The following is a 170585-nucleotide window of genomic DNA, read 5'->3' on the forward strand; positions in this document are numbered from 1 at the left end:
GACCAAGAGCGCCGAGGCCATCCTCGCGAAAGTCGCGCGTGCAAGAGCGGCCACAGCTGGGTATAAATAATCGTATTAATAAAACACCACACTAGGCTGAATTCCGTGGCGCTGGCCGAACTCAGCGGTAGTCCGGAATCTTTCGCCAGACTCGCACGCGGCCAGACCGCCAGCTTCAATCCCGGCTGCAGGTCGAAAAACGCAACTGCGCCGTCCTCGAATTCTTCACCGATGATGCCCTCGGTCGCCAGCCCCAAGCCATCCCGGTAGAACCGCAGGGACCGTTCCAGGTCATCGACGCCCAGGGTAATGACGGTGACGCGTGGTTTCATGGCTGGCTACCTCGTGGTTGATTCGAATCGATCCCAGTCGAAGGCAGGTCCCGGATCGGTCTTCCGTCCCGGCGCGATATGCTCGTGCCCCCGCACCGCCCGGATCGGATGTCGGGCCCGGATCGCCGCCGCCAGCGCGGCCAGCCGTTCGTACTGCGCATCCGTATAGGCCAGCGTGTCCGTGCCTTCCAGTTCGATCCCGACGGAAAAGTCGTTGCAGCGCTCCCGTCCTTCGAAGGACGACACCCCCGCATGCCAGGCCCGCAGCACCGTGGGCACGAATTGCACGATCGTCCCGTCGCGGCGGATGAGGAAATGGGCGGAGACCCGCATGTCGCGGATGTTTTCGAACCAGGAGTGGGATGAGATGTCCAGGCGGTTCTGGAAGAAATCGATGATGGCGTCGCCCGTGAACACGCCGGGCGGCAGGCTGATGTTGTGGATCACCAGCAGGTAGGGGTCCTCGCCGTCGGGACGCTGGTCGTGGTTGGGGGAGGGGCGGCGTAGGATGCCGGGGGCAACCGTGCGGTGGCCGGTGCTGTCCACAGGCGGTGGATCCATCGCCTCCCCGGCGCTTCCGGTCAGCCAGCCATCCGGCCCGATGGACAGGGACAGTCCCGGCGCGGGCTCGGAGGGCGCGCCCGCCGTCATTTATTTCCCCAGGCCGAGCCGGGCGTGTTCCGCGCAGCACCAGGTCTTGCCCTGGCTCTGGTAGGCCTCGGAGCGGGGCAGGTAGATGCGGCAGTGGGCGCAGCGGACCATGGTTTCGGACGCGGTGCGCGCGTCGTCGGCCTGCCGGCGGGCGGCGGCCTGGCGCGCCTGGGCCTTCTGGTGGCTCAGGACGCGGGAGACGAACAGGACGGCCAGGATGATGACCGCCCAGAGCAGGAATTTACCCAAGTGTGCCTCGTTGCAGGATGACTTCCAGGACGAACCGGCTGCCCGTGTAGGACAGCAGCAGGAAGGCGAAGCCGGCCAGCGTCCAGCGCAGGGCGATGCGGCCGCGCCAGCCCTGGATGTGGCGCCCCGCCAGCAGCACGCCGAAGGTGACCCAGGACAGCAGCGTGAAGACGGTTTTGTGGTCCATGGGCAGGGCGTGGCCGCCCAGGCGCAGGGACACGATGATGCCGGTCAGGACGGTGAGCGTGAGCACGCCGAAGCCGATCCAGATCAGGCGGAACAGCAGTTGTTCCAGGGTCAGCAGCGGCGGCATGGCGCCCATGGCGCGGCCGATGGCGCCCTGTTCGCCGGCGGATTCGATGGGGCGGTGCAGGTGGCGGTCCAGCACGGTCATCAGCATGGCGTGCAGCGCGGCGACGGTGATCAGGCCGTAGGCCGTCATGGCGATCAGCAGGTGCACGCGCAGCCAGTCGTTGCTGGCGTGGGGCACCAGGTAGCCCTGCGGGAACACGGCGGCCAGCAGGCTGACCAATGCCGCGATGGGCAGCAGCAGGAGCAGCAGGCTGTCCAGGCGCAGCAGGAAATTTTCGATCCAGAAGACGATCATGCCCAGCCACATGGCGGTGGACAGGGCCAGCGCCCAGCTGAGATACAGGCCGTCGGACGCCAGCACGGCGGTCGCAAGGCCGACGCCGTGCAGGGCGATGGCGCCCAGCAGGCAGCTGCGGCCGATGGTGCCGGTGGGGCGGACATCGCTCGCCCGCGCGATGGGACGCCACAGGGCCAGGCCCAGCACGGCATAGGCCAGCGCGGCAAGCAAGTGAAATACAATGCTGACTGACATAGTCCTATCGGTGTCCGGCGCGCAGGGCCGCGCCCCAAAAGCATCCATTTTATGCGCTGGCCGACGGATCAACCAGTTTTACGGATACGGCATCATGCTCGATAACCTGACATCCCGCCTGTCGCGCATCGTCAAGACCATGCGCGGCGAGGCCCGCCTGACCGAAGCCAACACCCAGGAGATGCTGCGCGAGGTCCGCATGGCGCTGCTGGAGGCCGACGTGGCGCTGCCGGTGGTGCGCGATTTCGTGGCGCGGGTGAAGGAAGCCGCTCTGGGGCAGGAGGTCGTGGGCAGCCTGAACCCGGGCCAGGCGCTGGTCGGGGTGGTGCACAAGGAACTGACCGCCCTGATGGGGGGCGACCTGGGCGCCGCGGCGGGCGAGCTGTCGCTGGCGGCCCAGCCGCCGGCCGTGATCCTGATGGCCGGCCTGCAGGGCGCGGGCAAGACCACCACCGTCGGCAAGCTGGCCAAGTGGCTGTCCGAGGGCAATCACGTCCAGTACGGCCGCAAGACCGGCCGCAAGAAGGTCCTGGTGGTCAGCGCGGACGTCTACCGTCCGGCCGCCATCGACCAGCTGAAGACCGTGGCCGCCCAGGTGGGCGTCGATTTCCTGCTGACCGAGCCCACGCAGAAGCCGCAGGACATCGCCCGCGACGCCCTGGACCACGCCAGGCGCCATCACTACGACGTGCTGATCGTCGACACGGCGGGGCGCCTGGGCATCGACCAGGCGATGATGGACGAGATCTGCGATTTGCACGCGCTGCTCTCGCCGATCGAGACGCTGTTCGTGGTGGACGCGATGCAGGGTCAGGACGCGGTCAACGTGGCGCGCGCCTTCTCCGATGCGCTGCCGCTCACGGGCGTGGTGATGACCAAGCTGGACGGCGATGCGCGCGGCGGCGCGGCGCTGTCGGTGCGCCAGGTCACCGGCAAGCCGCTGAAGTTCGTCGGCGTGTCGGAAAAGCTCGACGGCCTGGAGCCCTTCCATCCCGAACGCATGGCCCAGCGCATCCTGGGCATGGGCGACATCGTGTCGCTGGTCGAGCAGGCCCAGAAGAACATCGACATCGCCGAGGCGCAGAAGCTCGCCGCCCGCATGAAGTCCGGCGACCGCTTCGACCTGAACGATTTCCGCGACCAGCTGCAGCAGGTGAAGAAGCTGGGCGACATGGGCTCGCTGCTGGAAAAGCTGCCGGCGCAGTTCGCCCAGGCGGCGGCCCAGGTGCAGGGCGGTCAGGCGGAAAAGCAGCTCGCCCGTACGGAAGGCATCCTGAATTCCATGACGCCGCTGGAACGCGCCAAGCCCGAACTCATCAAGGCCTCGCGCAAGCGCCGCATCGCCGCGGGCTCGGGCGTCCCGGTCCAGGAAGTCAACCGCCTGCTCAAGCAGTTCGAGCAGATGCAGGGCATGATGAAGCAGATGAAGAAGGGCGGCATGGCGAAGATGATGCGCGCCATGGGCGGCCTGAAGGGCCTGGGCGGATTCGGCCGGGGCGGCGGTTTCCGCTGACCGGTCCGCTCCGGTTTGCCCGATCCCAGCCGAATCAGGCTGGGCGGACTGGGTCCGGTGGACCGGGCCTGATGGGCCGGGCTGAGGGCCTGGATCGAGGGGTCGGGTTGGCGGATCGGCGGCCTGGCGGATCAGGTCTGCGACTGCAGGTAGTTCTGCAGGCCGATCTTCTCGATCAGGCCGAGCTGCTTTTCCAGCCAGTAGGCGTGGTCGGACTCGGTGTCGTGCAACTGCTGCAGCAGCAGGTCGCGGGTGACGTAGTCCCCGTGGGTCTCGCAGATCGCGATGCCTTCGCGCAGGGACGCGCGCACTTCGTATTCCAGCGCCAGGTCGGCGCGCAGCATGCCGGGCACGTCCGTGCCCGCCGTGAAGGCGTCGGGCCGCATGTCGGGCTCGCCTTCGAGCATCAGCAGGCGCTGCAGCAGGCTGTCGGCGTGCTGGGTTTCTTCCTGCATTTCATGGTCGCTGCGGGCGTGGAGCTTGGTCAGGCCCATGTCCAGGTAGCGGCGCGAATGCAGGAAATACTGGTCGCGCGCCGCGAGCTCGCCGCGCAGCTGTTTCGTGAGGTAGGCGATGACTTCGGGGTGGCCTTGCATGGTGCGCCTTTGGGTGCGTGTTGCTGGTGGTTGAAGTATGCCATGCCTGGGGAGGATCTAGGATTGAGGCATCTCTCCACCTCGCGGCCTGCATGCCGCTCGGATTCGTCTGGCATGGGACAGTCCGCGGGGACTGTCCCATGTCCCGCCTCATCCCCCCCCCACTGCCACGACGATCTCGATCCGGTCGCCCTCGGCCAGCGGGGCCTGGGCGTGCTGGCTGCGGGGCACGATGTCGCCGTTGCGTTCCACCGCGATGCGCTTGCCCTCGTAGCCCAGGCGGACCACCAGGTCGTGGACGGTGCGCACGCCGTCCAGGGCGGTTTCGGTGCCGTTCAGCAGGATGTTCAGGCTCATGGCGTGGTCTCCTCAATCGCCGGCGTAGCGGTCGGTGGCGGCCAGCAGCTGCACCAGGATGCCGGGTTCGTCGAAGGCGTGGCCGGCGTCCGGGATCATGCGGAATTCCGCCCGCGGCCATGCGCGATGCAGGTCCCAGGCCGATTTCGCCGGCGTGCAGGCGTCGTAGCGGCCCTGCACGATCACGCCGGGAATGTCGGCCAGCCTGTGCGCGTCGCGCAGCAGCTGGCCTTCTTCCATGAAACCCCGGTTCACGAAATAGTGATTCTCGATGCGGGCGAAGGCCAGCGCCGCCTGGTCGGCGGCGTGCGCCTGATGGTGCGCCGGATTGGGCAGCAGGCTGATGGTGTGGCTTTCCCACTGGGTCCAGGCGTGCGCGGCCTGCAGCTGTGCCAGGGGATCCTCGCCCGTCAGGCGGCGGTGGTAGGCGGCCATCAGGTCGTCGCGCTCGGCCTCGGGGATCGGGGCCAGGTAGCCTTCCCACAGATCGGGGAACAGCCAGGACGCGCCTTCCTGGTAGAACCAGCGCAACTCCGCCTGGCGCAGCAGGAAGATGCCGCGCACGATCAGGGCGTGCACGCGCTCCGGATGGGTCTCGGCGTAGGCCAGCGCCAGGGTCGAGCCCCAGGAGCCGCCGAACACCACCATCCTGTCCGCGTGCAGGACTTCGACACGCAGGCGCTCGATGTCGGCGACCAGATCCCAGGTGGTGTTGTGCTCGATGTCGGCCGAGGGCGTGGACCGGCCGCAGCCGCGCTGGTCGAACAGCAGGATGTTGTAGCGCTCGGGATCGAAGAGCCGGCGGTGGGCGGGCGAACAGCCCGCGCCCGGCCCGCCGTGCAGGAACACGACCGGCCGGCCCTGGGGATTGCCGCACAGTTCCCAGTAGACGCGGTGGCCGTGGCCGGCGTCCATGAAGCCTTGCGCATAGGGTGCGATCTCGGGGTACATCAGACCGTCTCCGGTGAAGATGCGGCGTCCGCCGGGGCGCGCCGCGTGAACATCAGGTCCCAGACCCCGTGGCCCAGGCGCAGACCGCGGTTCTCGAACTTGGTCAGCGGACGGTAGTCGGGGCGCGGCGCGTAGTCCGCGCAGGTGTTCTGCAGCGACGGCTCCGCCGACAGGACTTCCAGCATCTGCTGGGCGTAGTGTTCCCAGTCCGTGGCGCAGTGCAGGTAGGCGCCGGGCGCCATGCGGCTGCTCAGCAGCGCGACGAATGCCGGCTGGATCAGGCGGCGCTTGTGATGGCGCTTCTTCGGCCAGGGGTCGGGGAAGTAGATGTGCACGCCGGCGAGCGACCCCGGCGCGATCATGTCGCGCAGCACCTCGACCGCGTCGTGCTGGATGATGCGGATGTTGTCCAGTCCGCTTTCGTGGATGCGCTTGAGCAGCGCGCCCACGCCGGCGTTGAAGACTTCAACCCCCAGGAAGTTGTCGCCGGGGCGGGCCTGCGCGATCTTCTGGGTGGTCTCGCCCATGCCGAAGCCGATCTCCAGGATCACCGGCGCCGTCCGCCCGAAGGCCGCCGACAGGTCGATGGGCGTGTCCTGATAGCGGATCGACCAGCGCGGCAGCCACTCGGCGATCGCCTGTTCCTGGCTGGGGGTGATGTGGGCGCGGCGATGGACGAAGCTGCGGATGTGCGTGCTGCCCGACGGAGTCTGGGCCGTGACGATGGGCGGGGGGGATTTGGGCAGGTTCAAAATGCTGGTAAAATGTCGGGCTGCAAGGGACTTGGTGAATCCTCGATTTTACCAACGAATCCTTGCCGTCATCGATCCTCCTCGATGCGGGCGTAGTTTAATGGTAAAACTTGTGCTTCCCAAGCATACGTCGTGGGTTCGATTCCCATCGCCCGCTCCACCGCATCATTCTGTGGACTTCCGCAGAAGTCCAAGAGAGTCTGCAAGTCGTTGCCACACAAGGACTTTTCCTCTCTTTGACGTTCTGCCGCGGTCCACTGCGATCCGCCTACAGCCGGGACTTTTAAGTCCACAAACAAGTCCATTTTTGCGGGCGCGGCTGATTCCGCATTGTTGATGGAGGGGCGAGGTCGACGTGACCAGCATCTGGTTCCTGACTCATGTTCAGGAGCAAGAGCATGGCACTCTCAGACCTGGCCGTTCGACAGGCCAAGGCAACAGGCAAGGCATACACCCTCCCTGACTTGGATGGCCTCTCCCTGGCCGTCACCGCTGCAGGGGGCAGGACTTGGCACTTCCGCTACTACTGGGCGGGCAAGCAGAAGCGGATGTCGCTCGGCACCTACCCGGAGGTGACGCTTCGCGAGGCCCGCAGCCTGCGCGACGAAGCGCGCGCCCTGCTAGCCAAAGGCACCAATCCTCGCGTACACCGCAAGCAGAAGCGCACTGCTGTCCGGCTCGCCGACGAAAACACCTTCGAGGCGGTGTATCGCAAGTGGCTCAAGCATCGCGGGCTCAGCCTCAAGGAAGGCCGGCAGACGACCCTCTCGATACTTCCGCGCATCTTCGACAAGGATGTGCTGCCCACCTTGGGCAAACGGTCGATCTATGAGATCAAGCGTCCCGACCTCTTGGAGGTGATCGCCAAGATCGAGAAGCGCAGGGCGCTCTCCGTCGCCGAGAAAGTCAGGACGTGGTTCAACCAACTGTTCCGCTACGCGCTGGTGATCGTGCCGGGCCTGGAGCAGAACCCTGCCTCCGATCTCGATGTGGTGGCGCTGCCGCTGCCACCCGTCAACCACAACCCGTTCCTGCGCATGGCCGAGCTGCCGAAGCTGTTGCAGAGGCTGCGCAGCTATCGCGGCAGGCGGCAGACCCAGCTCGGGCTGCGGCTATTGCTGCTGACCGGCGTGCGAACCGGCGAGCTGCGACAGGCGACGCCGGATCAATTCGATCTGGACCGCGGGCTGTGGATCATCCCGCCCGACGTCGTGAAGCAACTCCAGGTGGATATGCGCAAGAAGCGGCAGCAGCCGAAGGACATCCCGCCCTACATCGTGCCGCTGTCGATTCAGGCCATGGAGATCGTCCGGCACCTGCTGGATGAGTTCAAGCCGGCCCAGCGCCACCTGTTCCGGCACGACAGCGACTTGAAGAAGCGCATCAGCGAGAACACGCTCAATGGTGCCCTCAAACGCATGGGCTATCAGGAACGCCTGACCGGACACGGCATCCGCGGCACGATGTCCACTGCGCTCAACGAGATCGGCTACCCGAAGGTCTGGGTGGATGCACAGCTCTCGCATGTCGATCCCAACAAGGTCAGCGCGACCTACAACCATGCCGAGTACGTGGAGCAGCGTCGCCGCATGATGCAGGACTGGGCCGATCGGCTCGATCTCTTCGAGCAGAACCAGGTCGAGGCGGCCAGCATGCCGCTCACCGTGCATCTGGAAGGCGTGCCCGCATTCCCGAGTGAGCAAACCGCAAGCGCCCCTTCTACGCCGGTTGCCGCTTCGCCAATCCTGCTCGTGACGAAGCCGGGTGACGCCATGCCGTTGGTTTCTGCCGCCGCACATCGGCTGCCGGCGGTTCCGCCCCCTCGATCGGCAGCGCCGCTGGTGCCTTCGGACATTCAGCGCGAGAGGATGGAACTGTTCGATGTCTTCGAAGCGCCGCACAACCTTCCCGTTGCTGCGTTTGCCAAGATGGCGGGCAAGTCCCGCAGGTGGATCAGCTACGAGATCAAGGCGGGCAACTTGCTGGCGTTGAACGTGGGCAACCGCGGCCAGCGCGTGCCGGATTGGCATCTCGACCCACTCAAACACGAGCTGATCCAGTCCGTCCTGAAGCTGACCAGGGGTGCGGACCCTTGGCAGATCTACCATGCACTGCTGCAACCGCGCTCGATGCTGCGGGGGCATTCGGCACTGGAGGGCGTGACGGCCAGCAATCTCGACAAGCTCGTCATGGCAGTGAGCACAGCCGTGAAGGAAAGCGAATGGACCCCGCTGCGAGTCGGAGTCGCCTAGCAGCAGGAATGCGGGATCGTGGCGAAACCGCGATCCCCGCGCGTCTGTCAGGACACCAAGCGCGCGCGGCGGGCGAATCTTGCCTGGGTGTCCGACAAGGAAGCATCGCGGCGGAGCAGGTAAGCCATCACGATCGTTGGTGCGCCGGCCAGCGGCCGCACGGCGATGCCTCGGCGTAGGTAGCTCGCCAGTCTCGCGGCAGGCGCAATGGCGATCCCGTACCCGGCGGCAACCAACGTCATCGCCACATCGAATGTCTCCACCGCTTGCTCTCGCTCCTGCAGCGCGTTCTCGAACACACGCTGCACGGTCATGCGCCATGGTTCATCGGCCGTGGACTGCGAGCAGATCAAGGGCTGCTTGAGCACTTCACCGCACGGCACTTCACGGTAGGCCAGCAGATGGGAGCGCTTGGCCACGGCGACCGCCAGCGTGTCATGCCACAGCGGTTCGCATACCCAGCCAGGCCACTGCCGGGCAACCGCAGACAAGGCGAAGTCGAAGCCGTCGTCCGGCAGCTCCGCGCGTCGACCGGGATCTGTCCACCCGGCCAGGACGGCATGGGTCTCCGGCTCTTCGGCACGCTGCAGGGCGAGCACGTCGGCGAGCTGGGGAGGCACCCATTCGCCGAGGACTGCCATGCGAATTTCGGCGGTGATGTCACTCGATTCCACGTCCAGCTCCCCCAGGCGGTGAACTCGTGGCAACTGATCTCGAAGCCGTTGTATGAGTTAAGTTTAACGTGGTTTAAATCGTGACCGTGTTCGACGCTCTTGGCAATGCCAAAGCGTTCGATCCAAAGGGGCCGCCCCACCGGCACCACTACCTACGAAGCGGAACCAGCCATCGCGTTTGGGGCTGCCGTGCGGGAAGAAAGAACCAATCAGGGCATCGCTCAGGAAACGCTGGCCCACATGGCCGGCATCGAACGGTCGCACATGGGCAAGATCGAGCGCGGCGAGCATGTCCCCACGCTCCCTCTCATCCTCAAGATTGCCCGTGCGCTGAAATGCAGTTCCGCCCACTTGATGACTCTGACCGAAGCCAAGCTGGCAGAGTCGGCCCCATCCGCGGATTGAAGCCAGCCCGCACAGCGGTCGCATGCCTACGCCTGATCGTCGTCCTTGCCCCCAAGGGCTGAATCTTCGCGCTTTGCGGCCTCGTTGACGAGCCGCAGGTATGGGTTGTCTGGCGGCGTCTCCTGGAACAGCGCATCCGGGCTGGCGAGCAGGTAGCCGTGCAGCCGGCGCGACTTGCGCGGCCCCGTGACTTCGCAGGTCCAGATGTTCAGCCCGCTCGGCTGCTTGCGGTGCTGTCCCAGCTTCTCGAAGCGTTTCTGCACCCACTGCCACCCCTCCAGCTTCTCCTGCTTGGCCAGCGCGGCGACTTGAAGGTACTCCTGCGCGTAGCGCTGGAACACGCCGGGGCTGACGAGATAGGTCGTACCGGCGACGGTATGCACCAGGGCCTTGGCGTCGTTGATGATGAGCTTGCGCGTCTGGACGCTCTGACGCAGCCAGGCCATGAAGTGCGCCCCGGAGGGCTCCGCGCGATCCTGGGAAGGCGCGAGGCTCATCTGCGGCGGGGGCACGGTCGAAGGGGCCGGCTCGGGCTCGGCAACAGGGGAACTCGGGATCTCCGGTGCCGTGGGTGGAGCGGCGTCGCCCAGCAGGTCGAGCAGCGCGGCCACGCCGGTGTCCGTGGCTGCGGATGCGATCGGCGCCGTGCTCGCGGATGCAGCCTCGATGCCTTCCGCGCGCGGCCCATCGGCCACCGCCGGCGGCGTCGGCTCCGCCTGTTCCTCTTCGACCTGCACACGGCCTGCGAACGGCGCCGGCCGGTCAGCGGCATCCCAGATCATCGCCGGCGAGAGTTTCAGGAAGGTGAAGGCGTGCGACCAGCCGGCGTCGCTGGTGACGGTAGCCTTCCAGATCGCCTTGCCATCTGGCGTCGGTTGCACGATGCCGTGATCCTGCAGCACGTTGAACACCGCCGTGTTGCTCGCCGGGATGCCGTCGATGCCCTGCGACAGCAGATGGGCGCGCAGCTTGTCGGAGACGGTCTTGCTCACCAGCCACAAGGCGTCTTGGGTCAGCCAGCCGTCCGCCGGGCCGGCCTGGTTCAACTTGAACGCGTCTTTGAGCAGGTAGCGCAAGCCGTCGAGCAATTTGCGTTGCAACGCATGTTTGGGCGCCGCCAGCGCCTTGCTGGGATCGCCGCCGAGTTCCTAGGCGACCGATGCCTGGTCGGCCTGCACGACCAGCTCGCCGAGCGTGCCGGCGTGCTCGTACTGGCCGGCCAGCACGTACAGCAGCGCGGCCCAGAGGTCGGGATAGCCGCTGAGCCAGTCGAAGATGTCCCGATCGAGAAGGCGCGCGTAGAGCAGCCCGGTGGCGGCGCTGTGCAGGCGGTACTCACGCTCCTTTCGGTAACGGAAGCGGTAGGGCTTTCGCAGCGGGCCGTGCCAGGGATGCCAAACGCTGCCGTCGGCATGCTCGACGTGCAGATCGACCGCAATCTTGCCGATGTCGTGCAGCAGGGCCGCGTAGGCCGTGCCTGCGGTCCAGGCTTCGGCCTGGGCCGCCTGTGCCTCCGGCGTGACGCCCGCAGGCAGCAGGTATGACTGCCGCAGCTTCAGCGCATAGGCGACGATCTCCAGGCCGTGGTCCAGCATGCCCCCCGGATAGGCGTGGTGGTGGTTCTCGGAGGCCGGGAACTGCTGGACCAACTCGGCGTAGCGCTCCAGTGGGGCGAGGTAGAGCGTGGCGAACTGCCGGCGCGAGAGCGATGTGCGCTGCCAGATGTGTTCCAGCAGTTTCTGCCGGCGCGGCGTGGCCAGCAGCGATGCGGCCGACTCCGGCCGCATCGACCCTTTCGGAGTTTCGATGGCGGAGGTGGGCGGCGTGCCGGCGGTGGGTGGCACCCTTTTGCGCTGGAACAGCGAGAGCATGGCGAACCCCGGATGACGGGCTGCTCGGGGGCGCCTTTTGGCCTTTTCAGGATAGGGCCTTTCCCCTTGGCGCCCTTCCTTTGCCCCTTCCCAGCCCTTTGGCCTTTGTCGGAAGCTTTTGGGTATAGGGCCGCTGCTGCGCGGGTGCCACGATGAATGCGGCATGGGGCAATCCCGGCAAGCCGGAAGCTGCGGGATGTTCGTCAGCTCTGGCCCAAGCCGGTGTCGAGGGCGGCGGATTGCGCTGCGAAGTCGTCGGGACGGCGCTTGCGGAAGGTTTCGAGATTGGCGAGCTTCCAGCGCAGTGCCGGCAGTTGCGCGGCGTGCTGGCATTGCACCAGCGACCAGTCCGGTTCTGCGCGCGCCAGCCCGCTCAGAAACTGCTTGTGCGCGGTGCTCAGTCGCTGTGGCAGCTCGCGCCGCATCCTGGCGCGAGCGTCGAGCAGTGTCTCCAGGGAGCAGTCCACTTCGGTCATGCCGACAAAGGCCCGCTCGTACTCGCCGGCGATGTCCTTGTCGTTGCCGAACAGCACTTCGTGGGGCGGCCGGTTGTGGCCCGCCAGATAGATCACGAAGCACTCGACCATGCCGTCGCTGATGTCGCCCGACTCAAAGAGCTGCCACACGTCGAACAGGTCTCGGGGGTGCTGCCGATCCAGCGCGGCCACCAGCTTGCTGGCGTACAGCTCGTCCGGTGCCAGAACCGGCAGCTCGAACTCGACGCCGAACAGATCGCTGGTCTTGGCACTCAGCGGCCGCCGCTCGACGGGCAGCACGCTGCCTCGGAACACGACGTTGACCTCGATCTTCACCTGGCCGGCGTCGTTCTCGACGATCAGCTTGGTGTCCCCCAGGTCCTTGGCGCGGACCAGGCGTGTCTGCACGCCCAGTGGTGCAACGCGCGTGGCGATGGCGGCCAGCTCCTGGTTGATGGCTTGCAGCGCTTCGTCGCGCGGCGTCTGCCACGGGAGGTACACCACGTCGATGTCCACCGACAAGCGTGGCATGTCCTGCACGAAGAGGTTGATGGCCGTGCCACCCTTCATGGCGAAGATGTCGTTGGCGAACACGTCGGGCGCGACGGCCAGCAGCAGGCGAACGGTATCCGCGTAGGTCTTATCCATGAGGTCTCAGGCTCAGCAAGGTGCCGTCATCGAGCCGGCTCATCCAGCGCGTGTTGCTGCCGGTGCGAACCGGGTACTGCTCCAGCAGGGCATCGACATCCACGAGGCTGGTCTCGCGCGCCCAGGTGAGGAACAGGCGCACGGCCTTCACGCTGGCGCAGCAGGACAGCAGTTGCCCGAGCAAGTCCTTGCGGGGGGAACGCAGTCCATCAAAGAGGTTGCGGGCCTCTTCGAGGCTCTGCTTGACGCCGGCTTCGTACAGCATCTCCAGAACGGCACGCTCGGGGGCTGCCACCCGCAGATCCTCGGGCAGGCCAGGCGGCGTGGTCAGGGTCTTGCCGGCCAGCGCCGTGTCCGGCCAGTCGAACAGGCGGGCGTGGACATAGCGGGCCGGAAAGCGCGAAGTGAACCAGGCCGGCAACGCGAAGCGACCGTCGCCCCACAGCACCAGCGTCTCCCGGCTACCCAGGTTGTGCCGCACACCCTGCAGGGCCAGGGCGCTCTTGCCGCCGACGTGCAGGTCGGGCACGCGCTGTTGCAGGAACTTCAGCGCACCGTAGACCCCGAACTCATCGTTCGGGAAGGCATAGACGCCATGGGCCAGGCGCACGAGCCACCCGCCGTCGGCATAGTGGGCGGCGAGCTGGGGCGACACCCCGAACTGGCTCAGGGTGGCAAGGTCGAACGGCGCCCCGCGGGGGAGTCCCGCCTGCAGCCGCTTGATTACCTGGTGCCTAGAATTTCCATCCATGCTATAAAAATAACACGGAATCAAATCAGCCTCTAGAGCTATCGCAAGAACGTGCAGGGAAAGTAGCATAAAGTTTTATTTATAGTGCAGAATCTAATCGACCTGCGACCGCTCTGCCAGCCGCAACCCGGCCTCCTGATCGCGGTCTATGCTGGAGGGCAAGCCCCAACCGGCCGCTCTTGAGGTGAGGCACCACTGAAACCGAGGCACATGAGCATGACCACCAACACGCACAACGGGCGCTGGAGCCACCGGCTGGGCCGGGGGGCTGGCCGTGCCTGGCGTGGATACCTGCGCCGCGAGCAGCGTGTCGCCGGCTGGCTGGTGACGCGCGGGGTGCCCGCAGGCGCGGCGACGGCGGTGCTCTGGATCGTCAAGCTGGCCGTGCTTGGTATGCTGCTGTACTCCGTATCCTGGCTTGTCCTGCTGCTGGCCTTTGCTGTGGTCGCCGCATGGCTCGCGCGGAATGCCGATGAGGACGACGAGAAGCAGCCGGAACTCAGAGACGGACACTCGGGCGTCGGCCTGTACGACAAAGATGACTGGCGGATCGACATGGGCGATCCCGACGAGCCGTAGCTGTCGCATCAACGCGAGAGAGTGCTCCTTACTTCGCCGCACCTTTCGATACGGCCGTCATCGCAAGGCGAGAGCCACTACCTCCGGCCGACTTCGCATCGGACGTGCCAGTGATGAGACCGCCCAGGAAGTTTCCGGCGCGAACGCCTGCCCATCCGAGTGCCATGACCCAGAACGTCGGCAACACGATGAACATCGTTGCCATGACGAAGTTCAGCAGCATGTCACCGAACGCATTGTTCAGGCCGATCAATGGGTCGAAGTTGGCGTGCGGCCTGTCCGCGCCAAACCCCCAGCCGTAGAGCGCGTCCAGGATCGTGCTGTCGATCCAGCGCGCGAGCTGGAACCAGAAGTCCACGAAGAACAGCGCGAACTGGACGCAGCTCACCGTCACCACCGTCTTCAGGTCGTAGGTGCCGATCAGCAGCACCAGCGGGATGCAGATGATGAGCGCCATCTTGAGCATCGTCAGCACCATCGGCAGCGCCTGGCGTACCACGTCCATCGCGGGGAAGAAAGCCAGCGAGCCGACGGTCAGCCCCAGGTCGCCCACGCCGCGCGTGACGACGTTCGGCAGCGTCTTGTCGATCTGGCCGCCGTAGTCGGTGTAGACGGCGCCCTGGTTCATCTTCTGCTGTCGCGGTGAGACCACGGCGCGGATCACCGAGTCATTGACCTCGCTCTGCGACAGGAAGCCCGCCCAGCGCCCGATGCGGGTCAGCAGATCCGGGTCGACCTGTGCCAGCAGCCGGCTGCGCAGTCCCTGGCCGCCATCGGCCCACCACTGTCGGCAGGACGGATAACCGCCACCGCTGTCCACCTGTGCCAGCCCTGCATCGCGGGTCGCGTCGTAGGGCCAGGCCGTGCGTGGGGTCTTGGCGCGATAGGTGTCATAGAAGCCGGGCGTGTCGAGGAAGTAACTCGATCCGATCCAGGTGACGTCGTTCATCTGCTCGTCGGAGAGCGTCGGCCGGTTCATGAACAGCTTGGCGCGCGACGGCCCGTAGCAGTCGTGCGTGAAGTCGGCGACCTCCTGTGCCAGCACCGGATCGTCGATGCGCGTGGCATCCACATCCATGCGAATCTGACGCAGGTCCGTGCCGCAGGGAATCGCCGCCACCGCGGAGCCCGTCACGGCTTTCGACAGCGCGTGCATCAAGAACCACCACACCGGCACCAGCGCGCTCTGGTCGTTGAGCGCCGTGTAGACGTTGGACCAGCCCGTGTCGTTGGGCAGCGGGACACTGACCTGGCATTGCGCGGAGCGCGTGGTGTCGAACCTGATCGTGGCGAGATCCACCGGGATGAACGGGATGCCGGCGAACATGATGACCACGATCGCCACCCACACCCGGTTCTCGATGCGCATCGACGACAGCACGCCCTTGTTGCCTTCGTCCGCACCTTCGCTGCGGGCCTTGAGCCACTCCTGGATCACGATGGCCACGAACGGCAGCGCGAACACGCCGCTGGCCACGAGAATGCTCCAGATGCCGTTGTTGACCACCCAAGCCACCAGGGTCAGGTAATACTCCAGGTAGTCCGTGGTGTAGAGCGTCATGCCTGCCTCCCGGTCTCAGCCGTGCCGCAGCAACTGGCTGGCTTCCAGCGCGACCACGGCGATCACGGCCGCGATCTCCGTGCGCAGCAGGCGCTGATGCGTCTCGCGGGACGGCTCCCGCCGCAACAGGCGCCGACGCATCCACCACCAGCCGTAAGCCGTCGCTCCGTAGAGGCACAGCCGCCACACGAAGAAGTGGCCGGCGTGCGCCTGCAGCCAGTGCTGCCAGCCCTCGACGCCGCCGACCACGTGGATGCCGGCGATGTTCACCGCCACCGCGGCGGCGGCCACCAGCAAGGTCCACAGCAGCGCCACGCCGACGCGGCGGTTGAACAGCCATGGCAGCCGCAGCCAGGCCAGCCGGCTCACTGGACTACCCTCCTGTCGCTGGCGCGACATCCTCCCCTGGGGAGGTTCGCGCGCCCTTCGGGCGGCCGTGCGGGCGCGCTCATGGCGTACCGCTCCGCGGTTTCTGGACTTCCCGCAGACGGTCGCGCGTGGTGTCACCCTCGAAGACGCCGCGCGAGCCGGCAGCGCGGATGCTGTGGCGCTGGATGATCGCCATCGCCGAGTTGCCGGCCAGCGTGCGGCGCAGCTCCAGCTCGGTCTTGAGGTTGTTGATCTCCTGCTCCAGCGCGCTGTTCTCCTGGTCGACCGCCTGCACGGCCAGCTCGTTGGCGGCGACGTTCGGCTCCTTCTTGCCGGTCAGCAACGTGCGTTGCAGCAGCAGGGCCTTCTCCAGCACGCTGGACAGCGCAGCCTCGGACGCGAGGCGCCGGCCCAGCATGTCCTGGTCGGGTTCGTCACGCAGGGCCTCGATCACGCCGCGGGTGATCGGCAGCGAGCTGCTGCCGGCTGCGTCGAGATTGGCCAGCGTCGTCGGCCGGGCGCCCGTCACCAGTTCCTGCAGCGCCTGCAGCTTGGTCTCGTACTCTTCCTGGATCATTGGCGTCAGCCCGACGCCAGGCGTGGTCTGGGTCTTCGTGCAGTTTTCGCAGGTGCGCTGCTCGCGTTCGCCCAACACGCGGGTCGCCCAGTCCGCGGCCGCCTGGGGCGACGACCAGGTTTGGCAGGTCAGGCGGTTGCCGCAGGCGCTGCGCGCGATCGACGAGGTATCGGTGGCGCTGCGCCCGTTGAGCAGGTTGTAGCCCGCGCGCGTCACATCGCCGACCACCTTGATCGAACTCTGACCGGAGCCGCCCGCGTTGCCGCCGCCGACCCAGGGCACGCCGTTGTTCCCTTTGTTGGACTCGGCCTGCTCGATGGCGGAGACGGCATCGGTGCTGCTGACCGCATCCCGCAGCGCCATCCCTTCGGCGAGCTGGTCCCAGCCGGCCTGGCCGCCGGCCATATCCGCCATGCGATTGGCGATGGCACGGCAGGTCATCTTCGAGCGGTCGAAGTCCAGGCGCGCCTGGAGGATGCCGTTGGTCAGCAGGTTGTAGAGCCCCGGGTCGGCGCGCTGGATGATCAGGGCCGGCAGCGAGGCCGCGGCGCTGGTGGCGTTCTGGATCACGTTGCTCATGATCGTCTGGAAGCCGTTGGTGATGCCGTTGAGCTGGTTCTGCAGCGTCGTGGTGATGCTCATGTCGCCGCAGATCAGGTTGCTGTTCCAGCCGATCCCCACGCCGATGCTTTGCATGTTGCCGGCACCACCCATCGACACGGCCCGGCCGCCGCCGATGCTGTAGAGCACGTCGTCGCCGATCACGCTGCCGCTGACGTTCACGCCATTGGGGTCGATGCGGGTCTGCGCCCAGGCGGCGCCGACGGCCAGCGTGATGGCCGCCATGAGCAGCGTGGCCCGCAGGTGCGACTTCGCGCGGCGCAGGAAGTCAGGGAGGGAGGCGTTCATCGTGGGTTCCTCACATGAAATCGACGCTGCCGAGGAAGACCTGGCCACGGCGCCGGCAGCAGGAGTACGGCCGCCACAAGGCCCAGGCGTAGTCGCCCTGCTGGGCCTGCACGCGGGTGCGGCTGTGCGGGAAGACCACGCAACTGTTCGAGAGCGTGGGCGTCAGCTCCTGCCACTTGCCCGTCGAGGCGTCGGTCTCCATCAGCGCGCCGGCCGGCCAGTAGCCGTCGCGGGCGTTGGCCAGCAGGGGCTGATACACGTGAATCTGGTTGCGGCGCGTCACGATGTCGCCCGCGCGCTGCGCGACCACGGCGCCGCTCTTGTGGTCGTCGGTCTGGTGCAGGAAGCCACCGCGGGGATACACGTTGCCCCAGAGGTTCAGGCCAGTGCGCGTACCGATTTCGCGCCGGCCGGGGATGAGCGCTTCGGGATAGAACGCTTCCGGGATGTTGTAGCGCCAGGCGATCGTGTCGAGCGTGCTCAGCAGATACGGCATGAAGGCCGTGCCCGCGCCTTCGCAGGTGTAACCGGAGGCGCTGGCGAACTGGCTGAACACCATCCCGGCCGGATGGCCGATGACATCGGCGTTCTTGAACTTGGCGAGGTTGTTCTCGTTGTCGTGATTGGTCGTGCCGTCACCGCCAGCCTTGGCGCTCGGGTTGGGCATGCTCATCGCCCTGACTTCCAGCCACGGGTTTTCGCCGGTGTTCGAGTAGCTCGACACCACCGCATCGGGGACGTAGTGGCGCACCTTGACGGAGGTGCGCACCGAGCAGCCGAAGGGCGTGCAGTACAGCCAGTAGCAGATTCCGACCACGCGGTATTCGAGGCAGTCGGGGGACAGCGCCGACGAGACGATGGTGGCGGTGTCCAGGGCGAATGTCGACGTGGCCGCGCTCAGCAGCAGCGAGGCGGCGGTGGCGCGCAGGCGCCGGCGTGCCAGCAGGAGGCTCATGGCTGCGTGCTCCGGTAGGCGTTGATGCGCGCGACGGCGCGGGGCACGTCGGGCTCGCCGTAGACCACGTAGCGTCGATCGACCACCACGGCGGGAATCTTGGCGATGCCCAGCCCCCAGGCATCCGCGACACCTTGGTAGGCATGGCCGATGCGGCGCTGCAGGGCCTCGCCGCCGTCATGCAACCCCTGCCGCACCAGGGCCGCGGCCTGTCGCGGGTCGGCCGGCAGGTGCGCGGCGAGTTCGACCTCGATGCGCGTGGCCTGGTCCAGCTCGATGACCCGCACGCCGGCCGGGGCCTGCACCGGATGACGGCTGTCGGTGACGACGAGCACATCGGCGGCCGCCGCGATGGGAGCGAGCAGCGCGGCGCACAGTCCAGCGGCCAGCCTGGCGGCCAGGGAGCGCCGCGAGACGGCAGGAAGGTTGAGGAAATGAGCCGGCATGTCGCGTCTCCGAGGAGTCGATGCAGGCTCGTAGTCGAGCGCAAATGCAGATCAGGGAACGACAAAGAAACCGAAACCGGTCAGCCCCGATTCCCTGCGGACCGGCGAAAAGAAACGGGAGCCAAGGGCTCCCGTGGTGATGAATTGAGTGCGCTACAACAAGCCGGCTTCTGCGAACGAGTACGGACTGCCCTTGCCGACGATGAAGTGGTCCAGCACCCGGGCATCGACGGTGGCCAGGGCGCTCTTCAACCGCTCGGTGATCGCACGATCAGCGGCCGAGGGCTCGGTGTTCCCCGAGGGATGCTGATGCGCCAGGATCAGCGCCGAAGCGTTGAGCGCCAGCGCACGCTGGACCACCACCCTCGGATACACCGAAGTCTGGTCGACCGTGCCCCGGAACAGCGGCTCAAAGGCGAGCACCTGGTGCTGGTTGTCGAGAAACACGACGGCGAAGATTTCGTTTGGCTCCGCGACCAGTTTCAGGCGCAGGTAGTCGCGCACGGCGGCGGGACTGCCCAGCGCCGGACCGGCCTTGAACACGCGGTTCTCCAGCAGGGTGATGGCCTGCCGGATGATCCAGTCTTCGTGCTGGGCGGCGATCAGGGTGAGCGACTCCGGGCGGGAGTCGGCGATGACGAGAGACATGGCGAACCTCCAATGGATGAGATCGGAGGGCGCCTGCCCCTGGAGGGCAAACCCTCCTGGGGACGATGGGGATGGAACAGGTGACGAGCGGGCATCCACCACCGCGGATGCGATGGCTGTTCGCGTCAAGGGATGCGATGCGAACGGGTTTCGATCAACGCGGACGAGCCGCGCCGCAGCCTTGAAGATCGATGGCTACCTGGGCATGTCACCGGCAACGCCGGCGGGCATGTCTGGGGAATGGGCGGGTTCGGCTGCGGTCGTGCTGCCGACGGCGAGCAGGTCGATGGCCGACAGCAAGGCATCGCCTTCGACGGGACCGTGCAGCAGGAGGGTCTTGCCGGACTCGCGGTCGCGCAGTTGCAGGGCCGGCGTGGCCGCGATGCCCTGCTGTGCCGCTTCCGCCGCCTGGGCACGGATGACGGCATCGGGGCGATCGCTGTCGAGACAACCCTGCATGGCTGGCGTGAGGTCGGGATAGCGCAGGCCCTCCGGCAGGCCCTGGCCGTCGCCACGGGTGTGCGCGTAGAGCCACGCCACGGCCTGCCAGAAGGTGGCATGTCCGCCCGTCTCGCCCGCGCACTCGGCCAGGCGTGCCTCGGCAGTCGCGGCCGGCTCGTGCATGGACAGCGGCAGGTGGTGCCACTGCCAGTTCACCTCGGGATGGGCGTCGATCCAGCGCTTGAGCGCGGGGAAGTAGGCCCGGCAGTACGGACACTCCAGGTCGGCGTACCCGACCACCGTGAAGCGCGCATCGGCACGGCCATACAGCCAGGGCGGGCCGGCCGGTTTCGGCGCTTCGGACCCGGCGGCGGCCAGGGGCATCGACTCGGTTGCCGGATGCGGCGCGCGCAGCAGCATCCACGAGGCCATCGCAATCGTCGCCACGATCAGTAGACCGATCCAGGGATGACGGCGGGCGAATGAAGGCAGGCGCATCGTGTCGCTCCCGTCAGGCCAGCGTGTCCAGCGCCAGGGGTTCGATGCCCCTCGCACGGTCGATCTTCTCGGCCACGCGGAAGGCGGCATCCAGCTCGCTGATGCCGTGCTGCTGCATCAACTGGAAGCGTTCGGCCTTCTCCTCGGGCTCGGTCATCGCCATCGCCAGGTAGAGGCTGGGCGGCACGGCGCGGAACAGCACTTCCATCGACTTGGACAGAATGACGCCCTCGCTGAACTTGCCGGCCTCCTTGCGGGCCGAGAGCATCAGCGCCTTCTGCGAAGCGTTGAGTTCGCGGAAGCGCGCGATCTTCTCGACTTCATCGGGCGGCATCGACAGGCAGATCCACCACTCGATCATGTTGAGCATGGGCTCGGCCGCTTTTGGCAGGTCGTCCAGGTTCTGCGTAGCGAGCCAGAACCAGGCGCCGAGCTTGCGCCACATCTTGGTGATCTTGACCACGTAAGGCGCGAGTAGTGGGTTCTTCGTGATGATGTGGCCTTCGTCCGTCACGTTGATGATCGGGCGACCCAGGAACTGGTCGCGCTCGGCGATGTTGTTGACGGTGTTGATGAGCGAGATGTAGGCAATCGAGAGTTGGGCGTTGTAGCCCTCGCGCGCGAAGGTGGCGAGGTCCACGATGGTGATGTCCGCCTCGGGCCACGGCGTGCCGGACCGGTCGAACATCTCGCCGTCCACGCCCTGGCAGAACATATCCATGGCGTCGGCCATCTCCAGCAGCCGTGCGCGCCGCATCTCCGGCAGCGTGGCGTCGCGGGCGCGCTCGCGCAGCGCGTCGCGCACATCGCGCGTGAGCACCGTGCGCTTGTCCGCCACGCAATGCTGGGCCGCATCGAGAATGCACTGACGGATCAGGCTGCGGTCGGCGCGCGTCATGCGCGCCTCCTCCTTGTCCTCGCCGCCGGTAATCATCAGCCGTGCAGTGATCTCCAGCTCGCCGAGCACGTCGCGCTGCTCGTCGCCTTCCACCGCCATGCCGGCATCGGTCTGCTCTTCGTCGAGCGCATCGGCGTCCAGCGTCTGTACCTGGCTCGGCGTATCGACTAGGCGCCAGGCGTCGGCGAACGGCGCCAGACTGACGCCCGCGCCCGGCGCGAGCTTCACCCGATGCACGGTGAGGCCCAAGCGTGCCGCGAAGTCGCCGAACAGGCCGAAGCTGTTGCCCGCCTCGACGATGAACAGGCGCGGCCGATAGATCGCCGTGACTTGGTTCAGGATGTTGTTGAGTGTCGCGCTCTTGCCCGAACCCGTGGGGCCGAACAGGAACAGGTGCGCGTTCATCTGCCGGTCGAGGCGGTTCAACGGATCGAAGGTGATCGGGCCGCCGCCGCGGTTGAAGAACGTGATGCCCGGATGCCCCGTTCCCTGGCTGCGGCCCCAGACCGGCGCCAGGTTCGCCGCATGTTGCGCGAACATGAGCTGGGTGTACCACTGGCGCTTGTCGGCAGCCGGATCGAACACGCACGGCAGCCAGCGCAGATAGCTGTTCAGCGGCGCCACCTCGTCCTCTTCGCGTACCGGTTGCAGGCCGGCGTTGAGCATCACGTTGACGAGCTGCAGGGCGCGCGCATCGAGCTGGGCCAAGTCGCGGCCGCGCAGGTAGAACGCCAGCGCGCCGCGGTAGAGCTTGTGCGCGCTGCCGATCAGGCCGCGCGCCTGCTGCACGTCCTGGCGGGCCTGCTCCGAGGCCAGGGTCTCGCCGACGGCCTTCCTGGCGAGGTGGTTGAGGTGCGCCTCCAGCACGTCCTGGGGCGTGGCGACCAGCGTCAGGCACATCACCGTGTCCTCGGGCATCTGGTCGAACAGCGCGTTCATGGCATCGCCGCCTTTGCGCGTCTCGCCCGTCAGATGGCCCGTCACGGGTGGCGTGCGCAGGCGATCCATCACGATCACCCGATGCGGCATGCCGTCGAAGAACCACAGGCCGTTGGGCACGTCCGAACGGGGCTCGCCGAAGAACAGGCGCTGCGCGAAGTCGGTGCCGCTGGCGAGTTCGATCTCACCCTCCTCCCGCTCTTCCGGGTAGCGGGTCAGCGCGTAGAAGCGTTCCCGGTCTTCGGCAGTGGCGCCGAGCAGGGTCGGATTCGGGTTGAACCAGCGCAGCAGCCAGGCGTGGATGTCCGCCGCGCCGAGACGCCGAGCCTTCACGCCGGCATTCGCCAGCCCGCCGGCGAGGCGGTCGCAGATCGTGGTCAGCGCCTGCTCGGGCGACTGGCCGCGCCGCGGGGCCGGGGCCGCAGACGTGCGCCGGTAGACCACCATGCGCACGCGCCGCACCTGGCCGCGCCACGGCAGGCGCGTCACCGTGGTGTCCTCGAACAGGCCGCCCGGCTTGGCGATGGCCCGCAGGTGATGGGCGAAGAAGCGCAGGTAGAAGTCGCTGAACGCGCTGCCCTGCGCACGCGGCTGCAGATAGTTCGCCAGGGAGCGCAGATAGTTGTCCCAGTCGGCCTCGTCCTGGGCGTAGAGCTGCACCACCCAGGGGTTGTCGTCCAACTCGTCAAAGGAGTCCTGCAGGGCGTTCTCCAGCGCATCGCGCGCCTGCCACAGCCAGGCCATCTCGCGGCCCTCGGTGCCGACCGGCGCCAGTTCGAAGAAGGCCGCCACCGACTGGCCGTCTTCCAGCAACATGCACTTGCTGCCGGGCAGGTACTCAACCCAGGGCAGCAAGTCCGCGAACGACGGCGCGACGCCATAGAGCGCATCGTGGTCGTCCTGGGTGGCCGGCCTGCGCCGGCCCCGGACGAGCGCGCTGCCCGGCTCGGCGACACCCTGTGCCGCCAGCGCCGTCACGTGCCGCGCCCAGGCATCATCGGTCGCATCCGCGGCGTCAACAGGCGATGCGTCGGACTTGCGTGACCACGGCAGCGACCAGGCCATCAGTAGTCCTCCACGCGCTCGCCCGGCATCGCGTACTGCACGCGCTGGTAGAGCGGGAACACCGTGCTGTAGCCGGGCACCGGCACCGGGTCGGTGCCCGCCAGGTGCGGGAATACGTACATCACCAGGTCGGGGTTCGGCAGGCGGTGGAACTGGCGGTGAATCTCGTTCTGCGCGGTACGGGTGTAGCGCGCCTGCACGCCGGGCGCCGCCTGCACATCGGCATCGGCCAGCGGCCGGCGCAGGCCCTGGCGCGCATCGAGCAGTTGCCGCGCGGCCTGGCCGCTGCCCGCGCCGCCGCCGGTCTCCTGATGCCAGATGTCGAGCATGGTGCTGTCGCCGTGCGGCAGCAGCTTCTCCTTGCTGGTGGCGCAGCCGCCGAGCAGAGTGGCCGCCAGCAGCACGGCGGCCGCGTCAATCCAGATCCGAGGCATGGGCTTCTCCGGTGCGGTGGTGGACCCGACGCCCCTTGGCGTCGTAGTCGATGTCGAGCGGCTGCTCCAGATGCACGGCCACCCTGGCGCCCGGCTGCACGTAGACCGCCGCGAAGGCCTGGCCGTAGAGCTTGTTGACCCAATCGGCCATGTCGCGCACGCCGCCCGCGAGGATGCGGCCCATCGCTTCGTTGCCGCTGATGCCGACGGTGCCCAGCGAGCCGTTGCTGTTGGCGACCACGGCCACGCTGCCGTTGTCGGACTTGATGAGCGAAGCGGCGCCCGCGCCGGCCGCGGTGATGAGCGCCTGGCTGCCCAGGTACTGCTGGGCGTTGCTGCGCCGCTCGCCGCTGACGCAGGGAATGCCGTAGGGGTCGCTGATCCAGCCCAGACCGCCCTGGATGCTGGCGCCGTTGTGACCGGAGTTGCCGCCGCTGCTGCCGCCCTTGCTGCTGTCCTCCGGCACCGTGCGGATGGTGCCGTCCTGGAACACGAACGTGACCGAGCGGATTTGCCCGCGCACGCACGAGAGCGTCCAGTCGCCCGAGGCCGTGCCGCTGACCACGGCGCCGGCCACGTCGGGGATGTCGATGCCGTTGGCCGTGAGGTTGTCCGGGCCGATCAGCACCTTGAATGGATAGGGATCGTTGACGGTTCCATCGATCGGCACGCGCCCGATCAGCGCCGTCATGGCAATCGACCCCATGAGCGTCGAGTTCGACGGCACGGTGTAGACAGCCTTCGTGGATGCGCCCACCGCGCGGCTGCCGACGTCGGCGACGGATTCCGCTGCGGCCGACAGGCTTTTCTGGGCCGGCCCGAAGCTCAGGGGAAAGCTCGGCTCCTTGCTGCTGTTCTTGGCGTCGACCTTGGCATCGTCGGGCTCGACCCACTGCGTGCTAGCGACGCCGCGGTTGAAGCGCTGGCCGTCACCCTCTTCGAGCCCCAGCCCGACGGGCAGATCGGACGGGCCACCCTTGCCGGAAAGGCCGTCCAGTTGCCGCTGCAGATCCTGCAGCAGCCCCTGGGTCTGCTGCCTGTCGCTGGCCACCTGATTGCGCTCCTGCTCCAGGCGGTTGCGTTCGCCTTCCAGCGCGCTCTGAATGCGCTGGTCGATCGCGCTTTCCCGCGCACGCAGGCGCTCGGTCTCGGCCTTGTGTTGCTTGTTGTCGCCGAGCGCGCTCTGCAGCTCGGTGCGCAACTGCTTCACCTGGGCCACCAGCGTGGCGACGGTATCGCGCGGCGTGTCGCCAGCGATGCCCAGGGCTTTCATCTCCTCGGGCGTGAGCGTACTGGCCGCGCCCTTGGGAGCGGGCTGGCCGCCGGGGGAGCCGGAGAACAGCTTGATGCCGACGAACACCAGCAGCAGCGCCATCGGGATCAGCAGCCACTTGAGCAGCGGATTACTTTTCATCGCGCGCTCCTTCGGTCGAGCCGGCCGCGGCTGCCGGCGGCAGGTTCACGGTGGCGTCGATCGGGCTCAGCGCCGGCAGCAGCGACTCGGCCAGACCGTGGCCGCGCGTGACCAGGTAGAGCACCGTGGTGTCGGACGGGGTGCCGGCCGGCCCCAGGTTCGGATGCTGGAAGGTCGCCGCCACGAAGTTCCCCTGCAAAGCGCGCGGGTCGAGGTCGAGCCAGCGCGCGGCGGTGTTGGTGAGTCGCACGGCCGTCACCCACTGGTCTTCCAGGCGCCACGCGGCCAGTGCCCGCGCGTGCACCGGCAACGTCGGCAGCAAGGTGTCCAGCGCAAGGCCGCGGCGCAGGTTCACGCGCCCGATGCCGGCGACCGGCTCGACGGTGCGCAGTGGCGCGTACAGGTTCTGTGCGGCATGGCGCGTCAGCACGACCGGTACCGGCGTTTCGCGCCGGGGAAGGGGTTTGTCCGCGGGCGCATCGGCCTGCTCGTCCGCGCCGCTTGCTGCACCGCCGCCGTAGCGCTTCGCGGGGGCTTCCGCTTCCACGATGCGCACCGGCTCCAGCGGCGCCTGGCCGTCCTTCGCCGGCTCGGCGGCGATGTCGAGCAGGATCAGCGCGCCGGATTCCACGTCCTGCAGTTGCAGCCGCGTGGGCGGAATCGGCTCGCTCGCCCGCAGGTAGATCGCGCCGCCCGCACTCTGCACGCGCAGGTGGTCGCCGACGCTGGCCGGCACGCCGACGCGCACATTGCGGTCGATGAAGACCACGCGCTCCTGGCCGACCACCAGCGGCACCGGCAGGGGCAGGCGCTCCCAACGCAGGATTTCCACGGCCTGGCTGGCCGGCACGAAACCGAGGGTCAGCAGGACGCCGGCCAGGGCCGACAAGGCAACGGACTTCATGGGGAGTCTCCCTGCAGATGGCCGGAGGTGTTGGCGGGCGCGCCGGCCTGGGTCGGCGTCGGCGGCGTTTCGATGCGCTGGGGTGCGCTGGCGTAGCAGTCCAGCGCCAGGCCGAAGGGGTTGTGCTCGGGGTCGATGTCCAGCCGGACGACCTTGATGGGGTAGCGCACCAGGGCGCGCTTGACCTGCTCGGAGCCGTAGTATTCGTCCGCGCTCACGTCGAGCGTGACGATCCAATCGCGGTCGGAGAGCACCTTGACGCGCGTGGCCGGATCATCGCCGTAGCCGCGACCGGGAATCTCGTAGATGCCGCGCACGCGCTGACGCAGCTCGCCACTGGCGCGCCGGTACTCGTAGTCCTGTTGCAGGAAGGCCCGGCAGCTCGGCGTGAGGTAGGCCGACAGCGCGCGCAGGTTGCGCGGATAGTCTTCTTCGCCGTTCGTGGGCCAGCGCTGTACCTGCTGCCAGATATAGAACGAGAAGGCATACACGCTCTCGGGCGGCACGTCCCACCACTTGCGCGTGCTGCCCGAGCGCAAGTCCGGCGGCACATGGATGGTCAGACTCTTCGGCGCACTCCACCAGCCGAAGCCGAGCAGCAGCGCCACCGCGAACAACGCGCCGGCCCCCAGACGCAGCGTCTTCACGTGCGCCTGCAGGTGCGCAACCTCGTTCCTGAAACGGCTCATGGCGCACCTCGATTGGCGTTGCGCCGGGTCGTCCAGTAGCCCGAGCGGGTGATGAGGCGCTGCCCGCCCAGGAGCGCTGCCAGCGCCGGGTGCCGCAGGGCCAGCCGCCACTGGAGCTGTCGGTAGAGCCAGGTGTCGGGCCGGCCGCGCTTCTGTGCGCGCAGAAAACCACCGCCGACGAAGACGCCCAGCGCGATGCCGGCGACGATCAGCGTCGGCACCATGGCGATGCTGTGCGTGAGCCAGGCCAGCGGCAGGCCGAGTGCGAATCCGGCTGCGGCCGACAGGCCGGCGCAGATCCACAACTCGTCGGCGGTCAGCCCGCGCACGACCACCGGCTGGCGATTCAGCCGGTGCGGCAGGAAGCTCACCAGCGTGTCTTGCGGGGTCTCCGAGGGGACGGCCATCGCTTGCCGCCCTCACAGCACGCCGGTGGCCTTGGTGAGCAGCCAGATGCCGACCACCAGCAGGATCGCGCCCACGGCGACCGTCAGGCCGAACTGGCCCCAGGTGGCGCGGCCGGTGTGGATCTCCGAGTAGCGCGTGTAGGCGTGATAGCAGACACCGACGAACATCGAGGCGACCACCAGCAGCGCGATCAGCAGCACGATGTCGTAGCCGTAGTTCTGCAAGGTCTGCAGGATGCCGCTGCCCTGGCCGCGCGAAGGGTCCTCCATGGTCGGCAGGCCCTGCGCGAAGGCCGACAGCGGCAGGCCCGCGAGCGCCAGCGGCAGCAGCGGTGCGGCGATGCGGGACGGAATGCGATGGGATGTCGATGACGTGTTCATGGCGTTTGGCCTTTCGTGACGGTCAGGAGAGGAGGAAGAAGGTCAGTACCAGGTAAATCGCCACGAAGCGCACGACGACGGCGAGAAACTGACGCTCGGTGATGCGGTGCTCGGCCCAGCCGACGTAGGCGGTGCGCATGGCCCACACGCCCCACAGCAGCAACACGGCGAACACGAAAGCGAGCACCACGGCAGAGACGGCCGAAGGCGCGAAGCCGCCGTTGGCCTGGAAGGCGGCGACCTGATCGGCAGAGGGCGTCATGGCGATGGCTCCTCGTCGTCGTCGGCGGCGCGGTCACGGCGGACGTAATCGCCGGCCAGCGGGACGGGATCGCGCGGCTGGGCGCGCTGGGGCACGAGGTAGTCCTGCAGGCCGGCGCGAACGCGCTTCAGGTCGGCACGCAGTCGGGCGTAGTCGAAGTGGTAGCGGGCGCGTTCCTGCGGAGCGGTATGGGCAGCGTGCTCGGCGAGGCGGTCGATCAGGTCGAGCTGGCGGGCGAGCGCGGCGAGCTGCTCACGCTCCGAGGCGAGGCTGTCGGCAGCGGCGGCAGGCGGCAGCGCCGAGAACGACACAGCCAACACCACGGCCAGCGCAGGCCATGCGGATGTGCGGCGGTTGGTCTGTCCCATCGTGCCATTCCCCGTTGAAGCGGATGGCCAGATGCTGTGGCGCGCTCTCGCTTTGCGCCGCAGGGAATGGGAACTACGGCATGACCGGATTTGTTGGTCGCGTTGGCCGACATTCGCGCAATGCCTGGTGGATTTCTTGTTGGCTAGCGCCTACCACCCTTTGGTAGAATTGAGCAAACTTGGCAATCCAAAGTCACGAAAGACCAAACCATATGGTTTTCAGATGAGTGAAGTCGAGAGCGAGATCCTCACGCTGGAGGAAGTTGCGGCCTACCTCAAAGCCGGCAAACGGACGGTCTATCGCCTTGCCCAGAAAGGAGAGATTCCGGCGTTCAAGCTTGGGGGAACCTGGCGCTTTCGCCGCTCGGAGCTGGATCGGTGGATCGCCGAAAGCATCAACAAGAAGAAGCCGGAGGCCGAGTGAGCGCGGACCATGCCAGCCGCCGAATCACGCTTGGGGAAGAACAAGGGGAGGATCGCCGTTGACGACACAGCAGCTTCTGACGCCGCACCAGAGCCAGTACTTTGCTTGGCTGCTGACCAGGCGTGCAGCAGGCGACTCGGTGGAGTCGCTGGCTTCGACCTTGGTCGATTCGCAGGTCGATCTGAATCCCCATCAGGTCGAGGCCGCGCTCTTCGCTTGCCGCAACCCCCTCTCACGCGGCGTGATCCTCGCCGACGAGGTTGGTCTGGGCAAGACCATCGAAGCCGGCTTGGTCATCTCCCAACGCTGGGCGGAACGGCGGCGGAAGGTGCTCATCATCGTTCCGGCGAACCTGCGCAAGCAATGGCATCAGGAGCTGCAGGACAAGTTCGGCCTGCAAGGGCTGATCCTCGAAGCCAAAAGCTACAACGCGATCCGCAAGCAGGAGCAGCGGAACCCGTTCCTGTTCGCCTCCGGTCCGATCATCTGTTCCTACCAGTTCGCGAAGGCCAAGGCTGACGATGTCAAGGGCATCGACTGGGACTTGGTCGTCCTCGACGAAGCGCATCGCCTGCGCAACGTCTACAAAACCAGCAACGTCATCGCCAAGACCCTCAAGGAGGCGCTGTCGCGCGTTCACTCCAAGGCGCTCCTGACCGCGACGCCGTTGCAGAACTCGCTGCTCGAACTCTATGGGCTGGTCAGCTTCATCGATGACCGGGTGTTCGGAGACCTTGATAGCTTCCGCTCGCAATTCACTGGCAGAGAGCAATCCTTCAGCAGCCTGCGTGACCGGCTGGCCCCCATCTGCAAGCGCACCCTGCGCAAACAGGTTCAGCCCTACGTGTCGTACACAGCGCGCAAGGCCATCGTCGAGGAGTTCACGCCGTCGAGCGAAGAGCAGGAACTTTCCAGGCTCGTCGCCGATTACCTGCGCCGCCCCAACCTCAAGGCCCTGCCCGAGGGGCAGCGACAACTGATTTCGCTCGTGCTGTGGAAGCTGCTCGCCTCCAGCACGCACGCGATTGCGGGTGCGTTGGAGACGATGGCCAAGCGTCTCCAGGGTGTGCTGAATGAAACTCCCGTGGTTGCCGATCTCGCCGAAGAACTGGACGAGGACTACGAGTCGCTCGACGAGACCGCCGAAGAATGGGAAGACCAGGAGCAGGGAACAAAGGCAGCGAGCCGCGCCGAGCGTGATGCCATCGCGCAGGAGATCGAGGAGCTGCGCCACTTCAGAACGCTGGCAACCAACATCCGCGACAACGCCAAGGGCAAGGCGCTGCTCACCGCGCTGGATCGCGCCTTCGCCGAACTGGATCGGTTGGGCGCGGCCCGGAAGGCCATCATCTTCACCGAGTCCAAGCGCACGCAGGAATACCTCCTCAACTTGCTGGCCGACACGCCATACGGCGACGGCATCGTGCTCTTCAACGGCACCAATAGCGACCAGCGTGCGCAGGCGATCTACAGGGACTGGCTGAAGCGCCACGAAGGCACCGACCGCATCACCGGCTCCAAGACCGCCGACACCCGTGCGGCACTGGTCGAGCACTTCAAGGAGCGTGGCAAGGTCATGATTGCCACCGAGGCTGGAGCCGAAGGCATCAACCTCCAGTTCTGCTCGCTCGTCATCAACTACGACCTGCCGTGGAACCCGCAGCGCATCGAGCAGCGCATCGGGCGCTGCCACCGCTACGGTCAGAAGCACGACGTGGTGGTGGTCAACTTCGTCGACCGCAGCAATGAGGCCGATGCACGGGTGTATGAGCTGCTGTCGCAGAAGTTCCAGCTCTTCGAGGGCGTGTTTGGGGCTAGCGACGAAGTGTTGGGCGCCATCGGTCCTAGCGCAGATTGAAGCGCTGGCGCAGCAGGTCGAGGCCTCCAAGCAGAAGGACCCGGTCGGGTACGTGAAGAAGAACGCCAGCAACCGACTGGCGGCCATCACGAAGCTGGCGTTCGACGTTATTCCGCAAGATCCGACACGGCCGGAGTACCGCCAGGGCGGCACCCTCGGCGACGAGCACAAGCACTGGTTCCGGGCGAAATTCTTTCAGCAGTACCGGCTGTTCTTCCGCTACCACGCGCCGAGCAAGGTGATCGTGTTCGCGTGGGTCAACGACGAGGACACTGATCTTGCCCCCGTAGTTCCGGACACTGTCCAGTCGCTAAGTTAGCCCTGGTGGGCGGGGTGATTCTGCCGTCGTCGAAACTCCCTCGGCGACATCATCTTCAAACCCGAATGGGGATGGATCTCGTTGAAGTGCTCGAACGCCCCAGGCAATTGCGCCAGCACGGTCGGCGCGTCGCGCAGGTCCATGCGGCTCATGTAGTCGCGCTTGAAGGTGTTGACGAAGCTCTCTGCCATGCCGTTGCTCTGCGGACTGCACACCGGTGTGTTGATCGGCTTGAGCCCCAGCGACTTGGCAACGCCGCGCGTCTCGTGCGCGATGTAGGCGCTGCCGTTGTCGGTCAGGAACTCCAGTTCGCACTCCTGGGGCATGGCCTCGACCGAGCCGAAGCGCCGCTCCACGGCCTCCACCAGCATGTCACGCACCGGCTCGCCCGGCAGCCCCTTGCCCTCCCAGGCTCGCCACGCCAGGATCTCCCGGTCGCAGCAGTCCTTGGCGAAGGTGGTGGCACGCTATCTGCTGGTCGAGACACGCAGTTCGCAAGCCGAGTTCGTGATTCCCGACCACCTTGCGCATGCCGACCCGATGGTGGAGCGCTTCGAGTGCTGGGCCAGACGTCGGCTCGCGCAGGGGTTCTCGCTGGCCGAGGCGGCCAGCGCCGCGGGCACAAGCGAGCGCACCTTGGCGCGGCGGCTGCAAAGCGTTTTGGGCAAGACACCGCTGTCGTATTTCCAGGATCTGCGCGTGGAGCATGCCGTCCATCTCTTGCGCACCGGGAACGCCAGCGTCGACCAGGTCGCCGCACAGGTCGGGTACTCGGATGGGGTGACCCTGCGGGCCCTGTTGCGCCGCAAGCTGGGCCGGGGTGTCAGGGAGTTGCGACGCGGTGGATGACCAAAGGCGTTTGGTGCATGTACGGCTGGAGACCGCCGCGAAACTGACGGAAGCAAAGGCTTACCCACTTGCGTATACCACATCGTGCGTTGGGTGCAAAAGCACCAGCCTTGCCAAAATGGTCTTCAGTGACCTTTCAAAGGTCAGAGTATTGGGAATACTGTTAGCTTTACCACTGTTTTCTGTTCACTAATCTGGGTTTTCACCCACATGCTATTCAATCCACTTCAAGTAGGTTCTCTCACCCTGCCCAACCGCATCCTTCTGGCACCACTGACACGCGCCCGTGCCGACGCTGGCCACATGCCCAACGCGCTGATGGCCGAGTACTACAGCCAGCGTGCCACCGGCGGCCTGCTGATTTCCGAATGCACCATGGTGGCGCCCGGTACATCGGCCTTCGTCAATGAGCCTGGCATCTACAACGACGCGCAGATTGCAGCCTGGAGGCAGGTGACCGACGCGGTGCACGCCAAGGGCGGACGCATCTTCATGCAGATCTGGCACGCTGGCCGCGCAGCCTACCCTGGCGCTGCCGATGGCGCCCCCATTGTCTCCAGCAGCGCCACCGCCATTGAGGGTGAGATCCACACGCCCCAAGGCAAGGTGCCGCACGCGGTGCCCCGCGCCCTGACCATCGAAGAGATTCCCGGCATCGTGGCTGCGTTTGCTCAAGGCGCACGCAACGCCATTGCCGCCGGCTTTGATGGTGTGGAAGTACACGGCGCCAACGGCTACCTGATTGACCAGTTTCTGCGCGACACGCCCAACCAGCGCACCGATGCCTACGGCGGATCGCTGGAAAACCGTGCACGTTTGCTGTTCGAGGTACTCACTGCCGTGACCCAGGCGATCGGTTCCGAACGTGTGGGCCTGCGCCTGTCGCCCCTCAACAGCTTCAACAGCATGAAAGACAGCGACCCGCTGGCCCTCATCGGCTTCCTGGCCGATAGGCTCAATGCCTTCAAGCTGGCCTACCTGCACGTGATGCGCGCCGATTTCTTCGGCGTGCAGAAGGCCGATGTCATGCCCGTAGCGCGTGAAAAGTACAAGGGTGTGTTGGTGGCGGTGCGTGTCAAGGTAGTTGTCGCCTGAATCACGCAGCCAGTCGTTCTTTGTTGCCTCCTGGAAGTTCGCCGGCGCAAACGGTCGCTTCGCGCTCGGGGTTGAGGGCCACCACGTCGATGCGACGCCAGTTGCGGGTTTCTCCAGACCAGCGGCCCGGATTGCTTTGCCGCGCCCGAAGGTACAGCTCATGCCGAGCCTGCAGGATGTGGCGGTCAGTGCCGGCGTGGCGCTGCGCCGGCGTCACGTAGCCGATGCCGCTGTGGCGGTGCGCGTGGTTGTACCAACGCACGAACTCGGCCGCCCAGCCGCGAGCATGGTCCAGGTCGACGAAGCCGCCGGCAGGGAACTCGGGCCGGTACTTGGCGGTGCGAAACAGGCTCTCCACATACGGGTTGTCATTGCTCACGCGAGGGCGCGAATACGACGGGTCGATCCCCAGCCAGTGCAGCATCGCCAGCACGGTGGTTGCCTTGAAGGTCGAGCCGTTGTCGCCGTGCAGCACCGGCTTGGCCGCCATCGCGTGGATGCCCTCGGCCAGCGCGGTGCGCTTGACCAGATGGGCCGCATGGTCGGCGTGATCCGTCGCATGCACCTCGAAGCCGACGATCTTGCGGCTGAACACGTCCAGGATCAGGTACAGGTAGAACCAGCGTCCCAGCACCTGCGCGGGCAGGTAGGTCAGGTCCCAGCACCACAGCTGCGCCGGGGCGGTGGCCACGTGGGTGGTGGGTGGCCGGACCTTGCGCGGCGCCTTGGCGCGGCTGCGGTGCCGGTTTTGGCCGGCCTCGCGCAGCACGCGGCTGAAACTCGATTCGCTGGCCAGGTACACGCCCTCATCGGCCAGGGCAGGCACGATGCGCGCCGGCGGCATGTCGGCAAACCTCGGTTCGTTGGCCACCTCCAGCAGCCGCTGGCGCTCCTCGGGCGTCAGGGCATGGCCTGGGGTCCCACGCAGGGCCGTAGGCCTGCCGTCGCCGGTTTGCAGCCCATCCTGGGCCTTCCAGCGCTGAAGCGTCCGCACGCTGATGCCGGCGAACTCGCAGGCTGCGGCGAGCCGGGCGCCCTCGTGGTGCGCCTGCTCGATGTGTTGGGCCATGTTGCGGCGATCTTCCAGGCCGATCATTCGGCCTCGCCCTTTTCCCTGGGGAAGATCGCCTCGAGTTTTTTTGACAGCACCAGCAAGGCGGCCGCCTCGGCCAAGGCCTTTTCCTTGCGCTGCAGCTCGCGCTCGAGCTCCTTGATGCGGCGGCGGTCCTGCTTGGTCTGCTGCGCACTGGCGGGCTGCTCGTGCGGCTGCGCCAGGGCCTGGGTGGCGCTGCCTCGCCACTGCGCAAGCTGCTGCGCGTACACCCCGTTCTTGCGGCACCAGGCGCTGCGCGCCGTCTCGTCCATGGCTGCCGTCGTGATGACCGCCTCCAGCCGGGCCGCAGCCGTCCAGATGCGCTCGCGCGCCGGCTTGGCCAATGCCTCGGAGCGCCAGCGCTCCAGCGTGTCGGCGTTCACGCCGATCTCCCCTGCCACGGCTTCCACCGCGGCGCTTTCGGGCGGCAGCAGCCTGGCCACCGCGCGATCCTTGAATGCTTGTCCGTATCGAGCCAATTCGTCCTCTTCAACGCCCCCGTGCTTCAAAAATCGGTGGGAAGGCGAGGCTGTGGATTTGTGGACGATGCGCTTCGCGCACCGGCCAGCTTGCCGTGGACAACGCTGGTGCGTTGCCCACCGCGCAGGCCTTCGCCCACAAGCTCCACAGCCACCTACCACCAAGGTAAGAGTCTTGAAGTCAGAGACTCAAGAATCTATCGGGGCGACAACTATTCTGACGCGGGGGGCCTTGGCAAAGTACGCCGCGGCCTTTTTTAGGATGTCGCGCTCCTCGGTCAGGCGCTTCACCTCGGCTTGCAGGCGCCTATTCTCCGCCGCCAGGGACGCATCGCCCTGCCGAACCACCGGCACCTTGCGATGCTCACGCACCCAGGCGTACATCGAGTCGATGCTGACTCCAAGCCGGGCCGACACGTCGCGCACTGTCCGGCCATGCTCCAGCACCTGTCGGACTGCCTCGGTCTTGAACTCTTCCGTGTATCGCTTGCTGCTCATGCCCACCTCCTTGATTGCCGTAATGTACGGCTTGGAGATGTCTAGAGAACCCGGGGCGATTCACTCCTATTTGAATGCAACGCCAGAGGCCGCCGGGACACCAGCGCGGTGGACGTGGCGATACGGCGGGTTCCGGCAGAAAACGGGGGTATGAAGCGCCGCGTGTCACGGCCCCCCGTCTCTTGCTTGCCGGTCGGTCGGCCTCAACCGTTGATCGGGATCGACCGCCCCTGCTTCGGCGCACTGGCTTCGCGTTTGTCGATCGTGATCGTGAGCACGCCATTCTTGAAAGCGGCCTTGATCGAGTCCTGATTGGCATCACCGGGAAGGTTCAGGACGCGCTGAAAGCTGCCGTAGGCGCGTTCAATCCGATGGAAGCCACCCTCCTTCTTTTCCTGCTCCTGGCGCTTCTCGCCGCGCACCACCAGCACGTCGTTGTCGAGCGTGATCTGGATGTCCTTTTCCTCGACGCCTGGAACTTCCAAAGCAATCGTGTACTGCTTGTCGGTTTCCTGGATATCCAAAGCCGGCTTCAGCATCCCGGGCAACTCAGACGGCCAGCGCGGCATGGCCAGCGTCGGAAAACCGAAGCCTCGAAAGGCGTCATCGAACAGGCGGTCGATCTCGCGATGCAACTGCATGATCGGACTGGCCGCGCTGCCGGCCACCGGCAGGCCACTGCGCTGTACGGGCAGTGACGCGGCGCTCTGCTGCTCTTCCTGCTCTTTCTTGAACCAATTCCAGGGAGCCCACTTCTTGAGATCGAAATCCATGTCACACCTCCAGAAAAATTGAAGAATCATTCAATCCGGCTGCCTGCTGCGACGGACATTGCGCACAGGCGGCACGGCATGCTCGGCGAATTTGCTATCCACGTTTGCGCACCACCTCCTTCTTGGCCCCAGGCTGCGATTAAGTGTTGATCCACCGATCGATTTCGCTTTGACGAAACCGCCATGTCCCGCCCACCTTGAAAGCCGGAATCTCCCCCTGCGCGGCGAGGCGATAGAGCGTCCGCTTGCCGACCTTTAAATAGGCCGCCAACTCGTCGAGCGCGAAGACGTCTCGCTGGGCGGTTTTCACAGCCCACCGCACACTACCGTTAGTTCGCTGCTCAATCGTTGCAGGTGCTTGGAAACAATTGCGATGTGGTGCCCTGGTGTGTAGATTTCAAGGGGACGCCACAAGTACTCTTGATTAGCAATGTCCCTCAGCCCACCTGATCATCTGCAACGGGCAAGCGCACGTACGCGCCGCTGCGATGATCAGGCGCGGGAGGGTGGTTTTAAGATCGAATCGGCGATTGAAGCAATAAGCCACTTCGGCAGTCGTCGCTGCGGATCGCGTTCCGCGAATCGCTGCCGTCAGAGCCACTCGCCGAACTTTTCCACCTTGTCGTCGCCGGCCTGCGGTCGGTCAGGCAAGACCAAGTGCTCGTATCCCTGCCTGACGGCCTGGTCTCGGATCGCGTGCACCCGGGAAACGGCATCTACGAACTCCTGCTCGGTCAGCTTGTGAATGCGATCTGGTGCCAGTAACTCGCGCAGCTCAGACGACTACTCCTGAAGGCAACGACAGCAGAGCGGCCCGCTCGCGCCCGGTCAGTGCGCGAGCGGGCGCGCCAGCGCCTCACGCCAGGCCAGCACCAGCGGCGACGGCGGACGGCCCTTCAGTTCCACGCGCCACAGGAGCCGGACCAGCTTGGGTGCGCCTGATAGCTTGAGGGCAGCCACTTCACGCAGCGCCAGCAGCTCGCGCACCACGCGCATCGGCAGCAGTGCCACCCCCAGGCCGGCCGCGACGGCGCGGGCGATGCCTTCGTTGCTGCCGATCTCTATGCATCGCTGTGGCCGGATCGCGAGTTCGTGCAGCAGCCGGTCGGCCACGTCGCGGGTGCCGGAGCCCGGCTCGCGCAGCAGCCAGATCTCGCTGCTCAGTGTGGCGGCGGTGAGGCGTCGGCTGCGCGCCAGCGGCGAGTGCACGCCAGCGACGACGCACAGCGGCTCCTCGCGCCACGTGTGCGCTGCAAGACGCGGGTCGTGCACATCGCCCTCGACCAGACCGATGTCGATGCGGCAGTCGAGCAGGGCCTCGCAGACCATCTGCGTGTTGCCCTGAACCACTTGCACATCGACGGCTGGATGGCGATGCACAAAGTCCGCCAGCAGTTGGGGCAGCCAGTAGGCACCCACGGTGGTGCTGGCCCCCACCCGCAGGCGACCGCGCTGCAGCCCCACGCGCGCCTGCACGTCTTCGATCGCGGCCCGCTCCAGCGCAAAGATGCCCCGTGCATGCTCGAACACCGCCGCACCGTCCGGCGTCAGTTGCACGCCCCGGGCGCTCTTGGGGCCGCCCGCGCCACGTTCGAGCAAGGGTAGGCCGATCTGGCATTCCAGCTCGCGCACGGCTTTGGAGACAGCGGGCTGGCTGATGAACAGGGCCTCGGCCGCGCGCGAGAAGCTTCGCAGCTCAGCCACAGTGAAGAACACGCGCAGCAGGTGAAGATTCAGTCGCATAACTTAAAGTTACGTTTTCTTGAAAAGAATGTATTGGACTCATGGTACCAGATGCAGGAAGCTGACGTGCATCGCGGCGCTCATAGCGGTCTCTAAGCGCCAGCCAACGTTTTCCGTGAAGGAGTCCGACCATGTCCACCTCGTTGTCCGCCACGACCTCTGCGCCTCCGACCTGGAGGACGCGTGCCTGGTGGCAAGGCCTGGCGCTGGCGGGGCTACTTGCCGCCGCCGCCATGGTGGCGGCGCAGACGCCTTGGGCGGGGCGCTGGGGCCTGTCGGCGCTGACGCTGGCCATCGTGCTGGGCATCGTGGCCGGCAACACGTTCTTTCCGGCCATCGCCGCGCACACGGCTGCCGGGGTCGATTTCTCCAAGAACCGGCTGCTGCGCGCGGGCATCGTGCTGTACGGTTTTCGCATCACCTTCCAGCAGATCGGCGCCATCGGCTGGGCCGGCGTGGTGATCGATGCGCTGATGGTGGCGCTGACCTTTGTTCTCGCGCTGCAGCTGGGCACGCGCGTGTTCAAGCTGGACCGGCAGACCTCGATGCTGATCGGCGCGGGCAGCGCGATCTGCGGCGCCGCCGCCGTGATGGCCGCCGAGCCGGTGGTGCGCGCGCAGGCGCACAAGGTGTCGGTGGCCGTGGCCACGGTGGTCGTGTTCGGCACGCTGGCGATGTTCGCCTACCCGCTGCTGTACCCGTACCTGCACCTGTCCGAGCAGGCCTATGGCGTGTACGCGGGCTCGACGATCCACGAGGTGGCGCAGGTGGTGGCCGCCGGGCGCAGCGTCAGCGAGCCGGCCGCCGCCACGGCCGTCATCGTCAAGATGCTGCGCGTGATGATGCTTGCGCCGTTCCTGCTGGCGCTGTCAAGGGCCGTCCGGGCCGACGGACAGGGTGGCGCGGCCCGCATCACCATTCCCTGGTTCGCGCTGGTGTTCATCGCCGCCGCCGGCGTGAATTCGCTGGGGTGGCTGCCGCCGCAATGGGTCGCGGCCCTGGTGCAGCTCGACACCGTGCTGCTGGCCATGGCGATGGCCGCGCTCGGGCTGCGTACCCACGTGGGAGCCATCCGCCAAGCGGGCCTTAAGCCCTTGCTGCTGGCGGCCACGCTGTTCGGTTTTCTGATGGTCGGCGGCTATGGTGTGAACCGGGCCGTCAGCCACTGGCTGGGGTGAAGCATGCCGCGATGAGGCGATGAGTTTTGCGCCCAGGCGGGAATAAACCGGCCGACGCTCCCGTATACCTCAATGTCAACCTCATTTCTTCCACCCACGTACTAAGGACTACCGATCATGAAACGACTCACCGCCACCGCCACCGCCACCGCTTTCGCTCTCGCGACCCTGTTCAGCAGCACGGCGTTCGCCGCGCCCGCCGACGATGCCAGGACGCACTTTCAGGCCATCGGCTCGGGCGACCTCGCCGTGCTGATGCGGGGCTACGCCGACAACGCCCAACTCACCTGGGTCGGTGGTCCGCTGGATGGCAGCTACGCGGGCGCTGACGCGATCCGCGGGGTCTGGGAGAAGTTCACCAAGTCGCAAGGGACTCTGAAGGTGTCGATCGACAAGGTGGAGGAATCGGCCAACCCCAAGGGCGCCACCGTGACGGCCAACGTGCAGTTCGAGGGCAAGCAGCCGATCAAGGTGCGCTACGTTCTGACCTATCGCGACGCCAAGATCGTCAACGAAACCTGGCAGATCGATCCGAAACTGTCAGTGGCCAGTTACTGAGCAGCCACGGGCGACGGCAGCGAACGGCGTCGGTGCGCGATGAAGGCCCAGGACGTGGCGTTGACCGAGGCGGGCGCGCTGATGGTGGCGGCCCTGCCGCGCCTGCGGCGCTACGCTCGCGCGCTGGTCGGCGACCACGCCGCTGCCGACGATCTGGTGCAGGACGCTCTGGAGCGGGCCTGGGCGCGCATCGACAGTTGGCGGCCGGACGGCGACATGCGCGCTTGGCTGTTCAGCATTCTGCACAACCTGCATGTGGACCAGCGCCGCCGGCCCGCCGTGGTAGCCGTGCCGCTGGACGAAGAAGCGCTGGCGTCGCCGGTCAGGGCTTCACAGACCGACGGCCTCGAAATGAGAGATCTCGAAATTGCACTGCGGCAGCTCCCGCCCGAGCAGCGCGAGGTGCTGCTGCTGGTGGCGCTGGAGGACATGAGCTACGACGAGATCGCGCGCACGCTCGGTGTGCCGCTGGGCACCGTGATGTCGCGGCTGTCGCGTGGCCGCGCGCGCCTGCGCGGCGTGATGGAGGGACGCATCCAACCCACGGCATTGAAGGTGGTGAAATGAACCCGTTGCCCATCACTGAAGCGGATCTGCATGCCTTTGTCGACGGCCTGTTGCCCGAATCCCGGCGCGCCGAGATCGAAACCTACCTGGCCGAGCGCCCGCAGGAGGCGCAGCGCTTGCAGGCCTACCGGCAAGACAAACAGGCGATCAAGGCGCTGTACGGCGCGGTGCTGGACGAAGCCGTCCCCGACACCTTGCTGCACGCGGCCCGGGCGCCGCGTACGCGCGCCGCTGCACGCCACGCGGGTGCACGCCTGCCGCGCTGGTCGCTCGAACGCGTGGCGGCAGGCTTTGCGTTGGTGTTCTTCGGCGCAGGCGCCGGCTGGGTGGGGCGCGGCGCATGGCAAACCGCGGAGATGCTCGCGCAGTCGTCCCGTGGGCCGGCGGTCATCGTCAACGCGGCGGCCGGCAGCCTGCCGCGGCAAGCGGCCATCGCGCACGTGGTCTACAGCCCCGACGTGCGGCGACCGGTGGAGATCGGCGCCGACCAGGAAGACCAGTTGGTCGCCTGGCTGTCCAAGCGCTTGGGCGCGAAGATCCGCCCCCCGAAGCTGGGTGCACTGGGCTACGAACTGATCGGCGGGCGCCTGTTGCCCGGATCGAGCGGCCCGGTGGCGCAGTTCATGTACCACGACACCACGGGGCAGCGCCTGACGCTGTACGTCACGAACGAGCAAGCATCCAATCAGGATACCGGCTTCCGCTTCGCGCAGGAGGGGCCGGTCAATGTGTTCTATTGGATCGACGGCAAGTTCGGTTACGCCTTATCGGCCGGCATCGACAAAGGCGAGCTGGCGCGCATCGCCACGGCCGTCTACGCCCAACTTCAACCGAGCTGATCCATGCAGCCTCTCGCTTTCAAGATGACATCACCGAGACCCGCCCGCCAGTGGGCGATGGCGGCGCTGGCCATGCTGGCGAGCCTGCCGGCCCTGGCGCAGCATGCTCATTCCCCAGCGGCCGAAGCGCAGACACCGCCCCCGCCGAGCTTCGTGGCCAGCACCGCCAAGTCCTTCGCCCAGTTGATGGACGACGCGATGGCGGTCATGGACCACGGCATGCGTACCGCCCCGATGAACGGCAACCCCGACCACGACTTCGTCACGATGATGATTCCGCACCATCAAGGCGCCATCGACATGGCCAAGGCCGTCCTCCTGCATACCCAGGACCCCGAGCTGCGCAACCTGGCGCTGTCGATCATCACCGAGCAACACAACGAAATCCGGCTGATGCAGGCCTGGCTCGCACGACATGCCGACGGTGCCGCCACCCAGGACGCAGCGGGCAACCCATCCCACTCCACCAGCACAACACAAGGAACCCGGTGATGAAACGACTCTCCCTCACTCTGCCGCTGGCATTGTTCAGCAGCATCGTGCTGGCCGCGCCGGCCCCCGCCGATCGCGTCTACACCGCCGACCAGAACACCAACACGGTGTCGGTGATCGATCCTTCGTCCAACACGCTGCTGGGCCAGATCCGGCTGGGCAACGTGCGGCCGGAGGTGCTGTCGCCGTTGTACAAGGGTGAGCTCAACGTGCACGGCCTGGGCTTCTCGCCTGACCACAAGACCCTGGTCGCGATTTCCAACGGCTCCAATTCGGTCGCCTTCATCGACACCGCCACCAACCAGGTCAAAGGCATCGCCTACATCGGCCGCTCGCCGCACGAAGCCTTCTTCACGCCGGACGGCAAGCAAGTGTGGGCGGTCGTGCGCGGCGAGAACTACGTGTCCGTGATCGATGCCGCGACCTTCAAGGAAGTCGGCCGCATCGAAACCGCGCCCGGGCCGGGCATGGTGCTGTTCCATCCGCAGAAGAACATCGCCTTCGTGGTGCACAGCTTCACGCCGGAGGTGGACGTGATCGACGTGCCCACGCGCAAGGTGATCAAGCGCATCCCGGTGGTCAGCCCGTTCTCGCCCTTCCTGCAGTTAACCCCGGACTTCAAGGAAGTGTGGATGACGCACAAGGACGTGGGCAAGGTGACCCGCATCGACACCGATACGCTTCAGGTCAAGGGCGTGATCGAGACCGGATTCATCACCAACCACCTCGGGTTCGCCAAGACCGCACGCGGCACGCTGGCCTACGTGACCATCGGCGGCGAGAACGTGGTGAAGGTCTACACCACCGACGCCACGCCCAAGCTGCTGGCCACCATCCCGGTGGGCGCGCTACCGCACGGCATCTGGCCATCCGACGATGGCACGCGCATGTACGTGGGGCTGGAAAACGGTGACGCGGTGGACGTGATCGACACCGCCACCGACCGGGTGATCGCTCGCGCACCCGTGGGGCAGGCCCCGCAGGCGCTGGTCTATGTGTCGAACGCCGTGCCCAGCGGCACGGGCACAGCCCACCTCGTGCCCCGCGTCAACGACGAGCCAGTCAACATTACGCTCAAAGCCACGCAGGGAGAGGCCCGCGGCTTCGTCGTGGCGCGCAACCTGGGGCTGGTGGACGCTCTGGAAGTCTTCCTCTTCAAGCTCAAGCCGCAAACGGTGTACAACGTGTATGTGAGCAGCCAGCGTTCGCCGATCGCGAGTTTCAAGACCAACCCCGCCGGGGCGGCCAACGGCACGGTGATCGGCCCGCTGCGAGACGCGGTGACCACCATGTCGTCGAAAACGCCTTCCGTCGCGCAGATTCTCGTGGTCGAAGGTGATGCGGCGGCGCAGGCGTCGAATGCAGTTCTGGTGAGCGCCCGATAGGGCGCGGTTTCCCATCTACTCGAAGAAGGAGACAAACATGGAGCGTGACGACACCCCCCCCTGGCCTGCGCGCCGCCGTGTGCTGAAGACCTTGGGCGCCATCGGCGCCGGTGCCGGCCTGATGGGTCCGACCGCCGAGGCGCTTGCGGCGACTGCGGGTCGCGTCGTGTTGCCGTTCGACAATGGCGAGCGCGAGTTGGTGGCCTTTCCGCAGAAGCGCCCGCTGATCCTGCTGACCAGCCGGCCGCCGCAGCTGGAGACGCCGTTTTCGGTCTTCAACGAAGGCGTCATCACGCCCAACGACGCGTTCTTCGTGCGCTACCACTGGAGCGGCATTCCCACCTCGATCGATCCGCAAAGCTATCGGCTGCGCGTGGGCGGCAAGGTCAACACGCCGCTGGAGCTGTCGCTGGACGACCTGAAGCGTCTGGCCGACCCGGTGGAGCTGGTGGCGGTCAACCAGTGCTCCGGCAACAGCCGCGGGCATTTCACGCCGCGCGCCAACGGCGGCCAGCTGTCCAATGGCGCGATGGGCAACGCACGCTGGACAGGGGTGCCGCTGAAGAAAGTGTTGGAGAAGGCCGGCGTGCAGGCCGGTGCCGTGCAGGTGAGCTTCAATGGCCTGGACCATCCGCCGCTGCAAGGCGAGAGCCCGGACTTCGTCAAGGCGCTCGCGGTCGACCACGCGCTCGACGGCGAGGTGATGCTGGCCTGGGCGATGAATGGCGAGGACCTGCCGATGCTCAACGGCTATCCGGTCCGGCTGATCGTTCCCGGCCATTACGGCACCTACTGGGTCAAGCACCTGTCCGACATTCAAGTGCTGGACAAGGCGTTCGACGGGTTCTGGATGAGTACGGCCTACCGCATTCCCGACAACGCCTGCGCCTGCGTGGAGCCGGGCAAGGCGCCAGCCAAGACCGTGCCTATCAACCGGTTCAACGTGCGCTCGTTCATCACCAGCCTGCGCGACGGCGACAAGGTGCGCGTTGGGCGCGAGACGGTGGTGCGCGGCATTGCCTTCGACGGCGGCTTCGGCATCACCGAAGTCGCCTTCTCCGCCGATGGTGGACACACCTGGACGGAAGCCCGGCTCGGCAAGGATTTGGGCAAGTATTCCTTCCGCGAGTGGAGTGTGGCCTTCAAGCCGAGCAAGCGAGGCGCTCATGAACTGAAGGTGCGCGCGGTCAACCGCATCGGTCAAAGCCAGCCGCTGTCCGCGTTGTGGAACCCGGCCGGCTACATGCGCAACGTCGTCGAGACCACGCGCGTCGTCGCGGCATGAGGAGAACAGGCATGAGCACAAAACAACGTTACTGCCTGCGCGTTCTCGTGGGGATCATATCGGCGACGGCCGCGCTGCCTGCCGCTTTCGCGCTGGACATCACGCTGCCCGCTGAGACGGCCGCATACAAGCCCAGCGAGCTGCCGGGCTACCGGCTGGTGCAGCAGAACTGCATGACCTGTCATTCGGCGCAATATGTGCAGTACCAGCCGTCCACCTCCCCGCGCAGCTACTGGGAAGCCACGGTGAAGAAGATGAAACACCCGTTCGGTGCGCCCTTCTCCGACGAGGACATTCCGGCAATGGTCGACTACCTCGTCAAGACCTACGGCGCCGAGCAGACCACCGCTGCCACACCGGCACCCGCCATGGTGGCCGCCGCGCCGCCCCCGAAGACCGCTGCACCGGCAACCCCCACTACCGCTGCGTCGCTGCAGCCCGAAGCGCTGCTGAAGGCCAACAATTGCACCGCTTGTCACGCCGTCGAGCAGAAGGTCGTGGGCCCTGCGTTCAAGGAGGTCGCGGCGAAATACGCCGGCAAGGCCGATGCGCTGCAGCAGGTGGCCGCCAACATCCGCGCGGGCGGCGCCGGCAAGTGGGGCACGGTGCCGATGCCGCCGTACCCGGGACTGACGCCGGCCGAGCTGGATACGCTGGCGAAGTGGGTGCTGAGCCGCTGACGCCGGTCCGCGTTCCTCATCCCGCCGCCAGGCGTTCGCGCACGCGAGCCAGCCGCGCCGCGGCGTCATCGGCCACCTCGCGCACCTGTGGGTTGCCGCTCAACGCGACCATGGTTCGGGGCGGGCGCAAGCCTGAGCAGCCATTCCCTGCACCGGAGTGTTTCGTGCCGCGCTTCGCCGCGACCGTGTCGCAGCTGCAGGATGCCGTGGCGCACGCAACGTCGCCGGCAGCGCATCTGCCCACGGCTCGCTATGCGCCTCACCGTCCCGAGCGCACGCTGCTGTATTCGCTGGTGCAGGCGCATTGGCCGGACTTTCTCGCGCGCCGTGAGGTAGAAGACCGCCCGCTGCCCGAGTATGTGCGCGAGGAGTTCGAGACCTACCTGCGCTGCGGCGTGCTCGAGCACGGCTTCCTGCGCGTGGTCTGCGAGCACTGTCGTGCCGAGAGGCTGGCGTATTCCTGCAAGAAGCGCGGGCTGTGCCCGAGCTGCGGCGCGCGGCGCATGGCCGAGTCGGCGCGGCATCTGGTGGACGAGGTGTTCGGCCCGCGGCCGGTGCGGCAATGGGTGCTGAGTTTCCCCTACCCGTTGCGCTTCCTGTTCGCCGGCAAACCGGATGCCATCGGGCCGGTGCTGGGTATCGTGCATCGTGTGATCGCCAGCTGGTTAGCCGATCAAGCTGGCGTCGACCGCGCCAGCGCGCAATGCGGCGCGGTGACGCTGATCCAGCGCTTCGGCAGCGCGCTGAACCTGAATGTTCACTTCCACATGCTGTGGCTCGACGGCGTGTACGACGCGAACGTCGAGCCCCCGCGGCGCAAGCCGCGCCTGCGCCGCGCCCATGCCCCCACCTCTGCGCAACTGACGCAGCTCGCCAACACCATCGCGCATCGCGTGTGCCGGCACCTGTCGCGCCGCGGCTGGCTCGAAGGCGAAGACGAATCCGTGTTCCTGTCCGACAGCGCGGGTAGCGACGACGGCATGGATGGGCTGCGGATGAGTTCGATGACCTACCGCATCGCCACCGGCCGCGACGCTGGCCGCAAGGTCGTCACGCTGCAAACGCTGCCCGGTGCCGGTTCGCTGGAGGGCGAAGCCGGCAAGGTCGGCGGCTTCTCACTGCATGCCGGCGTGGCGGCCGAAGCACACGAAAGCCACAAGCTCGAAAAGCTGTGCCGCTACATCACGCGCCCGGCGATCAGCGAGCAGCGGCTGTCGATCTCACCGCAGGGCAGGGTGCGGTATCAGCTCAAGACGCCGTGGCGAAATGGGACCACGCATGTCGAATGGGATGCGGTGGACTTTATCGCCAAGCTGGCGGCACTGGTCCCGCCACCTCGCGCGCATCTCACCCGCTTCCACGGCGTATTCGCCCCGAATGCAAACCTGCGTGCGCAGCTGACGCCCTCGGGGCGCGGCAGGCGGCCTGCGGGCGATGCGGCGCCGGTTGACGCAAGCGCCCACGACGAGCCGCGCAGCCCCGAGCAGAAGCGCCGTGCGATGAGCTGGGCGCAACGGCTCAAGCGGGTCTTTTCCATCGACGTCACCACCTGCGCCCACTGCGGCGGCGCGGTACGGATCGTCGCCAGCATCGAGGAACCCACCGCCATCCGCGCCATCCTCGCCCACTTCGAGAAGCACGGCGCGCTGGAGCAAGCGCACTACCGGCCCGCAGCGCGCGCGCCGCCGCCGGCCGCGTGACGAGGTGCCGGCCACACAGCCGGCAGCCAAGCCAGAGTCCGATCCGATGCGGCCACGACCCCGCAGGGCTGCGCTCGGCCCTGTGCCGGGATTCGGTGAGAAATGGCTACGCACTGAGCCGCTGCGTGGCCCCGCGATGTCGAAAACCCACGCATGAACCCCCGATCTGTGCCCGATCTGTGCCCAAAGCGGCGCTTGCGTGGCCGCTTCCTACCCGCCAGACTCGCCAAAAAGGGCGGTTGAACTTCCTATACGACGCGCTTTCTCATCAACGCGCTCTGGGTGTTGGCAAAGGTGTGCAGCACGTAGCGCCTGGCGCCGGTGAAGGTGCCCATGTAGCTCGGCTCCATCTTGCGCTTGAGCGCGGCGCGGGTTTCGGCGGGCGTGAAGCCGGCGTACACCGGCACCGTCGGTGTTTCCTCGGTGAACAGAATCCAGTCGCGATCCTTCTTCGGCAGGTCCTTCCACGGTCGGTCAACGTCGTAGCCCATGCTGACCAGGATGTCGCGCAGGTTCTGGCCTTGCCAGGCGGGGGGCCAGGAGGCGATCGCCCGCTCGCGGATGCTCAGGGAGGGATTGGGCACCATGATGGCCTCAGTCACCTCGTACACATGGCCCAGGCCGTGGCAGGTCGGGCACGCTCCCTGCGGCGTGTTGGGCGAAAAATCCTCGGCGTACAGCATGGGCTGGTTGGCTGGGTAGGCGCCGGCGCGCGAATACATCATCCGCACCAGGCTGGACAAGGTGGTCACACTGCCCACAGAGGAACGCGCGTTGCTGGAGCCCCGCTGCTGTTGCAGCGCCACCGCCGGCGGCAGGCCGTCGATCGCATCGACGTCCGGCACGCCGGCCTGGTCGATCAGTCGCCGCGCATAGGGGGCCACCGACTCGAAGTAGCGCCGCTGGGCCTCGGCATAGATGGTGCCGAAGGCCAGCGAGGACTTCCCGGAGCCGGAGACGCCGGAGAACACCACCAGCGCATTGCGCGGGATGGAGACGTCCACCTCCTTGAGGTTGTTCTCGCGCGCGCCACGCACCTGCACGAGGCCGCTGGCCGCAGCGGTACAAGAGGATTCACCGAAAGAATTGTTTGCCATGTTCTTATCCTGTAGTTCGTCCCGCTCAGGACGGGACTTCCTGAGTTCGGATGCCGCGGCGGCTGGCTTCGAGCGCTGCGGTGACAGAGCGGGCGTCGTAGCTGCCGCGCAGGCGGCGACCCTCGACGAAGAACGTCGGCGTGGCGTGCGCACCGCTGGCGACCGCACTGGCGAGGTCGCGCTCGACACGCTCGATCACCGCAGGGCTGTCGAGATCGGCGATGAACCGATCGACGTCGAGCCCAAGCTCTGCGGCGTAGCCGATCAGATCCTCGCGCTCCAGCGCGTGCTGACGGGTGAACACGAAGTCCAGCCACGGCCAGAACATCCCCTGATTCGATGCCGCCTCGGACGCACGCGCGGCGATCGGCCCATGCGGGTGGTGCGGCAAGTGGCGCACCACATACCGCAGGTCGTCCCCGAAGTGGGCGCGCAGATCCTCCCAAGAACCGGTAGCGTGCGCACAGTACTCGCACTCGAAGTCCACGTACTCCACCAGCGTGAGCTGCGCGTCCTCTGGCCCGCGAATGTGATCGACCTCGGGATCGACCGGCGGCTCAAGCACCATCGGCAGATCGGCGTTCTCCTCACCCCACCTGCGAGCGGCAACCTTGAAGATGAGCCACCCGAGCAACGTGGCGAGCATCATCGACACGAGCACGCCGACCGTCGCCTGGCGGCCCAGGTCGGAGGTCGTGCCGAACGCGAGCCCGATGATGAGCAGCGACACGGTGAACCCGATCCCGGACAGTGCCGCACCACCGAACACGCTCCCCATTCCGACGCCCTCGGGCAGCCGGCCCAGGCCGAGACGGACGGCGACGAGCGTGGTGAGCCCGATGCCCAGGAGCTTGCCGAGCACGAGCCCCGCGATGACGCCCCAGGTCACGGGCGAGCCGAAGGCCTCAGCGAGCAGCCCACCACGCAGGTCCACCCCGGCGTTCGCCAAGGCGAACACCGGCACGATCAGCAGCGCTGTCGGCAGCCGCAGGAACTCGTGCAGCCGCTCGTTCACCGAGATACCCTGGGACAGCCCGCAGTCCACCGCGCGAGCCGATGCGGCACTCGGAGACTGCCAGAAGTCACGGAACAACTGTCTTGCCGCAACGACCCCGTGACGTTGCGTCGCATAGGCGGGGATCAGCAGCCCCGCGGCCATCCCGGCGAGGGAGGCATGGATGCCGGAATACACGGTTGCGAGCCACAGCACGATCACGATCAGCACATACGGCATTGCCCGCCACTGTCGGGTGCGCCCCAACAACCACAATCCAACGAGGCTGGCGAGGGCGATCAGCAACGGGACGATCCGGATCTCCTCGCTATAGACGATGCCGATGATGGACACTGCGAGGAAGTCATCGACCACGGTCAGGGTGAGCAGGAACACACGCAATTGACCGGACAGCCGCGGACCGACGATCGCCAAGGTGCCCAGCATGAACGCCGTATCGGTGCCGACCACCGCACCCCACCCGTGCAGGCCCTGACCTCCGGCCAGCCCCACGAGCAGGACGTACACCAGAGCGCGAAGCACAACACCCGCGACCCCCGCGATCAGGGCGAGACCGGCACGGCTGCGATCCCGGAGCGATCCGTGGGCGAACTCCTGACGCACCTCCAGGCCGATCAGGAAGAAGAAGACGACCATCAGGCCGTCGTTGACCTAGTGATGCAGGTCCATGTGCAGGCCCAGCGGCCCGAAGTCAAACCCGACGTCCAGGTGCCACAACTCGAAATAGGCATCGGATAGCGGCGAGTTCGCCCACGCCAGCGCCACGACCGTGACGATCACCAGCAGCACCGCAGCGCCAGACTCAGTGCGTAGATAGCGGGCAACTCGTCTCCGTCTGATATTCGCAGAGGATTCACCGAGAGAAGCGTCTGGCATGTTCTTGTCCTGTAGTTCGTGAGGTAGCAATGGGACGATTTCGGGGGGATGTCGGTCAAGCGTCCGGGCTTGGCGGCGTCGCGTCATCGAGCGAGCGCAGCCAAGTAATCCTTTCTCCCAGCCTTCGCTCGACGCCCCTGTCCGTTGGCTGGTACCAACCCGGCCGCGCCACGCCCTCGGGAAAATAGGTTTGCCCAGCAGCATAGCCGTTGGGCCATTCGCGCGTTCTTACAGGTACTTCTTGAACGTCGCCGCCGCAATGCACACCGCCACGCCGAGCAATGCGGCGCTGGGCAGCAGGATCAGCAGCGGGTTCACGCTGACCGGCAGTGCCAGGTAAGTCACCCACGGCAGCACGGCCAGCGGGATCAGGCTGGCCCTGGCGCGGTGATAGATGAACCCCGATTCGCGGCCCGCACCGAAGCGGCGGATGTCCCGGCGCACGAGGCCGTCCACCAGCCCGACGAAGGCGGCCATCAGGAACAGCGGCAGGGTCAGGCACAGCACCAGTAGCCGGACGAGGAAGACCAGCGTCGTGTAGGCCGCCGCGATCAGGTAGCGCTCCAGGTTCACGGAGACCAAGCCGATGTAGTAGCGGAAATCCTTGGTCGGGCGATGGCTGCCGGCGGCGGCCTGCGCCGAGGCGTCGCGTATCCAGTCCAGCAGGCCGCTCTTCACGAACAGCCAGTCGTAGCCCTGCTCGACCAGCCGGTGCGCGGTGCGGCCCGGCTCCTGCACCAACGCGCTGCGGGTGAAGTGAGTGGAGAGCTGATCCAGCTCGTAGTGCAGCATGCCCTGCGCGTGGCGCCAGCCCTGATCGGGCCAGAAGAAGTGCATGCCGACGCACGCGATCAGGATGCACAGCAGCAGCGCGCCGGACAGCACACCGAAGAAGCGGAACGGCAGCGTGACCAAGCTGGCGATCAGGCCTTGCTGTCGTTGCTGCTGGCGCTGGGCCGCGACGGCCGGATCGCTCATGCTTCGGCCTCTTCCGCGGCGGCCATCTGCTTGAAGTCGTCCAGCAGGTCGTCGGGCAGCGCCTTGTCCTGCAGGCCGGGGATGCCTTGGTTCTCCCACCAGTCTCCTGCCTCGACATAGTGCTGCCGCATGTAGCCGGCCAGCTCCTGCAGATCCTTCGGCATGGCTTCGTCGGGGTCGGGTGCCGGCAGCGGCATGCGGACTTTCCAGAGGTTGCCGCCCTCGGTCAGCGCGAAGCACTGCCCCTTGGGCAGCGCCACCACATGCGCCGGCTCGATCAACGGCACGCTGTTGCTGCTGATGCGGTCCTGGGTGTTGGACGTGAACGCGGTATTGCCGTGCGGATCGGAGCTGTCGGTGGCGCCGCTCATCAGCGCCGTGGCGTACACCTCGACCTGGGGCAGTTGTCGCGTCAGCAGCTCGGCGGTGGCGGTCTCGCGCACGCGCAGCATGAACAGGTTGTTGAAGTTGCCGACCACCTGGCCGGCCTTGGCACGGTTGCCGATGCGCGCCTCGATGTCGCTCAAGGTCTGCGTGTAGGCCGTCACCTGCACGCCGGCACCGCCGCCCTTGTTGACCATCGGAATGAACTCGTCGCCCATGAGTTCATTGAATTCGTCGGCATGGACGTTGATCGGAATCTTGGCGCTCACCGCGGCGCCGGGCAGCCCGTCGTCGACGCCGAACTTGTAGATGTGGCCGGCCACCGAGACCAGGTCGCTGAACATCGAGTTGCCCACCGCCGCCGCGACTTCGGCGTCGGACAGCGCATCCAGCCCCACGTAGACCACCGCGCGTTTGCGGATGACCTGCATCCAGTCGAAGATCGGCCGCGGGTCGGACAGGTCGGAATAGTTCGGTGCGAGCAGTTGCGCGATCTTGCCGGTGGTGAGCTTCTCCAGCAGCGGCAGCAGCGAAGCGACGATCTTGTCGAAGTACGTCCGGTCGTAGCGCACGGCGCTGCGCAGACCGTCGAGCACGGGGTCATAGACGCGCACTTGGGACAGGTACTGTTCGAGGGCCACCACGCGCTTCTCGCGCCCGATCATGTTGCGCGGGATGTTCTTCTCGTTCAGCTTCGCTTCGAGCTGGACGATGACCTCCCAGGCCTTCGGCTCGTTCTTTGCGAAGTAGTGCTGGGCGTACTCGATGAACAGCGCGTCGATGTTGATGACGTGGCGCTGGATCAGCAGGTAGTCCGGCCGCTGCCCCAGCTCGACCAGGGCGCGGGCGATGATGTTGACGAAGCGCCAGGCGAATTCGCGGAACGCGGCGCTGTTGCCTTCGCCCGAGAGCTGTCCGGCGATGCGCGTGGCCACCTCGGATATCCGCCCGAACCGGCCCACGGCGTTGTAGCGCGCCGAGATGTCGGGCCAACCCAGATGGAAGACGTAGAACTCGCCTTCGCGCCCGGCGCGCTTGGCCTCGACGTACATGCGCTTCAACAGGTCCGCATCGCCCTTGGGGTCGAAGACGATCACCACCTCGTGCTCGCCGCGGACCTTGCGGCGGATGTCCTGGGTGATGAACAGCTCGGCCAGCCGCGTCTTGCCCACGCGCGTGGTGCCCAGCACCAGGCTGTGGCCGACGCGCTCGCCCAGCGGCAGGGTGACGTCGACCTCGTGCGGCTCGATGCCATGCAGGCGCGGCAGTCCGCCGACCGGCGGCAGCGGCCGCGCGGGGTTGAGCGGGCTGTCCCAGGCCAGCGCGCGCGCCAGCGTCGAGATGGGAAACGGTGCGAACTCAAGCCGCTCCTCCAGCCGCCGGGCGGCCCGGTAGATCGCCGTCGGCTCGACGTAGCGGCGGAACTCCGGCCGGTAGGTCTGCATCAGCCGGTGCGTGTGCCGCTGCTCCCAGCGAAAGCCCCGGCCGACGAACAGCCGTTGCTGACTCACCGGCACGTCGCGGCTGGTCATCACGTAGCGCGGCAGGCGGCGGATGTTGCGGCGATAGCGCAGGATCGCCCAGGCATCGCGCAGGCGAATCGCGCCGAAGGTCAGGAAGGCCAGCGCCGAGCCCAGGCCGAGCAGCGGATTCAGCGCGAGCGACCACGGTGCCACCAGGCACAGAATCGCGGCGCCGGTGCAGACCGCCACGGTATGAAGCTCCACCGCTGGCCGCAGCAGCACCTCGACCGCATGCGGTTGGGCCATTTGCGCACCTACTGCTCGACGCCGGTGGACGTGATGAGCACCGGGTAGTGGCGCAGGCCCAGGCGCTGGGCCAGGTCGTCGCCGGAGGCCGGCGAGAGGGTCAGGCCAGGAGCGAGTCTGCGCAGCGCCGTCAGCGCGGCCATCGAGTCCACGTTGACCACCAGGCCCACGGCCTGCAGCTCGCGCAGCGCCGCCTGCCGCTGCCGCAGCCAGGCGCGCGAACGCTCGTCGTCGCCGATCAGGAACAGCGCCGTCAGGCCCGGCGCCCGGATGACGCGGCGCTGCACGTCGCCCGGCGACAGCTGCGTCGAGCGCACCGGCAGCATGGCGGCTTCGGCGTCGGCCGCGTTGCCCGCGTGAGGGACCGGCATCGGGGCCGGCGGTGTGGCCTGATCCGACGGGGGACTCAGCGGCCGGTAGTACGGCAGCGCGGAGGCGCCGCCGCGGTCTTCGACGACGATCAGCGGCGCGGAGGCGGTCTGGGCGAAGACGGAAGTCGTGGACAGCAGCCCGATGGCGGCGATGAGAACGATGTGGTTCATGGCGTGGTGACCTGAAGGGTTGAAACGGGAACGCCGGGGTCGAGCACGCGGGTCAGGTGCCGATGCACACTGCGCCGGTAGCGCGCCGCAGGTGCCCCGCCGGCGGGCCGGTGGTAGCGGCCGATGGCAAGCAGCCAGTCCTCGCCCGGCGTGTGCTGTTCGCGCAGGATTTCCGCAGCGATGGCGAGGTTGCGGTACGGGTCCAGCAGCTCGCAGGGCTGCGTGTAGCGATGTGTGTGGTAGCCGAGATTGACCTGGCCGAGGCCGGCGTCGATGCGATTGGCCGGCGTGCGGGCGAGCGCCCGGCGCAGCCCCGCGCAGGCCTCGGCGCGGGTGGCGTAGCGCTGCGGCGTGCCGGCGACGTTGAGCGTCCACGGCCAGGGGATCAGGCGCCCGCGCAGCATGGCGCCGCTCTCCTGCAAGGCCACCGCATACAGCACCATCGCCGGCACGTCTGCACGATGCGCCGCCAGTTGATAGGCCGGCGGCGGCACTTCCCGCGCCAGAGCGGCCAACGCCCAGCTGCCGGTGGCGAGCAGCAGCACGGCGCTGGCGCAGCGGACGGCGATGCGGGATGGCCGACGCTCCCGGCCCGGAGTACCTATTGCCGCTGCCATTGGCCGTTCACCTCGCGCACCACGGCCGGCAGCTCGCCGGGCAGGCCGAGCGACAGCCAGCGCCCCGCATCGTGGTTGAGCGTGATGGTGCGGGCGCGCACCCTTGCCGGGTCGATGCCCGCCTGGGTGGCCCACTGCCGGATGCGCGCGTCGTCCTGACGGCTGCCGACCATGTAGAGATCGAAGGCCGTGCCGGCCGCCTGCAACTGCTGCACGCGCTGCGCGCACGGTGCGCAGTCGCCCTTGACGAAGACCGCCAGGCGCCCGGAGCCGGTGTTGCCGGCACCCTGCGCCTTGGCGCCGGGCAGGCTCACGCGCGGCTGGCCGGGAAACAGGCGCTGCCACGCCGCGTCGTAGGCCCGCTGGTAGGCCAGCGTCTTGCCGACGCGCCGGGCCTCGGCCTGCACCTGCAACTCCGCGTAGCGCCTGCGCTCCTCCTCGCTGCGGGCCTCGATGCCCAGCGCCGTGAGCGGATCGAGCTGGGGCGAATAGGCCCCGAGCGGCCCCTGCATCAGTTGCCGGTAACGCGCCCACTCCTCGGAGCGAAGCCCCCATTCCCGCGCCTGCCTCTCGTCGAGCGCGGCATCAGTGCCCGGCTGCACCTGGGCGGGCACCATGCGCGAGTTCGTCACCGGGGCCGGCTGGGCGGATGCGCCGAAGGCGGCGAAAGCGGCGAAAAGGACGACGGCAGCGAGCAACGACCGCAGGTTCATGGCGACCTCCTACGGCACCGCAACGCGCTGCGTCTGGCCGTTCACCTGGAACACGCCCGCCTGCGCCTCGATGGACTGCAGTTGCCAGCCGCCTTCGGCGTCGCCCTCGCGCAGCAGCCGGGCGCCCGCGAGCGAGGCCGCGGCGGTGGAGGTGATCGACAGAAAGCGCTCGCCTCCCCGCAGCTCCACGCCGAGCACCCGGAACGGCGGCTCCGGCACCTTGGGCTTCGTCACAACCGGCGCGCGCGGGCGAGCGGCGGATGCCACCTGCCGGGTTTTCTCCAGGCGGGTTTCGATTGCGTTCACGCGCGCCAGCAGCGTCTGCAGGTCGACGGCCAAGGCCCTCGCCTCATCGGCCTCTTCGAGGCGCGTCATCCGTTCGTCCAGCGCCTGCCGCGCGTTGGCGAATTCGGCCTGGCTGATCGGCACCGGCCGGCGCTTGTCCGCATTGGCCTGGTGTTCGAGATCGGCCACGCGCAGGCCCAGCGCCTTGACCTGCGCATCCTGTGCGCTGCTCTGGGTCTGTTCGGCGAGCCGAGACAGGCCGACGCTGTTGATGAGTGCCACGGCACTGATGAGCAGCAGCCAGAAGGCCGCGGCGATCTTGAGCCAGCGCGTGCGGGAATTGCGCTCGGATGGCGCCTGGGGAAAGGTCATGGCTGCATCTCCTCGGGCCGGTCGGCGTCCGGCACGGGCGTGGCGGTGCCGGGCGGGTTGGCGGAAAGGAAGGTGGGAGTACCGTGCCGGCTGAAGCAGACCTGGCGGGTCAAGTCATCGACCGACAGCTCCCAGGCGGGGCCGGCAAGGGTCAGCAATGCATCGCGCAGCATCAGCGGGCCCAGGCGCAGGTGTGCGGCAGGCAGCGGCAGCGCGTAGAGGGTGGCGGCCTCAGCCGCATCGCAGAGCCGATAGCCGGAGCGCAGCAAGACGTGGCGCATGGCATCGCCCACGCTGGCATCGAGCATGGGCGGAATCGAGACCTCCACCGCCTGTTGCAAGAGATCACGCTGCGCAGGTTCCGACACCAGCTCGACCAGGGTGTAGCGGCCGTAGCGGGCCACCGGAACGAAACCCGGCTCCGGCGCGACGGCGGTTGGCGATGCGGCCGGCACCGCTGGCGCAGACGGCGCAGCGGTCGTGGCGCAGCCGGCGGCCAACAGGCTGCCGGCCAGCAAGCCAGCGACGAGGGCCAGGCGGTGAACAGCGCGGATGGATGGTTGCATGGAGGGCGCTTCCCTGGAACACGGAGCGCTCACCATCGCCGCCGCTTGGCCTGCGGGCAGCAAACAAAACGCACTGGCGCCCGCCCGAATACATGGCGGGGCGGCGCCATGGACTGCCATACGCCCAAGAAAAACGGCCCCGAAGGGCCGTGGAAAGAAGCCGGCGACCCCGAGGGGCCGCCGGCATGGGCACATGGATCAGACCGTGACAAGCTGCCGCGCCAGTGCGACCTCGACGGAATCACCATCCTGGTTCAGAACATCCAGGCCCGACTCGGGTACGTCTCCCGACGTGCTCTGCGACACCATGATCTTCCGGGCCATCAACCCCAGGCAGGTCATCTGCGAGGAGTTGGCGTAGCCGAGGTAGATCACGCGCACCGGCTGCTTCTGGCCGATGCGCCATGAGCGCCGGGCGGCCTGCTGCAACGAATACACGTTGTAGCCGGACTGGAGGAACACGATGGTCGGGAACTCCAGCAAGTCCAGGCCGGTTTTCACCAGCTCGGGATTGGTGATGAGCACGTCGATGCCGCGGTCCAACTGCTCGGCGATCCAGTCTTCGCGGCGGGAGGCATCCACGCTCGCGCGCAGTACCGCCACCTTGAAGCCTTCCTGCTCCAGCAGCACCTTCAAACGCGACGTGGTGTCGCGCGTGCCGGTGTAGACCGAATAGACCAGGGTCTTGCGCCCTTCTGCCTTCTCCTGCTTGCAGATCTCGATCAGCTCGCGTTCCTTGGGCATCACCTCCAGCTCGTTGAACTGAGCCGGAACGAACGCCAAGGTGTTGCGCGTGCGCGGATGCACCACGGTTTCCGACCGGAAGCAGCAGTCCGGCCAGGCCAGCAGCACGTTGAGGACTACACCGAGCAGCGTCGTGTCGCGCTTCGCCAGGGCCTGCTTCAGCTCCTGGGTCAGGCGACCCGCCAGATCGCGGTAGGCCGCGGCTTGCGCCGTGTCCATCGCGACTTCGCGGAACTCCTCGTCGTAGGGCGGCAGCACGTTGCCACCGATGTCCTTCAACTTGAGGAAGACCGTGAACGGCAGGACGCAACGCAGTACGCCCTTGGGACCGAAACCCGGCGCCTTGACCGTGCGCACCGATACCTTGGTGCCCTTGGCCGTCTTGTGCGCCGTGCCGGTGCTCTCGGAGTAGATGTCCTTCAAGACACCGTGATCGCGCATGAACGCCATCGCGGCCGAGGTCATGCTGCCGCTCTTCGTCGGCCGGTAGCCGTCTTCGATCATCCGCCCCGGCAGGGCTCGGAACAGCAGGTGGAACAGGTCGTCGCCGTAGCCGCCCATCAGCGTGCCGGTGAGCAATAGCGTCTTGCGCGCCTTGGCCGCCAACACCCCCATGGCCTGGCCCTGTGCGGAGCCGCCGTTCTTGTACTCGTGCGCCTCGTCGGCGATGAGCAGGTCGAACGTGCCTTGGGGAAGCTGCCTCTTGATGAACTCGGACGGCTGGTAGCCGCCCTCGCCGAAGCCGAACTCCATGTTGGCCATCGCGCGTTCCATCCGGTGGGCTTGCCGGTCCGAGAAGACCAGCTCGCCGTTGCCATCCATCAGGTTGATGAACTCGTGGATGTTGTCCCCGAGCATCGACGCGAGGAAGGCGTCACCGAACTTCTGCATCAGCTTCTGCGCGGTGACTTCGCCAATGGTTGGAATGCGCTTCAGTGCCTTGAGCACGGTCGAGGACTGGTCGCTGGCGGACAGGCCTCTCGGACGGATCAACGACCACAGCGGTGCACGGCAGTGGCTGCACTTGCGGCGGGACTCCTCGGCTTCGAGCGCGACCGGGTTGATCGGCTCGCCGTCGAGGTCGGTGATGACATGCCCGCAATCCGGGCAGGCCCCCACGTCGCCGTGAGGCGTGCGCCGCCGAACGAAGACAGGCTTCCAGTGGAACCCCATCCGCATCCGCACGCGGCCCAGGACGAAGAACTCCTGGCCCTGGGCCGGCACGCCCAACTGCTCGCGCAGTTTCAGCAGCTTGACCAGCGTGTCCGGGCCATTGAGCACCCAGACCTTGGCACCGGCCACCGTCTCCTGGATTTCGCGCCGCCACTTGTAGACCAAGTGGGGTGGCGAGAGCACCAGGGTGCGGCGGTAGCCCTCGGCGTTGAGCACGGCGGCCGTGGCGATGCCGACGGTCGTCTTGCCGCAACCCATCTCGCCATTGACGATCGCGGCGCGTTCGCCGCGGTCGATCAGTAGCTCGGTGACGGCATGGACCACATCGGCTTGCGCCGGGAACAGCTTGCGCTTGAGCGCGGCGAGGATCAGTTGCCGATGCACCCGCACCTGGCCGGTGTAGACCGGCGGATTGGCGCGGTTGAGTGAGTCGAGCAGTTCGTCGCCGAACTCGGACACGAAGTCCTGCAGGCTGAGTGTGAGGGGTGAAGCGGCCGCTTCGAGCAGGTCGCCCTGCACAGCGGTTTCGGGAACGGTTTCGAGATCGAGGGACATGGTGATGCTCCAAGGCAATGGGGCATGCACCTCCCCCTCGGGGCGGTGACATGCCCCTGGGTGGGAAGAAAGAAGCGGCGCGAGACCGCTGGATGCGGATCAGTATTCGCTGGGCAGCAGCAGTGTGGTGACGCTGCGATCCCATTCGGTGATGATCCAGAGCTTCAGGTCGCGCGTGACCTGGTAGGACGAGAACAGACGATCTTCGCCGGACTTCAGCGCGGCGTCGTTCTGCCGTCGATCGCTGTCGCTCAGGTCGCCCCAATCGCCATGAAGATGGCGGCGCAGGTACGGCGTGGGGTTGAGCCGGCCCTGTCGGACCAGCTCGTCGACGCCGGCGGTCATGACCACCTGCCCGGGCGAAAAGCGTGCTTGTGACGCGAGGTTGAGGACTGCGAGTGCCATGGTGGTTTCTCCTTCTGGAAGAAGGGGCCACGGCACCCCCATCGGGGCAACGTGACCCCGGTGGGTGGATGAAAGCGACGGCGAACCGTCAGGGAACAGCGATCAGCGGATGGTCAGCACTTCGCCCCACGTGGGCGAGCCCAGCGTCAAGTCCCATGCACGAATGACCGGCACGAACTTGTCGGTGAGGATGCGCGTCTCGGCCACGGAGCCGTCGTCGCGCTCGGTGTACTCCGTCTGGAGCGTCTTCTCCTTGTGGGTATCACCTTTGACGACGAGCACGCGCCCGGTCCTGGACTTCACCACGCCGGAGATCGCGCCTGCGGCCAAGGCCAGGGCGAGATGCCAGTGCGACAAGGCCCGCGCCGGTGGCCGCAGCGACTGCTGCGCGGCGCCCAGGTGCGTATCGAGCGCCGGCCAGAGTCCTTGCAGCCGGCCGACTTCATCGGCGAACTGCTCGGGCTCCATCGTCACGCGATAGAAGTGCTCCGGCTCGGCCGGGCTGGCAGGGACGGTGTACGGCAGGAACGGCCATTCGAGTGGCAGCTCCTCGGCTTCGGCGTCACCCTGTCCGATCTGCAGCAGCAGACCACGCATGACCTTGGCCGACTCCGACGCCTGGTCGCGCTGGCGAACCCGGCGGCCGAAGATCACTACCTGCTTGAACTGCGTTTCCACCGCACGGTAGATGCGCAGGTCGGCGAAATGGCGCGTCAGCCATCCGACCAGTTCGGCGTCGAGCACGTAGGACGGCACGATGAAGACCAGCACGCCGCTGTACTGCAGCAGCGGCAGCGCGCGCTGATAGAACAGCTTTTCCAGCCGCGCACGGCCCTGGCCCTGATAGCCGATGTTGCCGTTCACGTCCTTGCTCAGGTCGCCATACGGCGGGTTCAGCCACAGCAGCCCGAAGGACTGGCGCGAGATCAGCGTGTCCATCAGGTCACCGTGGATGCAGCGATCGACCAGTTGCCGCGCGTGGCGGGCACGCTCGGCGTCGTACTCGACGGCGAAGGCCTGGACCTGCTCGCGCCCGAGGGCGTGGGCGGCTTCGGCGATCGCCACGCCTTCGCCGGCGCAGGGATCGAGGATGGACATGGAGCCGGGAGACGGCGCCAGTGCGGACAAGGCCCGCTCCAGCGTCGGCTCGTCGGTGGGGAAGTAGCCGTTACGAATGAAATTGCGCGCCAGGCGCGGAAACATGAGTGCCATGGATTTCTCCTGGTGATGGATGAGGTAAGGCGGGCACGCGCGGCGCGCATGCCCGTGGGGATGGCTCACGCCACACGCCGAAGCGGTGCGTTCGCGGCCAGTTCGTACTGCGTGGCGCCAAGGGTGCCGTTGCGGATCAGGTCGCCCAACGCCTTCGTCAGCGCCGGGACATCGAGGGCCAGCCGATGGCCTTCCAGCGGCCCGAGGGCCAAGGGAAGACCGGTCAGCATCCGCCGTGTCTGCAACAGCTCCAGCACGGTGTCGCGCCAGTGGTCTAGCAGTGGCAGCGGGCAGGTGTCCTGCACCAGCGTCCACAGCCGGTCGAGCCGGTGAGCGGAATCCCTGGGCAGAAGCGCCAGCGCGCTGGCGTTGGCCTTGTCTGGCTTCACGCAGCGACGATCGAACAGCCACACATTCGTCAGCGAACCGAACAACGTGCGCCGGTAGGCGCGTGTGATGCGCTTTTCCAGATTCTCGACGTTGCCGACGAAGACCGGGATGGATGCGCCCTGCTCGGTGATGACGTGGAACTGATCCAGCCCCTGTTCATCCCGGACGAGGGTCAGGCGGGCGAGGAACTCCTGAACGGCGGTGTCGCGCGCCCAGATCGAGAGAAAGACGAGATTGCCCTGCGCGTCACCGACGCAACCGTCGGCCATGAGGTCGGGGCATTCGTCGATGCGGTACAGAGGTTTCGCGGAAGAAGGTGCAGGCATGGTGATGTCCTCTTGGAAATGAAGGAGCAACCACAGCCCGCGGGGCCATGCTCGCCCCGGTTGGGTGAAGGAAGATGCGTGCCGCTAGACAGCGCGGCCCGCGTGGAAGAGGTGAACCCGCTCGCGCCAGTCGGGGCTTTGCACTGGCGCCATGTCGAGATAGCGCAGCGGGCACGAGTAGTAGTACGGGTGCACGGACTCATCGAGGGACTTGTAGCCCCAATCGCCGCCCGAGCTTTCCAGCAGATGGCAGCCGATGTAGCAGACGGACTCACCGGCCGCGAGGCCCATGACGCCCGCCTGCCTGGCGGTGACGCGAACCACGGTCCACAGAACGTCGCCGTCCAGCGTGTGGTCGATGACTTCGCAGCAAGCGCGCTCGGATGCCTGCGGAGCGAGCAGCTCGCGGATCAACTGATCGCGCGTCTGACGAACGAAGGTCCAGCCCATGAGGGTCTCCTTGAAGAAAAGGCCGGAGCCCTCCCCGTCGGGGGAGAACCCCGGCGGGTGGCGGAATGCCGCGCAAGGCGGCGGATGGATCAGGCAGCTTTGAGGTGCCAGTCCTGGGACAACGGAGCGAACTCGTAGCCGAGCTTGTCGAGACGGTCGCGCTGCTGACGCAGCACACGACGATCCACGGTCGCATCGAGCTTCACGGTCTCGCCCAGGGGCCACAAGGCACCGAACAGCGCCGCGTCGTCTGCCTCGGCCGAGGCCGCAGCGGACACGGGAGCCGGTTCGCTGCCGAACGGCGTGGTATCGACCAGGGGATCGCGCGGACTGCGCGGCTTCGCCTTCGGCTTGGCCGGGGGCGTTGCCGGCACGGGCGCCTGCGCTTCCTCGTCGATCGGATCGACTTCCTGCGGACTCAGCCGGCGGGCTTCGTCGCGGCTTAGGGCGTCGATGTTGGACAGCGTCATCCCGCCCAGATGGGCGCGGATCTCGATGACCATGCGGCCGTTGGCGTTGTACGTGGAGGGGCGAATCTCGACGATGACGAAATCACCGTCGTACTTGCCCTCGCGGTACTGATCGAGCTCGGCGTTCTTCACGACGAACTCGCCGATCGAGGTCGCCAGGCGGCCGACGTTGAAGTCGCCGTTCCTGCCGTGGATGGTCTTGATGGCCAGTTGGCCGGGGATGGTGATCATGAAGGTCTCCTGCTGACGAAGAGAAGACAAGGCCCCGGGGATGGGGCCTTGCGGATCAGAACGACTCGGCAACGGCCAATGCGGGGGCATCGGCTGCGTCGTCGGCAGCATCGGCGACGGGCTCGGAAGGCTCCGGTGCCGAGGCTTGCTGCGCAGCGGGCGCGTCGGACGTCACAGGGACTTCCGGCTCCCGCTCGTCGGTCTCGGTCGGCTTGGGTTCGGCCTTGTAGACGAGCTTGCCGTCGACCTTGATCCAACTGACGAACAGCAGGCGGGCCTTGAGGCTCACCCCCTGCTCGCCGGCACGCTTGCCCTTGGAGTAGGTGAAGGTGTCGGTCCACAGGTCGCCCAGGCGGAAGCCGATCATCACCTTCTTCTCGGCGTCGACCGCCTGAATGCAGCGGCGCACCAGGTGCTGCGCTTCCGAACCCGATACGCGCGTGTCGAAACGCACGTACGAGACGTCATCGCTGGGACCGTTCAGAGCCGCGATGTCGCAGGCCAGGAACGCATCGCCTTTCTTGGGCTTCACTTCGCGGATGCGATTGAGATACCCGAGGCCGGTGATGTGCAGATCGAAGTAGGACTTTTCGGTGGAAGTGGTCATGGTGAATCTCCTGAGAACAATGAGGCGGAGACACACCCGACCCAGGCGGGGAAGGTGTGGAACCCCCGCGTGGGTTGATGGAACAGCTTGGTGGCATCGCCATCGAAAACCGATGGCCGTTCGCGCATGGATGCCGGTGCGAACTCGGGTGATCAACGCGGTCGGAACCGCGTCGCAGCCTTGAAGATCGTGGCTGCCTGGGCATGTCGCTGACGGACGTCAGCGGAACATGGCCGGAAGCGTGGCGCCGGGACGGCGCGCAGGCGAGCGGCAATCGGCACTCGCGGCTGTCCGCATTGGAGAGGCTCCCGGTCTCTCACAATCACCATAGAAGAAGGCGATCGGTTCTGGAGTGGCATCGAACAGGTCGCACCGGCCGGCCGCGAAGCGCGCCAACTCGGCGTAGCTGGGGGCAACTCTGGAAACGGAAAAATCTTGCGCCAAGGGCCGAAGGCGCCCTTCAGCAGCAGTGCAACGCTGCGATCAACGGGCATGAAACATTGCCGTGGTGCGCGTTGCACTCGGCCACCAGCTTCGACAGCGCCGCCTCCATCCGCTTGAGGTCCGCCAAGCGGGCGCGCACGTCGGCCAGGCGCAGGGCGGCCAATTCGGCCGCCTCGCTGCAATGCGTGCCGTCCTCCAGTTTCAAGAGCTGGCCGACTTCATCCAGACTGAAACCCAGGCGTTGAGCTGATTTCACGAACTTCACCCGCACCACATCCGCCTGCCCGTAGCGGCGGATGCTCCCATGGGGCCGTTCCGGCTGAGGCAGCAGTCCCTTGAGCTGATAGAAGCGGATCGTCTCGACGTTGACCCCGGCTGCCTTGGCGAAGGTGCCGATGGTCAGGCTATCCGGTTCGGTGTTCATCACGCTTGACTCCGTAGTTAACTACGGAAGTAACGTTACAGCATCAAGCGAAACCTCAAAAGGAGAAACCTCATGTCGGAACCGCAATCCGGGCGTGGTGCCTTGGCCGCCGGTGGCCTGGCCGCCATCCTTGCCTCGACCTGCTGCCTCGGCCCGCTGGTGCTGGTCGCGCTCGGCTTTTCCGGCGCCTGGATCGGCAACCTCACCGTGCTGGAACCGTACCGGCCGATCTTCATCGGTGCAGCGCTCGTCGCGCTGTTCTTCGCCTGGCGCCGCATCTTTCGGCCGGCCAACGCTTGCAAGCCGGGCGAGGTCTGCGCGATTCCGCAGGTTCGCACGACCTACAAGCTCATTTTCTGGATCGTGGCCGCCCTGGTGATGGTCGCGCTCGCCTTTCCCTACGTCCTTCCGCTGTTCTACTGACAGGAGATCATCATGAAGAAACTCGCCGCACTCGTGGCCCTGGCCGCCACTCTTGCCACGCCCGCCTGGGCCGCCGTCCAGACCATCACGCTGTCAGTGCCCGGCATGACCTGCGCCGCTTGCCCGATCACGGTCAAAAAGGCGCTTACCAAGGTCGAGGGCGTCAGCCAGGTCGATGTCAGTTTCGACCAGCGCGAAGCGGTCGTGACCTTCGACGACGCCAAGACCACCGTTCAAAAGCTGACCGAGGCCACCACCAACGCCGGCTATCCGTCCAGCATCAAGCAGTAAGGGCACTGTCATGACCGAAGCGATCACCATTCATATCGACGGCATGACCTGCACGTCGTGTGCCGATCACGTCCAGCAGGCTTTGAAAAACGTGCCCGGCGTGCGCTCGGCCTCGGTGTCCTATGCGCAGCGGCAGGCCGAAATCGAGGCGGATGCGGGCGTGAGCGTGGCCCCGCTGGTTGCCGCAGTGGCCACGCTCGGCTTCCGCGCACGGCTTGGCGACACGCCGAACAAGCCCGCCGGCCTGCTGAACAAGGCGCTGGGCTGGCTCGGTGGCGAAACGAAGCATGAAGGCGGCGAGCCAGCGCTGCACGTGGCCGTGATCGGCAGCGGCGGCGCGGCAATGGCGGCGGCATTGAAGGCCGTGGAGCTTGGGGCGCGCGTCACGCTGATCGAGCGAGGCACCCTCGGCGGCACCTGCGTCAATATCGGCTGTGTGCCCTCCAAGATCATGATCCGCGCGGCCCACATCGCCCACTTACGCCGCGAAAGCCCGTTCGATGGTGGCATGCCGCCCGCCTCGCCGACAATCGTGCGCGAGCGACTGCTGGCCCAGCAGCAGGCGCGCGTCGATGAACTGCGTCACGCCAAGTACGAGGGCATCCTGGACGGCAATCCGGCCATAACCGTTCTGCACGGTGAAGCGCGTTTCAAGGATGGTCGCACCCTCGGCGTGCGGCTGGTTGAGGGCGGCGAGCGCGAAATCGCCTTCGACCGCTGCCTGATCGCCACAGGCGCGAGCCCGGCGATTCCGCCGACTCCCGGCCTGAAGGACACGCCCTACTGGACTTCGACCGAAGCCCTGGCGAGCGACACGATCCCTGAGCGGCTGGCCGTCATCGGCTCGTCGGTGGTGGCGGTCGAACTGGCGCAGGCCTTCGCCAGGCTGGGCAGTCAGGTCATGATCCTGGCGCGCAGCACGCTGTTCTTCCGCGAAGACCCGGCCATCGGCGAGGCCGTCACGGCCGCGTTCCGTGTCGAGGGCATCGAGGTGCTGGACCACACCCAAGCCAGCCAAGTCACCTACGCGAACGGGGAATTCGTGCTCGCCACCGGGCACGGGGAAGTGCGCGCCGACAAACTGCTGGTCGCCACCGGGCGCGCACCGAACACCCGCAGCCTGAACCTCAAAGCGGCGGGCATCGAGGTCAACGCGCAAGGGGCCATCGTCATCGACCGCGCCATGCGCACCAGCGCGCCGCACATCTATGCGGCCGGCGACTGCACCGACCAACCGCAGTTCGTCTATGTAGCTGCGGCCGCGGGCACCCGTGCGGCGATCAACATGACGGGCGGTGACGCAGCTCTGAACCTGACCGCGATGCCGGCGGTGGTGTTCACCGATCCGCAGGTGGCGACCGTCGGATACAGCGAGGCGGAAGCGCACCACGACGGCATCGAAACCGACAGCCGGCTGCTGACACTCGACAACGTGCCGCGTGCGCTCGCCAACTTCGACACGCGCGGCTTCATCAAGCTGGTCGCCGAGGCCGGCTCGGGGCGGCTGATCGGCGTACAGGCGGTGGCCCCGGAAGCAGGCGAACTGATCCAGACGGCCGCGCTGGCGATCCGCCATCGGATGACGGTGCAGGAGCTGGCCGAGCAGCTGTTCCCGTATCTCACGATGGTTGAGGGGCTGAAGCTCGCGGCGCAGACCTTCAGCAAGGATGTGAAGCAACTGTCCTGCTGTGCAGGGTAGGTTCGATCATGGAACACTGGATCGCCGCAGCGAACTTCGCGTTGTTGGGCGTGGCGACCTTGCTTGGCGCAGGTTCCTGGCTCGGTTTCTGAGTCCATGATCAGCGCCGCCGAAGCTGAGGGGCGCCGATCATCACTTGGGAAATGGCCATTACCAGTAAAAGCAGCTCTCGCTTAAAATGATCAATCTGGAGATGGCATTCCTCCAATAACCGCTGCTGTGTGCGCTGATGATGCCTACGCAAAAGTCCTGGCAAGGGCGCGTAGGCTGTCGTGCGCCTGTCCGGACAAAACCAACAAGAGGACAGGAACGATGCTGAATTCCATTTTTGCCATCAGCCTGGGTGCATCCGTGGGCGCTGTCACACGGTGGATGCTGGGCATGTCGCTCAACGCGATCTTCCCAACCATCCCGCCTGGAACACTTGCCGCCAACTTGATTGGTGGTTACCTGATCGGCGTGGCTCTGGCTATTTTCGCCAACAATCCTGGTATCGCCCCTGAGTGGCGACTACTTGTCATTACCGGCTTCCTTGGCGGCATGACGACTTTTTCGACGTTCTCGGCGGAAGTCGCCACGTTGATTCAGCAAGGACGCCTGGTATGGGCGACGGCGGCCATCAGCATTCATGTCGTCGGCTCACTCGTGATGACTCTTATGGGCCTGGCGTCCGTGGCCCTACTGAAGCGCATTTGAGGAGGCGAAGATGCAAGGTTTTCAATTGACGTTTTTCACCCAACAGGATCGCCGCCATGGCGGTCTACCTCTGGGTGAATGGTTGCTGCAGGAAGCACGTAGCCTCGGCGTGGCGGGTGCGACATTGATCGCAGCGACGGAAGGATTCGGTCATGACCGTAAGCTGCACTCGGCACATTTTTTTGACCTCGCAGATCAGCCCATCGAGATTATGATGGCCCTCAGCCAGGAGGATACGGATCGCCTGTTTGAGAAGCTGCGCGAAGAGAGGATCGACATTTTCTACATCAAGACCCCGATCGAGTTCGGCATGACTGGGGAGGATTGATGTCAGAGCCAGCTACGTCACCAGCTGTACCCAAGGGTTGGATGAACCGCACCGTCGCCGGTGCTGCGATCACCAGTGCGCTCGGTGACTTCTGCTATGAAACCACCACCGTGATCCTGCCCGGCTTTCTGGCCGTACTCGGCATTCCGGCGGCCGCGCTGGGGCTCATCGAGGGCATCGCCGATGCGGTGGCGAGCTTCACCAAGATGGTCTCGGGCTACATCGCGGACAAACTGGGCCATCGCAAGCTGCTGGTCCTGGCGGGCTACGGCCTGACGCCGCTAGGCCAGGCGCTGATCGCGCTGGCGGTCGGCTGGCCGCTGATCCTGCTCGGACGCATGGTGTCCTGGTTCGGCAAAGGACTGCGTGGCCCGCTGCGCGACGCCATCGTCATCCAGGCCGTCAGCCCCGAAACGCGTGGGCGGGCGTTCGGCTTCCATCGCGCGGCGGACACCGTCGGCGCCGTGCTCGGCCCGCTGCTCGGGGTGACCTTGCTGGGGCTGGCGCAGGGCTGGCACTGGAGTGACGACGCCGGCCCGTTCCGCTTCGTGCTGTGGCTGTCGCTCATTCCCGGCGTGCTGGCGGTGATCGCCTTCCTCACGTTGGTGCAGGACCCGCAGCATTCACCCAATCCGGCACTGAAGTTCTTCGGTTCGCTGCGCGGGCTGCCTTCCCGGTTCAAACGCTACCTCGGCGCGGTCGGTCTGTTCGGGGTCGGCGACTTCTCCCATGCGCTCTTGATCCTGGCCGCCACCACGCTGCTGACGCCCAGCATGGGCGTGGTGCAGGCGGCGCAGCTGGCAGGACTCTTGTACGTGTGGCGCAACGTCGTGCAGGTGGCCGCGTCTTGGCCGGTGGGCTGGCTCGCCGACCGTGTGGGTCATCTGCCAGTGTTGGTGGCGGGCTACTCACTGGGTATCACCACGGCGGCGCTGACAGCGTTGGCCTTTTGGTGGGACATCGACAGCGTGCCGTTGCTGGCGGGGATCTTCCTCATCGCCGGTCTGTATGTCGCGGTACAAGAGGCACTGGAATCCACCGTCACCGCTGAGATGGTGCAGGCTGACACCATGACCATGAGCATCGGGGCGCTGGGCACGGTTAACGGCGCGGCCAAATTCCTCTCCAGCGCCAGCGTTGGCGTGGTGTGGACAGCGGTCTCGCCGGTGCTGGCCTTTGCGCTGGTCGCAGGCTTCATGCTGGCGGGCACATTCGCCCTGCTGCGGGTACGCGCCTGATGGATCGCCTGAGCCTGGAGCGCCGCCAGGTCTGGATCTACCTGGCTGCCATCGTCGGCGGGCTGGTGCTGGGCAGTGTGGCGCCCGGCATCGGGCCGCGCTTCGAGGCCCTGCTGTGGCCGGTGCTGGCGGCGCTGCTCTACACCACCTTCGTGCAGGTGCCGCTGCTGCATGTGCGCGACGCCTTCCGCGATGGCCGCTTCGTCCTCGCGATCCTGCTCGGCAACTTCGTGTTCATCCCGCTGCTCGTGTGGCTGGCGCTGCAATTTCTGCCAGACGACCCGGCCCTGCGACTGGGCGTGCTGCTGGTCTTGCTGGTGCCCTGCACCGACTGGTTCATCACCTTCACCCAGCTCGGGCGCGGCAGCACCGCGCGAGCGATCGCCGTGACGCCGCTCAACCTGCTGCTGCAACTGCTGCTCTTGCCGGCCTACTTGTGGCTGATGCTGCCGGCGGCCGATTTCAGCGCTGCACTCAAGACTGAAGAAATGTTGCCCGCCGCGCTGGTGCTGATCGGATTGCCCCTTGTGGCTGCCGTACTGACCGAGCGTTGGATCGAGGCCCGACCAGAACGGACGGTCTGGCGCGAGCGCCTTGGCTGGTGGCCGGTCCCGCTGCTGGCAGTGGTCGTGTTTCTGATCGCCGGTGCGCAGGTCGGCACGGTGCTTGATGCAGGGCCCGTGCTGCTGACGGTGCTGCCGGTGTTCGTTGGGTTCCTGTTGGTGGCGGCACTGCTGGCACGCAGCCTTTCGCACTGGCTGCGACTGCCGCTGGATGCCGGGCGCACACTGGCCTTCAGTCTCGGCACCCGCAACTCATTCGTGGTGCTGCCCTTCGCGCTGGCGCTACCTGCCGGCTGGGAGACGACGGTGGTGGTGATCGTGTTCCAGTCGCTGGTCGAGTTATTCGGAATGGTGTTCTACCTGTGGTGGCTGCCGCGACATCTATTCATTTTGCCTGGGGATGAGACTGCGATCAGTCGCAGGATTCCCAAGCAATGATCGTTATGGCCAGAACGCTCGCACATCAATTTCCGCTATCTTCTCGCGCATGACTTCGAAACTTGGAAAGCCTCGCGCCATTCTGGTCCGCCCCCGCGTATACATCGGGGACTCCATCGCCCTCGGCCCCGGCAAGATCGACCTGCTGCGCCAGGTCGGTGATACGCGCTCCATTGCAGCCGCTGCGCGTGCACTCGGGGTGCCTTACAAGCGCGCCTGGCTGCTGATCGATTCCCTGAATCAAGGCTTCGGCCAACTCGTTGTCGCAACGGCGACAGGTGGCAAGGGCGGTGGTGGCGCATCCCTGACCACGCTCGGGCAGGAGCTGGTGGCCGCCTACGACGCCCTGGAAAAGCGCCTCAACGCCGAGGCCGCGCCGGAACTGGAAGCACTGCGCAAGCTGGCCGACTAGCGCAACAGGTCGGCGGTCTTGCTGCCGAACAGTAGGCTGCGCAGTGGCGAGTGGCCGAACGCACCCATGATGAGCATGTCGATGGACTACTCCTTCACGGTTTTGGCAATGATGGTTTCCGCATCGCCGGGAATCAGCGAGGCGGTCACAGCGAAGCCTGCCGCCTCCAAGGTGGTCTTGGCCCAGTCAAACTGCGTGGCGGCATCCTGGCTTTCCTTGCCCGACATCAGCAGATGGATCGGCAGGCCTCAGAACAGTGGGCTACTGGCGACCATCTCGCCCCCGTCTGGTGACGGTTCCACCATCGAAGGCGATCATCACGCGCTGCGGTTCCTTGAAGCCATCCGTCACGGATTCGCCACCGCTTCGGCGAGCACGGGCCGCAGCTCCGTGCCTTTGAATCGAACAGTCATGGGTGTGATCTCCAGGGAGGCAGGAAGAGGCTTCCCGCCGCGAGGGCGGGAAGCTGTTGGGCGGTCAGTGCCGGACAGCCTTGCGGCCCGACAGGCACTGCACGCGGATGCGCCTCCAGCGCCCGTCGTCGATCAGCCGTTCCAGCGTCTCGCCGAGGGTGTCGAAGAACACCTCATCGACCCGTTCGACCAGCTCGCCGTCGCGGTGCAGCTCCACCGCGTAGAGGTCGAGGCCACGCTCATACAGCACGGTGACGCGACCCTGGAACTTCATCGTGGCGACGGTGAAGCCGATGGCCGGTGGCGTGCGGATGATGTCGGCGGGCAGCGGATCGACCCAGGTGATGTCCCGCGCACCGGCATCCACCAGCAGGTGGGTGATGCGCCGGAAACCATCGGGAGCGGGCAACTGCTCCAGTTGGTCGATCAGTTCCTGCAGCTCGGGGCAGCGCGGTTCGGGGATCGGCAACTTCGCCGGTGCGGAACCGAGCACGAACCGCTTCACCGTGTAGGGCTGGCCGTCGGCGGTGAACTCGGTCTGCTCCTCGGGCGTGTCCGCCCGCTGACCGTCGAAGCGGCGTCTGACATAGGGTTCGACCTGCACCTTGGCGCCCTCGTCGGGCACTTCGGTCACGAGCGTGCGATCGAGCACCGCGAACTCGGCTCGTCCCGTCTTGACGACGATGGCCTCGTCGGTGGTGGCGATGACCTTGCCCTCGAAAGGCTTCGGGTCGATGTGAAAGCCCAGCGTCGAAACCTTGGGCTGGCCGTCGAAGATGTTGAATTTGAACGAACGGACGTTGGAAGGCACATGACCGACAACGAGCGTCGGCATCTGTGCGCGGATGGCTTGGGTATCCATGGGGAGACTCCTTGTGGCAACCAAGGGACTCCCGCCCGCAAGGGAGGTCTGTCCCTTGAGGGTGAGGTGGATGGACGCGGGTGCGCCCGGAGAACGAAGCAACCAGCACGGCGAACCGCGCCGCAGTCTTGAAGGTCTCGACTGCCTGGGCATGCTGCCGGCAACGCCAGCGAACATGCGGCCAGCGTGCGGCACATGGCGGCGACCGTCCGTTGGGAATCGGCAATGCGCCGGCACCGCGTTCCGCGAAAAAGAAGAGCCCCGACGTGGGGGCTCGAATGGGTTGCGGGTTACTCGTCGTCGTAGAGCGTCAGCCCGTCCAGCACGGGCGCGTCGGCATCGAACACCAACATGCGAACGTCGGCGAGCGCAGCCAGGTGCAACACTTCCACGAGGGACTCCGGCACGCCCTTGGCCCGGTGCTCCTGCCGCAGCTCTTCGGCGGTGATGCCCTCGACATGCTGCAGGTTCGCATCCGTCCAGGGGGTGGCGATCAGCTTCACGCCGACCGCCGGGCTGTAGGGAATGCGGAAGGCGACGAACAGAAAGCCGCTCGGCGTGGCGACGTCCGCCAGTTCGGCGAGGAAGCGGCCGGCCTCCTCGGTGATGTGCGCCGAACTGATTTCCCAGGCACGGCTGTAGAAGCCGGTCTCGAAGCGCAGGCGCCGCACCACCTCGCGCGCGGCTTCCTCGGAGTAGGTATCGCCGACGTGCAGCGGCTGGCCGGCTTCTTCGGCCATGACGGCGTAGACGAGGTTTCGGGCGATACCGTGGCTGGGGCACTGCGCGTCCAGCTCGGGCGGCACGTTCTGGCCTTCCGTGATCAGCGCGAAGTCGTCGCAGAAGACGCAGGCATGGCGCTCGACCTGGCTGTCCGGCAGGTGCGACTGCGAGACGTGCAGCGGCAGGTAGCTCAGCGGGCAGTCGTCGTCGTAGGAAATCGCCAGCAGCCGCTGCACGGACAGGCCATCGTAGCCGCGGGCGAAGGGATTGTTGGAATGGGACATGGGATTCCTCCAGCAGAGGATGGCCGAGGCAATCCCCTGCCGGGGATTGAACCCCAGCGAGTGGATGAAGTGGCAACCGGTCAGCCGGCCGCGGCGTCGGGCCGCCCTGGTGGCGGGCGGTGCAGGTCAGTGGAAGATGGTGATTCGGGACATGGCCGCTCCTGCGAAAAGAAGGAGGGACATGGCCCCGAACGAGGACGCATGTCCCTCGTGGGGTGGGATGAAAAGACGGTGGGTTGCCAGGCGCGGCTCACCAGCCGTTGTAGTGCAGCGTGAGGTCAGCGATGACCTGGCGCCGTTCCAGATCGAGGCCGCCGAAGTCGGACAGCCCCTCGAAGCCGCAACGCTTGAGCATCGCGCCGCCCTCGCGGGCGTTGTAGAAGCTCACCATCGCGGACAGGAACATGCGTTGACCGCTGCTCAGCACGCCCAAGGCGTCGTTGAGCATCAGCATGTTGGGCCGCAGGTCCCACTTGGTGGTGGCACGCTGCAGACCTTCGCGTGTGCCGTCGCCGAACCACTCGTGACCGGCGATCTGCGCGCCGCGCTTCCAGGCCTCGAAGAAGGCCTGCGGTGCAGCGTCGAAGTGCGCCTGTTCCAGCGCCATCTGATCGAGCACGTCTTCGGATAAAGACAGATTCATGAGAGAACTCCTTGAAGGGTGGGAATCAGGGGTGAGCGCGCTGTGTCTAGGCATGGGTATCCAGGGCGCGCTGTGCTGCGAGGTGGTTCGGGAAATACTCGACGGACTCCCGCGATACCGGGCCTTCGTCGTCTTGTGTGCCGATGTAGTGGCCGGCCGCGCTGCGCAGCACCTGTAGCGGCAAACGCTTGCCGGTCCAGGTCAGCGCCAGCGCACCACTGCGCACTGCGGTTGCAGAGGAAGATGCGGAAGGTTCAGACATGCCGTGCTCCTTGGTGGGTCGGGGAGCACGCATCCCGCAGGGGATGGGGTTCCCCTCGGGTGGTTGAGAAAAGTGCATCGTCGCCAGGCCGGCGAGCGTCCGCGGTGGGCGATGCAAAGCGGACTGGTTCGGTCAACGCGGCGAACCGCGTTGCAGTCTTGAAGACCGAGACTGCCAGGGCATGCCGCTGACGACGGTCAGCAACGCATGAGGGTGAGCTTCGGACTATCAGATAGCCGCGTCACGCAGCAATCGGGCGCAGTGGCGTCCCCGATTGGGGTCGGGCGCGCCCGGTCCTCTATTGCGATGTGCCTGCACCATTATTCAATAGATGTTGTATTATTGAACTATGAACGAGACCCAAGCCGTTTCCGCCCTGGGCGCCCTGGCCCACACCCAGCGCCTTCGCGTGTTCCGCGCCCTGGTCGTCGCCGGCCCCGAAGGGCTCACGCCCAGCGTCCTAGCCGACCAGCTCGACGTGGCCCGCAACACCCTGTCCTTCCATCTGAAGGAGCTGGCCCATGCCGGCCTCGTCACCATCGAGCAACAGGGCCGCAACCTGATCTACCGCGCCGACTTCGCCCACATGAACGGGCTGCTCGGCTACCTGACCGAGCACTGCTGCCAAGGTGGCGTGTGCGAGGCCAATGAATCCACCCGTGCCTGCGCCTCCTGCTGAAAGGAACCTCCATGAAACGCTTCCACGTCCACCTGCACGTCGATGACCTGAATCGCAGCATCGGCTTCTATTCCCAACTGTTCGCCGCGCAGCCGGCTCGCATCGAGGCCGACTACGCGAAGTGGATGCTCGAAGACCCGCCGGTCAACTTCGCCATCTCCACGCGCGGCAGCAAGCCGGGCATCGACCACCTGGGCATCCAGACCGATGACGCCGACGAACTCACCGCCCTGAAGGCCCGCGCGCAGGCTGCCGACATGGCGCTGCTCGACGAAGGCACCACGACCTGCTGCTATGCACGCAGTGAGAAGCACTGGGTCACCGACCCGCAGGGCGTGGCCTGGGAGCATTTCCACACGCTGGGCAACATCCCCGTGTTCAACGAAGCGCCGCAGCCCGCGCCGAGCACAGCTCCAGCTTGCTGCGCGCCGAGTGACAGTCGCGCCGCCGCGAAACGGGCTGCTTCTTGCTGCTGACGCGAGGCATCGATGACGACTGAAACCACCTACAACGCGCTGTTCATCTGCACCGGAAATTCGGCGCGTTCCATCCTGGCCGAAGGCATCCTCAACGAACTGGGCCTGGGACGGTTTCGCGCCTACTCGGCGGGGAGCCACCCCAAGAGCGAAGTCCACCCGCTGGCGCTCGCCACGCTGGAGCGCCTGCGCCTGCCAACGACCGGCTACCGCAGCAAGAGCTGGGACGAATTCGTGGCGCCCGGTGCGCCGGTGTTCGATTTCATCTTCACCGTCTGCGACAACGCCGCTGGCGAGGTGTGTCCCGTATGGCCGGGCAAGCCGGTGTCGGCCCATTGGGGCGTGCCCGATCCGGCCGCCGTCGAAGGCAGCGAGGAACAGCAGCGCAAGGCGTTCATGGACGCCGCGTTGACGCTCAAGCGTCGCATCGAGCTGTTCCTGTCGCTGCCGCTCCAACGGCTCGATGCCATGTCGCTGCAGCATGAGCTGCGCGTCATCGGCAAGCAGTGAGGTAGCACGATGACCGTACAGACAGAAGCCGTCGCCGCCACGCCATCGTTCTCGATGAGCATCTTCGAGCGCTACCTGACGGTGTGGGTGCTGCTGTGCATCGTCGCCGGCATCGCCCTGGGCCAGCTCGCGCCTGGCGCGTTCCAGGCCGTCGGCCGCATGGAAGTGGCCCAGGTCAACCTGCCGGTCGGCCTGCTCATATGGGTCATGGTGATCCCAATGCTGCTCAAGGTGGATTTCGGCGCGCTCGGCCAGGTTCGCCAGCACTGGCGTGGCATCGGCGTGACGCTGTTCGTCAACTGGGCGGTCAAGCCGTTCTCGATGGCACTGCTGGCCTGGCTGTTCATCCGCCACGTCTTCGCCGACTGGCTGCCGGCCGACCAGCTCGACAGCTACGTCGCCGGCCTGATCCTGCTGGCCGCCGCACCGTGCACAGCGATGGTGTTCGTGTGGAGCCGACTGACCGGCGGCGACCCGGTATTCACTCTGTCGCAGGTGGCGCTGAACGACACCATCATGGTGTTCGCCTTCGCGCCCATCGTCGGGCTGCTGCTGGGCCTGTCGGCGATCACCGTGCCGTGGGACACGCTGCTGACCTCAGTGGTGCTCTACATCATCATCCCCGTCGTCCTCGCGCAGGTGTGGCGCCGCTCGCTGCTGCGTCGTGGACAGGCCGCGTTCGACCGCGCGCTGGAGCGCCTCGGCCCGCTCTCAATCGCAGCGCTGCTGCTGACGCTGGTGTTGCTATTCGCCTTCCAGGGCCAGGCCATCCTGCGACAGCCGCTGGTGATCGCCATGCTCGCCGTGCCCATTCTGATCCAGGTGTTCTTCAATTCCGGCCTCGCCTACTGGCTCAACCGCAGGGTCGGCGAGAAGCACAACATCGCGTGTCCCTCGGCGTTGATCGGTGCCAGCAACTTTTTCGAGCTGGCAGTGGCAGCGGCCATCAGCCTGTTCGGCTTCCATTCCGGCGCGGCCCTCGCCACCGTGGTCGGCGTGCTGATCGAAGTGCCGGTGATGCTGCTGGTGGTGCGCGTGGTCAACCGTTCCCGCGCCTGGTACGAACAGGCCCCGCGCAACGCAGCGAGGCATCCGGCATGAGTACCGTCACGATCTACCACAACCCGGACTGCGGCACGTCGCGCAACACGCTGGCGCTGATCCGCGCCAGCGGCATCGAGCCCACGGTCATCGAGTACCTGAAGACGCCGCCCGACCGCGAGACCTTGAAGGCGCTGATCGCGCGGATGGGCATGGGCGTGCGGGATGTGTTGCGCATCAAGGGCACGCCCTACAAGGAACTGGGCCTGGATGCCGCGCATTGGAGCGACGACCAGTTGATCGATCAGATGCTGGCGTACCCGATCCTCATCAATAGGCCCATCGTGGTGTCGCGCTCGGGCGTGCGCCTGTGCCGCCCCTCGGACATGGTGATCGACCTGCTGCCGCAACGACCGGCGGGCGAGAACCGCAAGGAGGATGGCACGCCGCTGCTGGTGGATACGCCGATCGCCGGCAGCGACCCGGACCTCGCCCTGGCTTTGCAAGAGGCCGTGCTTCCCACGGACGACCTGGCCGAACCAGGGCGCAGCTTCTTCGCCTATGCCACGGTGTCCGGCGAGCGCGTGGGCTACGGCGGCTTCGAGCGCCTGGGCCGAGACGTGCTCGTGCGCTCCCTGGTGGTGCTGCCACACGCACGCCATCGCGGCATCGGCGGCGGAATGTTCGCACTGCTGCTGCGCCGTGCCTTCGACGAGGGCGGGCGCGACGCCTGGTTGCTGACCACGACGGCTGCGCCGTTCTTCGAGCGCGCGGGCTTCAAGCCAATCGAGCGCAGCGCCGCACCGGCGGCCATCCTTGCCACACGGCAGGCCGCAAGCCTTTGTCCTTCGAGCGCCGTGCTGCTTGGACGTCGAATGTCACTGTGATGTGCCCTCACAAGGACATCCCGGGACACAGAGGTGCATCAGTGAAATGACTAATCGCCGAAGGCCACGCGGGCCTTCGGCTGGAGAGGAAGGAAAACCACCTGTGGGCTGCGTCAGCGCGGGCCGTCGTCAAAGCCGTTCGCTGCATCAGCAATCGCACCCGGCCCGTTTCGTGGCTGGGGCCGGAAACCTTTGGCACGCATACGCGCACAAAGGGAGCCCGTTGTTCCGCCGGCGGGCACCGGCACCGAATACCGTCGACCGCAAGCGGTCTCCTGGCGCCTCGCAGTTTTGCACACCAAGGCGTCAGGAGACCGCTCGCGTATCGGCGGAAGCACGTCGATCAGCGGAACCGCGGCGAACGCGATCCGGGGAGAAATGACCTTCTCGCCCAGCAGGCCGTGATGGGCCTGCAGGACGCGCACACCGTTGCAGAAGGGAACGCGCGCTGGGGAGTCCCGCGGGGTGCGGGAGGTTTGCCCCGCCGTCGGCAGCAGCCGGCGTGGCAGAGGGAAACGTGGGCGTCAGCTCGCCTTCGGAGACCGACGCCGCGGGCTTGGCGCTGCGGGCTTGCCTGTCGCGGTTTCGACCGGCTCCGTGCCCTTGCAGTCCGGGTAGCGGCTGCACGACCAGAACGCGCCGTTCTTGCCGCTGCGCTGGCGCATCGGGGCGCCGCACTGCGGGCAGTTCGGCGCGGGCGGCAGCTTGAGGTCGAGCGTGGCGCCGCGGTACTGCTGCACGAGCTGGGCGACCCAGCTCGATTGCTTGGCGATGAAGGTGTCCAACGTCATCTGGCCGGCCTCGATCATGTCCAGTGCCTGCTCCCACACCGCCGTGGTCCCCGGGTCGGCGATGGCCGCCGGCACGGCGTCGATCAACGTGAAGGCCGCATCCGATGCGCGGATGGCGCGGCCTTTCTTCAAGAGATAGCCGCGGGCCAGCAGCCCGCTGATGATGTTGGCGCGCGTGGCCTCGGTGCCGATGCCCGTGGTGTCCTTCAGCTTCTGCTTCAGGCGCGGGTCAGTCACGAGCTTGGCGACGCCCTTCATGGCCTTGACCAGCTCGCCCTGCGTGTAGGGCTTGGGCGGCAGCGTCTTCAATGCCTTCAGCTCGACCTCGCCGACCTGACAGGCATCGCCAGCCTTCAACGCTGGCAATACTTGGCCGCGCCGTGCATCCTCTCCGTCCGTGTCGTCAAGGGCCGGCGCCGCCAGCACCTGGCGCCATCCGGCCGTCGCGATCTGCTTGCCGACCGCCACCAGCGACTGCCCGCCGAACGTGAGCTGCGCCACCGTCCGGTCAAACTCGTGATGCGGCAGGAACTGCGCGAGGTAGTGGGCGCGGATCAGCCGGTAGACGGCCAACTCCTTGTCGGTCATCGCCGAGAGGTTGGCTGGCTCCAGCGTGGGGATGATGCCGTGATGCGCCGTGACCTTGCCGTCGTTCCACGCTCGCGAACGCTGCTGGCGGTCCAGGCGGTCGATCAACGGCCGCAGGCTGGGATCGGTCTTGACCAGGCTGTCGAGCACGGCCGGCACCTCGGCCAGCATGCTCTCGGGCAGGTAGCCCGAATCCGAGCGCGGATACGTCGTCGCCTTGTGCGTCTCGTACAGCGCCTGGGCAATGTCCAGCGTCTCCTGCACGTCGAGGCCCAATTGCTTGGAACACACCTCCTGCAGGGTGCCGAGGTCGAACGGCAGGGGCGGCCCTTCGCGCACGCGCTCGGTCTCCACCGACAGCACCTGGGCGGTGCCGGCCGCGCGCAGGAATTCCGCTGCCTGCTGCGCCACCGGCTGCTGCAAGCAGCGGTCGGCGTCGTCGGTGCTGCCCTGTGGCGGCGTCCAGCTTGCGACGAAGGACTGGCCCGCATGCGACAGCGCCACCTCGATGGCCCAGAACGGCACGGAGACAAAGCGCGCGATCTCGCGATCACGGTCCACCACCAGCTTAAGCGTCGGCGTCTGCACGCGCCCGACCGATAGCACGCCGTTGTAGCCGGCTTGGCGCCCTAGCAACGTGAACAGGCGGCTCAAGTTCATCCCGATCAGCCAGTCGGCACGCGATCGGGCGAGCGCGGAGAAGTACAGCGGCATCGTCTCGGCGGACGGCTTGAGCGTGCTCAGGGCCTTGCGGATCGATGCATCGTTGAGCGCCGAAAGCCACAGCCGCTGGATCGGTCCGCGGTAACCACACAGATCGATGATTTCGCGGGCGATCATCTCGCCTTCGCGGTCGGCGTCAGTCGCGATCACCAGCTCGCCCGCCTTGGCGACGAGCTGCTGCACGACCTTGAACTGCGCCGCGGTCGCCGCCTTGGGCTCGACACGCCAGCGCTCGGGAAGAATGGGCAGTTGTTCGATGGCCCAGCGCTTGTACTGCTCGCCGTAGCCTTCGGGCGGAACCGCCTCGACCAGATGACCGATGCACCAGGTCACGACGACACCCGCGCCGCTGTAGCAGCCGTTGCCGCGTTGAACGGCACCCAGCACACGGGCGATGTCCTTGCCCTGGGACGGCTTCTCGCACAGGAACACGCGCATGAAGCCTCCTTGGAAATGTGCGGTTCATCGGATGGGCGTCAGCTTGGCGGGGCCAGGAGATGCCGGCAGCAAGGAAGCCGATTGATGCAGACACCGCTTTGTGATCGGCAGGCGGCCCGTTGCCGCAGCAGTGTGCATAGACCGCAGGAGCTGGCACAGCAAGAGCGTCGTTTCGGGAGGGCGGCTGGAACTCTGTGGACGACCTTGGAGCTATCCCCTGGGGATAGCTCGCTGGTGCATCGCGGGCGTATGACGGTTGCTACAGCCGCCCTCGGGGGAACGGCGATGGAGCGAATTACTGTCCGCCGGCGAGCTTGGCGCTGAGCGCCACCGACTCGATGCGGTACGGCAGGATGCCCACGCGCCGCGCCTCGACCTTGAAGGTCACCCGTTCGTTCTCGTCGGCGTCCTCCCATTCGTCGCGCACGGTGCGGCCCTCGACCAGCACCCGCATACCTTTCTGGTACAGCGTCTTCCAGTGCTCGGCGTCGCGGTGCCACAGCTCCACCGGCGCCCAGAAGCCGCCGCGATCTTCGTACTCGCCGTCCTTCTTCGGGATCGGGTTGTCGAAATAGACGTTCAGGCGCAGCAGCCGGCGCGGCTCGTCGTTGCCGTTCGGGAATTCGCGGCAGTCCGGCGCAGAGCCGATGTTGCCCTCGCCAACAAAGTGCGTGCTCATGGTGACTCCTTGGGGCTGGTGGTGCGGATGGGCGCGGCGTGCCCATGAACACGCCGCAGGTAAGCCGCTTCGGCCTGGGCGGCCTTGCTGGCGCATTCCAGGGCTTGGCGAGCGATGCTGTGGGTCAGGCTGATCTGCATGTTCAGCACGATGCGCTGCAGTTCGATCGCGTACAGCTCGTCGATCAGCGCGGCCGGCGTCGCGGGGTTGGCCAGCAGGGCCTCCCACAACGCCACGCCCATGGAGGAACGGTCGAGGTTGCGCCAGCGCAGGAAGGTCGTCCCTGCGCCAGTGGCCTGCTGGGCCAGTTGCACGTGGAGCAGGCTGAAGGGGTAGGCGCGCGCCTGGGGCAGCACGCGCCGCTGCGCCAGGCCAATCACGTCGTCGCGCAGCGCTGCGCACTGGCTGGCCCAGGTCTCCAGACTCCCCTTACCCTTAAAAGGCTGTAAAAGGCCTTTTAGGTAGCCTGCGTGTTCCAGCCGCTGGAAGTCCGCCTGTTCCAGCGCCACGAAGCGCGTGGAGTGGCTGATGGGGATCGATGCTGTCATGCGCCAGCACCCTCATCGCCCGCGGCACCATCGGCTGCGCCACCCGTGGGAGCCTGCGCATCGGGCACGATGGCAGGCGCAGCAGGCGGCGTGCCGGGCTTGTTCGACCGCCGCGCGATGGGTGGCGCGAAGCGCGAGCGGCGCGTGCCTTCCAGCACGTCCTGCGGCAACTCGCCGAACTTCTCCAGCGCCGCTCGCGCCGCCGCGTTCTTCGCCGCGAAGTCGTCGCGCGTCGTGCCCGAGTAGCGGTACTGCTGGGCCAGCGAGAACAGGCTGCGCAGCGCGTGCGCACCATCATTGAGCCAGCGCTCCAAGGTGCTGCGGTCGATCAGCGCCGTGTGGTGCGCCAGGATGAGTTTGCGTGCCAGGTCGTCGTAGTCGGCCAGCAGATACACCGCCATGAAGCCGAGCTGGGCGTTCACGAACAGCGGCAGCTTCACCGGCTGCACGTTCATGTTCTCGCCCAGGGACAGCGCCGCTGGCACGTCGGCCAAGGCCTGATCCACCTGTTCGCGCAGGGTCTGCAGACGGGTCTTGGTGTCGGCGAGCTTGTCCTCGATCCGCAGCATCCACCAGTCCGAGTACGGGTCGTCCTGCTCGGCGCCGCGCTTCATCTTGTTCATGGCGCCGATGAAGCCGTTGAGACCGATGATGCCTGGGCGCCCCTCGGTCGGCGCGCGGCCGTGCCAGATGCGCGAAGCGTGGTGCGTGTGCAGCGTCAGCGACATCGCGCTGCGCAGAGATCCGAGATTCAGTTGCAGGGGTTCTGTGCGTTCGTTGGCCATGGGAGCGACTCGCGGTGAAGGGGCGAGTCGCCAGCATCGGCATCGGCCGGAAGGCTGTCAGTCAACAAACCGCAGCCCACGCGCGCCCGGTTTGTTCGGCACGGAAGGCTGTGTGTGCCGGCTATCCCCTGGGGATAGCTCGGCGGAGTTGTTCGCGGCTCGCGCGGAGGTGAGACCGCGTTGCGGGGCTATGCCTCGTGAGGTCTGTACCAGGCGGCCCGTTGCCCCTCCACCTCACGGTAGCGAAGCTCGAACAGGCGGCACTCGTGCACCACCTGCCGCCAACTGCTGCAGCCGTACTTGGCTGGAAGCTGCTCGGGATGCCGGTCTGCGATCCAGCGGCCAGCGGCGGCGATGGGTGTCCAGCCCTCGACGGCCAACTGCGCGACGGCCTCGCGCAGCGCGCGAACGATGCCGGCGGCCGGCCAGTCCACCGTGCCATCCGGCGCGATGCCATTGACCACCAGATCGTGGAACACATCCGACTGGACGAACTCCGCTGCCAGGCGCCGCGCCTGATCCATGTGCTCGGCCCAGCCGCGCAGCTGCTCGAAGTGTTGATCGATGCGCGTGTAGGCGGAGCCGAGTTCGTCCTGTGCAGCGCGGCACCCGTCCACGGTCCATAGATCGTGCTGGTCGATGAAGTGGTGCACCAGGGTGTTGCGCAGCGATACCAGGTCTTTGAGGTCGGCCTGGGTTTTGGCGTAGTCCTGCGCAGACAGGCTCAGTTGCACGCGCGTGCGAAAGGAAATCACGTCGCCGGGAAGATCGTCGTCGCGTTCCTCGCCACCATTTCCATCGGTGACGACATACGAACCAAACAGTTGTCCGACCAACGTGCCCAGGGTCTTGGTCGCGGCATCTTCAATCCGCGCTGCGCGAATGGCCTCCAGCGAATGCGCCGGGCCTGAAATCTCGTGGTGGGCCACGATGGCTTTCATGAGGCGCTCGTATTGTTGAAGGCGCAACAGGCATCTGCCCAGCAAGCGCTGAACGTCTCGCTGTAGTGGTTGCAGTGCGTTTGTGGCGGGGGAAGTCGTCATGTCCATCGTCGGCCGGGCTCGTGCGTGGCTGTCCTCGTCTGATTCACAGGCGACAGTTTCGCCTGTCGTTCGGCGGACGACAATTGAGCGCGGCGGAAAGGTGTCTGTTCCAGCTATCCCCTGGGGATAGTCAACATCAGCGATCACGCAAGGCTTCTCGGAGCTGTGCCAGGTAGGCACGTGCCACCTCGGGGTCAGCCGCACGGGATGCCGGTGGTGACGACGGCGGGGACGCTGGCGCCGCCGATGCACTTTCTCCGGCCCAGGCCTTGAACTCCCCGCGGATCGCCTTCTGGATGATGCCAAACAGGTAGCCGGCCGGGTTGCGTACCGCGCTGTTGTGGCAGCGTGCCGCCCACTCGTCGAGAACGGCCTGCCTCTGCGCCTCGTCCACCTGCTGCAGCGCCACCAGCGCGCCGGCCTGCTGCTCGTCCTTCAAGCGCAGGAAACGCTCGGGCAGCCGCAGGTTCTGCAAGGCCCTCGCGCGCGGTACTGTACGTACTTCATTTATACGATCATTACGTACTGTACGGTCCTCCTTCGGAATCCGAAGAGAGCCGTCCGGCGCGGGTTTCGGCCCTGCTTCGGATTCCGAAGACGGGCGCGCGCCATTCCGAAGGAGGGCTTCCTGGCCTTCTTCGGATTCGTGGTCCGCACCCTCCTGTGGATAACCTGGCGTCGTCCAGCCATGCCGTGCCATGCGCTGCGCGAGCACCTGCAGGCGGGTCGGCAGCGTGCGCCCGCTGAGCAGCGGGTCTTCGGCGATCTCCCGCAGCGTGTTCATGCCCACGACCTGCACCGCCTTCGCCGCGTGCGTGAGCGCTTGGCTCACCAGGCCCAGATAGTCGGGGTCGAGCTGCATCGCCTCGAAGGGCGACAGCGGTTCGTCGTGCAGCACGTAGAGGTTCCCCTGGATGCGGCCGGTCTTGGGATCGCGCCGCCGCCGCACCAGGCTGAGCCAGCGCGTCAGCCGCAGCAGCGTCAAGGCGCGCGCCACGGTCTCGTGCGAGGCTTGCGCCGCACAGGGCATGGACGCCAGATATGGGCGGAGCTGGTCGTAGGTGGGAAAGGCGGTCACGCCGTCGTCGTTGAGCTGCAGGCGGAACACCTGCCAGGCGTTGCGTTCCAGCGGGGTCAGGCGCCGGTCGAGGAACAGCCTGCGCGGCACGCTCTCATGGCGGTTGCCGCTGTAGAGGAAGCCGTCGGCGACTGGCGCGGTGCCCTGCGCCGGCTCCTTCGGCTCAAGGTGCCGCAGCGCCTCGTCGAACACCGCCGACAGCGCAACCGGGCCATCGCGCCGTGGTGCGCTGCCCGTGGTCATGGCGACACCAGCCCCTGGTCGATCCAGTTCCGTATCGCCGACCAGATCACCGACATCGGCAGGCTCATCGCCTCGGCCAGATCCATGGTCAGCGCCAGCATCGCCATGTCGTCGGTCAGGGCGATATGGCGCTCGGAGACGCCGGCCTTCCAGCGCTCCCACAAGGCCAAGTCCTGCGCCTCGTCGAGCACCGGATGCCGGCCCTTGCGCTTGGGCAGCCCGAGGATGTCGCGGCGCAGCGCCACTTCCTGATGCGTGAGGCCGTAGAACTTGCTGACCATCTCCGTGCTCGCCCCCAGGCACAGCATGCGATCCACCGTGGCGATCTCCCGCTCCACGTCGTGCACCTGGCTCAGCAGCCGCTTCACCACCTCCCGGTTCACCGACACCGAACACCACGACACCGTGGCATTCACCAGCATGCTCACGAGTTCGGGGTGCTTCAGCGCATCCAGTTCCTCCTCGCCGAAGCCCATGGCCTTGCAGCGGCGCAACTGGCCGTTGCGCAGGTCATGCAGGGCCTGGGCGATCACGGCCTGGTTGAGTGGGTGCGGTGCCGACATGCGGTAGCCTCCTGCGCTCAGGCTTCCTGGCCTGCTACGCCGGCTTCCAGATCCAGCAGCCGGCGCGCCAGGCGCAGCAGACGGAACAGCTTCACCAGCGCAGCATCGCTCAGGCGTGTGGCCGAGCCGCCATGGCCATGGAGCAGCGCCGCCAACTCATCGGCCAGCCGCGCGCGGCCCAATCCGTTCGCTGAGGGCGGTGCCGTACTCAGCGCTTGCAGAAGGGTGAGCACCGCCCGAGCAAATGCCGGCAGCGCCTTCGCCTGGTCCACGGCCGGCGCCACGCAGACGAAGCCGATGCCGCTGACGCTGGCCTCGATGTGGTCGGCGACCGCCGCTTCCTCGCCGATCTCGCGCGCGAACTGCGCGATGTGCACGCGCAGGCGATCCGGCACGTCCAGCCCCGGCTCGATGTACCAGACGTCCGAGATGGGATAGAGCCCGCCCGCCTGCACGGGGATCGCACGCAGCGCATCGGCCTCGAAGTCGGGCAGCTTGTCGCCGAGCTGGTCCGCGACCATCCGCTGGATGGACTGCAGGCGCTCGGTGGTCGGTGCCGGTGTCACGATGTGCCCTTGCAGGCGCTCGTCGCGTTGCCCGTGCTGGTCCTCCGGCGCTTCGAGCGGTGCAGGCGGTGTCGCTGCTGGCGCCGAAGGCGCGACCGGCGTGGTGTCGCGCGGCACGGACGAGGCGGGTGGCTGCTGAGGCGCGGAGACCGGCGGGGGAGGACCAGCAGGCACGACAGGCGCTGCCGGTGGCGTCGGCGCCGCCGGTTCGCTGGTCAGCGCACGCTGGCGGTTTTCGCTGTCGTTGATCTCCAGCGCCAGCGTGTCGTAGTCCGCCTCCAGCAGCTCGGCCATCTGGCCGACCAGCTCGTCCTGCACCCGCTGCGGCGAGAAGTCGTCCGGCTGTGTGTCGAACTGCGTCAGCACGTCCTGAAACAACGAGGCGAAGTCCACGGCCACGGTGCGGCCCAGCGCACGCCGCTCCCAGGTGCGCTCGCACGCCTTGCGCAGCACTGCGAGCCGGTCCACCTGATGCCGGCCCAATCCGCCGTACAGCAGCGTCGGGATCGCCGGCAGCAGATAGCGCACCGCATCGTTCATGCGGCTGATGTGTGATTGCGGCACCGGATAGCCGTCGGCCGTCAGCCGCCGCGCGAGTTCGCTCTGCGACAGCGCCTGGCCGCTTTCCTGCTCGTAGAACTCGCGCGCCTTCTCGATGCCCAAGGCCCGCTCGATGAAGGTCAGCCCGCCGCGCAGCTCGTTCTCGGCCAGATGCCCGGTCAGCGCCACGATTTCGCCGCGCGCCGGCCACGGGCGGAACAGGCACGCAATGCGGAAGAAGCGCTCCTCCTTGGTCTCGCTCCACAACTCGCGCAGGATCGCCAGCCGCGTGTTGCCGCCGTTGCGAATGATGTAGTGCGCCTCGCCCGGCCTGCGCGTGATCGCGGGGGGCGCGTCCAGCCCGCGTTCGCGGATGGACGCCTTGATCTCCGCATAGGCCGGGTTGCGCGTCACGCGCGGGTCGTGGTCGTAGGGCCGCAACTGGTCCAGCGTCACCACCATCGGCGTGTCGGCGATGGGGTCGCTCAAGGTCGCGGCCGAAGGGCCGCTGCGCTCGAAGCCGGTGGCCAGCAGCTTGGCAGCCATGTCCTGCGGCGTCAGCTCAGCCACGGCCGTTCTCCTGCGCCTGCCGGTCGGCGCGGCGAAGTTGCGCGCGGGCATTGCGGTCGGCACGGTGGTCGCTCGCAGTCGAACTGGTGTAGATCGACGCGCAGCCTGGTTTCGTGAATTTCAGGTGCCCGCCGGACGTGCGCACCACGCGCCAGCCTTCGCCCAGCGCGAACTCGATCAGCGCGCGCAGCCGTTCACGGCCGCGCGCCAGTTCATGTGCGCTCGCCATGGCTGGCCCCTCCCGCATCGGCCCGGCCGGTGACCAGCGCGAAGCGCTCCCGCCACGCGGGGAACAGCTCGCCGGCCAGCGTGCGCATGGTGTCCAGCGCCGCGGGCGCCGTGCGCCCAGCTGGCCGCCGGTACTCCACCCGATGCACCGGCAATCCTCGTGTCGCAGCGCGCGGATAGGCTTCGATGGCCGGCACGTCGGTGTCCAGCACCTGCACGCCGGCCTGTTCCTGGAACACCTGTCGCAGCGCCTGCTGGACCAGCCGCGCGTTCGACGACACCGGATGCACACGGTTGATGAGCAGGCGCAGCGGCGGCGGCTCGATGCCCAGGTGGCGATACGGCGCGATGTCCTCGATCAGTTGCAGTGTGCCGCGGCGCAGTTCGCGCGCGGCCAGAATCTCCGGCGTCACCGGTGACAGCGCCAGGTCGGACGCCAGCACCGCCATCTCCAGCAGCACGCTGCGCGCGCCCTGGGTGTCGATCAACAGCAGGTCATAGTGCGTGCGGAAGACGGGCAGCAAATGGCGCAGTCGCAGGCGCCCATCCGGAGCGTGCAGCAGCAGCGTGTTCAGTTCGCCGCGGTCGTCGTTGGAGAGCACCAGGTCCAGGCCCGCGATCGCGGTGCGTGACACCAGTTGCTCGATGCGCCGCTCGTTGAAGGCCAGCATCTCGTAGATGCCGCCGGGCGCGCGCGCGTCCAGCGTGAAGTAGCTCGACAGCGTGGGCTGCACGTCCAGGTCCAGCAGCAGCACGCGCAGCCCGGCATCGGCGATAAAGCCGCCCAGGTTGGCCGCCGTCGTGGTCTTGCCCACGCCGCCCTTGGTCGAAATGATGGACACCACCTGCATGGGCTTCTCCTCGTCGAATGGCATGAACCGAGAAGAAGCGTCAGGCGCGTTCTTTGAGGCGATCGGCGATCCACTGTTCGATCTCCACCGAGTCCCAGCCCACCGCGCGCACGCCCAGGCGCAGCGCCTTGGGGAACTTGCCTTCCTTCATCAGGCTGTAGATGTGCGCGCGCTTGAAGCCGGTCTTGGCTTCGACCTCGGCGCGGCGCAGGATGCGGTGCTCGGTCGGTGCCGCCGTGGCGGTGGTCTGCGAAGACATGAGGGTCACTCCTTAACGCTCAGAGGCGCTGATTGGCGTGACTCGCATTAAGAACGCCGCGCTGAGGAAAGACACCGCAAATGCGGCATCCGCGACCGCAGATACGGTCTGGCATCGCTCAGGAATTTGTGCTCTGCAGATTGCGCCGAGCCAGTGCGAACTTGGCCTGCAGCGTGCGCTCGGTGATGCCCATCGCGTTGCCGTGGTGCGCCACCATCGCGCTGATGATGGCTTCCTGCGTCAGGAAGCTGGAATACGGCATGCCGCTGGGAGACTTGCCCAGCAGTAGCGTCAGTAACCCGCCAACGATGTTCAGGTAGGTCGATTCGCTGCGCGGCCCAGGCGTGCTCGCACGCTCCGCGTCGGCCGTGTAGGCGGCGTGCGTCTTCAGCAGCGCCTCGTGCTCGGCGCGCAGCGTCTCGTGCACGCCCAAGTGTTCCGCCAGCCGCGCCTTGATCGCTTCCCGCTCGGCCAGCAATGCGCCCACTGTGTCCAGGCTGATCGCCGGGTGAAGTGCACGCTCGATCTCATCGAACAGAAACGCCGGTTTCTCGCCGGGGTAGTAGTACGCCATCCAGGCTTTCAGGTCGACGTGCCGCACCGTCAGCGACAGGTCGTCCATCGTCAGGCCCTGCGTGTCCCGCACCAAACCCTCCTTGCTATACGGCATCTCGCCGTGAGCCAGCGCATCGAAGATTCTTTCGGCGTTCAACCGCAGCATCGGCCAGCGCGGAAACTCCGTTGCCTCCGGTAGAGGCCGCTGTCCCAAGGTCGCCAGGATGCGCCGCTCGAAGCGCAGCAATCCGCTCCAGCGGATTGCCGCCTCGATCGGGCGGTAGTAGGTCTTGGCACCATCGGCCAGGCTGCTCGACTTCGGCATATCGCGCGCCTCCATTCGTCATCGCACCGAGTCCACGCACACGCACCCGCCGTACAGGCGACGTGCGTGGCCGTCCAGAAGTCTCCGGGCGAAACGAGCAAGTGGCGAAGCGGCGAAGACCGTGGCATCGACGATGCCGCCGGTTTCGTTGCGAGATGTGCGTCTTGCCGCGCATGGCGCCATCACTCACAATTCGCAAGCCGCGAAACATGCTGTCACCAGCGTCATTCGCGGGCACCATGCCTGACCCGGATAACCAGGCCAAAGTCTTTGCAGGGGAAAAGGCCCAGTAAAGCGCGATCAGCTCAACACGCCAGAGCCGATGCGCATACGGCAAGCACTGTTGCGCCGCGCGTCTTCGCTGTGACGCGACGCGATGGGCATGCAAGTCTCATCGCAGGATGCCAACCGCAAGCGCGAGCAGCCTGAGTGCAGCACGCCCGTGCACCGCGTCAATGGAACCCCGCTATGACAAAACAGGTCTGGCACCTTGACCAAAATGGCATCGCCCCAACCCGCCTGAAGCAGCCTCATGCGAGCCGTTGCGTATCTAACGGCATATGGCCGACACGCTGAGCACGGTCGATGAAGTGGCGCAGCGGCTCCGACATCGCGCCCTCGGGATGTAGCAGGTAGGTCGTCAACGCCGCCGAGTCCTCGTCCAGCGGCCGGACGATCACGTCCGCCTGCCGGCATGCCACCGCGTGCGCCGCGGTGGAAAATCCCACGCCATAGCCGGCCGCCACCAGGGCCAGCATCAACGAGTGGGTCGTCACGTACTCGGCCACGACCGGCGGTGTCTCCACCAGGCGCAGCAGGCGCTCGCATTGCCGGCTGCACTCCTGACAAACCTGCGGGTGACACAGCACCAGCGGGTAGCCCACCACCTCGTCCAGCGGTACCCGCTTGTGCGCCAGCAAGGGGTGCCGCGCGGGTATGGCCACCACCAGTGGATCTTGCCACACCGGCCTGGCGACCACCCCGGCCGCCATCTCGCCGGCCATCGCAAAGGCCGCGTCGTACAGGTCGTTGCCCAGGCCGCCCACCACCTGCGACAGCGGCGCCTCGAACAGCCGGATGCCCACTTCCGGCGCCTCCTCGCGGCACAGCGCGAGCAGCGCCGACAGCCGGGTCCGCCCGACGCCGCCGGCCAGGGCGATGCGCAGGGCGCCCCGGTGTCCCACCGCCACCGCCCGCGTCTTGGTCTGGGCTTGCTCAAGGGTCAGCAGCACGCGCCGGGCCTCCTCCAGAAACACCTGCCCGGCCGGGGTCAGGCGCACGCCGCGCGGCGTGCGCTCCAGCAGCGCCACGCCCAGGTCGGCCTCCAGTTGGCGGATCGTGCGCGACAGGGGCGACTGCTCCACATGCAGCCGCCGCGCCGCCCGGCCAAAGTGCAACTCTTCGGCCACGGCTATGAAACAGCGAAGATGGCGTAAGTTCATGTACTTCCCCCCAGAAAGTGGAGTCCATTCCTCTGGCCGCAGGGAACCGCATGAGTGCTTCCCGGTGGCTATGCCGGTCACAGAGGCTTCCAGTTGCCGCCATCCGGCCTTCAGTCGCCGGCGAGGCGGCGAGTGTCCAGGCAAGGCCGGGTTATTCCATCGGTGTTGCCATATCACACAAAACCTCGGACAATCAATAATAATTCTCATTAGCATCCGTGTCTGAATGGAGTGAAGCCGATCAAGCCCGACGTGGCGAACCTGTCCGTCACTACCCACGGGAGCGTGTTCTGGAACGATGGACGCATGGGCGACGAGCAGCTCGCACAGCGGCTGCAGGCCTCCGCGCCGCGTCAACCGCAGCCCGAGGACTTCATCCGCGGCGACCGCCTGGTGGGCCCGCCAGCGCGTCGCGCAGGTGTTGGCGGCTACGCAGAAGTCCGGGTGTTGAAACTGAGCTTCGTGACCGACCCGGGCAGCAACCGGGGTGAGCCGAAAGACACCCTCATGAAACTGCATCGGCACGCTCGCCTTGACGTCCGCGTGTCGTCGTCGGTTGCACTGATCGCGGACACGAGCCACACGCGCGCACCTGCGCGCGGTGCCCGGCGCACCGCTGCCCGCCCTGGCATGGCAGCAGCAGGCGCTGACCATCAGCATTGAATGTCCGGGCTGTGTGCGCCGGCCTGCTCCGCGCGTGTCGGCGACGGGCCTGTTCCCGACAGGCATGAGTGCTTCGACGCGATGCCATCGAAGGAGGTGCTGACGGGATGCGGATGGAGGTGCTGGCGCCGGATAGGCTGAACCAGAAGAAGACAAACAGGAGGTGGCCTTGGATTTCAGATTGCTGCGTTACTTCATCGCAGTTGCGGAAGAGCTGCATCTGGCCCGTGCAGCCGAGCGTCTGGGCATCGAGCAATCGCCTGTGTCGCGTGCGATGCGCGACCTGGAAAGCCAGCTTGGCGTGCAGTTGTTCGACCGCAGCACACGCCTGACGCGGCTGACCTGGGCCGGCCAGGTGTTCCTCGGCGAATGCCGGCGCGTGCAGGCCACCGTGGAGCAGGCAGTCAAGAGCGCCAAGGCGGCGGCACAGGGCTGCCAGGGCCATCTGCGCATCGCGATCTGCGACAGCCTGGCGCAACCCCGCATCGCCACCTTGCTGGCACGCAGCCGCGAGGATGAGCCCGAGCTGGAGATTCGCGTCTTCGAGCTGCCGTTCGCGCAGCAGCTCAAGATGCTGCACAACGATCTGCTGGACATCGGCTTTGGCTTGTCAAACGCGGTGCATGATGGCCTCGTCGCCGAGCCGGTGTGGACCGATCCGCTGTCGGTGATCGTGCCCGCACGCCACCCCTTGCTGGCACACGTGCAGGTGCCGCTGGCCGAAGCCTTGAAGTTCCCGCTGGTTCTGTGCCATCCCGAATCGGGATCGGGCTGCCGCCATCAGATTCAAGCGCTGCTGCAGGACGCAGGCACGCCCCTCAAGCTGGTCGATGAAGTGACCAGCCTGGGCGTGATGCTGACCCTGGTCGGCGCCGGCTACGGCATCGGTTTCTCCATCGCCTCGCAGGTGCAGACGCTACAGCGCCCGGACATCTCCATTCGTCCCCTGGCCGGCATCCCACCGATGCTCTCTACCTACCTACTGCGCCGCCATGGCGAACCCTCCGAGCCGATGAAGCGGTTCATCGAGCGAGTGAAAGACGAGGCCGCACCGGTCGATGAAGAGCCAGTCCTTTGAGGACGGCAGCTCGCCACTTCCTCCAGCGGCACTTCCTTGAAAGCCAGCAGCGGATGCCTGGCGGGCAAAGCCACCACCAGCGGGTCTCGCCACACCGGCATGGCGACGATGCCGGCGTCCATTTCACCAGCCAATGCAAAACCTGCGTCATACAAGTCGTTGCGCAGTCCAGTCACCAACTGCGCCAGTGGCGTTTCAAATATCCGAATGCCGACCTGTGGTGCCTCCTCGCGGCAAAGCGCAAGCAACGCCGACAAGCGGGCCTGCCCCATGTCACCAGATAGTGCGATGCGCAGCGTGTTCCGCTGGTTCGCTGCGGCGCGTGCCTTGGTCTGCGCTTGCTCGAAGGCCAGCAGTACGCGCCGGGCTTCTTCGAGGAAGACCTGTCCCGCCGGTGTGAGACGAACACTGCGTGGCAAGCGGTTGAGCAGCGGCACCCCTAAATCCGCCTCCATCTGGCGGATCGTGCGCGACAGTGGAGACTGTTCGATGTGCAGCCGTCGAGCAGCCCGGCCGAAGTGCAGTTCCTCTGCTACGGCGATGAAGCAGCGAAGATGGCGTAAGTTCATGCTTTCTCCCTGCCGATGTGATCAGTCCATATCATCGTAGGGAGCCGAATAGTGCGGAGGATTCACCTCTGTATCGAGATGAGAGCCATCCTGGGGGGTGATGCTCGGATGCTTTTCGCCCATGTCGGCGCCTACGGCGAAGCTCTCGTTCGAGATCGCCCAGCTGCGACGCCTGAAGTTCGGCAAGAAGAGCGAGCAGCTCGATGCCGAACAACGCGCGCTGTTCGACGAGGCTCTGGACGCCGACCTTACCGCGGCTGAGGCGCAGCTCCAGGAACTGCTGGGCAAGAAGAAGCCGCCGGCTACGCCTGGCGCGATGCTTAAGCGCACCGCCTTGCCGGCGGACCTGCCGCGCGTGGACTGCCACCACGAGCCCGAGAACACCCGCTGCGCGTGCGGCTGTGCGCTCAAGCGCATCAGCGAGAAGCTGGACTACACGCCGGGCGTGTTCACGGTCGAGTGCCACATCCGCAGCAAGTGGACCTGCGCATAGGTGCCGAACGCTGACCCAGGCGCCGGTCCCGGCGGAGATCATCGCCAAGGGCATCCCCACCTCCGGGCTGCTCGCGTGGGTGCTGGTCGCAAAGGACTCCGACCATCTGCCGCTTACATGGTCGTCCCTAGGCAAGCAGGAATAAGCTGCGTGAGTGAATCGGGAGGTTTGCGTAGCTGATGGCTGGCCAGCAGCGTCTGCGCCGGCGGCTTCACCGGCACGAAGCGCATGTGCGGGCGGGTTGCCGCCTCGCAGATCGCTGCGGCATCGGCCGCACCGTTCTTGCGTCCCTTGCCGGCCATGCGGTAGGGCGTGACGAAGTGGCCTGCAATCAGCCGCGCATCCAGCCCATAGCCGCGCAGCTTGCGTGCCCAGTGATGCGCACCGCCGCAGGCCTCCAGGGCCACCAGGCAGCCGGGAGGCAACTGCGCGCACCAGGCCGCAAACTTGTCAGCGGCCAGCGCCTTGGCAACCACCACGCGCGCATCCACCGCATGCACCTAGATAACCCGCTTGGCCAGATCCACCCCGACTCGGGCAATCTCGTTCATGGACTTCCCCTTTCCCATGGCTGCAGATTGATGACTTGGGGAGCACCATCGCGGTGGCAGCCAACATTTGTTTCCTGGCTGCTTACGATTGAGTCACATCAATCGGCCAGCAGATCGCTGGATGTTGACTCTTGACTTTCTGCATGTTGGGCCCAACATCTTGCAAAGTCTTGCAAGAATTTCCTCGAGCGAGGCCGCGTGACGACGGAACTTGTGGGGGTGGTATGACAGCGCGCCAGCAGGCGATCTTCACACTCGACGAGTTGGCCGCCTACTTGAAAGTCGGCAAGCGGACGCTTTACCGGCTCGCCTCGCACGGGGAGATTCCGGCCTTCAAGGTCGGCGGGACGTGGCGGTTTCGTCAAAGTGAAATCGATCGATGGATCAATGATCAGATCCAAGCAGGCAGAAAGAAGGAGGTGATACGCACAGATGAGCAGCCAAAGTCAGCGGAACACTCCGTGTCGTCTGGGCGCGCTGTCCGTCGCCGCAGGCAAACGGAGTGAGCGAGAGTCTTCAATTTTTCTTCTGGAGGTGTGACATGGACATTGATTTCAAGAAATTGGCTCCCTGGAACTGGTTCAAGAAGGAGCAGGAAGAACAACAGAGCACTGCCTCGCTGCCGGTGCAGCGCAATGACCTGCCGGTGGCGGGTGGGCCCGTCAGTCCCATCCTGCAATTGCATCGCGAGATCGACCGCCTGTTCGACGACGCGTTTCGAGGCTTCGGTTTCCCGACGCTGGCCATGCCACGCTGGCCGTCGGACTGGCCGGGCATGCTGAAGCCGGCGCTGGACATCCAGGAGACCGACAAGCAGTACAAGATCGCCCTGGAAGTACCCGGCGTCGAGGAAAAAGACATCCAGATCACGCTCGACAACGACGTGCTGCTGGTGCGCGGTGAAAAGCGTCAGGAGCAGGAAACGAAAGACGGCGGTTTCCACCGGGTGGAGCGCTCCTACGGCAGCTTTCAGCGCGCTCTGAACCTGCCGGCCGATGCCAACCAGGACACGATCAAGGCCGCTTTCAAGAACGGCGTGCTCACGATCACGATGGAAAAGCGCGAGGCCAGTACGCCCAAGCAGGGGCGCTCGATCCCGATCAACGGCTGACGCGGGGCAGCGCGTTTTTCTCAAAAACCACAAAGAGATGAGGCACCGTGATCGGCGGTGCCTCGTCAGATCAATCTTTACAGGAGCATCAGCATGGCCAGAAAACAATGCCAAGTCTGCGGCCAGCCCGCCACGGTGCGGGTGGAAGCCAATCTCAATGGTCGCCACAGCACCATGCTGTTGTGTGACGATCACTATCGCCAACTGGTGCGCCAGCAAAAGCGCACCGTCTCACCGCTGGAAGCCTTGTTCGGCTCGCGCAGCGGGCTGTTCGAAGACTTCCTTGGCAGCGACTTCTTCCGCATCGGTGACGACGCACCGTCCATGGCGGCCGATACCGACGAGGTCGTCGATGCCTCGTTCGGCGAACCCGCCCCGGCCGGTACGGGCACCGCGCGCCGTCGCGGCAGTGGGCTCGCCAGCCGTATCAGCGAACAGTCCGAGGCCCTATTGCAGGAGGCCGCCCGACACGCTGCAGAGTTCGGGCGCGCCGAAGTCGATACCGAACACCTGCTGCTGGCGCTATCCGACAGCGACGTGGTCAAGACCATCCTGGGGCAGTTCAAGATCAAGGTCGATGACCTCAAGCGCCAGATCGAATCCGAAGCCAAGCGCGGCGATAAGCCGTTCGAGGGCGAGATCGGCGTGTCGCCCCGGGTCAAGGACGCGCTCAGCCGTGCTTTCGGGGCCTCCAACGAACTCGGCCACTCTTATGTCGGGCCGGAGCATTTCCTGATCGGGCTCGCCGAGGAAGGCGAAGGTTTGGCGGCCAACCTGCTGCGCCGTTACGGCCTCACGCCGCAAGCGCTGCGCCAGCAGGTAAGCAAGGTGGTCGGCAAAGGGGCCGAGGATGGCCGCGCCGAGACGCCGACCAACACGCCCGAGCTGGATAAATACTCGCGCGACCTCACCAAGATGGCGCGCGAGGGCAAACTCGATCCAGTCATCGGCCGTGCGCAGGAGATCGAGACCACCATCGAGGTGCTGGCCCGGCGCAAGAAAAACAACCCGGTGTTGATCGGTGAGCCCGGCGTCGGCAAGACCGCCATTGTCGAAGGACTGGCGCAGCGGATGGTCGCCGGCGAAGTGCCCGAGACGCTGCGCGACAAGCGTCTGGTCGAACTCAACATCAACGCCATGGTGGCAGGCGCCAAGTACCGCGGCGAGTTCGAGGAGCGCGTGCAGAAGGTGCTCAAGGAAGTGACCGAGCACCAGGGCGAGCTGATTCTCTTCATCGACGAGGTGCACACCATCGTCGGTGCAGGCCAGGGTGGCGGCGAAGGCGGGCTGGACGTGGCCAACGTGTTCAAGCCGATGATGGCGCGCGGCGAACTGAACCTGATCGGCGCCACCACGCTCAACGAGTATCAGAAGTACATCGAGAAGGACGCCGCGCTGGAGCGTCGCTTCCAGCCGGTGATGGTGCCCGAGCCGACGGTAGCGCAGACCATGATGATCCTGCGCGGCTTGCGCGACACCTTCGAGGCGCACCACAAGGTCAGCATCACCGAGGATGCGATCATCGCCGCCGCCGAGTTGTCGGACCGCTACATCACCGCGCGCTTTTTGCCTGACAAGGCCATCGACCTGCTCGACCAGGCGGCCGCACGCGTGAAGCTGTCGGCCACGGCCCGCCCGGTGGCGGTGCAAGAGCTGGAGTCCGAACTGCACCAGCTGCGGCGTGAGCAGGACTATGTGGCCTCGCGCAAGCAGTACGACAAGGCCGCCGAGCTGGGCAAGCGCATCGAGGCCAAGGAGACTGAACTCAAGAAGCTCGTCGAGGAATGGGAACGCGAGCGCGCCTCGGGCAGCGCCGAAGTCAAAGCCGAGCATGTCGCGCAGATCGTCTCGCGCCTGACCGGCATTCCGGTCAACGAGCTGACGGTGGAAGAACGCGAGAAGCTGCTGCATCTGGAGCAGCGGCTGCACGAGCGCCTGGTGGGCCAGGACGAAGCGGTGCGCGCGGTGGCCGATGCCGTGCGGTTGTCGCGCGCGGGCCTGCGCGAAGGCAGCAAGCCGGTGGCGACTTTTCTGTTCCTCGGGCCGACCGGCGTGGGCAAGACCGAGCTCGCCAAGGCGCTGGCCGAGTCCATCTATGGCGATGAAGGTGCGCTGCTGCGCATCGACATGTCCGAGTACGGGGAACGCCATACCGTGGCACGCCTGGTGGGCGCGCCTCCGGGTTATGTGGGCTATGACGAGGGCGGCCAGCTCACCGAGAAGGTGCGTCGCAAGCCCTACAGCGTGTTGCTGCTGGACGAGATCGAGAAGGCTCACCCCGACGTCTACAACATCCTGCTGCAGGTGTTCGACGACGGGCGGCTCACCGACGGCAAGGGCCGGGTGGTGGATTTCACCAATACCATCATCATCGCCACCTCGAACTTGGGCTCGGACATCATCCAGCGTCGGCTGAAGGCCCGTGGCGCCGCCGGCGAGGAATACGAGAAGACCAAGTCCGAGGTGATGGACGTGCTGCGCGGACACTTCCGCCCCGAGTTCCTCAACCGCATCGACGAGATCATCGTCTTCCATGCGCTGGGCAAGGAGGAGATCCGCCATATCGTCGGCCTGCAGCTCGATCGTGTGGCCCGCAACGCCGCCAGCCAGGGCGTGACGCTGACCTTCGATCAGACCTTGATCGATCACTTCGCGGAGGAAGGCTACAAGCCCGAGTTCGGCGCGCGTGAGCTCAAGCGGCTGATCCGCAGCGAGCTGGAAACTGCTCTGGCGCGCGAGATGCTGGGTGGCGGTATCGGCAAGGCCGATCACGCCAGCGCCCGCTGGGACGACAAGGCCGAACGGGTGGTCTTCGAGCGCCAGGAGCCACCCGCGAAGCCGGCCGAGCCTGAGAAGCCCGATGCCGCGAACGTGGCCGAGACGCCGCCGAGCGACGCGAGCAAGCCTGCGCGCAAGAAGAAGTCAGCGGGCGGCGAATCTTGAGTCATGGGGAGGCTGTCGTGTCCGACCCCAACGGGCTGACATGGGCAGCCACCCTCGTGTCGCTGGCGGTCGCTATCCCCACAGCGGGGCACGCGGTCATCTACAAGCGTGACCCTCGATCGGCCACGCTGTGGGTGCTGCTGATCGCGCTGTTGCCGCTGGGCGGTTCGCTGCTGTATGGGCTGTTCGGCATCAACCGTTACCAGCGGCGGGCGCGGCGGCTGTTTCCGGGGGCAGATCCTGCTGTTCGGCAGGACCTCGCGCCTACGATGCCCCAGGCCGTATCGGCGCCGTTTGCCGGCCTGGCGCACCTGGTGGGACGTGCCACCGGCCAGTCGCTGACCAGCGGCAACCGCATCGAGCCGCTCGTCGATGGCGAGCAGGCCTACCCGGCCATGCTCGCTGCCATCGAGTCGGCGCGGCACAGCGTCGCGCTGGCTTCGTACATCTTCGACAGCCAAGGCATCGGGGCGCAGTTCGTCGATGCGCTGCGCCGGGCTCATGAGCGCGGCGTGCAAGTGCGGGTGCTGATCGACGACGTCTATGCCCGCTGGAGGCCCCGCAGCGCCTACCGCGCCTTGCAACGCGCCGGCGTTCCGGCGGCGACGTTCAACCCGACGTTGATTCCCGCGCGCCTGCATGCCGCGCATCTGCGCAATCACCGCAAGCTGCTGGTGATCGATGGCGAGACGGGTTTCACCGGCGGCATGAACATCTTCAGCCCGTATTGGCGGCCCGATGCGCCGGAGCAGGCCTGTCACGATTTGCACTTTCGTCTGCGCGGGCCGGTGGTTGCGCATCTGATGCGGTGCTTCACCGATGATTGGTGCGATACCACGGGCGAGCGGCTCAGCAAGGGTTTCTGGGGCGAACCGCCCGCAACGGCTGATGAGCGAGGAACCTCTTGGGCGCGCGGCATCGAGGCCGGTCCCGATGAGGCCCTGGACAGGATGCGCTGGACCTTCATGGGCGCTTTGAGCGCGGCGAAGCATTCGGTGCGCATCTGGACACCTTACTTCGTGCCCGATCAGCCGATGATCGCGGCGCTGAGCACGGCCGCGTTGCGCGGCGTGCGCGTCGAGGTGCTGACGCCCGCAAACGGCGACCATCCCACGGTGCAATGGGCCGCGCGCGCCCACTACTGGCAGGTGCTGGAGCACGGTGTACGCATCTTCGAACGGCCTGGCCCGTTCGACCACAGCAAGCTGATGCTGATAGACGGCCAGTGGTGCTGCCTGGGTTCGGCCAATTGGGATGCGCGCAGCCTGCGCCTGAACTTCGAGTTCAATGTGGAGGTGTACGACACCGCGTTGTCTACGCGGCTGTCATCCCTTTTTGATGCCGCCCGTGATGCGGCGGACGAGATATCGGCGATGGCGTTGCGCGCCCGCCCGCTGGCCATCCGCTTGCGCGACGGGGTGGCCCGTCTGTTCACCCCCATTCTCTAGCGGCACGACTTGCGAGGAACATTGCCCATGGAAAAGAAAGATCAATGGAACATTGGCTACTGGATCGTCGCCGGCCTGTTGCTGCTGACGCTGCAGAACTACTGGCAGGCGGCCAAGACCGTCGAGCCCGTGCCCTACAGCGAATTCGAGAAGGCGCTGGCCGAGGGGCGCGTCGCCGAAGTGCTGGTGTCGGACCGCACGGTCACCGGGCGCCTGAAATCGCCGGACGGCCGGGGCAAGACCACCATCGTGGCCACTCGCGTCGAACCCGACCTGGCCGAGCGGCTGTCCAAGTACGACGTGCCTTACGCGCGGGTGGTGGAAAGCACCTGGCTACGTGATGTGCTCTCCTGGATTCTGCCGGCGGTGGCCTTCTTCGGCGTCTGGTTCTTCCTGTTCCGCCGCTTCGCCGAGAAGCAGGGCATGGGCGGCTTCCTGAGCATCGGCAAGAGCCGCGCCAAGGTGTTCATGGAGAAGAACACCGGCGTCACCTTTGCCGATGTCGCGGGTGTCGATGAGGCCAAGGCCGAGCTGGTCGAAATCGTCGACTTCCTGAAGAACCCGCAGGATTACGGCCGCCTCGGCGCGCGCATCCCGAAAGGTGTGTTGCTGGTTGGCCCGCCCGGCACGGGCAAGACCCTGCTGGCCAAGGCCGTGGCGGGCGAGGCCGGGGTACCGTTCTTCTCCATCTCCGGCTCGGAGTTCGTCGAGATGTTTGTCGGCGTGGGCGCGGCGCGGGTGCGCGACCTGTTCGAGCAGGCGCGCGGGCAGGCGCCGGCCATCATCTTCATCGACGAGCTCGATGCGCTGGGCCGTGCACGCGGCGTCGGCGGGCCCATCGGCGGCCACGACGAGCGTGAGCAGACGCTCAACCAGCTGCTCACCGAGATGGACGGCTTCGACAGCTCGGTCGGGCTGATCATCCTCGCCGCCACCAACCGCCCCGAAATCCTCGACCAGGCGCTGCTGCGTGCCGGCCGCTTCGACCGCCAGGTGCTGGTGGACCGGCCCGACAAGAAGGGACGGCTGGACATCCTGAAAGTCCACGTCAAGAAGGTGACGCTGGCTCAGGATATCGATCTCGAACAGGTGGCTGCGCTGACCACGGGCTTTTCGGGTGCAGACCTCGCGAACCTGGTCAACGAGGCCGCGCTGGCCGCGACCCGGCGCAAAGCGTCCGCCGTGGAGTTGCAGGATTTCACCGCCGCCATCGAGCGCATCGTGGCGGGCCTGGAGAAGAAGAACCGAGTGCTCAATCCCAAGGAGCGGGAAACCGTGGCCTATCACGAGATGGGCCATGCGCTGGTGGCGCTGGCGCTGCCCGGCACCGACCCCGTGCACAAGATCTCGATCATCCCGCGCGGCATCGGCGCGCTGGGCTACACGCTGCAACGCCCCACCGAAGACCGCTTCCTGATGACGCGCGCCGATCTGGAACACAAGATCGCCGTGCTGCTGGGCGGTCGTGCGGCCGAGAAGCTCGTGTTCGGCGAGCTGTCCACCGGGGCTGCCGATGACCTCGCACGGGCCACCGACATTGCCCGCGACATGATCACCCGCTTTGGCATGGACGAAGGACTGGGCTACATCGCCTTCGCGGCGCAGCGGCCACGCTTTCTCGATACACCGGAACTGGCCCACGGCGGCTGCCGGGTGGCCGAATCGACCCAGGCGCGCATCGATCAGGCCATCCGCGACATCGTGATGGGCGTGTTCGAGCGCGCCTACCGGATCCTCGACACCAACCGCGCGGTGCTGGAGCGTTGTGCGCGCGAACTGCTGGCGCGGGAAACGCTCGACGAGAACGACATCCGCCAACTGACGCAGGGCTTGCAGTCCGAATCCCGCGCGTCGGAGCCCCTCCAGCCCGAAACCTCACTCTCTACACCCCAAGGGTCCACACCATGAGCGAACACCTTCACCTCGTTTGTCCGCACTGCCAGTCCATCAACCGCGTGCCGGCCGCCAAGCTCGCGGATCGTCCCAACTGCGGCCGCTGCCAGCAGCCCTTGTTCACGGGCGAGCCCATCGAGTTGACCACGGCGACGTTCTCGCGCCACGTGGAGCGCAGCGATTTGCCGCTGCTGGTCGATTTCTGGGCGCCCTGGTGCGGGCCGTGCAAGATGATGGCGCCACAGTTCCAGCAAGCGGCGCACCAGCTCGAACCCAGGATCCGGCTGGCAAAGGTGAATACCGAGGCTGAGCCCCACCTGGCCGCGCAGTTCGGTATCCGCAGTATTCCGACGCTCGCCCTGTTCCAGGGTGGGCGGGAGATCGGGCGTCAGGCTGGCGCCTTGGGCGCGCAGGACATCGTGCGCTGGGCATCTGCACAGGTGGGGCGCTGACCGATGCAGGACTTGCTCGGCGCCACCCTGATCCTGCTGGCGGCATGCAGCCTCGCGGATGTGGCGACGGCGGCGTTCAGAGTACCCGCCTTGCTGGGTTACCTCGCCGTCGGCGCCTTGCTGGGCCCGTCGGTCAGCGGTGTAGTCGCGCCGGGAGAAGCGCTTGATTTTCTGTCCGAGCTGGGCGTGGCCCTGCTGCTGTTCATGGTTGGGCTGGAGTTCTCCCTCGGGCACTTCTGGCTTTCCCGTAAAACCGTATTGGCGGCCGGCAGCTTGCAGATGATCGCTGTCGCCACGCCACTGACCTTGATGTTGATGTGGCTGGGACAGCCAGTTCAGCGCGCTGCGTTGCTCAGCACTGCGGCGGCCATGTCGTCCACGGCGCTGGTCAGCCGACAGCTGGCCGACCAAGGCGAGCTCACCACCCGCCACGGCCGCAGCGCCATCGGCGTGCTGGTCTTTCAGGACCTGGCCAGCGTGCCCCTGCTGGCCCTGCTGGCGATCTGGGCGCGCGGCGAGTCGCCGAAGATCGAGAGCGTGCTGCTCGAAGTGTTGGGCGTGCTGATGTTGTTCGCGGCAGCGGCCCTCGCCTCCCGTCGTCTGTTGCATGGCCTGCTGGGCTGGGTGGCGCGGCAGGGCCACGAAGAATCCTTCGTGCTGGTTTCCTTGTGCGTGGTGGTGGCTGCCGCCGCTGCTGCACACGCGGTCGGCGTATCCGCCGCCCTGGGTGCGTTTTTGGCCGGCATGGTGCTGGGCGAGAGCGACGTCCGGCACCACATGGAAAACCACCTCAAACCGTTTCGCGATGTGTTGTCGGGGGTGTTCTTCGTGACTGTCGGCCTGCAGCTGGACGGAGCACAGATTCTTTCGGCACCGCTGACGGTGTTGGCGTGGCTGGCAGTGCTGGTGCCGGTCAAGATCGTGTTCAATACCCTGGCCTTGCGGGCGACGCGCTTGTCCGCCCTCGATGCCTGGCGCACGGGCATAGCGTTGGGGCATGGCGGCGAGTTCGCCCTGCTGTTGTTGGGCATGGTCTTGCAGCAGCATCTGATCCCCGCGACCGTCGTACAACCCATGCTAGTTGCGCTGGTGCTCAGCATGGCCCTGGCACCGCTACTGATCCGCCATCACGATGTACTTGCCCGGTTCTTGAGCCGCACCGGCGGCGTCATTCAGCCACCCCAGGCTGAAGAAGTCGAGATCGCCGCGCAGACGGCGCGATATCGAGACCATGTCATCGTTTGCGGCGCGGGCGAGCTTGGCCTGACAGTCAGCGAGATTCTTCGCCACGCCGGCGTGGCGCATCTGCTGCTGGAGGCGGACGCGCAGAAGGTCGAGGCCGCGCGTGCCGCCGGCGCGCCGGTGTTCCATGGCGATGCCAGTCGGCCCGATACCTTGCTGGCTGCCGGCTTGACGCATGCGCACATGGTGGTGCTGACGTTCGCCCATGCCCAGCAAGCGTTGCGCATCGCCCAGGCGATTGCCGAGCGCCGTCCGGCGCTGACCTTGTGGGTGTCATGCAGAAGTACGACCGCGGCCGATGCATTTCGCGCCATGCCCAACGTGCGCGTGTACCAGCAATCCTTTGCCGCAGCTATTGGGCTGGCGGAACAGGTGATGTCGACGCTTGGCATGTCGACCGAGCTGATTGAAGGACACATCAGCGCAATGCGCCGCCGTCTCGACAGCAGCCGTTTTCCAGGGAGTTCATCGTCATGAAATCAACACGCCTTAACCCATTTCAGGTCTTCCGTGACCAATGGGCCATCATGAGTTTTTACGAGCGCTTCGAGCAGGTCGTCGCGCTCGTGCTGTCGGCGGTGATTGCCGTCATCATCGTGGTGGCGCTGTTCCAGCTCATCTCCATCGTCTTCACGCTGCTGGTTCTCGATGCCTTCAATCCCCTGGATCACAAGGTATTCCAGAGTGTGTTCGGCATGATCATGACGCTCTTGATCGCGATGGAGTTCAAGCATTCCATCGTGCGCGTGGCGCTGCGTCGGGACAGCATCATCCAGGTCAAGACCGTGATCCTCATCGGCCTGATCGCGCTGGCGCGCAAGTTCGTGGTCCTCGACCCCGAGGCGAGCCCTGGCAAGATCGCCGCGCTTGCAGGCGCCACGCTGGCGCTTGGTGCCACTTACTGGCTGCTGCGCGAGCGCGACGACCGCGCTGCCGAGACATCTGAGCATGCCCCGTCATCATCCCAGTGACCCGCGCGCGGCGTTGTTGCAACACCGCTGGCTCAACCGCCTGCAGACCGGGCTGTTGGTCCTGACCCTGGTCGGGATCGCAGCCGCCGCAGGAAGCCTGCTGTTCGGGGAACGCGACCTGTGGCTCGCGCTGTTTGCCGTTGCAGGCACGCTGCTGCTGGAACCGGCAGCCGCATCCGCCTTGACCTTGCGCCTATACCGCGCCCGGGCGCTGCACCCGCACGAAGCCCCGGAAATTTGGGCCCTGTTGCACGAGCTGTCCGCCCGTGCCGGTTTGCCCGCCACGCCGGTGCCGCACTACGTGCCCAGTGCCGTCGTCAACGCCTTCGCCACCGGCTCCAAGCAGCATGCATCGATCGCCCTCACCGATGGCCTGCTGCGCAACCTGAGTTCGCGCGAACTGGCGGGTGTGCTCGCGCACGAGGTCGCGCACATCGCTAATGAGGATCTGCGTGTCATGGGGCTGGCGGATTCCGTCAGTCGCCTCACGAGCCTGCTAGCGATGGTCGGACAGATCGCTATTGTGTTCAGCTTGCCCGCACTGCTGGCCGGCGCGGTGGCGGTCAATTGGCCTGGACTGCTTCTGCTGATCGCCTCGCCCCAGCTGGCCCTACTCGCACAGCTCGGCCTGTCTCGCGTGCGTGAGTTCGATGCTGACCGCCTCGCGGCGGAACTGACGGGCGACCCGCACGGGCTGGCGTCCGCGCTGGCGAAAATCGAGCGGGTCAGCCGCTCCTGGCGTGCCTGGCTGCGGCCGGGATGGGGCAATCCCGAGCCTTCCTGGTTGCGCACCCATCCGGCAACGCAAGATCGTATCTCACGCCTGCTGACGTTGGCGCCTGGACCCGTAACAGCCTTGCCGTTTCACGCGCCCCATTTCTTGCCGGAATCCGCTGTGACGCCGCGCCCGCCGCGCTGGCGCCCGAGCGGGCTATGGCGCTGATTGCCTATCAACAGGAGACTTCTCATGGCCTACCCTGACCCGTACCCACGCCCCGCACCGGATCCCTTCATCCGGCGCTGGCTCGTCATCACTGCGTGCGTTGCAGCACTCATGCTGTTCTGGCAGTTCCTGCCCGCCATCGAAGCCTGGTTCAGCCCGCGCCAAGCCGCTGAGCGCACCGTCACGCCGCGTGGCGATCTGGCCGCTGACGAACAGGCCACCATCGAACTGTTCGAAAAATCACGCGCCTCGGTGGTCTACATCACCACCGCGCAGCTGGTGCGCGACGTCTGGACGCGCAATGTCTTCTCCGTGCCGCGTGGCACCGGCTCGGGCTTCATCTGGGACGACGCCGGCCACGTCGTCACCAACTTCCACGTTATCCAGGGCGCGTCCGAAGCCACGGTCAAACTCGCCGATGGCCGCGACTACCAGGCCGCGCTGGTGGGGGCGAGCCCAGCGCACGACATCGCCGTGCTCAAGATCGGCGTCGGTTTCAAGCGCCCGCCGGCTGTGCCGGTCGGTACCAGTGCCGACCTCAAGGTGGGACAGAAGGTGTTTGCTATCGGCAACCCCTTTGGCCTGGACTGGACGCTCACCACCGGCATCGTCTCCGCGCTCGACCGCTCGTTACCGGGAGAAGCGGGCGGCCCGGCCATTGATCACCTGGTCCAGACCGACGCCGCCATCAACCCTGGCAACTCCGGTGGGCCGCTGCTCGATTCGGCAGGAAGGCTCATCGGCATCAACACGGCGATCTATAGCCCCTCCGGCGCCTCGGCCGGGATTGGTTTCGCCGTGCCGGTGGACACCGTCATGCGCGTAGTCCCGCAACTCATCAAGACCGGTAAGTACATCCGTCCGGCGCTGGGCATTGAGGTGGACGAACAGCTCAATCAGCGCCTGCTGGCGCTGACTGGAAGCAAGGGCGTGTTCGTGTTGCGTGTTACCCCTGGTTCGGCAGCGCACAAGGCCGGCCTCGCGGGTGTCGAAGTCACGCCGCAAGGCATCGTGCCGGGCGACCGCATCATCGATGTTGATGGCCAGGCGACGGACGATGTGGCCAAGCTGCTCGCGCGGCTAGACGACAGGAAGGTCGGCGATGTGGTGGTCTTGTCAGTGGAGCGGGCCGGCAAATCGCGCGAGGTGCGTGTGGAGCTGCAACCCGGGAATTGATTGAACTGAACCTGTGGATCAGGCGGTAGTGCAGCGTCGCGGCGATTGAGGTTCTCAGGTCTTCGGCCAGGTAGCGTTCCGCCTCAACCTCCGTAATTTTCGGATGCGATCTGCCTATCCGAATAGGCAAGCATGCGTAAGCGTCCGGCAATCCCATCTTGAGATAGACCCAGTGTCGAGGCATCGTGTGCACGATGAACATCACGCACACTATGGCGAACGACACGATCGCCCAGCGCCCCAAGCGGCACTACTACTCCCCGGAACTTAAAGGCCAGATCGTGGCCGAATGCCAGGTCTCCGGCGCGTCAGTGGCCGGCGTAGCGCTTGCACACGGAATCAACGCCAACATCGTTCATCGCTGGATGCGCGAGCAAGCAGACTCCCTGTTGCCAGCGCCCCGGAATGAGTTCGTTGCGCTGAATCTGCCTCCACCAGTTGAACAGCTCCCAGCAACCGAGACCAGCTCGCCGCCCGTGTCGCGTGCGATTCGCGTTGATGTTCGGCGCAGCGCCAGCGTAGTCACCGTGAACTGGCCCCTGGAAGATGCAGCGTCATGTGCAGCGTGGCTGCGCGACTGGCTCCGATGATCCGCATTGATGCGCTGTGGCTCTCCACCGAGCCGCTGGACATGCGAGCAGGCACCGAGACGGCGCTCGCCCGGGTAGTGGCTGTCTTTGGCGCAGCGCGCCCACACCACGCCTATCTGTTCGCCAATCGACGAGCCAACCGCATGAAGGTGCTGGTGCACGACGGCATCGGTGTCTGGCTGGCGGCCCGGCGCCTGAATAGCGGCAAGTTCGTCTGGCCGCGCGATGCCGCCACCACCGCCACACTCAGCCGAACGCAGTTCGATGCGCTCGTGCTGGGCCTGCCCTGGAAGAACGTCGGCGAGGCTGGAGTCATCACTGTACTTTGAGTGCTCCGGTCGTTGGCCAGGCAATCAGCGCTTGCACCGATGCGCGAATGTGATGTTAGCCGCATCATCTTCTCCCGTGATCACCGCAGACCACCTTGACACCCTGGAGCCGCAGCAGATGCGAGCGGCCCTGCTGTCGTTGATGGGTGAGCTGGCCGAGCGAGACGGCGTGATCGCACGCCAGGGCCAAGAGGCGGTCTTCAAGCAGGCGCAGATCGACAAGCTCACGCACGAGAACGCACTGCTCAAGCGCATGAAGTTCGCCGCACAGTCGGAGCGCTTCAGCGCCGAGCAGAAGAGCCTGCTCGATGAATCGCTGGATGAGGACCTGCAGGCGGTGGCCGATGAGATCGAGCAGGCCACGCCGCCAGTGGCAGGCCGCCAAGACAAGCAAGTCCCCAAACGCGCACCCCTGCCGGCCAACCTGTCGCGGCGCGAGATCCGCCACGAGCCCGAGTCCACCACCTGCGCCTGCGGTTGCCAGATGAAGCGCATCGGCGAGGACGTGGCCGAGAAGCTGGACTACGCGCCCGGCGTGTTCACGGTGGAGCGCCACATCCGGGGCAAGTGGGCCTGTGCCCAGTGCGAGACGATTCACCAGGTGCCTGTCGATCCTCACATCATCGACAAAGGCATCCCTACCACTGGGCTACTGGCGCAAGTGCTGGTGGCCAAGTACGCCGACCACCTGCCGCTGTACCGCCAGACAGCGATCTTCGGCCGCGCCGGCCTAGCCATCCCCCGCTCCACGCTGGCGCAATGGGTGGGCTCGTGTGGCGTGCAGTTGCAGCCACTGGTTGACGCCATGAGGACAGAGCTGCTGCAGCGCCGCGTGCTGCATGCCGACGAGACGCCGGTGTCCATGCTCAAGCCGGGCAACGGCAAGGCGCACCGGGCGTACCTATGGGCCTATGCCACGGGCGCCTTCGAGAACATCAAGGCGGTCGTCTACGACTTCTGCGAATCGCGCTCGGGCGAACACGCCCGGCGCTTCCTGGGCGACTGGAGAGGCAGCCTCACCTGTGACGACTTCAGCGGCTACAAGGCCTTGATCGCAAGTGGTGTGACCGAGGTCGGCTGCCTGGCGCACGCGCGGCGCAAGTTCTTCGATTTGCACGCGGCGAACCAAAGCCAGATCGCCGAGGTCGCGCTGCAGCAGTTCGCGCGGGTCTACGAGATCGAGCGTGAGGTCAAGGAGATTGCGACCGATCAGCGCCAAACCATCCGGCAACAACAAACGAAGCCGCTGCTTGATGCCTTGCACCAGTGGATGGTGCTGCAACGCCAGAAGGTGCCGGAAGGCTCGGCAAGCGCCAAAGCGCTGGACTACAGCTTGCGGCGCTGGGAGGCTTTGACCCGGTTCGTCGATGACGGACAGCTGCCCGTGGACAACAACTGGATCGAGAACCAGATTCGGCCGATTGCCATTGGCCGCAACAACTGGCTCTTTGCGGGCAGCCTACGAGCTGGTCAGAGGGCAGCAGCCGTCATGACGCTCATCCAGTCAGCACGACTCAATGGGCATGATCCCTATGCGTATCTCAAGGACGTTTTGGCTCGCTTGCCGACGCAACGGGTTAGCCTGGTTCACGAGTTGCTACCGCATCGTTGGTTCGCACCGAGCTGAATGTCGTTATTTGAGGCTCCGCTCAGCGAACGGTTGGCCAGCTTGCCCCAGTGGCGCTGCGCAGCGATTCAAGTGCACCGCAATCGCCAACGCATACCCCTCCCGCACAGGTACTGCGGATGGCACGCAGTTGCTTGCGCAGCGCCTGCAACTCGGCGATTCGCTGCTCTACCAAGCGCATTTGATCGTCTACCAAGGCATTGACCTCGTCGCAGGACATGGCGGGGTCGTCCTGCAACTGCAGCAGAGCCCGGATATCGTCGTGCGACATGTCCAGCGAGCGGCACCGAACGATGAAGGCCAACCTGTCGACATGCTGTTGGCCATATTGCCGATAGTTGTTGGCGGCCCGCAGGGGCGCCTGCAGAAGGCCCTCTGCTTCATAAAAGCGCACCGCGGGAACGGAGCACCCTGCCAATGACGATAGTTCACCGATTTTCATATTTGCCTACCTACCGCTTGACTCTACAGCTACTTGAGGGTTTCTAATACGGGACATGAGTACATGTCAAAGCAGTAGCTGCTCGAGCAGTTGCAATTCGCAGACGGTCGACGAGGCCCCAAGCGCCATTGCTTCCGTGGAGAGCACATTTTCAGTTCCGGGAATGGACTGCCCCTCCGAGGAGAACCTCATTCGCATGGCGCTGGGTGGTCTGACCGGGGTTGGGCCGATGACCTTCGATCTGGCCCATCGGCAGCTCCGGGTGGTGCACTCGGGCGAGCCCGCCAGGATCGCCCAGAAGCTGACGCCCCTGAACTTGGGTGCGGTTCTGCTGACAAGCGAGAGGCGCACCGAAGGCGGGCAGTGGAAGACGCGTTTCTCCGTGCCGAAGATGGATTGCCCGTCGGAGGAGAATCTCATTCGGATGGCGCTGGCCGATGCGTCGGCTGTTGCGGCACTGGACTTCGATCTGAAGGACCGTGTACTCACCGTGCAGCATGGGGGAAGTACGCAAGAGCTGCTGGGCCGTCTCATCCCTCTCAACCTCGGCGCGCAAGTGTTGGACAGCGTGCAAAGCGACGAGTCTACGGCCCCAGACGCAGAGGGGAATGCCTCTGAGGCTCGGACCTTAAAGCTGCTGCTCGCTATCAACGGTGCGATGTTTGTCTTTGAGTTGATCGTTGGCCTGATCGCCCAGTCCACAGGTCTCATAGCGGACTCGCTTGACATGTTCGCCGATGCGGCGGTCTACGGACTGGCGCTCTATGCGGTGGGCCGCGCCGCCGCCTTGAAGATGAAGGCAGCGCACATCGCTGGTTGGTTGCAAGTCGTGCTTGCGCTTGGCGCGCTTTTGGAGGTCGTTCGGCGGGCAGTTGTGGGAAGTGAGCCGGCGTCCATGCTCATGATGAGTATCGGGCTGGTCGCATTGATCGCCAACGTCACCTGCCTGGTGCTGATCGCCAAGAAGCGGGATCGGGGCGCCCACATGACGGCAAGCTACATTTTTTCTGCGAATGATGTGATCGCAAACGCGGGGGTGATAGTCGCTGGTGTTTTGGTCGCTTGGACGGGCTCCTCGTACCCTGACCTCGTGATTGGCGCAGTCATTGCGCTGATAGTGCTCAGCGGTGCCCGGCGCATCCTGAACCTCCGATAGCCAATCTAGCGGCATCCCACACCGATGCCTAGCCAAGGTGGGATGGCCGGCCGCTTACAAGCATGCAACGCCGGAACCTCTTGCCAATCATCGAAGGAGAAAGCGAGGCGCAATCCGCATGAGGTGGACGCAGGCCAGGAACGAGGCAAACAGGAGGCCGCATTGGAACTCAGACTACTGCGCTATTTCGTTGCGGTCGCGGAAGAACTGCATTTCGCGCGAGCGGCCGAGCGCCTTGGCGTAGAACAATCGCCTGTGTCGCGCGCAATGCGAAATCTCGAAGCCACGCTCGGCGTGCAGTTGTTCGACCGCAGCGCGCACCAGACGCGACTGACCTGGGCCGGTCAAGTGTTCCTCGGTGAGTGCCGGCGCGTGCTGGCCACCGTGGAGCAGGCGGTGAGTGCCGCAAAGGCGGCGGCGCAGGGCTATCAGGGTTATCTGCGCATCGCCATCTGCGACAGCTTGGCGCAGCCCCACATTGCCACCTTGCTGGCGCGCAGCCGCGAGGAAGAGCCCGAACTGGAGATTCGCGTCTTCGAGCTGCCTTTCGCGCAGCAGCTCAAGGGCCTGCACAACGATCTGCTGGACATCGGTTTTGCGCTGTCGGACGCGGTGAGCGAAGGCCTTGTCGCCGAGCCCGTGTGGACCGATCCTCTGTCGGTGATCGTGCCCGTGCGCCACCCCTTGTTGGCGCACGCGGAAGTGCCATTGGATGAAGCCTTGAAGTTTCCGTTGGTACTGTGCCATCCGGACGCGGGATCGGGCTGCCACCACCAGATCCAGGCGGTGCTTCAAGGTGCGTCCAAGCCGCTCAAGCTGGTAGATCAGGTGACGAGCCTAGGCGTGATGCTGACTCTGGTCGGTGCCGGTTATGGCCTAGGTTTCGCCATTGCCTCGCAGGTGCAGACCCTGAACCGCCCCGACATAACCGTTCGCCCCTTGGCCGGCACGCCGCCCATGCTGTCCACCTACCTGCTGCGCCGCAGCGCCGAACCCTCTGAGCCCATGAAGCGGTTTCTGCAGCGCGCCCGCGAGGAGTTCCTGCCAAAGGGAGATGAACCGGCCTCGTGACGTTGAGCGCTCGGGTACATTGGCTACTGCTGGCTGTCCATGGCTCGCACTGGACTTGCTCGGAGCGCGCGTTGACCAAGCGTGGTTTTTCAGTCCATAATTATGTCCATCTCGGTTCGCCGAGTGCGGAAAACTCGTTATCAATCAACGAGTTGGGAACACGATGATGTTCCCATCGCCCGCTCCAGTCCTGCTTCCTGGCGGACGGGCATATGCCGGTCCCGCCATCCCGACGTGGAGATCTCGAGGTGCATCTGGGGGCCGGCGGCCAAGTCATCGGGCGGCTGCTTCTGGGCAGCGGCAAGCGCAGCGCGTTCAGCTACGACGAGCGGTGACTGGAGGATCCGCGCTTCTTCACCTTGTCGCCCGATCTGCTGCCGGTCCTGGGTGTCCAGCATCCTCAGCAGGTGCTTGTTCGTGCGCTGGAGGATACCGCCCCGGATGCGTGGGGTGAACGCGTGATCGGGCGTGCCCATGCGAAGTCGCGGCAGGAGGATCGCGGCACGCCCGCCCTTGGTGGAACTGGACAAGGTCCTGCAGGCGGCTCGTGCGCTGGAGACCGGCACGGAGAGCGCGCAGGATCTTCACTACCTGCTCGGCCAAGCATGGCGCGCACCGGCTGAACGTTCGCCGCGTCCTGATTCTTGCGGCATTGGAGTACCCTTTCGCCTGTCACAATGCGGTATGACGAGCATGCAGGGCGATCTTTTCGGGGACGCTGTTTCCCCGCTTCCAGTCAAGCCGGCCGAACTGCCGGCCGATGCGGCGTCTCCCGCGGACGCCCCGCCCGCCGTCCGCCGCGGCACGGGCAGGGTGCGTCCGGCGCCCGCCGGGGAGGACTGGCGCGGGCTGGCGCAGCGGCTGCCGAGGCAGTTGCGTTTCGGGGTCTCCACCTGGTCCTATCCGGGCTGGGAGGGCCTGGTCTGGGACGGGGAGTACGATCCCGGCACCTTGTCCAAGCATGGCCTGGAGGCCTACCATCGGCATCCGCTGCTGCGCACGGTGTGCGTGGACCGCACCTTCTGGCGCCCGCTGACGGCCGGCCAGTATGCCGCTTACGCGGCTCAGGCCGACGAGGATTTCCGTTTCGTCGTCAAATGTCCGGCCAGCGTCACCGATGCCCAGGTGCGCGGCGACGAGGGCAAGGCGCTCAAGTCCAATCCGGACTTTCTCGATCCGCGTCTGGTCGTCGAGCATTTCGTGCAGCCGACGCTCGCGGGCCTGGGCGCCAAACTCGGCGTGCTCGTCTTCCAGCTGAGCCCTCTGCCCTGGGGCTGGCTCGGGCGCTCGGGAGCGCTGCTGGGCGGGCTGGGCCGGATGCTGGCCGCCGTCCGGGAGGCCCTGCCGGCGGACGCCCCCGTGATCGTCGCCGTGGAAGTCCGGGATCCGGAGCTCCTGGGGCGGACGCTGGTGGACACGCTGAAGGCGCATGGCGCCACTTTCTGCCTGGGCCTGCATGGCAAGATGCCGCCGATCGAGGCGCAGCTGCCCATGTTGCGCGCGCTATGGCCGGGTCCGCTGGTCTGCCGGTGGAACCTGAATCGCATCTTCGGCCCGTATGGCTATGCCGACGCGCAGAAGAAGCACGGTCCGTTCAATGCCATTGTCAGCGAAGACCCCCACACGCGTGCCGTGCTTGCGCGCACCATCCACGGCGTCACGGGCGCGGGCCAGCCGGCCTACGTGACGGTCAGCAACGATGCCGAGGGCTGCGCGCCGCTGTCCATCCAGAAGCTCGCGCTTGCGGTCGAGGCCGAGCAGGAGGCCAGCCGCCGCGCGAAGGCGTCGCCGTAGCAGTCCGTTTCAGCCGCCTGTTTCCGTCGCCCGTTTCCGCCGCCCGTTTCAGCCGCCGCTCGGCCGCGAAGGTCCCCGCTGCTCGTCCACCAGCAGCACGATCAGCACCAGCATGGCGCAGGTGAGGAACATCACCGCCTTGGCCTGCCCGTTCCAGATGGGGGACTGCCACATGCAGAACCATTCGCCGCCGATGAGGACGAAGCCCACGAAGTAGGTCAGGAAGACCAGGGTCAGCCCGCAGGCCGCGATCGCCTTGGCGCGGATGAAGCGGTCGCGGGAGCGCCAGGCACGGAACAGGCGGATCGCGCCCAGCAGGCACAGCGCGCCCATGGTCCATTCCGCGGCGATGATCAGCCAGTAGACCGCCGTCTGCAGCCTTTCGTCGGTGATGGCGCGGTGCTTGAGCGCGTTGTCGGGGAACACCGTGTCCATGGATAGGACGTGCCGCACGAACTGCCAGTTGGCGTCGTAGTCGACGACGTTGTTGAAGGCGACGAGCAGGGCCCACAGGCCGATGGCAAGCACCATGCCGGCCTTGAGCACGCGGATCGTCGCCTGTGCGTCCAGCGGCTCGCGGTCGGGGAGCATGTGGTCGGAAGGGAGGCGATCGGGAGGCCTGCGATCGGGAGGCGTACGGCCGTGGGGATGCGTGTCGTGCGTCATGCGGGAATCCGTCCGGAATTGGGTTCGCGCCCGCGGGCCGCCGTGCGGGGCGCGTCATGGATAGCGATTCTACAGATTTCAAGGGCGGAGCCGACGCGCGCGCAGCGAGTTTGCACTGTGGCCGGCCCGTTGCCGGTTTATAGTGGCTGCGCCTTCTTCGTGATCCAACTAGGGAATGCGGTCCTCATGCCCCCGACTCCATCCGCTCCGCCGTCGCCCACCGTCCAGCTGGCCGCGCTCTTCAAATTGCGGCCGGCCGGCCGCCGCTGGCCCTTCGCCGCGCGCGCGGCCCTGTGCATGGGCGTGCCGGTGCTGGCGGGGTGGCTGGGCGGCGACGTGGCCGCGGGGCTGATGGCCACCATCGGGGCCTTCACCGCGCTCTATGGCGGCGACCGTCCCTACCTGAACCGCGCGGTCCATCTCGGCGTGGTCGCGGTCTCCTTCGCCCTGGCGGTGATGCTCGGAGTGTGGGCCGCCGAATGGCCGGCGATGATGGTGCCCGCCATCGTCCTGATCGCCGTGGCCGCCACCTTCCTGTGCAATGCGCTGCGGGTCGGGCCGCCGGGCGCCTACATGTTCGCGCTGGCCTGCGCCGCGGGCACGGGCATGCCCGTCAACCACCTGTCCGTCGTCCAGGTCGGCCTGCTGGTCTTCGCCGGCGGGGCGTTCGCCTGGGCGGCGCACATGGCGGGCGCGCTGGTCCGGCCGCGGGGGCCGGAACGGGCGGCGGTCGTCGCTGCGGCGCAGGCGGTCGCGCGGTTCGCGGAGACGGTGGGCACGCCGGCCGAGGACGGCGCCCGCCACGCGGCCGCGCTGGCGATGCACCACGCCTGGACGGTGCTGACGGCCTACCAGCCCGCGCGCCCGCGCCCGGATGGCGCGCTCAGCCGCCTGCGCGCGCTCAATCGGGAACTGCACCTGCTGTTCGCCGGCATCATGAACGCTTCCGCCGGCCTGGCGCCGGAACGCGCCGCCGGTCAGGCGCGCTCGATCGCGGCCCGCGCGCGGGAAGGCGGCGCCGGGGAGGACCGCGCGGATCCCGGCCATGTGCCGCTGGGCCATCGCGGCGTGCTGGACTCGCTGCGGGAAAACCTGCGGCCCGGGTCGCCGGCCCTGCTGGCGGCCGCCCGCATCGGCGCCGCGACGGCCATCGCCGGCCTGATCGGCGGCGCGCTGGGGATGGAGCGCGCCTACTGGACCATGGCGGCGGCCGTCCTGATCCTGCACCAGGGGCTGGGCTGGACGCGCAGCCTGCAGCGCGGCATCGAAAGAATGAGCGGCACCCTCGTCGGGCTGGTCCTGGCGGGCGGCATCCTGGCCATCCATCCCGAGGGGCCATGGCTCGTCGTGACGCTCATGCTGCTGCAGTTCGTCATCGAGGTGATGGTGATCCGCAACTATGCGCTGGCGGTGGTGTTCATCACGGCCGCGGCCCTGACGATCGCCACGGGCGGGCATCCGGTGCCGGACATCGCGCACATGCTGTGGGTACGCGGCGAGGACACCTTCATCGGCTGCGCAGCCGGGCTGGCGATCCTGGCCGCGATGACGCCTCGCTCCGTGCGGCTGCGCATCCCGCGGGAACTCGTCAACACGCTGGTGGCGCTGAAGCGCGTCCTCGCGCATGCCGCCCGGGGCGAGGTCACCACCGGCGCCGCCCGGCGGGCGCGCCGCGACCTCCAGCACCGCGCGATCGTCCTGCTGCAGGCCTACGAGTCCGGCGTCGACGCCACGCCGCGGCATCGCGCCGCCGCGGAGCGGTCCTGGCCCATGGTCATGGCCGCGCAGCGCCTCGTCTACCGCGCGCTGTCCGTGTGCTGGTCGCTGGAGAACGCCGGTGCGGACGCGCCCGGGCTGGCGCGCACGCTGTTCGGCGCGGACGGCGCGCGCGAGATCGGCCGCGCGCTGCTCATGCTGGCCACCGCGATTCGCGCGGGCACGCCGCCCGCGCCGATCGGCCCCCTGCCGGCTTGCCTGGACGGGGAAGTGCGGAACCTGCGCGATTCGCTGGTGTATGCCGGGACGGGCGCCGCGGCCCGGATCTGAGCCCGCGGCGCCGGGAGCGCCCCGCTATGGAACGGCGATGCGCACCACGCTTTCCGGCTCGCCGGCCTTCTTGCGTTCGCCGTCGTTCTTGATCGTCGCGTACAGCGTGCCGCGCGCCTCGTCCAGGGCCAGGCCGTTGGGATGGGGCGGCATGGGCAGGGTCTGCAGCAGCCGGTAGCCGTCCGTATCATAGACCGTGATCGAGCCCGCGCCCTTGTCCGGCCGGACGCCGCCGCGGTTGGTGACATAGAGGCGGTGGCGGCGGGCGTCGTGGCGCAGCGCGATGGGGACCTCGCCGGCCGGCATGTCGGCCAGGGTGCGGCCGGTGTCGGCGTCCAGCGCGAACACGCGGTGCCCGGGGCTGCGGCGGCGGTATTCGCGCTCCAGGTGGTTGTTGCGCCATTCGTCGCGGTCGATGCCCTGGTCCACGCCGAACAGGCGGTTGGTCCGCGCATCGTAGGCCAGATTGAGCAACTGGTCGGCCTGGACTTCCAGCGTCCGCGTGATCTCCAGCGTCCGCGCGTCGACGGTCATCACCTGCCCGCGCATGTTGGAGACGAAGACGCGGCCGCCGGCCTCGTCCAGCGCGATGCCCACGGCGTTGTAGCCGAAGCCGGGGACGATCTTCTCCAGTTCCAGCGTGCGCGTGTCGATGACGAACAGCACGCTGTCGAAACCCAGCCCCAGGCCGGGCGCGAACAGGCGGTCGGTGCGGCTGTCGAGCACCATTTCGCGCAGCTTGTAGGGGTAGTCCCTGGAGACGCCGAATTTCTTGAGTTGCTCCAGCAGGAAGGCCGTGCGCGGGGCCGACAGCCCGTGGGCCGCGTAGGCCTGCCTGAAATCGACCTTCTCCATGACCGGGATGCGCTTGAGGACGCGGTTGCGCCCGGTGTCCACGACGGTGATGGCGCCATTGAAGCCCTGGGTGAGGTACAGCCGGCCGCCGGCGTCGTCCAGCGCCACGCCGAAGCCCTTGCCGTCGAGCGGGATGCGCGCCTGGACGTCCAGCGTATTCGGGTCCAGCCGCAGCACCGCCGAGCGGCTCTCGTCCTTCCAGTCCGGCGCGGATACGAAGACCGCGCGCTGCCGGGGGCTGTGGGCCAGTTCGACCATGTCGGCCGCGAGGGGCCGGCGCAGGATGTCCCGCGCTTCGATGAGGGCATGCGCCGCCGGGCCGGTGCGGGCGTCGGCCAGGGTCGAGGGGGCGCCGGGCGTGCCGCAGGCGGCCAGGCCGGCCAGGGCCAGCAGGCCGAGCGTCAGCCGCAGGGAGCGAGGGGGCATGGTGGGGCGTGTTCCGTGTGCGTTCAGGGAGCGGCGGGCGGGCCCGTCAGAAGGTGATCCGGACGCCGGCGCCGAATTCGCGTGGCGGCGGCATGGAGCCCGCGATGCCGCGGACCGTGCGATCGTCGAAGAACCAGGTGGGCGAGCGGTCGTCGAAGAGGTTGTCGACGTAGGCGAAGACTTCCGTGTGCTTGTTCACCGCGTAGCTCAGGCGCGCGCCGGCCACGGTGCGGGGATCGACCTCGTAGGCGGCGATGTTCTCGTCCGTGGAGTGGTAGCCGGCGGTGTGCCGGACGTCGACGTCCAGGGTCAGGCGGGCGGTGGCCCGCCACTGCGCGCCCAGGCTCAGCGTGTAGCTCGGCGCGCGTCCGAAGCGCTTGCCTTCCAGCACGCCGCTGCCGTCGGAGAAGCGGTCGATGCGGGTGTGCAGCAGGCCCACGCCGCTCTTGAGCCGCAGCGTGTCCAGCACCTGGTAGTCCATGGCGAGTTCCAGCCCGTAGGAGCGGGCCTTTTCGGCATTGACGACGATGGCGCCGTACAGCACGCCGTTCAGGTAGTCGGGCAGCAGGCGCTGCGAATCGCGGAAATCGCTGTAGAACAGGTTGCCGGTGAGGTTCATGCGGCCGTCCAGCAGGCTGGCGCGGCCGAACAACTCGTAGTTCCACACGGTTTCCTCGTCGAAGGGCACGATGCGCGCCTGCGCGAAGCTCAGGCCGACCCCGCCGGGGTTGTAACCCTTGCTGATCAGGGCGCCCACGGTGACCTGGGGCGTCAGGTCGTAGGCCAGCGACACCTTGGGCAGCACGGCGCTGAAGGTCTGGTCGTAGGCCATCGGCGTGCGCGCGTAGGGCGTGGTGCCGTGGCGCCGGACGTGGTCGCGCTGGTAGCGCAGGCCGGTCGTCAGCCGCCAGCGCTCGGCCAGGCGGCGGTTGATCTCCGCGTAAAGACCGAGGTTGCGCTTCCCGTCGTCGAACTGCGACACGCCGCGGATGGTCAGGCGGTCGTCCGAGTCCGTCCGGTTGTAGAACAGCCCGGCCACCCCGCTCCAGTCGGAGGCCTCCGTGCCCCAGTTGAGGCGGGTCTCGTTGGAGACGTTGCGCTGCTCGATGTCGGCGCCGCCGTTGCTCGGCGGCTCGGTGATGCGCCGGACCGACAGGTCGGTGAATTCGCTGCGGTTGAACAGCCGCACGCCGCCGCCCAGCTCGTAGCTCACGTCGCCGATGATGGTGTTCGCCCGCTGGCGGAAGCTGGGCATGGAGGCGGTGCGGCTCTCGTAGTCGCCGTAGGGCGTGGAGGCGGCCTCGGACGTGGGGCGGTTGTGCTGGGTGTGCGCGAACGTCAGCTTCGCCTCCAGGCCGGGCAGGGCGTCGGGCAGCCAGAGCAGCTTCATGCGGGTGCTGAGCGAACGGAAGTTCTGGTCGCTGTCGCCCTGGGCGAAGCCGGGGTTCACGTAGTCGATGAAGGTGTCGCGCCCGGAGTAGTCGACCGTCAGCCGGGCGGCGAGCTGGTCCTCGATCAGGGGGCCCGACACCATGGCGGAGCCGCGCCGCAGGTTGCCGCTGCCGATCAGGGCCTGCGCCGCGCCCTCGGGGTGGAAGGTGGGGTCCTTCGTCTTCACGATGACGGCGCCGGCGATGCTGTTGGCGCCCTGGGTCGAGGTCTGCGGCCCGCGGAACACTTCGATGCCGTTCACGTCCCAGATCGAGGCGGCCCCGAACACCAGTTCGTAGTAGCTCAGATAGCGGCCGTCCACGTTGACGGTCGCGCGCGGGATGGTGCCGCCCAGGAACGCGCTGGCGCCGAAATTCGGGCCCTGCGTGTCCTGCCCGCGGATGACCGGTGCGCCGACGGTGTCCGGGAAGATGAGGTTGGGCGTGCCCTTGATCACGTCGGCGACGGAGGCGGCGTCGATCCTGCGCTCGATCGCCTCGGCGTCCAGCGAGGTCACCGAGGCGGCGGTGCGCTGCAGGCTGCGGTCGATGCGCTCGCCGCTGACCACGATGCTGTCGAGCGCCGGGACGCGGCCTGGGGAGGCGTCCTGGGCCCAGGCGCAGGCCATCGAGACGGACAGGAGCAGGGGCGCGCCCGCCGCGCGCCGCGCCATCGGGCGGAAGGAAAGGGACATGGTGCGGATTATGGTGAGAATGAGACTCGTTCGTCGGTGCCGCAGTATCGTCCCTTCCGGCGGGCCGGCCGGCTCCGGGCGGGAAATGTTCCGCTCCGGGACGGAAAAAATGTTTCAACGCACGCTGGAGGGCGGGCAGCCGAATTCGCGCCGGAACGCCTGGGAGAACTTGCCCGCGTGCAGGTAGCCGCAGAGCTGGGCGGTTTCCTGCACGGTGTACCGGCGCGATTCCAGCAGGTCGCGCGCGTGGCGCATGCGCAGGCTGCGCAGGTAGGCGGCGATGGTCTGGCCGGTGTGCTGGCGAAAGCGCATCTTCAGGTAGCACTCGTTGGTGCCCGCGCGCCGGGCCAGTGCCGCGATGGTCAGCGGCTGGTCCCACTCGGCGTGCAGGATGTCCAGCGCCGCGTCCAGGGTGTCCCGGTCCCGCCGGGAGGCCGGCGCCAGCCCCCGGGCGGGGCTCGACGGGTGGGCCGACAGCAGGCGCAGCAGCATGTCCAGGCTCAGGGATTCCAGCGCCAGCGCCGCCAGCAGGGAGCCGCCGGGCCGCAGCCCGAGCAGGCGCCGGCCCAGCCGGCACAGCTCGGCGCCCGTGCGCGGATCGGGCCGGAAGACGAAAAGCGCGCCTTCCCGGCCGAGCCACGGCGGCGCGAGGCCCTGCGCCTGCAGGGTGTCGAGCATGGCGCGCGGCATGTCCAGGGCGACGCCCGCCTGCGCCTGCCCGCCGGGGATGCGGTTGCGGACCGGTCCGGGGTCGGCGAGGCGGGCCACGACGCTGCCCGCCCCGACGGATGATTCGCCGCCGGCATGGGCCAGGGCGCCCGTGCCTTCGAGCAGCAGGCCCAGCCGCACGTTATCGGGAAACCGGGTCTGTTCTTCCTCGAACGCCTGCCGGAACCGGCAGCGCAGGCGCGTGATCAGCAGGCCGTTGCCGAATTCATGCATGTCCGTCCAGCCGCTGCCGGCCGGCGGCGGAATGCGGTAGCCGTGCGCCCGCGGCCCGCCGCGGGCCGGGTCGGCCGGCGGGAGGGGCGCGGGCGCGAAGCGGGACGGGCGCGCGTCGAGGTCGCGGCCGTAGGTGTCCAGCACGGAGCCCGGATCGTGGACGGGGGCGGGGCTATCCATAGGGGGATTATATGATGATATGAAATGATTCTCATTACGCATCAATCGGGCGGAATCGGGCGGGATGGGCGGATGGAACGGATGGAACGGATGGAACGGATGGAGCGGATGAGGTGGAGGAGGCGGATGAGGCGGATGAGGCGGATGAGGCGGATGAGGCGGAGGAGGCGGATGAGGCGGATGAGGCGGGCTCTGGCAGGGTCGGCCCACCGGACATCGGCTTGCCGACGTGGGCGGGACATGAGCGAACCCATCACGGACCCGTCCGATTTCCGCCGCCAGCGCGCCCGAGGCATCGTCGCCATCGCGGCCGCCTCGCCGATCGCCGCCGGGCTCTGGCTCGGCATCGGTCGCCGCATTCCTGCTGGCCGAGGCGGCCCTGTTCCGGGGCACGCAGCTGCAAGAGACTTCCGGCGGCTGACGGCGGGAAGCGCTGCCGTTGCGCCTGCGGGCATGCGCCCCGGCCCTGCGGGCATGCGGCCCGGCAGGCCCTATCCGCCGAACCCCAGCGCGATCGCCAGTCCGCCGCCGATCACGCCCAGCGCGACCACGCCCAGGACCAGGACGGCCAGTTCCGAGCGCCGGAACGAGCGGCTGACCATGGCCAGGGACGGCAGACTGACCGGCGGCAGGGTCACCAGCAGCGCGGCCGCCGGCCCCACCCCCACGCCCAGCGCCAGCAGGGCCTGGACGATGGGCACTTCGCCGGCGGTCGGGATGACGAACAGGGTGCCGACGAGCGCGGCGCCCACGATCCACAGCAGGCCGTTGTCGATGCTGAAATCCAGCACGGGAAACAGCCAGGCGCGCGCGGCGCCCAGCAGCAGCACCAGGACCAGGTATTCGGGCAGCAGCCGCAGCGCCATGCCGGCAAAGGCCCGGGCCCAGCGCCGCAGGACCTGGCCCGGCTGGAAATACGCCGGGTCGGTTTCAAAAGCCGGCGGCGCGGAATCGCCGGCCGGCGCGCAGTCCGCCCGGCTCATGCGGTTCAGCGCCCAGCCCAGGCCCAGCACCATCGCCAGCCCCAGCGCGAGGCGCAGGCCGGCCCAGTGCCATCCCAGGACGAAGCCCATGAAGACCAGGGTGGCGGGGTTGAGCATGGTGTTGCCCAGCCAGTAGGCGGCCGTGCTGCCCGGGGCGGCGCGGCAGTGGCGCAGCCCGGTGATGACGGGAGCGGCGCAGCAGGTGCACATCATGCTGGGGATGGACAGCAGGCCGCCCGTCACCACGCCGCCGGCGTCCGGCCGGCCCAGCCAGCGCTCGATCCAGCGCGGCGGCAGCAGGGTCTGGATGGCGGAGCCCAGCAGCAGCCCCAGCAGCAGGGCCTTCCAGATGGCCAGGCCGTAGGCCTTGGCGTAGTCGAGCGCGGCGTGCAGCGAGGGCGCGGGCGGGGCGTCCTGGCCGCCCGTCAGGATGGAGGTGCCGATGGAATGCGTCTGGGCGGCCGTGAAGGCGCGGTCGTAGTACGGCGCCCACTTGACGTAGAACAGGCCGGCCAGGGCGATCAGCGCCACCAGGGCGATGCTCCAGGCAGGGTGGCGGACAGGGCGGGACGGGCTCACCGCGGCCTCCGCGAAGCAGGACGGCGGACGGGCGATGCGGAAAGGCGGATCATGGGGAGGATCGGGGTGACGCGAAGCTGGAATCATAAACCATCGTTCGCCGCCGGCCCTCGTGGGTGCGCCATGGCGTCCGGCCTGGATGATGCCTGGGGGGTGCCCGGCTTGCATCTGGATCGCGTCTGGATTGCATCTGCGGTGCATCCGAGGCGCATCTGCGGTGCGTCTGAGGCGCATCTGCGGTGCATCTGAGGCGCATCTGGATCGCACCGGGATTGCGTCCGGATGGTGCATTCCCGGATCCGCTTCTACAATCGTTGAAACCGCGATCATTCGGAATCGAATCCTTTCGGACCCGAACCCCCTCGTTCCCTGGAGCCTTCCATGAGCCTGTCTCCCTTCCATCTGGCCATCCCCGTGTACGACCTGCCCGCCGCCCGCCGTTTCTACGGCGAGGTCTTCGGCCTGGAAGAAGGCCGGTCCAGCGCGCAGTGGGTGGACTTCAATTTCTACGGCCACCAGCTGGTGATCCACGAGCATCCCCGCACGGCGTCGCAGGAACACGCCCACACCAATCCGGTGGACGGGCACGACGTGCCCGTGCCGCACTTCGGCGTCGTCCTGGAATGGGACCAGTGGGAAGCCCTGGCGGAGCGCCTGAAGTCCTTCGGCACGAAGTTCGTGATCGAGCCCTACGTCCGCTTCAAGGGCCAGGTGGGCGAGCAGGCCACCATGTTCCTGCTCGATCCCTGTGGCAACGCGCTGGAATTCAAGGCGTTCAAGGATCTCGGCCAGCTGTTCGCCAAGTAGGCGCCAGGCCCCGCACGCCCGGGACGATCCCGCTCGCGTGCGGGAAGCCCGTCGGCTCCGATTCGGAGCGCGGATGCGGGGCGGGGACGCGGAGCTGGGGCTCGACAACGGGATGCGGCGCCAGGACGATCCGGTCACGCGCGCGGCGTCCACGCTTTGACGCGGGGCCGGGGTCGGTGTCAATATCCCGGCCATGCCCAGATTCCTGCACACCGCCGATTGGCAGATCGGCCGCCAGTACGGCCGTTTCGCCCCCGAGGACGCCGCCGTCCTCGCCGAGGCCCGCTACGCCGCGATCGAGCGTATCGCCGCGCTGGCGGCGCGGGAGCACGTCGACGCCGTCCTGGTGGCGGGCGACGTGTTCGACGCCCAGACGGTGTCGGACCGCACCATCCGGCGCCTGTTCAACGCGCTGGGGGGCTACCAGGGCCCCTGGATCCTGATCCCCGGCAACCACGACGCCGCCCTGGCGGAAAGCGTCTGGACGCGCGCGCAGCGGCTGGGCGCGGTGCCGCCCCATGCGCACCTGCTGCTGGAGCCGGGCGTGCGCGCGTTTCCCGAGCACGGCTTCGCGGTGCTGGCGGCGCCCCTGACCCAGCGGCAGACGCACGGCGACCTGACGGCATGGTTCGACACGGCCGAGACGGCCGAGGGCCTGGCGCGCATCGGCCTGGCGCACGGCAGCGTCCAGGGCATCCTGGCCGAGGACATCGATTCCCCCAATCCGATCGCCGCCGACCGGGCGCGGCGCGCACGGCTGGACTATCTGGCGCTGGGCGACTGGCACGGCTTCAAGCAGGTCGACGAGCGCACCGTGTACAGCGGCACGCCGGAGCCGGAACGCTTCCGCGACAACGGCTCGGGCCGCGTCGTGCGGGTGGACGTGCCGGGCCCCGGCCGGGCGCCGGCGGTGGAGCCCCTGGAGGTCGGCCAGTACCGCTGGCTGGCCTGGGACGAGACCCTGTCGGTCGCGTCCGACCTGGACCTGCTCGTCGAGCGCCTGGACGGCCTGCCGCCCGCGGCCGTGCTGGACCTGACGCTGGCCGGGGCCATCGACCTGGCGGGCGCGCGGCGCCTGGACCGGACGCTGTCCGTGGTCCAGGGGCGCTGCCGCAGCCTGCAGGTCCACCGGTCGGGCCTGCGGCTGGAGCCCACCGACGAGGACGTGGCCGCCCTGCGGGCCGACGGCTACGTGGGCGAGGTGATCGCGCAGCTGCGCCAGCGGCAGGACGCGGCGCCCGGCGAGGCGGCGGACACGGCGCGCGAGGCGCTGGCGATCCTGGCCGGGCTGCTGGGCGACGGCGGGGATGAGATGGAAGGCGGGACAGTCCCCGCGGCCCGGCCCGTGCCTGAAGAATCCGGGCGGCATGCGGGCCGCGAGGTGGAGGGAGGCCAATGAAACTGCTGCGCCTGCGGGTCGGGCAATTGCGCCGGTTCCGCGAGCCGGTGGAGATCCGTGGCCTGGAGCCCGGACTGAACCTGTTCGCCGGCCCCAACGAATCCGGCAAGAGCACGCTGGTGCGGGCGATCCGCGCGGCGTTCTTCGAGCGCTTCAAGTCCGGCAGCATGGACGACCTCCAGCCCTGGGGCGATTCCTCCGCCGCGCCCAGCGTGGAGCTGGAATTCGAGTGGCAAGGAGAACGCTGGAAACTCGGCAAGCGCTTCCTCCGGCAGAAGCGCTGCGACCTGGAGATCGGCGGGCGGCGCTTCGATGGCGAGGCCGCCGAGGAAAAGCTGGCGGAGCTGCTGGGATATCAATTCCCCGGCAAGGGCGCCAGCAAGGCCCAGCACTGGGGCGTGCCCGGGCTGCTCTGGATCGAGCAGGGCGACGGCCAGGAGCTGCGCGAGCCGGTGGCCCATGCGGGCCCCTATCTGAAATCCGCCCTGGGCGAGAGCCTGGGAGACCTCGCCAGCAGCGCGGGGGACGGGCTGATCGCCCGGGTCGAGGCCGAGCGGGCGAAGCTGCTGACGTCCACGGGACGCCCCACCGGCGAATACGCCGAGGTCCTGCGCCAGCACGAGGATGCCCGTGCGCGCCTGGAGGCGCTCGACCGGGACATCGCCGCCTACCGCCAGCAGGTGGACCGGCTGGCCGAACTGCGCCGCCTGCGCGCCGAGGACGCCGGCCGGCCCTGGGATGCCTACCGCCGCCAGGCCGCCGAGGCCCGGACGCGGCTGGCCGAGGTGCAGGGCTGGCGCCAGGTCCGGGAACGCGAGGCGCAGGCCCTGGAACACTGCGCCGCCAGGCAGGAACATGGCCGGGAACGGCAGGCGGCCTTCGCCCGCCAGCGCGAGGACCTGCAGCAGCGCGCCCGGGAGCGCGACCTGACCGGCCGGCGGGTGGCCGAGCTGCGGGAAGACCGGCCGCGGATCGAGGAAGAGGCCGCGCGGGCGCGGGAGGACTATCGGCGCGCCGAGGCCCGCGTGGCCGGGGCGCGGCGGCAGGCCCGGCGGGCCGAGCTGGCGGGCGAGCTGGACCGGCTGGCGCCCGAGCAGACGCGGTGGGCGGCCGACCTGGACCAGGCGCGGGCCGTGCAGGCGCGGCTGCAGTCCCGCCGCGAACGGCTGCGGGGCATCCAGGTGGACGAGGCGGCCTTGAAACAATTGCGGTCCCTGGACCGGACGCTGGCCGGGCTCGACGCCGCGCGCCAGTCCGCCGCCACCCGCCTGGCCTACCAGCTGCTGCCGTCGCAGCAGATCCGGATGGGGGACGAGCCCCTGGCCGGCCAGGGCGAACGGTTGCTGCTGGAGCCCGTCGAGCTGGACATCCCGGGCGTGGGCCGGCTGCGCATCCGGCCCGGTGGCGAGGACGTGGCCGACCTGGCGCGCCGCCGCCAGGAGGCGCGCGACCGGTTCGATGCGCTGCTGGCCGGCCTGGGCGTGCCGGACCTGCGGCAGGCCGAAGACCGCGCCGAGCAGGCGCGCGCCCTCGGGGAGGACATCCGCCTGGACGAGTCCCTGCTGGCCGGCCTGGCGCCCCAGGGAACCCAGGCCCTGGAAGACCGTCTGGTCCAGGTCGAACGGCGGCGCCAGGCGCTGTCCGAGGCGCTGGCGGCCTTGCCGCCGGCGCAAGCCGGGACGGCCGGCGAACCCCTTGACGAGGCCGAGGCGGAACGCGGCCTGGAATCCTCCCGGGAACGGCTGCTGGCCACGGAGCAGCGCGCGACCCGGCACGAACAGATGCTGGGCCTGGCGGAGCAGGCCGGTCGCACGGCCCAGGCCGAATGGCAGAGGCTGCAGGACGCGATCCAGGCGCCGGAACGCCAGGAGCAGGAGCGGAGCCTGGCGGCCCGGCTGGCCGAGCTGCGGGCGCAGGAGGCGACCCTGCGCCAGTCGCTGGACGCGCTGGACCAGCGGATCGACGCGGCCCGCCCGGACATCCTGGAGCAGGACGCGCAGCGTTTCTCGCGCACGGCCGACACGCTGGAGCAAGCGGCCGAGGCGCGCCGGGAGGAAGCCATCCGGGTGCAGAGCGGGCTCGAAGCCCTGGGCGCCCACGGGCTGGAGGAGCAGCGCGCCGACCTGGCCCGGGAAGCGGAATTCATCGGCCGGCGCCGCGACGAACTGAAGCGCCGGGCCGAGGCTCTGGACCTGCTGCTGGGGCTGCTGCGGGCCGGCCGCCAGGCGCTGACGCGCCGCATCCAGGCGCCGCTGCAGCGCCACCTGAACCACTACCTGCAACTGCTGTTTCCGCAGGCGCGGCTCGACGTGGACGAGGACCTGCTGCCGGAACGGCTGGTTCGCCCGGGCGCGGACGGCCCGTCCCACGAGGCGCTGGACGCCCTGAGCTTCGGCGCGCGCGAGCAGATGGGCCTGATCAGCCGCCTGGCCTATGCCGATCTGCTGCGCGAGGCGGGCCGGCCCACTCTGATCATCCTGGACGACGCCCTGGTGCACAGCGACGCCGGCCGCCTGGACGGCATGAAGCGCATCCTGTTCGACGCCGCGCAGCGCCACCAGATCCTGCTGTTCACCTGCCACCCCGAGCGCTGGCGCGACCTGGGCGCGCGGGTGGTGGAGATGGCGTCGCTGCGGGCCGCGTAGGCGCCCCGGCCGCCGCGCCGGGCGGCTGCCCGAGCGGGGAAATCCCCAGCAGGTCGCCGCCCGGGTCCTGCACCAGCTTCTCGCCCAGGTAGTCCAGGAAGGAGCGCAGGGCCGGCGACATGCCGCGCCGCGACAGATAGGCGGCGTGCACGATGCCCGAGGCCAGCGACCAGCCGGGCAGGAGGCGTTCGAGCCGCCCCTCGGCGATGTCCTCGTGGCACATGTAGTCGGGCAGCACGCCGATGCCGACGCCGCCCAGGATGACGAAGCGCAGCGTCAGCAGGTCGTCGGCGATGCAGGCGGGGCGGCAGGCGGCCTCGTGCCGCGCGCCCTGGGGGCCGAGCAGGCGCACGCGCACCTTGCCGCCCGCCGCCGACATGCCGACCGCGTCGAAGCGTTCCAGCTCGGCGGGCTGCGCCGGCCGGCCGTGGCGCCGCAGCAGCGCCGGGCTGGCGACGAGCAGGCCGTGGCTCAGGCCGAACTGCTTGATGATCGCGCTGCCGCTGTCCTCCAGGGTGGGGCGGACCCGCAGGGCGAGGTCCACGCCTTCCTCTGCCAGGTCCACGACGCGGTTGCTGACCTGCATGTCGAGACGCACCTTGGGGTGGCGCGCCAGGTAGCCGGGAATCAGGGGGCCGATGGTGGTCTGGGCCAGCGTCACGGGGCAGGACACGCGCAGGGGGCCGCGCGGCTCGGCCAGGATCCGGGCGAGTTCCGCCTGGGCCTGGTCCGCCTGGTCGCGCACGGCGACGCAGTGGCGGTGGTACTGCTCGCCGGCCGCCGTCAGGGACAGCTTGCGGGTGGTGCGGTGCAGGAGCCGCACGCCCAGCTCGGCTTCGAGCCGGGCGATCCGCCGGGACAGCCGCGAGGTCGGCAGGTCCAGCGCCCGGGCCGCGCCCGCGAAGCTGCCGTGGTCCACGACTTCGGCGAAATAGCGCATGTCGTTGAGGTCGTGCATGGTCGATTCACATCATGAATAGAACAATCTATGCCTTCCACGGAATCTTATCAATTCCCGATGCTCAATGGAAAATGACGGCCATCGCAACTTCTTCATCCGAATGGGACCTTTCATGAAACTGCTGCACATCGATTCCAGTATCACCGGCCAGAACTCCGTCACGCGCGGCCTGACGCGCACGATCGTCGAGCAGCAAAAGGCTGCGCATCCCGGCCTGGCGGTGGAATACCTGGACCTGGCCCTGCAGGCGCCCGCGCCCCTGTCGCTGGACGCGCTGGGCTTCCGGCTGCCGCCCTCGGACGAGGCGCTCAGCGATGTCCAGCGGCGCGAGAACGAGATTTCCGAGGCGCTGGTCTCCCAGCTGATCGCGGCCGACGTGGTGGTGATCGGCTCGCCGCTGTACAACTTCACCGTTCCGGCCCAGTTGAAGGCCTGGCTGGACCGCGTGGCCCAGGTGGGCCGCACCTTCAAGTACACCGAGAACGGCCCGGTGGGCCTGCTTGGCGGCAAGACCGTGATCCTGGCGCTCAGCCGCGGCGGCGTGTATTCGACCAGCGACGCCGGCAACGCCATGGAGCACCAGGAAAGCTACCTGAAGACGATCTTCGGCTTCATGGGCGTGACCGACATCCGCGTCGTGCGCGCCGAGGGCATGGACATGGGCCCCGAAAGCCGGGCGCGCGGCCTGGCGCAGGCGCAGGAAGACATCCTGGCCCTGGCCGCGTAATCCGGGCGCGCGCCCGGCCGCATCACGTCGCTGGTTCGCCTCGCCGTGCAAGAGCGCAGCCTTCGGCTTCCCGCCTCGTGCTCCGGCCGGACGCTCCGGCCGGACGCGAACCCGGGGCGGTCCTATGCCGGCAGGGGCAGCCGGCCGTCCACCAGGAACGCGTCGAGCGGGTAGGTGTGGACGGCGCGGCCGCCGACCGGCTTGAACGCGACCTCGTGGGCACTCAACTGGCACAGCCAGGGGCGCATGTCGCGGGGGGATTTCCCGGCCAGCGCCCGCGGCGTGAACAGGCCCACGCACAGGCCGTGCGCGGGGTCGCGCGCCGAGCGGTATTCAAAGGCCTCGACACCCGCCTCCCGCATGGCGGTGCCGAGCGCCTGGGCCGCCTGGTAGCGCGCGGGATCGGCCAGCGCGGCCCGGTGGGCGTCGAAGGGCGGATCCTGCAGCCGCAGGCCGCGTTCCGTGCGGTAGCCCACGGAAAACAGCGTGTGCTGGCTCTGGATGGCATCCCCCGCCGGGGGCGCGTCCATGGAGAACCAGAACACGAAGCGGTAAAAGGCGGACTCGGCCAGCGTCGCGCCGAGGTCGCGGCCGCCGTAGAGCAGGCTGGGCTCGTCGGGCCGCCCGAAGCGCGATCCCCAGGGCAGCGGCGGGTAGCGGAAGGGCGTGCGCAGCAGGTAGTGCAGGCGTTCGCCGCCGGCGGGCCAGGGCAGCTTGGCCTGGTCGAGCAGCGATTCCAGGACGGCCTGTTCTTCCAGCGTGTCCACGTAGCCCAGGGTGGCGATGTGTTCCTGGCTTTCGACCAGGCGGTGCAGCAGGCCCTGGATCGGGCCGATGTGGCGCTCGCCTTCGCAGTCCCGCCACAGCCCGCCGGCTTCGGAGCCGGCCCGCGGGCCGCCGCCGTCCTGGCGCGCGGCGGTCAAATCTTGCCCCGCATCGCGTCCACGGCGCGCAGCACCGCCACCAGCCCCTGGATCGTGGCGATCTGCTCGGCCGGCACGCCGCCGGTGATGCGGTTCGGCGACTGCATGAAGTGCCGGATCCACTGGACGTCGCCGCCCGTGAGCGCGTAGAGGGCGCGGGCCAGGCGCACCAGCAGCAGGGCCAGCTCGCCCTGCTTGGAGGCGGGATCCAGCGATTGCGCGGTCTTCATCCGGCTGACGGCGGTGCGGTGCATGCCCAGGACGTCGGCCAGCCCGGCCTGGCGCAGGCCGAGCTGCTCGGCCGCCCGCAGGACGGCCTTGGCCAGCACGGCGTCCGGTGCCGGCGCGGTGTTGGGCAGGGCGGTCATGGCGCTATCCCGTGGGTGTTCAACATGCACATATTATGGTTTATTGGTGCGTATTGCACAATGTATGGATGGCTCGGGATGGTCGTGGGAATGGCCGGAGGATGGCTGTGGAGCGGGGCGCTGGCCGCGCGGCCGTGATCACGACCGCGCGCTTGCCCGCTCAGTCGCGGAAATTCTGGAACTGCAGCGGCAGTTCCACGTCCGTCTTGCGCAGCAGGGCGATCACCTGCTGCAGGTCGTCGCGCTTCTTGCCGGTCACGCGCAGCTTGTCGCCGTTGATCTGGGTCTCGACCTTGAGCTTGGCCTGCTTCACGGCGGCGATGAGCTTTTTCGCCACGGCCTGCTCGATGCCCTGGCGGATGGTGATCTTCTGGCGGGCGCCGCCCAGGTTTTCCAGCGGCTCGGCCTCGTCCATGCAGCGCACGTCGATGCCGCGCGCCGACAGGCGGCCGCGCAGGATGTCGAGCATCTGCTTGAGCTGGAAGGCGCTGGGCGCCGATTGGGTGACGACATAGCCTTCCAGCTCGAAACGCGCATCCGTGCCCTTGAAGTCGAAGCGGGTGGCGAGTTCGCGGTTGGCCTGGTCGACGGCGTTGGTCAGTTCGTGCTTGTCGACTTCGGAGACGACGTCAAAGCTGGGCATGGGGCGGGCTCCTGGTGGAAGAGGGCGATATCCCGATTGTAGGGGCTGCGCCGGCGCCGCCGGAACCGGAACCGTTGGGCGCCCGGTGGCGCCCGATCAGGGGCCCGATTACTGCACTGCGCGCAGCGCGACATACAGCGCGGTGCCCGCCGCGATGCTCAGCAGGGTCTGGCGCGTGCGCCATTGCAGCAGCACCACCAGCACCACGGCGGCCAGTTCCTGCCAGGGCAGGCCGTCGTGCGCGCGCGCCTGGCCCGCGGCAGTGTCGACCAGCAGCAGGACCATGATCGACAGCGGCAGCGAGTCGCCGAGCTTGTGCACGATGGGGTGGCGGCGCAGCCAGTGGCCGGCGATGAAGGGCAGGGCGCGCAGGAGGATCGTCACGAGGGCCATCAGCGCGATGGCGGTCAGGACGTAGCCGGTGTCAGTCATGGGCGGCTCCCGGGGCGGTCGCCGGCCGGGCGGGCCGCAGGGCGGTGGCCAGCAGGCTGAGCGCGATGGCGATGGCCAGCGCCTGGGACGGCATCAGGATGCAGCCGGCGGCATAGGCGGCGGCCGCGATCCAGATCGGCACGGCATCGCGCCGGGCGCGCCATTGCTCCACGGCCAGGACGGCGAACAGGGCCGCCAGCACGAAGTCCAGTCCCGCCAGGCCGACCTGGGCCTGGGCGCCCAGCACGGCCCCCAGCGCGGTGCCGAGCACCCACCAGCCCTGGTTCAGGCCGCTGATCAGCGCCATGCGCGGCGCCCGTTCCCGGGCGGGCAGCGCCGTCAGGACGGAATAGGTCTCGTCGGTCAGGGCGAAGATGCAGTACCAGCGCCGCCAGCGGCTGGCCGGCAGGGTGTTCAGCAGGGACAGGCCGTAGAACACGTGGCGCAGGTTCAGCACCAGGGTCGCCAGGACGATGGCGCTGAGCGGCAGGCCGGCGGCCAGCATCGGCACCATCATGAACTGGGCGGCGCCGGCGTAGATCAGCAGGCTGGATGCCAGCGCGAGCCAGCCGGAGCCGCCGGCCTGGACGAACAGGAAGCCGAAGACCGCGCCCAGCGGCACGTAGCCCATGGCGACGGGAGCGGTCAGACTGGGGATGGAAAGCGGATTCGAGGCGGAGGACATGGTCGGGAAGCAGGGGGGAGGCAGCGGGGCATGCCGGACGCGCGAGCCTACAATTATAGGGTTGCGCGCGCGGCGCCTGGACAGAGGAGGGACGGGTGGACGAATCGAAGAAATCCGGTGAATCGGCGCGCCCGGCGGCGTGGTCGCCGCCCGAGCCCTCGGCATTGCGGGTCGGCTTCATCGGCGCGGGCCGGCTCGCGCGGGCGCTGTCCCTGGCCCTGCAGGCGGCCGGCGTTCCGGTCGTCCGGGTCGCCAGCCGCTCGGCCGCCAGCGCCCGGGCCCTGGCCGAATCGCTGCCGGACTGCCGGCCCGGCGATCCCGCGGACGTGGCGCGGGATTGCGACCTGGTGTTCCTCACCTCGCCCGACGCCCTGATCGCCGGGATCGCCCGCGCCGTGCCCTGGCGCCCCGGCCAGGCGGTGGCCCATTGCAGCGGCGCCACGCCCGTGGCCGCATTGCGGCCCGCCGCCGAGGCGGGCGCGCTGATCGGAGGCTTCCACCCCATGCAGGCCTTCGGCGCGGACCCCGGCGCGGCGCTCGCCAGCCTGCCGGGCTGCACCGTGGCCATCGAGGCGGAGCCGCCGCTGGACGCCCTGCTGCACGCACTGGCCCGCCGCCTGGGCTGCGTCGGCCTGAACCTGCCGCCGGGCGCGCGCGTGCGCTACCACGCCTCGGGCGGCTACGCGTCCCAGCACGTCCACGCCCTGCTGGCCGAGGCGGTGCGCCTGTGGCAGTCCTGGGGAGCGACGGAACGGCAGGCGCTGGACGCGCTGCTGCCGCTCCTGCGGGGCACGGTGGAATCCCTGGCGCGCAGCGGGGTGGCGGCCGGCATGCCGGGCCCCGTGTCGCGCGGGGACGCGGGCACGGTGCGCCTGCATCGCCAGGCGCTGCAGGCGGTCGATCCCGAGATGCGCGACCTGTACGACCGCCTGTGCCGCCGGGGCGTGGCCCTGGCGCGCCAGGCGGGGCGGCTGGACGCGGCCGCCGCCGAGGGCGTGGAGCGGGTGCTGGACGCGCCCCCCGGCCCATGAAGCCTCGATCCCTGCGGCGCGGCGTCCGCCGGGTTGAGGCTTCAGCTTCAACAAGCCCGGCGCGGCGGCGCGCGGCCGGGCGGGGCCGCCAGGGGGCAGGACGGCGGGATCAGGCGTCCGCCGGCGCGGCCGCCTGGCACACGTCCACCCAGGATGCGCCGGTCAGCCGGGCCAGGCGTTCGGGGTGGATGCGCACGGCGCTGCGGGTGGAGCCCGCCGCCGGCATGACGACGTCGAAATCGCGCAGGCTGACGTCGCAGTAGACCGGCAGCGGCCGGGCCAGGCCGAAGGGGCAGACGCCGCCCACGGGGTGGCCGGTCAGGTCGGCGACTTCTTCGGCGGGCAGCATCTTGACGCGGCCGCCGAAGGCCTGCTTGAGCTTGCGGTTGTCCAGGCGCGCGTCGCCCCGCGCCACGACCAGGACGACGGCGTCGCCCGCCCGCAGGGACAGGGTCTTGGCGATCTGACCGGGCGCCACGCCGTGGGCTTCGGCCGCCAGGGCGACCGTGGCGGTGCTCTGTTCCAGTTCGAGAATGTCCAGGTCGGGGGCGTGCTGGGCAAAGAACCGCCGGACGGATTCGATCGTCATCTAAAATTCCAGGGTTGTTCCGTTTGCCATCATAGGCATTTCAGGTGTGAAATGCTTTGAAACAATCCGGGCCCTCCGGACAGGAAAAAAGTAGGCGCATGCCCGATGTGGAACCTGGACGCCCGTACTCTGCTGATCGTCGAAGCCTTCGTGCTGTTCCTCATGGGCGGGCTGATGCTGCTGGCCGCCCTGCAGGGGCGGCGCGACCGCACGCTGCTGTGGATGTCGGGCGCCCTGCTGCTCGGCGGGACGGGCTTCGTGGTCAGCATCGCGCGCGAGCTGCCGGGCTGGCGCGAGCCGGTGATCGTGCTGTCCAACATGCTGCTGCTCTCGGGCCATGCCTGCGTCTGGGCGGCGCTGCGGGTCTACGTCGGCGGGCGCGCGCACCGGCGGGTGCTGCTGGCCGGGGCGGCGGCGTGGTTCGTGCTCTGCCAGTGGCCGGGGTTCATGGCCTCGGACGGCCTCCGGCTGCTGGTCTTTTCCCTGCTGTCGATCGTCTACCTGGTGGCGGCCGGCCGGGAAATATGGCCCGAACGGCGCCAGGACGCCGGCTCGGTGCTTCCGCTGCTGATCGTGCTGGCCATCCATGGCCTGTTCTATCTCTATCGCGTGGTGACGGTTGCGCACATACCGGGCGTGACCTGGCTGCTGTGGCCGGATTTCACCGTCACCATCCTGGAAGGCATCCTGTTCTGCGTCAGTCTGTCCTTCGGCGTCCTCATCCTGGTGCGCGCGCGGGCGGAGCGCCAGTACCGCCATGCTGCCCTGCACGACACGCTGACCCGGCTGGCCAATCGGCGCGCCCTGTTCGAGCAGGGCGCTGCGGCCCTGGCGCTGGCGCGCGAGGAAGGCCGCGACATGGCCCTGCTGATGTGCGATCTCGACTGGTTCAAGCGCATCAATGACGAGCATGGCCACGAGGCGGGCGACCGGGTGCTGGCCCTGTTCGCCGATGTCCTGCGCGCCCGCGTGCGCCAGGGCGACCTGTGCGCCCGCATCGGGGGCGAGGAATTCGTGGTGCTGGCCGCGGACCTGGGGCCTCTGAGCGCCCTGGACATGGCCGACCGGATCCGCCGCAGCCTGGCGGGGCAGGCCGCCGGGGCGCCCGGGCGCCTGAGCGTGAGCATCGGCATCGCCTGCGCATCGGCCGACGGCCATGACCTGGACCACCTGCTGGCCTGCGCCGACCGGGCGCTGTACGAGGCCAAGGCCGCGGGCCGGGATTGCGTCCGCCTGTCGTCGGACCGCCGCCGGCCCGGCCGTCCGGCCGCCATGGCGCGGGAACGGGGTGAGGACGCCGCCGGGGATGCCGCGGCCGGGGCGGGCGCCTCAGCCGCCGTAGCCGGGGGCGGCGGGGGGCGTGCGGGCCAGCATCCAGTCGATGCCTGATTCCCCGTGCGCCTGCAGCCAGTCGTTGGCCTGGCGGAAATGGCAGCAGCCGATGAAGGGGCGCGGCGGGCGCTGGGCCGACAGGGGCGAGGGGTGGTTGGCCATCAGCACTTCGACCGGGCCGGCCGGGGGCTGCATGTCCAGCAGCGCGCGCCGCGCCTGCGCGTGCGAGCCCCACAGCAGCAGGACCTTGGGGCGGGCCTCGCGCAGCACCCGCATGATGAGGGCGTCGGTGATGTGCTCCCAGCCCTTCTTGGCGTGGGACGCGGGCTGGTGGGCCTCGACGGTGAGCGAGGTGTTCAAGAGCAGCACGCCCTGGCGCGCCCAGCGCACCAGGCTGTTGCGCGGCGGCTGTTCCGGCTCGCCGTATTCCAGGGCGAGTTCCCTGAACATGTTGCGCAGGCTGGGCGGCGTCGGGCAGAAGTCCGGCACGGAGAACGCCAGGCCCTGGGCCTGGTTCGGCCCGTGGTAGGGGTCCTGGCCGACGATCACCACCTGGACCGCGTCCGGCGGGATCTCGGTCAGGGCGCGGAAGGGCCGCAGGGGGAAGATGCACGCGCCCGCGGCCAGCCGTTCGGCCAGCATCGCGTCGAGCCGGTCCAGGATGCCTTGCAGGTGCGGGGCCTCCAGTGCGGATTTCCAGGGGGGCGGCAGGGTGTCGATCTGGGCGCGCAGGGAACCGTGGAACGCGTTGAGCACTTCGGTGTCGGACGGGGGGAGCATGGCGGTCTTTTATCGGAATCGGGAGTTCGGGAAAAGGGAATGGGCGCCGGGCGCCCCGGCGGGCCGGGTGCGTCCCTGATCAGCGCGGACAGGTCCTGATCAGTGTAGCCAGACGGTCGGGCAGGCGGGGATCGTCCATCTGCGACACGTTGAAACGCATCATGGCGCCCGCCGCCTGCGCCTGGCTGAAGACGTTGCCGGGCGCCAGCATCAGGCCCTGCTGCAGGCCCGCCTGCGCCAGGCGCGCGCCGTCGATGCCGTCGGGCAGCCGGCACCACAGGAACATGCCGTCCTCGGGCTCGTGCCAAGGCCGCAGGCCCAGGGCGCCCAACAGGCGGATGGCGCGCGGCATGGCCAGGGCCAGGCGCTGGCGCAGCAGCCGCGTGTGCTGCTGCCAGGCGCCGTCGCGCAGCAGCCGGGCGATGACCGCCTGGGTCAGGCCGGCGCCGGAGAATGTCGTCGCGGTGCGCAGGTCGGCCAGCGCGTCGAGCCAGTCCTCGCGCGCGATCAGATAGCCGCAGCGCAGGCTGGCGGACAGGGTCTTGGAAAAGCTGCCGACCTGCGCGACCCGGTCGCGGCTGTCGTCGGCCGCCAGCCGGGCGGCGGGCCGGGACTCGAAGTCGCCGAAGATGTCGTCCTCGATCAGGATCAGGTCGTGGTCGTGCGCCAGCGCCCGGATGCGCCGCGCCTTGGCGGCCGACAGCCGCGCGCCCGTCGGGTTGTGCGGCCCGGCGTTGCTGAGGTAGAGGCGCGGGCGGTGTTCCCGCAGGGCGGCCTCGAAGCGGTCCATGTCCGGACCGTCGGGCGTGTGGGGCACGCCGACGATGCGGGCGCGGTGCGCGCGCAGCAGCGCCAGGAAGTTGAAATAGCAGGGGTCGTCCACCAGGACGGCATCGCCCGGCTCGATCAGGAAGCGGCACAGCAGATCCACGGCCTGGGTTCCGGAATCGGTCAGCAGGATGTGGCGGGGATCGACCGCGAGGCCGCGCGTGCCCAGGTGGCGGGCGATCTGGGTGCGCAGCGCCGGCAGGCCCAGGGCGGGGGCGTAGTCCGTCAGCGGGGCGGCGGGATCGCGCGCCACCTGGCGCAGGGCGCGGCGGATGGCGTCCCGGGGCATCCAGTCGTCGGGCAGCCAGCCGCAGCCGGGCTTCAGGGCCTGGGCGCCGAGGTCCAGCGACTGGCGCGAGACCCACAGGGGATCGATCTGGCGGTCCAGGCGCGGACCGATCTCCGCCAGCGCCAGCGGGGCCAGGGGCCCGGCGACGTAGAAGCCGGCGCCGGGGCGCGCACGGATGGCGCCTTCGGCCGCCAGCCGGTCGTAGGCCTCGACGACGGTGGACTTGGAGACGCCGTGCTGCTGCGCCATGGCCCGCAGGGAGGGCAGGCGTGCGCCGGGCGGCCATTCGCGGGCCGCGATGCGCTGGCGCACGAAGCGCATGATGCCGGCGGTGCGGCCTGGAGCAGGGGAGAGCGGGATGTCCATGGGCGGCGGCCATGCCCGGGCCGGGGGGCGCAGGATGGGCGGGGGGATCCGATCAGTACAGTTCATCGATACTGTACTGCACTGTATCTGGATTCCGTCCTGGCGGCAAGGCAAGCTGGAGTCCTCGCCCACCTCCCGTACAGAAAAAAGGAACACGGATGAACACCACCACGCGCGGCTGGATCAACGGCATGATCGGGGTCGCGATCTTCAGCGGTTCGCTGCCGGCGACGCGGCTGGCCGTCCTGGGGCTCGATCCCCTCTTCGTCACGGCGGCGCGCGCCGCCCTGGCCGGCCTGCTGGCCCTGGCCGCGCTGGCCTTCACGCGCAGCCCCCGGCCCGGGCGCGCCGACCTGCGCACCCTGCTGCTGGTGGCCTTCGGCGTGGTGCTCGGCTTTCCCCTCTTTTCCGCCCTGGCCCTGCGCACCATCACCTCGGCGCATTCCCTGGTCTTCATCGGCCTGCTGCCGCTGGCGACGGCGATCTTCGGCACCTGGCTGGGCGGCGAGCGGCCGTCCCGCGCCTTCTGGGCGTTCGCCATCCTGGGCGCGGCCTCGGTGGCCGGCTTCGCGCTCAGCCGGGACGGCTCCGGCTCGCTGGGCGCCGATGCCCTGATGATGGTCGCCATCGTCACCTGCGGCTACGGCTACGCCGAAGGCGGGCGCCTGTCGCGCCGGCTGGGCGGCTGGCAGGTCATCTGCTGGGTGCTGGTGCTGTCGCTGCCGCTCAGCCTGCCCCTGTCCGTGGTCCTGCGTCCGGCCGTGTGGACCGGCATCCCCGCTTCCGCCTGGGGCGGCCTGGCCTATGTGGCGGTCTTCAGCATGCTGGTGGGCTTTATCTTCTGGTACCGGGGGCTGGCCCTGGGCGGCATCGCCGCCGTCGGCCAGCTGCAGCTGCTGCAGCCCTTCATGGGCCTGATGCTGGCCGCCTGGCTGCTGGGCGAGCCCGTCACGCCGGTCATGCTGGCGGTCACCGCCTTCGTCGTGGCCTGCGTGGCGGGGGCGAAATACACGGCAACGGCGCCGGCGCTGGATGAGACAGGACGTGAAATAGCCCCTGCGGGCTATTTCACGCCTGACGAATCCGAGCCGCTTGCAAGCGGCGAGGTGGGGAGATGCCCCAATCCTTGACGACTCACGCCTGACGAATCCGCGCGGCCGCCTTACGCGGTGGTGTCAGCCTTCAGCGTGGCCACGAAGCGCTGCGTGCGCGGGTCCTGCGGATTGCGGAACAGCTCGGCCGACGGCCGGGCCTCGACCACCGCGCCGTCCTGCAGGAACACGGTCTGGCGCGCGATCTGCGCCGCCAGGCGCAGGTCATGGGTGGCCATCAGCATGGTCATGCCCTCGGCGGCCAGGTCGGCCAGGACGGCGACCACCTCCGCCGCCAGTCCCGGGTCCAGGGCCGACGTGGGCTCGTCGCACAGCAGCACCCGCGGCTCGGGCGCCAGCGCGCGGGCGATGGCCACGCGCTGCTGCTGGCCGCCCGACAGGCTGGACGGCCAGGCGTCGGCCTTCTCGCGCAGGCCGACCTTGTCCAGCAGCCCGAGGGCGCGTTCGCGGGCGCGCTCGCGGCTCCAGCCCTTCACCGTCACCAGGCCCTCCATCACGTTCTGCACGGCGGTCTGGTGGGGAAACAGCTGGAAGTTCTGGAACACCATGCCGGTCTGCTGGCGGATGCGCTGCACCGCCGGGCGCGGCGGGTGGCGTCCCGGCTGGAATTCCAGGGTCTCGTCGCCCAGCGTCAGCCAGCCCGCGTCCGGGACGTCCAGCAGGTTGACGCAGCGCAGCAGGGTGCTCTTGCCGCTGCCCGACGGGCCGATCAGGGCGGTCACCTGGCCCTCGGGGACGACGACGTCGACGCCGTGCAGCACCTCGTGGCCGGCGAAGGATTTGCGGATGCCGCGCAGCTCGATCATCGCTGCCCCTCGGTGAAGACGGCGTGCTGGCCGAAATGGCGTTCCAGGCGGGTCTGCGCGGCCGACAGGAAGGAGCAGAGCACCAGATAGATCAGGGCCGCCTCGACGTACAGGATCAGCGGCTCGTAGGTGACGGAGGCGATGCGCTGGGCCGCCTGGAAGATCTCCGGCACGGTGATCACGGCGGCCAGCGAGGTGTCCTTCACCAGGGCGATGAAGGAATTGGCCAGCGGCGGCACGGCCACGCGCGCCGCCTGGGGCAGCACCGTGCGCCGCAGCGCCTGCGCGCGCGTCATGCTGAGCGAATACGCGGCGTCCCATTGCCCCTTGGGGATGGCCTCGATGGCGCTGCGGATGACCTCGGCGTTGTAGGCGCCCACGTTGAGCGAAAAGCCGATCAGGGCGGCCGGCAGCGGATCCAGCACGAAGCCGACGCTGGGCAGGCCGTAGAAGATCACGAACAGCTGCACCAGCAGCGGCGTGCCGCGGATCAGCCAGACGTAGAACCGCACCAGCGCCACCAGCGGCGGCGGCCCGAACAGCCGCGCGATCGCGCTCAGAAAGGCCAGCAGCAGCCCGGCCGCGAAGGACAGGAGCGCGAGCGGCACGGTGAACCGGATCCCCCCGACCAGCAGCGGCCAGAGGGAGTCCGTCATCAGGCGCAGCCAGTCGGGCATCGGGGCTCCTGCGTGTCGTGTCGCGGGCGCGCGGGGCGGGCCTGCCTGCTTGCTTGCTTGACCGGGCCTACTTGAGCTTGGCGGACAGGTCCGCGCCGAAATAGCGTTCGGAGATCTGCTTGTAGGTGCCGTCGTCGCGCAGGCCGTCCAGCGCCTTGTCGATGGCGGCCTTCAGGGCCGGCTGGTTCTTGCGCATCAGCACGCCGGACTGGCCGAACTCGGCGCTGTCGTCGGTGGCGACGACCTTGACCTTGGCCTTGGGCTGCTGGTGCTTGAAGTCCAGGAAGGACAGCTCGTCGTTGACGGTCGCGTCCACGCGGCCCGAGGTCAGCAGGGCGATGGCGTCGTTGAAGCCTTGCACCGGCACCACTTCCGCGCCGCTGCGCTGGGCGAGCTTGCCGAAGTTGCTGGTGATGGTGTTGGCCGAGCGCTTGCCCTTCAGGTCGGAGAAGGCGTGGATCGTGTCGTTGTCCTCGCGCACGATCAGCGCCGCGGCCGAGGCGATGTAGGGCTTGGAGAAGTCGAACTTGGCCTGCCGCTCGGGACTGATGCCGACCTGGTTGATGACCACGTCGTAGCGGTTGACGTCCAGCCCGGCGATCAGGCCGTCCCATTTGCCTTCCACGAACTGCGCCTTGACGCCCAACCGCTGGGCGATGGCGCGGCCGATGTCCACGTCGAAGCCGACCAGGCGGTTGTCCTTGGCGTCGTGGTAGGAGAACGGCGCATAGGTGCCTTCGGTGCCGATGCGCAGGACGCCGGCCTTCTGGATGGCGGCGAGGTCGTCCGTGGCCGCGTGGGCGGCCGGCGCGGCGGCCAGCAGGGGGAGCAGGGAGGCGAACAGCAGGGCGGAGAGTTTTTTCTTCATGATGGCCGGAGAGGGATCCATCGATTCCATGAGCACGATGGGAATCAGTGGAGCTAGTTATATGAATGCCGCGTCTTATGGGTTTTCATTCTAATGAGATGTCCTTCAAGCCGCAAAGGTTTTCGGACTATCTGCATATCGCTCATGGAAATATGGATGTGCCCCCCTGGGCTTTCCCCATGCCTCCCATGATCCGCCCATGATCTCCGCCGATGATCCTCCCATGAGCCGCCCATGAGCCGGCCCTGCGTCCCCCGCCGGGTCCGCCCCGCGCCGGACGGCCCGGAACGCGCCCGGGGACGCCCGCCGCCGACGCGCGGCTTGACCGGCGTCAACAGGAGCGCGGGGCGCGCCGCATAGAATGCTTGCATGCGACATGCGGGCAAGCGTACACGCGGATGCGCCGTCATCCACTGGCTGCTGATCCTGGGGCTCTGGCTCCAGGTGATCGGGCCGGTATTCGCCGGCGTACCGCCGTCCGATCCCCTGCGCGGCGTGCAGATCGTGGCCTGCACGCCGGCCGGCATGGTGATCATGGACCTGGACTCCGGATCGGACGATCCGGACGGTTCGGGCACGCCGCGCATGCTGCGCACCGGCCATTGCCCGCTGTGCGCCACCCATCCCGCCCCTCCGGCGGCCGCCCTGGCCGGCACCCCCGTGCCGGCCGCGCCCTGGGTCCAGCCCGCGGCTGGGTTCGACGAAGCTCCCTGCGCCGCGCGGATCGCCGGCACCTGGGAATGGCCGCCCGCGCGCTGCCCCCCGTCTCGTTCATGCTGAAACCCTGATTTTTTGCCGCCGGGCCGCCCCAAGGCAAAACGGCCCCCTCGGGGGGCAGCAAGCCGAAGGCGTGGCGTGGTGGGGGCATTCTCTTGTTTCGGGGCCGCCCCGGCCTGCTGCATCGGCCGTGGGCGGCCCTGGATGTCTTTCAGCTTTTTCGCCTATCGAGACTCTGATGAAGAAGGAAACCTTGTGGGTGGCCGGGATCCCGGTCGCCCTGATGACGCTCGGCCTGCCGCGGGCCGCGCTGTCCCAGCCCGTGCGGGCGCTGACTCCCGTGGTCGTCACCGCGCCCGCCGCGGACGAACCCCTGGTGGTGCGGACCGATCCGAAGGCCCCGCGCCAGCCCGTCCCCGCCCATGACGGCGCGGATTTTCTCAAGAGCATCCCCGGCTTCTCCGTGATCCGCAAGGGCGGCACCGACGGCGATCCGGTGCTGCGCGGCTTTTCCGGCTCGCGCCTGGGCATCCTGCTCGACGGCCAGGAAATCTACGGCGGCTGCGGCGGACGCATGGACCCGCCCACGGCCTACGTCTATCCCGAATCCTACGACCGCGTCACCGTCCTCAAAGGGCCGCAGAGCGTGCGCTACGGCGCGGGCCAGTCGGCCGGCGTGGTGCTGTTCGAGCGCGAGGTCAAGCGCATGGAGTCGTTCGGCTGGAAGGCCGATGGCAGCCTGACCCTGGGCAGCTTCGGGCGCAACGACCAGATGGCCGACGTGCTGGTCGGCGGGCCGCAGGCGTACGTGCGCGCCGGGGGCACCCGCGCCCAGGCCGACGACTACGAGGACGGCGACGGCAACCGCGTGCATTCCGAATACCTGCGCTGGAGCAGCCACGCCGCCATCGGGCTGACGCCGGACGACAAGACGCGCATCGAGCTGTCGGCCGCGGTCAGCGACGGCCGCGCCGCCTACGCCGACCGCGGCATGGACGGCTCGAAGTTCAAGCGCGAGAACGTGTCCCTGATGTTCGAGCGCAAGCGCATGGGCGGCCTGGTCAATGAAATCGAGGGGCGGGTCTACTACAACTACGTGGACCACGTGATGGACAACTACACCCTGCGTTCGCCCAGCACGAACAAGATGGGCCAGAAGTCCTACATGGCCAGCAATCCGGACCGCCGCACCACGGGCGGGCGGCTGAGCACCACGCTGCGGCCGGCCGAATCCTGGGAAGTGGTCGTCGGAGCCGACGCCAAGCAGGACGTGCACCGCGCGCGCGGCAGCGGCATGCAGGCCTCGGCCGATGCGGCCGACGCCGCCTTCCTGGCGGCTTCGCGGGTGGAGGACATGCGCTTCGAGCAGCACGGCGTCTTCGGCGAAAGCACCTGGTTCCTCACCGAGGCGGACCGCGTGGTCGGCGGCCTGCGGGTCGACTGGATCGAGGCGCGCGACAAGCGCGCGCCCGCCAAGTCGGCCACCGCGGGGCGCGATAACGACCGCACCCTGACCAGCGGCTTCCTGCGCTACGAACGGGATTATGGCGACCACAGCACCTGGTACGCCGGGCTCGGCCATTCCGAGCGCTTCCCCGATTACTGGGAGCTGATGAAGGGCGGCGCCGACGGCGGCAACAGCGCCTTCCTGTCCACCAAGCCGGAAAAGCTCAACCAGCTGGACGTCGGCACGACCTGGCGCAGCGGCCCCTACACGCTGTCGGCCTCGGCCTTCTACAGCCGCGTGGACGACTACATCCTCATCGACTGGAACCGCAGCCTGACGCGCAACGTCGACGCCACGGTCATGGGCGGCGAGCTGGACGCCGCCTGGCAGTTCCACCCGTCCTGGCAGGGCGTGGCCAGCCTGTCCTACGTGTACGGCAAGAACCGCACCGACGGCACCGCGCTGGCGCAGCAGCCGCCGCTGGAGGCCCGCCTGGGCCTGAACTATGCCCAGGGGCCGTATTCCGCGGGCATCCTCTGGCGCCTGGTGGCCGCGCAGAACCGCTACGACGCGGGCATGGGCGGCATCGCCGGCAAGGACCTCGGCGCCACCGGCGGCTTCGGCGTGCTGTCGCTCAATGCCGGCTGGCGGCCGGCCAAGAGCGTGCTGCTGACCGCCGGCGTGGACAACGTCCTGAACAAGACCTACGCCGAGCACCTGTCGAAGTCGGGGGTGGACATCCCCGGCAGCGTGTCCTTCGTGGACACCAGGCTCAACGAGCCGGGGCGGGTCTTCTGGCTGAAGGCGCAGATCGCGCTGGATTGACCGGGAGAGGCACCATCCCCGCCTGTTGCGCGGGGTACCGGGGATGGTGCCGGTTGCGGCGGCATCGTTCGCCTGGGATGGGGCGTCGTGTGTCGATGATGTCTCGGGGTTTCTCCCGATTCAAAATTTATTTTCCGTCAAGGCTTCTGATGTTATAACTAACATGTCAGATCAAATATATGCAGAAATCTATTCTGACATGGCGACTGCCGGATCGGCAGCGTACCCTCGAGGACAAGGAGCGAGACAATGAAGCGTTTTCACAGGACTTTGTTTGGACAGGTGGTGATCGCCCTGGTGCTGGGGATCATCGTGGGCGTGGCGTGGCCGGAATTCGCAACGTCGCTCAAACCGCTGGGCGACGGCTTCATCAAGCTGATCAAGATGATCATCGCGCCGCTGGTCTTCTGCGTAGTGGTGCACGGCATCTGCGGCACCAGCGACATCCGCAAGGTGGGCCGCGTCGGGGTCAAGGCCCTGGTGTATTTCGAGGTCGTGACGACCTTCGCGCTGGCCCTGGGGATCGCGCTGGCCTACCTGTTCACGCCCGGGCACGGCATGCACGTCGATCCGGGCACGCTGGATGCCAGCGCCCTGTCCGCCTACACGTCGCGCGTGGGCGGCGCCACCGATACGGTCGGCTTCCTGATGCGTATCATTCCGACTACGCTCGTCGATGCGTTCGCCTCGGGCGACATCCTGCAGGTACTGTTGATCTCCATCCTGTTCGGCGTCGCGGTGGCCCTGCTGGGAGAACGCGGCCGTCCCGTGGTCCATCTGGTCGACTGCCTATCGCATGTGTTCTTCAAGATCATCGGTTTCATCGTCAAGCTGGCCCCGCTGGGCGTGCTGGGGGCGATCGCCTTCACGGTCGGGAAATACGGCGTGGGCACGTTGGGATCGCTGGGGCTGCTGGTAGCCCTGTTCTACGTGACCTGCGTGATCTTCGTGCTGGTCGTGCTGGGCATCATCCTGCGTCTGGCGGGTTTCAACATCCTGAAGCTGCTGCGCTACCTGAGGGAGGAACTGCTGGTGGTGCTGGGCACGGCCTCTTCCGACGCAGTCCTGCCGCAAGTCATGCGCAAGCTGGAACTCATGGGGGTACGCGGCTCGACCGTCGGTCTGGTCGTGCCGACCGGCTACTCGTTCAACCTGGACGGCTTCTCGATCTACCTGACGCTGGCCGCCGTCTTCATCGCCCAGGCGACGGACACGCCGCTGGAATTCTCTCACCTGCTGCTGATCCTGGGCGTGTCTCTCCTGACATCCAAGGGGGCCCATGGCGTGCCCGGTTCGGCCATCGTGATCCTGGCGGCCACGCTCAGCGTCATCCCCGACATTCCCGCGATCGGCCTGGTGCTGGTGCTGTCGGTGGACTGGTTCATGGGCATGGCGCGCGCGCTCACCAACATGATCGGCAATTGCGTGGGCACCGTCGTCATCGGCGCCTGGGAAGGCGACGTGGACCGTCAGCGTGCCCACGACGTGCTGGATGGCAGGATCGAGGTGGATCTGCGCGATGCCGAGGACGCGGCTTCAGCCCCAGGACAGGCGTGATGGCGCAGGACATGCTGCTGGCCGACCAGTCCTTCCTGGCCTTCCGGGACCTGCTGTTCCGGGGCGAAGTCCGGGCCGGCCAGCTGGTCTCGATCGCGGAGCTGGTGGAAAAGACCGGCTTTCCGCTGGCGCCCGTGCGCGAAGCCGTGAAGCACGCCGAATCCGCCGGCCTGGTGCGGATCCTGCCCAAACGCGGGGTGCTGGTCATCGAGCCCACGCCCGACACGATCCGGTCCTGTTTCCACCTGCGCTGCATGCTCGACCAGGAAGGCGCCCGGGTCCTGGCCGCCCGGCTGGGCGAGGCGCCGATGCAGGCCCTGCGCGAGGAGCATGCCGCCGTCAGGGACCAGGCGTTCGGCGGCATCACGCCCGAACTCCAGCAATGGGCCATGGCGGTCGACTGGAAACTGCATCTGGCGCTGGCCGGGGCGTTGGGCAACCCGCTGGCGGCGGGTGTCTACGCCAGCAACCATGACCGCATCACCGTGCTGCAGCAGTCGCGCCGGCTGCTGCCCGAGCGCATCATTCCCGCCATGGACGAGCACCTGCGGATCATCGACGCCGTGCTGGCCGGACGCGAGGAAGACGCCATGCGGGCCGTGCGCGCCCATTTGTCGGGCACCCTGCGCTGGTGGGGCATCGGGCTGTACGAAGAAGGCTGACCCCGTCCGGGCGGACCGCCCGCTGTCCGTGCCGCGATCCGGATTGGACCGGGCTGGATTGGACCGGGCTTGCCGATGGGGTGCCGGCCCGTTACATTGGTCTGCACGTTCCACGAGCAGCGTCCATGACCATCCATCCGGCCCATCTGGCGGAATCCCGCCGCGCCTTCGGCGCCGCCAGCGCGCTGCTGGTGATCCTGATCGTGGTCACGACCCTGCGCCTGCCGGCCGCTGCCAGCGACGTCAGCAATTTCCTGCCGCTGCACATGGCGCTGGAGACGCTGTCCATCGTGGTGGCCTCGCTCATCTTCGGGCTCATCTGGAGCTCGCGGCACGAAAAGCTGCCGGCCAACCTCCTGTGGGTGGCCAGCGCCTTCCTGGCGGTGGCGCTGCTGGATTTCCTGCACGTGCTCACCCTGCCGGGCATGCCGGACTTCATCGTGCCCGGCTCCACCGCGCGCAGCACCGGCTTCTGGCTCGCGGCCCGGCTGGTCGGCGCCCTGGGCCTGCTGGCCGCGGTCTGGCTGCCCTGGCGGACGCGTCCGGCCCGCATGCCCCTGAGCGGCTGGCAGCTGATCGGTCTGCTGCTGGTTTTCGGCGTGACGGTCCTGCTGTTCCGCGCCCCGGCGTGGCTGCCGGCCACCTACATTCCCGGCTGGGGCCCCACCGGCTTCACGGTGGGCGCCGAATACACGATCGTCGCGCTCAACCTGCTGGCCGCCGCCCGGCTGCTGTGGCTCATGCGCGGCCCCCGCCGCTTCAACGCCGGCGCGCTGTTCGCGGCCGCCTGCATCATGGCCCAGAGCGAATTCTTCCTGACGCGCTACATGGGCGTCATGGACGTCTACAACCTGTTCGGGCATCTCTACAAGGTGCTGGCCTATCTCTACCTGTACCGCGCCGTCTTTGTGGAAACCGTCCAGCATCCCTACGCCCTGCTGGAAGAATCCCGGCGGCGCCTGCAGGCCACCCTGGAGGCCCTGCCCGACCTGGTGGTCGAGATGGACGCGCGGGGCCGCTACCTCGCCGTGCATGCCGCCCAGGCCCTGGAAATGTCGCGGCGCGGATCCAGCCTGAAAGGCCGGCTGGTCGAGGACATCCTGCCGCCGCAGGCCGCCGGCACGGTGCTCGCGGCGCTGGCGGAGGCGGGCCGGCAGGGCGTGTCGCGCGGCCGCACCGTCAGCCTGCGGCTCGGCCGGGACCTCCGCTGGTTCGAGCTGTCCGTGGCGCGCAAGCCGGCCCGGCCGGGCGGCATCGACCGCTACGTCGTGATCGCGCGGGACGTCACGCAGCGGCACGAGAACGAACAGATGCTGCGCAAGTTTTCCCTGGCGGTGGCGCAGAGCCCGGTGTCCATCATGATCCTGGACACCGACTACCGCATCGAGTACGTCAACGAGGCCTACAGCCGCCTGAGCGGCTATACCGGCCAGGAACTGCTGGGGCGCAGCCCCACCGAACTCTGGTCGCCGCGGATGGCGGAGTCGGTCCAGCCCGCCATCCGGGCCCGGATCGCCCGGGGCGAGCCCTGGAAGGGCGAACTGGTCAGCCTCGACAAGGCCGGCCGGGAATTCACGGAATCCGTGCTCATCTACCCGGTGCGCAACGCCGACGGGAAGGTCACCAACTACCTGTCGCTCAAGGAAAACATCACCGAAAAGAAGCAGGCCGCCGCCCGCATCCAGCAGCTGTCGCACTACGACCAGCTCACCGGCCTGCCCAATCGCATGCTGCTGCACGAGCATTTCCAGTACGCCAGCCAGCAGTTCCGCGCGCTGGCCGTCCTGTGGATCGACCTGGACCGCTTCAAGGACATCAACGATTCGCTGGGCCACCGGGCGGGCGACGCGCTGCTGCAGGAAATGGCCCACCGGCTGCGCACGGCCCTGCGGGCGCAGGACATCCTCTCGCGCCTGTCGGGCGACGATTTCCTGGCCATCCTGCCCGGCGCCGGCCAGCAGGAAGCCGCCCGGGGCGCGCAGGCGCTGCTGGACGCCGTGGCGCTGCCGCTGCGGCTGGACGGCCAGGAAACCTTCGTGACGGCCTCCGTCGGCATCGCGCTGTATCCCTCCGATGCCGATCAGCTCGACATCCTGCTCAAGCACGCCGAGACCGCCATGTACCGGGTCAAGTCCGACGGGCGCAACGGCAGTTGCTTCTTCACGCCCGAGATGCAGGCCCGCTCCGCACGCCTGATCGCGCTGGGCCATGCCCTGAAGCAGGCGCAGCAGCGGGGCGAACTGCGGCTGGTCTACCAGCCGCAGCTGCGCCTGTCCGAACACCGCATCTTCGGCGCGGAAGCTCTGCTGCGCTGGGATTCCCCCCAATGGGGGGCGGTCAGCCCGGCCGAGTTCATCCCGATCGCCGAGTCGTCCGGCCTGATCCTGTCCATCGGGGACTGGGTGCTGCGCACCGCCTTGCGGCAGGTCCGGCACTGGCTGGACCGCGGCCTGCCGGATCTGGTCGTGGCGGTGAACCTCTCGGCGGTGCAGTTCGACCAGCCCGACCTGCCCGACCGGATCAGCCGGATGCTGGACGAGGCGGGCGTGCCGCCGCATTGCCTGGAGCTGGAACTGACCGAGGCGGCCGCCATGAAGACCCCGGAGACCGCCGCACAGAAGATCCAGGACCTCCACCAGCGCGGCATCCGCCTGGCGATCGACGACTTCGGCACGGGCTATTCCTCGCTCAGCTACCTCAAGCGCTTCAAGATCCACAAGCTCAAGATCGACCAGAGCTTCGTGCGCGACATTGATTCCGACGTGGACGACCAGGCGATCGCCTCGGCCATCATCCAGATGGCCCGCAGCCTGAGCATGAGCACCATCGCCGAAGGCGTGGAGACGGCCGAGCAGCTGGCCTTCCTGCGGGCCAGCGGCTGCGACGACATCCAGGGCTACCATTTCAGCCGGCCGCTGGAGCCCGACGCCTTCGAGCACTTCGTCCTGCGCGGCGTGGGGGAGTCCTAACGCCGTTCCCAGATCGTCAGTTCCGACAGCGTGTGCTGGAACTTGCGCCGCGTCTCGCGGATGACGAAGGGCACGTCCTCGGGGGCGCCCAGCAGCTGGAAATGCGGCGCCAGGTGGTCCTTCAGGCCGTCCAGCGTGGTGTAGTTCTCCGCGTCCTTCTTGAAGCCGCCCAGCCAGGCGGCGCGCGGCGTGTGTTCCTCCAGCCAGGTGTAGGGCGAGGCGATCAGCAGCAGGCCGCCCGGCACGATGCGCTCGTGGATCTGGTCCAGGAACCGCGCCGGATCGTACAGGCGGTCGATCAGGTTGGCCGCCAGGACCAGGTCGTAGTCCGTGAACTGCGGCTTCAGGTTGCAGGCGTCGCCCTGGAAGAACTCCACCCGCTCGACGGCCTCGCCCAGGCCCAGCTCGGCCAGCGTGCGGGTCTTGTAGGACACCAGCTCGCCCTCGTCGGCCAGGGTGTAGCGCAGCTGGCCCGACTGGATCAGCTGCACGCCCTGGTTGATGAAGCGGGCCGAGAAGTCCACCCCGGTGACCCGCTCGAAGGCGCGGGCCAGCTCGAAGGTGGCCCGCCCGGAGGCGCAGCCCAGGTCCAGCGCGCGGCGGCGCGGGCGTTCGCCCATGGCCTCGATGGCCCGCCGCGCCAGGGCCTGCGGGAAGCTGGGCACGCCGAAATACGAGTCGCCGTAGTGGAATTCGGCGTATTCGGACATCAGCTTGTCGGTTTCGTAGTAGGCGGCCGGGGCCTCGGCGGGCGCGTGGGACACCACGTAGCGGAAGCCCGCGTGCTGGAAGAAATGCCGCCGGAAAGCGTAGCGCGAGGCGCGCACGGCCTCGTTGCCGCAGGAGATCCAGGAACCGCCCTTGATGAGGTTGTGGCGCCCGTCGAAGGTCGGCGTCGTGAAATCGTCGTAGATCGGGTGGACGTCGAAGCCGTCGAACGGGTAGGTGGGGGTCTCGGTCCATTGCCAGACGTTGCCCACCACGTCGTACCAGTCGCCTTGGCGCCAGGTATCCACCGGGCAGGACGAAGCGCCGTGGTCCAGGTGCAGGTTGGCGGCGCAGGGCTGGTCGTCGGGGTCGCGCAGGCCGGCGGCGTCGTACAGCCGGTACCATTCGTCCTCGGTGGGCAGGCGCACCGGCTGGCCGGTCTCGGCCGCCATCCAGTTGCAGAAGGCCTTGGCCTCCAGGTAGTTGACCTCGACTGGCCAGGACCAGGGCATGGGGATTTCCTCGGTCATCAGGCGCAGGAACCAGCCCTGCGTCTTCTTGACCCAGAAGGTCGGGTGCTCCGCCTGGCTGTAGTCCAGCCACTGGCGGCCTTCCTCGGTCCAGTCGCGGTGGCTGCGGTAGCCGCCCGCCTCGACGAAGGCCAGATATTCGCGGTTGCTGACCAGGTAGCGCCCGGCCTCGAAGGACTCGACCTGGGCGACGTGGCTGCCGTATTCGTTGTCCCAGCCGTATTGCGGGTCGTCGAAGGCCTTGCCCACGCGCACCGTGCCGGCGGACACGCGCACCAGCTCGTTGGCGGGCGGCTCGCCGCCGGCGTCGGGCAGGGGCGCCCATCCGGGTGCGGAGCGCACGTATTTCAGCGCGTGCTGGCGGATCAGGACCGAGGACGTCTCCAGGTGGATGCGCTCGTGCTCGACGCCCATGACGATGGCCCACCAGGGGTTCTGCCAGCCGATGGGGGACTGCAGCGGGGCGTGGTCGATCAGGTCCAGGACCAGCGCGCGCACGCGGCCGCGGTAGGCGCGGACCTCGGCCACGGAGGGCCAGTCGTAGTGGGCGTCGTTCAGGTCGTCCCAGCTCATTTCGTCCACGCCGACGGCGAAGACCGACTCCAGCCGGTGGTCCAGGCGCCGGTCGATCAGGCGCGTGAGCATCAGCTTGTTGACGAAGAAGGTCGCGGTATGGCCGAAATAGAAGATCAGCGGATGGCGCAGGGGAATCGGTTTGACGAAATAGGCTTCGTCGCCGGCCAGGCACTGGAACAGGGACTCGTAGCGGTCGAAGGTGTCCAGGAAATAGCGCCGGATGGCGGCGCGCAGGCGGCCCGTGTCCGGCTCGGACAGGTCGGGCGTGCGCATGAAGGGCGCGGCGGAGGCGTCTACGGCGGGGGGCAGGGGCGCGGCGGTGGAGGGCATATCGGATTCCTGGCGGATGCGGTCTTGCGGCATGCGAAGTGAACTATTTAGACTACCACGGTCCCGCGGCGCGGGGCGCGGGGCGCGGGGCGCGGGGCGCAGCCTCGATCGGGGGCTTTGGCCCGCCCCTCGATCTGAGCATCGATCCGGGCATCGATCGGGACCTTGGCCGCGGCCCCGGCCGCGGCCTCAGTAGCCATGGAAGCCCTCGTCCAGGACGGCGTCGTCGGGCACGCCGGCGGCGGCCAGCAGCGCGCGGATGGTCTCCACCATGGCAGGCGTGCCGGTCACGTAGCACAGCGGCGCGTCCAGCCCCTGGAGGGCTTGCCGCAGCAGGGCGGCGTCGATCCGGCCGCGCAGCCCGTCCCAGCCGCCGTCCTCCGGGCCCGTCAGGGTGGCCAGCAGGCGCAGGCGCGGGTTGCGCCGCGCGAGTTCGCGCAGTTCGTCCAGGAAGGCGGCCTGCTCCCGGGTGCGGTTGGAATAGAGCAGCAGGAACGGCCGGTCCGAGCCCCGGTGCGCGGCGTCGCGCAGCATGCTGATGCAGGGCGTGATGCCGATGCCGCCGGCGATCAGGACCAGGGGGCGGTCCGTCGCGGCCGGCGGGGTGAGCTTGCCGTAGGGGCCGCTGAAGCGCAGCTCGGCGCCGGGCTGCAGCCGCGCCAGGGCCTGCTTGAAGGGAGTGGCGCGGACGCGGGTGGCGATGCACAGTTCGTTCTCGTGCGGGGCGCTGACCAGCGAGAAAGTGTGCCGCAGCACCGGGGCGTCCGGCGCGTCGGACGGCAGCGTCAGTGAAACGGTCTGCCCCGGCTGGAACCGGAAGTCTTCGGGCTTGCGGAAATGGACCGCGACGGTGTCGCGCGCGATGTCGTCGATGCGCAGCAATGCGCTGGGCCAGATGGCCATGGCGTTCTCCTGTGAACCGCCCCCCGCCGGCGGGTTTTGATCCATAATCTTCTCGGGAGGCCCTGCGGGGGCCGGGCACTCCTTGGATGCGGAAAAACGATCATACGTTTCACGTCTGTGTCATAGGGGAGGCTGATCTGTCGGACTGCGACGGGACCGCTGGATCGCTGCACGGCACGACGATGCCGGCGGGGGCGCATGCCCGGTGGTGGGCGCGCGCGGCCGCGGCGATCAGCCTGGCGCTGTGCCTGCTCGGCGCGGCGCGGGCCCTGGCGGCCGTACCCGAGGCGGCCTGTCCGGCGCTCGGGCTGTCCTTCGCCCGGGCGGACATCCCCTCCCTGCCGCGGCTGTGCTTCCTGCGCGACGCGGCCCACGCCCTCGGTCCGGAGGACATCCTCGGCGGCCGCGCGCCGATGGAGCGGCGCGACGCCGATCAGCTCGTCTTCCGGCAGAACCAGTCCGTCTACTGGGTCTACGCGCCCCTGCGCAACCTGGAACCCGCCGCCCGCACCTGGTTTCTCCAGCTGGACTACCCGCTGCTCGACGAAGTCGACGTCTGGGTCTACGACCTCGGGACGGACCCGGCAACGGACTTGGCGCCGGACCCGGCGGAGGACTCGGCGGAGGACCCGGCGCCCGGGGCGGCCCCGCGGCTGCTGCGCACGGCGCGCATGGGCGACGCCCGGCCCTTCGATGCGCGGCCGGTGCGCCATCGCCTGTTCCTGATGCCCCTGGATTTCGGGCCGGGGCAGCGGCTCGCGGTCGTGCTGCGGGTGCGCAGCAGCGGCGCGATCAACATCCCCCTGTCGCTGCATTCGGGCGCCTCGGCCATCGGCTGGGCCCAGGACCACGGCCTGAGCCAGGGCATGTTCCTGGGCGCGCTGGCCATGCTGGCCCTGTTCAACGCCGCCCTCTACCTGCGCCTGCGGATCCGCCAGTCCCTCTACAACACCGCCTACATCCTCTGCGCCGGGCTGTTCCTCACGTCCATGTCCGGCCTGTCCTTCCAGTATCTGTGGCCGGACTGGCCCTGGCTGGCGAACCGCTCGGTGCCCCTGACCGAGACCCTGGCCATCCTCAGCCTGCTCTGGTTCACGCGCCATTTCCTGGCGATCGACGCCGGCCGCTGGCCGCGCCAGGCCCGGCTCATGCGGCTGCTGGCCTGGATCGGCGCGGGCCTGCTCGCGGCCAGCCTGCTCGTGCCCTATTCGCTCATCATCAAGATCGACACGGTCTACGCCCTGGCCTGCATGGTGGCGATGTTCGGCCTGGGCCTGCGCCACCTGCGCCAGGGCGAGCGCGCCGCGCGCTGGTACGTGCTGTCCTGGCTGGTGTTCTTCGCCGGCTACCTGGCCTACGGGCTGGCGGCCTTCGGCTACATCCCCGGCTTCATGGCCCAGGAGCGCTGGATGCAGGTCGCCCTGGGCAGCCAGATGTTCCTGCTGACCTACGCCGAGGTCATGCAGCTGCACGACCTGATGCGCCGGGCGCTGGAGATCGAGGCCAGCGCCCGCAGCTCGCTGCAGTACGAGGTCCAGTCGCGCACGGCCGACCTGCGCGCCACCATGGGGGCGCTGGAGCAGGCCAACCGGCAGCTGCGCGAACTGACCCTGCACGATCCGCTGACGGGGCTGCTCAACCGTCGCGGCCTGGACGAGGCGCTGGCGCGCTTCGCCGCGAACGAAGGCGCGGCCCCGCGCGGTACGCTGGTCATTTTCGATCTGGACCACTTCAAGCGGGTCAACGACGTCCACGGCCACGAGGCCGGCGACGCCGCGCTGCGCTGGGTGGCCGAAGTGCTGCTCAATCTGCTGCGGCGCCGTTCCGACGTGCTGGCGCGCTTCGGCGGCGAGGAATTCGTGGCGCTGCTGCCGGCCACCTCGCTGGAGGACGCGATCATCCTGGCCGCCGGCGTGCTGGAGCACGTGCGCCGCAATGCCGTCGAGCTCGATGACGGCTCCACGATCGCGCTGACCCTGAGCGCCGGCGCCGCCCACTGGCGGGAAGGCGAAACGCCGCAGTCGCTGTTCCGCCGCGCCGACGAAAACCTCTACCGCGCCAAGGCCGCCGGCCGGGACCGCCTGGTCGCGGACGGCGAATCCTGAGCCCGTTCTTCTTTGACCCTGTTTTCATCAGGGATGACCCTGACGAGAAACTTGAAATATCGCACAATGAATGTTTTTCTCAATCGCCGGAAAGGGTCCAGATGTCACGCATAGTCCTGTTTGAAAACATACACGCCAGCGCCCGGGAAGTCTTCGTCGCGGCGGGGTTCGATGATGTCGTCACGCACGCGGGAGCGCTCTCGGGCGACGCCCTGCGCGAGGCCCTCCAGGGCGCGCACGCGGTCGGCATCCGTTCCCGGACCCATCTCGACCAGGCCGTGCTGGCCGACCTGCCGGACCTGCGGGTCATCGGCTGCTTCTGCATCGGCACCAACCAGGTGGACCTGGAAACCGCCGCGCTGCGCGGGATCCCGGTGTTCAATGCGCCGTTCTCCAATACCCGCTCCGTGGCCGAGCTGGTGCTGGGCGAGGCCATCCTGCTGCTGCGCCGCATCCCCGAAAAGAACGCCCGCGTGCATGAGGGCTTCTGGGACAAGACCGCCGACGGCGCCTACGAGGCGCGCGGCAAGACGCTGGGCATCGTCGGCTACGGCAACATCGGCTCCCAGGTCGGCATCCTGGCCGAATCCTTCGGCATGCGCGTGATCTACCACGACATCGAGGCCAAACTGCCCCTGGGCAACGCCCACGCCACGTCCTCGCTGAAGAAATTCCTCGGCCAGGCCGACGTGGTCACCCTGCACGTGCCCGGCGGCAAGGACACCGCCAACCTGATGGACGCCGAGGCCATCGCCGCCATGCGCCCGGGCAGCATCCTGATCAACGCCTCGCGCGGCACGGTGGTGGACATCCCCGCGCTGCAGCGCGCGCTGAAATCCGGCCACCTGTCGGGCGCCGCCATCGACGTGTTCCCCACCGAGCCCAAGAGCCGCGACGAGGCGCTGGACAGCCCGCTGCGCGGCATGCACAACGTGATCCTCACGCCGCACATCGGCGGCAGCACCCAGGAATCCCAGGAAAACATCGGCCGCGAAGTCGCGGAAAAGCTCAAGCGCTTCATCAGCAGCGGCACGACCAAGGGCGCGGTCAATTTCCCGGAGATCTCCTACCACGAGCAGGCGGGCGCGGCGCGCATCATCCACATCCACCAGAACGTGCCGGGCGCCATGGGCGCGCTCAGCAACCTGATGGGCGAATACGGCCTGAACATCGTCAGCCAGCAGCTCCAGACGCGCGGCAAGATCGGCTACGCCATCACCGACGTCGACGGCGAGGCCACCGACCAGGTCATCGAGGGCCTGCGGCGCCACCCCATCACCATCCGCTGCGACCGGGTCTGAGCGCTCCCTTGGGGGATGAGGCTGGACGCAGGGCAGTCCCTGCGGACTGGCCTGCGCCTGACGAATCCGAGCGGCATGCAGGCCGCGAGGTGGACAGCAAGCAGTGGACAGCAAGCAGGCATAAGCCTGCGCGGCGCGGGGGCTTTCACCTCATCGGGCCATGCCACTATACTGGGGCTGCATTCCCAGGTGGCCCGCTGACGTGATCCTGCTCCACAGACTGCCCCGTGTCCGGTACGGAAAATCGGCGGCTGTTTGATTCAGATCATCACCCTTACCGCGCGTGGGGGTTTAAGGTGGAGGCCCCCGGAACCAGGAGCCCTTGCATGAGCCTCTCCACCGATGCATCCCCCAAGGCCCGCCGCGGGCGCCTGCTCACCGTCTGGACGCCCGAGGACCAGGCGTTCTGGGTAAACGAAGGCAACGCGATCGCCAACGTCAATCTCTGGATCTCGATCCCGGCCCTGTTCCTCGCCTTCGCCGTCTGGCAGATGTGGAGCGTGGTGGCGGTCAACCTGCCCAACCTGGGCTTCCGCTACACCGAAAACCAGCTCTTCTGGCTGGCGGCGCTGCCGGCCCTGTCCGGCGCCACGCTGCGCATCTTCTACTCCTTCATGGTGCCCGTGTTCGGCGGCCGGCGCTGGACGGCGCTGACCACGGCCAGCCTGCTGCTGCCCACCATCGGGGTGGGGCTGGCGGTGCAGGACCCGACCACGCCGTATTCCACCATGCTGATCCTCGCCCTGCTGTGCGGGCTGGGGGGCGGGAACTTCTCCTCGTCGATGTCCAACATCAGCTTCTTCTTCCCCAAGGAGCGCAAAGGCTCCGCCCTGGGCCTGAACGCCGGCCTGGGCAACCTGGGCGTGTCCTCGGTGCAGTTCCTCGCGCCGCTGGTCATCACCATGGGCATCCTCGGCCCCTGGGCGGGCGAGCCGCAGATGGCGAAGCTGTCGGGCGCCCACGGCGGTCCGGTCGAGATCTGGGCGCAGAACGCCGCCTTCATCTGGGTGCCGTTCATCATCATCGTGTCGATGCTGGCCTGGGTGGGCATGCACGACATCGCCGACGCCAAGGCATCCTTCCGCGACCAGGCCGTCATCTTCAAGCGCAAGCACAACTGGATCATGTGCTTCCTCTACCTGGGCACCTTCGGCTCCTTCATCGGCTTTTCCGCCGGCTTCCCGTTGCTGATCAAGTACCTCTACCCCGACATCCGCCCGCTGCAGTACGCCTGGCTGGGACCGCTGGTCGGCGCCATGGCGCGGCCCTTCGGCGGCTGGCTGTCGGACCGGATGGGCGGCGCGCGGGTCACCTTCTGGACCTTCTTCTGGATGATCCTGGGGGTGCTGGGCGTCATGGCCTCGCTGCCGGGCGGCCAGTCTCCAGGGAACTTCTTCGGCTTCCTGCTGTCCTTCCTGTTCCTCTTCTTCCTGACCGGCATCGGCAACGGCTCCACTTTCGCCATGATTCCCGTGATCTTCAACACCCTGGCGCAGCGCCGCCACGCCGGCGGCGGCCCGGACGCCCAGGCGCGGGCCGACACCGAAGGCGCCAAGGAATCCGCCGCGGTGCTGGGCTTCAGCGGCGCCATGGGGGCCTACGGCGGCTTCTTCATCCCCAAGAGCTTCGGCACGTCCTTTGAACTCACCGGCACCCCGTATGCCGCCCTGTTGTTCTTCGTCGTGTTCTATGCCGTTTCGATTGCCGTGACCTGGTGGTACTACTCGCGGCGCCGCGCGGAAATCCCGTGCTGACGCGCCGCCGCGCGCCGGTCCCAGGCAGAACCCTTTTCTAACAGGAGCGTCCATCGTGAGCCATTTCATCGACCGCCTGAAATACTTTTCCCGCCCCAAGGAATCCTTCTCCGACGGGCACGGCGCGGTGGTCCGCGAAGACCGCACCTGGGAGGACGCCTACCGCAACCGCTGGCAGCACGACAAGATCGTGCGCTCCACGCACGGGGTGAACTGCACCGGCTCCTGTTCCTGGAAAATCTACGTCAAGGGCGGCCTGGTCACGTGGGAAACGCAGCAGACCGACTATCCGCGCACCCGGCCGGACATGCCCAACCACGAGCCGCGCGGCTGTCCGCGCGGTGCCACGTTCTCGTGGTACCTGTACAGCGCCAACCGCGTCAAATACCCCATGCTGCGCGGCCGCCTGGCCCGCCTGTGGCGCGAACAGCGCAAGACGATGGGCCCGGTCCAGGCCTGGGAGGCCATCGTGTCCGATCCGGACAAGGCCGCCAGCTATAAATCCGCGCGCGGCCTGGGCGGCTTCGTCCGGTCCAACTGGGACGAGGTCAACGAGATCGTCGCGGCGGCCAACATCCACACCATCAAGCGCCACGGCCCCGACCGCATCGCCGGCTTCTCGCCGATCCCGGCCATGTCCATGGTGTCCTACGCCTCCGGCAGCCGCTACCTGTCGCTGCTGGGGGGATCGCTGCTGAGCTTCTACGACTGGTATTGCGACCTGCCCCCTTCCAGCCCGCAGACCTGGGGCGAGCAGACCGACGTCAGCGAATCGGCCGACTGGTACAACTCCACCTTCATCATGCTGTGGGGCTCGAACGTGCCCCAGACCCGCACGCCCGACGCCCACTTCATGGTCGAGGCGCGCTACCGCGGCGCCAAGGTCGTGTCCGTGTTCCCCGACTACGCCGAAGGCGCCAAGTTCGGCGACATCTGGCTGCACCCCAAGCAGGGCACCGACGCGGCCCTGGCCCTGGCGATGGGCCACGTCATCCTCAAGGAATTCCACCTCGCGGGCAAGAGCGCCTATTTCGACCGCTATTGCCGCCAGTACACCGACATGCCCTTCCTGGTGCGCCTGGTGCGCCAGGGCGACCGCTACGTGCCCGACCGCAAGCTGCGGGCGGCCGATTTCGCCGACCGCCTGGGCCAGGACAACAACCCCGAATGGAAGACCGTCGCCTGCGACCAGGACACCGGCGAGCTGATCGTGCCGCAGGGCTCCATCGGCTTCCGCTGGGGCCAGCAGGAGGGCGGGGACGCCGGCAAGTGGAACCTGGAGCTCAAGGACGCCCGGGGCCACGAAGTGCATCCGCGCCTGTCCCTGATCGACGCCTACGACGAGGTCGCGCCGGTGGCCTTCCCGTACTTCGGCGGCATCCACCACGACCACTTCCAGGGTACCGAACACGACGAGGTGCTGGTGCGCAACCTGCCCGTCAAGCGCATCCAGACGGCCGAGGGCGAGGTCCTGGTCGCCACGGTGTTCGACCTGTTCGTGGCCAACTACGGCATCGACCGGGGCCTGGGCGGCGACAACGCGGCCGCGTCCTATGACGACGACGTGCCCTACACCCCCGCCTGGCAGGAGCGCATCACCGGCGTGGACCGCGAAAAGGTCATCACCGTGGCGCGCCAGTTCGCCGACAACGCCGACAAGACCGAAGGCAAGTCCATGGTCATCCTGGGCGCCGGCCTGAACCACTGGTACCACATGGACATGTCGTACCGCGGCATCATCAACCTGGTGTCCATGTGCGGCTGCGTGGGCCAGTCCGGCGGCGGCTGGTGCCACTACGTGGGCCAGGAAAAACTGCGTCCCCAGACCGGCTGGACCATGCTGACCTTCGCGCTGGACTGGCTGCGCCCGCCGCGCCACATGAACGGCACCTCGTTCTTCTACGCGCATACCGACCAGTGGCGCTACGAAAAGCTGCAGGTGCCGGAACTGCTCTCGCCGCTGGCGGATCCCTCGAAATACCAGGGCAGCCTGATCGACATGAACGTGCGCTCCGAGCGCATGGGCTGGCTGCCCACGGCCCCGCAGCTGCAGACCAATCCGCTCGACATCGTGCGCGCGGCCCGGGCGGCCGGCCAGGATCCCAAGGATTACGCGGTCAACGGCCTGCGCGACGGCTCGCTGAAGTTCTCCTGCGAGGATCCGGACCATCCCGACAACTTCCCGCGCAACCTCTTCGTCTGGCGCTCCAACATCCTCGGATCCTCGGGCAAGGGGCACGAATATTTCCTCAAGCACCTGCTGGGCACCCAGCACGGCGTGCAGGGCAAGGACCTGGGCGAGTCGGGCGGCGTCAAGCCGCTGGAGGTCGCCTGGCACGAGGACGCGCCCCAGGGCAAGCTCGACCTGCTGGTGACGCTGGATTTCCGCATGTCCACGACCTGCCTGTATTCGGACGTGGTGCTGCCCACGGCCACCTGGTACGAAAAGAACGACCTGAACACCTCCGACATGCATCCCTTCATCCACCCGCTGTCGGCGGCCGTGGATCCGATCTGGGAATCGCGCAGCGACTGGGAAATCTACAAGAACCTGGCGAAGAAATTCTCCGAGCTGGCGGCCGGCGCCGGCCTGCCCGACGAGGACCTGGTGCTGCAGCCCCTGCAGCACGACTCCCCGGGCGAACTGAGCGACCCCTACGACGTGCGCGAATGGCGCAAGGGCGAGTGCGAGCTGATCCCCGGCAAGACGCTGCCGAACATGATGGTCGTGAACCGCGACTACAAGCGCGTCTACGAGCGCTTCACCACGCTCGGGCCGCTGGCGGAAAAGCTCGGCAACGGCGGCAAGGGCATTTCCTGGGACACCAAGGAGGAAGTCGAATTCCTCGGCAAGCTCAACGGCCGCGAGCGCGATCCCGGCGTGGGCCAGGGCCAGCCGCGCATCTTCACCGACATCGACGCCTGCGAGACCATCCTGACCCTGGCGCCGGAAACCAACGGCCACGTGGCCCTGAAGGCCTGGGAAGCCCTGTCGAAATTCACCGGCCGCGACCACTCCCACCTGGTCAAGTCCAGCGAGCATGAAAAAATCCGCTTCCGCGACATCCAGGCCCAGCCGCGCAAGATCCTGACTTCGCCCACCTGGTCGGGGATCGAGTCCGACAAGGTCAGCTACAGCGCCGGCTACACCAACGTGCACGAGCTCATCCCCTGGCGCACGCTGACCGGGCGCCAGGAGCTCTACCAGGACCACCCCTGGATGCGCGACTTCGGCGAATCGCTGTGCGTGTACCGGCCGCCGGTGGACACCAAGACCATCGCGCCCATGCTGGACAAGCGCTTCAGCAACGGCGAGCCGCACGTGGTGCTGAACTTCATCACGCCGCACCAGAAATGGGGGATCCACTCCACCTATTCGGACAACCTGATCATGCTGACGCTCTCGCGCGGCGGCCCGATCGTCTGGATGTCCGAGATCGACGCGGCCAAGGCCGGCATCGTGGACAACGACTGGATCGAGGTCTTCAACGTCAACGGGGCGCTGGTCGCGCGCGCCGTGGTCAGCCAGCGGGTGCCCGAGGGCATGACCATGATGTACCACGCGCAGGAAAAGATCGTGAACGTGCCGGGCTCCGAGGTCACCGGCAAGCGCGGCGGGATCCACAATTCCGTGACCCGCACCGTGCTCAAGCCCACGCACATGATCGGCGGCTACGCCCAGCTGTCCTATGGCTTCAACTACTACGGCACGGTCGGCTCGAACCGCGACGAGTTCGTGGTCGTCCGCAAAATGAAAAACATCGACTGGATGGACGAGACCCATGAGGTCACCGCCCAGACGCAGGCCTGAGGAGTCCGACACATGAAAATCCGCGCGCAAGTCGCCATGGTCCTGAATCTGGACAAATGCATCGGCTGCCATACCTGTTCGATCACCTGCAAGAACGTCTGGACGTCCCGCGAGGGCATGGAATATGCCTGGTTCAACAACGTCGAGACCAAGCCCGGCGTGGGCTACCCCAAGGACTGGGAAAACCAGGACCGCTGGAACGGCGGCTGGCGCCGCCGCGACAACGGCCGCATCGAGCCGCGCCAGGGCGGCAAGCTGCGCCTGCTGTCGCGCATCTTCTCGAACCCGAACCTGCCCGAGATCGACGACTACTACGAGCCCTTCACCTACGACTACGACTACCTGCAGAAGGCCCCGGAGCGCACCACGCCGCCGGTGGCGCGGCCGCGTTCCCTGATCACCGGCCAGCGCATGGAAAAGATCGAATGGGGCCCCAACTGGGAGGAAATCCTGGGCGGCGAATTCGCCAAGCGCTCGCAGGACTACAACTTCGAGGCGGTGCAGAAGGACATCTACGGGCAGTTCGAGAACACCTTCATGATGTACCTGCCGCGCCTGTGCGAGCACTGCCTGAACCCCACCTGCGTGGCCAGCTGTCCCTCGGGCTCGATCTACAAGCGCGCCGAGGACGGCATCGTCCTGATCGACCAGGACAAGTGCCGCGGCTGGCGCATGTGCGTGTCCGGCTGTCCGTACAAGAAGATCTACTACAACTGGAAGTCCGGCAAGGCGGAAAAGTGCATCTTCTGCTACCCGCGCATCGAGGCCGGCATGCCCACGGTCTGCTCCGAGACCTGCGTGGGCCGCATCCGCTACCTGGGCGTGCTGCTCTACGACGCCGACGGCATCGAGGCGGCCGCCAGCACGCTGCATGAAAAGGACCTGTACCAGGCCCAGCTGGACCTGTTCCTGGACCCCTACGATCCCGAGGTCCGCCGCCAGGCCCTGGCCGACGGCATCCCGGAAAACTGGCTGGACGCGGCCTGCAATTCCCCGGTCTACAAGATGGCCGTCGAATGGAAGATCGCCTTCCCCCTGCACCCGGAATACCGCACCCTGCCCATGGTGTGGTACGTGCCGCCGCTCTCGCCGATCCAGTCGGCCGCCAACAGCGGCCGGATCGGCTCGTTCGGCGAGATTCCCGACGTGCAGTCGCTGCGCATCCCCCTGCGCTACCTGGCCAACCTGCTGACGGCCGGCGACGAAGCTCCCATCGCCACGGCGCTGGAGCGCCTGCTGGGCATGCGCGCCTTCATGCGGGCGCGCTCGGTGGACCGCCAGGAGCGCCACGACATCCTCGACCAGGTCGGCCTGTCCCTGCACCAGGTCGAGGACATGCACCGCTACCTGGCCATCGCCAACTTCGAGGACCGCTTCGTGGTGCCGACCGCCCACCGGGAAAGCGCCGAAAATGCCTTCGAGCTGCGGGGCGGCTGCGGCTTCACCTTCGGCAACGGCTGCTCGGGCGGCACGTCCGAGGGCTCGCTGTTCGGCAAGCCGCGCAACAAGCGCAAGCCGAGCGTGGTGTTCCTCGACCCGGCCCGCACGGCCTAGGAGCGCGCATGGATACCCTCACGACTTTCCGTCCGGCGCCGGTGTATTCGGTCCTGTCCGTCCTGCTCGGCTATCCCGAGCGGGAATGGCTGGACGCCCTGCCGGAACTGTCCGCCGTCCTGCCGCCCGCCGTGCGCGCGCGGCTGGCGCCGCTGTTCGACTTCCTCGGGCAGGACGCCGACCTGATCGATCTCCAGGAGCAGTACGTCGCCACCTTCGACCGGCGCGCGGCCCATTCCCTGCACCTGTTCGAGCACGTGCACGGCGAATCCCGCGACCGCGGCCAGGCCATGGTGGACCTGCGCAACGAATACCTGAAGCACGGGCTGGAGCCGGCCACCACGGAACTGCCGGACTACGTGCCGCTGTTCCTGGAATTCCTCGGCCAGATCCCGGCCGAGGCGGCCGAGGACCTGCTGGGCGACGCCATCCACGTGCTGGCCCGGCTGGGCGACAAGCTGGCGCAAGCGGACAGCCCCTATGCCTGCCTGTTCGCCCAGCTGCGGACCATGACCGACGTGCAGCCCGAGGTCCTGCCCGATCCCCCCGAAGGCGACATGGAAGAAACCCTGATCACCTTCGGCCCCGAGGCCGACGGCACCGAACCCCTGCTCATGCGTCGCGCGGGCCGCGGCGACGGCGCGCAGCCCCTCGTGTTCCATCCGCCCCGTTCCCGTCAGGCCGGTCCGGCCGGCGGCCAGGTTTGAGGAGACTCCCATGAAAGCCACGCTCGAACTCTTTTTCTTTGGGGTGTATCCCTATATCGCGCTGACCGTGTTCTTCGTGGGCAGCCTGCTGCGCTTCGAGCGCGAGCAGTACACCTGGAAGAGCGATTCCAGCCAGCTGCTGCGCCACGGGTCGCTGCGCTGGGGCAGCAACCTGTTCCACATCGGCATCATTTCCCTGTTCTTCACCCATCTGGTGGGGCTGCTGACGCCGCCGGCCGTCTACCACGCCTTCGGCGTGACGACGCAGTTCAAGCAGATGATGGCCATCGTGGTCGGCGCGATCCTGGGGGTCGTCTGCCTCATCGGCCTGCTGCTGCTGATCCACCGCCGCTGGGCGGAAATCCGCCTGGCCCACAATTCCAACGTGTCCGACTGGGTGACGCTGCTGTGGATCCTGCTGGTGCTGGTGGTGGGCATCGCCTCGATCTTCACGTCCGTGCACCACTCGGACGGCGCGGTGATGGTCCAGCTGGGCGAATGGGCCCAGCGCATCGTCACCTTCCGCGGCGGCGCGGTCGGCGCCCTGGAAGGCGTGCCCGGCGTCTACCGCCTGCACATGGTGCTGGGCATGACGCTGTTCGTGATCTTCCCCTTCACCCGCCTGGTGCACGTGTGGTCGGGCTTCGCCTCGGTCGCCTATCTGGCGCGGGCCTGGCAGCTCGTGCGGCCGCGCTGAACCGGTCGGGGACACGAGGCATGATCACCGTCAACGACACGCTCATCACCGAGGCCGAGATCCTGGCCGAGGTCCCGCGCCACCAGCGGGAAGCCAATCCCCGCCTGGCCGCCGGCCAGGAACTGGTGCTGCGCGCGCTGTGCCGCCAGCGCGCCGCCGAACTGGACCTGTCGGCCCAGGACGACGAGACCCTGCTCGAATCCGTGCTGGCGCACGACGTGCGCACGCCCGAGGCCGACGAGGCCAGCTGCCGGCGCTACTACGAGCAGCATCCCGACGAGTTCCGCGAGGGCGACCTGGTCGAGGCCTGGCACATCCTGTTCCAGGCCACCTCCGGGCTGGACGTGCAGAAACTGCGCGCCCGGGCCAACGGCGTGCTGGCCGAGCTGCACCGCGAAGGCCTGGGCTCGTTCGCGGCCTTCGCCCGCACCTATTCCAATTGCCCCTCCGGCGCGGGCGGTGGCGCCCTGGGCGAACTGACGCGCGGCGAGATGGTGCCGGAATTCGAGCGCGCGGTCTTCGCCCTGCCGGAATACACCCTGGGCGGCGAACTGGTCGAAACCCGCTTCGGCTTCCACATCGTGCGCACCGGCCGCAAGGTCGAAGGCCGCGCCTTGCCGTTCGAGGCCGTGCGCGAACGGCTGGCGGCCTGGCTGGAGGAATCCAGCCGCCGGCGCGCCGTGCACCAGTACCTGCAGCAATTGGTCGGGGCCGCCCGCATCGAGGGCATCCCCATGCAGGGCGCGGATTCGCCGCTGGTGCAATAGCAGGATTGCCGCTGTGCGCGTGGCGGCGGGCGGTTCCCCTCCGCTCTGCTCGGCGGTCCTCCCTGTGGTCGGACTGCCCGGCCCTTTCTCGTCCGAGCGGGCGGTGCGCAAACTCGTCGCGCTGCGCGCTCCTCAGACAGTGCGCACCGACCGCCCCCGCTCTCCCTTCGGAAGCGGCCGGCGCCTCACGCGGTTGTCGGGAAACCACCCGCCGCCACGCGGCGGGGCGCGATGCGCAGCGCCGCGGGCGGGACGGCCGGGATCACGTCGGCCAGGGTATGGGCGTCCAGGTGGTCCATGAAGGCCTTCATCGCGCCCGCGACGATGGGTTTCAGGCCGCAGCAGCCGCTCAGGATGCAGTGGTTGTCGGGCCCCATGCACTCCACCAGCGCCAGGTCGTTTTCCATGTCGCGGATCAGCGCGCCCAGGCGGATCTCGCCGGGTTCGTGGGCCAGTTCCATGCCGCCGTTCTTGCCACGCACGGTGCGGATCCAGCCACGCTGGGCGAGGCGGTGCGTGATCTTCATCAGGTGCGGTTCGGAAATGCCGTAGACCTGGGCGATCTCGGCGATCGTGCACAGGCGCTCGCGGTGGCTGCCGAGGTAGATCAGCAGCCGCACCGCGTAGTCGCTCATGTTGGTCAGGCGCATGGCGCGGGCCCTGGTCAGCGCGCCTGGGCGGGCCGCGCGTCGGCCCGGGGCGGGGCGGCGACGGGCGCGGGCTTGTCCGGCCGGGGGCGGATCAGCATCGGCGCGAAGCGCCACAGGTACAGGCCCATGCACAGGACCCAGGCGCCGCCGGCCAGGTGCAGCAGGGGCTGGCTGGCGGCCGAGGGCCACAGCGCGGCCAGCCGGAAGACGACGGCGGCGATCATCAGCCAGTAGCTGGCCAGCATGCTGCCGTCCAGCGCCAGCGGACGCCCCAGGTGGCCCAGGGCCGTGCGGGTCAGCATGCCGATGATGAGGACGCAGAAGCCGGCCATGCCGATCAGGTGGACGTGCGTGGCGCTGCGCGCCAGCAGGCCGCGCAGCAGCGCCGGGTCGAGCAGGCCGCTGACCTGGACCGCCGCGGCCAGCAGGCCGATGCCGATGAAGGCGTAGCCCAGGTACAGGATCCACAGCATGGGCTTGCGCAGCACCGCCAGCGGCCGCCAGGCCAGCAGCTGGCCCAGGCTGATCAGGCCGGTCAGCGCCAGGCTGAAGGCCATGAACAGCGGCAGGAAGGCCGGCCCGCCGGCGGCGGGCGGCACGATCTGCATCAGCACGCCGGCCACCAGCGCCAGGGCGCTGAAGACCATCTGGACGTGGCCGGAGCGGGTCAGCATGGGGATCTGCAGGCCCTGGACCATGCGCATGGAAAAGAAGGGGATGACGCGCCGGGCGATCAGCAGGGCGACCACGGCCATGCCGATCAGGCCCAGGTCGAAGCGCTGCATCAGCACCACGTAGTCGCCCCGCAGGGCCGCGAGCAGGTACAGCAGGTCGGCCGCGCCGAGCGCCAGCATCAGCACCGGCAGGCCGTAGTTGCGGCGGCTGCGGCCCTTGACCATCACGCGCATCAGGCTGGCCGCGGCGGCCAGGAAGAACAGCAGTTCCGCCGCCGTGGCGATCCAGAAGCCCGTCAGGCCGCCCGCCAGGAAGCCGATCCGGGCGGCGAGCCACAGCAGGCACAGCAGCCCCAGGGGGCGGCCGGTCAGGGGATTGAAGCCGGTCCAGGTGGCGCTGGCGGTGAGCAGGAAGCCGACCGCGATGGTGATGATGAAGCCCCACAGCATTTCGTGGGCGTGCCAGTAGACTTGCGACAGGGGGCCGTCCAGCACCTGCGGGACGAAGATCCACAGGGCGATGGAGATCAGCGCCCAGGAGGCGCCGGCCAGGTACAGCGGCCGGAAGCCGAGGGCCAGGAAGGCCGTCATGGACGGCCGCGGCGTGGCGGCGGCCGGTTCCTCAATATCGAGCAGGCGGGACATGGGCGTCGAACTCCGTCACGGGTTGGTCGGGTTGGTGGCTGATCTGGTAGCCGTACCACAGGCTGCGGGCGATGCGGCGGGCGAAATCCTCGGCCTGGGCCGCGAAGGCCGGGTTGTCGAACTCGTCCAGCGTCTCGCGGAACAGATCCAGCCAGCGCACGAACATCGGGCCGTCCAGGCCCGGCAGGGCGACGTGCCGCGGCATGGGCGTGCCGCTGTAGGTGCCGGTGCGCCGCAGCAGCGACGACCAGAAGCGCACCATGCGTTCCAGGTGCTCGTCCCAGTCGTCGATGTGGGCGTCGAAGATCGGCCCCAGGACCGCATCCTGGCGGACGCGGCGGTAGAAGTGGTGGACGAGGGTGGTGATCTCGTCCTCGGTACAGACCGGATTGTCTTCCATGCGGCGGCAGGTCGGATTTCAAAGGTTCATATTATAGATATCTTCACGCGGAACCGCAAAGCTCTTTGGTGCCCTTGTTGGCGTCCCGCACGGTGCCGCCCGGCCCTTGGATGCCCGCGCGGGCGCCGTGCGGCCCCTGGAGGTTCCGCGGCATTCCGCGCTGGCGAAGACACCGTCGGGAATCCGGGAAAATCCGTGGGGTTCCGCAGGCGCCGCGAGGCCCGGCGGACCCGGCGTTCAGTTATGATCGGATACTTCTCTTTCATCTCCCCGGATTGCGCACCGCCCGGCCTTCGCCGGCGTCTCCCATCATGCCTGAACCCGTCACCCTGTCCTGCGTCATCCCCTGTCTGAACGAGCAGGCCAACCTGGGGGTGCTGCTGCCGGAATTGCTCGCCATCCTGGCGCGCCAGGACTGCGCGCCGGAGATCATCGTCGTCGACGACGGCAGCACCGACGGCACCCCGGAACTGATGCGCCACTGGACCAGCCTGCATCCGGAAATCGTCTATCTGCGCCTGTCGCGCAACTTCGGCAAGGAAGCCGCCCTGACCGCCGGGCTGGACGTGGCGCGCGGCGACGCCGTGGTCTGCCTGGATGCCGACATGCAGCATCCCCCGCACATGATCCCCGCGATGCTGGCGCGCTGGCGCGCCGGCGTGCAGATGGTCTATGCCGTGCGCGCCACGCGCAACGACGAGACCTGGTTCAAGCGCATCGGCACGCGGCTGTTCTACGCCCTGATGCGCACCTCGGACGGCCTGGGCGTGCCGCCCAACGCGGGGGATTTCCGCCTGATGGACCGGGTCGTGGTCGACGCCCTGAAGCGGCTGCCCGAACGCGACCGCTTCATGAAGGGCCTGTTCGCCTGGGTCGGTTTCCAGTCCGAGGCCATGGTCTACACGCCGCGCCAGCGGCAGCATGGCGTCAGCCGCTTCCGGCCCCTGAAGCTGCTGCGCTTCGCCGTGGACGGGCTGACGGCCTTCACCACCTGGCCGCTGCGCCTGCTCAGTCTGCTGGGGGCCTGCCTCTCGCTGCTGGCCTTCCTGTACGGCCTGTTCATCATCGTGTCCCACCTGCTCTACGGCGACGCGGTGCGCGGCTGGGCCACCCTGATCACCGTGATCCTGTTCTTCGCCGGGGTCAACCTGATGTCGCTGGGGGTGGTGGGCGAATACGTCGCCCGCATCTTCACCGAGGTCAAGGGCCGGCCCGTCTACCTGCTGCGCGAGCGCGCGGGAACGGGGCTGGACGGTGCCGGCCCTGACCGAGGCGGCTCCGGCGGGTCCGGCCCCCGGCCCGGGCTGGAAGTCCCGCCGCCGCGCTACGCGGGGACCGCCGCGGCCGATGCGGACGCCCCGCCGGCGGTTGCCGATCCGCTTTCGCCGGAAGGACGCCAGGCATGAAAGTTCCCGTCTTCGGCGCGCGGCTGGTGGACGCCGGCGAATCCCTCTGGCGGCGCCTGCAGGCCCGGCGCGCCTGGCCCTGGGTGGCGCTGTTCGCCTTCCTCTGGCTGGCGGCCACCACCTGGACGTATCCGCTGCTGCTGCCCGACGAGGGCCGCTACGTCGGCGTGGCCTGGCAGATGCTGGCCTCGGGGGATTTCCTCACGCCGCGCCTGGACGGCCTGCCCTTCTTCCACAAGCCGCCGCTGTTCTACTGGCTGACGGCGGCGTCCCTGGCGCTGTTCGGCGACAACGCCTGGGCCGGGCGGCTGTGCTCGGTGCTGGCCGCCACGGCGCTGGTGACGGTGTTCTACGTCTTCCTGCGCCGCTACGCCAGCGGCGGCGCCGCGCGCCGCACGGCCCTGATCCTGGCGGTGCAGCCCTTCCTGTTCGGCGCGGCGCACTACGCCAACCTGGACATGCTGGTGGCCGCCCTGATGAGCCTGACCGTGATGGCGGGCGCCGACGCGGTGTTCCGCCGCGAGCAGCTGCGCCCGGACGCGGCGGCGCTGGCGGCCATGTACGTGGCGGCGGCGGCCGGGTTCCTCGCCAAGGGCCTGATCGGCGTCGTGCTGCCGGGCGGGGTGCTGTTCTTCTGGCTGCTGGGCCGGCGCCGCTGGCGCGCCATGGGACGCCTGCTGTGGTGGCCGGGCATCCTGCTGTTCCTGGCGCTGACCCTGCCCTGGATGGTGGCCATGGAACTGCGCCACCCCGGCTTCTTCGACTACTACATCGTCCACCAGCATTTCCAGCGTTTCCTCGAATCCGGCTTCAACAATCCGCATCCCTTCTGGTTCTACGTGCCGGTGGTGCTGGGCCTGACGCTGCCGTGGTCGATCCAGCTGTGGCGCTGGTTCCAGCCGCGCGGGCCGATGCAGACGGCGTTCGTGCCGCCCGCCCACCGGATCGAGCAGGTCGACCGCGGGGTGTTGCGCGGCCTGATGCTGTCCTGGCTGGCCGTGGTGCTGGTGTTCTTCTCGATTCCCACCTCGAAGCTGGTCGGCTACGTGATCGCCGTGCTGCCGCCGCTGGCCTGGTTCATCCAGGAAACCTTCGAGCAGCGGGAGGAATCCACCGCCCCGGGCGCGCGCCGCAGCCTGGTGCGGCATGCCCTGGTGGCGGCCGGCCTGTGCCTGCTGGCGGTGGCGGCGCTGGTGCTGTTTCCGCAGCGCAGCACCAAGGACCTGGCCCTGGCGCTGGCCGCCGGGGCGGCGCCCGGCGACCGCCTGGTGATGCTCGACCAGTATGCCTACGACGTGCCGATGTACGCCGGCTGGCGCGGCCCGGTCGTCGCTGTCGCCCAGTGGGACGACCCCAAGGTCATGCGGGGCGACGACTGGCGCCGCGAACTGGCCGACGCCGCCGGCTTCGCGCCCGACCGGGGCGCCGACCGGCTGTGGCTGCCGCAGCGGCTGCAGGCCTACCTGTGCGATCCGGCGCATGCGACGACCTGGCTGCTGGCCTGGCTGGACGAGGCCGACCGCCATCCGCCGCTGGCGGACCGCGCGCCCGTGGCGCGAACGCGCAAGATGGGCCTGTGGCGCGTGCCCGCCGCCGAGACCGTCAATGGCTGCGGCGAAACGCCCAGTAGCGCCCCAGAATGAAGGTCATCCCGGCGATGCCCACCAGCACCAGGGCCAGCAGCACGTCGTAGCGGATCGCCGTCAGGCGCAGCAGCGCGGCGTAGGCGGCCTCGTTGACGGCGAAGCCCAGCGCCGACACCAGGAAGAACCGCGCCGCCGCGCGCCCCAGCGGCGCGCGCTGGTGGCGGAAGGTCAGATGGTAGTGGCCCGCGAAGGACACGCCGAACGCCACCAGCCAGCCGACCACGTTGGCGGCCAGCGGCGGCAGGCCGCCCAGGGACACGCAGGCCACGGCGACCGCCCAGTGGGTGGCCGCCGCCGCGCAGCCTACAATGACGAACCAGCCGATCTGGGCAGCGAGTTTCTTGAACATGGATCCGGATTCACGAGCAGCAGGGCAGCGATACCGGCGCATTGTATTGTGCGCCGACGATTTCGGGATGAACCCGGCGGTGAACGCCGGCATCCTGTCGCTGGCCGCGCGGGGCCGCCTGTCGGCCACCAGCCTGCTGGTCGACGGCCCGGCCGCGCGCCGCGACACGGCGGCCCTGCTGGCCTCGGGCCTGCAGATCGGCCTGCACCTGAACTTCACCGAATCCTTCGGCCAGCCCGGCCCCTGCCTGCCCCTGGGGGCGCTGATCCGCGCTGCCTGGCTGGGACGGCTGCCCGGCGATGCCGTGCGGGCGGGCGTGCGGCGGCAGCTGGCGCTGTTCCAGGACATCACGGGCCGCGCGCCCGACTACGTCGACGGCCATCAGCACGTGCACCAGCTGCCGGGCATCCGCGATGCGCTGCTGGAATCGCTGCCCGAGCCCCGCGACGGCCAGCCCTGGATCCGCGACGTCGGCCGGCCCCGCATGGCGGGCCTGCCGCCGCGCCTGCGCTTCAAGGCCGCCGTCATCGCCGGGCTGGGCGCGTCCGGCCTGCGGCGCCGGGCGCGCCTGCGCGGCCATGCGCTCAACCCCGGCTTTCTGGGCGTGTATGATTTCCAGGGCGGCGTCCCGGCCTACGAGGGCTGGATGCGCCGCTGGCTGGCCTCGTGCCGCGACGGCGACGTGCTGATGTGCCATCCCGCGCTCGGCGCGGACGAGACCGACGGCCTGGCGGCGCAGCGCCAGGCCGAGCACGAGGTGCTGGCGGGCCCGCTGATGGGGCGGCTGCTGGCGGAACATCACCTGACGATCGTGGGGGCGGCGCGCCGCCCCGAGGAAACCACATGAGCCTGAGCTACCAAACCCTGACCCCCGACTTTTCCGTCGCCCCCCAGCTGCAGCCCGCCGACATGCGGGCCCTGGCGGACGCGGGGTTCAAGTCCGTCATCATCAACCGCCCGGACGGCGAGGGCGGCCCCGAGCAGCCCCTGTCCGACGACGTGCTGCGGGCGGCCCGCGAGGCCGGCCTGCAGGCGCGCTACCAGCCGGTGGTCAGCGGCGCGATCACCGCCGCCGACGTGGCCGAGTTCGCCGGCCTGCTGCGGGAACTGCCCGCGCCGGTGCTGGCCTTCTGCCGCTCGGGCGCGCGCTGCACCAATCTGTTCCAGGCCGCCCGGGAATATGGGGTAGATCAAACCCAGGGCTGATCCGACTGTCATTTCAGGGGGGCAGCAGGTATGCTGATATCTCCCTTTTCACCGTTTTGGATGATCCGCCCATGTTCAAGAAAATCCTGATCCCCACGGATGGCTCCAAGCTCTCCGCCCAGGCGGCCAACAAGGGCGTCTGCTTCGCCCGCACCATCGGCGCGGAAGTCGTCGCGCTGCACGTGACGCAGCCGTTCGCCGCCACGGTGGGCTTCGACGGCATGGCCGCCGCCTACGCCATCACGGACGAAGACTACGACCGCACCGCCGCCGAGCAGGCCAAGAAATACCTCCAGGCCGTGCTCGACCGGGCCGAGACCGCCGGCGTCAAGGCCAAGTCCCTGGCGGTGTCCAACTTCAACGTCGCCGACGGCATCGTGCAGGCCGCCCAGTCCGAAGGCTGCGACCTGATCTTCATCGGCAGCCACGGCCGCAGCGGCCTGTCGCGCCTGCTGCTGGGCAGCGTCACGGTCAAGGTCCTGGGCCTGGCCAAGGTCGCCACCCTGGTCTACCGGGTGAAGGAAAACGATTGAGGCCGGTTGATGCCCGAAGCGATCTCCTCCACGAGCGGGAACGGATCCTGATGCCATGCCCCGCGTGATCCATCACCAGCCGGACCCGGCGCCGGCGGGCGGCGACGCCGCCCCCGCACCGGGCGAGGCGGTGCGCGACACCTTCGGCCGCCCCTTGCGCGACCTGCGGATTTCCGTCACGGACCGCTGCAATTTCCGCTGCACCTACTGCATGCCGCGCGAGCTGTTCGGCGCGGACCACGCCTTCCTGCCGCAGGGCGCCCTGCTCACCTTCGAGGAAATCACCCGGGTCGCCCGGATCGCCCTGCAGGGCGGGGTGCGCAAGATCCGCCTGACCGGCGGCGAGCCCCTGCTGCGCAAGCAGATCGAAACCCTGGTCGGGATGCTGGCCGGCCTGCGCACGCCGGAGGGCGCCCCGCCGGAATTGACCCTCACCACCAACGGCACGCTGCTCGCCCGCAAGGCCCGCGCGCTGGCCGATGCCGGCCTGACGCGGGTGACGGTCAGCCTCGACGCGCTGGACGACGCCCTGTTCGAGCGCATGAGCGACAGCGGCGTGCCGGTCGCCACGATCCTCGACGGCATCGAGGCCGCGGCCGCCGCCGGGCTTGCGCCCGTGAAGGTCAACATGGTCGTGCGCCGGGGCATGAACGACGGCCAGATCCTGCCGATGGCGCGCCATTTCAGGGGCACCGGCCACACGCTGCGCTTCATCGAATACATGGACGTCGGCAACACCAACGGCTGGCGCATGGACGAAGTCGTCACCGGGGCGGAAATCGTGCGGATCATCGGCGCCGAGTTCCCGCTGCGGCCGCTCCAGGCCCGCTACCGCGGCGAAGTCGCCAACCGCTGGGCCTACGCCGACGGCGCCGGCGAGATCGGCCTGATCACCAGCGTGTCCCAGCCCTTCTGCGGGGACTGTACGCGGCTGCGCCTGTCGCCCGAAGGGCGGCTGTTCACCTGCCTGTTCGCCGAGCAGGGCCACGACCTCCGCGCGCTGCTGCGCGCCGGGGCCGACGACGCGGCGCTGGCGGCACGCCTGGCCGGCGTCTGGCGCGCGCGCGACGACCGCTATTCCGAACGGCGCGGCGAGGCCCACCGCGATCACAAGATCGAGATGAGTTACATTGGTGGATGAGACAGGACACAGAAGGGTCCCTGCGGACCCTTCTGTGCCTGTCGAATCCGAGCCGCGTGCAAGCGGCGAGGTGGAGGGATGCCCCAATCCAAGACCGGTCCCTGCGGACCCTTCTGTGCCTGTCGAATCCGAGCCGCGTGCAAGCGGCGAGGTGGAGGGATGCCCCAATCCAAGACCGGTCCCTGCGGACCCGG

At 67.8% G+C, this 170585-nt stretch carries 164 protein-coding genes, 1 tRNA gene, 10 pseudogenes and 1 riboswitch; of the genes and pseudogenes, 78 read left to right on the forward strand and 97 right to left on the reverse strand.

Features of this window, described 5'->3' with window-relative positions; genetic code table 11:
- The 4 genes from HNR28_RS02510 to HNR28_RS02525 all read right to left on the reverse strand — a co-directional run.
- The coding region (locus tag HNR28_RS02510; protein WP_409364703.1) for a VOC family protein at positions 1-332 on the reverse strand (332 nt) is incomplete at its 3' end.
- Between the two features lie 6 nt (positions 333-338).
- Positions 339-893 carry a 1,6-anhydro-N-acetylmuramyl-L-alanine amidase AmpD gene (ampD, locus tag HNR28_RS02515; RefSeq protein ID WP_052356107.1) on the reverse strand — a complete coding sequence of 185 codons (555 nt, stop codon included), beginning with the start codon at positions 891-893 and terminating at the stop codon, positions 339-341.
- Positions 894-983: 90 nt separating this feature from the next.
- Positions 984-1232 carry a PP0621 family protein gene (locus tag HNR28_RS02520; RefSeq protein WP_043684443.1) on the reverse strand — a complete coding sequence of 83 codons (249 nt, stop codon included), beginning with the start codon at positions 1230-1232 and terminating at the stop codon, positions 984-986.
- A complete protein-coding gene (locus HNR28_RS02525; protein ID WP_043684440.1) occupies positions 1225-2076 on the reverse strand; it encodes a cytochrome C assembly family protein in 852 nt (283 codons plus the stop codon). The genes HNR28_RS02520 and HNR28_RS02525 overlap by 8 nt, the downstream gene beginning before the upstream one ends.
- A 94-nt stretch (positions 2077-2170) precedes the next feature.
- Here HNR28_RS02525 and ffh point away from each other — a divergent pair, with 94 nt between their 5' ends.
- Positions 2171-3589, forward strand: coding sequence for a signal recognition particle protein (gene ffh / locus HNR28_RS02530; protein ID WP_043684437.1), 1419 nt, complete (start codon positions 2171-2173; stop codon positions 3587-3589).
- Positions 3590-3720: 131 nt separating this feature from the next.
- Here the strand turns inward: ffh and bfr are convergent, their stop codons facing one another.
- The 4 genes from bfr to trmB all read right to left on the reverse strand — a co-directional run bounded on the left by bfr (position 3721) and on the right by trmB (position 6245).
- Positions 3721-4185, reverse strand: coding sequence for a bacterioferritin (bfr, locus tag HNR28_RS02535; RefSeq protein WP_043684434.1), 465 nt, complete (start codon positions 4183-4185; stop codon positions 3721-3723).
- Positions 4186-4335: 150 nt separating this feature from the next.
- Positions 4336-4536 (reverse strand): sulfur carrier protein ThiS, encoded by a 201-nt coding sequence (gene thiS / locus HNR28_RS02540; RefSeq protein ID WP_043687704.1) that lies wholly within the window; start codon positions 4534-4536, stop codon positions 4336-4338.
- 18 nt (positions 4537-4554) lie between these two features.
- A complete protein-coding gene (gene pip, locus HNR28_RS02545) occupies positions 4555-5496 on the reverse strand; it encodes a prolyl aminopeptidase (RefSeq protein WP_043684431.1) in 942 nt (313 codons plus the stop codon).
- Positions 5493-6245, reverse strand: a complete 753-nt coding sequence (trmB, locus tag HNR28_RS02550; RefSeq protein WP_221291597.1) for a tRNA (guanosine(46)-N7)-methyltransferase TrmB — start codon at positions 6243-6245, stop codon at positions 5493-5495. The genes pip and trmB overlap by 4 nt, the downstream gene beginning before the upstream one ends.
- Positions 6246-6331: 86 nt before the next feature.
- On the opposite strand from trmB, the gene HNR28_RS02555 reads away from it, so the two are divergent.
- Together HNR28_RS02555 and HNR28_RS02560 are read left to right on the forward strand one after the other, a co-directional pair.
- Positions 6332-6405: transfer RNA gene (locus HNR28_RS02555), tRNA-Gly, on the forward strand.
- Positions 6406-6643: 238 nt separating this feature from the next.
- Positions 6644-8497 carry a tyrosine-type recombinase/integrase gene (locus tag HNR28_RS02560; RefSeq protein WP_043684428.1) on the forward strand — a complete coding sequence of 618 codons (1854 nt, stop codon included), beginning with the start codon at positions 6644-6646 and terminating at the stop codon, positions 8495-8497.
- 47 nt (positions 8498-8544) lie between these two features.
- Here the strand turns inward: HNR28_RS02560 and HNR28_RS02565 are convergent, their stop codons facing one another.
- Positions 8545-9171 carry a substrate-binding domain-containing protein gene (locus HNR28_RS02565; RefSeq protein WP_043687695.1) on the reverse strand — a complete coding sequence of 209 codons (627 nt, stop codon included), beginning with the start codon at positions 9169-9171 and terminating at the stop codon, positions 8545-8547.
- A 105-nt stretch (positions 9172-9276) separates the two neighbouring features.
- On the opposite strand from HNR28_RS02565, the gene HNR28_RS02570 reads away from it, so the two are divergent.
- A complete protein-coding gene (locus HNR28_RS02570; protein ID WP_003282197.1) occupies positions 9277-9576 on the forward strand; it encodes a helix-turn-helix domain-containing protein in 300 nt (99 codons plus the stop codon).
- Between the two features lie 26 nt (positions 9577-9602).
- Here the strand turns inward: HNR28_RS02570 and mobH are convergent.
- The 3 genes and pseudogenes from mobH to HNR28_RS02585 all read right to left on the reverse strand — a co-directional run bounded on the left by mobH (position 9603) and on the right by HNR28_RS02585 (position 13322).
- A pseudogene (gene mobH / locus HNR28_RS02575) lies at positions 9603-11447 on the reverse strand (MobH family relaxase).
- 203 nt (positions 11448-11650) lie between these two features.
- Complete coding sequence (locus tag HNR28_RS02580) at positions 11651-12571, reverse strand: nucleotidyl transferase AbiEii/AbiGii toxin family protein (protein ID WP_043684423.1); 921 nt, start codon at positions 12569-12571, stop codon at positions 11651-11653.
- Positions 12564-13322: a type IV toxin-antitoxin system AbiEi family antitoxin domain-containing protein gene (locus HNR28_RS02585; protein ID WP_043684420.1), complete on the reverse strand. Its 759-nt coding sequence runs from the start codon at positions 13320-13322 to the stop codon at positions 12564-12566. Before HNR28_RS02585 ends, HNR28_RS02580 begins: the two co-directional genes overlap by 8 nt.
- Positions 13323-13538: 216 nt before the next feature.
- Between HNR28_RS02585 and HNR28_RS02590 the strand changes: the two genes are divergently transcribed.
- A complete protein-coding gene (locus tag HNR28_RS02590) occupies positions 13539-13901 on the forward strand; it encodes a DUF3742 family protein (RefSeq protein ID WP_023109288.1) in 363 nt (120 codons plus the stop codon).
- A 28-nt stretch (positions 13902-13929) separates the two neighbouring features.
- Here the strand turns inward: HNR28_RS02590 and HNR28_RS02595 are convergent, their stop codons facing one another.
- The 16 genes from HNR28_RS02595 to HNR28_RS02670 all read right to left on the reverse strand — a co-directional run bounded on the left by HNR28_RS02595 (position 13930) and on the right by HNR28_RS02670 (position 28066).
- Positions 13930-15462, reverse strand: coding sequence for a conjugal transfer protein TraG N-terminal domain-containing protein (locus tag HNR28_RS02595; protein ID WP_151023723.1), 1533 nt, complete (start codon positions 15460-15462; stop codon positions 13930-13932).
- 15 nt (positions 15463-15477) lie between these two features.
- Positions 15478-15831, reverse strand: coding sequence for a hypothetical protein (locus HNR28_RS02600; protein ID WP_023124322.1), 354 nt, complete (start codon positions 15829-15831; stop codon positions 15478-15480).
- Between the two features lie 79 nt (positions 15832-15910).
- Positions 15911-17317, reverse strand: a complete 1407-nt coding sequence (locus HNR28_RS02605) for an integrating conjugative element protein (RefSeq protein ID WP_151023722.1) — start codon at positions 17315-17317, stop codon at positions 15911-15913.
- A 10-nt stretch (positions 17318-17327) separates the two neighbouring features.
- On the reverse strand, positions 17328-18272 hold the full coding sequence (locus HNR28_RS02610) for a TIGR03756 family integrating conjugative element protein (RefSeq protein WP_058149370.1): 945 nt from the start codon (positions 18270-18272) through the stop codon (positions 17328-17330).
- Positions 18269-18718 (reverse strand): TIGR03757 family integrating conjugative element protein, encoded by a 450-nt coding sequence (locus HNR28_RS02615; RefSeq protein WP_151023721.1) that lies wholly within the window; start codon positions 18716-18718, stop codon positions 18269-18271. The genes HNR28_RS02610 and HNR28_RS02615 overlap by 4 nt, the downstream gene beginning before the upstream one ends.
- 153 nt (positions 18719-18871) lie before the next feature.
- Positions 18872-19366, reverse strand: a complete 495-nt coding sequence (radC, locus tag HNR28_RS02620; RefSeq protein WP_151023720.1) for a RadC family protein — start codon at positions 19364-19366, stop codon at positions 18872-18874.
- Between the two features lie 195 nt (positions 19367-19561).
- On the reverse strand, positions 19562-20305 hold the full coding sequence (locus tag HNR28_RS02625) for a DsbA family protein (protein WP_151023719.1): 744 nt from the start codon (positions 20303-20305) through the stop codon (positions 19562-19564).
- Between the two features lie 13 nt (positions 20306-20318).
- Positions 20319-23207 (reverse strand): conjugative transfer ATPase, encoded by a 2889-nt coding sequence (locus tag HNR28_RS02630; RefSeq protein WP_061959004.1) that lies wholly within the window; start codon positions 23205-23207, stop codon positions 20319-20321.
- Complete coding sequence (locus tag HNR28_RS02635) at positions 23207-23641, reverse strand: TIGR03751 family conjugal transfer lipoprotein (RefSeq protein ID WP_033990425.1); 435 nt, start codon at positions 23639-23641, stop codon at positions 23207-23209. Before HNR28_RS02635 ends, HNR28_RS02630 begins: the two co-directional genes overlap by 1 nt.
- Positions 23622-25055 (reverse strand): TIGR03752 family integrating conjugative element protein, encoded by a 1434-nt coding sequence (locus HNR28_RS02640; protein ID WP_151023718.1) that lies wholly within the window; start codon positions 25053-25055, stop codon positions 23622-23624. The genes HNR28_RS02635 and HNR28_RS02640 overlap by 20 nt, the downstream gene beginning before the upstream one ends.
- Positions 25045-25959, reverse strand: coding sequence for a TIGR03749 family integrating conjugative element protein (locus HNR28_RS02645; protein WP_011829980.1), 915 nt, complete (start codon positions 25957-25959; stop codon positions 25045-25047). The genes HNR28_RS02640 and HNR28_RS02645 overlap by 11 nt, the downstream gene beginning before the upstream one ends.
- Positions 25956-26648: a PFL_4703 family integrating conjugative element protein gene (locus HNR28_RS02650; RefSeq protein WP_023434560.1), complete on the reverse strand. Its 693-nt coding sequence runs from the start codon at positions 26646-26648 to the stop codon at positions 25956-25958. Before HNR28_RS02650 ends, HNR28_RS02645 begins: the two co-directional genes overlap by 4 nt.
- Positions 26645-27055, reverse strand: a complete 411-nt coding sequence (locus tag HNR28_RS02655; RefSeq protein ID WP_003140993.1) for a TIGR03750 family conjugal transfer protein — start codon at positions 27053-27055, stop codon at positions 26645-26647. Before HNR28_RS02655 ends, HNR28_RS02650 begins: the two co-directional genes overlap by 4 nt.
- 12 nt (positions 27056-27067) lie before the next feature.
- Complete coding sequence (locus HNR28_RS02660; RefSeq protein WP_003140995.1) at positions 27068-27436, reverse strand: TIGR03745 family integrating conjugative element membrane protein; 369 nt, start codon at positions 27434-27436, stop codon at positions 27068-27070.
- Between the two features lie 22 nt (positions 27437-27458).
- A complete protein-coding gene (locus HNR28_RS02665) occupies positions 27459-27698 on the reverse strand; it encodes a TIGR03758 family integrating conjugative element protein (RefSeq protein ID WP_023443886.1) in 240 nt (79 codons plus the stop codon).
- On the reverse strand, positions 27695-28066 hold the full coding sequence (locus HNR28_RS02670; RefSeq protein ID WP_151023717.1) for an integrative conjugative element protein, RAQPRD family: 372 nt from the start codon (positions 28064-28066) through the stop codon (positions 27695-27697). Before HNR28_RS02670 ends, HNR28_RS02665 begins: the two co-directional genes overlap by 4 nt.
- A gap of 223 nt (positions 28067-28289) precedes the next feature.
- On the opposite strand from HNR28_RS02670, the gene mads1 reads away from it, so the two are divergent.
- From mads1 to HNR28_RS02685, 3 genes and pseudogenes are all read left to right on the forward strand, one after another.
- Positions 28290-28490 (forward strand): methylation-associated defense system helix-turn-helix domain-containing protein MAD1, encoded by a 201-nt coding sequence (gene mads1 / locus HNR28_RS02675; protein ID WP_003141001.1) that lies wholly within the window; start codon positions 28290-28292, stop codon positions 28488-28490.
- 76 nt (positions 28491-28566) lie between these two features.
- Positions 28567-30345, forward strand: a pseudogene (locus tag HNR28_RS02680) (SNF2-related protein); the annotation flags it as partial.
- Positions 30299-30631 (forward strand): annotated as a pseudogene (locus tag HNR28_RS02685) (type II toxin-antitoxin system YhaV family toxin); the annotation flags it as partial. The pseudogenes HNR28_RS02680 and HNR28_RS02685, both read left to right, overlap by 47 nt.
- 32 nt (positions 30632-30663) lie before the next feature.
- Here HNR28_RS02685 and HNR28_RS02690 read toward each other — a convergent pair.
- Positions 30664-31125 (reverse strand): annotated as a pseudogene (locus HNR28_RS02690) (integrase core domain-containing protein); the annotation flags it as partial.
- A gap of 82 nt (positions 31126-31207) precedes the next feature.
- On the opposite strand from HNR28_RS02690, the gene HNR28_RS02695 reads away from it, so the two are divergent.
- Both HNR28_RS02695 and HNR28_RS02700 read left to right on the forward strand, forming a co-directional pair.
- Positions 31208-31516: a helix-turn-helix domain-containing protein gene (locus HNR28_RS02695; protein ID WP_202935623.1), complete on the forward strand. Its 309-nt coding sequence runs from the start codon at positions 31208-31210 to the stop codon at positions 31514-31516.
- Positions 31517-31726: 210 nt separating this feature from the next.
- A complete protein-coding gene (locus HNR28_RS02700; RefSeq protein WP_244978166.1) occupies positions 31727-32611 on the forward strand; it encodes an alkene reductase in 885 nt (294 codons plus the stop codon).
- A 1-nt stretch (position 32612) separates the two neighbouring features.
- Here HNR28_RS02700 and HNR28_RS02705 read toward each other — a convergent pair.
- From HNR28_RS02705 to HNR28_RS02725, 5 genes and pseudogenes are all read right to left on the reverse strand, one after another.
- Positions 32613-34183 (reverse strand): IS3 family transposase gene (locus HNR28_RS02705; RefSeq protein ID WP_099047680.1). Its coding sequence is split into 2 segments (ribosomal slippage): positions 32613-33745 and positions 33745-34183, totalling 1572 coding nucleotides; the frame shifts between segments, so codons are not numbered across the junction.
- A gap of 229 nt (positions 34184-34412) precedes the next feature.
- Positions 34413-34681: pseudogene (locus HNR28_RS02710) on the reverse strand (transposase); the annotation flags it as partial.
- Between the two features lie 203 nt (positions 34682-34884).
- On the reverse strand, positions 34885-35454 hold the full coding sequence (locus tag HNR28_RS02715; protein ID WP_061960171.1) for an Hsp20/alpha crystallin family protein: 570 nt from the start codon (positions 35452-35454) through the stop codon (positions 34885-34887).
- A 139-nt stretch (positions 35455-35593) separates the two neighbouring features.
- Positions 35594-35764 (reverse strand): helix-turn-helix domain-containing protein, encoded by a 171-nt coding sequence (locus HNR28_RS02720; RefSeq protein ID WP_099047672.1) that lies wholly within the window; start codon positions 35762-35764, stop codon positions 35594-35596.
- Between the two features lie 518 nt (positions 35765-36282).
- The gene (locus tag HNR28_RS02725) at positions 36283-37197 is read right to left on the reverse strand and encodes a LysR substrate-binding domain-containing protein (protein ID WP_200899120.1); all 915 of its coding nucleotides are present in this window, start codon (positions 37195-37197) and stop codon (positions 36283-36285) included.
- Positions 37198-37328: 131 nt separating this feature from the next.
- On the opposite strand from HNR28_RS02725, the gene HNR28_RS02730 reads away from it, so the two are divergent.
- The 9 genes from HNR28_RS02730 (at position 37329) to HNR28_RS02770 (ending at position 45881) form a co-directional block, all read left to right on the forward strand.
- Positions 37329-38375, forward strand: a complete 1047-nt coding sequence (locus HNR28_RS02730) for a YeiH family protein (protein WP_044305149.1) — start codon at positions 37329-37331, stop codon at positions 38373-38375.
- Between the two features lie 117 nt (positions 38376-38492).
- Positions 38493-38933, forward strand: coding sequence for a nuclear transport factor 2 family protein (locus HNR28_RS02735; RefSeq protein ID WP_151023715.1), 441 nt, complete (start codon positions 38493-38495; stop codon positions 38931-38933).
- A gap of 39 nt (positions 38934-38972) precedes the next feature.
- Positions 38973-39500: an RNA polymerase sigma factor gene (locus HNR28_RS02740; RefSeq protein WP_173807652.1), complete on the forward strand. Its 528-nt coding sequence runs from the start codon at positions 38973-38975 to the stop codon at positions 39498-39500.
- Positions 39497-40339 carry an anti-sigma factor family protein gene (locus HNR28_RS02745; RefSeq protein WP_066708469.1) on the forward strand — a complete coding sequence of 281 codons (843 nt, stop codon included), beginning with the start codon at positions 39497-39499 and terminating at the stop codon, positions 40337-40339. The genes HNR28_RS02740 and HNR28_RS02745 overlap by 4 nt, the downstream gene beginning before the upstream one ends.
- A 3-nt stretch (positions 40340-40342) precedes the next feature.
- Entirely contained in the window at positions 40343-40831 is a 489-nt protein-coding gene (locus HNR28_RS02750; protein WP_151023714.1) for a DUF305 domain-containing protein, read from the forward strand.
- Positions 40831-42216: a beta-propeller fold lactonase family protein gene (locus HNR28_RS02755; RefSeq protein WP_151023713.1), complete on the forward strand. Its 1386-nt coding sequence runs from the start codon at positions 40831-40833 to the stop codon at positions 42214-42216. Before HNR28_RS02750 ends, HNR28_RS02755 begins: the two co-directional genes overlap by 1 nt.
- A 37-nt stretch (positions 42217-42253) precedes the next feature.
- Complete coding sequence (gene sorA, locus HNR28_RS02760) at positions 42254-43501, forward strand: SorA family sulfite dehydrogenase catalytic subunit (RefSeq protein WP_045785196.1); 1248 nt, start codon at positions 42254-42256, stop codon at positions 43499-43501.
- 11 nt (positions 43502-43512) lie between these two features.
- A complete protein-coding gene (gene sorB, locus HNR28_RS02765) occupies positions 43513-44181 on the forward strand; it encodes a SorB family sulfite dehydrogenase c-type cytochrome subunit (RefSeq protein WP_221892517.1) in 669 nt (222 codons plus the stop codon).
- A gap of 164 nt (positions 44182-44345) precedes the next feature.
- On the forward strand, positions 44346-45881 hold the full coding sequence (locus HNR28_RS02770) for an ISCR element clade Ia family transposase (protein WP_409360323.1): 1536 nt from the start codon (positions 44346-44348) through the stop codon (positions 45879-45881).
- A 254-nt stretch (positions 45882-46135) separates the two neighbouring features.
- On the opposite strand, the pseudogene HNR28_RS02775 reads toward HNR28_RS02770, so the two are convergent.
- From HNR28_RS02775 to merR, 18 genes and pseudogenes are all read right to left on the reverse strand, one after another.
- Positions 46136-46978: pseudogene (locus tag HNR28_RS02775) on the reverse strand (excinuclease ABC subunit A); the annotation flags it as partial.
- Between the two features lie 25 nt (positions 46979-47003).
- Entirely contained in the window at positions 47004-47627 is a 624-nt protein-coding gene (locus tag HNR28_RS18885; protein ID WP_347341126.1) for a DsbA family protein, read from the reverse strand.
- Positions 47607-49073: pseudogene (nhaA, locus tag HNR28_RS02780) on the reverse strand (Na+/H+ antiporter NhaA); the annotation flags it as partial. The pseudogene nhaA and the gene HNR28_RS18885, both read right to left, overlap by 21 nt.
- 24 nt (positions 49074-49097) lie before the next feature.
- Positions 49098-49847, reverse strand: a complete 750-nt coding sequence (locus HNR28_RS02785; RefSeq protein WP_023121148.1) for a TIGR03747 family integrating conjugative element membrane protein — start codon at positions 49845-49847, stop codon at positions 49098-49100.
- Entirely contained in the window at positions 49844-52000 is a 2157-nt protein-coding gene (gene traD, locus HNR28_RS02790) for a type IV conjugative transfer system coupling protein TraD (RefSeq protein WP_151023712.1), read from the reverse strand. The genes HNR28_RS02785 and traD overlap by 4 nt, the downstream gene beginning before the upstream one ends.
- Positions 52001-52008: 8 nt before the next feature.
- On the reverse strand, positions 52009-52542 hold the full coding sequence (locus tag HNR28_RS02795) for an integrating conjugative element protein (protein WP_151023711.1): 534 nt from the start codon (positions 52540-52542) through the stop codon (positions 52009-52011).
- Positions 52539-53159 carry a lysozyme family protein gene (locus tag HNR28_RS02800; protein ID WP_151023710.1) on the reverse strand — a complete coding sequence of 207 codons (621 nt, stop codon included), beginning with the start codon at positions 53157-53159 and terminating at the stop codon, positions 52539-52541. The genes HNR28_RS02795 and HNR28_RS02800 overlap by 4 nt, the downstream gene beginning before the upstream one ends.
- Positions 53144-53872: a TIGR03759 family integrating conjugative element protein gene (locus HNR28_RS02805; RefSeq protein WP_151023709.1), complete on the reverse strand. Its 729-nt coding sequence runs from the start codon at positions 53870-53872 to the stop codon at positions 53144-53146. Before HNR28_RS02805 ends, HNR28_RS02800 begins: the two co-directional genes overlap by 16 nt.
- Positions 53873-53881: 9 nt before the next feature.
- A complete protein-coding gene (locus HNR28_RS02810) occupies positions 53882-54529 on the reverse strand; it encodes a GPO family capsid scaffolding protein (protein WP_151023708.1) in 648 nt (215 codons plus the stop codon).
- Complete coding sequence (gene pilL2 / locus HNR28_RS02815; RefSeq protein ID WP_170288401.1) at positions 54526-55095, reverse strand: PFGI-1 class ICE element type IV pilus protein PilL2; 570 nt, start codon at positions 55093-55095, stop codon at positions 54526-54528. Before pilL2 ends, HNR28_RS02810 begins: the two co-directional genes overlap by 4 nt.
- A 198-nt stretch (positions 55096-55293) precedes the next feature.
- A complete protein-coding gene (locus HNR28_RS02820; RefSeq protein ID WP_170288400.1) occupies positions 55294-57567 on the reverse strand; it encodes a helicase-related protein in 2274 nt (757 codons plus the stop codon).
- A gap of 99 nt (positions 57568-57666) precedes the next feature.
- Positions 57667-57972 carry a hypothetical protein gene (locus HNR28_RS02825; protein WP_043496636.1) on the reverse strand — a complete coding sequence of 102 codons (306 nt, stop codon included), beginning with the start codon at positions 57970-57972 and terminating at the stop codon, positions 57667-57669.
- Between the two features lie 102 nt (positions 57973-58074).
- Positions 58075-59184 carry a DUF6094 domain-containing protein gene (locus HNR28_RS02830; protein WP_151023705.1) on the reverse strand — a complete coding sequence of 370 codons (1110 nt, stop codon included), beginning with the start codon at positions 59182-59184 and terminating at the stop codon, positions 58075-58077.
- A 65-nt stretch (positions 59185-59249) separates the two neighbouring features.
- A complete protein-coding gene (locus HNR28_RS02835; RefSeq protein ID WP_151023704.1) occupies positions 59250-59900 on the reverse strand; it encodes a hypothetical protein in 651 nt (216 codons plus the stop codon).
- An 84-nt stretch (positions 59901-59984) separates the two neighbouring features.
- Positions 59985-60350 carry a hypothetical protein gene (locus HNR28_RS02840; protein ID WP_151023703.1) on the reverse strand — a complete coding sequence of 122 codons (366 nt, stop codon included), beginning with the start codon at positions 60348-60350 and terminating at the stop codon, positions 59985-59987.
- Between the two features lie 89 nt (positions 60351-60439).
- Positions 60440-61051 (reverse strand): DUF3275 family protein, encoded by a 612-nt coding sequence (locus HNR28_RS02845; protein WP_003294141.1) that lies wholly within the window; start codon positions 61049-61051, stop codon positions 60440-60442.
- Positions 61052-61106: 55 nt separating this feature from the next.
- Entirely contained in the window at positions 61107-61658 is a 552-nt protein-coding gene (locus HNR28_RS02850) for an STY4534 family ICE replication protein (protein WP_004255052.1), read from the reverse strand.
- Between the two features lie 460 nt (positions 61659-62118).
- Positions 62119-62526, reverse strand: coding sequence for an Hg(II)-responsive transcriptional regulator (merR, locus tag HNR28_RS02855; RefSeq protein ID WP_151023702.1), 408 nt, complete (start codon positions 62524-62526; stop codon positions 62119-62121).
- A 72-nt stretch (positions 62527-62598) separates the two neighbouring features.
- On the opposite strand from merR, the gene merT reads away from it, so the two are divergent.
- From merT to HNR28_RS02895, 8 genes are all read left to right on the forward strand, one after another.
- A complete protein-coding gene (gene merT / locus HNR28_RS02860; RefSeq protein WP_151023701.1) occupies positions 62599-62949 on the forward strand; it encodes a mercuric ion transporter MerT in 351 nt (116 codons plus the stop codon).
- A 12-nt stretch (positions 62950-62961) separates the two neighbouring features.
- The gene (merP, locus tag HNR28_RS02865) at positions 62962-63240 is read left to right on the forward strand and encodes a mercury resistance system periplasmic binding protein MerP (protein WP_151023700.1); all 279 of its coding nucleotides are present in this window, start codon (positions 62962-62964) and stop codon (positions 63238-63240) included.
- A 10-nt stretch (positions 63241-63250) separates the two neighbouring features.
- Positions 63251-64939 (forward strand): mercury(II) reductase, encoded by a 1689-nt coding sequence (gene merA, locus HNR28_RS02870; protein WP_151023699.1) that lies wholly within the window; start codon positions 63251-63253, stop codon positions 64937-64939.
- A gap of 180 nt (positions 64940-65119) precedes the next feature.
- A riboswitch (Fluoride riboswitch) is annotated at positions 65120-65185 on the forward strand.
- A gap of 66 nt (positions 65186-65251) precedes the next feature.
- On the forward strand, positions 65252-65635 hold the full coding sequence (gene crcB, locus HNR28_RS02875) for a fluoride efflux transporter CrcB (protein ID WP_151023698.1): 384 nt from the start codon (positions 65252-65254) through the stop codon (positions 65633-65635).
- A 10-nt stretch (positions 65636-65645) separates the two neighbouring features.
- Positions 65646-65963: a DUF190 domain-containing protein gene (locus tag HNR28_RS02880; RefSeq protein WP_151023697.1), complete on the forward strand. Its 318-nt coding sequence runs from the start codon at positions 65646-65648 to the stop codon at positions 65961-65963.
- A 41-nt stretch (positions 65964-66004) separates the two neighbouring features.
- Positions 66005-67201: an MFS transporter gene (locus HNR28_RS02885; RefSeq protein WP_211369265.1), complete on the forward strand. Its 1197-nt coding sequence runs from the start codon at positions 66005-66007 to the stop codon at positions 67199-67201.
- A complete protein-coding gene (locus tag HNR28_RS02890) occupies positions 67201-68202 on the forward strand; it encodes an arsenic resistance protein (RefSeq protein WP_151023695.1) in 1002 nt (333 codons plus the stop codon). The genes HNR28_RS02885 and HNR28_RS02890 overlap by 1 nt, the downstream gene beginning before the upstream one ends.
- A 49-nt stretch (positions 68203-68251) precedes the next feature.
- The gene (locus tag HNR28_RS02895) at positions 68252-68614 is read left to right on the forward strand and encodes a winged helix-turn-helix domain-containing protein (protein WP_151023694.1); all 363 of its coding nucleotides are present in this window, start codon (positions 68252-68254) and stop codon (positions 68612-68614) included.
- Between the two features lie 86 nt (positions 68615-68700).
- On the opposite strand, the gene HNR28_RS18265 is transcribed toward HNR28_RS02895, so the two are convergent.
- The 5 genes from HNR28_RS18265 to HNR28_RS02920 all read right to left on the reverse strand — a co-directional run bounded on the left by HNR28_RS18265 (position 68701) and on the right by HNR28_RS02920 (position 71801).
- Positions 68701-68841 carry a hypothetical protein gene (locus HNR28_RS18265; protein ID WP_244978167.1) on the reverse strand — a complete coding sequence of 47 codons (141 nt, stop codon included), beginning with the start codon at positions 68839-68841 and terminating at the stop codon, positions 68701-68703.
- A 250-nt stretch (positions 68842-69091) separates the two neighbouring features.
- On the reverse strand, positions 69092-69889 hold the full coding sequence (locus tag HNR28_RS02905) for a GTPase (protein ID WP_151023693.1): 798 nt from the start codon (positions 69887-69889) through the stop codon (positions 69092-69094).
- Between the two features lie 290 nt (positions 69890-70179).
- The gene (locus HNR28_RS02910; RefSeq protein ID WP_023443918.1) at positions 70180-70896 is read right to left on the reverse strand and encodes a DUF5983 family protein; all 717 of its coding nucleotides are present in this window, start codon (positions 70894-70896) and stop codon (positions 70180-70182) included.
- A gap of 250 nt (positions 70897-71146) precedes the next feature.
- Complete coding sequence (locus tag HNR28_RS02915; protein WP_020308039.1) at positions 71147-71539, reverse strand: hypothetical protein; 393 nt, start codon at positions 71537-71539, stop codon at positions 71147-71149.
- A 46-nt stretch (positions 71540-71585) separates the two neighbouring features.
- Positions 71586-71801, reverse strand: a complete 216-nt coding sequence (locus HNR28_RS02920; RefSeq protein WP_020308037.1) for a hypothetical protein — start codon at positions 71799-71801, stop codon at positions 71586-71588.
- Between the two features lie 349 nt (positions 71802-72150).
- Between HNR28_RS02920 and HNR28_RS02925 the strand changes: the two genes are divergently transcribed.
- The 5 genes from HNR28_RS02925 to arsN2 are packed head-to-tail and all read left to right on the forward strand — an operon-like array spanning position 72151 to position 75394.
- Positions 72151-72480, forward strand: coding sequence for an ArsR/SmtB family transcription factor (locus HNR28_RS02925; protein WP_024537143.1), 330 nt, complete (start codon positions 72151-72153; stop codon positions 72478-72480).
- An 11-nt stretch (positions 72481-72491) separates the two neighbouring features.
- A complete protein-coding gene (locus tag HNR28_RS02930) occupies positions 72492-72956 on the forward strand; it encodes an ArsI/CadI family heavy metal resistance metalloenzyme (RefSeq protein WP_011829938.1) in 465 nt (154 codons plus the stop codon).
- 12 nt (positions 72957-72968) lie between these two features.
- On the forward strand, positions 72969-73466 hold the full coding sequence (locus tag HNR28_RS02935; protein WP_027350506.1) for an arsenate reductase ArsC: 498 nt from the start codon (positions 72969-72971) through the stop codon (positions 73464-73466).
- Between the two features lie 9 nt (positions 73467-73475).
- A complete protein-coding gene (arsB, locus tag HNR28_RS02940; protein ID WP_011829936.1) occupies positions 73476-74567 on the forward strand; it encodes an ACR3 family arsenite efflux transporter in 1092 nt (363 codons plus the stop codon).
- On the forward strand, positions 74564-75394 hold the full coding sequence (gene arsN2, locus HNR28_RS02945) for an arsenic resistance N-acetyltransferase ArsN2 (RefSeq protein ID WP_024537140.1): 831 nt from the start codon (positions 74564-74566) through the stop codon (positions 75392-75394). The genes arsB and arsN2 overlap by 4 nt, the downstream gene beginning before the upstream one ends.
- Positions 75395-75918: 524 nt before the next feature.
- Here arsN2 and HNR28_RS02950 read toward each other — a convergent pair.
- From HNR28_RS02950 to HNR28_RS03010, 13 genes are all read right to left on the reverse strand, one after another.
- Positions 75919-77934 carry a DNA topoisomerase III gene (locus tag HNR28_RS02950; protein WP_151023692.1) on the reverse strand — a complete coding sequence of 672 codons (2016 nt, stop codon included), beginning with the start codon at positions 77932-77934 and terminating at the stop codon, positions 75919-75921.
- Between the two features lie 295 nt (positions 77935-78229).
- Entirely contained in the window at positions 78230-78613 is a 384-nt protein-coding gene (locus HNR28_RS02955) for a single-stranded DNA-binding protein (protein WP_141984818.1), read from the reverse strand.
- Positions 78610-79161, reverse strand: coding sequence for a DUF3158 family protein (locus HNR28_RS02960; protein ID WP_151023691.1), 552 nt, complete (start codon positions 79159-79161; stop codon positions 78610-78612). Before HNR28_RS02960 ends, HNR28_RS02955 begins: the two co-directional genes overlap by 4 nt.
- On the reverse strand, positions 79158-79946 hold the full coding sequence (locus HNR28_RS02965; RefSeq protein ID WP_023434593.1) for a PFL_4669 family integrating conjugative element protein: 789 nt from the start codon (positions 79944-79946) through the stop codon (positions 79158-79160). Before HNR28_RS02965 ends, HNR28_RS02960 begins: the two co-directional genes overlap by 4 nt.
- Before the next feature lie 188 nt (positions 79947-80134).
- Positions 80135-80887, reverse strand: a complete 753-nt coding sequence (locus tag HNR28_RS02970) for an OST-HTH/LOTUS domain-containing protein (RefSeq protein ID WP_170288399.1) — start codon at positions 80885-80887, stop codon at positions 80135-80137.
- 238 nt (positions 80888-81125) lie between these two features.
- The gene (locus HNR28_RS02975) at positions 81126-82310 is read right to left on the reverse strand and encodes an STY4528 family pathogenicity island replication protein (protein WP_151023689.1); all 1185 of its coding nucleotides are present in this window, start codon (positions 82308-82310) and stop codon (positions 81126-81128) included.
- Positions 82307-82873 (reverse strand): DUF2857 domain-containing protein, encoded by a 567-nt coding sequence (locus HNR28_RS02980; protein WP_151023688.1) that lies wholly within the window; start codon positions 82871-82873, stop codon positions 82307-82309. Before HNR28_RS02980 ends, HNR28_RS02975 begins: the two co-directional genes overlap by 4 nt.
- 17 nt (positions 82874-82890) lie before the next feature.
- Positions 82891-84549, reverse strand: coding sequence for a ParB family protein (locus HNR28_RS02985; RefSeq protein WP_151023687.1), 1659 nt, complete (start codon positions 84547-84549; stop codon positions 82891-82893).
- Complete coding sequence (locus HNR28_RS02990; protein ID WP_013982111.1) at positions 84542-84778, reverse strand: type II toxin-antitoxin system HicA family toxin; 237 nt, start codon at positions 84776-84778, stop codon at positions 84542-84544. The genes HNR28_RS02985 and HNR28_RS02990 overlap by 8 nt, the downstream gene beginning before the upstream one ends.
- On the reverse strand, positions 84762-85628 hold the full coding sequence (locus HNR28_RS02995; RefSeq protein ID WP_033986188.1) for a ParA family protein: 867 nt from the start codon (positions 85626-85628) through the stop codon (positions 84762-84764). Before HNR28_RS02995 ends, HNR28_RS02990 begins: the two co-directional genes overlap by 17 nt.
- 40 nt (positions 85629-85668) lie before the next feature.
- Entirely contained in the window at positions 85669-85887 is a 219-nt protein-coding gene (locus HNR28_RS03000) for an AlpA family transcriptional regulator (RefSeq protein ID WP_016446183.1), read from the reverse strand.
- Positions 85888-86005: 118 nt separating this feature from the next.
- Positions 86006-86767, reverse strand: a complete 762-nt coding sequence (locus HNR28_RS03005; RefSeq protein ID WP_016446184.1) for an ATP-binding protein — start codon at positions 86765-86767, stop codon at positions 86006-86008.
- Positions 86768-87297: 530 nt separating this feature from the next.
- On the reverse strand, positions 87298-88209 hold the full coding sequence (locus HNR28_RS03010) for a LysR family transcriptional regulator (protein ID WP_016446185.1): 912 nt from the start codon (positions 88207-88209) through the stop codon (positions 87298-87300).
- Positions 88210-88440: 231 nt separating this feature from the next.
- Here HNR28_RS03010 and HNR28_RS03015 point away from each other — a divergent pair, with 231 nt between their 5' ends.
- Together HNR28_RS03015 and HNR28_RS03020 are read left to right on the forward strand one after the other, a co-directional pair.
- Positions 88441-88872 (forward strand): ExbD/TolR family protein, encoded by a 432-nt coding sequence (locus tag HNR28_RS03015; protein WP_170288398.1) that lies wholly within the window; start codon positions 88441-88443, stop codon positions 88870-88872.
- Positions 88873-89041: 169 nt separating this feature from the next.
- Positions 89042-89950: a LysR family transcriptional regulator gene (locus tag HNR28_RS03020; protein ID WP_023093167.1), complete on the forward strand. Its 909-nt coding sequence runs from the start codon at positions 89042-89044 to the stop codon at positions 89948-89950.
- On the opposite strand, the pseudogene HNR28_RS03025 reads toward HNR28_RS03020, so the two are convergent.
- Positions 89947-90519 (reverse strand): annotated as a pseudogene (locus tag HNR28_RS03025) (LysR family transcriptional regulator); the annotation flags it as partial. The gene HNR28_RS03020 and the pseudogene HNR28_RS03025 overlap by 4 nt on opposite strands.
- A 139-nt stretch (positions 90520-90658) precedes the next feature.
- Here HNR28_RS03025 and HNR28_RS03030 point away from each other — a divergent pair.
- Positions 90659-91127 (forward strand): annotated as a pseudogene (locus HNR28_RS03030) (IS66 family transposase); the annotation flags it as partial.
- Positions 91128-91209: 82 nt separating this feature from the next.
- Here HNR28_RS03030 and HNR28_RS03035 read toward each other — a convergent pair.
- A pseudogene (locus HNR28_RS03035) lies at positions 91210-91503 on the reverse strand (IS110 family transposase); the annotation flags it as partial.
- 284 nt (positions 91504-91787) lie between these two features.
- Between HNR28_RS03035 and HNR28_RS03040 the strand changes: the two are divergent.
- From HNR28_RS03040 to tnpC, 13 genes are all read left to right on the forward strand, one after another.
- Positions 91788-92069: a helix-turn-helix domain-containing protein gene (locus HNR28_RS03040; RefSeq protein ID WP_012761384.1), complete on the forward strand. Its 282-nt coding sequence runs from the start codon at positions 91788-91790 to the stop codon at positions 92067-92069.
- 35 nt (positions 92070-92104) lie between these two features.
- A complete protein-coding gene (locus tag HNR28_RS03045; protein WP_024973321.1) occupies positions 92105-92674 on the forward strand; it encodes an Hsp20/alpha crystallin family protein in 570 nt (189 codons plus the stop codon).
- Positions 92675-92767: 93 nt separating this feature from the next.
- On the forward strand, positions 92768-95617 hold the full coding sequence (clpK, locus tag HNR28_RS03050) for a heat shock survival AAA family ATPase ClpK (protein ID WP_151023685.1): 2850 nt from the start codon (positions 92768-92770) through the stop codon (positions 95615-95617).
- Between the two features lie 17 nt (positions 95618-95634).
- The gene (gene cls / locus HNR28_RS03055; RefSeq protein ID WP_033986170.1) at positions 95635-97065 is read left to right on the forward strand and encodes a cardiolipin synthase; all 1431 of its coding nucleotides are present in this window, start codon (positions 95635-95637) and stop codon (positions 97063-97065) included.
- Between the two features lie 27 nt (positions 97066-97092).
- A complete protein-coding gene (ftsH, locus tag HNR28_RS03060) occupies positions 97093-98973 on the forward strand; it encodes an ATP-dependent zinc metalloprotease FtsH (RefSeq protein ID WP_033986169.1) in 1881 nt (626 codons plus the stop codon).
- Positions 98970-99410: a heat resistance system thioredoxin Trx-GI gene (gene trx-GI, locus HNR28_RS03065; RefSeq protein ID WP_031755011.1), complete on the forward strand. Its 441-nt coding sequence runs from the start codon at positions 98970-98972 to the stop codon at positions 99408-99410. The genes ftsH and trx-GI overlap by 4 nt, the downstream gene beginning before the upstream one ends.
- A gap of 3 nt (positions 99411-99413) precedes the next feature.
- Positions 99414-101129 carry a heat resistance system K+/H+ antiporter KefB-GI gene (kefB-GI, locus tag HNR28_RS03070; RefSeq protein WP_151023684.1) on the forward strand — a complete coding sequence of 572 codons (1716 nt, stop codon included), beginning with the start codon at positions 99414-99416 and terminating at the stop codon, positions 101127-101129.
- Positions 101126-101623 carry a heat resistance protein PsiE-GI gene (psiE-GI, locus tag HNR28_RS03075; RefSeq protein WP_151023683.1) on the forward strand — a complete coding sequence of 166 codons (498 nt, stop codon included), beginning with the start codon at positions 101126-101128 and terminating at the stop codon, positions 101621-101623. The genes kefB-GI and psiE-GI overlap by 4 nt, the downstream gene beginning before the upstream one ends.
- Complete coding sequence (locus HNR28_RS03080; protein ID WP_151023682.1) at positions 101601-102566, forward strand: zinc metalloprotease HtpX; 966 nt, start codon at positions 101601-101603, stop codon at positions 102564-102566. The genes psiE-GI and HNR28_RS03080 overlap by 23 nt, the downstream gene beginning before the upstream one ends.
- Positions 102567-102590: 24 nt before the next feature.
- Positions 102591-103742, forward strand: coding sequence for a S1C family serine protease (locus tag HNR28_RS03085; protein ID WP_033986168.1), 1152 nt, complete (start codon positions 102591-102593; stop codon positions 103740-103742).
- Between the two features lie 194 nt (positions 103743-103936).
- Positions 103937-104332 (forward strand): IS66-like element accessory protein TnpA, encoded by a 396-nt coding sequence (tnpA, locus tag HNR28_RS03090; RefSeq protein WP_006217728.1) that lies wholly within the window; start codon positions 103937-103939, stop codon positions 104330-104332.
- Positions 104329-104661, forward strand: coding sequence for an IS66 family insertion sequence element accessory protein TnpB (gene tnpB, locus HNR28_RS03095; RefSeq protein ID WP_003121550.1), 333 nt, complete (start codon positions 104329-104331; stop codon positions 104659-104661). Before tnpA ends, tnpB begins: the two co-directional genes overlap by 4 nt.
- Positions 104662-104737: 76 nt before the next feature.
- A complete protein-coding gene (tnpC, locus tag HNR28_RS03100) occupies positions 104738-106288 on the forward strand; it encodes an IS66 family transposase (RefSeq protein ID WP_151023681.1) in 1551 nt (516 codons plus the stop codon).
- A 22-nt stretch (positions 106289-106310) separates the two neighbouring features.
- Here the strand turns inward: tnpC and cadR are convergent, their stop codons facing one another.
- Complete coding sequence (cadR, locus tag HNR28_RS03105; RefSeq protein ID WP_151023680.1) at positions 106311-106730, reverse strand: Cd(II)/Pb(II)-responsive transcriptional regulator; 420 nt, start codon at positions 106728-106730, stop codon at positions 106311-106313.
- A gap of 55 nt (positions 106731-106785) precedes the next feature.
- On the opposite strand from cadR, the gene HNR28_RS03110 reads away from it, so the two are divergent.
- Entirely contained in the window at positions 106786-107886 is a 1101-nt protein-coding gene (locus HNR28_RS03110; protein ID WP_077446928.1) for a cation transporter, read from the forward strand.
- Between the two features lie 162 nt (positions 107887-108048).
- Complete coding sequence (locus tag HNR28_RS03115) at positions 108049-108957, forward strand: LysR family transcriptional regulator (RefSeq protein WP_003141085.1); 909 nt, start codon at positions 108049-108051, stop codon at positions 108955-108957.
- Positions 108958-109097: 140 nt separating this feature from the next.
- Here the strand turns inward: HNR28_RS03115 and HNR28_RS03120 are convergent, their stop codons facing one another.
- Positions 109098-109487: a hypothetical protein gene (locus tag HNR28_RS03120; protein WP_184142484.1), complete on the reverse strand. Its 390-nt coding sequence runs from the start codon at positions 109485-109487 to the stop codon at positions 109098-109100.
- Positions 109488-109650: 163 nt separating this feature from the next.
- On the opposite strand from HNR28_RS03120, the gene HNR28_RS03125 reads away from it, so the two are divergent.
- A complete protein-coding gene (locus HNR28_RS03125; RefSeq protein ID WP_043687690.1) occupies positions 109651-110751 on the forward strand; it encodes a DUF72 domain-containing protein in 1101 nt (366 codons plus the stop codon).
- 48 nt (positions 110752-110799) lie between these two features.
- On the opposite strand, the gene HNR28_RS03130 is transcribed toward HNR28_RS03125, so the two are convergent.
- A complete protein-coding gene (locus HNR28_RS03130; RefSeq protein ID WP_242404212.1) occupies positions 110800-111417 on the reverse strand; it encodes a DUF2165 family protein in 618 nt (205 codons plus the stop codon).
- 186 nt (positions 111418-111603) lie between these two features.
- Between HNR28_RS03130 and HNR28_RS03135 the strand changes: the two genes are divergently transcribed.
- Positions 111604-113463, forward strand: coding sequence for an FUSC family protein (locus tag HNR28_RS03135; protein WP_052355947.1), 1860 nt, complete (start codon positions 111604-111606; stop codon positions 113461-113463).
- 24 nt (positions 113464-113487) lie between these two features.
- Here HNR28_RS03135 and HNR28_RS03140 read toward each other — a convergent pair whose 3' ends face one another.
- From HNR28_RS03140 to HNR28_RS03155, 4 genes are all read right to left on the reverse strand, one after another.
- Positions 113488-114744, reverse strand: coding sequence for a YncE family protein (locus HNR28_RS03140; RefSeq protein WP_244978168.1), 1257 nt, complete (start codon positions 114742-114744; stop codon positions 113488-113490).
- A gap of 46 nt (positions 114745-114790) precedes the next feature.
- Positions 114791-116869, reverse strand: a complete 2079-nt coding sequence (locus HNR28_RS03145) for a TonB-dependent receptor (RefSeq protein ID WP_151025488.1) — start codon at positions 116867-116869, stop codon at positions 114791-114793.
- A gap of 114 nt (positions 116870-116983) precedes the next feature.
- Entirely contained in the window at positions 116984-117991 is a 1008-nt protein-coding gene (locus HNR28_RS03150) for a helix-turn-helix transcriptional regulator (RefSeq protein WP_052355946.1), read from the reverse strand.
- A 491-nt stretch (positions 117992-118482) separates the two neighbouring features.
- Positions 118483-119553 carry a permease gene (locus HNR28_RS03155; protein WP_052355945.1) on the reverse strand — a complete coding sequence of 357 codons (1071 nt, stop codon included), beginning with the start codon at positions 119551-119553 and terminating at the stop codon, positions 118483-118485.
- Positions 119554-119934: 381 nt separating this feature from the next.
- Here HNR28_RS03155 and HNR28_RS03160 point away from each other — a divergent pair, with 381 nt between their 5' ends.
- The 3 genes from HNR28_RS03160 (at position 119935) to HNR28_RS03170 (ending at position 124404) form a co-directional block, all read left to right on the forward strand.
- Complete coding sequence (locus HNR28_RS03160) at positions 119935-120360, forward strand: VOC family protein (RefSeq protein WP_151025525.1); 426 nt, start codon at positions 119935-119937, stop codon at positions 120358-120360.
- A 193-nt stretch (positions 120361-120553) separates the two neighbouring features.
- Entirely contained in the window at positions 120554-121759 is a 1206-nt protein-coding gene (locus tag HNR28_RS03165; RefSeq protein WP_151025526.1) for a metallophosphoesterase family protein, read from the forward strand.
- On the forward strand, positions 121756-124404 hold the full coding sequence (locus HNR28_RS03170) for an AAA family ATPase (protein ID WP_184142487.1): 2649 nt from the start codon (positions 121756-121758) through the stop codon (positions 124402-124404). Before HNR28_RS03165 ends, HNR28_RS03170 begins: the two co-directional genes overlap by 4 nt.
- On the opposite strand, the gene HNR28_RS03175 is transcribed toward HNR28_RS03170, so the two are convergent.
- On the reverse strand, positions 124331-125362 hold the full coding sequence (locus HNR28_RS03175; RefSeq protein ID WP_151023727.1) for a LysR substrate-binding domain-containing protein: 1032 nt from the start codon (positions 125360-125362) through the stop codon (positions 124331-124333). The two genes, HNR28_RS03170 and HNR28_RS03175, sit on opposite strands and share 74 nt — an antisense overlap.
- Positions 125363-125477: 115 nt before the next feature.
- On the opposite strand from HNR28_RS03175, the gene HNR28_RS03180 reads away from it, so the two are divergent.
- Positions 125478-126092 (forward strand): FMN-dependent NADH-azoreductase, encoded by a 615-nt coding sequence (locus tag HNR28_RS03180; protein ID WP_151023728.1) that lies wholly within the window; start codon positions 125478-125480, stop codon positions 126090-126092.
- 122 nt (positions 126093-126214) lie between these two features.
- Here the strand turns inward: HNR28_RS03180 and HNR28_RS03185 are convergent, their stop codons facing one another.
- The 5 genes from HNR28_RS03185 to HNR28_RS03205 all read right to left on the reverse strand — a co-directional run bounded on the left by HNR28_RS03185 (position 126215) and on the right by HNR28_RS03205 (position 129143).
- The gene (locus tag HNR28_RS03185; RefSeq protein WP_244978169.1) at positions 126215-127015 is read right to left on the reverse strand and encodes an RES family NAD+ phosphorylase; all 801 of its coding nucleotides are present in this window, start codon (positions 127013-127015) and stop codon (positions 126215-126217) included.
- The gene (locus HNR28_RS03190) at positions 127012-127383 is read right to left on the reverse strand and encodes an MbcA/ParS/Xre antitoxin family protein (protein ID WP_043684390.1); all 372 of its coding nucleotides are present in this window, start codon (positions 127381-127383) and stop codon (positions 127012-127014) included. The genes HNR28_RS03185 and HNR28_RS03190 overlap by 4 nt, the downstream gene beginning before the upstream one ends.
- A gap of 160 nt (positions 127384-127543) precedes the next feature.
- Positions 127544-128026, reverse strand: a complete 483-nt coding sequence (locus tag HNR28_RS03195; RefSeq protein ID WP_043684378.1) for a YajQ family cyclic di-GMP-binding protein — start codon at positions 128024-128026, stop codon at positions 127544-127546.
- 108 nt (positions 128027-128134) lie between these two features.
- Entirely contained in the window at positions 128135-128458 is a 324-nt protein-coding gene (locus HNR28_RS03200) for a branched-chain amino acid transporter permease (RefSeq protein WP_151023729.1), read from the reverse strand.
- Complete coding sequence (locus HNR28_RS03205) at positions 128451-129143, reverse strand: AzlC family ABC transporter permease (protein ID WP_151023730.1); 693 nt, start codon at positions 129141-129143, stop codon at positions 128451-128453. The genes HNR28_RS03200 and HNR28_RS03205 overlap by 8 nt, the downstream gene beginning before the upstream one ends.
- A gap of 95 nt (positions 129144-129238) precedes the next feature.
- Here HNR28_RS03205 and HNR28_RS03210 point away from each other — a divergent pair, with 95 nt between their 5' ends.
- Entirely contained in the window at positions 129239-130174 is a 936-nt protein-coding gene (locus HNR28_RS03210) for a Rossmann-like and DUF2520 domain-containing protein (protein WP_151023731.1), read from the forward strand.
- 109 nt (positions 130175-130283) lie between these two features.
- Here the strand turns inward: HNR28_RS03210 and HNR28_RS03215 are convergent, their stop codons facing one another.
- Positions 130284-130763 (reverse strand): YbaK/EbsC family protein, encoded by a 480-nt coding sequence (locus tag HNR28_RS03215; RefSeq protein WP_151023732.1) that lies wholly within the window; start codon positions 130761-130763, stop codon positions 130284-130286.
- A gap of 105 nt (positions 130764-130868) precedes the next feature.
- Between HNR28_RS03215 and HNR28_RS03220 the strand changes: the two genes are divergently transcribed.
- Entirely contained in the window at positions 130869-132152 is a 1284-nt protein-coding gene (locus HNR28_RS03220) for a GGDEF domain-containing protein (RefSeq protein ID WP_151023733.1), read from the forward strand.
- On the opposite strand, the gene HNR28_RS03225 is transcribed toward HNR28_RS03220, so the two are convergent.
- Positions 132093-132875 (reverse strand): uracil-DNA glycosylase, encoded by a 783-nt coding sequence (locus HNR28_RS03225; RefSeq protein ID WP_151023734.1) that lies wholly within the window; start codon positions 132873-132875, stop codon positions 132093-132095. The two genes, HNR28_RS03220 and HNR28_RS03225, sit on opposite strands and share 60 nt — an antisense overlap.
- Positions 132876-132954: 79 nt before the next feature.
- Positions 132955-134358, reverse strand: coding sequence for an aminotransferase-like domain-containing protein (locus HNR28_RS03230; protein WP_043684365.1), 1404 nt, complete (start codon positions 134356-134358; stop codon positions 132955-132957).
- A gap of 158 nt (positions 134359-134516) precedes the next feature.
- Between HNR28_RS03230 and HNR28_RS03235 the strand changes: the two genes are divergently transcribed.
- Positions 134517-135488: a DMT family transporter gene (locus HNR28_RS03235; RefSeq protein ID WP_151023735.1), complete on the forward strand. Its 972-nt coding sequence runs from the start codon at positions 134517-134519 to the stop codon at positions 135486-135488.
- Between the two features lie 32 nt (positions 135489-135520).
- Here the strand turns inward: HNR28_RS03235 and HNR28_RS03240 are convergent, their stop codons facing one another.
- From HNR28_RS03240 to HNR28_RS03250, 3 genes are all read right to left on the reverse strand, one after another.
- On the reverse strand, positions 135521-136276 hold the full coding sequence (locus HNR28_RS03240) for an amino acid ABC transporter ATP-binding protein (protein WP_151023736.1): 756 nt from the start codon (positions 136274-136276) through the stop codon (positions 135521-135523).
- Positions 136273-136953 carry an amino acid ABC transporter permease gene (locus tag HNR28_RS03245; RefSeq protein WP_151023737.1) on the reverse strand — a complete coding sequence of 227 codons (681 nt, stop codon included), beginning with the start codon at positions 136951-136953 and terminating at the stop codon, positions 136273-136275. The genes HNR28_RS03240 and HNR28_RS03245 overlap by 4 nt, the downstream gene beginning before the upstream one ends.
- A 67-nt stretch (positions 136954-137020) precedes the next feature.
- The gene (locus HNR28_RS03250) at positions 137021-137842 is read right to left on the reverse strand and encodes an amino acid ABC transporter substrate-binding protein (protein ID WP_409360327.1); all 822 of its coding nucleotides are present in this window, start codon (positions 137840-137842) and stop codon (positions 137021-137023) included.
- A gap of 348 nt (positions 137843-138190) precedes the next feature.
- On the opposite strand from HNR28_RS03250, the gene HNR28_RS03255 reads away from it, so the two are divergent.
- From HNR28_RS03255 to HNR28_RS03275, 5 genes are all read left to right on the forward strand, one after another.
- A complete protein-coding gene (locus tag HNR28_RS03255; RefSeq protein ID WP_043684353.1) occupies positions 138191-138601 on the forward strand; it encodes a DUF2946 family protein in 411 nt (136 codons plus the stop codon).
- A 175-nt stretch (positions 138602-138776) separates the two neighbouring features.
- Entirely contained in the window at positions 138777-140810 is a 2034-nt protein-coding gene (locus HNR28_RS03260; RefSeq protein WP_151023738.1) for a TonB-dependent copper receptor, read from the forward strand.
- A gap of 249 nt (positions 140811-141059) precedes the next feature.
- A complete protein-coding gene (locus tag HNR28_RS03265; protein ID WP_151023739.1) occupies positions 141060-142367 on the forward strand; it encodes a C4-dicarboxylate transporter DctA in 1308 nt (435 codons plus the stop codon).
- A complete protein-coding gene (locus HNR28_RS03270) occupies positions 142367-143029 on the forward strand; it encodes a GntR family transcriptional regulator (protein ID WP_151023740.1) in 663 nt (220 codons plus the stop codon). The genes HNR28_RS03265 and HNR28_RS03270 overlap by 1 nt, the downstream gene beginning before the upstream one ends.
- Positions 143030-143154: 125 nt before the next feature.
- Complete coding sequence (locus tag HNR28_RS03275; RefSeq protein WP_151023741.1) at positions 143155-145998, forward strand: bifunctional diguanylate cyclase/phosphodiesterase; 2844 nt, start codon at positions 143155-143157, stop codon at positions 145996-145998.
- Here the strand turns inward: HNR28_RS03275 and ovoA are convergent.
- Positions 145995-148142 carry a 5-histidylcysteine sulfoxide synthase gene (gene ovoA, locus HNR28_RS03280; protein WP_151023742.1) on the reverse strand — a complete coding sequence of 716 codons (2148 nt, stop codon included), beginning with the start codon at positions 148140-148142 and terminating at the stop codon, positions 145995-145997. The two genes, HNR28_RS03275 and ovoA, sit on opposite strands and share 4 nt — an antisense overlap.
- A 189-nt stretch (positions 148143-148331) precedes the next feature.
- Entirely contained in the window at positions 148332-149045 is a 714-nt protein-coding gene (locus HNR28_RS03285) for a ferredoxin--NADP reductase (RefSeq protein ID WP_043684344.1), read from the reverse strand.
- 182 nt (positions 149046-149227) lie between these two features.
- Here HNR28_RS03285 and HNR28_RS03290 point away from each other — a divergent pair, with 182 nt between their 5' ends.
- From HNR28_RS03290 to HNR28_RS03325, 8 genes are all read left to right on the forward strand, one after another.
- Entirely contained in the window at positions 149228-151150 is a 1923-nt protein-coding gene (locus HNR28_RS03290) for a sensor domain-containing diguanylate cyclase (RefSeq protein WP_170288402.1), read from the forward strand.
- A gap of 101 nt (positions 151151-151251) precedes the next feature.
- A complete protein-coding gene (serA, locus tag HNR28_RS03295) occupies positions 151252-152451 on the forward strand; it encodes a phosphoglycerate dehydrogenase (protein WP_043684341.1) in 1200 nt (399 codons plus the stop codon).
- Between the two features lie 326 nt (positions 152452-152777).
- Positions 152778-154205 (forward strand): NarK family nitrate/nitrite MFS transporter, encoded by a 1428-nt coding sequence (locus HNR28_RS03300; RefSeq protein ID WP_151023744.1) that lies wholly within the window; start codon positions 152778-152780, stop codon positions 154203-154205.
- Between the two features lie 55 nt (positions 154206-154260).
- Positions 154261-158016, forward strand: coding sequence for a nitrate reductase subunit alpha (locus HNR28_RS03305; protein WP_151023745.1), 3756 nt, complete (start codon positions 154261-154263; stop codon positions 158014-158016).
- 12 nt (positions 158017-158028) lie between these two features.
- The gene (gene narH / locus HNR28_RS03310) at positions 158029-159570 is read left to right on the forward strand and encodes a nitrate reductase subunit beta (RefSeq protein ID WP_043684330.1); all 1542 of its coding nucleotides are present in this window, start codon (positions 158029-158031) and stop codon (positions 159568-159570) included.
- An 8-nt stretch (positions 159571-159578) separates the two neighbouring features.
- Positions 159579-160277, forward strand: a complete 699-nt coding sequence (narJ, locus tag HNR28_RS03315) for a nitrate reductase molybdenum cofactor assembly chaperone (RefSeq protein WP_043684328.1) — start codon at positions 159579-159581, stop codon at positions 160275-160277.
- Positions 160278-160287: 10 nt separating this feature from the next.
- The gene (narI, locus tag HNR28_RS03320) at positions 160288-160974 is read left to right on the forward strand and encodes a respiratory nitrate reductase subunit gamma (protein ID WP_043684326.1); all 687 of its coding nucleotides are present in this window, start codon (positions 160288-160290) and stop codon (positions 160972-160974) included.
- Positions 160975-160994: 20 nt separating this feature from the next.
- Positions 160995-161741: a peptidylprolyl isomerase gene (locus HNR28_RS03325; protein WP_043684324.1), complete on the forward strand. Its 747-nt coding sequence runs from the start codon at positions 160995-160997 to the stop codon at positions 161739-161741.
- Positions 161742-161926: 185 nt separating this feature from the next.
- Here the strand turns inward: HNR28_RS03325 and HNR28_RS03330 are convergent, their stop codons facing one another.
- The 3 genes from HNR28_RS03330 to HNR28_RS03340 are packed head-to-tail and all read right to left on the reverse strand — an operon-like array spanning position 161927 to position 164110.
- Positions 161927-162391 carry an RrF2 family transcriptional regulator gene (locus HNR28_RS03330; RefSeq protein ID WP_043684322.1) on the reverse strand — a complete coding sequence of 155 codons (465 nt, stop codon included), beginning with the start codon at positions 162389-162391 and terminating at the stop codon, positions 161927-161929.
- A 14-nt stretch (positions 162392-162405) separates the two neighbouring features.
- The gene (locus HNR28_RS03335; RefSeq protein ID WP_043684319.1) at positions 162406-163710 is read right to left on the reverse strand and encodes an NnrS family protein; all 1305 of its coding nucleotides are present in this window, start codon (positions 163708-163710) and stop codon (positions 162406-162408) included.
- Complete coding sequence (locus HNR28_RS03340) at positions 163688-164110, reverse strand: group III truncated hemoglobin (protein WP_043684317.1); 423 nt, start codon at positions 164108-164110, stop codon at positions 163688-163690. The genes HNR28_RS03335 and HNR28_RS03340 overlap by 23 nt, the downstream gene beginning before the upstream one ends.
- Positions 164111-164421: 311 nt before the next feature.
- Between HNR28_RS03340 and HNR28_RS03345 the strand changes: the two genes are divergently transcribed.
- Together HNR28_RS03345 and HNR28_RS03350 are read left to right on the forward strand one after the other, a co-directional pair.
- Positions 164422-165516 (forward strand): glycosyltransferase family 2 protein, encoded by a 1095-nt coding sequence (locus tag HNR28_RS03345; RefSeq protein ID WP_084330725.1) that lies wholly within the window; start codon positions 164422-164424, stop codon positions 165514-165516.
- The gene (locus HNR28_RS03350) at positions 165513-167159 is read left to right on the forward strand and encodes an ArnT family glycosyltransferase (RefSeq protein ID WP_151023746.1); all 1647 of its coding nucleotides are present in this window, start codon (positions 165513-165515) and stop codon (positions 167157-167159) included. Before HNR28_RS03345 ends, HNR28_RS03350 begins: the two co-directional genes overlap by 4 nt.
- Here HNR28_RS03350 and HNR28_RS03355 read toward each other — a convergent pair.
- The gene (locus HNR28_RS03355) at positions 167119-167511 is read right to left on the reverse strand and encodes a GtrA family protein (RefSeq protein WP_043684315.1); all 393 of its coding nucleotides are present in this window, start codon (positions 167509-167511) and stop codon (positions 167119-167121) included. The two genes, HNR28_RS03350 and HNR28_RS03355, sit on opposite strands and share 41 nt — an antisense overlap.
- On the opposite strand from HNR28_RS03355, the gene HNR28_RS03360 reads away from it, so the two are divergent.
- The 4 genes from HNR28_RS03360 to moaA all read left to right on the forward strand — a co-directional run bounded on the left by HNR28_RS03360 (position 167510) and on the right by moaA (position 170391).
- A complete protein-coding gene (locus tag HNR28_RS03360) occupies positions 167510-168358 on the forward strand; it encodes a ChbG/HpnK family deacetylase (protein WP_276808310.1) in 849 nt (282 codons plus the stop codon). The genes HNR28_RS03355 and HNR28_RS03360 overlap by 2 nt on opposite strands.
- Complete coding sequence (locus tag HNR28_RS03365) at positions 168355-168717, forward strand: protein tyrosine phosphatase family protein (RefSeq protein ID WP_151023747.1); 363 nt, start codon at positions 168355-168357, stop codon at positions 168715-168717. The genes HNR28_RS03360 and HNR28_RS03365 overlap by 4 nt, the downstream gene beginning before the upstream one ends.
- Before the next feature lie 71 nt (positions 168718-168788).
- Positions 168789-169250 carry a universal stress protein gene (locus tag HNR28_RS03370; protein ID WP_043684311.1) on the forward strand — a complete coding sequence of 154 codons (462 nt, stop codon included), beginning with the start codon at positions 168789-168791 and terminating at the stop codon, positions 169248-169250.
- Positions 169251-169305: 55 nt separating this feature from the next.
- Positions 169306-170391, forward strand: a complete 1086-nt coding sequence (gene moaA / locus HNR28_RS03375) for a GTP 3',8-cyclase MoaA (protein WP_043684309.1) — start codon at positions 169306-169308, stop codon at positions 170389-170391.
- Positions 170392-170585: the final 194 nt, after the last annotated feature.

The sequence above is a fragment of the Castellaniella defragrans genome, from assembly GCF_014203015.1.
GTDB lineage: Bacteria > Pseudomonadota > Gammaproteobacteria > Burkholderiales > Burkholderiaceae_B > Castellaniella > Castellaniella defragrans.

Coding starts and splice junctions, on each gene's coding strand:
- narI (WP_043684326.1), top strand. CDS start 160,288: ATGAAAGCCACGCTCGAACTCTTTTTCTTTGGGGTGTATCCCTATATC.
- HNR28_RS02895 (WP_151023694.1), top strand. CDS start 68,252: ATGACTTCGAAACTTGGAAAGCCTCGCGCCATTCTGGTCCGCCCCCGC.
- HNR28_RS02995 (WP_033986188.1), bottom strand. CDS start 85,628: ATGCAGGTGGTGTCCATCATTTCGACCAAGGGCGGCGTGGGCAAGACC.
- HNR28_RS03340 (WP_043684317.1), bottom strand. CDS start 164,110: ATGGAAGACAATCCGGTCTGTACCGAGGACGAGATCACCACCCTCGTC.
- HNR28_RS03005 (WP_016446184.1), bottom strand. CDS start 86,767: ATGCCGAAGTCGAGCAGCCTGGCCGATGGTGCCAAGACCTACTACCGC.
- HNR28_RS02800 (WP_151023710.1), bottom strand. CDS start 53,159: ATGGCAGCGGCAATAGGTACTCCGGGCCGGGAGCGTCGGCCATCCCGC.
- HNR28_RS02605 (WP_151023722.1), bottom strand. CDS start 17,317: ATGAACGCCTCCCTCCCTGACTTCCTGCGCCGCGCGAAGTCGCACCTG.
- HNR28_RS03255 (WP_043684353.1), top strand. CDS start 138,191: ATGCGACATGCGGGCAAGCGTACACGCGGATGCGCCGTCATCCACTGG.
- HNR28_RS02660 (WP_003140995.1), bottom strand. CDS start 27,436: ATGAACACGTCATCGACATCCCATCGCATTCCGTCCCGCATCGCCGCA.
- HNR28_RS02715 (WP_061960171.1), bottom strand. CDS start 35,454: ATGGATTTCGATCTCAAGAAGTGGGCTCCCTGGAATTGGTTCAAGAAA.
- HNR28_RS02645 (WP_011829980.1), bottom strand. CDS start 25,959: ATGAAGTCCGTTGCCTTGTCGGCCCTGGCCGGCGTCCTGCTGACCCTC.
- HNR28_RS03150 (WP_052355946.1), bottom strand. CDS start 117,991: ATGGATAGCCCCGCCCCCGTCCACGATCCGGGCTCCGTGCTGGACACC.
- HNR28_RS02665 (WP_023443886.1), bottom strand. CDS start 27,698: ATGACGCCCTCTGCCGATCAGGTCGCCGCCTTCCAGGCCAACGGCGGC.
- HNR28_RS03335 (WP_043684319.1), bottom strand. CDS start 163,710: ATGTCCCGCCTGCTCGATATTGAGGAACCGGCCGCCGCCACGCCGCGG.
- HNR28_RS03135 (WP_052355947.1), top strand. CDS start 111,604: ATGCCCCCGACTCCATCCGCTCCGCCGTCGCCCACCGTCCAGCTGGCC.
- HNR28_RS03245 (WP_151023737.1), bottom strand. CDS start 136,953: ATGCCCGACTGGCTGCGCCTGATGACGGACTCCCTCTGGCCGCTGCTG.
- HNR28_RS02825 (WP_043496636.1), bottom strand. CDS start 57,972: ATGGCACTCGCAGTCCTCAACCTCGCGTCACAAGCACGCTTTTCGCCC.
- HNR28_RS03220 (WP_151023733.1), top strand. CDS start 130,869: ATGTGGAACCTGGACGCCCGTACTCTGCTGATCGTCGAAGCCTTCGTG.
- HNR28_RS02750 (WP_151023714.1), top strand. CDS start 40,343: ATGCAGCCTCTCGCTTTCAAGATGACATCACCGAGACCCGCCCGCCAG.
- HNR28_RS02840 (WP_151023703.1), bottom strand. CDS start 60,350: ATGGGCTGGACCTTCGTTCGTCAGACGCGCGATCAGTTGATCCGCGAG.
- HNR28_RS02935 (WP_027350506.1), top strand. CDS start 72,969: ATGACGACTGAAACCACCTACAACGCGCTGTTCATCTGCACCGGAAAT.
- tnpA (WP_006217728.1), top strand. CDS start 103,937: ATGAACATCACGCACACTATGGCGAACGACACGATCGCCCAGCGCCCC.
- HNR28_RS02735 (WP_151023715.1), top strand. CDS start 38,493: ATGAAACGACTCACCGCCACCGCCACCGCCACCGCTTTCGCTCTCGCG.
- HNR28_RS03010 (WP_016446185.1), bottom strand. CDS start 88,209: ATGAACTTACGCCATCTTCGCTGTTTCATAGCCGTGGCCGAAGAGTTG.
- HNR28_RS03200 (WP_151023729.1), bottom strand. CDS start 128,458: ATGACTGACACCGGCTACGTCCTGACCGCCATCGCGCTGATGGCCCTC.
- HNR28_RS02960 (WP_151023691.1), bottom strand. CDS start 79,161: ATGACAGCATCGATCCCCATCAGCCACTCCACGCGCTTCGTGGCGCTG.
- tnpB (WP_003121550.1), top strand. CDS start 104,329: ATGATCCGCATTGATGCGCTGTGGCTCTCCACCGAGCCGCTGGACATG.
- HNR28_RS03160 (WP_151025525.1), top strand. CDS start 119,935: ATGAGCCTGTCTCCCTTCCATCTGGCCATCCCCGTGTACGACCTGCCC.
- HNR28_RS02965 (WP_023434593.1), bottom strand. CDS start 79,946: ATGGCCAACGAACGCACAGAACCCCTGCAACTGAATCTCGGATCTCTG.
- HNR28_RS03130 (WP_242404212.1), bottom strand. CDS start 111,417: ATGACGCACGACACGCATCCCCACGGCCGTACGCCTCCCGATCGCAGG.
- HNR28_RS02730 (WP_044305149.1), top strand. CDS start 37,329: ATGTCCACCTCGTTGTCCGCCACGACCTCTGCGCCTCCGACCTGGAGG.
- arsB (WP_011829936.1), top strand. CDS start 73,476: ATGACCGTACAGACAGAAGCCGTCGCCGCCACGCCATCGTTCTCGATG.
- HNR28_RS03145 (WP_151025488.1), bottom strand. CDS start 116,869: ATGTCCCTTTCCTTCCGCCCGATGGCGCGGCGCGCGGCGGGCGCGCCC.
- HNR28_RS03195 (WP_043684378.1), bottom strand. CDS start 128,026: ATGCCCAGCTTTGACGTCGTCTCCGAAGTCGACAAGCACGAACTGACC.
- HNR28_RS03205 (WP_151023730.1), bottom strand. CDS start 129,143: ATGTCCTCCGCCTCGAATCCGCTTTCCATCCCCAGTCTGACCGCTCCC.
- HNR28_RS03225 (WP_151023734.1), bottom strand. CDS start 132,875: ATGCTCCCCCCGTCCGACACCGAAGTGCTCAACGCGTTCCACGGTTCC.
- merA (WP_151023699.1), top strand. CDS start 63,251: ATGACCGAAGCGATCACCATTCATATCGACGGCATGACCTGCACGTCG.
- HNR28_RS02850 (WP_004255052.1), bottom strand. CDS start 61,658: ATGACCACTTCCACCGAAAAGTCCTACTTCGATCTGCACATCACCGGC.
- HNR28_RS02595 (WP_151023723.1), bottom strand. CDS start 15,462: ATGACGCTCTACACCACGGACTACCTGGAGTATTACCTGACCCTGGTG.
- HNR28_RS02880 (WP_151023697.1), top strand. CDS start 65,646: ATGCAAGGTTTTCAATTGACGTTTTTCACCCAACAGGATCGCCGCCAT.
- HNR28_RS02650 (WP_023434560.1), bottom strand. CDS start 26,648: ATGAGCCGTTTCAGGAACGAGGTTGCGCACCTGCAGGCGCACGTGAAG.
- HNR28_RS02585 (WP_043684420.1), bottom strand. CDS start 13,322: ATGGATGGAAATTCTAGGCACCAGGTAATCAAGCGGCTGCAGGCGGGA.
- HNR28_RS02820 (WP_170288400.1), bottom strand. CDS start 57,567: ATGTCCCTCGATCTCGAAACCGTTCCCGAAACCGCTGTGCAGGGCGAC.
- HNR28_RS02525 (WP_043684440.1), bottom strand. CDS start 2,076: ATGTCAGTCAGCATTGTATTTCACTTGCTTGCCGCGCTGGCCTATGCC.
- HNR28_RS02725 (WP_200899120.1), bottom strand. CDS start 37,197: ATGCGACTGAATCTTCACCTGCTGCGCGTGTTCTTCACTGTGGCTGAG.
- HNR28_RS02920 (WP_020308037.1), bottom strand. CDS start 71,801: ATGTCTGAACCTTCCGCATCTTCCTCTGCAACCGCAGTGCGCAGTGGT.
- HNR28_RS03270 (WP_151023740.1), top strand. CDS start 142,367: ATGGCGCAGGACATGCTGCTGGCCGACCAGTCCTTCCTGGCCTTCCGG.
- HNR28_RS03080 (WP_151023682.1), top strand. CDS start 101,601: ATGCCCCGTCATCATCCCAGTGACCCGCGCGCGGCGTTGTTGCAACAC.
- HNR28_RS02925 (WP_024537143.1), top strand. CDS start 72,151: ATGAACGAGACCCAAGCCGTTTCCGCCCTGGGCGCCCTGGCCCACACC.
- HNR28_RS03040 (WP_012761384.1), top strand. CDS start 91,788: ATGACAGCGCGCCAGCAGGCGATCTTCACACTCGACGAGTTGGCCGCC.
- HNR28_RS02560 (WP_043684428.1), top strand. CDS start 6,644: ATGGCACTCTCAGACCTGGCCGTTCGACAGGCCAAGGCAACAGGCAAG.
- HNR28_RS03175 (WP_151023727.1), bottom strand. CDS start 125,362: ATGCACGACCTCAACGACATGCGCTATTTCGCCGAAGTCGTGGACCAC.
- HNR28_RS02915 (WP_020308039.1), bottom strand. CDS start 71,539: ATGAATCTGTCTTTATCCGAAGACGTGCTCGATCAGATGGCGCTGGAA.
- HNR28_RS02910 (WP_023443918.1), bottom strand. CDS start 70,896: ATGTCCCATTCCAACAATCCCTTCGCCCGCGGCTACGATGGCCTGTCC.
- HNR28_RS02970 (WP_170288399.1), bottom strand. CDS start 80,887: ATGAAAGCCATCGTGGCCCACCACGAGATTTCAGGCCCGGCGCATTCG.
- HNR28_RS02640 (WP_151023718.1), bottom strand. CDS start 25,055: ATGAAAAGTAATCCGCTGCTCAAGTGGCTGCTGATCCCGATGGCGCTG.
- HNR28_RS03215 (WP_151023732.1), bottom strand. CDS start 130,763: ATGACGATCGAATCCGTCCGGCGGTTCTTTGCCCAGCACGCCCCCGAC.
- HNR28_RS03345 (WP_084330725.1), top strand. CDS start 164,422: ATGCCTGAACCCGTCACCCTGTCCTGCGTCATCCCCTGTCTGAACGAG.
- pilL2 (WP_170288401.1), bottom strand. CDS start 55,095: ATGCAACCATCCATCCGCGCTGTTCACCGCCTGGCCCTCGTCGCTGGC.
- HNR28_RS03325 (WP_043684324.1), top strand. CDS start 160,995: ATGATCACCGTCAACGACACGCTCATCACCGAGGCCGAGATCCTGGCC.
- HNR28_RS02980 (WP_151023688.1), bottom strand. CDS start 82,873: ATGTCGGCACCGCACCCACTCAACCAGGCCGTGATCGCCCAGGCCCTG.
- HNR28_RS02885 (WP_211369265.1), top strand. CDS start 66,005: ATGAACCGCACCGTCGCCGGTGCTGCGATCACCAGTGCGCTCGGTGAC.
- HNR28_RS03165 (WP_151025526.1), top strand. CDS start 120,554: ATGCCCAGATTCCTGCACACCGCCGATTGGCAGATCGGCCGCCAGTAC.
- HNR28_RS03085 (WP_033986168.1), top strand. CDS start 102,591: ATGGCCTACCCTGACCCGTACCCACGCCCCGCACCGGATCCCTTCATC.
- kefB-GI (WP_151023684.1), top strand. CDS start 99,414: ATGCAGGACTTGCTCGGCGCCACCCTGATCCTGCTGGCGGCATGCAGC.
- HNR28_RS03290 (WP_170288402.1), top strand. CDS start 149,228: ATGCCGGCGGGGGCGCATGCCCGGTGGTGGGCGCGCGCGGCCGCGGCG.
- HNR28_RS02625 (WP_151023719.1), bottom strand. CDS start 20,305: ATGCGCCTGCCTTCATTCGCCCGCCGTCATCCCTGGATCGGTCTACTG.
- HNR28_RS02990 (WP_013982111.1), bottom strand. CDS start 84,778: ATGGCGAGCGCACATGAACTGGCGCGCGGCCGTGAACGGCTGCGCGCG.
- arsN2 (WP_024537140.1), top strand. CDS start 74,564: ATGAGTACCGTCACGATCTACCACAACCCGGACTGCGGCACGTCGCGC.
- HNR28_RS02740 (WP_173807652.1), top strand. CDS start 38,973: ATGAAGGCCCAGGACGTGGCGTTGACCGAGGCGGGCGCGCTGATGGTG.
- HNR28_RS02670 (WP_151023717.1), bottom strand. CDS start 28,066: ATGGGACAGACCAACCGCCGCACATCCGCATGGCCTGCGCTGGCCGTG.
- sorA (WP_045785196.1), top strand. CDS start 42,254: ATGGAGCGTGACGACACCCCCCCCTGGCCTGCGCGCCGCCGTGTGCTG.
- sorB (WP_221892517.1), top strand. CDS start 43,513: ATGAGCACAAAACAACGTTACTGCCTGCGCGTTCTCGTGGGGATCATA.
- merT (WP_151023701.1), top strand. CDS start 62,599: ATGTCGGAACCGCAATCCGGGCGTGGTGCCTTGGCCGCCGGTGGCCTG.
- narJ (WP_043684328.1), top strand. CDS start 159,579: ATGGATACCCTCACGACTTTCCGTCCGGCGCCGGTGTATTCGGTCCTG.
- HNR28_RS02695 (WP_202935623.1), top strand. CDS start 31,208: ATGGTGGAGCGCTTCGAGTGCTGGGCCAGACGTCGGCTCGCGCAGGGG.
- HNR28_RS02755 (WP_151023713.1), top strand. CDS start 40,831: ATGAAACGACTCTCCCTCACTCTGCCGCTGGCATTGTTCAGCAGCATC.
- HNR28_RS02785 (WP_023121148.1), bottom strand. CDS start 49,847: ATGAGCGATCCGGCCGTCGCGGCCCAGCGCCAGCAGCAACGACAGCAA.
- HNR28_RS03355 (WP_043684315.1), bottom strand. CDS start 167,511: ATGTTCAAGAAACTCGCTGCCCAGATCGGCTGGTTCGTCATTGTAGGC.
- HNR28_RS03190 (WP_043684390.1), bottom strand. CDS start 127,383: ATGACCGCCCTGCCCAACACCGCGCCGGCACCGGACGCCGTGCTGGCC.
- HNR28_RS03265 (WP_151023739.1), top strand. CDS start 141,060: ATGAAGCGTTTTCACAGGACTTTGTTTGGACAGGTGGTGATCGCCCTG.
- HNR28_RS03250 (WP_409360327.1), bottom strand. CDS start 137,842: ATGGATCCCTCTCCGGCCATCATGAAGAAAAAACTCTCCGCCCTGCTG.
- HNR28_RS02655 (WP_003140993.1), bottom strand. CDS start 27,055: ATGGCCGTCCCCTCGGAGACCCCGCAAGACACGCTGGTGAGCTTCCTG.
- HNR28_RS03045 (WP_024973321.1), top strand. CDS start 92,105: ATGGACATTGATTTCAAGAAATTGGCTCCCTGGAACTGGTTCAAGAAG.
- HNR28_RS03300 (WP_151023744.1), top strand. CDS start 152,778: ATGAGCCTCTCCACCGATGCATCCCCCAAGGCCCGCCGCGGGCGCCTG.
- HNR28_RS03170 (WP_184142487.1), top strand. CDS start 121,756: ATGAAACTGCTGCGCCTGCGGGTCGGGCAATTGCGCCGGTTCCGCGAG.
- ovoA (WP_151023742.1), bottom strand. CDS start 148,142: ATGCCCTCCACCGCCGCGCCCCTGCCCCCCGCCGTAGACGCCTCCGCC.
- psiE-GI (WP_151023683.1), top strand. CDS start 101,126: ATGAAATCAACACGCCTTAACCCATTTCAGGTCTTCCGTGACCAATGG.
- HNR28_RS02890 (WP_151023695.1), top strand. CDS start 67,201: ATGGATCGCCTGAGCCTGGAGCGCCGCCAGGTCTGGATCTACCTGGCT.
- moaA (WP_043684309.1), top strand. CDS start 169,306: ATGCCCCGCGTGATCCATCACCAGCCGGACCCGGCGCCGGCGGGCGGC.
- HNR28_RS02795 (WP_151023711.1), bottom strand. CDS start 52,542: ATGAACCACATCGTTCTCATCGCCGCCATCGGGCTGCTGTCCACGACT.
- HNR28_RS02930 (WP_011829938.1), top strand. CDS start 72,492: ATGAAACGCTTCCACGTCCACCTGCACGTCGATGACCTGAATCGCAGC.
- HNR28_RS03370 (WP_043684311.1), top strand. CDS start 168,789: ATGTTCAAGAAAATCCTGATCCCCACGGATGGCTCCAAGCTCTCCGCC.
- HNR28_RS03235 (WP_151023735.1), top strand. CDS start 134,517: ATGAACACCACCACGCGCGGCTGGATCAACGGCATGATCGGGGTCGCG.
- HNR28_RS02950 (WP_151023692.1), bottom strand. CDS start 77,934: ATGCGCGTGTTCCTGTGCGAGAAGCCGTCCCAGGGCAAGGACATCGCC.
- HNR28_RS02630 (WP_061959004.1), bottom strand. CDS start 23,207: ATGGCCTGGTCGCTGCCGTGGTCACGCAAGTCCGACGCATCGCCTGTT.
- HNR28_RS02905 (WP_151023693.1), bottom strand. CDS start 69,889: ATGGATACCCAAGCCATCCGCGCACAGATGCCGACGCTCGTTGTCGGT.
- HNR28_RS03180 (WP_151023728.1), top strand. CDS start 125,478: ATGAAACTGCTGCACATCGATTCCAGTATCACCGGCCAGAACTCCGTC.
- HNR28_RS03125 (WP_043687690.1), top strand. CDS start 109,651: ATGCAGGGCGATCTTTTCGGGGACGCTGTTTCCCCGCTTCCAGTCAAG.
- HNR28_RS03000 (WP_016446183.1), bottom strand. CDS start 85,887: ATGTCTTCGCAGACCACCGCCACGGCGGCACCGACCGAGCACCGCATC.
- HNR28_RS18265 (WP_244978167.1), bottom strand. CDS start 68,841: ATGTCGGGCAAGGAAAGCCAGGATGCCGCCACGCAGTTTGACTGGGCC.
- HNR28_RS02570 (WP_003282197.1), top strand. CDS start 9,277: ATGCCAAAGCGTTCGATCCAAAGGGGCCGCCCCACCGGCACCACTACC.
- HNR28_RS02615 (WP_151023721.1), bottom strand. CDS start 18,718: ATGCCGGCTCATTTCCTCAACCTTCCTGCCGTCTCGCGGCGCTCCCTG.
- cadR (WP_151023680.1), bottom strand. CDS start 106,730: ATGAAAATCGGTGAACTATCGTCATTGGCAGGGTGCTCCGTTCCCGCG.
- ffh (WP_043684437.1), top strand. CDS start 2,171: ATGCTCGATAACCTGACATCCCGCCTGTCGCGCATCGTCAAGACCATG.
- HNR28_RS02610 (WP_058149370.1), bottom strand. CDS start 18,272: ATGAGCCTCCTGCTGGCACGCCGGCGCCTGCGCGCCACCGCCGCCTCG.
- HNR28_RS02745 (WP_066708469.1), top strand. CDS start 39,497: ATGAACCCGTTGCCCATCACTGAAGCGGATCTGCATGCCTTTGTCGAC.
- HNR28_RS03230 (WP_043684365.1), bottom strand. CDS start 134,358: ATGGACATCCCGCTCTCCCCTGCTCCAGGCCGCACCGCCGGCATCATG.
- ftsH (WP_033986169.1), top strand. CDS start 97,093: ATGGAAAAGAAAGATCAATGGAACATTGGCTACTGGATCGTCGCCGGC.
- mads1 (WP_003141001.1), top strand. CDS start 28,290: ATGAGTGAAGTCGAGAGCGAGATCCTCACGCTGGAGGAAGTTGCGGCC.
- HNR28_RS03110 (WP_077446928.1), top strand. CDS start 106,786: ATGAGTACATGTCAAAGCAGTAGCTGCTCGAGCAGTTGCAATTCGCAG.
- HNR28_RS02830 (WP_151023705.1), bottom strand. CDS start 59,184: ATGGCACTCATGTTTCCGCGCCTGGCGCGCAATTTCATTCGTAACGGC.
- narH (WP_043684330.1), top strand. CDS start 158,029: ATGAAAATCCGCGCGCAAGTCGCCATGGTCCTGAATCTGGACAAATGC.
- HNR28_RS03275 (WP_151023741.1), top strand. CDS start 143,155: ATGACCATCCATCCGGCCCATCTGGCGGAATCCCGCCGCGCCTTCGGC.
- HNR28_RS02975 (WP_151023689.1), bottom strand. CDS start 82,310: ATGACCACGGGCAGCGCACCACGGCGCGATGGCCCGGTTGCGCTGTCG.
- bfr (WP_043684434.1), bottom strand. CDS start 4,185: ATGCAAGGCCACCCCGAAGTCATCGCCTACCTCACGAAACAGCTGCGC.
- HNR28_RS03260 (WP_151023738.1), top strand. CDS start 138,777: ATGAAGAAGGAAACCTTGTGGGTGGCCGGGATCCCGGTCGCCCTGATG.
- clpK (WP_151023685.1), top strand. CDS start 92,768: ATGGCCAGAAAACAATGCCAAGTCTGCGGCCAGCCCGCCACGGTGCGG.
- crcB (WP_151023698.1), top strand. CDS start 65,252: ATGCTGAATTCCATTTTTGCCATCAGCCTGGGTGCATCCGTGGGCGCT.
- HNR28_RS03350 (WP_151023746.1), top strand. CDS start 165,513: ATGAAAGTTCCCGTCTTCGGCGCGCGGCTGGTGGACGCCGGCGAATCC.
- HNR28_RS02805 (WP_151023709.1), bottom strand. CDS start 53,872: ATGAACCTGCGGTCGTTGCTCGCTGCCGTCGTCCTTTTCGCCGCTTTC.
- HNR28_RS03240 (WP_151023736.1), bottom strand. CDS start 136,276: ATGATCGAGCTGCGCGGCATCCGCAAATCCTTCGCCGGCCACGAGGTG.
- HNR28_RS03140 (WP_244978168.1), bottom strand. CDS start 114,744: ATGCCCCCTCGCTCCCTGCGGCTGACGCTCGGCCTGCTGGCCCTGGCC.
- radC (WP_151023720.1), bottom strand. CDS start 19,366: ATGTCTCTCGTCATCGCCGACTCCCGCCCGGAGTCGCTCACCCTGATC.
- HNR28_RS18885 (WP_347341126.1), bottom strand. CDS start 47,627: ATGATGCTCGCCACGTTGCTCGGGTGGCTCATCTTCAAGGTTGCCGCT.
- traD (WP_151023712.1), bottom strand. CDS start 52,000: ATGGCCCAACCGCATGCGGTCGAGGTGCTGCTGCGGCCAGCGGTGGAG.
- trx-GI (WP_031755011.1), top strand. CDS start 98,970: ATGAGCGAACACCTTCACCTCGTTTGTCCGCACTGCCAGTCCATCAAC.
- HNR28_RS02835 (WP_151023704.1), bottom strand. CDS start 59,900: ATGCCTGCACCTTCTTCCGCGAAACCTCTGTACCGCATCGACGAATGC.
- ampD (WP_052356107.1), bottom strand. CDS start 893: ATGGATCCACCGCCTGTGGACAGCACCGGCCACCGCACGGTTGCCCCC.
- HNR28_RS03360 (WP_276808310.1), top strand. CDS start 167,510: ATGGATCCGGATTCACGAGCAGCAGGGCAGCGATACCGGCGCATTGTA.
- HNR28_RS03365 (WP_151023747.1), top strand. CDS start 168,355: ATGAGCCTGAGCTACCAAACCCTGACCCCCGACTTTTCCGTCGCCCCC.
- HNR28_RS02635 (WP_033990425.1), bottom strand. CDS start 23,641: ATGCCTCGGATCTGGATTGACGCGGCCGCCGTGCTGCTGGCGGCCACT.
- merR (WP_151023702.1), bottom strand. CDS start 62,526: ATGAACACCGAACCGGATAGCCTGACCATCGGCACCTTCGCCAAGGCA.
- HNR28_RS02700 (WP_244978166.1), top strand. CDS start 31,727: ATGCTATTCAATCCACTTCAAGTAGGTTCTCTCACCCTGCCCAACCGC.
- HNR28_RS02590 (WP_023109288.1), top strand. CDS start 13,539: ATGACCACCAACACGCACAACGGGCGCTGGAGCCACCGGCTGGGCCGG.
- HNR28_RS02580 (WP_043684423.1), bottom strand. CDS start 12,571: ATGGATAAGACCTACGCGGATACCGTTCGCCTGCTGCTGGCCGTCGCG.
- merP (WP_151023700.1), top strand. CDS start 62,962: ATGAAGAAACTCGCCGCACTCGTGGCCCTGGCCGCCACTCTTGCCACG.
- HNR28_RS02845 (WP_003294141.1), bottom strand. CDS start 61,051: ATGATCACCATCCCCGGCCAACTGGCCATCAAGACCATCCACGGCAGG.
- HNR28_RS02955 (WP_141984818.1), bottom strand. CDS start 78,613: ATGAGCACGCACTTTGTTGGCGAGGGCAACATCGGCTCTGCGCCGGAC.
- HNR28_RS02810 (WP_151023708.1), bottom strand. CDS start 54,529: ATGACCTTTCCCCAGGCGCCATCCGAGCGCAATTCCCGCACGCGCTGG.
- HNR28_RS03285 (WP_043684344.1), bottom strand. CDS start 149,045: ATGGCCATCTGGCCCAGCGCATTGCTGCGCATCGACGACATCGCGCGC.
- HNR28_RS03330 (WP_043684322.1), bottom strand. CDS start 162,391: ATGCGCCTGACCAACATGAGCGACTACGCGGTGCGGCTGCTGATCTAC.
- serA (WP_043684341.1), top strand. CDS start 151,252: ATGTCACGCATAGTCCTGTTTGAAAACATACACGCCAGCGCCCGGGAA.